The organism is Singulisphaera rosea (genome assembly GCF_054877945.1).
This window is the reverse complement of the sequence record NZ_JBTYIP020000005.1, coordinates 230,687-432,810: the sequence shown is the minus strand read 5'-3', so window position 1 is coordinate 432,810 and position 202,124 is coordinate 230,687. Positions and strand designations below refer to the sequence as shown.

Sequence of the window (202,124 nt, the reverse complement as noted above, 5' to 3'; positions counted from 1 at the left end):
GCTTGACCACCCCGATCCGTCCGCCGCCGATCTCCCCCAAGGAGTCGGCGACGCACGAATCCCAATCGGGGTCACCATATCCCGACTCTCCGCATGAGTCGCGATCCTGTTCCGAAACGGGATCCACGCCGTGCGACGATCGGATCGGTGCCACGCCCCAAGCCCACAGGCTGCGACCATGAGATTTGCGTGACCGTCCACCGTTTGAAACCTCGGCCGTCCCGGCCTGACCGCCGGGCGGCCGGATTTCCGGCGACCATACTGGCGGGGTCCCACCCGTTCCCATCCCGAACACGGCCGTTAAGCCCGCCAGGCCCATGATAGTGCCTTTGGCGCGAAAGTCGGTTATCGCCGGAATCTTCCACGAACACCCCCGTGACTCATCCGAGTCATGGGGGTGTTTTTTTGCGCGCATTGAGTGCGAAGGGGAGTCTCTTCCCCCAGAGTCACAAAGTCAGGATGTCGACCAAGAAAGAAAGTCTCATGTTTTCTGATATCCTTTGTGTCTTTGTGCCTTTGCGGTGAATACACCCCTCTTGCTCTTTGTATCAGGTTTGGTGAACCTGGATTCGAGGTGTAATCGCATCGTCAAGGACAGGAGTTCCACTCTCCATGGCAGCCGAACCGAAGCTTCGTTGGGGGATCCTCGGATGTGCCCGGATTTCTCGGAGAGGATTGATTCCCGGGATTCGAGAGTCTCAACTGGGGACGCTCCAGGCGATCGCGAGTCGTGACAGCGAAACGGCCACGGCGTGGGCAGCCGAGTTTGGGATTCCGAGGTCCTACGGGCGTTACCAGGAACTTCTCGACGACCCCAAGGTGGACGCCGTTTACATCCCATTGCCGAACGAGATGCATCGGGCGTGGGTCTTTGCCGCAGCGGATGCCGGTAAGCACGTCCTCTGCGAGAAGCCCCTCTCACTGGACGTCGCCGAAGCGAAGGCGATGGTTGCCCACTGTCGAGAACGCAACGTCTTGCTGATGGAAGCGTTCATGTGGCGACACCAGCCGAGGACCGCTGCCGTCCGGAGGATGGTCGCCGGCGGGTCGATTGGGGAGTTGCGTCTGATCCGTTCCTCGTTCTCCTTCCCGATCGAGCCGAACGACTGGCGGCTTGACCGGACGCGAGGGGGAGGGGCTCTTTGGGACGTCGGCTGTTATGGGTTGAGCACGGCCCGGTTGTTCGCCGGGGCCGAGCCGAAATCGATCCGGTCGGTCGCCAGGTTCGGACCGACGGGTGTCGACATGTCCCTTTCGTGTGTCATGACCTTCCCGAACGGCATCATCGGTGAGTTCGATTGCAGCTTCGAACAACCGTTCCGGTGCTCCTACGAGTTGGTCGGGACCAAAGGGGTGATCGAGGTCCCCGACGCCTATCTCCCGCCAGCCAATCCTCTGGCTCGCATGCGGACGGCCGAGTTGACCGGCGAGATCCGGAGTGAAGGGACAAATCAGTATTCCGAAATGGTCGATGCGTTCGCCGAAGGGGTCAAGAAGGCAAAGCTTGTCGACCCGGCCGAGGATGGCCTGGCCCAGATGACCGCCCTCGAGTCGGTGATCGTCGCGGCGCGTTCTTCCTGAACGGTCCAGAATGAAGAAAACCTCGCCGCGGAGAAGACTCCACGGCGAGGTTGACGCCATCCTTCGTGTTTTTGTCGGGAGGGACCGTTACCGAGCGGGCTGGGCCGGTCGGACGGGGGCGGTGATCGTCGGGATCGGCGCGACCTCTTCGGGGGACTTGCCGGAGCGGATCAAGTTCCTCGGGGAGTTGGCCGGCTCGGGGACCTGGAGCATCTGGATCTGATTCGCGACGATCCGTTGGGCGGACTGGGCTTCCTGCTCGGAGATCTGTCCGTCGCCATTCGCGTCGAGGACGTTGAATACGGCGTTCGCCGGGCCGACGATGGCTTTGTCGTACTCGGCCTGGCTCAACTGGCCATTGCCGTCGGCGTCGGCCGCACGGAAGGTCGCCTGGGCCACGCTCCGGATCAGGCCTGTCACGGCCGCATTGACTTCCATCGGGCTCATCTGGCCGTCACGGTTGGTGTCCGCGGCGGCGTAGACCCCCTGGACGCTTGTCTGGACGAGTTGTCGGAGCTCATTCGCCTGAATCTGACCGTCGTTATTCGAGTCGAGCAGGCTCATCGCCCCCTGGGCGACGTTCGCTGTCGCGGCATTGGCCTGCGCGGGATTCGCCGCCTTGGCCTTCTGGACGACGAACTTCAGGATCGGCTTCTGTGCCAGGACCGAGTCGCGAGCCTGGGTGAGCTCCTCTTTCGAGAGGACACCATCGCCGTTCGCGTCCGCCCGGAAGAAGACGCCGCCGACGAGGAGGTTCCCCGCGTCGGTCGCTTCCTTCTGGGAGACCTGTCCATCATTGTTTTCATCAGCAAGCTTAAAGACCATCTTCCCCGTGTCTTGCAAGTCTTGCAGGCTGTCGATGGGACCCGGGATATCCTTCTGCGCGTCGTCCGAGCGGGCAGGGGCCGCAAACAAGCCCGTCGCCAAAGCACCGATGCCCAACAAGCCCATAATCCTGATCATCTGAAAGCCTCCTTGATCGCTACTCCGAAGAGCGACCGAATCCAGGCGACCCGATCCGCCAAACGCCTTTGGACGGGCCGCCGTTGATGTCGTCGACGAGGTGTAATGCAAGCGAAGTGCCAGTACGGTCGGTTTCGCTCCTCCGACGGAAAAAGCCCTTGGAAGCCTTGCCCTGCTTGCCCTTCCTTTCCAATTCGTCAGTATTGGCGACTATATCAATATTTATGAAATATTAACGCGCAGTGTCGCGAATCTCGCCGCGCAGTCGATTTCCAGCCCGTGGGATCCTCGACGAAGGACGGCACGATCGGACTTCGGAGGTAAGTTGGGAAGGGGAGCGAATGGGAGAGTCGGGTGGGAAGGGTCGAGGCTATCGGAAGAGCTGACCTCGGCCGACCGCATCGAAGGCATTCGCGAAGTGGTCGATGGAAGGGGTTCGAGAACCCTCGGGCCAGACGATGGCGACGACGTCGAACCGGGAACGTTGTTCGAGGAGGTCGTATTCCTTGAGGAACTGGAGGGCGGCGAGGGTCAGCCTCCGCTGTTTCTCCGGGGTGACGGCCTCGGCAGGCTCGCCGTGGCGGCGTGCCTTGACCTCGACGAAGACCAGGGTATCACCGTCGCGGGCGATGAGGTCGACCTCGCCCAAGGGGGTGCGATAGCCTTGGAGCAGGATCCGAAATCCCTTGCGGCGGAGGAATCGGGCGGCCTCGCGTTCGCCTTGGCCGCCGAAGATCCGACTGAGGATTGCTCGTAGGCGAGGATTCATGGGACCGGGCCGATCCGAAGGACGAAGAATCTCGGCTCTAGTTTATCCCGAGGTCACGTTCGATCTCGCGCCCCTCGTCACTCATGCCCCCGGGCAATCGTGTGGATTTGAAGAAACCGCGAGGAGCCTCCGACTTGATCTTACCCGGCTTGGATTCCTCGTCGGACTCGTCGTCGGACGCCGAGTCGTGCGACTCCGACCGCGTTTCGTGACGCAGGAGGTCGCAGCCACCGAGGGCCGTACATGCGTAGAGCATCGCCAGGCCAAGCCTGAAGTTTCGTAGCTTCATCGCGACACCACCTTATGCGCGGACTCGCTTGGTCCGGATCATTCGGATCGAAACCCTTGGGACGGGTTGGGGGCGAATGCCTCCGCGAAATGCGCGGGGATGATGACAGAAATGCGAAGGAGCGTCTAGATCGATCTCGACTCCTCACGATCCTTACCCCACCCCAGGATCAGGGCGGCCGTCCCGATGCACGGCAAGAAGCCGACGATCAAGAATGGTATCGCGAAACTCCCCGTTTCATCCTTCAACTTCCCGGCGAGCGGGAGGAACCCGGCCGCGAACAGATTCCCGAGCCCGCCGAGGATCCCCACGACTAGCCCCGTGTGCTTCGAAGAGACCTCCTGGACGAAGGCGAAGTAGTTCGCCATATAGGCCGCGATTCCCAAGGCCGCGATGCTGATCAGGAGGATGACGGTCAAGTCGCTCCGGATCGACCCGACGAGGGCAAGCCCCGTGATGAGGACGGTGCAAGTGGCCATGACCAGCTTGCGGGCCCCCGCGGGCGACCATCCGCGACGGGCGAAGGCCCTCGAGCATGCACCTCCGCCGAGATTGCCGAAGTCCGCCGCCAAGAATGGGATGGCACTGAGTAGGCCGCTGGCGAGGTACTTGAGGTCAACTCGTGCGGGCAGGACTCCGGACGCCTGGCGGAGCAGCTCGACGAAACCGCCGAGCGTCCGATCTTCCTTGAGGTAGGACGGGAGCCAGTTCACGAGGTAATGCCAGCAAACGTTAATCGATACCGACACGGCGACCATGATCCAAAACCGGCGGAGCCGGACGACCTCGCTCAGGCTCTCGGCCCAGTCGCTCCCCTTCAACGACTGGGGCGGGAGGGCCAGCGTGATCAACAAGAGCCCGACCATGAGCGACGCGATCGCCCACCAGAGTGCGGCCAGCCCGAAAAGGAGCCCCGAGAGGGCGACCAGGATCGAAAACGCCGCGACCCCTCCGTACGCGGCACGAGCCAGGCTCGAGAGGCCTCCCGATGTTGTCTCGAATGCGTCGTCCGACACCGGGGATGCCGAGGCTCGTCCGGCGAGGAGGGAGAAGCGACTCCCTCTCATGAGCCAGAGCCACACGGCGACCCAGACGAAGCCAAGGGCCCCGATGGCCACGAAGGAGGTCCGCCAACCGTACCGAGCGGTCAGGACGGGGACCAAGAGAGGCGTTACCACGGCGCCCACCGCCGCGCCGGAGTTGAAGATCCCGTTCCCAAGCCCTCGGTCCGCAGGGGGGAGGATTTTGGCCGTCGTCCTCAAGGCGCAAGGCCAGTTGAAGGACTCGCCGACCCCGAGCAAGGCGCGAAAGATCATGAGAACCGCCAGAGTCGGCGCCAAAACCGAGGCCATGCCGGCTAGCGACCACCACGCCACGGCCCCCGCGTACACCCAGCGGACGTCCCAGCGATCGACCAGATACCCGGCGGGGACCTGGAAGAGTGCATAGGTCAGCGCAAACGCGGCCATGACCCAACCGAAATCGAGGTTGGAGAGCGAAAACTCGCTCTTCAATTGCGGCCCGACCAGCGCCAGGGCTTGTCGATCCATGTAGTTGAGCACGGTCGACGCGAACATGAGCCAGCAGATCCCCCACGCCCAAGCATCCGACCTGGGTGGGACCACCGCCGAGTCGTCGGCCGACATCTCGATCCGGGCCACGGCAAACCTCCGAGGAGCATCGCAATCAGCAAAGGACGCCAAGCCCTGGCCCTGCGGGCCGTATCAACGCCGTGGCGAGGCCCTAAGAGTGCCAGAACCAACGGTCCGTCGCAATCGTCAAGAAACAGGGCCCCTGAGCCTCGTTCTCCATTTGGAGAGTCGAGTTTCAAGGGCCGGTCATGGCTACGGAGTCGACAGGAAATCGGCGTTGACGAAGGGCTTTCGCGCGTCGAGATCAAGGGGCCTTCGGTTTCGCCGGGTCGGCGGGAGGTGTCGGGGCTGAGGCCTTCGTCTCGGCGGGGATCGGTGGGACCGTCGCGGGTTCCTCGCCACCCTTGGCGGTGGATGCGGGGGGCGCGGGGGCCGGCGGGGGAAGGAGCGGATCCTTGATCTCGAAATTGATCGTCCCACCTTGGGTGGAGACGGTCGCCGTCTGCTTGGTCCTACCGAGGTCGCTCCATTCCGGGCCCAGTCGTTCCTTGGCCAAGGTCATTCCATAAGGCTTTGCGAGCCCCGAGCGAGGGCCAAGACCGTAGATCGTGCCGTCGGGGCCCTCCAAGTAGCTGATCGCCACCTTGTACTTCCCGGCGGCGACGCCGGTCTCTCCCATGTACGAGAGCTCATAGTCCCCGTCGGAGTCGGTCTCCCCCACGGCCGTCGTGCCGAACTCATCGGTCTGGAGGAAGGTCACGACCGCATTCACGAGCGGCTTCCCTTCCACGGTAACCTTGCCGGTGACGGGTTTGAGCTCCGGAGGTGGCGGCGGATCGGAGTCCTGCCGGCATCCGCCGAATGAAGCCAACCCGCAACCGAGGGTGAGGAGCATCAGGGTCCGCAATCGCTTCGAGGCCATTCTCCCTCCAACGTGTTCGGAGCCGGTGACGAATCGGCACAATCACTTCGAGCCCTTCTTGCCCTTCGACTTGAAGTCGAGCGCAAAATCCTTCGCGCCGCCGGCGGGAACATCGATCTCCTTCTCGAGCTTCTGCGGAGGAATGGTCTCCTTGACCATACCCATGAGTTTCTTTTCGAACGATGCCTTGGCGAAAACGTCCGGGACCTTCTTCGCCTTCGACTCGATCTCTTCGGTCTTGCTGAGCATGACCTTGTATTTCCCGGGAGAGAGGCCGGCCCTTCCGTTATAGGTCATGCTGAAATTTCCCTCGGGCCCGGTGACATCGGTGCCGGCGGTGCTGACCGAATTGCCCATGGCCGGGACGAACGAAAGGGTCGCGCCCTCGAGCGGCTTGCCGTCCAAGGTCACGGTGCCGGCCGCGGGCACCAGGGTGATCCCGTCACCACAACCCGAGCCGATCATCCCCAGAGGGATTGCTGCGAGGCAGAAAAAGGTATATCGAATCGATGATGGCGTGGTCATGCTTGACTCCTCGACGTCAATTCCCTAGCCCAATTCGATCGCGGGGCACTCTCGCGGAATGCCCGCTCCTCCGCGCGGTCGAGGCGTCCGACACGAGACGCTCTCGTTGCGGAGCTGAGGAGTTCCGGGACGAGTCGTGAGAGCCACCGAGGCCCCTCGACGGCACAGGTCAATCCGTCGGGGACCTGGTGGCTCTCGCGACTGTCATCGACACGGTGTCGGGCCGAGAGCCCGGGGATCAACCGCGAAAGCTAGAGCTCGCCTTAAAATGCGGATTCGGTCAAATCGTCCCCGAGAATTCCTCGGGGACGAGCCGAGCGGACCACATCACGGGCGATCCCTAGTTACAATGCGTCGGCGCTGATGATCTCGCCCGACTGGATCGTCTGCAAGGAGTACCACGTATAGGGGTTGATGGTGTTCTTGATGAATCGAACGCTGCCGTCGCCCATGCAGAGATTCACCCCGCCGGGATGGAGGCTCGACATGACCCAGGCGTAGGAGCCCTTGCTGTATCGCTCGCAGTTCTGTGTACCGTCGCGGTTGCCCCAGGCCGCGTTGGGGACGGACGCGGGGGCGGAGGTCGACGTCGGGGGCCAAACGACCAGGTGGGTCGAGGTGTGCCCGCCCGAACCCCAGTAGGGCCCGAAGTACCAGAAGTCGGCGCACCAGTTGATGGTCATGTGATCCTTCTCACCGATCATGGCCGTGTTGGACAGGCCGTCGGTGACGTCGCGGAAGGACGTCGATGCGTCGGTGAAGAACATCGCACGATCGGCGGGGAGGGTCGGAGTGGTCGGGGTGATGCAGTTGTACTCGGTATACTGGCCAGTCGTGGTCCCATAGTTCCCGCGCCGGGCGTTCTCCAGCGAGTACGGGCCGGTGGAGGTCGTCGCGTAGTTCTCAACGGTCGGGACCTGGTCCGACGGGCACCAGTATGCCGACACGAGCGATCCCACGACGGTGGTGTTCACCCAGGCCGAGCCTGCGAGGACCGCAACCCCGGTGGGGCCGCTTCCGCCACCCCAGGCGTCGTTCGAGGACGTCTGTGAGAAGTTGTAGGAATTCAGGAGGGCGGTCTGCTCCACGTAGCCCAAGATCATGGTGAACGCGGTGGTGTTGAGGATCGTCCCGTTGGTGTTCGAGCCGGAGACATAGGCGCTCGTGCAGCTACCCGAGCGGATCTTCGGCGGTGGGAGCGCGTCATTGGTGGAGGCGTAGTTGTGCAGCGCCAGGCCAATTTGCTTGAGGTTGTTGACGCACTGGGCGCGTCGGGCTGCCTCGCGGGCGGCTTGAACCGCGGGAAGGAGCAGGGCGATGAGGACGGCGATGATCGCGATGACCACCAACAGTTCGATGAGCGTGAATCCGCGGCGTAGGCGCATGAACGGACTCCTTGGTTGGAGGCGACCGAAAGAGGCGACACCGAACAGGGGTGTCGCGAGGACCACGGGACGTTCTACGGACGGACTCCGATCGCCCCGGCGCCCGTCGTACGGGTGCCGGTTCGAGGGTTCACCTCGACGACGGAGCGTCACCAATCAACGGACGAGTCAACAGCCCTAAAAGATCATCGTACGAACATTCGCAAAATGACTTTTCTGACGCCGACCGGGGCCGACGCGACGGTTCTCCACACCAACGGGCGCGGCCGCCCTATCGAGGGATGCCGAACCCGACGGTGATCGCACCTCGGGAAGAGCTCATGCTCATGTTGTACGAGACCAACACACTGACCCTAAGCGGGGAAACGGAAGGAAGCCGACGTTCAACGATCAATTCAGCCGGTCGAACGGTTCAAGGAAACGTACCAACGGCAGCAGTCGTCTCACGCAACTAGGACGCAAGGCGAGGGAGAGGAAGGTTGTCCGGAAGGCGACAATCGCCTCTCAGGACGTGATAACAGGGAGAGGAACCAACTCTTCACGGACTTTATAAAAAGACTGGGTTCGCGGATCAACCAAAAATTAAACAGAATCTGAGATCTTCGGCCAACGATCCAGGTTCCATGCACATGGCTGATGTTGTCGACGCCCCGTTGCTTGCACGAGAATCGGGCACGGGAGACCAAGGTCGTGGCAATCCGGATCCTAGCTCGAGACGATTCCCGCCGCGAGTTCTGCCTCGAATCGCCCTGCACACACTCGCTAATCTCACCGGAATCGCGGAAGCCAAGCGAGATATCCACAACATAACATGGGGATTTCCCTTGCTCGGGTATCTGATGGATTCGAGCTTGAGCCAACGACATACGGTCCATGAGCGCAGACCCAACTTCGCAGGGAACGACCTCCGATATCGAGACGTCGACGTTGGTAAGCGATTGGCATGCCAACGAGCAGGAGACGTTCACTTGAACCGGAATGCCCAGGACTGAGCACTCAAAGCCACGATTGAGCCATCGGGGTCAAGTTCGTCGACTCGAGCGGTTAATCACCCGCCAGACCCGGCTCGTTACGAATAGACATTCTGGCGATTTGGCATCTTCTCACGAACAAGTCAGCGATGTTCAACGCGAGGCTGTGCCCCTTTTCTTAACAATTCCTCCTCGCCTAATCGCGGCGATGAAGGACTATTCCGGCCCATCGGCAACGTCTGTGCAAACCCCGACTTCCACCAGAGTCGAGGGTTTTGTCGGCAACTCGACGTCGGTATACGATCTGCAGGTGGTGAGAACTGAGAATCGAGGCATCTTGGCCGTGCTGATCTCCAGGGAGGATTGCCAGCTGACATCCTCCGAGCGGCCGCTGCGTGGACGCCCCTCGGGATCTCGAGGGGTCTGTAGAGGACTGGTTGAGGAGGGGAGGGGCGGCATAAGATGAACGATCGTAACCCAGGCGATCCACCTTCCTCGTCGACCTCGGGGGAGCGGCGGTCGCGAGTCCGAAGGGGGTCCCTCGCATCATGGCAACTTCGAGCCCGCCCCCGAGACGGCGACGCGTTTGGTGGAAGATTACCGCCGGCTTGCTTGCGGTCCTCCTCGCGGGAGTCGCCGCAATCCCCTGGTTGCTGGGTACCCTGTCCGCGCGAGAGTGGCTCATCAGTCGGGCCAATCGGGCGATGACCCCCGGCGGGTTCGAATTCTCGACGATCCGGTTCTCCTGGCTCGGCCCGACACGTCTCACTGGGTTCGTGCTCCGAGACGCTCAGGGGGACCGGGTTGTCGATGCCTCGACGGCCACCTGGGATCGGAACCTCCGCCAGATCCTCTTCGATCGGCCCCGATACGGGACCCTGACCCTCGACCGGGCGGTGCTCGACGTCGAGCGTCGAGCGGACGGCACGGTTGACCTGTACGAGACGATCAAACCCCTCCTTGGGCTGAACCGGGAAACGAGCTTGCGAATCCTCGTCCGCCAGGGACGACTTCGATATCGCGACTCGAGCCAAACGACTCCGGTAACGGCCGAGCAAGCCGACCTCGCCGTCGAGATTCAATCATCCCCCTCTCCGATCACGTGGGACATCCGGCTTGAGAAGCCTGGGATCCCCACGTCAACCCTCGAGCTCCGGGGCGACTACAACCGCTGGAAGGGAACCGCGGGTCGGCCGGCCGACCTCACGGTTCAGTTGCGGGGCATGCGCTGGCCTTGGACGGTCTCGGGTCCCGGACTCGAGACCTCGGGGCGATTCGGTGGGCGGATCTCGGCGAAGCGCCGAAACGGCGAGTGGAACCTCGATGGCCGTGCCGACATCGACGATCTCGGTGCCCGCGGTCCCACCTTGGCAGGCGATAATCTCAAACTCGAACGGGTGGCGGCGACGTGGGACCTCGCCGGACGGCCGGGATCCTGGCAAGTCCGCAACCTCGAGTTGACCTCGCCGATTGGAAATCTGAAGGCCGCCGGGACCTTGCAGGGCACTCGCGAGGACCTGGCCCTGATCGAAGGGAATCTCGACCTCGCCGCCCTCGCCCGGCAGATTCCTCGAGCGCTCCACCTCCGCGAGGGAATCTCCGTCGATCGAGGCGAGGCGAAGCTCCGGATTGAGTCGCGAGCCGCAGACGACGGACAGGCCTGGAATGTCCAGGCGCATATCTCCGACCTGGAGGCCCACGATGGTGGTCGTCCGTTGACGCTCCGCGAGCCAGCCACGCTGTCGGCGCGGATCCTCCGGCGGGCCAGCGAGATTAAAGTCGAGGAGCTGGCGTTGCGGACTTCGTTCCTGGATCTCAAGGCCAAGGGCGACGTCGATCATGGGGTCGGCTGGTCGGGGACGTTCGAGCTCGGCGGTCTCCAGCGCGAGCTGAAGAGCCTGGTCGAGTTCGGGAAGGTCGAACTGGGCGGCAAGGGTGATCTCTCGGGGACGTATCGCCGAACGGCCGGGAGTTTTCAGGGACGTCTCGAGTTCGACGTCGCCAACCTCCAGGTGGCCGGCCTCGCGGACAGGCCTTTCGCCCGAGACTCGGCCCACGCGACGGTGACCGCCGGAGGGACCGCATCCAGCTCCGGACTGCCGGAAACCTGGTCGACCGTGGCGCTGGCCGTCACGAGTGGGGCCTTGTCGGCCGACCTCGCCGCTTCGATGCGGCCGGACTCGACGGCGTTGACCGTGAATATGAAGAGTTCTATCGCGCTCGGCAATCAGACTCGGTTGGCGACGAGTCGACTCGAAGCGCACTCGGAGCCCGACGGTCTCGCCATCGAACGACTCACCCTCGGCCTCGCGTCTGGCGAGGGTGGGAACCCGATGGACGCGATCCAACTCATAAGCCAGGGCCGTTTCGATCGGAAGGCGGGCGAGCTCGTGCTCCTCCCCATATCCAAAGAGGCGTCGGAGGCGTCAGCGATTGCACTCGAGTCGGAAGGCGTGCGGATTTCGGGGATCGGACGGGGCAAGATCGACGCGTCACTGGCACTTGCGGGTGATCTTTCGGCACTGTCTCGCGTCTTCGAGCCGGGCGGCCCATCCCGGGGAACGGCCTTGGCGGGCCGCTGGTCGGCCAGGGCCAACGTCGAGGCACTCGACGACGGGACGACGCTCGCCGGGAAGATCGACCTCCCCCGGAGTACCTGGGGAGCCTCGGAGGGGAATCCGGGCCGACAGGAAGGACCGATCTCATTGACCTGGACGGCGCGTCGGCCCTCGGGTTCCGATCGCCTGGAAGTGAGTGAGGTCGTGTTCGCGAGCCCTTATGCGACGCTCGAAGGCTCGGGTCGGATTGACGAGCTCGGCGGACGTCGCCTCGCCGACCTTCGAGGACGCCTGACTCCCGACTGGAAGGTGATCAACTCCATGCTCGCCGAACGGGTCGAACCCCGAGCCCGCCTCTCGGGCCAGGCGCGGGAGTGGCGACTCCGGGGTACCATGTCGGGCGACTCGTCGGCCGGTCCGGCCGAGCCGATCGAGGGGGACTTCGGGTTCGATCTCGACGACCTGGATATCTACGGCCTGCACGTGGGGAAAACTCCCATTGTCGTTCGATCTCGGCAGGGCCTTTTGAGCATCGACCCGATCGACACGACTCTGAACGGTGGCCGACTCCGGCTTGAGCCCGAAGTGAAGTTTGAAGAGGATGGGCGGACATCTCTCCGTCTCGGTTCGTCGTCGATGATCAAGGACGCCGAGATCAACGACGAGGTCTCCCGTCGATTTCTCTCTTACGTGGCTCCCGTGCTCGATCGCGCGACCCGTGCGCACGGCCGGGTCTCGGTGAATCTCACGGAGGCGGTCTTTCCGCTCGGCGGCGAGTCGAAGGAGACGGCTTCAGTCGAAGGACAGGTCCAGTTCCAGGAGGTCGAGTTTGCGCCCGGCCCGCTCGCCGATCAGCTCCTCGCACTGATCGGTCGTGAGGATCGGCCGACGTTGAAGCTCGACGCGCCGGTTTCTCTCTCGATTGCCGACCGCCGGGTCTATCAACAAGGATTTTCGCTCCCGCTCGGAAAGTTGACGCACGTCGAGCTCGAGGGGTGGGTGGACTTCGACCGCAAGGTCAACCTGACCGCGAGTGTCCCCCTGACCCCGGCGATGGTCGGCAATCGACCGCTGCTGGGTAATGTCCTCGACGGCACGAGGGTCCGCGTCCCGATCCGAGGCACACTCCAAAAACCCGAGATCGACCGCGAGGCTCTGAATCTCGCGCTCAAGGATCTCGGCAAGACACTCCTCGAACGGAGCGCCGTGCAGGGAGCCTCTCAGCTCCTTCAGCGACTCATCCAGGGCCGAGACCCGAACGCCCCGCCTCCGCCAACCGCCGAAGAACGTCGAGCCCGTCGGCAAGAACGTCGCGAGCAGCGGCGTGAGCAACGTCAAAGCTCTCCCTAACCCAGTGTGCTGAGCTCCGACCGCGGCACCTCCGACCTGCTCGACAGGAGCCGTAACCGCGCATTCCAGGCGGTCGGGACAAGCGCTCCCTTGATGCGATCCTTGCATCACGAGTTGAGACATCTCGGGACGAGCCGAAGCCCTTAGCCGGTGCGATCTCCCTCGTTCCGGCGGAGGGGACGTCGCCACGCCGGCCTGTCGTCCGAAGAATTCCGAGATTTTTGCAAGGAACGCTCCCTGAGCCCTGAGTCTTAGGGTAAAGCGACACCGTTTCGAAAGGACGTGGCATGGCTCGAGGGAGATCCGAAGTCGTCGATCAACTCCAAAGGCTCCTCGACGGCGAGGTAGTTTCCGGCCTGGCCGATGGGGATTTGCTCGAACGATTCTGCTCCCGTCGTGACGGGAAGTCCGAGTCGGCATTTTCGGCGCTCGTTGAGCGTCACGGCCCGATGGTCCTCAAGGTCTGCCGGGCGCTCCTCGGGAATTGCCACGACGCCGATGATGCGTTCCAGGCCACGTTCCTCGTACTGGCCCGCAAGGCCGGGACTTTGCGCGAACCGAAGCTCCTGGGCCACTGGCTCTATCGGGTTGCATACCGAGTCTCATTGCAGGGGAAGTCGGAGCGGTCGCGGCGACAGCGTCGCGAGTCGGAGGCGCTCATGTCCGGGACGAGGCCCGAGGAGAACTCCGGAGGGAACGACCCTTCGTCGACGCTTCGCGACGAGATCGAGGTGCTCCACGAGGAGATCGGCCGCCTCCCGGAGAAATACCGCGTGGCCATCGTCCTCTGCGACCTCCAGGGCCATACCCACCAGGAGGCCGCGAGACGTCTGGGACGTTCCGAAGGGACGGTGAGCTCTTGGCTTTCCCGGGCCCGCGAACGTCTCCGAGGTCGTCTGAGCCGACGAGGCCTTGTCTTACCGTCGGGGGCCATGGTCGCGCTCTTGTCTGCAGGGGAGGCGACCGCGATGCCGGCGGCCCTTCTGAACAGGACCGTCAAGTCCTCAATGTTGATCGCCTCGGGGATGGCCGCGGGTGCAGTCTCCCCGGCTGTTTTGGCCCTCTATCAAGGAGCGTTTCACCCCATGCGTTTGGCAAAAATCCTGTGGATCTCGACGGCGGCCCTGTCGGCCGGAGTCGCCGCGACTGGGATCGTGGTCTTCGCCCGGCAAGAAGCCTCTCCGAAGCCCTTGGCGAAATCCGAGGAGGCCACCCCCAAGCAGGCCGACTCGAAGCCTCAGCTGACCGCAACAGAGGATGGCGATGCCGCCCCCGACGGAGCTCGCGAGGCCGAGTTGATCATCCGAAACGCATCCAACCTGCTAGGGATCGCCAAGGGGCTCCACTTGGCCGTCGACGACCAATCGCGCTTCCCGGCCTCGGCGATCTACGCCAAGGATGGGACACCACTTATAAGTTGGCGGGTGGCGATCCTCCCCTTCCTCGGCAAGAAAGCGCTCTACCAGAAATTCCACCGTGACGAACCCTGGGACAGCCCCCATAATAAGGCCCTGCTCCCAGAGATGCCTTCGTTCTACGCCCCGGTTGGCGTCTCGTCGACGAAAGACTACGCAACCTATTATCAAAGCTTCAAAGGTCCAGGAGCCTTTTTCGAAGGTTCCGGACCGATTTCGATCCAACAGATCTCGGACGGGACCGTCAACACCCTGATGGTCGTGGAAGCAGCGAAGTCCGTCCCCTGGACCAAGCCCGAAGACATCGAATACTCCCCCGACAAGCCCGTGCCTGCGCTCGGCCACTCGACCAAGGAGGGCTTCACGGCCGTCACGGCCGACGGGGCTCAGCACTTCTTCCGGAGGCCCCTGGACGAGGAGAGTCTGCGCCGACTCATCACACGCAACGGGGGAGAAGTCCTCGAGTCCGACGACCTCGGCGAGTTCATTCGGACGCCAAGTCGTCCCTGATCCCCCGCAATTCCAATCCACTCGAGCGGCCTCCCCGACCGCACTCCTTGCACTGCCCAAACCTGGGTCGAGGCGCGTTGAGAACCAAAAGGACGCAAGCCCCGTCGGTTCGGGCCGACGAAGCGGCGTGACTGGTCACGCAAGGGTCCTGGAGAACGCGCCAGGATGAGCGTCGACAGTCGTCGTGCGGCCCAGAGGGCCCAGACCAAAGCGAATAAGAATCTCGACGTATTCATAAATTGATTTCCAATCGTGTCGGCCTTCGCGAGAGAAGACCCCCGGTTCGAGAGGATGGAACGCGATGATCCTCAGCAACCCGAATCCCAAGTCTCATCGAGGCCTCGCGGTGACGACGAGCCTGGCCGCCTTGGCCATGGGCTCCATCGTCGCTTGGGGGTCGAATCGGGAGGGGGCCAAGTCCCATGCACCGTCAACCCTCCATCCCGAGCCGACAGTCGCTCCCAGGGCAGACTTTGGGAACAGGAATGAGACTCTGTCGGTCTCGGGACGAGTTCTCGACGCCCAGGGCAAGCCCCTATCCGGAGCGGCCGTCACCCTCGAGAATCTGCGAGCCACGGACCTTGAGGCACCGAAGGTCCGGGCCTTGAGCGACCGGGAGGGTCGGTTTAGGTTCGCGATCGACCCGAGCGAGCTTGTCCGATCGACCACGGAACGCGGCCGAGATGTCGGGCCACTGGTCTCGGTCATCGTCCCCGGGGAAGGGATCGCCTGGAATGACACGTGGGACATGACGGGCCCCGTTGGTATCGAACTCAGGTTCCCCAGCAACGACGTCCCGATCCTCGGTCAAATCGTGGACCTCGAGGGCCGCGCGATCGCCGGTGTCCGGGTACATGTGCTCCAGATCGACGCCCGGCCCGATGGCGATTTGACCCATTGGCTCGAAGAGCTTGCGGGAAGACCCTCGGGCTTTCGCGCCTTCGAAGGGTTCAAATCCACGTTACCTCCAAGCGTTTGTCGCCTCATCCCACCAACGTCGACGGATTCGGAGGGCCGATTTCGCCTGTCGGGCCTCGGTCGTGAGCGTCTGGTCTCACTCGTGATCGAAGGACCGACGATCGAAACGCAGTTGTTGAACGTGATGACCCGACCCGGGAGCGGAGTCAGTTTTCCATTGCCACGATCGGCCGGATCCGGGAACGGGTTGACGTATCCGCATCGCGTCCATTCGTCGGGGTTCCGATTCGCCGCGGCCCCCACATGCGTCGTCGAAGGGGTCGTCCGCGACATTGATTCGGGCCAATCCTTGACCGGGGTCGTGATTCGCGCCGACGTCGAGGACCGGAATGCGTTCCCGAAGCTGGGGCATCCCTGGTTCGACTGGCCCGGAGCGTTTATGAGGGCCACCACGGACGCGAGCGGCCATTATCGCCTCGCGGGGCTTCCCGCGCAAGATCCGGTGACACTTCGTGCCGACCCGGGGGACGACCTTCCCTATCACTCGGCCTCGCGTTCGTTCTCCAATCGGCCGAGCCAAGGGAAGACCGCAGTCGACATCAGCCTCAAGCATGGAGTCCTTGTCCGAGGACAAGCCCTCGACGGGACGACGGGAAGACCCGTGGTGGGTCTCGTCGAGTATGCACCGACGCTTCAAAATGAGAACAACGGTGACACTTCGAGCCGGCAGACCGCTCCCCCTCGCCAAATCGGTCCCGATGGACGATTCTCGGTCGTCGCCCGTTCCGGCCCCGGCGTGGTCGGCGTACGGGCATTCGGAGATCGCTTCGTGACGGCCGACCTTGTCGAGGACGGCCCCAAACGGGCGACGACGCCCTTCCCGCGAGTCGTCGGGGGGATGCGGGCCAATCGATGTCACGCGTTCACCCTGATCAATCCCAAAGTCGGCGTTGACTCGAACACTGACACGCTCGTTCTCACGCCCGGCCGGACGCCGGAGGTCCGTGTCCTCGACCCTGAGGGCCTCTCGCTCTCCGGCGCATCCGTCGGTGGCATGTCGAACGTGGAATACTACCGGGAGGGATGGTGGCAGGCCCGTGAGCGGTCAGCCTTCCTGCTCAGAGGACTGACCACGCGCCATATTCGGGCCATACCCTTCCATCACGAAGCCCGCCGACTTGTCGGTACCCTCGCCGTTAGGGACAACGAGCGTGGTCCTCTGACGGTTCGGCTCCGACCTTGGGGGACTGTGAAGGGGACCCTCATCGGCCGGGATGGCCGCCCGAGTGCGGGGGTTGCCTTGTCGTGCCACGGATTGTGGACCGATGTCCGGGTGGAACGCGTCGACTTCCCGAGAGACGCCACGACCGATCCTCAAGGCCGGTTCGTGCTCGAAGGCTTCGTGCCGGGCGTCGATTATCGCCTTAGGATCGCTAAAGCCAAGTCGCCCGACGCCTCGGTAGGCGACGTGATCCGGCTCCGAGCGGGTGAGTCGAAGGATATCGGTGAGGTTCGCGAGTCGGCGGGCTGAACGCGGCCTCGACGACCGTCCTTGACCAAGGAAAGAGGAGTTCGGAAAGGAAGTCCGCCAACCTACAAACGAGTGCCGAGTGTCTTCAGTTGTTTGTAAGAATGACAAACCCACGCAAGGATTCGCGTATCCCGAGTGTCGTGCGCCGCGACTTTTTCGAGTGCAGGAACTCGACTCCGCGGCCAAAAAGCACGTGATCCCAAATCCCTCGAGTCCCGGCAGCTCGACAGTGGCCTTCCTGATGTCGATACAATCGATCAGGGAGTACGACGAGACACGAGAGGGACGGGATGTACGCGCGAAAGAAGTGGCGCCTATCGGCGATGATGGCGCTCGTTTATGGAGTTCAAGGGGCCTTCTGGCCTCTTCTAGCCGTGCATTTGAGAGATCTCGGGATCGACGGCAGGGGTCGCGGTTGGATCTTTGCCACCCTCGCCTTCGGCTCGTTCGCGATGCCCTTGGGCATCGGGCAGCTCCTCGATCGACTGATGCCGGCCCAGCGGTTCTTAACCCTGGTGTATGCCCTGGGCACGGTGTTCCTCCTCGTCTTCGCCTCGGGCGTCACGACGGAGCCGGCCGCCTTGTTCGGACTCTTCCTGGCCTATTGGCTCCTCACGGCCCCTGCGACGGGGATGAGTAACGCGATCGCGCTTCGGCACCTGGCCCGGCCACTCGAGGAATTCAGCGGCGTGCGGCTCTGGGGGACGATGGGCTGGATGACGATCGGCTGGGTGGTCTCGCTCGTCATGGCCGCCTGCGGGACTTCCGCCGCGGGGCAGGGGACTTATGAGGCGTTCGCCGTCGCAGCCGTCCTCTCGGTGGGACTCGCGGCTTACAGCTTGGTCTTGCCCCATACCCCACCGCTTGCGACCGACAAGGGACGAGGCACGGTGCTTCGGGATGCCCTGGCACTCATCGCCCGACGAGACATCGCGATCTTCCTCGCGACATCCTTCGGCGTTTGCCTCACGACCCCGTTCGTCTACCAGGTCCTGCCCACCTATCTCGAGGCCCGGGGAATGACCCGCGCCTGGATCCCGACGGCGATGACCCTCGGTCAGGTTTCCGAAGTCGCCTGCCTGGCTGCCCTACCGTGGATGTTCGGTCGGTTTAACTACAAAGGGACGCTGGCGTTGGGCATCATCACCTGGGGCCTGCGCTACGCCACCCTGGTCTTCGACCCGCCGCTCTGGGTCACACTTGTGGGCATTCCCCTGCACGGTATCGGAGTGGCCTGTGTCGTCGTCGGCGGGCAAGTCTTCATCGACAGCCGCGCCCCGGAACACCGACGCGCCGGCGCCCAGGCGATCCTCATGGTCCTGACATCAGGGCTGGGATCGCTTTTGGGAAGCGTGATGGCGGGTGAGCTTTCGAGCAGGTTCGGGAACGGTTCGGCCCAGATCTTCCTCGTCCCTTGCCTCATCAATTTGAGCTTGCTCGGCTTCTTTCTGGCGGCGTTCCGACCCCAGCCCGTCCTCACGGCCAGGCCGGGTCTCCGGAACACGCCGAATCCGCCGAGCGAACCGACCCGGAGCGACGGCGGGCGGGTTTGGGAATCCTTGCCAATCGGCAGTCGCGAGCGGCTCACGACGCCCGCGTAACGAGCCACCGGCACAATCACGGCAAACGGAACGTTGCATCGCTCAGGCTTCCTCGGTAGTGCCCTCCTTGGAGGTTTGCCGAGGGAGCTTCTTCGTCCTGGGTCGACGCTTCACGGCCGGCTTGGGCGGGGGTGCCGTGAGCGTTTCGTCGAGGTTCTCCGCCGAGACCTCGAGCTGATTGACCAGCAGGCAGAGGAAGTGGAGCCGAGTCCCCTGGGTCTCTAAGAACTCATTGAAGATGTATCCCCCCTCGATGAGCTCATCGCCCTGATCGATGATCTCCTCGGCCAGGTCGTTGACCAGAGACTCTCGCCCTCGGTGGAGGACCTCGATCGCCGCTCGATATTTGTTAAACAGCGGGTCAGGCATGGTGGATCTTGCCTCCCTGGTGGTTTCTGGCCTCGGCCAGGTCTCAGAGCGGACCGCCAGGTCGGCTTGTTTAGCCGACCCCCCAATGCGTCGCCAGCCAAGTGGCCAGGCGCGCCTCGAGCCAACGGCGATCCCCATCCCAGCGATTACGGCTGAAATAGCCGAGGTGACCACCGTTAGGGATCAATTCTAATGCCAAACCCTCAGGAAACTTGGCAAGACGGAATGGTTCCACGGGAATGAAAGGGTCGTCCTCCGCGTGGACGACCAAGCCGGGGATTTGAATTCGAGACAGGTGCGGACCAGAACTACTCTTCTCGTAGTAGTCATCGGCGCCCTCGAATCCGTTCCGAGGCGCCGTGTAGATGTCATCGAAGTCGTAGAGCGTGCCCGCACGTGACAGATCGATTTCCCCGAGGTCGGGGAAGGCGCCGTGCAACCGGCCGACCTCGGCGTGCAGAAGTCGCACGAAGTTCCGGTCGTAGATTCGATTTTGACGGCGCTGGAGGTGCCGGCAGCAGGCCATCAGGTCGAGCGGAGGGTTCGCGGCGAGGACACAGTCGAGCCCATCCAGTGGAACTGTCGTCGCCTCAGACGCCAGCTTCAAGACGAGATTTGCCCCGAGCGAGAACCCTAGCAACGCGAGCGGGGAACCGGGCACCCGTTGGGTGAGCCAGTCGGAGACTCGACGGAGATCTTCGGTCTGTCCCGCGTGATAGAAGCTCCGCGCGCGACCGAAACCAAGTCCGGCACCACGGAGGTTCATCCGAACGATTCGGATTCCCAACGCGAACAGCCGGGTCGACTGCCGTATGACGTAGGGCGCATCGGCATTACCCGCGAGTCCATGCACGAGGATCGCAACGGGCCTTCCCGGTCGCCAGTCTTCCGGGACGGACTCAAGCACGACGAGGCGATTCTCCTCGTCGATCTCGACCTCATGAATGGTCGATGGGAGATCGATCTTCCGACCGGGAAGGTAGCGGCTAACGATCGTCTGGGCGTGTCCTCCGCGGATCCAAGGATGAGGATCGAATCGCGGGATGAGTGGGCTGACGGGACAACCGGGGACTTGCGACATGCACTCTCGCCTGGCTTGACCAAATCACTTCGTCCGAGAAGACAAGCTCATTGTATCCGGACCAGCCAGGAAGCCGAGAGTTGGTCGTGCGAAGAAGCCGCGTGTTAGAAATCAGAGAGTGGAGCGGGTCGTTGCGAAAGGGCTGAAGGAGCGAAGGAGGCCTACCGCGAGGGCTCCACGTCCGAAGCTCTCATATGACCCAGTCTTGCGGCAGTGTGCGGCTGAGGAGTTGAGCGATGGAGGTCTGATCGAGGATCGCACGCTCGGCCGATCGGAGATTTTCCCAGACCGACGCCAGCACACGCCCGGCAGGATTGCTGGATTCTCGAAACGGTTCCCCGGGACCGTCGATCGCGGAAAGGACTTCACCGAGCGAGATCTGATCCGCACCGCGGGCGAGGCGATACCCGCCCGAGGCTCCTCGAGTGCTGAGGACCAGCCCCGCCCCTTTGAGCTGAATCAGGATCTGGACGAGATATCGCTCGGGGATGGAATGCCCCTCGGCAATCTCCCGGACACGGAGGGGCGCGGCCTCCTGCGATCGCCCGGCCAGGGTAATCAGCGCCAAACACGCGTACTCGGCCTTGGCGGAGATCTTCATCCGAGTCTATCCCCGACGACTCGGCCGGAGTTCCGGCCGAGCCCGCTCCGGCAGTCTTTGCCGATTAATTCCAACTCGCCGTGAAGGAACGCTCGTGCCAGGGGGGTGCCACACACGCCTTGGCACGCTCGTAGGCCAACTGATACACCTCAGCCACCTGGGCATCCGCCCGCCCGATCGCGATTTGGAGGGGCATCGGACAGACCACAAACCCGGTTCCCGAGTACGACGGGCCCGCGGGCCGAGGGTAGGATTCGATCGCTCCTTCTCCCAAGAATCGATGAACAAACATTGCGGCTCAAACTCCGGTCGGGGCCAAATCCCACGCGGCTCAGCGTCTTCTCGATAAACATTATCGGGTTAATAAGGTTTAGTCAACAAACTTTCTGCAAGATTCTCTACAGTCCGTTCTGTGCGTGCCGACAGAACGGATCGGATCGATTGCATCCCCAATGAGATCAATCCCGTCCGTGCCCATGGACCCGGCGTCGAGAGGACCCTCGGCCGCTCACTCAATGACTCGAGGCCGAATAAATTCGTCGAGGGGTTCGAGATTCGGGCGACGGACCTACCCCCTGAGAGCCAAGCTCATACTTAGGACGCCCGAGGAAGAACATTGTCGATTCCACACTCGATCAAATAATCATTTTAAGCGAGAGGGAGTCGCGTAGTGAGTCGCCCCCAGGGATCTTGATCACTCCATCGAGGTGACACCGAAACTCATTCTCGTCCCCGGGTCGCCGAGCACGATCAGGTCGGTCGGAATCGGGCCGACTCGCAGGGAGAAAAATTCCGACATCTTTCGACCTGTGGGGCCACAGGACTCGTAGAAATATCGTCGGAGGGGATACGACCCACGCGGGCCGTCCCGACACTCGGCGGGTCCCGGGAAGAGGGCGAGTCGGCGACCAACCCATCGGTCGTTCGCCTCGCGAAGGAGGTCCCAATGTTTCGGACAACTGCGGGTCTAAAGCGAGCGGCTGCGGCTTCGGTGATCGCCCTGGCCTTCCTGGCGATCCCGCCTTCATCGGCCTTCGCGGGTTGGGGACGTGGTGGCTATTACCACGGCGGTTATCATCCCGGTTACGCCTACCGTGGATACGGGCCTGGCTACGGTTACCGAGGGTACGCCTACCCGAACCGGGCTTGGGGATACCGCTACCCCTCCGGCTACAACTCGGCCTACGTCGCCCCGGGGTTCGCCCCCTACTACCCGGTGAGGCCGTACGTCTATGGCGGTCGTGCCTGGGGCTATCCGGGACGCTGGTGGTGACGGATTAATGTCGAAATCCTTCGTCTAACGAACACATTGCATGACGCTTCGATTCGTCGCGGCAAGATCGAACCAAGAGCGTAGGGCCTGGTCCTAATCCGCAGCGTTCCCGGCCAGTCGACCGACGGCCGCCGCCGCGATCAGGCTCGCGTACCGCAGTCGGGCGTCCCCTCCGCGCTTCTGACTTCTTCATTTCAAAGAGTTCGACGCCCGCCCCTCCGCACGGAGGGGCGGGCTTGTTCGTCCTTGTAACGAGCCGCCTCGATCGGCATCCTTTATGCATCCCCCCTGAGATTTGACATGACCTCGGCGGTGATTGCGCGCGTTAACGATCGCGAGCCCCCCTTGGCGGGCCCAAGACCGCTGACCGATAACCGATCGCCGCTTGAACATCGGACAGGGAGATCGATCGATGGCGGATGCAACCGGAAACGAGAAGGTCAATCGAGAGAAGCTCATCGGCCTCCTGAACGAGGATCTCTCGCGCGAGTACCAGGCGATCATCGCCTATGTCGTCTACTCGCAGGTCCTGAAGGGGGCTCAGTACATGAGCATTGCCAAGGAGCTAGAGACGCACGCGGCCGAGGAATTGAGCCACGCCTTGACCATCGCCAAGCAGATCGACTACCTCGGCGGCTCGCCGAGCGTGACCGCCAAGCCGGTCAAGACCTCGGACAAGGCCGAGGACATGCTCCGCTTCGACCTCGAAAATGAGAACGAAACGATCCGCAACTACCGCGAGCGAATCAAGCAGTGCGAGGCGCTCGGCGAGTACGCGATGGCCGAGCACATCCGCGAGATTCTGATGGATGAGCAGGAGCATCAGATCGACCTCGCGACCGCGCTGGGCGTCGATGTCCCCGACGTGTCGAAGACCGACGAGCGTGCGTGACCATATCACCATGAGTGAGAGGTGAACGGAAACACTGAGACGGGCCGAGGCGCGTCCCGATGAGACGTGCCCCGGCCCCCACCCTCGAATGATCTTAGTGCGTGAGGGTGGGGAGCCGGGCGAGATCGGTGCGGGTCAGGGCACCGGCGGGTTCGAGAGCAATCATAGGGTCACCGCATGGAAGCCGAATGGAGTCGCTGAGAAGTTCCGGTGAAACTCCTCGACTGCGACCTCAGGCCATGCCGCGAGACCTCGAAAGTCATCGACAACCCGATCCGGGCGACGTCCCCGTGCACGGACCGATCCCACAATACTCATGCATTCGAACGAGATCGGCGCGAGAGTCATCAGAGTAGGAGCAATCAGGAGCCGGACTGGGAGAGGTGTGGGGAGACCATCCGTTCCGGGGTGACCTGCTGGCTGATTTCGTCCAGCAGGCGGTGGATGGTCGCGCGGAGAGACTGCGCCTCGGTGGCGGTCAGGCTCAGATCTGCCAGTCGCATCGTCATCCGATGCAAAGTCTCGATGGCCGAGGCTCGGTCATCAACGGCCGACATGGAACACTCCGAAAAAAAATTCGACCACTTAAGCAACCGGCAACTCCCTAATTTGGCGGAGAGATTTCCCTGGAGACGCCCTCACACATTAGCAATTCGCTCGCCAAGGCGTCAATGGGACCGAAACTGCCCTTTCCTCGAGCCAGTTTTTTTAGCCTTATCTTCTTTGAAACCAAAGTGTTACGCTGAATTGTCCGAGTCAATTCCGGGCCCACATTTGACAACGACGAGACGCGTCTCGAAGGACCGAAGCTGATTTCCCGGGCAGCTTCGCCTCGGTTGTGTGCGAGTTCGTTCGTCATTTGCGCAGAAGCGTCGAGCACGCCCAAATGGGCTCGCTGGCCTCGGTGAGATCAGACGTTTCGGGGTTGGAAGGATCTTACGGGAACGGATCGCCTTGGTGACTCTTGGCCTCTGGAATTCATGGAGCGGTGTCGAAGGAGTTGAGTCGAGAGGGAACATCGCCTACCAGAGTTCTCGACGCGGGCGTCTTATTCCGACCGCTCCGTGTGGGCTCGGAGGCGTGCATCGAAACTCGTGTTGCTCTCCGACCATCAATTCCAGATGCTCCGGTCATGAAACCCGAGCCGATCTCCCGGAACGCGTTGAATCGCGCCTTGCTCGCCCGCCAGTTTTTACTCGCGAGGTCAACGGCAGGTGTCGTGGAGGCGACGGCGCACCTCGTCGGCCTCCAGGCACAACAAGCGGAGCCGCCGCATGTCGGACTCTGGACGAGGCTTGTCGGGTTTACCAGCGACGCGTTGCTGAGACCGATTCGAGACCGGCAAATCGTCCGTGCGACGACCATGCGCGGTACGTTGCACCTCATGACGGCGGGGGATTACCTCGAATTCCGTGGGCCGCTCCAACCAGGGCTGAGCGCAGGCATGAACTCGATTCTCCGGGGGCGGGCTGAGGGCCTGGACCTCTCGGCGCTGGTGGACACCGCCCGCCGGCTCTACCGTGAGCGACCAAGAACCTTCTCGGACCTCCGTTCCGCCCTGCTCGAGACCCTGCCAGACGCCGACGAGCGGGCGTTGGGATTCGCCGTGCGGACCCACCTCCCGCTGGTCGTCGTCCCCGACGACTCGGCCTGGGGATACCGTGCCGACCCGTCGTTCGTCGACGCCGAAGACTGGATCGGACGCCCCTTGGCGACGGATCCGTCGCCCGAACCACTCGTGTTGCGCTATCTCGCAGCCTTCGGTCCCGCCTCGGCAACCGACGTCCAGACATGGTCGGGACTCGCTGGCCTTCGAGATGTCCTCGAGGGTCTCAGGCCGCAACTCCGAGTTTTCCGAGACGGCCGAAGGGATCTATTCGACCTTCCGGACGCCCCTCGACCTCCGGAGGAGACCCCGGCACCCGTGCGATTCCTCCCGGCCTTCGACAATCTGATCCTCGGCCACGCCGAGCGCTCCCGGATCATCGCCGAGGAACACCGCCCGAGGGTCGTCACCCGCAACCTCCTCGTCCTGCCGACGTTCCTAGTCGACGGCTTCGTCGCCGGGACCTGGACCTCGACCCGCTCCAAACGCGAGACGAACCTCACGCTGACTCCGTTCGTCCCACTGTCTGAAGCGTCGAAAGCCGAGTTGATCGCGGAAGGCGAATCTCTCCTTCATTTCCTGGCACCGGAGGCCCCTCAGCCTTCGATCCGATTCGCAGAGATTTGAGCCGGGCGAATCAGGCGGATCGTAATCTAGGGCCTTGTCCGGGCTTGGAGGTGTCGGAACGATCCTCAACGCCGATCCGACGACGGTTCGTCGGGATTCTGAGAGGTCAACCACCAGGATGTCGACGTACGAGGCAAGTCCTTCTCGCACGAACTCGGTCAGGTCTCCGAAAAAAGACGTTACACCCGATGGACACGCGCGGCCGAACTGCTAAACTCTTGTCGAGTATCTCGGGGCCACGCGGCCCCGCACGCCAACGCCGCCTGGTCGGGACCGCGCATCGAGGTCTCTCATGCTCGCGAAGCTCTCCTCTTATACACTGGTTGGTATCGATGCCGTCCCCGTCGAGGTCGAGGTCGACGTCTCCTTCGCCTCCATGCCCAAGACCGTACTCGTCGGCCTCGCCGAGGCCGCCGTCCGCGAGAGCACTCATCGCGTCGAGAGGGCCCTGGTCAACTCAGGTTATCGACGCCCCAGCGACAGGGTTGTCATCAACCTGGCTCCCGCCGATCTGAAGAAAGATGCGGGGGGGTTCGATCTGCCGATCGCACTCGGCATGCTCATCGGCAGCGGGCAGATGGCCCAGGAACGGCAGGGACGCTATGCGGTCGTCGGCGAACTCGCCCTCACGGGGGAGACTCGCCCAATCAAGGGGGTCCTCGCCATGGCCCTCGCCGCCGCCGCCGAGGGACGCGAGGGACTCCTTGTGCCCGAGGCCAACGCCTCCGAAGCTGCCGTCGTCGACGATATCCCCGTGTATCCCATCGGCAGCCTCGCCCAGGCCGTCGGATTCCTCGCCGGACAGCTCGACCTCGAGCCCAGGGACGTCAACCTCGACGAGGTCTTCCTCAAGCTCGCACGCGTCGAGGAAGACTTCGTCGACGTCAAGGGACAGGACTACGCCAAGCGTGCGCTCGTCATCTCCGCCGCCGGGGGCCATAACGTCATCATGATCGGGCCGCCCGGGACCGGGAAGACCCTCCTGGCCAAGCGGCTCGGCACGATCATGCCCGCCTTGACCCCCTCGGAAAGTCTCGAGACCACGCGGATCTACAGCGCCATGGGCCTGCTCCGCGCCGGTGAGCCGCTCATGGCCGCGCGGCCGTTCCGATCGCCCCACCACTCCGTCAGCGACGCAGGCCTCGTCGGCGGCGGCAGCATCCCACAACCCGGCGAGATCAGCCTGGCACATAAGGGCATTTTGTTCCTGGACGAGCTGCCGGAGTTCAACCGAAAGACGCTGGAGGTCCTGCGGCAGCCGCTGGAGGAGGGGCACGTCACCATCAGTCGTGCGCTGCGGAGTACGACTTTTCCCGCCGACTTCGTCCTCGTCGCCGCCATGAATCCGTGCCCGTGCGGGTATCGTGGCGACCCTCGACGGGCGTGCGGTTGTACCCCGCCTCAGGTCGAGAAGTACCTCGGGAAGATCTCCGGGCCGCTGCTCGACCGGATCGACCTCCACGTCGAAGTTCCCGCCGTCCCGTTCACCCAGCTCGCCGAAGCACCCCCGGGTCCGACTTCGGCCGATTTCCTCGCCCAGGTCCTCAAGGCACGCGCCCGCCAGGCCGAGCGGTTCGGCCCCAAAGGGCCCGGCGTCAATGGCCGCATGACCCCGCGGCAGGTCCGTAAGTTTTGCCCGCTCCGTCCCGAGGCCCTCAGCCTCCTCAAAGGGGCCATGGAAGAGCTCGGACTCTCGGCCCGCGCCCACGACAAGGTCCTCCGTGTCGCCCGGACCATGGCCGACCTCGAAGGATCCGACGCCATCCTTCCCCAGCACATCGCCGAGGCGGTCGGCTATCGATCTCTCGACCGCTCCGTTTGGGCCTGAGACCCGGTCGTCGAGGCCGTCGTTCCCAAGGTCATTGCAAGGATCCCGTGTCACCTGAGGACATGAAGATGTCACTTCTTGGAAATCCGTCAACGACTCCGTAGACACTCGCCGACCTCTTCGCCGAATTGGACGGAGAAGCCGAAAGATCGACGGTCCCCGATCCTGAGTTGGTAATACGACTCCAGAATCGTACGCCCTGATAGCTCGGAAGCGTGACGCTATTTGAGCGTGTTGGCATAAAGCGTATGGACCGTCCCCTGACTATCCAGGCCCAGGCCGCTCAGCATCTCGACCTTCTGGCGGATCTGGTTCGTGTCGCCGGGTTCGGGGGCGAGGGGGACGTGCCAACGTTGGGTCTTCCCGTCCTTGGTGCCGGTCGCGACGCTCCGGCCGTCCGGATGGTAGGCGACGGCCAAGACGGCGTCAGTGTGTCGGAGCGAGGGTCCTAGCTGTTTGCCGGAGGCCACGTCCCAGAATCGTGCGGTACCGTCGTGGCTGGCCGTCAGCAGGATTCGCGAATCGGGGCTGAACGTCGCGGCGACGACCTCGCCTGCATTTCCCCGGACGTCGTGGACGAGCGTCACTTCGGGGAGTTTCCAGAGACGGACGCTCCCGTCAAGGCACCCGGTCGCCATCTGTGTTCCGCTCGGGTCGAACGCGACGGCCGTCACGGGATAGCCATGCTGCGGCCTGTTGGCGGGAATGAGTTCGCGGTCGCCGGCGACGTCCCATAGTCTCGCGGTCACTTCCCGCCCGGCCACCAGGATTGTCTTGCCATCGGGGCTGAAGACGGCCTGCTGGATGGGTTTATCCAGTCCCCGCAAAATCGGCCTGGGATGCTGCAAGTCGGCCGGTTCCCACAGCAGGGTGCTTCCGGCCGTGCCACTCCAGGTGATCACGCGCCGGGAGTCGGGGCTGTAGGCGACTCCCAGGAGTGGCGCCGGCTGCTCAGACGAGACGTGGAGGCGTTCCCCGGTGTCGGCGTCCCAGATTTCGAGCCTGCCTCGGACGTGGGCCTCGTCGCCCCCCCAACGGGCCGTGGCCAGGGTCCGACCGTCGGGGCTGACGACGATCGATTCGACGAGGTCGACGATCTCGAAGGGTCGCTGCTCGGCTTCGCTGAACGCCATCCCGCTGGGCTCATAGCGGTCGGAGTGCATCCGAGGACCGCGCGTCTGGTCGTCCGAGAGGCTCCACCACTGCGCCCCTTTCGAACTGCCGACCAGGAGTCGAGTGCCCTCTCGGTCGAAGGCGACGCTCCTCACGGGTACGTTCAGGGACTTGAGTGTGCCGATCGCCTTGGGCTCGGGCACATCCCAGAGGCGGATCACGCCGTCATCTTGACCGATGGCCAGGCTCCGGCCGTCGGGGTGGAAGGCCAGGCCGGTCACTGCCGTGACGAGCTTGGAGGTCTGACCGACCTGGCCGAGCATCGTCGAGTCCCAGAGTCGGACGACCCCGTTCGCGGTCCCCGTCGCGAAGGTCCTCCCGTCGGACGAGACCGCCAAGGCACTGATGCTGCTCCCCTGGGGGGGCAGTTCGACGACCCGGGAGGTGTCGGGGTCCCAGACGTGGAGCTTGCCGTCGCGAGTCCCCGTGATCACCCTCCGGCCATCCCCGCAGAACGCGAGCAGATGGACCGGCGACGTATGCATCAGGGGCTGGCCGATCGGCTTTCCCGACCTGACATCCCAGAGTACGGCGCGGTGGTCGCGCCCGCCGGTGACGAGGCGCCCACCGTCAGGGCTGAGCGCCAGGGAATAGTAGCCGACTCGGTCGCTATGGCGAAGCGGTTCCCCGATCTGAGCCCGTGTGACCAGGTCCCACCATCGCGCCATCCCGTCGTCGCAGCAGGTGACCAGTCGCCGACCGTCGGGGTGCAAGGCGAGTCCCCAGATCCCATGAGACGGGGGGTGGAGTAGGGGGGGCCCATTGAGACGGCCACCGGCCACATCCCAGAAATTCGCGCGTCCCTCAGCGTCGACCGTGACCATCAACCCGGGGTCGCGAGGGCTGAAGGCGACACGCTCAACCCACTGGTTCTCGCTCAGGTCGGCCAGGGCTAGCGTCCTGACCTCCTCCGACTTCGAGGCGAGGTCCCATAAACCGATGTTCCGACCTTTCCCGACCGAGGCGAGCGTCTTCCCGTCGCGGCTGAAGGCGAGGTCGAGGATTGGCGACAGGAGTCGGCCGCTGAGGCGAGGGCGGCTGACCTGGGCGCCCCAGTCGGCCAGGTTGATCCGGATGGCCCGGTCGAGATCCCGGGTTCCCCCTTCGTTGGAGAGTTCCAGGCTCCGGGAGAGCCAAAGGAGGCCATGGCCGACCTCCCCACGGTCGCAGAGCGTCATTCCCTGGCTCAAAGCGAGCTCGGCCTGCTCGCGGACGGCGTCCCGGCGAGCTCTCTGCGCCCGCTCATTGGCCGAGACCTCGGCCTGCCATTGCCAGAAGACCAGGATGAAGCTCAGCATCGTGACGAGGACAGTCGCCGCGGAGAGCAAGGCCACGGAGGGCCGTCGACGGGCCCACTTCCAGGCGATCTCGGGCGGCCCGGCGGGACGTGCTCGGATCGTCAAACCCTCGGAGAATCGATCGAGGTCTTCGGCCAGCTCGTCCGCGCCGGCGTATCGCCGCTTCGGGTCTTTATTCAAGCATTTGAGGCAGATCGTCTCGAGGTCGCGTGGGACGGCGGGCTGGAGTCGCCTCGGGGAGACCGGTTCCGACGAACGCACCTGCTCGAGGGTATCCAGGACCGAGGCCGACTGGAACGGCGGCCGGCCCGTGAGCATGGTGTAGAGAATCGCCCCGAGCGCGTAGACGTCGGCGGACGGGCCGGCGTCCGCGCCCTGGCCGACGGCTTGCTCGGGGGCCATGTATTCGGGCGTCCCGACCAGCACGCCCCCCAGCGTCTTGAGGTCCGAGCCGGAAAGTTGTTTAGCCACGCCGAAGTCACCGAGCTTGATTTGCCCGTCCGCGGTCAACAGCACGTTCGACGGTTTCAGGTCGCGGTGCACGATCCCCTGGCAGTGAGCGTGATGGACCGCCCGCGCGAGGGTCGAGAGCCAGCTCGCCGACCACCCGGGGGGCTGGGGGTTGCCGGCCATTTGTGTTCCCAGATTTCCGCCGTCGACGTATTCGAGCGTGAAGTACGGGACGGGCGAACCTGCCCCCGGGGCGCTCCACTCGCCGATATCAAAGATCTGGATGATGTTCGGATGCTGGAGCCTGGCGAACGCCTCGGCCTCGGCGCGGAACCTGAGGCGATAGTCGTCCCTCGCGAATTCGCCCCCCAAAAGCATTTTGAGCGCGACCACACGATGGAGCTTGTCGTGCCAGGCTTTGTAGACGACTCCCATCCCGCCTCGGCCGAGCTCGCCGAGGATCGCGTAGCCATCGATCTGAGTCGGGCGGCCGACGACGACGTTCGTCGCCGGATTATCAGGGAACTTCCCGGCCCCCGAGAGGCCCCTCAGCGCGGCCACCACCGGGTCTGCCTCGCGTTCGAGCGAATCCAGGGCGGCCTCGCAGCCCGCGCAACGCTCGAGGTGGTCGACGATCTCTTCGAGCCTCGCCTCGGGGAGGTTGCCCAGGTTGAAGGCGGAAAGTTCGTCCCGAGAGGGGCAGGCGAGGCGAGGCATCGGTTCAAGGTCCTCCCGAGGGGTGCGTCTGCCGACTCCTCCTTGCTATTATAGAAATGCGCCTGGCGTGACTTCCCGTTTCCCGACGCGGGAGGACGTCCGACCCTCGAGCACGCGAGAGCGACGTATGGCGGAGCACCGCCCGGACCTTCGCGCGACATCCCTGACCTTGTTGGAGCGTCTCCGCGCGAACGAACCCGACGCCTGGGACCGCCTGGTCGACCTCTACATCCCCCTGGTCCGATACTGGTGCGTCCGAGGCGGCCTGCAAGCCTCGGACGCCGACGATGTCGTGCAGGACGTCTGCCGCTCCGCCCTCTCCGGGCTCGCCGACTTCCGCCGCGATCGGCCCGGAGACACCTTCCGGGGTTGGCTCAGGGTGATCACCCGCAACGCGCTCGCCCTCCACTTCCGCAATCAGGCCAAAACCCCGTCGGCCGACGGCGGCGAGGGCTCCGCCAGGCTCGAGGACGTCGCCGACCCGCGGGTCGACCTGCCGGACGACGATTCTCAGGCCGAGCTCCTCGGGCTCTACAGCCGCGCCCTCGAGCTTGTGCGCAACGAGTTCGAGGATCGGACCTGGCAGATGTTCTGGCTGTCCGTCGTCGACGACCGGTCCACGGCCGACATCGCCGCCCAGTTCGGCATCTCCTCCGTCGCCGTGCGCAAGGCGAAATCCCGAGTCCTCCTCCGTCTCCGCCAGGAGATTGGAGACCTGATCGATTGAGAGAGAGACCCGTGTCATCTGAAAAGCATATTGGAATTATCTCTAAAACATATGATCCAGACATCCTCTCTGAAGGCCTCGACGTGGTTTTCTGCGGCCTGAATCCCTCCACCACCGCCGCAGCAGACGGCCACAACTTTTCGAATGCCTCCAACCGTTTCTGGCGAGTGCTGCATCTGGCCGGCTTCACCGAGACCCGGCTCGAGCCGCAAGACGAGAGACGCCTTCTGGATTACGGCTGCGGCATCACGGCCGTCGTCCGCCGACCGACCGCTCGAGCCGAGGAGGTTTCCCTGGAAGAATTCAAGTCGGCCCGAGTCGAGTTCGAGACCAAGATGCGCCTTTATTCGCCTCGTTTCCTCGCCTTCCTCGGAAAACGTGGCTTGTCGGCGATGCTCGGCCTGCCCACGGTCGAATGGGGCCGTTTCCCGATGGGTTTCGCCGGCACGAACGCCTGCGTTCTACCCAATCCGAGCGGCCTGAATCGAGGATTCTCGCTCGAGGCACTCGTCGACGCTTACTCCTCTCTCAAGCGAGCACTTTGATCCTCAGAGCGGGGACTGCATCACGCCTTCCCGCTGCTGACGAGCGGTTCAACCTCGAGCTCGGAGATGAGAAGCATCTCGACGATGTGCATCCGGTCGTCGGGGTCGATGACGACCACAGTCCGCGGGTTCGCCGGCTGGTAGGCGACACACTCACGGTAGCGCACTGCCAGGTTTCGACCGTCGGCCATGTGGATCGTGAAGGGGCGGAAAGGGATCGTCGCGAGGACGTCACGCAGGCGTTCGACGGTCATGCTCTCGGCTCCTGGCGGCCTCAATAACATGCGGCTACCGACGACCTTATCAGAGCACACCAGTGAGAGCGAGGATGACAAGTCGAGAGCGACCGGACTAGACACCACCCTACTTCGAAAAAGAATTGTTCCTCGCCAAGGTCACGGCCAGTGTGGCACAGACACTCACTCGGCTCTCGACCATCGCTCTGTCCATAGATCGGTAGGGTCACGCCTGCCTGAGGGATGATGCCGGCGCCGTCGATAGGCTCCCGCGATCGGGGCAGAAACCCATCCCATAAGCATAGACTTTGTCCATCATGCCGGACCGATCGGGTCACGTCACAACGGATGATGACCCGTCGTTTCCTGTTACTGAACGTAAGTCGTTGGGGAGTTCGGACTTTGACGGGGTGGGGCGGGGACTGTCGGATGCTGTCGTGAGTAGCGGCGGAGGGACTCGAACCCCCGACACGCGGATTATGATTCCGTCGGGCGAAAATCGTAACCGGTTTGAGGATAATATTTTAGAGCAAGGGGTTTCCTCACTTGCCCACCATTTGCCCAACGGAGATGCGGCAACCGATCCTGCCCTCGTCGAAGTCGTCCGGTCATGGCCTGACCTGTCAGTGGCCGTCAGGGGCCGAATCTTGGCGATTGTGTCCGAGGAGACGAGGCGCGTACGCTTGGGGTGACGACACCGAAGGAGGGCTCGGCATTGAGCACCCTGTTGACCATCGAAGAGCTCGCGGAGAGGTGGCACATCACCCCCGACGAGTTGCGTCGGCGTCGGACCAAGCTCGGCCTCCCTGCACTGAACGTAGGGACTCGGAACTCCCCCCACTGGCTCTTCCGCCTCCAGACGATCGAGGCATGGGAGGCCGCGAACGAGCGAGCTTGCGACGATGACGAAGCCAAGCCAGCAGAGATCCCGGTTCGACCGGGGGCACCGCCGGGGTGGGATGGCGTCGACCACTTCGCAGGCAGGAAAGGCCCCAGGCCCCGCGCCTGACCCCCGGGGGGAGGGTTTTTTGCTAGAGCCTTGAGGTTGTCCAACGGCCGCGGACTTTGCGCATTTTTTGACAGAATTCGGGACCTTTTTTTCGGCTTGCTCACCTGTTGATGCGATCCCGGTCGGGATCCGTGTGTAACGCTGCGATAGCGCTTCGCTTCGGATGATCGGATTCGTTACAATTGAGCCGTGTTGTAACGTTTCCGAACACCAGTCAGCGGAGCCCGCCAATGCCCCGCCTCTCAACGTCCGCGTACCTGGACGGCGTGAACGGCCAGGAACGCGACCTCCTCCCCCATCACGAGCCGAAGAACCTCGGCAAGTACTCCCTCGCCCGCGCCATCGACGTGCGGGCCAGTCATCGAGAGCTCGACGGCCTCGAAGGCGAAGTCTCTCAGGAGCTCGCCAAGAGGTATGGCCGGAACCCCATAGGGTTCTTCCTCCCTTGGGACGTCCAGGTCCGCTCCCTCGACACCTCGACCGGGTCGGGCGGTGTCACACAGATCCTCTCGCCCGTGGTGGACGTGCTTCGGGCCAAGTCGCTCTGCGCCTCGCTCGGGGCGCTTGTCATGCCCGACCTGCGAGGTGGCCGCTTCGGGATGCCGCTCCGGACCGCCACCGCGGCTCTCACGTGGACGACAGAGGGGTCCGCCCCGTCCGGCTCAAGCACGCCGATGGTAGACCAGGTCGTCCCCTTCGAGCCGAGGACGGTTGGGGCATACGTCGACATGAGCGTCAAGGCCCGGGTCTCGATCCCCGGCTCGGACGAGCTCATCATCAATGACCTCCTCGCGGCGGTGGCCGTCGAGGTCGATCGGGTGGCGTTCTCGGGGCTGGGGACCACTAACGAACCGCTGGGCATCATCCACAACCCGGGGGTCCTGACCCAGACCATCGGCACCAACGGCGGCCCCCCGACCCGCGCCGTGCTGGCGGCAATGGAGCAGGGTCTCGGCAACGCCAACGCCGACGTCGGCTCACTGGCGTTCGTGACGACCCCCAACGGGCGTTACAAGCTCAAGACGACCGAGAAGGCGTCGGGCACCGGCCGCTACCTCTGGGACGACGAGGCGGGCCCCCTGGGCTATCCCGCCTACGCCACAAAGAACCTCCCGAGCAACCTCGTCCACGGGTCCGGGACGGGCCTCTCCCCCATCGTCTTCGGCAACTTCCAGGATCTCGCCATCGGAATGTGGGGGCCCGTCGACATCCTCGTCGACCCCTACCGGTTCACGACCGCCGGCTACGTCCGCATCCGGGCGCTGCAGGACATGGACGTCAACCTGCGGCACCTGACCAGCTTCGTCGTCGTCCCCGACATGGTCACCACCTGAGGAGGCGCGCGATGGAGACAGCCAAGGTGCGGATCCTCCGCGGCATGCTCATCGACTCCCGGGTCTACTCCCCGGGTGACGTGGTGGAGGTCGAGACCGGTGAACGGCTCGAGGCGATGTTCGAATCGGAGTCGGCGGTGTACGCCGACCCGGGGAGAAGGACTCCCACCCCCGACGAGATCCGGGACCGTCGCGTCAAGAACCCCCTCGCCAGGACGGGAGGCTGATCATGCCCAAGGTGATCCTCAAGAACCCCGATGGGCTGGTCGTCGAGAACCGGCTCGCCAAGCCCGGCCAGGTCGTCGAGCTCGATCACGCCACGGCGCTCGAGTTCGTCCGCAAGGGCGCGGCCATCATGTACGTCCGGATCCGGACGGCCAAAGGGCTGATGATCGACTCGACGTGGCACCCCCTCGCCGCGGTCGTCGAGGTTGAGCCGGGCACCGCGGACCGGCTCATCAACGGCAAGTTCGCCACCCTGATGCCGCTGCGTCGTTGCAACGGCGGGGCCCCGATCGAGTTCGAAAACTCCGGCATGGTCGCCGAGGCGATCGCGGCCGGGACGGTCGAGTGGGCCGACACCCCAACTGCGAGGAAGCCCCGATGAAACGGGTCCGGTTCCTGAGCCAATCGACCATCAAAGGCCGGACGTACCGGGAAGGCGAGACGGCCGACTTCGCCGACCACATGGCGGACCTCATGCGCCGGGCGGGCGCGGTGGAGATCCCCGCCGAGATGCCAATCGGGGCCGACTCGAAAGCCCCCGCTCGGGACGGCCGGGGGTTCGGCAACGCCAGACGGTTCGGGGTTCTCCCCGACTAACACGAAACACCGGGGAGGGGGCGTTACGAACCTCCCCGGCTACCCGGCGGCGTCCAAAGGCGGGCGGGCGCCGTCGGGTCTTTCCAGGCCCGCCGAGACTGAGGAGTGAGCATGCTGACACGCGAACAGATCATTGCGTCTGCGAAAGACCTCCCCCGCGAGGAGGTGGCCATCCCCGAGTTGGGAGGGTCGGTGTACGTCAGGGCCATGACGGGGACCGAGCGGGACGCCTTCGAGTCGCGATTCTCAAAGGACTCGACGACGAACATCCGGGCCCGGCTCGCGGTCGCGACGGTCTGCGACGAGGCCGGAAAGACCCTCTTCACCGAGGGGGACATCGAGGCGTTGGGGAACGTGTCCGCCGCCTTGCTCGATCGCATCTTCACGGTGGCGATCCGGCTCTCCAAGGTCACCAAGGCTGATGTGGATCAACTCCGGGGAAACTCGAACGCCAGCCCCTCCGCTTCTTCACCTTCCGGCTCGCTCTGAATCTCGGGATGACCGTGCGGGAGTTGCTCTCCCGCATCGGGTCCGACGAGCTCTCGGAGTGGCTGGCGTTCGACGACCTCGAGCCGTTGCCCAATGGGTATCTCCAGACGGGCATCCTGGCATCCACGATTGCCAATGTCATGGGGAGCGGCAAGAAGAAGTTCGCCCCGATCGACTTCATGCCCGGGCGGCGGACGGCGACTCCCAGGCAAAGCGACCCCGAGAAGGGCATCGCCGTCATGCGAGGGCTGATGGCCAGGCAAAACGTGAAGGGAAGGGTGTAGCATGAGCGTCGTCGGCAACCTGTCCATCGGCATGAGCGTCGACCTCGGCGACTTCCTCAAGGGGATGAAGAAGGCGAGCGACCAGCTCGACTCCTTCGTCGCCGGGATGATCGGCGGCCTTTCCGCGTTGGGGGCCTCGTCGGTTCTAGCCGGCGGGTTCACGACCGCCGCTGACGCCATAAGCACGGTCGTCATGAGTGGTGCCGAGCTCAACGCCGTGCTCTCCAAGTCTCGCGTGATCTTCGGGGACGCGTCCTCGTTCATCATCGATGAAGCCCACAAGATGGGCGACCAGTTCGGCATCGTCGAGAGCGACTTCATCAACGCGGCGGCATCCTTCGGCGCCGTGTTCGCTGGGATGGGTAAGACCCAGGAGGAGTCGGCCAAGCTCGGCGTCGACCTGGCCAAGCTCGGGATGGACATGAAGTCCCTCGAAGGGGCGAACACCACGGCCGAGGAGTCATTCCAGGCACTGAGCTCGGCCCTCCGCGGGGAGTTCGACCCGATCGAGAAGTTCCGCGTCTTCCTCTCCGCCGACAAGATTGCGGCCGAGGCCCTGGCATCGGGTCTGGCCAAGAGCAAAAACGAGATCAGCGACCTGGCCAAGAAGACCGCCACCCTCAACCTGATCTATCGCCAGACGACCGCCGCCCAGGGGGACATGGCCCGGACGGGGCACGAGGCGGACAACTCACTCGCGGCCATCGAAGGCCGGATCACCAACTTCCGCCAGTCCCTCGGCTTGGCCTTCAAGCCCGTTACGGAAGCCATCCTGAGTCTGTCCAACACCGCGCTCAAGCAACTCGGGGAGGCGATCAACCGCAACCAGGAGGCGATCAAGGCGTGGGCGGCCGAGGCGGCTTCCAGTAGCGGCTCCGTCTTCCAGGGCTTCAAGCTGATGGGGACCGGGATCGGGTTCGTGCTCGATCAGATGCAACTCCTCGACGTCGCGTGGAAAGCCGTGAAGGCCACCGCGATCTCGGCGGTCAAGGAGATGCTCGGGGGCATCAACGACTTCTTCCAGATGATCGAACGTGGGGCCGCCGCCCTCACGGGGAACAAGGCGTTCATCGGCAACGCGGTCAGCAAGGAGGATCTCGACCGGGTCAAGAAGCTCTCGGCCGCCGCCGACGAGGCGAAGATGGAGTTCGCCAAGGCCTGGGCCGCCGCGAAGCCCTCGGCCGACGTGGCGACGTTCTTCACCAAGGTCGAGTCATCGGTCAAGGCGATGTCGACATCCCTCACCTCTGCCGGCACGGCGGTCAAGAACGTAGCCAAGGAGTTGCCCCCCTTCTCCCAGAAGATCGCCGACCTCGTCGGCAACCTCGATCTCCAGATCCAGGGGTTCGGGAAGTCGTCGGAGGAGCTCGAGATCTACAAGCTGAAGCTGGCCGGCGCGAGCGAGGAGGAGCTGAAAGCAGCCGAGTCCAAGGCGGCCTTCCTCAAGGGCCTCAAGACCGCCGAGGCCACATACGAGGAGACCCGGACCCCCCTCGAGAAGTTCCAATCGAAGCTGGCCGAGCTGACCCAGTCCTACAACCAGGGGGCGATGTCGGAGGAGGTGTTCAACCGTGGGGTGAAGAAGGCCAAGGAGGATCTCAACGGGGCATCCGGCAGCCCCTTCCAGCCATACGGCGGCGCCATGGACTTCGACTCGAAGGAGGCCCGGTCGTCGGTCCTGGCGCTTCGAGGGGTTGAGGGGTCGGTCAGCGATCCCGCCAAGGACGCGGCAAAGATCGCCGAGAAGCAACTCGAGGAGCAGAAGAACTTCAACAAGAACCTCGCTGACCTTGCGTCCAAGCTCGGCAAGCGCGCCAACTCCGACGAGATCTTCATCCAGTGACCGGCACCGACCGGGGAAAGGAGGCCGTGAAGTTCACCGAGCGAGAAGGCGGTAAAGGAAAATGACCACGAGCAAGGGGAGCGTGATGCCGACCCCCCACACGATCGGCTGGGCCCATTCCGGGAGACGTTGATAGCTCTCGAGGGCGAGGCGAGGAGACGACGCGACCATCCGGGTAATCGCCAGATACACGTGGGTGAAGGCGTCGGCGCCTTTGGCAACGAATTGAGATTGCTCCCCATCCCAAGTGTCGTCGTCCAGGAACTCGGGTTGGCCGCTAACCGACGAGGAGGGAAACGGGGCTCGAAACTGGGGAGGGGCGGAACGCTTCGAAACCGAGCAACCGCAAGACTGGCAGGTCCAAGTCCCAAACTCCTGAATGAACCAGATCACGAACCAAAGAGGAAGAAAACAGCATCCCGTTATGAAAGTCAGTATGCACCCCCAATGGGCCTGGAAATATGGGCGCTGAAACAGCCGGTACTGATTGCAGTCCACGCACCAACGCTGTGATTGCTGCATCGCTCGATCCATTACGGAACGACGAACGCCACCGCGCAGGCCGTAACACTCCGCGCGATCGCGTCGTCTCGGGGCCTCGCCCCGTGGTCGGGTTGGCGTGGTTACGGACACGCATGTCGCGAAGGTAACGTGTCTTGATAGGCAGAGCAACGCGAGGGCGAGGAGGCCCGGGACAATGGAGTCCTCAGAACAATTCCGACAAGCCCTCGACGCGATCGTCGCGGCTCCGCTGGCGTGGTCCTCATCAGAGGACCTGGCCGCGCTCGGCATCGCCCCCGGGACGCTCCAGGCCCTCGAGGATGAGGGATGGATCGAACGATGGGAGTTCCCCGGGGGCGAGTCGGTATGGACCCTCACGCCGATCGGGGCGGCCATGCACGAGCCGGCTCCCGTCCAGCTCGTCGAGGATGCGACCGGCAACACGCTCCGCTGGGGATGGCCATCGGCCCAGGCCACCTACTTCCGCGTCCCCCGCGAGAGTAAGGGCCACGGGACGCGGATCAAGTTCCCCGAGCTCCTCGTCGACCCGGCGCCGCCACCTGACTCCTACCTCGACGACGAGACTGGCCGTCCCCTCGCGCTTGCCGACGGTCAACCGCTCGTCCTGTTCGGGAGGACGGTCGTCCGTGACAAGCGGCTCAAGGGGAAGGCCAAGGGTAAGGCCGGCCTGACACCGGAGCAGCTCCGAGCTCGACGCAACGAGGACTGGCGGGTTGACCACGAGGTGGGAAGGATCGACCCCGAGACGGGGAGGTTCGTGACTCGCACCATCGCCATGATCGCCGTGTTGGAGGGCATCCCCGAGCGGACCGTCAGGCACGGGATCAACCAGGCGAGGAAGAAGCTCAACGCGGTCCGGGAAGCCGTTGGTGCCTGCTGAGGCCAGCAGGCCGCAGCGGCAGTTCAGAGGTTGGACGGGGTTCGCTCGTGTCCAACCTCACAAAGCGGCTTGTCAGTCGTTGGCGGCCTCGGCTAAGTCGCGGGCTTGCAGTAGCGCGCCAATCAACTCTTCGAAACTGAGGCCGCCAACGACAACGTCCTTCGTGGACTTTGTCTTGTCATTGAACAGCTCTTCCAAGCAATAGCTAATGGTTTGGATGGGAGGATCCCCAGGCCGATTCCCCTCAAGCGTCTCGCGATCAAAGTCTTTCATCTCGCATCTCCCTCAAAGGACAGCAAACAGCCTTCGGACAACAGAGGAACAGCAAGCGCCGATCAGATCTCGGCAGAGAGCCTCGTGACCCCAGGGGGGGGAGGTATTTTGCTAGAGCCTTGAGGTTGTCCAACGGCCGCGGCATTTGCGCATTTTTAGACGATATTTTTGGGGGGTATTTCGATCTGAGGTGGGGTCACTTCTCTGGCTTCAGAAGAATTGTTAAAAATGTTCCTGGGTCAATCATAAAACCTTTACCCCTCCTACCAGCGACGAGCGATTTCCTCGCCCCGACCCTAATCACCGGTCCGTACTGAAGCTTTCTGGGAGGAATCAAATCGCGCGTCTTGAGCAATCCCTCGACTGTTTTCGGTGGACCTGAATCGTAAAGAACAAAGTCTCCGAAGGCCCTATAAATCCAGTTCCAATGCTCGTCAAAGAAGAGGGTGTCATGGCCAACAGAAACACCCGGCACTAAGAGACCATCGACTTTCACCAGGCACAGGTTGTCCTCGATGACTACAGAAGAGCCATTTTCAAAGCACCAATCTTTGATCTGAAGATTGCGAATCATGATGTGATCCGCATATTCATTTTCTTCGGCTATGCTGTTTGCAAATCGGCTCGCGAGGAGATCTTTTTCGGTCAACCCCTCCCCGAAGATCTTGGCGACCCAAGTTCGGAAATTCTTGTTCATTGCTAGGGTCGTAGGGTCATTCTTGCCTTCTGAATCCTGAAACTCCCAGGGGTTGTTTGCCGCGAACGCAATAGCTCTAATTGCTTGCTCTTTGCCAATTTTCATCATATGCACAAAATCTAGTATCGCCCTGTCTGATTCCGAAAGAATCTCTCCGATCGTAGGGCGAGTTGGAACCTGAAATGGTGGAAATGTTTCGGTGTCATCAACAAGCCAATCGACGGTTACACCAAGCACCTGGGCAATCCGAAAGGCTTGACGCGCCGAAGGTTCACCCTGGTCAGACTTCCATTTGCTGATCCTACCCTTTGGCAACTTGGCTAGAGACTCCACCTCCGCCTGGTCCAAGCCCAGCCATTCCGCCTGTGACAGGATTTTGTCGATGATTGCGCTCATGCCACTAGCGTGCCTCATGGAATCGGTTTTAGGAAGGGATTCTAATCCCGATCGTGGAATATTTACCGATTCGCCAAAAAAATCTTTGACAGATTACCGATTCGGCAATAACATTCACCGCATCGGACAAAAAGCGTGGAAGGAGGATTTTGAGCCGATGAACATCGCTTCCTGCATAACGATCAGCGAGGCGTGCAAGAGTCTCGAGACGTATGACGCCTTGCTCAGAAGCTTGGCGGCAACCCACGGGGTTCAAATCGTCCGAAGAGGCCGCTTTAGCTTCATCGACGTCGATGACGTGGAAGTTCTTCGCCCCCACGTCCGCGCCTGGAAGGATCGCGATCGTCCTTCGAGACGTCTGGCGCAGGCGTAACGAACCCCTCAAGCTCGAGAATGATGACGCACCTCATTCGTGCGGCCGTTCTTCGTCCGCGCATGCAAAGGGGCCGAGGGTCTTACCACCCCCGGCCCCGAGTAGGTTCCCCGCATCTGGAGAAGCCATGCCCCAGTCTACCGCAATCCGCCTGCTCCAGCCACGGGAGCGGCCGCCCCGCCCCAAGGTGCCTTCACGCGGCTCGCGTGCGCTCTCGGCCGAGGAGTTGGCCCTCCTCGACGAGCTCAACGCGGCGAACCCGGCCGGGGCCGTCGAGGCCAGCCCTTCCGAGTGGCCGGCCGACGTCGACAACCACCACTGGCATCCGTTCGGAAAACCGTTGGCCTGACAACGCCGTCGGGGCGGTACCGATGGCACTCGGTACCGCCCCGCGACTCTTCCCCGTTCCATCCCTGCAAGGATCCTCACCAGTGAAGCATAACAACCAGAACAGGATGGTCAAGTTCCTCCCCGTGACAGCCTCGCTTGGGGGTGACGGTGCCTCCCTCGAGCTGCCCAACTCCTGGCGTGACCTCTTCAGAGAGTGGACGACCGTCCTTCGCACCCCGGACCAGCGGTACGTCGTGGTCACCATCATGGTTGCCCATCGCGGGGTCTGGCGAAAGCGCAGGCAGTCCGTCATCAAGCGCCTCAAGCTGGTCCACGAAACCGAAGTCGGGCCGGTCGTCGTCGTGTTCTCCATCCGCTTCACCGGGCCGTCCGACCCACAGTGGGCCGACGTCGTGGCCGCCGACATGGGGAGGCGAAGCCGATGAGCATGGCCATCGTGCGCGGCAAGCGCCGCCCTCGGCTCCGGGTAGTCCCGGCTCACTCCCTTTCAACAAGGCCACGGCGTCTCGCGGGGTTCAAGTTCACCTCGTTTGCCATCCGCGCCATCCTCGAGCACTGGAGCGATGCCGAGTGGTCGCTCTTGCACGAGGCCGAGAAGCCGGAGGGTGCCTATCACATCCCCGGGTGTGGGTGGGTCACGTTGGAAGCGTCATTGCAACGCGACTGGCCCGAGTATGACGACGCCATGGCCTCTAATCCGGGGGGCTCGTGATGGCTCGGAATCCTCCCGATCCAATCCCCGGCGACGGCTCCGGGCTCGTCTTGCAGCGCATCGCGAGCGAGCTCACGGGCCTCTCCCCCTACCGCCTCGGCGTGCTCATGCACGCCAGGCGGGTCCGTCGTGCCAAGGTCGGGTTCCGATTTTTGGTTGACCTAAACGATGCGTTGGCCGAGAGCCGGCGCCCTCGCTTCGAACGGAGGGTCCACGATTGAGAAGCGGCAACGGCGGCACGGCGACAACCCCCGGGATCCTCGAGGCCGCCGGCGCCCTCCTCGAACAGGGATTCCGGCCGGTCATCCTCTACCCGCCCGGGATCGCCCGGGGGGACAAGACGACCGGCGGCAAGGAACCGTTCGGGAAGGGATGGGGCGTCAAGCCGCTCTCCCTCGACGTCCTCGCGGCGGATGTCCGGCACTTCGAGTCGAAGGGGTTCACTCCCGGGGTCGGGCTCTGCCTTGGACCAGGGAGGGCATCGGGGGGCGGCTGGCTTGCCGACGTCGAGGGGGACGGTCCCCAGGCCGAGGCAAGTCGGTCGTCACTGTTCGGGGGCGAGTTGGTCATCACTCGGGGCTGGGGGAGCGTGCGCGGGGAGCATCGTCTCCTACGGTGCGACCCGGACCGGATGACGGCCATCGTCGCACGGCTCGCGCGATTCCAGGTCAAGGGAGAGAATCAGCCTGGGGTGTTCCATCTCCCCGACCTCCCGGACCTCGAACTACGCTTCGGCGGCCTCAAGCCGGACGGGAGCGTCAAGCAACTCCAAAGCGCGTGCCCGCCCACTCCTGGCACCGACGGCATGCCCCGTGAGTGGAACGACGTCGAGGACGTGGCCGACGCCCCCGAGTCGTTTTACGCGGCCCTGGAGGCGCTGGCCGCTCCCGTCGAGGAGCCAAAGCCTCGAGCCGGCCGAGCTCGCCGCAACGGGTCCGTCTTCGAGGCAACGAGCTGGGATCCCGAGCGCCGGGCGATTGCCTACCTCGACAAGTGCGACCCGGCGATCTCCGGGAGCAAGGGACACAACCAGGCGTTCAAGGCGGCCTGCAAGGTAGGGCCCGGGTTCGACCTCCCCTTCGAGGTCGCGCTCAGGATCCTCCGCGAGCACTACAGCCCCCGATGCCAACCCCCGTGGTCCGAGGCGGAGCTCGTCCACAAGGTGGAGGACGCGTACGCCACCGAGCCCAATCGGGGATGGCTCCTCAACGCCGACCGGTACGGCAAGGGCCGAGGTTCGAACGGCCGGGGTGGCTCCGCGTCTCCGCCTGCTGGCGAAGGCGGGGCCGAGGAATCCCCCCGTGCCGAGATCGAGATCACAACGGACCGCCACGAGGTCACACGATTAACCGTCGAGTCGCTGGCCCGTGATCCCGACCTCTACAGCCGGCATGAGGCGCTGGTGACCGTCGTGCTCGAGGATTCCGCCACCATCCGGTTGACGAGCTCGACGACCCTCGCGAACGTCGCCGGGACGCCGAAGCTGATCATCCTCTCGGAGTCCAACGTCGGCTGCGCCCTCACCAAGAACGCGACGTTCTACCAATGGCGATCCCCGAAGAAGGGCGAGGAGGTCGCGGTCGACGTCCATCCCCCCGACTGGCTGATTCGGGCCGTCGCCTCGCGTCGGCACTGGCCGGGGGTCCGGCAGCTCCTGATGATCGCCCGGTGTCCCTACCTCCGCCCCGATGGGTCGATCGTCGAGACGCCCGGTTACGACCACGCGGCCGGTGTCCTGTACCATCCGTCGGGCCCGTTCCCGCCCGTCCCCAAGAAGCCGACGCAGGCCGACGCCGCTGCGGCCTGGGGACGGATCCGGGACCCGATCCGTCAGTTCCCGTTCGGCTCGGACAACGACCGGGTCACCTGGCTCGCGGGTCTCCTCTCGGCTATCGCAAGGCCATCGATCTCGGGGCCCGTGCCGGGGATCGCCGTCATTGGGAACAAGGCCGGCACCGGGAAGGGTCTCCTCATCGACCTCGTCGGGATCCTCGCGCAAGGCCGCCCGGTGGCCGTCTCGAGTTACCCCGTCGAGTCCGAGGAGGCGAAGAAGCTCGTCCTCGCGATCGCCCTGGCCGGCAAGCCGATCATCCACTTCGACAACCTCGAGGAGGGAAGCCATTACGGCAACGTCGGGCTCGACAGCGCCCTCACGAGTGGGACCGCCGAGGGGCGAGTCCTCGGCTCGACGAAGCTCGCAGGAGAGACGCCGCTCCGAGTCGTGTGGTTCCTCTCGGGGAACAACATCACCCCTGCGAAGGACGCCTATCGACGATGGTTGCCATGCAACCTCGTGACCGACCTCGAGACGCCCGAGGAGCGTCGGGACATCGAGGTCCGCGACCTCCGCTCCCACGTCCTCGAGAGACGCGGCGAGTTGGTCCGTGACGCCCTGACGATCCTCCGGGCGCATGCCCTTGCGGGACGTCCGGGAGGAGCATGGCCCCCCCTCGGATCGTTCGAGGCTTGGGACTCGATCATCCGGGGTGCGGTGTGGTTCGCGACGGGGCTGGACTGCTGTGAGACCCGGCGACAGGCGGCCGAGGAGTCACCCGCCCGGCAAGCCCAGGTCGCGCTCCTCGAGGGCTGGCGAGAGCTCCCGGATGGCAGCGATGGCGGGAAGGGGATTACCGCGAGCGATGCTGTCGTGCTCGTCGGCGAGCACCCGAAGCAATACCCCACCCTCCACAACGCCCTGGCACACTACGGGCGAGACAACAAGCTCGCGAATGCCCGACAGGTGGGAAACCGGATCCGGGGGATGAAGGGGAACGTCCTCGCCGGCATGAAGTTCGTCGATGCCGGAATCGACCATCGAGCGGTCAAGTGGAAGGTCGTGCAGCCCGGTTCGCAGTCTTCGGAGACCCAAGATCAAGGGGAGACTGAGGAGACTAGGGAGTCTGTTACCAACCCTCATGCGGAAGAAAAACACTCTGATAACTATGTGAAAGAGTGTGGCGAGGCGCATAAACGCTATGGGGATGGGCTGGCAACGGACTCCCCAGATGCTCAGACTCCCTCGCCCGATTCCGACGAGGAGGTGACTTGGACCTCATGAGCCTCCTCGATTCCGCCCATGACGCTGGACTGGCCGTCCGGGTGGAAGGCTCCCGCGTCGTCGTCCGCGGACCGAGGAGCGCCGAGGGATTGGCCCGAAAGGTCCTGTCTCGCAAGGCGGAGATTCTGGCTTGGTGGAACGACCTCCCTCCACCATCGCCAACGCCTTGGCGAGCGACCATCGCCGAATGGCCCATTCCGCTCCGGGAGCGCTGGGGCCGCCGCGCCAACCAACTCGAGGACGAAGGCCACGACTGGCGAGAGGCCGAGCGCCTGGCTTTCGAGGAGATCGCTTCCACCCCAACCGTCCCCGGAGAGACCACATGACCGAACAGACAGTCTTTTGCGACAGATGTAAATGCGTCGTGGCCGAGGAGCGATCGTTGCTGACTCCCCAAACGGGGATCGTCCGCACGAGGTATCGCGCCGTCGACCTCTGCCAAGCATGCGGCCTTGAGTTCCTCAACTGGCTTGACTCGGGCCAGCTTGACGACCTGCCCGCCGACCTCAACCCGCCGCTCGACTGGCCGCCGACCGCTGGCCGTTCGGCAACCGCCGAGGACTTCGGCCAACCCCTCACGCTCGAAAGGACCTCCCCCCGATGACGACGAAGGCGAAGGCAGCTCCCGCCAAGACCACCTTCGAGACGATGCTCGGCATCGACGACCTGGCGTCGATCCTGAAGGTCTCGCGCCGCGCCATCGAGCGGCTGCGGTCCGCCGGCAAGATCCCCAAGCCGGACATCACCCTCGGCCGGATGCCGCGGTGGAAGCCCGAGACGATCGCGACGTGGATCGACACCGCCAAGGAGGTCTGACCCGATGGCGTCCCTCAGGAAGCGCGGCAAGGTCTGGTACTTCCGGTTCATCGACGCCGAGGGGGTCAAGGTCGAACGCAAGGGGGCCTCGGACAAGCGCGTCACCGAGGAGCTTGCCCGCGCGGCCGAGACCGAGGCGGCGCGGGCCCGCGCCGGGGTCGTCGACCCGTTCGCCGCGCACCGACGCCGGCCGCTCCGGGAGCACGCCACCGACTACGTCAAGTTCCTCCGCTCGAAGGGGGGGACCGACAAGCACGCCGACCTGACCGAGCAACGCCTGTTCGCCGTCCTCGACGGCTGCGGGTTCAAGGCCCTGGGGGACCTCGACGCCGACAAGGTCTCCGGGTGGCTGTCCTCGAAGCGGGCCGAGACGAACGACCCGGCGACCGGCGCGACCGTCCTCGGCCTCTCGATCGCGACGAGCAACCACTACCTGCAGACCGTCCGGGGGTTCGCCCGATGGCTCGTCGAGCGCGAGCGATCACCCAAGAACCCAATGGCGAAGCTCAAGCCTCTGAACGACCAGACCGACCGCCGACACGACCGGGCAGCCCTCGACAACGGCGAGTTCGCTGCGCTCCTCACGGCCACCCAGGTTGCCCCTCCCTTCCGGGGCCTGACCGGACAGGACCGGGGCGTCCTCTACTGCGTGGCGTCCAACACCGGCCTCCGCGCCTCCGAGCTCGCCAGCGTCTCCCCGGCCTCCTTCGACCTCGACGCCACAACCCCGACCGTCAAGGTCCGGGCCGCCTACACCAAGAACGGCGACGAGGCCGAGATCCCCCTCCGTCGCGAGCTCGTGACCATCCTCCGCGGCTACCTCGAAGGCAAGCCCCGGACTCAACCCGTCTGGCCAGGGACCTGGGTCGAACGCGCCGCCCGGATGCTCCGGAAAGACCTCGAGCGAGCCTCGCTCCCCTACCGCGACGAGGAGGGGCGGTACTACGACTTCCACTCCCTCCGCCATCGGTTCGGGACCGAGATGGCGCTCGCCAACGTCCCGCCCAAGGTGGCGCAGACCTTGATGCGGCACTCGACCATCACCCTGACGATGGACCGGTACGGACACGCCAGCCTCGGGGATGCCGCCGGGGCCGTCGAGAAGCTACCCCCGATCGGCCCCGAAGCCCAACCCATAAGCAAAGGCTTTGCCCACCATTTGCCCACCACGCTGGACGGATCGTGTCGGAACGTGGCGGATCACGTTACGACGGGTGACGACCCGTCGTTTGCTGTCGTCGATCGTAAGTCGTTGGGGAGTTCGGACTTTGACGGGGTGGGGCGGGGACTGTCGGATGCTGTCGTGAGTAGCGGCGGAGGGACTCGAACCCCCGACACGCGGATTATGATTCCGCTGCTCTAACCAACTGAGCTACGCCGCCGCGAGGAAGAGGGATATTAGCAAACCGTGGAAACGACTTCAAGGGCTCCTCGGCGAAGAGAAATCGCGAGAATCGCGAGGTCGGTTTCGAGGCCACTTGATCGAGAAGGTCGGTGTGATTCAGTTGGCGGGCGTCGAGTTCGAAACAGATAGGGGCGACGGGCCCGAATCTGTGAGGGAATCGGACTTTCCTCGAGGTCTGGCATCGAGTCTACTGGACGCTTGGGAACAGCGCCGATTCGGATGTCGCCGTTCGCCGGGTGGCGGATGGCGCTTTGTCAGATGCTCCGGGACCCTCGCGAAATGCCCCCTCAATATATCTTCACGATCGAGAATTTGGCGAAGGCGTACGGGAAGAAGGACGTCCTCAAGAACATCTGGCTCTCGTTCTACCCGGGGGCGAAAATCGGCGTGCTCGGCGGGAACGGTTCGGGCAAAAGTACGCTGCTCAGGATCATGGCCGGGGTCGATAAGGATTTCCTCGGGACCGCTCGCCCGGCCTCCGGGGTCTCGATCGGGTATGTCCCGCAGGAGCCGACCCTCGATCCGTCCGTCGACGTCAGGGGCAACGTCGAGCAGGCGGTCGAGAAGACGCGTGCACTCCTGAATCGGTTCGACGAGATCAACGCGAAACTCGGCGAGCCGATCGACGCCGACGAGATGGATAAGCTGCTGGAAGAGCAGGGGAAGGTCCAGGACGCCATCGAGGCCTCGGAAGGGTGGGACCTCGACCGTCGGATCGAGATCGCGATGGACGCGATGCGGCTCCCGCCCGGCGACGCGAATGTCGCGACGTTGTCGGGGGGCGAGCGGAGGCGGGTGGCGCTTTGCAAGATCCTGCTCCAACGCCCGGACATCCTCCTCCTCGACGAGCCGACCAACCACCTCGACGCCGAGAGCGTCGCCTGGCTCGAACGCCACCTCCACGAGTATCCCGGGACCGTCGTCGCGGTCACGCACGACCGGTACTTCCTCGACAACGTCGCGGGCTGGATCCTCGAGCTCGACCGGGGGCAGGGCATCCCCTGGGAAGGGAATTACTCGTCCTGGCTCGAACAGAAGCAGGAACGGCTCGCCCGCGAGGAGAAGCAGGAGAGTAACCGGCGGAAGACGCTCGCCAGGGAACTCGAGTGGGTCCGGATGGCCCCGAGGGCTCGCGTCGCCAAGAACCGGGCGAGGCTTCAGCGATACGAGCAACTCGCCAGCCAGGATGTCGAGAAACGCGACGAAGCGATCGTGCTCCAGATCCCGGCCGGCCCACACCTCGGCGACCTCGTCGTCCAGTCGGAACAGGTCAAGAAGGCTTATGGAGATAACCTGCTCTTCGAGGACATGACCTTCCGACTCCCCCCGGGAGGGATCATCGGCGTCATCGGACCGAACGGTGCGGGAAAGACGACGCTGTTCCGGATGATCGTCGGGCAGGAGACGCCCGATGGCGGAACTCTGAGGGTTGGCGACACGGTCGTGACGTCCTACGTCGACCAGAATCGCGACTCGCTCAGCGCCGAAAACACGATCTTCCAGGAGATCAGCGGCGGGCTCGATAACGTGGTCCTCGGGAAGAGGAAAGTGCCGTCCCGAGCCTATGTCGCCCAGTTCAATTTCAAGGGGCCCGACCAGGAGAAGAAGGTCGCGCAGCTTTCGGGCGGAGAGCGGAACCGGGTCCACCTCGCCAAGCTGCTCAAGAGCGGCGGTAACGTCCTACTCCTCGACGAGCCGACGAACGACCTCGACATCGACATGCTCCGCGCCCTCGAGGAAGCACTCCTCGACTTTGGCGGGTGCGCCGTGGTCATCAGCCACGATCGTTGGTTCCTCGACCGGATCGCGACCCACATCCTTGCGTTCGAGGGGGACAGCAAGGTCGTCTGGTGCGAGGGGAATTATCAAACCTACGAGGCCCAACGTCGCGAGCGGCTCGGGATGGATGCGGACCAGCCGCATCGCATCCGGTACAAGTCGTTGACTCGTTAACGAGTTGTGTTCCGTCCGCGGTCGGTACCATCTCATGCGTACGTGATGAGGAGGAGGGACGTTGGGGGACGTCAAAGTCGGCGACCGTCCCGAGCTGGGGGTACGGTCGGAAGGGGGCGTGATCACCGTGACGCTCGACCGCCCCGAGAGGCGCAACGCCCTCTCGCGGGCGTTGGTCGCCCAACTCGAAGACGTCATTCGAGCGATCGGGGAAGACGTCGAGGCCAGGGTGGTCGTCCTCGAGGCCCGGGGGAAGGTCTTCTGCTCGGGGCACGATCTCGGCGAGATGCTCGGCAGGAGCGAGGACGAGTACCGCGAGCTGTTCGCGGCGTGCTCCCGGATGATGCTCGGGCTGCGGCGATTGCCCCAGCCGGTCATCGCTCGCGTCCAAGGGGTGGCGACCGCGGCCGGCTGCCAGCTCGTGGCGGCCTGCGACCTGGCCGTGGCCTCGACCGAGGCCAGCTTCGCGACGCCCGGGGTCAAGATCGGGCTCTTCTGCACCACGCCGATGGTCCCCCTCGTCCGGGCCGTCCCCGACAAGGCCGCCATGGAGATGCTCCTGACGGGAGCGCCAATCTCGGCCGAGCGTGCTCGGGAGATCGGGCTGGCGAATCGGGTCGTGCCCCCCGGATCGCTCGACTCCGCGGTGGGAGAGCTCGTCGAGGCCATCAAAGCCGTGAGCCCGGAGGCGATCCGTCTTGGCAAGCGGGCGTTCTACGAATTGCGGGACTTGGACGAGCCAACGGCGTACGACCGGGCCGTGGACGTGATGACCGATAACATTCTACGGGGCGACGCTCGCGAGGGGATCGCCGCCTTCCTTGAGAAGCGCCGGCCCGAGTGGAACGGAAACGGGCGGGTTCACGGATGACGGAATCTCGACTTCTTGCCCAAACCTCCTGACTTCTTACGGACTTACGGTGTCGATTCACAATCCGTGAAGATTCGCCGGTGACTGGTTTGGCTTTTTGGGGGTTCCGGATAACATTCAGTCCTGGTCTGTAAGGATGACTCGAACCTCGACGCTTCGGCAAGGAGTTGACCGCTGATGGCGGACATCGTGTTCATCAACCCCCGGTTCGAGGTTTCGTACTGGGGTATGGAGCATGCGCTCCCGTTCATGGGAAAGCGGGCCAACCTGCCGGTCGCCTGCTTGCCGCTCCTCGCGGCGCTCACGCCCGGTGAGCACACCGTCACCTTGATGGATGAGAACGTCGAGGCGATCAACTACGAACGTCTCCAGAAGGCTGACATCGTCGGCCTGACGGGGATGAGCGTCCAACGGTTCCGGATGAAGGAGATCCTGACCGAGCTGAAGCGCCGGGGGATCTTCACCGTCGTGGGCGGTCCCTGGGTGACGGTCTCGGAAGAATACTTCGGCGACCTGGCCGACGTCATCTTCATCGGCGAGGCCGAGCAGACGTGGCCCCAGTTCCTCGAGGAATGGAAGCAGGGGCTGCACCAGGTCCGGTATGAGCAGATCGAAAAGTCGGACATGTCGAAGGTGCCCACGCCTCGATTCGACCTGCTCAAGATGCGGCATTACGCCTTCGGCAGCCTCCAGTTCTCGCGCGGGTGCCCGTTCCAGTGCGAGTTCTGCGACATCATCGTCACCTTCGGTCGCAAGCCCAGGATCAAGACCAGCGCCCAGGTCATCACCGAGATCGATGCGTTGCGCGCCCAGGGGATGCGCATCGTCTTCATCGTGGATGACAACCTGATTGGCAACAAGAAAGCCATCAAGGAAGTCTTACGCGACGTCAAGGCCTGGCAGGAAAAGAACGGATATCCCCTCTCGTTCTTCACCGAGGCCTCGATCGACCTCGCCGACGACCCCGAGCTGATGGAGCTGATGGTCGAGGCCAACATCCTGGCCGTCTTCATCGGGATCGAAAGCCCGAAGGAAGAGTCGCTCCGCGAGACGAAGAAGTTCCAGAACGTCCGCGCGGGGGGGACCCTCCTCGAGAAGGTCCATCGGATCCAGAAGGCCGGGATGGAGATCTGGTGCGGCATGATCATGGGGTTCGACAGCGACGACTCCACGATCTTCGAAGCCCAGCGCCAGTTCATCCAGGAGTCTCGGATCGCGCTGACGATGATGGGGATGCTCCACGCGATCCCGAAGACCCCGCTCCACGACCGCCTCTGCGCCGAAGGTCGGCTGGACCCATCGGACGAGCCCGAGTTCGGGACGAACATCATCCCGCTCCAGATCGGCCGCGAGGAGCTCCGCGACGGCTACCTCAAGGTTCTCGTCGACCTCTACGAGCCCGACGCGTTCTTCGAACGGACCGAAGCGTTCTACATCAAGGAGGGGATCGAGATCGGGAAGGCGCGTAGCCTGTATTGGAAGAAGCATCCCTTGCAGCGTCTCAAGCTCGAGTCGCTCTGGTTCGTCCAGTCGATCGCGCTCTTCGTCCGCTTGATGCAGGGGGTCCCCGAGGACTATCTCCGCAAGGAGTATCGCAAGCGGCTCTGGCGGTTCCTGAAGGCCCGCCGTAATCCGGGGGACGTGCTCTTCTACATCATCAAGATGGCGATGCACTACCACGCCCACACGATGGCCAAGTCGATGTCCTCGGGCGGGGCGAGGATCGTCAACTCGTTCTGACATGGTCGACACATCAACAACACGACTGGTGGCTCGGCTACTCTCGATCCAGGTCGGCGTCCCAACCGACCGTGGTGTTGAGGGGGCCGCCGACCCGATGGACCGGCCCTGGACGAGCGGGTTCTTCAAGGAGCCCGTCGATGGGCCGGTCCGACTCGGCACCCTCAATTTCGAGGGTGATGGCCAGGCCGACCTCGTGAATCACGGCGGCCCCGACCGCCCCGTCCTCGCCTACTCGGCCGACCATTACCCAGGCTGGCGCGAAGAACTCGGCCGGCCCGACCTGCCGTTCGGGGCGTTCGGCGAAAATCTCACGATCCACGGCCTCGACGAAGATCGGGTCTGCATCGGCGACAGCTTCGCCGTCGGCCCGGTCGTCCGCCTCCAGGTCTCGCAGCCGAGGCAGCCCTGCTGGAAGCTCGCGAGGCGTTGGCGGATCAAAGACCTCCCCGCGAGGGTCGCGAACACGAGCCGGAGCGGCTGGTATCTCCGCGTCCTCGAAGAAGGGACGCTCGTCGCCGGGCTCGAAGTCGCGTTGATCGAACGCCCTTATCCCGACTGGACGATCCGGCGAGCGTCGGCGGCCATGAGGCACTGGCGGGATCGTCGCGAAGAGGTCCTCGAGCTTGCCTCGCTACCGCTCCTCTCGGCCTCCTGGCGCAGTGACCTCTCCTCGTTGTCCTGGTGAAAGCCGAGGTTTGTTGCAGCCGATCGACCTTCCGCGTTTTGGAGCGTCTCGCCACTTCGGTGTTCGGGCGACTCTCGAGCGCGCTCTATTCATCCCGACCGACGTGCCTACAATGGGGAGGATTTTGGAACCCTATCCCCGTGGGCTTGAACGATCGTGATGCCAATCATCGAGGCGGAGGGCTTGACCAAGACCTACCGGGTCTTCCAAAAGAAGGACGGGGTCCTGGGTGCCCTTCGTGGCCTCTATCATCGGGAATACAAAGACGTTAAAGCCGTCGACGGCGTCAGCTTCACGATCGAGCCGGGGGAAATGGTCGCATTCCTCGGTCCGAACGGAGCGGGCAAGACCACGACGCTGAAGATGCTCTCGGGTCTGATCTATCCGACTGACGGCCGCGCGAACGTGCTCGGATATACTCCCTGGCAGCGGCTCGACGCCTTCCGTCGCCAGTTCGCGCTGGTGATGGGCCAGAAGAACCAACTCTGGTGGGACCTTCCCGCCGCAGATAGCTTCCAGCTCCACCGCGAGATCTACTCCCTCCCGGCGTCGGATTTCGACCGGACCCTGAAAGAGTTGACGGAGCTCCTCGGGGTCGAAAAGCTGACTCGCCAGGCGGTCCGAGAACTCTCGCTCGGCGAGCGGATGAAGATGGAGTTGATCGCCGCGCTCCTGCACCAGCCGCAACTCCTCCTTCTCGATGAGCCGACGATCGGGCTCGATGTCGTGGCCCAGGTCGCCATCCAGAAGTGCCTTCGTGATTATCACGCAAAACGAGGGGTGACGATGCTCCTCACGAGCCACTACATGAGGGACGTCGAGGCCCTCTGCTCGCGAGTGCTCGTCATCACCCACGGCACCCTCGTCTTCGACGGCCCCTTGTCGAAGATCTCGGAACGGTTCGGCCAGTCCAAGCTGGTTCGGCTCGAGTTCGGCGAGGGGGGCGTGCCCGAGGATATCGAGCGGTATGGCGAAGTGACGCGCCGCGATGGGGCGTCCGCCGACCTGAAGGTCGACCGCTCTCGGGTTGCCGAGGTGCTGGGATCGATCCTCGACCGCCACGCGGTCCTCGACGTGAGCGTGCAGGATCCGCCGCTCGAACAGGTCATCGCCCGCGTCTTCGAGGAGGGCCGCAAGAGCCATGACGCCGCCTGATACGCTCGCGACGACCCTGGCCCCGACCTCCGAATTCTTCTCGCCGTCGCCGACCCACTCGCCGCCTTCGGGGGGATTTGTGCCGACGATGCGGAAGTACTTCAAGATCTTCCGCGCGTCGCTCGTCGAGCGGATGGCGTATCGGAGCGACTTCCTCCTCGGGACCGTGCTTCGTTTCTTGCCGATGATCACGACCATCCTGCTCTGGAAGGCCATCTACGAAGGATCCGGCAAGCCGACGCAGGCCGGGTTCACCTATCGAGAGATGATCGCCTACCTGCTCCTGACGAACATCAGCCGGATGTTCTCGAGCATGCCGGGACTCGCCGGGGGGATCGCCAAGGATATTCGCGAGGGGACCCTGAAACGCTACCTGATCCAACCCCTCGACATGATCGGCTACCTCCTCTCCTATCGGGCGGCGCACAAGGCGGCGTACATCGTGACGTCGTTCCTGCCTTATGCGTTGCTCTTCTTCCTCTGCCGCGACTACTTCGACGGCTTCCCCGACGCCCTGACGATGGTGGCCTACGTGGTCTCGCTGATCCTGGGTTTCCTCGTCGGGTTCTTCTTCGAGGCGAGCGTCGGGATGGTCGGCTTCTGGTTCCTGGAAGTGACGTCGCTCCTTTATATTGTCATGACCTTGAATTTCTTCATCTCCGGTCACATGCTCCCGCTCGACCTCCTCCCCCAGCCCTGGGCGGGCCTGTTGAAGGCCCTGCCGTTCCAGTACATGGCCTACTTCCCGGCCGTGGTGTTCCTGGGAAAGGTCAAGGGGATGGCGCTCGTGGGTTACCTCCTCGCCGAGCTCGCGTGGACGGTCGCGTTCATGCTGCTGGCGAGGGGCCTGTACCGGTTCGGGCTGCGGCGCTATAGCGCCTATGGAGGCTGACCGCGTTGCTCCTCGCCATCGGAAAGTATTCGCGCCTGCTCGGGAACCTCGCCAAGTACACGATGAGTCGTGAGATGGCGTTCCGAGGCAACTTCCTCGTCAAGGTCTCCGTCGAGGTCCTCTGGCTGGGGATCCTCCTCGCCTTCTACGCGACCGTCTTCGCCAGGACCAATTCGATCGCCGGTTGGTCGGAGGCGGACTACCTCTTCTTCGTCGGGTGCTTCTTCGCCCTCAACGGGGTGATCGAGACGTTCTTCCTCGAGAATTGCAACGAGTTCGCCGAGCTCGTCCGCACCGGCGACCTCGACTTCCTGCTGCTCCGCCCCGTGGACGAACAGTTCTTGATCACGTGTCGGAAGATCGACTGGGGGACGGGGCCGAACGTCGTGATGGGCCTGGGGGTGATGCTGTTCTCGCTGCATAAGATGGACTGGCAGTTCGACCCGATCCGGACCCTCGTCTTCGTGGTGACGTTCGCCTGCGGCGTGGTGATCGCTTACAGCTTCATGCTCCTGCTGACCTCGCTCTCGGTCTGGATGGTCCGGAATCAGAGCCTCATGGAGATGTGGTGGCTGTTCTCCAGCCTGGCACGCTACCCCAAGGAGATCTTCCGGAACACGTGGGCCGAGCCGATCGGCTCGTTTTTCACGTATATCCTGCCGATCCTCCTCGTCGTCAACGTGCCCGCCAACGCGATGGTCCGAGTCCTCGATCCCGCGATGGTCGGGTTCACTCTGGTCTCGACCGCGTTGGTCTTCTGGCTGAGCCGCCGATTCTTCCAGCGCGCCCTTCGGTCGTATCGAAGCGCCAGCAGTTGAGATCGACGGAATCGACAAAGCCCCTCTAAACTTGGAGGGCTCGAGTTCGTGACGGTTTGTCCTATCGTCGCTCCGGGGCTACGATATCGGGACGCTCACCGATTCGAGTGTGATTCTCCGACGTTCGCGACGATCAGAAAGAGATTGATGATACCCGGTCGAGACTCCTTAGAAGCGATCATCGAAGGGTGCGGCATCCACCTGACCTCGGAGCAGTATGACCGGCTCTGGGCCTATCATCGCTTGCTCCGGTCGGCCAACGCCGAGCTGAACCTGACGCGGATCCACAACTTCGAAAACATGGTGCTGAAGCACTATGTCGACAGCCTGCTCGTGCTGAAGTTCGCCGACCTCCCGTCTCCCCTGATCGACATGGGATCGGGGCCGGGATTGCCGGGGATCCCGCTCAAGATCGCCCGGCCCGACGTGGAGATGATCCTGGCGGAGCCGAGAGGGGCCCGCGCCGAGTTCCTCGAAGACGTCTGCAAGCGGCTGAAGCTCGACGGAGTCGAGGTCTATGCCGGGAAGATCGGTTCGAAGTTTCACAGGCCCGTCGCCGGGGTGATCACCCGGGCGGTCGCCTCGATCCCGGAGACGCTCGACCGCGTCGCGAACTGCCTGGGCCCCGGGGGGCGGATGTTGCTGATGAAGGGCCCGGAGTGCGATGACGAGATCGCCGAGGCCGGGCAGTCGCACGCGGGGGCCTTTCGGCTCGAGGCGAATCATGCTTACCAGATCCCGGGTACGCCGCACGACCGACGCCTCGTCATCTATGAGCGACTGGAAGGCCAGTCGCTCGGGGGCGAAATCCCAGCGAAGGCCCCCTTCGAGGGGCACATTCGCGAGGTCTCGAGCGAGTCGAATCCAACGTTCAAACTTTGTCGAGACCTGCTCGGAGGTCGGGGGATCCGCAAACACGGCCAGGCCCTCCTGTCCGGACCTCGGCCGATCGCCGAGGTGCTCGAGCGTTTCCCCGAGCAGGCCGAAGGGTGGGTCACGGTCGAGACTGGGCCGCCTCCGCCCTCGGATCGTCTGACGTGGATTCGGATAACCGACCCCCTGTTCCAGGTCCTCGATACGGCCGGGACGCATTCGCCCCTCCTGCTCGTGCGGGTCCCACCGATGCCCGAGTGGGACGACTCGAGCCCTTGGCCCGAGGGCTGTACGCTCTTCGTCCCGTTCCAGGATCCCGAGAACGTCGGCGCGGTGCTCCGCTCGGCCGCGGCCTTCGGCGTCGCTCGAGTCGTCTTGCTTCGCGAGTCCGCCCACCCGTTCCATCCCAAGAGCGCCCGGGCGGCCGGCCCGGCCCTATTCCAGGTCCCGCTGCTGCACGGGCCTTCGATCCAGGACCTGGCGACCCGCGAGGTCCCGCTGATCGCCCTCGCCATGGATGGTCCCGAACTCGGCGAGATCCCCTTCCCCGAGCGATTCGGCCTCGTGCCGGGGGTCGAGGGGCCTGGTCTCCCTCCTCGATTCCGCGAAGGCGAGCGGCGGCGGATCGATATCGCCCCGGGCGTCGAGTCGCTCAACGCCGCGACGGCGTCCGCGATCGCGCTCTACTCCTGGCGTCAACGTATCGGCGGATTTCGATCCGTATCGGGCTGAGACTACTGCCCGATCCTTGGGCACGAGTGCCGAGAGCCCGACCGTCGACGCACGCTCAATCTCCCCCCACTCACCCATTTTCCGGCCAAATCACGCCGAAAAGGCCCGTCCGAAAACCTCGGCATGAAATGTGACAAACACTCGCCGGGCTCGCTCATTGTCTAACAAGGAGCGAGCACCGGCGGGCCGGGCGGTTAGGGAGAGCTACCGTTCCGGCCCGTTCTTTCCTCGATTCGGGCCGGGATCAATATTCCACATATAAGCTAAATTTGTGGCCGATCTGCCGTATCGTGGGTTGTACGAGCCTTCCTCGAGTCCGTATCCCTTCTCGGAATCTCGGCTCGTTCGAGACATCCCTCGCGAGGCTCCACCATCTCCTGCCGTTGGGCCAAATACGCCGGCCCTCTCGAATAAGTCGGTCCTTCGGTCGTCAATGCTTACGAGCCTCGCGGACGAGGTGCCCGAGCTCGGGCAGGATGATCTTCGTCATCGCGAGTTGGACGGCGGCCCGAGAGCCGGGCATCACGAGGATGACCGAGGGTCCGATCAGGCCGCCGATCGCCCGGCTCAGGAGGCAGGCGGGGCCGATCTCGGCATAGCTCAGCATGCGAAAAAGTTCGCCATAACCGGGCAGGGGCTTGGTCAATAAGGCGGAGACGGTCTCGTAGGTCTGGTCGCGGGGACTGATCCCCGTCCCGCCGGTGACGAGGATCGCGTCGATGTCTTTTCTTCGAGCGAACCCAACCAAAAGTGGTCGCATCCTCTCGGGTTCGTCGGGCACGATCTCACGGTCGAGGACGCGATGGCCTGCGCTTTCCGCCAACTCGACGATCAGTGCGCCCGAGGTATCCGTCTCTCGAGTCCTCGTGTCCGAGACGGTCAACACGGCGAGATTCAACGATTTCGGTGCGGCGGCGTGGTGTTCGGCGACGGCCTGGCTCATTCGGTTTCTCCATTTTACGCAGACCAAGCAAAAGGCCTTTTTAACCAAATACGTGCCGATGCCGGCTTGCGATTGTCGGGCTCCCCTCACCCCTCGTAAAATAGGGGTCGGCCTGGATCTGCGGTAGAGTTCCCTCCGCAACACGCGGGATGGAGGTCGGAACGCATGGCCGAAATGAGCCTTCCTGGAAACCTGCGGGTCGCGGCCCTTTCGATCGTCTTGATCCCGACCGTTTTCCTGGTCGAAGAATGTCAGGCGGATCGGATCTCGTTGCGAGGCGGGGGGCAGATCCGGGGCAAAGTCATCCCGGACACCGCCCACCCCGGTCGAGTGATCGTCCTGACCGAGACCGGAAAAACACCGCTGAATCTCCAGAAGCCGCAAATCCTCGAGGTCGTGAGCGAGCCGAGCGCCCTGGACGAGTACGTCGTCAAGAGGGCAAAGGTCCAGCCGACGGCCCAGGCACAGTACGACCTTGGCCGCTGGTGCAAGGAGCACAAGCTGGCGGACCTGGCGACGGTCCATTATGAGTTGGCGGTGGCCCAGGACAAGGAGTTTGGCCCGGCCCACAAGGAGCTCGGGCACGTGCTCTTCGGCGACCGTTGGCTCAACGCCGACGAAGTTCGCGAGGCCCAGGGCCTGGTGAAATACAAGGGCAAGTGGATCACGAAGGAAGAGAAGGAGCATCGCGAGGCCCTGGTGGCCGAGTCCGCGGTCCAGACGTCGTGGGTCCGGAGGATCCGAATCCTCCGCCAGGCGATCGCCTCGGGGGCGAGCGACCGCGGCCGTGAGGCCGAGCAGCAGTTGATGGAGATCCGCGACCCGGTCGCGGTCAAGCCACTGATCCGGGTCCTCGGCGAGGACGAGGCCGAGTTCCGGATGCTCCTCGACCACGTGTTAGGCGTGATCCCGGGGCCGGAAGCGGCGGCAGGGTTGGTGAATCGGATCCTGGCCGAGCCCGACTCGGAGGTGAGGCATACGACCCTCACGGAGCTGGAGCGACGCCAGGAGGCGAACGTGGTCCCGGGATTGGTCCGCGCGTTGCAGTCCACAAGCCCTGAGATTATCAACCGAGCCGCATGGGCCCTCTCGAACCTCGGCGCGGTCTCCGCGGCCCCGAAGCTGATTCCGGCTCTATTAACCACCCGATATGAAGTGGTTTTGGTCCCCAGCTCGAGTGGGCCGGGCAACGGTCTCGGGTCGCTCGACCCAAGTCAGCGGAGCGGGGTGCCGATCTACACCAATGGAAGCTCTCTCGGTCTCCTGACCGGGCCCGTGGTCGGACCCGGCGTGGTGGCTTACGGCGCGACACAGGTCCCCTGGGTGAATTCCGGGTTCTCGTTGTCGGCAGGAGGGGCAAGCCCCTCCAGTCCCCGAGGGCCTGAGGCGAAGGTCGCGACGTACACGTTCCGGAACGTCGAGGTGCTCTCTGCACTGGTGAGACTCACCGGGCAGGACTTCGGCTACGACATCGCGACCTGGAAGCGTTGGGCCGCCACATCGTTCCACCCCGACCGTACCCCTGTCCGCAAAGTCCCTCAACCATAACGGGACCGCGGCCGGCCGCCCGACCTTGAATCAATGCGCCGGGCGACCGTTTGGACGGATTCTCCTGGTGACGACATGAACGCGAATTTGCCCCGGGTCGTGATCATCGGCGGTGGGTTCGGCGGCCTCAACGCGGCACTCGAGCTGAGGCATGCCCCCGTCCGCCTGATTGTGATCGACCGACAAAATCATCACTTGTTCCAACCCTTGCTCTACCAGGTGGCCACGGCGGGCCTCAGCCCAAGCGACATTGCGTCGCCGATCCGCCGCGTCCTCCGCGGGCAGAAGAACGCCGAGGTCCTGCTCGCCGAAGCGTCGTCCATTGACGTCGAGTCGAAGACCGTCAACCTCGACGACCGTTCGATCGCTTACGACTACCTCATCATCGCCACCGGCGCGACGCATTCCTATTTCGGGCGAGACGAGTGGGCTCCTTTCGCGCCAGGGCTCAAGTCCATCACCGACGCCCTCGAGATCCGTCGCCGAATCCTCTACGCCTTCGAGGCCGCCGAACGCGAGACCGACCCGACCCAGCGACACGACTGGTTGACCTTCGTGATCGTAGGCGGCGGTCCGACGGGGGTCGAACTGGCGGGGGCATTGACCGAGATCGCCCGGCACGCCCTGGCCCGGGACTTCCGGCACATCGACCCGACCCAGGCGAAGGTGATCCTCCTCGAAGGGTCATCCCGGGTGCTGCCCACCTACGTCGAATCGCTCTCGGAGAAGGCGAAACATCAGCTCGAGAGGCTCGGTGTCGACGTTCGGACCGACCAGATGGTCACCGGGATCGACGCCGAAGGGGTCACGATCGGCGACCATCGGATCGAGGCACGTACGGTCCTGTGGGCGGCCGGGGTCGCGGCCTCGCCGTTGGCGAAAACGCTCGGGGCTCCCCTCGACCGCGCCGGGAGGGTGAAGGTCGAGCCAGACCTCAGGATCCCCGGTCGGGACGACGTCTACGTGGTCGGAGACCTTGCGAGCCTGGAGCAAGACGGGAATCCGGTCCCGGGAGTCGCCCCGGCCGCGATGCAGGAGGCGAAACATGCCGCCCGCAACGTCCTGCGGTCGCTCCGAGGCCTTCCCACCCTCCCATTCCGCTACAACGACAAGGGGTCCCTGGCGACGATCGGACGAGCGGCCGCCGTGGCCGACCTGGGTCGCATCAAACTCTCGGGTCTGATTGCCTGGCTCGCCTGGCTCTGCATCCACATCTTCTTCCTGATCGGCTTCCGGAATCGATTCGTCGTCCTCTTCGAATGGACCTGGTCTTACATGACGTACGAGCGAGGGGCACGCCTCATCACCGGAAACCCCACCCACGAACTGGGCGACGGGGCGGAGCGGCTTGCCTCGGCGTCTCACGGCGATGGAGCCTCCTCGTGACCGACGTGGCCACGGTAGAACGATACCGGATGATCCGCGAGGTCCGGCAGCGACTCGAATCGCTTGGTCGGGCGGGGGTCGATCGTGTGCCCGCGCCGGACCTCCGATCGATCGCGATCCCCGCGGCCCCTTCGCCTCGGACCATCACGCCCAGGCCCGAACTCCCACGACCGGCCCCGGCGACGGAACCCGTTCGACCGCCTTCGCCTCCGCCCACGCCTGCTGAGCCTCCTCGGAGGCCGACCGGGCCCTCGACGCCGCTCGTGCCATCGGCCCCGATCGTGATGCCCACCGCATCGCTCTTCGGAGAGACCGAGATTGCCGGGCCGGTCATCGTTCCCGAGGAGCGCGCCAACCAACTCGCGACACTGGCCGCTGAAGTGGCCGTGTGCGAGCGTTGCCCTCACCTCGCCTCGACCCGGACCAAAACCGTCTTCGGCTCGGGTTCACCCACAGCCCGATTGATGTTCATCGGTGAGGCCCCCGGCGCAAACGAAGACCGGACCGGGCAGCCGTTCGTGGGCAAGGCCGGGATGCTGCTCACCGACATGATCACCAAGGGGATGGGCCTCGACCGGGCCGACGTCTACATCGCCAACATCCTCAAGTCGCGGCCCCCCGGAAATCGCGACCCGGAGCCCGGCGAGATCGCCCATTGCCTCCCCTACCTCGAACGACAGATCGCGATCGTCCGCCCCGAGTTCCTCTGCCTCCTCGGGCGGATCGCGTCGCAGACCCTGCTCGACACCGTCCTGCCGATGTCGCGACTCCGGGGCAAGTGGCATCGCTACCGGGGGATCCTCACCCTGGTGACCTACCACCCGTCCTATCTGCTCCGCAACCCCGCGGCCAAGAAGGACGCCTGGGAAGATCTGCAGATCCTGATGAAACAGATGGGATTAACGCCGCCGAATCGCAAGAAGAGTTGAGAACTCTGCAGCGACAAACTCGGTCGCGGTCCCCGGGAAGGCCCAGTGCGAAAGGCCGCCGACCTCAATCGAGGCCGACGGCCCTTTTCCTCAGGCCAGCCGCTTCGTTCAGAAGATTCCTCTCAGATCTTCCACAACGTCGTTCTTCCTGGGGACCATGTCGAAGCGGTCGTCGGGGACGTTGTTGAGTTCGATGGTCTTGACTCGGATCACCTCGGTCACGACCGGCTTCCCCTGCCAGGCGAGGGGGGCATCCTCGGCGAACCGATCCTGTCGCACCGTCATGGGGAGCCAGAGGCCGGGATCGACCTCGCGAAGCTCCGAATTCTCCCAACGCATGGAGACCCGCCCGTCCTTCGACAACTCACGCTTTCGCATGACGAAGCCATGGTCGCGGTCGATCCAGATCCGATCGGCCATGTCTCCGGTCAGCAAGGTGGGGCTCAGGAGTGAGTTGAGGCTGCCCTTCAAGACCACGCATGTCGAGCCGTCGAAAGCCTCGGTCTTCTCGATCGCGTAGGTGTGTCCCGCAAACCAATCGGCGAGGCGGCACATCGTCATCGTCCACTCCGTGGAGTGACCCTTGGACGTCGTGTCGGCGGGTTGGAGGCCGACCCCGCAGAGATAGGTCGACCGACCGAACCAGTGCATTGGCTTCGACAGCAACGGCCAGACCTGGACCTCGTTCGACCTCGCGTCACGCGGCCGTCGCATCCAGAGCGTTCGCCCGTTGTATCCCCGGGTGACGTCACGCTCCATCGGATCGAGTAGTCCGGGATCCTTCTTCTTTTGCCTGGGCACGCCCGTCGCCTCCAGGGCCTTCATCGTGGCGATGGCCTGATCGTATTCTTTCTTGATCTGCTTTTGCTGTGATTGAATGAACTCGGGAGCCTTCGGGTCGACCGGTTGCGGCGGGACGAGCCCATATTCGTCGGTCGCGCTCAAGTATTCCACGCGGGCCGGCTGGAGTTGATGGGTGAATCGCATCTCTCCCTTGAAGGCGACGGTCCATTCGTCGTTCGCGAGATACATCTGATTCCGGTACTCGACGAGCTTGAGGAGCTCGGCCGGCTTCAGGTTGCTCGTGGTCTCGAGCGTGTACGACACCTCGAGGCTCGAGATCCGTTTGGCCTGGCGGGCAACCTGCTCCTTGAGTTCGCGGACTTCGGGCGAATCCCCGGCCGAGGCGCTCGCCCAGGCCACGGCGCTCGCCACGAGGGCCAGGGAGGTCAAGGCGAGCCGTCTCCGTCGCGGTCGGATCCTATGGATCATCGTTCGACTCCTTCTTTGGGATGAGAGATTGGGCCTGGGACGGACTTCCGAGGTTGTGCTTGGGAATAGAGCGATCGGCCGAGATCGGGGTCGTTGACTTCGAGGAGGACGTCGCGGGGCATGGCGAAGTCGAACAGGTCCCCCGCGATGGCGTCGGGCTTGGGATAGTCGAGCACGGTCTCAAAGGCCGTGCCGTCGGTCCCTTGCGAGACCTGTTTTAAAGGGAGGAGCGAGCCGGGGTCGAACCAGACCGAGGAGGTTTGGGTCACCCCTCCGCCTGCCCAACGGAGTTGGACCCTGCGTACCTCGCGCCCGTCGAGCGAGTCGGAGTCGATGTCGATCTCGGCGCGATGTGCCCGGGCCCACGCTTCGAAGTCATCGCGGTCCAACACCAATCCCTGGTGGCTCGGGTCGTGTCGCGCCGAGTCGAGGGCGGTCGACCACGCGGCGACCACGCGACTGCGTACGTCCCAACGGAACTCCCAACGGGCGTTTTTGACGACGACGGCGACGAGCTCGTCACCGTGACGAGTCTCCTGACGGAAGCCTCCGTGCCGAACAACCCAGGATTCCTCGGTCCGGGTGCCCCCCGAGGCCTGGATCCGGACCACCTGATGCAGCGCGGGGACCGCGACCCAGGCGGCTTTCACCCCGTGTAGCAACTCGGCGGCGTCGGCCTTCCTGGGCCACATCAGATAGCCGCCAACCATGACAAACACGATGGCTGCGGCCGCCCAGAAGGCCACGAGCGGACGACGGAAGGAGCTTCCAGATCGCCTGACGATCGGCTCGGGAACGGTCGCCAGGCAGGAAGCGAGGAGGCCGACCGGTAGGGGAATTTCGAGGGTCGTCCGCAACGCGGCGTCGAGCCCGGTCGGGGGTGAATCCCTCGGTTCAAGATTCATGGAATCTGACATGACCATCCTCCTGGGTTCGAGCCCGATCCGGATCCCACGCGGCGAGCGCGTGGTGCAAGCGACGCCGGGCCGCGAAGTAGCGCCAGCGCACCAGTCCGGCTTCGACGCCCTGGATGTCGCCGATCTGCTCGTAACTGAACTCGCTCCAGAATCGGAGCGTGAAGACTTCCCGAAGGTCGGGGGGGAGCGCGGCAACCGCGCGTCGGGCGGCCTCATCGAATTCGCGATCCTCGGCTCGTTCTTCCGGCGAACGACCGTCGGCGCGGACTTGATCCAACGCCTCGGACGAATGAGCCTTGCGGTCGCGGAGCCACTTGCGCCAGAGATTACGCCCGATCGCATACAGCCAGGTCGTCTCGGAGACGTGGGGCTTCCGCTGCCCCGCCGACGTCCAGAATGCGGCGAATGTGGCCTGGGTCAGGTCGGCGGACACCTCGGGCGAGGCCGTGACCCGGAAAAACCAGCGGTAGAGCCCTCCATAGGACGCGACGACGAAGGCCTCCTGAGAAGCCCTCGCGTCCACCCCGCCTCCAACCGAGGTTGCCGAATCGTCCACGAGGCATTTCTCCAGAGATCTCGAACCCGGAGTAGTTGTACCGCGACCCCTCGAGTTGTGAGCGAGACGAGAAAAAAATCGGACGACACGTCCCCATCCCCTCTTCTTCGCCCGAACTCAGACCGCCGGGTTCGAAATGCGAAACGCCCGGCAAGTGGGGATGAGCTTCGTTGACGAAGCCATCACACCGCCGGGCGCTCTTCAGAACGGAAGGGGCGTGTCAGATCCTCGGGAACGCCCCACGTTTCGAGGGATGGCGAGCGGCCCGCATCTTCTTCTTGTGCTCTTCCATCTTCCGTGTCAACTCCTCGGGAGGCTTGGGGGCCTCGGTAGGGACTTGCGATGGCATCCCTTCTTTCATCCCGCCACAGCCCACGAACGAGGCACAGACCAAGATGAGGCCGAGTCTCACGGAACGCGTCTTCATAATAGGATCCCCAGGCCTTGAGGGCCGACTCGTCGGCCGAACGTGCGTTCGTGATCTCCCACGAAGGCAGGAACCGGCGCGTCGGCCGCTTCCCATATCATTTCAATAGGCGTCCGAGCTGACGACTTCGCCGAGATTCCGTGTGCCGAGGGCCCACCACGTTTGGTAGCCGATCGTGTCCTTGACGAACTTGACCGAGCCGTCGCACATGCCGATGTTGACGCCGCCGGCGTGATTGCTCGTGGGCGGGGCCGCGCCGCCCGGGCCGACGATGAAGTAGGACTCATCGGCGGGGTCGATGCACGGCACCGAGTTGGGCGGGGTCACGTGGTTGAAGCTGGTGAACGCGAGGTGAAGCGGGTACGCGACGAAGGCATACTGACCCGGGCCGCTCACGAGCGTCGAGTTCTGGTTGGTGTTCTTGCAGGCCTGCGCGAAGGCCAGGGCCGATGCGGGCCCAGTGTTGGCATTGGCAGAAACGGAGCTGACGTAGAGGGCCCGCTTCGAGTTGGATGAGCCGGCGGGGATCGTCGGGAAGTTCGGCAGGGCGAGGAGTCGCTCGCTGAAGAGCGACGTGTTGGACGTCCCGTCGGTGATCGACGCCATCGTCACCGGCCCGACCGGCGAAAGGTACGTGGAGTACGCCAGGTCCGCAGTCGGGAGGATCGTCCCCGAATAGATGCTGAGCGCGAACGGGCCACCGTAGTTGCCCACGTAGTTGGCCATGAAATAACCGCCCGAGAGGCGTTGAGTCTGACTCTCGGAAGGGCAGAGCCATGCCGAGATCTGCGTGTAGGCCGCGGTCGTCTGGGCCACGGCCCAGGTGCTCTGCGAGAAGTTCACCGCGTTGAAAAGCGGCTGCTGTTCCAACTGCGGGAGCACGGAGACGTACCAGCCGATGCTCCACTGGTCGGCGTTCGTGGAGCCAGGCTGGAAGGTGGGCATGCACTGATACGGCATCGTATTGTAGACCGAGATGTAGTTGTGCGCAGCCAGGCCCAACTGCTTCAGGTTGTTGACACATTGGGCGCGTCGGGCGGCCTCGCGCGCCGATTGCACGGCGGGCAGGAGGAGGGCGATCAGGACAGCAATGATCGCGATGACGACGAGCAACTCGATGAGCGTGAAACCTCGTTGGCGACTCACTCGGGATTCTCCTCAATTTCGGCGCACGGCATCTCGGAAGCCGCCGGGACATCCCGGCCGCTTCGACATCCACTGATGGCCAGGGCTCGATTCGCGAGACCGTAAACCAGCCGAGGTACAACCTGGGGAGTTTTCAGCCGCGGCCCAGAGCTCTCAGTAAGCTCTCGAAGTCTCGCGAGCTCGACCTTCGCCCGTGCCGCCCGCGATCCGGCGGGGCGTTGCTCGTCGATGCCAAGGATTGGGAGAGGTTGGCATGTCCATTGGTTCGAATCGAGGCCCCGACGCAAGATCTAATGCGCCGGGCGTGACAGCACATCCCGAGTAAGCCCGGCGCTCTCGTCGAGAGGCACTCGATCGTCGCTGGCCACGACGCGGCATTGCCGGTGCCTCCCGGTTGCCTTCGACGTGGCGATAGGGTTTCTTCGACGTTTGATTCGACGAGACTATGTTCGTTTGAGAAACAACTTCTGGGGCGAAAGGAGGCAATCTGGATCAACAGGTGAAATTCAAGGTTCTGCGAAGTTTAGAGGGATTCCGCAATTTCCCTGGCCGCCGGACGCGGGTCCCGTGCTCGGCCCGTCTGAATTCTCGGGAACTGGCATCAAATCGGGAGGGCCTCCGCCACCGGCGCGGATTCGCGCAGGGGCACCCCCATCGAAATAAGCAGCAGGATTAGTCCCAAAGCGGAAGTAACCATACCGTTTCGGAGGCTGGCCGGATGGAAGTCGAACGTGACGAGGTGGCGTCCCGGACCGACCAAGGCGCCGAGGAAGTCGCCATAAACACGGATGACCGGCGCCTCGCGGCCGTCGACGGTGAGTCGCCAGCCGTCGTGGAATGATTCGGAGACGACGAGGAGTTGGCGAGAGCCGGACTGTGTCGAGACATGGATCTGTCCGGGACGGTCCGTGGTTAAAGCTGCCTCGCCGGGCTCGCTTCCGCCAAGGTCCAAGGGTTCGGGAACGACCGCGACCTGGGCTGGATCGATCCGATCCAGTTCGACGTCGGCGTCGCTGCCGACGACGGCTCGAGTGACGAGCCGCGCCCGAGGAAGTGGTCCCGAGACCGAAGTCCAACGCCCGTCCTTGCCCTGGACCCACGACGCGCCGGCGACGCGAAGCGCGAGGGGCCAGTCGTAGTTGAGCGACCGTCGAGGCGTCAACGCCACGTAGCCACCCACCAGTTTTTGCCCGGTCAGCATCCCGAGGTTGGGTCGGCGGTCGGTCGCGATTCGTCCGGAGGTCGGGCCGGGGAGACGGGGTGTCATCGTCGCGACGACCTCGTCGACGCGCTTCGTTTCATTCAACCCGAGGTAGTCGCGGGCGAACGTGACCTGATCGACCGCGGCGAAGAGAACGAGCGCCGGTAAGGCGAACTTGAAACCTCGAGCGGCCGCGGCCACCCCAAGGGTCGCGACCCCCATGAGGAGAGGTCCCAGGACGATGCCCTTGGCCGAGGAGACCCAGAGCGACGCTTCGGGCGCCCTCCGGGCTTCGGACCAGAGCCAAAGCGTAACCAGGACGGAAACCGACAGTGGTAACAGCAATGGCCAGAGCCTCGCCCAACGCATAGGCTCGCGGTCCTCGGCCAGATCCGAGGCGCCCACGGCCGCCACGATTGCGAGGGCAAGGTGGACGATCCCCACGAATCGGCTCGGGCCCCGGAATAGATTGCTCAGGGGGACGACCTTCAAGTAGAGACTATAAAGTGGTGTATATCTGCCGAGCGCCAGCAGCATCGCCACGGAGCCGACGACCAGGGACCAGGCCACCAGCCCTCTCCCGACCGTGCTGTCACGCCTTCGGACGAACAGCCAGGCCAGCAAGACCCAAGGAAGTGCCCCGTTATAGAGGCCGTATTCCTGCCGGAGGCTATCGTCGTTGCCGTACCAGTTCCGGCCCGTCCCGTCTCGGTCGCCGAGAGAGCGAGACTTGTAGAAATAAGGGGCCATGAACTGGACCGAGTTCGCAGGGTTGATCGAGAAGGTCATGGAGAAGGCTGCCGAACCCACGTCCCGCACCGAGTAGGATTTGGCGTCGAGCGTCGGCAGCAACTGTACTCCGGCGATCAGGACGCCCAGGCCCTTGGCCAGGACCCACCAGGGGACCCTTCGCCAGGTCGCACGCGGGTCCACGCCGAACCGCCATGACAAGTATGCCAGCTCGACCAGTCCGACGAAGTAGACGATTTGGGGTTGGCCCAGGAGGAAGGCCGAGGCCGTCAGCAATGCAAGCCCGCCGAAGGCCCGTCGCGCCCGCCTCGGTGGACCGGTCAGGAGTAGATCGGACGTCGCCAGAAGCCAGGGAGCGTGGACAAACGGCTCAAGGTAGTTTAAATGAAGATATCTGAGAATATTGAATCCACAGAACGCGAAAAGGAGCCCGCCAAACCCCGCAGCACCCGCCCCAAGCCCTCGACGATGGAGAAACCATGCCATCCCGGCGAACGCGAACGGATAACTCACCAGCCACTCGGCGTTCAAGGCCAGATCGAGGGGAAGCAGTGCATAGAGCAACACGTGGAGCGGATGGGCCATCCCCACCTGGCCTTCACCATGGATATAGAAGCCGCAGAGGAGGTTGGGGCACCAGGCCGGGCTCTCCCATGCCGCCAGGCACTTCGCGTAGAAATCGCGGAGCGGGAGATGGAAATCCACAAGATCGGCGGTCGTGTAGACTTGCCGGTCAAGCATGGGTCCTGCCAGGTAAGCCAGCACGCCAGCGGCAGCCAAGAGACAAGGCCAGAGTCGGAGCGATGAGCCTCGCCGAGAGTCGAACCACATGACGCTTCGGGCCAACCTCGTGAGAAAAGGAGCGGATCGACGCGCGAACCGGACCGTCGAAAAGGGGGAAGCCTGGTCGCCGAAAACGCGACGGAACACGAGTCCCGGGACGACGATCGGGGTCCGCAGGACGGGCTTTTGCGGACCCGATCCAACCCTGGGTCGATCGTCGGAGACGTCGGATTTCGATTCTCGCCAGTCTCCGGCACCGTCCGATCATCAGCAAGAGGAGACACACTCGAAATGTTCGAGAATCTCTTCGCAACGCGGCGAGGTTCACAGCCTCTCATCGCGAATCCGAACGGGCGAGTTCGTGCGAACAGGCCGGAAGCAAGTATCGTTGATCGTAATTAAGAACGCAGTGTGGGCCGTCTCCGAAAATTCATAAGCCCACGATTGACGAAGATTCGATTCGTCTGATGAGGGGGTCCCAATTAAACAAACGCGGCCTGCCGAGATTTGTCGGGACCACCGACGCACGTTCGACGCTTTGGAAAGAACCGGGGTGCGCGATCGATGAGTGCGCGACTGGTTCGAGGTTCACCGGCCTTGACAACGTCCTAAGAATGTGGAAGTAAGTAAGAGCCAATCGTTAGGTCTACGATAAGGATCGACTTCGACTCATGAAGCTCATCCCGATCTTGATCTTCTGGTCTCTGCCCTGGCTCTCGCCCGGAGGCGTCTCGGGATCGCTCCCCCTCCGGTCGGACGCGGCATCCACGGTGCTTGCGCAAGACTTCGTGCTGCACCAGCCTCTAGACTTGCCGACACCTGACGATCGTCGACTTGTTGGCGTAAACGCCTCCCTGGAGGATGAGGAGGAGTCCGCCGAGGACGACTTGCTCCAGGCTGCGTACACGCTGCCGTCGCCTCTGGACGACGTCCAGATCGAGACGATGGTCAGGATCGTTGAGATAGGGTGCCATCCTTTCCGAAACCCTTCACGCACACTTCCCCTCCTCTGCTGAGCCCCCCCGACGTTTATCAACGTTCGCCGCGTGTCGTGAGCCTCTTGGCCCTGGATTCGAAGGGGCCACGTGAGGCCAAGACTCGCGAACTCGGGCCGGCGTCGCTCCTCGGTCCCGAAACGTGTTCGAGCTTTCGCCCGTGTGGCCACGATGGCACCGGCGAGCGAGGACGTTCGGGCGGCGAGTGTCGCCTCCGCCCCGACACGACCGGGCCTCTCGACCGGCCCTGCGAACTCGTATCTCGCTTCGGCGAGTTGATCCCCCGTCGGACTCCTTTCCCTCTCAGAACGAGGTGAAGTCGCATGTATTTCATTCACCATTTCGCCCATCTCAAGTCGCTGGCCCGTGCCCAGGAATGGATGTCGTATCTCGGTTTCGGGCCCCACGAGTTTCAGGCCCACCCGTCGACGACCCCCTGGATGACGGTCTCGATCGACGCGGCGCAGCGGGCTGAGGTCCAACTCCTGTTCAATGCCCTGGAGCGGTCCGAGCCCAATAGTTTCCCAGGTTTCTGGGACCTCGGCCGACGTCCGGCCCTGGCGACGAGTCCCTTGCTTCCGGACGAGACGTCGACGAACGAACGCCCCAAAGTCTCGTCGATCGGTTGGCACCCTCCCGACGTCGAGTCGGGATATGACCCGGATCTCCAGCGGATTCGCGACGCCATGTCACATTCCCGCATGCCCTGAAATTGGCCGCTTCGACAACGGTAGGTCCGCCCCTCTCGACTCCTGACGTCGGGAGGGGCGAGGTATATATGAGGCGTCATGACCGCCCGCAAACCTCAACACACGGTTTCGTGGGCCGGTTAAATTGGGTGGTGACGTCCTTGCGAACTTTCGCCTCGGTTCCTGTGTCCAGGGGCACGAGGGTCCGGCATCCACGGCCTTCGACGCATCATTTATGCGGATCGACGAGTCCAGGGATCTGAACAATGAGCCTGCGGGGAGACGATGATTGAAACGACGAGTCCTCAACTGCTCGTGGAGACCGTTCAAGGGGTCATGATCGCGAGCTTTACGAATACGCAATTGGTCTCCGAGGAGGTCCTCTTCGAGGTCGAGTCGGAACTGATCGGCCTGGTCGACGGCTCTCGGCCTTCGAGCGTGCTGCTCAACTTCCGAGAAGTGCGCAGCATGTCCAGCACGATGCTCGCGGTCTTGCTGAAGGTCTCTCGACGAGTCTCCGGCATCGGCGGTCGGCTGAAGATTTGCGGGCTCAGTCCGGACCTCGAGCCCATCTTCCGCATCACGAGGTTCGACCGACTCTTCGAAGTCTATCCCGAGGAGTACCTCGCGCTCGACGCATTCTGAACCCGAGGTCGCCGACCCCGTTCCCGTTGGGAACGGCCGGCCACCTCGTTTTTGACGCCGGCTTCATCGATTGCCCATCTCATTTCGCAATCATTCACACCCTTCCAGCATCCTCAAATTCAAAGGCCGACCGACCCATCCGCTGCCGACCCTCATCAGGAAATCGTGCGAACCGGCCATGGCATGAATAGCGGATCGGTCGTGCTCGACGCCCGTGAGACTTGACTTCCCACATATCATGCCGAATCCCGTTCTCTCCCCAACGAGCCGTCCCGGACGATCCTGACGGATTTGAGAGTGGGGTTGAACGGGAAGGCAACTTATCATAAAATCCCGACCGAAGCCGTCGTCCTCGGCACTTTGTTTGCTCAAATCTCGCGTGCCCGAGTCGGCCCGTCAGTCGTCTGTCGCATCGTACTCGACGGCCCAATGCAGCCTCGACTCACATCACGGATTCCAGGCGTCCCGGTTCGTCGTCGGACGGTCGCTTCGTAACCTGGCTCGTCGAGAAACCATCCCGTCGATTCTCGGCTTTCTCGACGTTTTCAGGGGTTTGCCACCCGGATTCAGGCTGATTTGCAGGGTCACCTCGTCATCTTACTTTGACGACAGGGCCCATATGCAAGCAACGCATGTTCGTCATCCGAAGCGCTGCGCCCTGCGAGGCGCAATCGTGGCGATCGATGTGGGGGTCGAACGGGAAGGTCATATTTTCATTGGCTCGGGAGAACATACAAAGTCTCGAAAAAAGTACAACCGCTCCTGGGCGGCACACGTCAACGCATGAAGAAAGAAGTCTCATTGAGACCGACGGGATGAGGGCGGGGAGATGCTCTCGCAGACGAAACCGAGCCCGCGGGGCACTGGTGGGGTGCCGATCTCGCGGGCGCCGTCCCAAGATTTACGGAAGGGTTTGTGAAGATGTCATTGCAACTCCCCGCAATCGCGTCGTGCCCTCGGTGCGGGACGATCGTCCTGAGGATGTCCGAGTCGCTCGTCCACCCGACCTCGGGGGAGCGTGAGACGATCCAGAATGCGCTCGGGTCGTATTGGTTCCACCACGCGCGGACGAGGTTTGACGGCCGTTTCCATCGCTGTCCCGAGTACGAGCGGCTTGACCTCGAGTCGGCCAGGCGGATCCACATGCATTCGGTTTTGAGGCGTTCGGCCCCTTTGAAACAATCGTCGCGGACCTGGATCGTGGCCTCACTCCTGGCGATCGCATTCTGCGGTCCACCGGGCGCGGCGAGTGCGGGCGGAGCATCGGCTCCCGACTCGGGCCGAAAGGCCTCGTCGAGGACGCCCAGGGTTCAGCCCTCATTCGACGGATCGACCTCGGAGGCCGCCTGGTTGGGTCTCGAGCTCTCCGATGGCCGTTATCAAATCATCGAGGCGCTGGGAGAAGGCGCCTCGGGCTCGACCTACCGGGCCCGCGACCGGGAGGTTCAGGCCGACGTCGACATCGAAGTCCCCCACCGCCCAGCGGTGGGGGAGGCGGCCTTCTCGGATCGGTTCGTCCGAGAGGTCCAGGAGCTTTCGAGCTTGACCCATCCACATCTCGTGAAAGTGACGGAGGTCGGTCGTCGCCGAGACTCGCCGTTCGCGGTCGCGGCGCACCTCTCGGGCGGAAGCTTGAGGTTCCGGAGACCGACGGAAAGGGATGGCCGACCGGCCGCCTCGACACTCGAGTCGCTCCTCGCGTGGCTCCCCGATGTTGCGGAGGCGCTCGACTTCCTCCACACGCGAGGCCGACTCCATCGAGACGTCCGGCCCGACAACATCCTGTTCGACGATCGGGGAGAGGCTTACCTCGGCCGGCTGGCGCTGGCCGAGGGGATCGCGTCCGCGACCGCCGTCGAGCCGATCCAAGGTCCGACCCTGGCCGGGATCACCATGGGGCCCCCGGGATACATGGCCCCCGAACAGGTCTCCGGGCAGCCGATCGACGGCAGGGCCGACCAGTACGCCCTCGCGGTCGTCGTCTACGAGTGGCTGAGCGGACGGCGCCCCTTCCAGGGGCATACCGCGATGTCGGTCCTCGTCCAGCAGCTCACTCGCGAGCCCCCCGCGCTGAGTCGACTCCGTCCGGGGGTCACCGAGTCCGTCTCCGTCGCGGTCGACAGGGCCCTCTCGAGGGATCCCCGGCAACGTTTCGTCGACTGCTCGACCTTCGCACGAGCGGTCCTCGCGTCGACCCCGGGCCGAGGCCCGAGCACGACGACAACCTCAACAGCCTCGAGCCTGCCAGCCCCTCGTCGACAGACCGAGGAGGCCGGAGTCGCCGGGGGCCCCCTCTCCAGCTCATTCCATGGGCGGATCCTTCAACCGATCCAGGGGAACCGGACGGTGCTGGCCGCGGCCGCCTTCGGGCTGATGGCCCTCATCATCCTCCGACGTCCCCGGGCCTCGAGAATCGTCGAGCAGAGCTCCCAGGAAGAACCGCAAGTCATCGTCGAGTCTCTTCATGTCTTTACAGCATCCGAAGTCGGCTACTGTCCCTCGGAATTTGGCCCCGACTCCACCATCCCTTCGTATCCTCTCGCGTATTCCATCAATCGAGTGCCTGACGAACTGGGCAACCCACTTCCAACGCAACCCCTGGCCCGTCTCCGGTCTCTGTCCGAACGGTTCCTGGCGCGGTTGGCTCGCCCTCGCAGCGTCCCTCGGCTGAAGATCCGGTCGTCGGGCGTGCTCGGTAAACCCGAGGAGGCGTCGAACGATGCCAATCCTGAGATCCTTGGTCTCGAGACTGTCGTGAGGCGTAGTCTACCCAAGCCGGGGCCGAGACAACTCGGCGTCGCCCGTCGCCAGGCAGGTTAAGATCGACGGCTCCCGACACGAATCGTCGCAGTCGAGGACGAGGTTTTTTGCCAGGGAGACGTCGAATCCGATGCCAACGCCGAGGTTCCGCTTTCCGCAAGGCTTCGTATGGGGAGCGGCGACCGCCGCGCTTCAGATCGAAGGGGGTCGTTGCGAAGGGGGACGGGGCGAATCGATCTGGGATCACTTCGCGGCCCGGCCCGGTAACGTGCGAGGGGGAGAGACACCGGACGTCGCCTGCGATCATTATCATCGCTACGAGGCCGACTTCGACCTCATGCAATACCTGGGGATCCGCCACTACCGCATGTCAGTCGCGTGGCCCCGGGTGATTCCCGACGGCACCGGGAAACCGAACTCCCCCGGTCTCGATTACTACGACCGCCTCATCGACGGATTGCTCGGCCGAGGAATCACCCCCTGGGTCACGCTGTTCCACTGGGATTTGCCGCAGATCCTCGAGGCTCGCGGAGGATGGCTCGTCCGGAACACGGCCGAGGCCTTTCGGCCCTATGCCGAGGCGGTCGTCACGCGGTTAGGCGACCGGGTTCGGCACTGGTTCAGCGTCAACGAAATGCCGTGTTTCATCGGCAATGGCTACGGCAACGGGACATTCGCCCCGGGCCGTCGTGAGTCGTCCCAACAGGTCAACCAGGGCTATCACCATGCCCTGCTGGCGCACGGGTTCGGAGTTGCCGCCGTCCGAGAATGGGGAGGGGCAGGGGCCCAAGTCGGCCTGGTCCACAACCATCTCCCGGCACCCCCGATCCCCGTCTCGGAGACCGAGCCCGACATCAGCGCGGCTCGACGCGAATACGAGCGCACCAACCGTCAGCTCATGGGCCCCGTCTTCCTCGGTCACTATCCCGACACCTTCCTCAAGGAAGCCGGCCCGGACGCCCCCCGCGTCGAGCCCGGCGACCTCGAAGTGATCTCACAACCGTCCGATTACCTCGGGCTTAACATCTACGCCGGCGATTTCGTCCGGGCGGGGGCGGACGGCCTCCCGGAGGTGCTCGAATTTCCCAGGCAGTATCCCAAAGGCGATCTGCCCTGGCTCAACGTCACGCCGCAATCGATGTACTGGGGGGTCCGCTTCGCCTCCGAAGTCTTCGGCGTCAAGACCTTTTATATGACCGAGAACGGCGCTGCGTTCGCGGACGTGGTGACTCCCGAGGGCGAGGTCCTCGACCTCGACCGCCGGGAGTACCTCAGGAACTACCTGATCGACGTCCACCGCACCGTCGAGGAAGGCTACGACGTCCGAGGCTACTTCGTTTGGTCACTCCTCGACAACTTCGAGTGGGCCGAGGGGTATTCCAAGCGATTCGGGATCGTCCACGTCGACTTCGCCACGCAAAAGCGGACGCCGAAGCTCTCCGCCCGTTGGTACTCCGACGTCCTTCGAGAAAACCGCGTGGTGTGACGTCCTGGAACGACGGCGGAACGTGGATCGATCGTCCCGTCAATTCAGGTGGCCCGCCTCGCCGGGGATGATCTCGAGCGGGACGACCTCGCCGTTACGCAAGACGAGCATCGGGGTCCGCTCGCCCACGCGTTCCTCGGTCAGCAATCGGTGCAGGTCGTCGATCCCTGAGATCGGACGATTGCCGAATTCGATGATGACATCGGAGTCGTCTAATCCCGCACGGTCGGCCGGGCCCCCGGCCTCGATCTCGATGAGCAGGACTCCGCCCGCCCCGTCGCTCCCCAAGCCCAAGCGTGCGGCGAGTCTCGCGGGGAGGGACACCGTCTGGACGGAAGCGCCGATGCGACTCCTCCTCACCCGGCCATCCTTGATGAGTCGGCCGGCGACGAATTTCGCCGTATTGATTGCGATTGCGAAGCAGAGCCCCTGAGCGGGGAGAATCACGGCGGTATTCACCCCGATCACCTCACCTCGCGACGTCACGAGAGGCCCCCCCGAGTTCCCAGGGTTCAGGGCCGCGTCGGTCTGGAGGACGTCGTCGATCAGCCTCCCGGACCGTGCCCGCAACGTCCTCCCGAGTGCGCTGACGACACCGGCGGTGACCGAGCACTGGAAACCCAAGGGGTGGCCGATGGCGACGGCCAACTGCCCAACTCGGACGGTCTGCGAATCACCCAGGGCCGCGGGGACGAGGCCGACTTCGTGGACCCGGATCACGGCGAGGTCGGTCTCGGGGTCATCCCCGATGAGGTCGGCGTCGCGTTGGCGACCGTCGGAGAGCAAGACTCCGATCCGGCTTGCTCCATGCACGACGTGACTGTTCGTCAGGATGTAGCCGTTGGACGTGAACAGGAAGCCCGAACCGCTCCCTCGCGACTCACGTCCCCGACGAGGATCCCCGGACCTTCCTCCGGGCACCGGCTGATACGCCGTGATATGGACCACGGATGGGCTGACGCGTTCGACGGCATGCGTGACCGCCCTCGAATAGGCATCCAGGATCTCGCTATCGTCTTGCAAGCCTGGACCCGGCGGCGGCGTGGCCTCGAACCTGGGAAGAGGCTGATCGACCGACCCGCCGTTCGCGATGATGACGGTGCTCATGGGCTCGCTTCGCCTCCAAAGGGACCCTATCTGGAGGAACTCTAGGCAGCGCCATTCCTCCGGGCAAGGAGCGCTCTCCTTCGACAACCCGCGGCTTGGTCGATTGCACAGGACCCAGGTGCCGAGCCAGGTCCGAGCCTGTTGTCAGCCTGCTGGACGGGGCCAACGGCTTACGGAGCCTTGACGAGTTGCGACAATTCGGTAGGGAGGGATCGGTTTGGTCCCGCTCGTCTCAAGGACCCTCGGTTGCCCGGTGAATCAATGCGGACGGCCTTGCCGTGGTGGGTCAATCATCGATACGATCGGCATGAGCTTTTCGCGAAGGACGGATGGAGGCGAATTGCGGCCGGCAAAGCCCATAAGCCCATTATCGTTTCCCTACCATGTCGACCCGTCTCCTCTCCAACGGTCGCCATTCGGGATCGCGTGAGCCGAGATCGCGGCCAGACTCTCCGCCCCCAATTCTTACGCGTTGCTGATGACAGGGAGACTGAAGGGCCGGGGCGTGTCGCCTCCCCGCTTCGGTACCCACGAGGGGTCTCGAGACTCTCCGGCAGGATCGAAGTTCGGATCGTCGGTACAGTGACTAACTCGTCCTCGAAAGCTCCCACCGCGCTGAGTGGATCGATGCGACATCGCATGACACGATTCATGAGTCGTTCCCATGACGCATGAAGACATTGCCAGCGACCCCTCGGCGGCCACGACCGGGGCAACACGAGTCCAGGGTCGGGGCTTCTTGGGCCCAAATCCGCGCCCCGTACTCAGTGACGGCGACGCGTCGACTTCGAATCTGTCGTTTCCAGGGTCGGAGTCCCTCGACCCCGCCCTTTTCGACATCGTCGAGGAATACACCAGGAGGCTGCTCTCGGGAGAGGATGTCGACCTGGACGCGCTCCTGGCCGAACATCCCGAGTGGGCAGAGACGCTCAAGGGTCTGCTCCCGACCATGCAAGGCCTGGCCGACTTCGGCCAGTTGGAGGCGGATCCCCTCCCGATTCCGAATCGTCGGGGCGAGAGTCTCGGCGAGTGGTACTTCGGAAACTTCCGTGTCATCCGCGAGGTCGGCCGAGGGGGGATGGGGATCGTCTACGAGGCCGAGCAGGTGGAGTTGAAGCGCCGGGTGGCGCTCAAGATCCTGCCCCTCGCCGCCGCCATGGACTCGAGGGCCTTGCAGCGGTTCCAGCTCGAGGCACAGGTGGCGGGGTGGTTGCAGCATCCTCGGATCGTGCCGGTCCACGCGGTGGGCGTCGTCGACGAACTGCCGTTCTACGCGATGCAACTCGTCGAGGGAGGAAGCCTCGCGTCCATGATCGGCGAGCTCCGAGGGTTGGTAGGGCTCGCCGAGGACTCGTCACCGCGGTCGGAAGGGGAGAGTCTCGCGGTCGGCCTGCTCTCGGGACGGTTCGCCCCACCCCAGCGAGAGTCCGACAGCGCCCACCATCTCTCGGGGCCCGCCCCGGCCGCGAGCCGACCGAGCCCGCCCACCTCGCTGTCGATCCGGAGTCGATCCTACCTGCGCACGATCGCCCGACTGGGCATCCAGGCGGCCGAGGCGCTCGGGTATGCACATGACCAGGGGGTCATCCACCGCGACATCAAGCCGGCCAACCTCCTGATCGATCGCCAAGGGGACTTGTGGGTTGCGGATTTCGGCATGGCCGACGTCCAGGGAAGCGCGGAGTTGACGAGGACGGGCGACCTGCCGGGGACGCTCCGCTACATGAGCCCGGAGCAGGCCCTCGGTCGTCGGGCCCTCGTCGACCGACGCACCGACCTCTACTCCCTCGGGGCCACGCTCCACGAGCTCCTGACCCTCCAGCCGGCCGTTTCCGGGGTCGATCACCAGGAAGTCCTCCGGAGGATCGCCGAGGAGGAGCCGACGCCGGTCCGCCGCCTGAACCCGGCGGTCCCCGTCGACCTCGCCACGATCGTGGCGAAGCTCATGGCCAAGGATCCCTCGAATCGTTACGAGACGGCGTGGCTCCTGGCCGAAGACCTCGGCCGTTTCCTGGACGGTGTGCCGATCCTCGCACGACCCGTCGGCCCGATCTCTCGGGCCTGGCGATGGTGTCGGAGGAAACCGATCCAGGCGGGACTCGCCTCGGCATTGTTCCTCGCGCTCGTGATCGGACTCGGCGGGATCACGTGGAACTGGCGCGAGGCGGTGCGTTCCCGGCGAGAGGCCGAACGGCAAAAGGGCTTGCTGGTCGTCGCCGAGAAGGAGGCTCGATCGCAGGCCGCCCGAGCGGACGCGATCAATCGATTCCTCATCGACCGTCTCCTCGCGCAGGCGGAACCGGAGAACAACCCGGCCGCGAACCGGGTGACCTTGCTCGAAGTCCTCGACCGCGCCGCGGACGGCGTGGGGACTTCGTTCGCGGACCAGCCCGAGATCGAGGCGACGCTCCGGCTGGCGATCGGGAGGATCTACCACGGCCTCGGCGAGTACGCCAAGAGCGAGGCCCACGAGCGTCTCGCCCTCGAACGATTCGGGCCGACGGCCAAGGGGCAAGCCCAGGGGGCCGGTCGACTCGAGGCCAAGTCCGAGCTTGGCCACATGCTCTCGCATCTCGGCCGCTGGGATGAAGCCGAACCCCCTTTGCTCGAGGCCGTCGAGGACGCTCGCCGAGAGCTCGGCGCGTCGCATACGACGACCTTGAGGGCCGCCGAATACCTCGCCGACGTCTATCGGATGAAGGGACGGAACGCCGACGCCGAGTCACTCTATCGGCGCTACCTGGCCGATGCCCGAGCCGCCTCAAAGCCCGATCAGGACATCATCTTCTCCGCCCTATTCAATCTGGGAGACGTCCTCCTCCGGGAGCAACGTCCCGTCGAGGGTGAAACGCTCTATCGCGAGCTCCTCTCCGAACAGCGGCGTTTCAAGGGTCCTCGGCATCCGAACACCCTCTCGACGATGAACAACCTCGGCGCCGTCCTCCAGAAGCAGGGGAAATACGGCGAGGCCGAGCAACTCTTTCGCGAGTGCCTCGCCGCCGATCGTGACGTCTTCGGCTCGAAACATCCCCAGACGGCCACCGTGCTCTACAACCTCGGGCACGTCCTCAACAAACAGGGACGATTCCCGGAGGCGGAGGCCCTGATGCGGGAGAGCGTCGAGGCGAGGAGAGCCGGCAGCGGCCCCGAACATCCCGCCACCTTGTACGCCATCAGCGGACTCGCCTCGGTCTTAAACTCCCAGGGGAAACTAGACGAGGCGGAAGCGTTGCTCCGCCTTTGCCTCGAGGCCCAGAGCCGAATCCTCGGCGTCAAGCATCCCGAAACGGTTCGCTCGCAGGGATTCCTCGACAAACTCGTCGACGACCGGTCTCGGCGAGGTCCCGCGATCACCCCGGACGTCGCCAAGCACTGAGCATGCGTCCGTCGAGGGGCCTCACCATCCCGATCCGAGGCGACGTTCGATCGCGTCAAACGCTTCAAACATCGAAGCATGCATCGTCGTGCCTCATCCGAGGGGCGCTCGCGCGACCTCAAAAAAATCGGGGTCGCCTCGGATTATTTCCGTATCGATCTCGCCCGACTTGCGGGGAGAGGATTAGGGAGGAGAGACTCGCCCATGACCGAGAAGACGAGAGATCTTCCAGATCTGATCGACGACGCGGCACGAGGCGATATCGAGGCCCGACAGGCACTCCTCGAGCGCTATCGAGACAACCTCCGGCGGATGGTCGCCGCGCGGCTTGACCGGCGATTGGCCTCGCGCATCGATCCTTCGGACGTGGTGCAGGAGACCCTGGTCGACGCGGCCCGGCGGATGGACGACTACCTCCGGGACCGCGCGATCCCGTTCTTCGGCTGGCTCAGGCAACTCGCGGGCGAACGCGTGATCGACACGCATCGCCGCCATATCTTCTCGCAGCGACGGAGCATCACCCGGGAGAATCGGCCGCCGGAGCTCGTCGACGACTCCTCCGGGGCGTTGGTCAGGCACATCATGGCGAGCGACACCAGCCCGAGCAATCGGCTCTCGCGCCAGGAACGCCGGGATCAGATCCGCAAGGCCCTCGATGCCCTCTCCCAGCGGGATCGCGAGGTCCTGGTGATGCGCTACCTCGAGCAGATCAGCACGGCCGAGATGGCCGAGGCGCTCGGGGTCACCGAGGGGGCGGTCAAGGCGAGGCTGCTCCGAGCCTTGATCCACATGAAAAGCCATTTGGAGATCGATCCATGAACGACGGTGGCGAGCCGATCCCGCCGGGTTCCGAGTCGGACCCCGCGCTGGCCGAGCTGGCCGAGGAGATCACTCGCCGGCTCCAATCCGGGGAGTCCGTCGAGGCCGACGCCTTCGCCACGCTCGACCCCGAGCTGGCGGACCCGATCCGGGAGCTGCTCCCGACCCTCCACGACCTGATCGAGCTGGGACGCTTGGAAATCCCCGCCCCTTCGGAGTGCACTCGACCGACGCTTCCTTACTCGTCTGCAAGAAAGAACTCATCCTCATGAGCCTGATCGTGAAGCCCGCCTGGCGTCCACGAATGGTGCTCCTCGGCTCGCTCGTCCTGGCGTGCGGTTGCGGGGAGGATTCGGGACGTGTTGCAGGATCGATCGACATCCCCAAAGCCTCGCTGAAGTCCTTCGACGCCAGCAAGAAGGCCCCGAATCGAGTCAAGCGAGTCCGACTCTCGAACCCTCCCGCTCGCTGAGACGCGCAACGCCGCCCGAGGCCCGCGTCCCCACCCGAGTTTGCCGTCACGTCTCGAGTTGAATCATCGTCTTCATCCCAACGAACTGAGGAGCAGGAAATGGTCCTTGTCGAAACCCGTCCCCGACCGTCGCGAGGATTTACGCTGATCGAGCTCTTGGTGGTGATCGCAATCATCGCCGTCCTCATCGCCCTGCTGCTGCCCGCCGTGCAGTCGGCCCGCGAAGCCGCCCGACGCGCCCAGTGCACGAACAACCTCAAGCAGATCGCCCTCGCGACGGCGAACTACGAGTCGGCCAACGGGACCTTCCCGCCCTCCATGCTCTTCAACGGGGGCAATATCGGATTCTCCTCGCTCGTGCGGATTTGCCCATACATTGAGCAGGCGGCGATCTTCAACACGGTCAACTTCTCGCTCGCCTACTTCTACCCGGCGAACTGGACGGTCCCCGGGACGAGCTTCAGCACGATGTTCTGCCCGAGCGACCCCTCCGCCTTCCAGTCGAACAACCTCCAATTCGGGCCGCCGACATTCCGCGAATTCCACAACCATTACACCGGGTGCGTCGGACCTTGGTCCGCCTTCTCGACGGTCTACGGTCCGGGTGGTGGGAATATCGACTCGCAACTGCCCAACTACGCCAAGGGTGTAATGATCCCCGGCGGTAACGTCTCGATCGCCTCCGTCACCGACGGGATGAGCAACACGATCATGTACTCCGAGAACGGGCACGGGTTGTTCAGCTCGACGACCCAGAACTTCATCCACGAGTGGAGCGTCGGCCAGCCGAGCGACTCGGGGCTCGAGACCCGGTTCCCGCCAAACTGGGGCCGACACTACTCCGACCCCGCGAACGACCCGGGGAACAATGCCCTGACCCAGTGGGCCGTTTACGACGCGATGAGCTTCCACCCGGGGGGCGTCAACGCGGCCTTCTGCGACGGGTCGGTCCACTTCCTCAAGGATACGATCGACTCCTGGACGATCACCCCGCCCCAGATCGGCGGGATGCCGGCCGGTGCCAGCGCCGCCCCTTCGCCCCAGCCGCCGGCGTCGGGCGATTATGGACTGCTCCTCTCCCCAGGAGCCAAGATGGGGGTCTACCAGAAGCTCTCCACCCGCAACGGCGGCGAGATCACGAGCGCCGATCAGTATTGAGCGAACCCCAAAACGAGCCATGCGGGACGAATCACCTTCGTCCCGCGTGGCCGATCCGTCACCCCCCCATTCGCACCCGCTTCGCACGACACGCCCTTGCCCGCAACCAGACACCACTTCCCATCTCTCGTGTCTTCAATTCGACGAACTTATCCACTCTTCCCGACTTCCCACAACACGTCTCCTATAGCCCTTTGGGCCTGCCTCCGAAACAAAGTCGGGTTGATCATTCTTCGGATCTAGGTTATTAGCCCATGCATCGTGCAAGGGGCCAGACTTCTGTCGGTGGATTCGAGGCCCGGCACGCAAGGCTCCCCGTGTCGGAGGGTCCTTGATACCTGTCTCGGATCGGATCATCGACGTCGGGTTGGTCGCGCTTCGTTATCACATCCTGGGCAGTCCACACCGCGATTGAAGACGAGCCGATATCCCGAATTCGGACATATCTGCGAGTTCTGAGGTTACGCCACGACCACCTCGTATCGAGGTCGGCGCGTGCGCGGAGGCCCAGGAGTTTGAGCCCTCGGGAGGGATTCATGCGTGTCGACCCATCGGCCATGGGCGCATCCAAGCGTCGTCCTCCGGTCTCGCCGAGTCGTCAGGAGTTTTCGAGCCAGACGACCTCGTCGATCCGGGTCGGCACCGGTATTCCTGCGAAACCGCAGGATCCCCCGGTGTCGGAGACTCCCGACGCCGACGCGTTGAACACGATCGGGGCCACTCTCGCCCAGCAAGGCGACCACGTTCAGGCCATCACCTTCTACTTCCGGGCGATCCACGCGCGACCCAACTTCCGCGAAGCCTTGAACAACCTGGGGATTGCGCTCGGCGTCCTCGGCCAGCTCGAAGAATCGATCGATGCGTTCCAACGGGCCCTCCGGATCGATCCCAATTCGCACGAGGTCCACAACAACCTCGGCGTCCCGCTGGTGAAGGTCAAGCGGCTCGACGAGGCCGTCACTCACTTCGAAGCCGCGCTGAAGCTCCAGCCCGGCTTTGCCGAGGCCCACCACAATCTCGGGATCGCGTATCGGAACCTGGACAGGCTCGAAGAGGCCGTCGAGTGTTATCGCAAGGCGATCACGCTCAAGCCGGATTACGCTGAAGCGTACGTCAACCTCGGGAACGTCCTATCGCAGAACGAGCAGCATGAAGACGCCGCCTTATGCTATCGCTCGGCGACCCGAATCAAGCCCGACTATGCCGACGCCCACAACTACCTCGGGCTCTCGCTCGCGAAGATCGACCGAGACGTCGAGGCTGAGGCCTGCTACCGACGCTCCCTCGAGATCAAGCCGGATAATCACGAGGCGCTCAACAATTACGGACTTCTCCTCGCCTCCTGGGGCCGTTACGAGGAGGCGTTGGGCTACTATGACGAGGCGATTCGAGTTCTCCCCGGTTACGCCGATTCTCGCTTGAACCGCGGCTTGACCCTACTCGCCTTCGGGAGATTCGAGGAAGGGTGGCCAGAGTACGAGTGGCGTTGGCATTGCAACAAGTCGAAGCCCCCCGAATACGACGCCCCCCGGTGGGACGGCGGCCCGATCGCTGGCCAGACGATCCTGCTCCACGCCGAGCAAGGCCTCGGAGATACGCTCCAGTTCATCCGATTCGCCGAGTTGGTGAAGAACCGAGGCGCGACCGTCGTCTTCGAGTGCCAGCCCGCGCTGATCCCCTTGATCTCGCGATGCCGGGGGATCGACACGCTCGTCGCCAAAGGGGATCCGCTCCCCGAGTACCACACCCAGTGTGCCCTCCTGAGCCTTCCCAATGCCCTCGGGATTTCACTGCAAGGGCTCCCCGCACGGATTCCTTACCTGCACACCGACCCCGAGCTCATCGAACCCTGGAGGCGAGAGCTCGAGTCGGTCGATGGGTTTCGGATCGGCATCCTCTGGCAGGGGAGCCCGCACTATAAACGGGATCGACGTCGCTCCTATCCGCTTCGGCACTTCTCGCACCTCTCGAGGATCGAGGGCGTCCAACTGTTCAGTCTCCAGAAGAACCTGGGGATTGAGCAGATCGCCGACTTCGAGCGGAGTCACCGATTGATCGACCTCGGACCGAGGATCGACAACGAACACGGCGCCTTCATGGACACGGCGGCGATCCTCCAGAGCCTCGACCTGGTCATCTCCCCCGACACCGCGCTGGCCCACCTCGCGGGAGCGCTCGGCGTCCCCGTCTGGATTCCGACCTCGACTCATTCCGACTGGCGATGGATGTTCGAGCGCGAAGACTCCCCCTGGTATCCGAGCGTCCGGCTCTTTCGCCAGGAAACGCTCGACGACTGGGATCCGGTCTTCCGGCGCATGGCCCGAGAGGTCGAGGCCCAACTCGGCAAGCCCGAGAGCACCGCGCCTGTCTCGATCCCGATGTCGCCTGGCGAGCTCGCCGACAAGATCACAATACTCGGCCTCAAGTTCGCGAAGTTCGACGATCCCGCCAAGTTGCGGAATGTCCGCGCCGAACTCGACGCTCTCAGACTCGCGTACACCCGGGCGATCCCCGAGGAGGCCGAGGACATCGGCGAGATCCGGCAGGAGCTCGCGGAGGTCAACGCCCAGCTCTGGGACGTCGAAGAGAACATCCGCGCTTGCGACCGCGCGGGAGACTTCGGCCCCCGGTTCGTGGAGTTGGCCCGCTCGGTCTATCGGCAGAATGACCGCCGGGCCGAGCTCAAACGACTCATCAACCAACGCCTCGGATCGCGTTGGCTTGAGGAGAAGTCCTACGGGACTTGAGGCCTGTTCAACGCGCCGGCGTACGTCAGGCGAACGCGTTAACGACCCTCGGGATTCCCCCTCCGGCGCTCCGCCGACGAACCCGAACAACGCATCGATCAAGGCGATTGGATTGTACACTTCGATCGCGTTCAGCAAGGACTCTCTCAAGGCGTCGGATCGCCGGGGTCATGGGACGACAATTACCTCGATCCCTAGCACGGGTCTTGTTCCGCAAGGAGGCGGATCTCGATGAGCCCTTCCACCAAGGGGATGATGGAACGTCGCAGAGCTGTGTCGACCTATGAGCGGACCGCAAGTCTCCGCGACCTCGCCGACAACGCCTCGAGCGTGCCGATCATGGTGGCCTCGAAAAACCTCGAGGGGGGCGAAGCCGAAGCCCTGAACGATCGAGGTATCGCCCTCGCGCAAGGGAATCAGCTCAGCGAAGCCATTCAGTGTTTTCAGAAGGCCATCTCCATCAATTCGCGTTTCGCATCGGCCCATCACAATCTCGGGCTGGCCTACGGCAAGTCACGCCGACTCGCGGACGCGATTGCCTGTTTCGAGGAGACGTTGAGGCTCCAGCCCAACTTCCCCGAAGCCCACAACCACCTCGGGATTGCCTTGGGGGTGATGGGTCGCCCGAAGGACGCGATGGCCGCGTTCGAGCAGGCACTCTGGTATCGTCCGGATTTCGCGGAAGCGAGGAGTAACCTCGCGAACGCCCTCCTCACCCAGAACCTCCTCGACCAGGCGATTGATCAATTTTTAATCCTGCTCAAATACTGGCCAAATCACTCCTTGTCGCACAACAACCTCGGCAATGCCTGGGTCCGGAAGGGACGGACCGACAACGCGGCCTCGTGCTTCCGACGTGCGGTGGAGCTGGATTCGAAGTTTTACGAAGCCCATTACAACCTGGGCTATACCCTCGACAAGATGGGCCTGAATCCGGAGGCGGAGAAGTACTATCGCCTCGCGATCGCGATCAAACCCGATTACGCCGAGGCTTACTATAACCTCGGGAATACGATCTCGCGGATGGGACGGCAAGACGACGCCATCGAGTGTTACCGCGAAGCGACGCGCTTCAAGCCGAACTACGCCGACGCCTACAACAACATCGGCCACCTGCTCGCCGAGACCGATCGCCACGACCAAGCCCTTCCCTATTTCCTGAAGGCGATCGAGCTCGAACCAAAGCTGGTCACCGCCCACAACAACGCGGGGCTGATGCTCGCGAGGAGCGATCGTCGGGTTGAGGCCGACAAGTATTATCTCGAGGCGGTCCGCCTCGACCCCGAGTACGCGGATGCCCATCTGAACGGCGCGCTGAACCAACTCACCATCGGCGACTTCGAGAGGGGCTGGTCCGGCTACGAGTGGCGTTGGCGAGTGGATGACCTCTCGGCACCCGTCTTCAAGCAACCGGCCTGGGAAGGGGAGCCCCTCGAAGGAAAGACCATCCTCCTCTACTCGGAACAGGGCCTCGGCGACACCCTCCAATTCATCCGATACGCGGAGCTCATCAAGGCGCGTGGAGGCCGGGTCGTCGTCGAGTGCCAGCCCTCCCTGATCAAACTCCTTTCGCGCTGTCGAGGGATCGACATGCTCGTCCCGAAAGGGTTGCCGCTGCCGCCGTTCCAACTGCAGTGCGGCCTGGCCAGCCTGCCCAGGGTGTTCCAGACTCGCGTCGACAATGTCCCCGCCAGGATCCCGTATCTCTTCCCCGACGCCGCGCTCGTGGCCAAATGGAAAGAGGAACTGGACCTTGTGGACGCCGTCCGCGTCGGGATCCACTGGCAAGGGAGCCCCCACTTCAAGCAGGATCGCTATCGTTCGTTCCCCCTCCACCATTTCTCGATCCTAGCCGAGGTCGACGGGGTCCAGCTCTTCAGCCTCCAGAAGAATCAAGGCGCGGAACAGGTCGAAGAGTTTGCCGCCAGTTATCCGCTGATCGATCTCGGCCCGAGGCTCGACATCGAGAACGGTGGATTTATGGATACGGCCGCGGTTTTGATGAACCTGGACGTCTTGATTACGTGCGATACCGCGTTGGGTCACCTGGCCGGAGGGCTCGGAGTTCCCGTCTGGATCCCGACTTCGAAGCTTCCCGACTGGCGCTGGATGGAAGGTCGGGACGACTCCCCCTGGTATCCGAACGTCCGACTCTTCCGACAAGAAACCCTCGACGACTGGGAGCCCGTGTTCCGCCGCATGGCTCAAGAGCTCGACGCCCTTTTTGAGCCACCGGCGACCGCCGAGCCGATCACGGTCCCCGTCTCACCGGGCGAGCTCGCCGACAAGATTACGATCCTAGAGCTCAAGGCCGCTCGATTCGAGGACCCCGAAAAACTCCGCAACGTCCGCATCGAACTCGACGCTCTCAAGCTTGCCTACGAACGCGCCATCCCCAACCACGAGATCGTCGGCGATGTCTTCTTGGAGATCGCGCAAGTCAACGCACGCCTCTGGGACGTCGAAGAGAGCCTCCGCGCCTGCGAGCGTGCTGGTGAGTTTGGCCCCAGGTTCGTCGAGCTCGCCCGATCCGTCTATCAACTCAACGATCGTCGGGCGGAACTGAAGCGACACATCAACCAGAGGCTCGGCTCGCGTTGGTTTGAGGAGAAGTGCTACACGCCGTAGGCTTCAGGAAGCTCGGCCCGAATCGGGTAATCTCAATAGGAGCCCGTCGTCCCGCGGACGACGGGCTCCAATCGATTTCGGGGTCCAAGCGAATCATGGTCATCATGGAGTCGAGAGAATCGCTGGACGCTCGACGGTCGGCACGACCCCTTGAGCTGAAATCGGGATGGTGGGAAATGGAGGGCCAAGTCGGGGCGCAGCGATGTCCCTGGAGCGAGGGGCGTCGCTGCGCCCCGACCCAGCCACCCGCATGTCATGATTCTCGCGCCCCGATCATGCAAGAACTCGGGGACTTCCGGGCGATTCACTCATCGAGTTGAGGAGCCAACTCGGTGGGTGGCATTTCGGTACGGAAAGGTCTGCCAGAGGGCAGACTGGCTATGGGTCGAATTGTTCAGTGAAGTGCAAGGCCTGCGTCAATCCGAGGTAGGCCCGGTCCAGTCCGAGAACTGAATTCAGCAAGTCGACCTGGCGAGAGAATCCTTCACCGAACGGAGACGGTTTCTCCCGTCATTCGACCGGTGGGCTTCGGCCCTGAAGCTTCGCGGGGAGCGACCGTGATCAGGTGGATCCCGCCCGAACGATTCGCCACGGCGAGCAGGCTTCGCTCGGGCGAGAAGGTCAGGGCGATTGGCCTGGGGTAGCTCAGGTTCAGGGAACCACTTCGTAAAACCATCTGTCCCCATGAACGATACGTGACCGGGTCATACAGGGCCAAAGCCGACTCGCGGGGTAGAGTGGCGGCGAGCAGGCCCCTTGAAGACTCAGGAGTCGAAGGGCAGGGGATCGCAACCGCATCGCGCTCCGGCTCGACCGCCATGAGGATCGAGTCGGCACCCTGGAACGAAAGGCGAGGGACTGCACCCTCCGAGATCGCGGCACGACCGATCAATCTCGGGCGTGTTGGGTCGCCAAGGTCCACCGAGGCCACTTCATTCGTGCCGAACAAGGAGACGACCGCGTATCGGCCCGTCGCGGAGAGTCGGAGGCGGAACGGGTCGTCCCCCTTTCGGGCGAAAGCCAGATGGCCCACGACGTGAGGGGGCTCCTGCGTCAAATCGACGATGTCCAGGGCCGGAGCAGGACGGTTCGAGTCACCTTCACCTCGGCCTGACGTGAGGAGCAAGGCGTGTCGACCGTCGGGCGTCACCACGAAATCGTCGGGGTACATGCCGGCGCGTTGACGTGAGCCGTTGGGCTTCCCGTCGAAGTCGAAGGTCTCCCACCACCCTGGTTCGACGTGGCGGTCGTCACCCGCCGGTCGTTGGAGGACGTAGAACCTCTCATTCGCGGCCCAGATCGCCACCGGCTTGCCCGCGAGCTCGATGTCGCGGAGCTCTTCCAGCCTGGTTTGGTCGTCCACGCGGTAGAGCATGACGCGATTGTAGCGAGGGCAGGTGACGGCCAGGCGTTTCCCATGGTCGGCGAAGGTCACGCGCTCGGCCCGCTGATGGCCCGTCCCGACGCGCTCAACCTCGGTCAGTTCGACCGGGCCGACGGATAGCTGTGAACGTCGAGACGCCTGGACCTTGAGGCCGTAGAGACCCGCGAGGGACACGACCACGAGGATCACGATCAAGGGCCAGGCAACGCAGCCGCTCGGCGATTTCTTGCGCCCAAAGTTGACGCGAGGTTCGGTCCCCTCGTGGATCCGGAGGATGTTCTTCCGGTGCCGAACGATGAGGAGGCACGTCAGCCCGATGGTGAGAGCACTCATGGCGCGGTGGTCCCGATTCCAGGGGTCGTCGACGTGGAGGAAATAGACGCCGAGGAAGACAAGTCCCCCCAGCATCGACGAGAGGGAGACGAATCGCGTCACGGCCAGGAAGACCGCGAACCCCAACGCCGCAGCCAGGCTCGCCCCGGAGTCGAGAGCGAGCAGGGCCCCGAGACTGGTCGCGACTCCCTTGCCCCCCTTGAGCTTTAAGTAGATGGGGAAGTTGTGCCCCAGGATCGTGGCGAGCGCGACCAATACCCCGAGCTCAGGGATCGGCGTGAAGCCGGCCGATGCCAAGCCCCTCGGGAACCCGAGCGTGGGGAGGAATCCCTTGAGCAAGTCGAGCGTGAAGACGAGGACGAAATAGCGAAACCCGAGGACCCGGCCGACGTTCGTCGCACCGATGTTCCCCGATCCGACCGTTCGGATATCGACGCCTCGAACCGCAAGCGCCGTCAGGTACCCGAACGGGATCGAACCGATCGAGTAGCCGACGACGACCGCCAGGATGCAGAGAATGACGGAGATCACTGATCGCGTCCCATCTTCAGCTTCGAGGTCGAGGTCTCGCCGAGGAAGGCCGTCCGGCGGGACTCGAAGATTTCGTTGGCGGTGGCGTAGTCGTCATGCCGGCCGATGTCGAGCCAGTAGCAACTCTGGCGGAAGCAATTCACGGGATGGCCGGCCTTCCGCATGGTCTCCAGAAGGTCGGGCATCAGCAAGGGCTGGCCCGGGAAGAGGAAGTCCCAGGCGACCGGGTCGAGGATGTAGACGCCCATGCTTACCTGGAAAGAGAATTCGGGCTTCTCCCGATACCCGGCGAGGATGTGCGGGTCGTTGGCGAACTCGAGGACGCCGAAGTCGATCCGAACTTCGCGAGGGTAGGAGGCGATGGTCGCAGCGGCCCCTCGCTGACGGTGGAAGTCGTACATCGCGCCGTAGTCGAGCGTCGTCAGGATATCGCCGTTGATGACGAGCACTGGCTCGGTCGGGCGATCGACCAGGGTGAGGCCCCCCGCGGTCCCCAACGGGGTGACCTCGCGACGATAGGAGAGCCGAGTCCCGAACTTCTTGCCGGTGCCGCAGAAGGCCTCGATGAGTTCGGTCAGGTAACCCGTGATCACCGTGACGTCGCGAAATCCGAACCGGGCGAGCTGCCGGAGCACGACCTCGATGATCGGCATCGGGTCGGCATCGCCGAGGGGCATCAACGGCTTGGGAAAAACGTGAGTGAAGGGCCTCAGCCGGGTCCCCTTGCCACCCGCCAGAATTACGGCCTGCATGGCGTATGACTCCGATATCGAGGGCGATTGGGCCCTTGGTTCCGAAACACGATTGAGCCGAGGATCAAGCCGGTGACGTCTTGTGCGACGGCCGGAACAGGTGCGGTCGCGACCTGGATCCGGCGACTTCCTCGAATACTTTGACCAGTCGGGCGACGTGGTTGTCGAAGGACTGCTCGAGGCCAAGTCGCCTTGCGTTCTCGGACATTGCTCGACGTGCCTCGTCGTCCGAGAGCCGATCGAAGGCCCGCATCATTTCGTCGACCGCCTCCGGGGAGCTGAGGACGAAGCCCTCTTTCCCTTCGGTCATGACCTCGCCCGCACCGTTGCACGCGGTCGTGATCACGGGAAGCCCGCACGCAAGCGCCTCGAAGACGACGAGGGAGCAGGGGTCGTAGTAGCTCGGCAAGACGAAGACGTCGCTCGACCAGAAGCAGGCCCGAATATCGGGCGCGAAGCCGATCCAGTGGATCGTTTCCCCGAGTCCAAGGCTCTCGGCGTAGCGTCGGAACGGCCGGATTCGACCTCCTCCGCAGACCAGAAGGTGAATGGGCCTGGCCCCAGGACTGGTCTTCGACCGCTCGGCCAGGGCTCGCAGCAGGGGCTTCAACCCCTTGAGTGCGAAGTTGTGGCCGACGAAGAGTGCGGTGACGTCCGACGGCTTGAGGCCGATCGACTCGCGGTAGGTCCGTCGCACCTCGTCAGGGTTTTCGACCTCGAGTCGGCCCGCGTCGATCGCGTTGGGGATGACGTGGATCCGTGTCCTCGGGACGTGGTGGTACTGCTGGAGGTGCCCCTTGACCATGTGGCTGACCGCCACGACACGCGTGGGCCGATCGGGGTCGTACTGCTTCTTCTCGATCGCCCGATAGGCCCAGAACTTCGGGTTTGCGGCCTTCCCGAGTTTGTAGAGCTGCCGTCTCCACCCGGCCGGGAACCGCTTCGAGTTCGCCTCCAGGCTCGCCCGGTGGACTCCCCCCTGGGGAATGATCACGTCGTGATACCAGGTGTTGATCAGGCCGATCGTGCAGTCGTACGAGACGCGTTTGAGGGCCTCTTCCGACTTAATTGCGAAGCTTCGGATTCGCGCGGTCTTGGTGCGGCCGGACACGGCGACCGGGATGCAATGGACGCCGTCGGGCAAGGCGCCTTCACGCCAGGACTCCGCGTAGAGGTCGACGCGATGTCCCGCCTGGACCAGGCGCTGGCAGAGGTCGACGACGTAGGTCTCGGCCCCTCCTCGAGTCGGGTCGACCCGCTGGAAATTCACGGCCAAACGCATCACGTCGACCCTCCGAAGCCAGGACCCTCGGGCGGAACGGTCCGAACCGAGGGTCGGGGTCCGTTGCGGGATGGACACGATCCCCGACCTTCACGGACGCGAGGAGAACACGCGACGGGCTCGGGGAGGAATAGCTCGCCAGGGGTTTTCATGTGTTGTGCTTGAGATACCGATCCGCCTTGAGCCGGATCATCTGCAACTGCCAACGAGGGCGCCTCAATCCAACTCGTCGACGGTAGCCGGCCCAGAATCGCAGCCGGTCGCGGTCGTCGATGCCCGGAACGCCGTAAGTCGAGAACAAAAGCTGACCCACATCCTTCCAAAGCCAGCGGTCGGGCCAGCGACGGTGCTCGCCGAGTCGATGGAGGTCGATCAGCGCGAGTCGAGTCTCGCCATCGACCGGGCGGTTCATGTCGAGGTAGAAGTGGCAGAGGTAGAGATCCTTGTGAAACACTCTCGCGCGGTGGAGCGTCGATGCGATCTCGACCATCCGAGCGATCAGGATTCGCTTCGCCGCGGCGAACGACTCGGGGTCGAGTGACTCGAGCAAGACCGGCATCGCCTCGTTGAGCGCGAAGCATCCCGAGAGCTCGGCGACCATCAGGAAGCTCGTGAGCTCGCCCCAGGGGCCGATGCTCTCGCCGGCCGCGACGACCTCAGGGACGTCGATCCCGAGCCCTCGAACGCGCTCGAGGTGGGCCCACTCGGCGGATGCGGGCGTATGCCGACCTCCCGGGTGGACCAGGGCTCCGAGCCTCGCCTTCCAGGGGAGGCGATAGTGTCGCTTCAGATAGACCGACAGGGGGCCGCTCGGTGAGTGGAAGATGACTCGGGCCGTCGACCGTCCTTGCTTCGCGTGGAGCCGGTCTCGACTCTCGAGGGACATGACCGTCTCGGCGATGTCGGCCGGCAGCGCGTCGCGGTGGCGATCCGAGAGCCAGGTCCACCGCGCCCCTCGCCGTAGCCGTTGCCAGAACGATCCGTGGTTCATCGGACGAGTCCCTCCCACGACTCGGGGCGTCGATATCGGTAGATCCGGACGCCCGCCTCATGTCCGCCGAGGCGCCAGGGGAACTCGACGACCGGGGTCGCTGCATACGCCAGGACCGCCTTGAGCGTCTCCGCCCTTCGGCTCTTCGCCTCGAGCTCGTCCGTGCCGACCACGACGTACGCGAGGTGCGAGTCGGTGAACGCCTGCCGGACGTGCCAGTAGTCGTAACTCGACCGCCTCGACACGAACGAGGCCCATCCCCTCGTGTCGAGGACCGCGTCCGAAGGGTTCGTATGCGTCGCCAGCCACTCTCCCGCGGCCCGATGCCCCCAACGACTCGGGTGAGAAGTCTTCGTCTGGAGCACGACCCCGGCCACGATCAACGCCGATACCATCGACACCCCGGCCAGCCGTCGAGCGCGAGGCTCGAGTCGCAGCTTGATCGCAAGTCCTCGGGCGCAGACGAACGTACCGGCCGCGGCCCAGGGGATCGTTGCCAGGACCAGCATCAAGGTATGCCGGTCGGAAAGGTATCCCAGCCTGAGCGTATGACGGATCAAGACGAGGCTGAACATGGCCAGATAGACCGCCAAGAGGCGCCGACCGTAGGCGGGGCCGCTCGCGTTGGAAGGATTCTCGCCACCACAAAGGCCTCGGATGAACCGGTCGCGGGCCATACCCCAGATCGCGAAAAAGGCGAAAACCCCGCAAAGGCCCTCGGCCCATTGGTCGAAAAGCCGTAGCGAGGTCGTCCCTAACGTCGAAACCCCCGAGACCTCCGACTCCTCCTTGGGCGAGAAATCCCAGCGCGAATCGTTCAAGCCGGGGGGTAGCCACTGAGCGGCCCGGCGGACCACGGGAGCATGCCCCCCGATCAAGGTCCCCTGGCGTAAGGCCAGCTTCTCCGAAACCTGTCCCTTCACCGTCGCATAGGCACCCACGAGAGTGAGGAACGCGATGGCAAGCCCAGCGAACCTGGGAAGGGCGGCCGGGGCGACGAACGACCATCGGCGACGAGTCGCCGAGGTCAACAGGACGGCGACCGGGACCACGAGGACCTCCGGACGTGCGAGGAATCCGAGGCCTGAGACGATCCCGCAGCCGATCGGCGCGATCCAGCCGTGCGAGCGCAGGGCTTTCTCCCCAAACGCCAGTGCCGAGAGCGCCGCGAGGAGAGCAAGGCTATCGCTGAGCGTATCGTGTCCGATCGCCGCGGGGAGCGGGAGGACGACGTAGACAAGCGCAGCAACCAGACCAATCCGCCCGTCGAAGAGGGCACGGGTCAGGAGGAAGAGTGGAATGAGAAGTCCGACCGAGGCGATCGCGGCGACCGTCTGCGCGGCGATCCGCCAGGTGTCGGGTCCATGCCCGAGAATGGTGGCGATCACCGGCTCGGCCAGGGCCACGAGAGCCGGGTAGAGGGGGTGCTGATCAGTCCCCCGGATGACGTCGACCCAGGGGCTGGCCTGGAACTGGCGAGCGGTCCGGAGAAACTTGAGACCGTCCTGGGCGGGGAGGAAGGTTCTCGCGATCGCGAAGACGTGCAGGGCGGCCGCCAACAGGGCAAGGGCGAACAGACAGCGTCGGCCCGACATCGTAGCGAGTTCCTCCTTGAACCCGCGCACGACGGAGTCCTTCCGTCGGTCGCGGCCGAATCTTACGAACGTCGCTTCACCCGGTCAATGCCAACCGCCTTCGTGCGTCCTTCCACAAATCAGCCAGGCTCTGCTCCCATGCGATCGCGGGTTGCCAACCCGTATGCTCGACGATCCGGGTGATGTCCGCCCGCGAGTCATCCGGCCCGGCCCGTCCGGCGGCCTTGGGGTCGACGATGACTTCGACGGACCGCCCCCCGAGGGCGATCAAACGGTCGAGGCCTTCCCCAACCGCGTGAGAATGCCCCGTCCCGACATGATAGACGAGGCCGGGCCGCCCATTCATTGCCAAGGCGACCAGGGCTCGAGCGACGTCGCGGACATCGACGAAGTCCCGCCGGGCGTCCAGTCGTCCGACCTCCATACGCAGAAGAGTCGCCCCCAAGAGTTGGGCCGCGAACCGGCCTAAGGCCTGGCTCGTGGGAATCCCCGGCCCGATCGGGTTGAAGACCCGTCCGATCATGACCTCCAGGGGAGGTCGTGCCGCCAAGCCCGCGACGGTCGCCAGGTATTTGCTGAGAGCATATTCGCCGACCGGCCGACATGGGTAACCCTCGGCGACCGGAAGGTCCTCAGTTGCTACGGGGCCGAGCTCCGCCGCCGAACCCGCCAGGACGACGCGAACCGGACGTCCAAGGTTATGGAGCGCATCCAGTAAATGGACGGTCGAGAGCGTGTTTGCTCGGTACATCTCGCCCAGGGCTGCCGGGGGTGTCATCCCCGCGAGGTGAAATACGACGTCCGGGGGCTTCGTGCGGAGGACCTCGTTGATCCGAATCGGATCCATGAGGTCGGCTTCGAAGAAGGAGCGCGTCGACAAATCGGGCCGAGGTCGCCTGCCCAGGACGACGAGTTCGACGTCCGGCCCACCTGAGGCACCGAACGCGTCGGTCAGATGCCGGCCCACAAACCCCGAGGCCCCCGTGACAAGCCAAACGGGCATGGACATCTCCCTCGCTCCGCGACGCCCTCGGCAGCGTGCCCGATTCGGCCTCGCCCTTCTTACGTGCTCGATAAACGTGTCGACCGATCTCAGAGGATCCGACGAACGGCCGCGTAGACGGTCTCGGGGGTCAGGTCCCGCATACAACGGTGATGGCCGGGGATGCAGGTCGGCTTCTGACAGGGGCCGCAGGGGACAGGGTGGAAGACGTGAACAGCCTGGGGATGGTAGGTGCGGGTCCACGCGATGTGGGTTGGACCGAATAGCGTCACGACCGGTACGTTGAAGGCAGCAGCGAAGTGACGAGGGCCCGAGTCGGTGGTCACCATCAGTGTCGAACGCTTCACGCACGCCTTGCTCAGACCGATGCTCAGCGGTTGGTCGGCAAGACTGGCAACTCGCGGGTGACTTGCATGAGCCACGATCGCCCGGGCGGCGTCGCGTTCGCTCGGGCCGCAGACGACCAGGACTGCCTTCCCGGTCTCTTCCGCGAGCCGGTGGGCCAACGCACCGAAGGATTCCACCGGCCAGCTCTTGGCCGGGCCGAACGCTCCGCCCGTGTTGAGAGTGATGATCGGTTCATCGGCCCGCAAACCAAGTCGCGCCAAGGCGGCATCGGCGGCAGCTTCATCGGCCGAGGTCGTGAAGAGCTCGGTCCGCAGCGAGTCGACCTTGCAACCCAGGGCCCGGACGATGTCGAGGTAGGATTCGACGATCGGCGCGGGGACTCGACGCCCCTTGGAATCCCGGTCCCACTCCAGTCGGTCGGTGAGGAGGAATCCCCGCCCTCCCTTCTCGAATCCGATCCGACGCCGGGCCCCCGAGATCCAGGCCATCCACGCCGAACGATGGGAATTGGGGAAGAGGACGGCCAGGTCGGGCCGCTCCGCCCTGAGCCTGCGGACCACGGGGAGGGTCCGATGGTTACGGTGACTGGCTTTGGGGTCAAACGGGATGATCTCGTCGAACCAAGGTGCCCCCTCGACCGTCGGGGCGACGTGGGGCTTGATGACACCGAGGATCGTCGCGTCGGCGAATCCGTGCCGCAAGGCACGGAATGCCGGCGTGGCCATAACGGTGTCGCCGATCAGATTGGGGCAGAAGACGACGATCTTCACGTCAATGTCGCCCGTTGGAGCCTCGGGCCGTCGGCATGGGGAGCCGAGCGGCGACGGAGGCGTGGAGCAGGGGAATCATCAGCTCATGATGACCCGTCAGGGCCACTCCCTCCGAGCCGGGGCGCTGGAGGACGTTCAAGAGGCCGCGATACTTCTGGTCGAAGTCGAGATTCGCCGTAGTCAACCCTTCGAGCGAACGGCCCAGGTTCCGGACGACCGAGACCGCCTTCAAGAAGACCTCGGGCATGACGACCGCACTTCCGAGGTTCAGCCAAACGCCCCCGGCCATCCTCGCGACGAGGTCGCAAAGGCTGCGGAAGTCGTCGAGCGTCGCCTTTCCCAGGGCGGCACCGTCGAGGAGCGGCGTCATGTGGACGATGTCCGTGCCCACCGCGACGTGGACGGACAGCGGGATCCCCTTACGCTTGGCGGCGACGAGCAGGCTCGAGTCGAGACCGGGGCCACCGACCTCTTCGATGACGTCGCCGAGCGCCCGGCCGAGCCCGCACGAGTGCTCGACGGCATATTCACAGGCCTTGGCGAACAGACCCGAGGTCTCCTGGGCGAATCCGAAAGTCCCGGCGATGAGCCGGTCTCCGACATCCTCGCTCGTCTTCCCCGCGATCGCCAACTCGAGGTCGTGGATCGCGGCCGAGCCATTCAGGGCGAGCCCGTGGAGGACGCCTCGATCAATCCAGTCGATCAGGTACGGGGCACAGCCCGTCTTGACCACGTGGCCTCCCAGCGCGGCGACGACCGGACGGCCGCCGTCGTGGGCTCGCACGATCGCGTCGCGGAGCCGCTTTAGGCCCTTCACCGCGAGTTGATTCGGGAGGCAGTCGATCCAGTCCTCGAGCGTGGTGTCCCCCTGGGACGCCTGCCCCAGATCGGTCAGCTGGACCTTGCTCGGGCGGCCCGCCAGGGGCTCGTATCGCAGTTCGTTGAGGTTGATCGAATCGGTGTGAGGTAGGCTCATGGGGGAATCCTTTCCCGAGTGACAGATCCGCCTCTTTGCGAGAGCCAGGTCTTTCGTAGGGTGGGCACGGCCCACCGGGATTGATGAGGCTTCCCCAAGATCTTTGGGAAAATCCGGCGGGCGATGCCCCCCTACTCGAATCGTGAACCTCGCCGTTTCTTCCGAACAGTCAATCGACGTTGACTCAACATCTTGCGGGACCGAGTCATCTCTCACGGTTCCGACGGCAGCCGCTTCGACAAGGCTTCGTCCAGGATCGAGGCCCCCGAGAGGACCTCTAAACCGATCCGGAGCGCACGGAGAGGGATCGCCCCAAGATTCGCGGTGCGGAGCTTCACCGAATCCTTCTGGGTGGTCAAGACCAGATCGGCGCCAAGGGACCGCGCCCAGGTCGTCAGGTCGTCGACGTCGGCAGACGTGTAGGGATGGTGGTCGGGGAAAGTCCGAAAGTCGAGGATCCGGCCGCAGAGCGGTTCGAGGGTCCGGCGGAAACCCTCGGGATTCCCGATTCCACAGAACGCCGCCACCGAACGCGTGGCCAGGCCCGCGATGGGCTCCGACTCGCCGTCCGGACCGACGAGGTCGCGAGGCGCGTGCCTTGCTTCCACCCAGCGGAGAGGGCCGGCCCGGCGTTCGGCCTCGGCCCGGATTCGACCTCGGTCGTCCTCGCCGACGAGATCCGCCCTCGAGAGCACGACGACGCCGGCCCGGCGCAGGGAGCGAACCGGCTCGCGGAGCAGGCCTCGAGGAAACAGCCGCCCCAGGCCGAACGGCTCGAGGGCATCAAGGAGCACGATATCAAGATCCCGAGCGAGCCGCCGATGCTGGAAGCCATCGTCGAGGACGATGAGCTGCGACTCCGACTCCTCGATCGCCAGCCGTGCGCCTCGGACGCGGTCGGCATCTTCATAGGGAGGGACGTCGGGCAGGTTTTCAGAGAGGACCTGGCCCTCGTCGTTCATCCCGCCTCGGCGGCCATAGCCCCGACTCAGGATCGCGACACGGACCCCTCGCTCGCGATACCAGCGTGCGACCCACTCGACCATCGGGGTCTTGCCGGTTCCCCCGAGTGTGAGGTTACCGACGGAGACGACCGGGACGTCGACATGCTGGACGGCCGGACCGCCTCGGTCGAACTTCGCGTTGCGGAACGCCACGCCCAGGGCGTAGCCCGCGGACGCGAGTGATAGCCCCGCGCGTGCAAGACTCGCCGCGGGGCCGGTGGTCCGGCCCCGGACGAGTCGAAGGAATGCCGCTTCGTCGAACATGGGACGAGGCGAGCTCACGCGCCCATCGCTCGGATGATGGCCTTGGCCATCTCGATCGTGCCGACGGCCGAGGGGTCGTCACGGTGGGGCTTCATGTCGTAGGTCACGTCCTTGCCTTCCTTGATCACCTTCGCGACGCCCGCCTCGAGCCGCTTGGCGGCCTCGGCCTCGCCGAGGTGCTCGAGCATCAGGGCGCCCGAGAGGATCAGGGCAGTCGGATTCATCTTCCACTGGCCTTTGTACTTCGGGGCCGACCCGTGGGTCGCCTCGAAGACCGCACCGGTCTCGCCGATGTTGGCGCCCGGAGCCACGCCCAGGCCGCCGACGAGGCCGGCGCCGAGGTCGGAGATGATGTCGCCGTAGAGATTCGGCAGGACGAGGACGTCGTAGAGCTCGGGCTTCTGCACGAGCTGCATGCACATATTATCGACGATCCGATCCTCGAACTCGATGTCGGGATAACCCTTGGCGACCTCGCGGCTGACTTCGAGGAAGAGGCCGTCGGAGTACTTGAGGATGTTGGCCTTGTGGACCGAGGTGACCTTCTTGCGGCCGTGCTTGCGGGCGTATTCGAAGGCGTACTTGACGATCCGCTCGGTCCCGGTGATCGAGATCGGCTTGATCGAGATGCCCGAGTCGGGGCGGATGGTCTTGCCGTTGAGCCGCTTGATGTCGGCGATCAGCTCGGCGGTCTCGGGCTTGCCCTGCTCGAATTCGCAGCCGAGGTAGAGATCCTCGGTGTTCTCGCGGACGATGACGATGTCGACCTTGGTATTGGAGAAGAAGGTCCGGACCCCTTCATACTGCTTGCAAGGGCGGACGCAGGCGTAGAGGTCGAGCGCCTGTCGCAGGTAGACGTTGACGCTGCGGAATCCGGTGCCCACGGGCGTGGTGATGGGGGCCTTGAGCGCAACCTTGGTGCGCCGGCAGGATTCGATCACGCTGTCGGGGACAGGCGTGCCGACCTTGGCCATGATGTCGACGCCGGCTTCCTGCACGTCCCAATCGATCGCGACCCCGGTGGCCTCAATGCACATCTTCGCCGCTTCAGCCAACTCGGGGCCGACGCCGTCGCCCGGAATCAGGGTCACTGGATAGGCCATCGCGAAGTCACTCTCCCGCCAAGCGGTTGCCGGACCGGTGTCGCAAATCCCATGTACAATTGATTTGCACGTTGCAGACACCGTTCCAGTTGGTTTAAGCTGGTAGTTGGGACGAAGAAGCCCAAGCTACACGCCACCTAGGGCCTCGTCAAGCAGCGAACGTCCCGCGTCGGCCGCCACCGAGATGCTGGAGCCCCTTGATGCTTTGTCCGCCGCAGCCACCAGCCAAACTGGTGGAGGGCTGGATGGCCCGCCACCGAGAACCCACCAGCTTCGTCCTGCACATGATCGGGATCCCTCCCACGGTGCTCGGCGTCCTCCTCATCCCCATCTACGTCTCCTTGGCGTCCATCCCCCTCTTCCTCTTCGCCCTGTCGCTGTTCGTCGGCGGCTATCTCATCCAGTTCCTCGGCCATGCCCTCGAGGGGACTGATCCCGGCGAAGTGATCCTCTTGAAGCGGAAACTGGGATGGCCCTACGTGGACATCGCCCCTCCTCGGAAGTCGCGACAGGGCGTCGCATGATCCTCTCTCTCCGAGTCGCTTCGCATTCCGGCCGGTTCTCGAGGGAAGCTCGCCAAGGGCCGCGTCCCTTTAGGTTCATGGGACGTCGTGGGCGCAAGCTCCGCCGCCCTGGTGGCAACGCGTGGTTTTGACCTAGGACGATTCGTCAAAATCCGTAGAATCTGCCTATCCGCTTCAAGACGCACTTCCGTTACATCCGATACGAGGGGACAGGTTGATCGGTCGGACTTCCTTGAGCGTGGCACGACGCCACGATCAGGGGGTTATCCGTGCTGGAAACGACTTGCTCCCCTACCGATGGCACTTCCCCCGATCTCGTGGGACGAGTCATCAGGCGTTGGAGTCAAGACGGCGAGCGGCCCGGACGTATGGACGCGACCGGCCGCCGACCGAGGTCAGACAGGACGACCGGCCGCCGGTGACGGCGCTGTCGGCGACCGATAGACCCGGGACCACTCGTCACATGGCGAACTTAGTCAAGGACGGCCTGGCCATGCGATTGACGCGTATCAAGAACCGGCTCGCTCAAGTAGCTGTGGTGGCGGCGGCCTGGACCGCCTCCTCCGGCTGCCAGCGGCTCCCCTACATCGACCAATCGAAGGCCGTCCCCCATGAGACGTCGGGGACGATTCCGGACGAGGACAAGGAGGTTACCCAGGCGCAGTTCCTCAGCAGTTCGCTGCCGATGCCGCTGCCCAAGGTGGCCAAACCTCGCACCACGAACGACCCCGAGGCCCAGGAAATCTGGTCCTTGAGCCTCCAGGACGCGATCAAGGTCGGCCTGGACAACTCGGAAGTCGTCCGCGTCATCTCGCTCGGTGCCCAGGGCATCCCGATCGGCGGCTTCGAGCCGACCCCCCTCAACATCGGGACCGGCGGTGGTATCGCCAGCTCGCTCGGCTCGAGCCCGCTGCAAACGGTCTACGACCCGGCGATCCAAGAAACGCAGATCGCCACGGCCCTGTCGGCCTTCGACACCAACTTCACGACGAGCATGCTCTGGGGCCACAACGTTCAGCCCCTGAATAACGGCATCTCGGCCGGTGTCGCCGGGCTCGGCAACAAGTATCCGGTCATCTTCGCGCAGGATACCGGGACGTTCCAGACCGGCCTGCAGAAGCGGACCGCGACCGGTGCGACGATCGGCGTGACGCACAACATCAACTATCTGTTCTCGAACAGTACCAACAACGTCACGCCGTCGGCATACACGACCAACACGCAGTTGACGATCACCCAGCCGTTGCTCGGCAACGCCCCCCTGGCGGGTGCCGTGGCCTCGAACACGGGTGCCGTCGGCCTCGAAGCGAACCGGGCCCCGATCGTGATCGCCCGGCTCAACGCCGACGCCGCCGTCTGGCGGTTCAAGGCCGAGATCATGGCCCACGTCCGCTCGATCGAACAACAGTACTGGAGCCTCGCACAGCAACACGTGCAGCTCTGGAGCAGCGAGAAAGCCGTCGAGCTGGCCGAGGAAATCAAGCGTCGCGAAGAGTCCGAGCTCGAGGTCGGCCGAGGAACCGTCGCCGACGTCGCCGAAGCCACACAGCGGCTCGAGCAGTTCCGACTCGACCTCGTGACCAAGACGTCGGACGTCATCACGACCGAACGTCAGCTCCGCAACATCCTCGGCCTCCCCCCGGCCGACAGCCGACGAATCATCCCCGTCACGGCCCCCGCCGAGTCTCGGCTCGCCCCCGACTGGGAAGCGAGCATGGCCCAGATGCTCACCTTCCAGCCCGACATCGTGACGCAGCAGTTGGTCGTCCGCGTCGCCGAGCTCCAGCTCCTCGTCGCCCGCAACCAGCTCCTGCCGGTCCTGAACCTGAACGCCCTCTACCAGTTGAACGGCCTCGGCCACGACCTCGACACCGCCGAAGCGGTCATGACGGGCAAGTCGATTACCGGCATCGACCCGATCCTCATCACCAAGCAGAGGAATGCGGGCCTGAACGGGTTCCCGGGCCAGTTCAGCAACTTCCAGACCTGGCAGTTCGGCCTGACCTTCCAGATGCCGCTCGGTATGCGAGAGCCGTTGGCCAACGCCCGGCAGTCGCAATACACCCTCCTGAAGCAGCGGGCCTACCTCCAGCAGGTCGTGCACCAGACGATGCACTCCCTCGCCCGCTTCTTCCTGGAGGTCGACGCGAACTACAAGCAGTTCAAGACGGCTTCTCGGCTCCGTGCCGCGGCCGCCCAGCGTCTCGACGCCCAGCGGGCGTTCTACGAGGAAGGCCGAATCACGATCGACCGCTACCTCGACGCGGTCAGCCAGTATGCGAGTGCCGTCGCGACCGAGGCCCAGTTCAAGACCACGTACAACATCTCGATCGTGGCCCTCGAGGAAGCGAAGGGGACGCTGCTCGCCTACGACAACATCGCGGTGGCGGAAGGGCCGCACCCGAAGAAGGCCTACATCCAGGCGAAGGACCAGGTGAACGGCCACCGGAGCCTGCCCTTGCCGCGTGACGGGGACCTCTATCGGAGGCCGGTCAACGGCCCCTCGAACCCCGATCCCGTGCCGCCGATGGAGCCGCTCGACTTCAAGCCGGACGGGAACCGTCCCCTGCTGCCTGCCCCGGTGGGCCCGCTCGGGCCGCCCCCGACCCCGGCTGCCCCGACCCTCCCGGCGGGCGAGCCCCCGATCCTGAGCCAGGCGGCACCGACCCAGACTGAGCCGGAGGTCCTGCCTGTGTCGACGAACTCGGCCCCTGGTTCCATGACCCCGGCCGTAGAGTCGACCGCACCGGTCCCCGAGGCCGCGGCGAGTGCTTCGGTCCCCGCGGCCGAGGGCTCCGGCGAACTGCCGCCGCTTCCCATCCCGATCGAGCTCCCGCCCTTGCCCCCTCAGTAAGTCGGGTGAGTGAAACCAAATGAGCAAGAGGGCCGGCCCTTCCCCACAGGAAGGGCCGGCCCTTGCTCGTTTGTCGCCTAGTTTCCTGAGAGTACGACGAGGATGTGCCCTCGAGATCGACCGAAATCGATGAGCGGTTCGGCCTCCGACGCCACAGCCCACCTGCCGATCGCCTCGGGCCATCTCCCGTCGCACGGGTTCGACCGATTGTCAAATTCTTGTTGACCCCACGACTCTGGCTCCATCAGAATGACGGCCGTACTCCTCGCCAATTCGGCGTAAGGAGTATCTCTCAAACGGTCCGGGCCCAATCCCACCCATTTCGATCTGGAAGGCGGAAACGATGGCAGACTCCCATCAGAGCACTTGCGGTGGCAGCAGGCGTCGTTTTCTCAAGACGGCGGCGGCCGTGGGCCCGGCCCTCGCCTCGGCCGAAGCGGTCCTCGGCGCCCCGGCGACCGGCTTGCCCGCGGTGACTCTGGGAAAGACCGGCCAGGATGTCTCCAGGCTTGGCATGGGGACGAGCTGGGATGTCGACCCCGCCTTCGTGCAAAAGATGCTCGCCGGCGGCGTCCGCTACATCGACACGGCCGAAGCCTATGAGAACGGCGAATCCGAGAAGACGATCGGCATGGTCCTCGAACGGACCAAGAAGCGAAAAGACGTCTACCTCGTCACGAAGAACTCGAGCTACCGCAGGGCGACCGGGGCCGAGGGGGCGAAGTCGATCCGGAAGCATCTCGGCGACAGCCTCGAACGTCTCCGGACCGACTATGTCGACAGCTACTACTTCCACGGGATCACCGGCGAACAAATCCCGTTGCTCTTCGACCCGGCGATGAAGGCCCTCTTCGAGAGCCTCAAGAAAGAGAACAAGATCCGGTTCTGCGGCCTGAGCTGCCACGACAAGCGGCTCGTCGAAGTGGTCGAGGCCGCGGCCAAATGCGGCTGGATCGACCAGATCATGATCCAGTACAACTTCCGCACCATGGATGCGGACGACCTTCGCCGGGCGGTGGACGCCGCCTCGAAGGCGAACCTCGGGCTCGTCGCGATGAAGTCCCAGGCCGGTGCCGGCGCGTTCAAGCTCCCCGGCAACAACGCCAAGTTCGACGACTACCTCGCCAAGGGATTCAAGAAGGAACAGGCCGCGATCAAGGCGGTCTTCGCCGACGAACGGTTCCACGTCGTCGTCAGCGAAATGACGAACATGGATCAGTTCCGCGAAAACTCCGAGGCGACCCGCAGCCCGCTAACGCCCAAGCAGGCGCAGCTGCTCGAGGAACATCGCCAGAAGACCGCGAACCTCTACTGCCACGGCTGCGGCCACCTCTGCGAAACCGCCGCGCGTGGCGTTCCCGTGGCGACTGTCCTCCGCTACCTGCGTTACTACTCGGTCTACGGCAAGCGCGAAGCGGCCCGGGCCCTCTATCAGGCCCTGCCACCCGAGGCTCGCGACCTTGCCAGTGCGGACTTGGCGGCCGCCGAGAAGGCGTGCCCCCACGGCCTCCCGGTGAGCCAGCTCATCCAGATCGCCGACCAACGCCTCGCCTGATCCGAGCCGGAAAGACATCGGCCGACGTCCAGACTTGCTGGGCGTCGGCCGAGTTTAATCTTCGTCGTCTTCCACTTCGCCCGAGGGTGCGGGGGTGTCGCCGGGGATCGCATTCGTCCCGTCGATCCACCGGCCGAGGTCGATGAGCCGGCAACGGTCGGAGCAAAAAGGGAAGCTGGGCAGGTCGTCGAGCGAGGCGACCGCGAACGCTTTCGAACAGGTCGGACAACGCCCGCGAATCATTTAGCTTGTTCCATTGCTCGAGGGCTTCGGCGATTCGGACTTGGCCGGCGTGCTCGAGGACGAAGAGTCGGACGAGGGGCTCGACGAGCCGCTCGACTTGTCGGCCGCCGCCCCCTTCTTGTACGACTCGCTCCGATAGTCGGTCTGGTAGAAGCCCGACCCCTTGAACAGGATCGCGGCCCCCGGGCCGATCTTGCGGCGGAGCTTGGCCTCGTGGCACTTCGGGCATTCGGTCTGCGGGTCGGCCTTGATCGACTCGAAGGCTTCGAATTCATGCCCGCAACTATCGCAGATATAATCGTAAGTTGGCATGGTCGTTGGCCTCTCCGTGGGGCTCGGTCTTACGCGGGCTTGGTCGAGACGGCGACCTTGGTTGGCCGGAGGACTCGGTCGCGGATCCGAAAGCCCTTGCTCAGCTCGGCCACGACGGTCCCTTCGGGGTGACCGGCGTCGGGTTGCTGCATCAGGGCCTCGTGTTCGTTGGGGTCGAACGGCTTGCCGAGTGCGACGATGGGCTCGACCCCGTGCTTGGCGAGTGTGGCCAGGAGTTGCTTCAGGACCATGTCGAGCCCTTCGCTGATCCCCGCCGCGGCCGAGCTACGGAGTGCTTCGGACGCACGCTCGAGGTTGTCGATCCCGTCGAGCAGGTCGCGGACCAGCGAGCCGACCGCATAGGTCCGGTCGGCGTCCGCCTGGGTCTTCGCACGCTTCTGATAGTTGAGGAACTCGGCGCGGGTCCGCTGGAGTTGCTCGAAGTACTCGTCTCGCTGGCGCTGGGCCTGGGTGAGTTCGTCTCCCGGCTCGTCGGAGGATGTGCCTCCCTCGAACCGGGGACCTCCCGCGCTGTCGTCGGTTGGTCGGGTTGCGTCGCTCATGGCTATAGGATCCTATTGCCGTCTCGGCCGAGAGGGGGAGTCGATCTCAAGACTCTCCCAAATCCGCGGCGTCGGCATCCTCGGTGAAATAGTCGCGAAGCTTTTCGAAGAAGCTCTTGCGCTTCGGGCTGACGTCCTCGTGCTCGATCTCGGCGAGTTCGCGGAGCAGCTCTTCCTGCCGGGCGCTGAGGCGTTTCGGCGTCTCGACGAGGACCTCGATGAGCTCGTCCCCCCGACTTCGGCCATTGATGTCGGGCATGCCCCGCCCTTTGAGTCGCAAGATATCGCCGCTTTGGGTCCCCCGAGGGACATGCAGGCGGTCCGGCCCATCGAGAGTCGGCACTTCGATCTCGGCGCCGAGGGCGGCCTGGGGGAAGCTGATCGGGACCTGGCAGACCAGGTCGTTGCGGTTCCGTTCGAAGAACGGATGCTTGCGCACCTGGATCTGGATTCGGAGATTGCCTCGCGGGGCCCCCGGATCGCCGGGCTCGCCTTGGCCTCGGAGCTGGAGCCACATGCCGCTCTCGACGCCGGCGGGGACGTCCACCTGCAGATGCGCCACCGACGGGACGCGACCGGCGCCTCGGCAGGAGGGGCAGGGGTCCGTCACTCGGACGCCTTCACCGCCGCAGGAGGGGCAGGTGGTCGCCACCTGGAAAAAGCCGCGAGACTGGACGACCTGGCCCTGTCCGCCGCAGTAGTTGCAGGTGGTGGCGACGGTCCCCTTGCGGGCCCCCGTGCCTTTGCACTCGCCGCACGGTTCCTGCCGGCTGACTTCGACCGTCTTGGTCGTGCCCCTGGCCGACTCGACAAGCTCGATTTCCAGCTTGAAGAGCAGGTCCTGGCCCGGCCGAGGCCCGCGTCGGCGTTGACCGAAGAGGTCGCCGAAGAGCCCGCCGCCGAAGATGTCGCCGAACGCCGACATGATGTCTTCGGCGTTACGGAAGTCGTGGACACCTGCCCCTTCCATGCCGGCGTGGCCGTAACGATCGTACCGTTGGCGCTTCGACTGATCCGAGAGGACCTCGTACGCCTCAGCCCCTTCCTTGAATCGCTTCTCGGCCTCTTGATCGCCGGGATTCTTGTCGGGGTGGAACTTCTTCGCAAGCTGCCGATAGGCGTTCTTGATCTCGTCGGGGGCCGCGTCGCGCTTGATTCCGAGTACTTCGTAATAGTCCCGTTTCGATGTTGCCATCGGCATGGCGTCTCGCGCAGGTCAAGGGAATTCATGCGGCATCCGGCAATCCCCAGGATATCACAGAACGCCGGGGCACGACACCGCAACCACCTCGACCCGCCCTCCTCATTTTCAAGGGATCACCGACTCCGGGACGACTCGGCCTGGTCCCCCGGTCGAGACCCGGCCGCCACGGGCGACCGGATCCGAAGTCTCTGGATGAACGAGGGTGGCGTGCCGCGCCCTCGCGAGGGTCGAACACGCCACCCCAAGGATCATCGACCAGACGAGACGCTTAGCGGACGGACCCTTCGGCCCGGACCGCGTCGTCTTTCTCGTCGTCCTTGATGTTCGTGATCATGGCTTCGGTCGTCAGCATGAGCGCGGCGATCGAGGCGGCGTTCTGCAAGGCGGAACGCGTGACCTTGGTCGGGTCGACGATGCCGGCCGAGAACAGGTCGACGTATTCGCCGGTGTTGGCGTTGAAGCCGACGGCACCTTCGCGCGACTTGACTTCCTCGGCGACCACGCCGCCGTCGTGTCCGGAGTTGGACGCGATGTGGCGGACGGGCTCCTCGACGGCCCGGAGGATGATCGCGGCGCCGAGCTTCTCGTCGCCCGACAGTTCCTCGAAGACCTTCTGGATCGCGGGGATGACCCGGATCAACGCCGTGCCGCCGCCGGGGACGATCCCCTCTTCGGCCGCGGCCCTGGTGGCGTGGAGCGCGTCCTCGACGCGGGCCTTGGTTTCCTTCATGGCCGCTTCGGTCGCGGCGCCCACGTTGATGAGGGCGACGCCGCCGGAGAGCTTCGCGAGCCGCTCCTGGAACTTCTCCTTGTCGTACTCGCTCTCGGTCTCCTCGATCTGGCGGCGGAGCTGGTCGATCCGCTTCTGGATGTCGGCCTTCTTGCCGGCACCCTGGATGAAGGTCGTGCTGTCCTTGTTGACCTTGACCTGCTTCGCGCTGCCGAGGTCCTTCAGCGTGAGGTTCTCGAGCTTCAGGCCGAGGTCCTCGCTGATGACCGTGCCGCCGGTCAGGATCGCCATGTCGCCGAGCATCGCCTTGCGGCGGTCGCCGAAGCCGGGGGCCTTGACGGCGGCGATGTTCAGGACGCCGCGGAGCTTGTTCACGACGAGGGTCGCGAGCGCTTCGCCGTCAACGTCCTCGGCGACGATCAAGAGCGGCTTGCCCGACTGTGCGACCTTCTCGAGGAGGGGGATCAACTCGCGGAGGCTGCTGATCTTCTTCTCATGGAGGAGGATCAGGGCGTCGTCGAAGACGACTTCCATCGAGGTCGGGCTGGTGACGAAGTAGGGGGAGAGGTACCCCTTGTCGAACTGCATGCCCTCGACGAACTCGAGCGTCGTGTCGGCGGACTTGCCTTCCTCGACGGTGATCACGCCGTCGCGGCCGACGCGCTCGACCGCGTCGGCGAGCATCGAGCCGATCGTCGGGTCGTTATTGGCCGAGATCGTGCCGACCTGGGCAATCTCTTCCTTCTTGGAGACGGGGCGCGAGACCTTGTCGCGGAGCTCGGCGACGGCGGCCTCGACGGCCTTCTCGATCCCTCGGCGGATCGCGGTCGGGTTCGCGCCCGAGGTGACGTTCCGCAAGCCTTCGCGGAAGATGGCGCGAGCCAGGATGGTGGCGGTCGTGGTGCCGTCACCGGCGACGTCGGACGTCTTGGACGCCACGACGTTCACGAGCTTCGCGCCCATGTTCTCGAACGGGTCGGGTAATTCGATTTCCTTCGAGACGGTCACGCCGTCCTTGGTGACGGTCGGGCCGCCGAAGGACTTGCTGAGGATCACGTTCCGGCCGGTCGGGCCGAGCGTGGTGCCCACCGCATGGGCGAGGATGTCGACGCCTTCCAGCATCTTGCGGCGGGCGGCGTCGGAGAAGAGCAGTTGCTTTGCCACGGCTCGAGTGTCCTTTGTTCTGTGGAAGGGAGCGGAGGCCCACCGTCGGCGATCAGCCGGGCGAGGCCCACCCCACGCGATCGGTCACGACGCGACGTGAGGCGAGCCCGGCCCATCCTCCGGAGTTACTTGACGATCTTCGCCAGGATGTCGGATTCGCGGAGGATCTTGATCTCCTCGCCGTCCACCTTGATCTCGGTGCCGGAGTACTTCCCGAAGAGGATCTCATCCCCCTCGACCACACCGATCGCGGCCCGCTCGCCCGAGTCGAGCAACTTGCCGGGGCCCACCGCCACCACGAGGCCCCGCTGCGGCTTCTCCTTGGCCGTGTCCGGCAGCACGATGCCGCCGGCCGTCTTCTCCTCCGCCTCGATCTGCCGGATCACGACGCGGTCTTCGAGCGGACGAATGTTGATCTTGGCCATGCTATCAGTCCTTATTCGTTCGGGACTGGCCCCGGGTCGTCGGGGCCGGTCGTCTGGTGAAGAAATCTCAGGAACCGGCCGGGTCGCTCAGGACCCCGCTCACATCATCCCCATGCCGCCCATGCCGCCCATGCCGCCCATGCCACCCATGCCGCCCATGCCACCGCCATGGTCATCATGATGACCGGCGGCTTCGGCCTTCTTCCTGGGCTCGACGATGATGGCCTCGGTCGTCAGCAAGAGGCCGGCGACGGACGCGGCGTTCTGCAGGGCCGAGCGGGTGACCTTGGTCGGGTCGACGATCCCGGCGGCGAACATGTCGCCGAAAGTATTGGCGTCGGCGTTGTAGCCGAAGTTGGCTTCCGAGGACTTCTGGATCTTGTTGACGACGACGGAGCCGTCGATCCCGGCGTTCTCGGCGATGGAGCGGGCGGGCTGCTCGATGGCCCGGCGGATGATGTTCACACCGAGGGCCTCGTCACCCTTGAGGGTCAAGCTGTCGAGCGCCTTGGCCGCGCGGATCAGGGCGGTGCCGCCGCCGGGGACGACGCCTTCTTCGATCGCGGCGCGGGTGGCGTGGAGGGCGTCCTCGACGAGGGCCTTCCGCTCCTTCATCTCGGTCTCGGTGGCGGCCCCGACGTTGATCTGGGCGACGCCGCCGGCGAGCTTCGCGAGCCGCTCCTGGAGCTTCTCGCGGTCATACTCGCTGTCGGTCTGGGTGATCTCGCGGCGGATCATCTCGGTCCGCCCCTTGATCTCGTCGGAGGTCCCGACCCCTTCGACGATCGTGGTGTTCTCGCTCGAGATCGTGATCTTGCGGGCGCGACCGAGGTCGGTGAGCTGGATGCTCTCGAGCTCGACGCCGAGGTCCTTGAAGATGGGCTTGCCGCCGGTCAGGACCGCGATGTCGCCGAGCATCGCCTTACGGCGATCACCGTAGCCGGGGGCCTTGACGGCCGCGACCTTGAGGATGCCGCGGAGCTTGTTCACGACGAGGGTCGCAAGGGCTTCACCCTCGACGTCCTCGGCGATGATCAACAGCGGCTTGTTCGCCCGGGCGATGAGCTCGAGGACGGGGATCAGCTTCTGAGGAGAGCCGATCTTCTCTTCGTAGATGAGGATATAGACGTCGTCGAGGACGACCTCCATCCGGTCCGGGTCGGTGACGAAGTGGGCCGAGAGGTAACCGCGGTCGAACTGCATGCCTTCGACCACGTCGACGCTCGTCTCGAAGCCCTTGCCTTCTTCGACGGTGATGACGCCGTCGGTGCCGACCTTCTCGAAGGCGTCGGCGAGTTTCTCACCGATGACCTTGTCGTTGTTCGAGGCGATGGCGGCGACCTCGGTGATCTCCTTCTTGCCGGAGACCTTCTTCGACTGTCCCTTGACGTGCTCGACGATGACCTCGACGGCCTTGTCGATCCCCCGCTTCAGGGCCATCGGGTCGGCGCCCGAAGCCAACGCGCGGAGCCCTTCCTTGAAGATGGCCTCGGCCAGGACGGTGGCGGTGGTGGTGCCGTCGCCCGCGGCGTCGGAGGTCTTGCTGGCCGCTTCCTTGACGAGCTGGGCCCCCATGTTCTCGTAGGGGTCGGTCAGCTCGATCTCCTCGGCCACGGTCACGCCGTCCTTGGTGACGGTCGGGCTGCCCCAACCTTTGTCAATGACGGCGTTGCGGCCGCGCGGACCCAAGGTACTCCGGACGGCCCGGGCCAGCTTGGACACGCCGCTCGCCAGCTTCTGGCGGGCCTCCTCATCGTAGGCCATCATCTTCGCCACGGTGAATTCTCCTTCGACACGGTCGAGAGTCGTCGCCCAATCGCACTCGGGCCGACGGCAACCCAGGGACCATCGGACCTTGGGCTGCCCTCGTCCGGGATTTTCGACACATCCCATTGCAAGTCGTATACCGGCCCATTTGCTTTGTCTTAACTCCTTTAGCAACAGAAAGATGCTGACTTTGCGGGCTCCTTCGGTTGTCGCTCTTGCTGCCGTTTTGGCAGCCCTGGCCAGGAATTGTCATCCCCCGCCGACGCGATCGAGAACGCGTGCGTAAGTGGCGCTAGCGGTTTGACGTGTCCCGCTCTCGACATCACACTGGCCCTCCTCTGCCGCACTTCCGGATTCGACCTGAACACTTGGCGCATCCGTGGAGGTGATTGGCAAATCCCCTCTCCGGATATCGCGAACGAGGAGAGCCTTCGATGGGACCTTCGACCTTCTCCACGAAGCAAGTCGCCTCGGTGACCATCTTCCTGACGGCCGCGTTCCTAGCCGCCGCCGAGGATCCCTCCGCACCCCAAACCTACCCTCTATGGCCCCAAGGCGCGCCGGGTGCGAAGGGGACCGACTCGGATCAGGACGTCCCGACGTTGACCGTCTATCGGCCCGCCCCCGAGGAGGCCACGGGCGCCTCCGTCGTCGTCTGCCCGGGGGGCGGCTATTCGCACCTCGCGAGGGATCACGAGGGCAAGCAAGTCGCCCGCTGGCTAAACCGGCTGGGGCTGACAGGCATCGTCCTGAAGTACCGACTCGGCCCCCGATACCACCATCCCGCGATGCTCGACGACGCCGGTCGCGCCATCCGGACGGTCCGCGCACGGGCCAAGGAGTGGGGACTCGACCCGAACCGCGTGGCAATCCTCGGCTTCTCGGCGGGGGGACACCTGGCCTCGACGGCCGGAACGCACTTCGACGCCGGAAGGGCGGACGCCGAGGACCCCATCGATCGCGTCGGCTCTCGCCCCGACCGGATGATCCTCCTCTACCCGGTCGTCGCGCTCGCCACGCCCTACGCACACGGCGGATCCCGCACGTCGCTCCTGGGCGACGACCCGCCCGCCGCGCTCGTCGCCAGCCTCTCGAACGAGACACGGGTGACGCCCGAGACTCCGCCGACCTTCCTGGCTCATACCAATGAAGACACGGCCGTCCCCGCAGAGAACAGCATCCTCTTCGCCCTCGCCCTGCGGAAGGCGAAGGTCCCCGTGGAACTCCACCTCTTCGAAAAAGGAGGCCACGGCCTTGGGCTCGGCGCGAAGGAGCCCACGTTCGGGGTATGGCCCGAGCTCTGCGCCACCTGGCTCAAAACTCAGGGCTTTCTCACGAAGTCGACCCGCCCCGATTCTCGATGATCGCGTCTGTCTTGCCGTCGATCGTCGAAGCACGGAACGTCTCTCACCACGAGCTCGAGAAGTCAGCGTGCGGGGCCGCCTGGAAATCCGGCGCGTCCTGGCTCGATGACTTTTCGTGCTCTCGATCGCCCGAAAATCAGAAGGCCGACCCGCCGGTTTGCACGACCAAATCGCCCCCGTCAAACTCCGACCGGGGTTGAATCCGGCTTCGCCACTTCGGCCCCGGCTCCTCGCCAACGGGCCCACGCCACTCCGACGACCAAACCGAACAGGTCGGCCAGGAAGTCGAGGAGATCGGCATCTCTGGAAACGATCGGCAGCGCCTGACCGAGCTCGGTCACGGCGGCGAGCGCCAGACCTCCGACCAAGACCCCAGCGGTGAGCTTCGACGTCCGAGACGCGCGGATCCAGAGCAGGCCGAAGATGCCAAACAACGAAGCGTGGACGATCTTGTCGAAATGGCTAACCCTGTCGGGGAACTCTTCCGGGGGGAGGAAGCGGGCAGGAATTAGGCAGAGTGCCAGGATCACGCAAGTCCAAGCGACGGCTAAACGAACACGACGAGACATCGAGGGTCCCTCTTCGGCCCATGGGGCAGCTCCGTCAGCGGCGCCGAAGCCTTCCCGAGTATATCGAGCCGCCTGAGGTCCGACCAACCCGCACCACGTCCCGATCACTTCGAACAGTTTCATTTCTCCGCAGTCGCCGAGTCCAAGACTCGTCGGATCTCGACCGCGATCAAGGCACCAAGCATCGCATGGCCATATCCCGAAGGGTGAACGCCGTCATGGGCAAGGGACGTCGGACCTTGGCCGGCGCGAAACGCCGAGGCGAGTGGTGACGTGTCGATGACATGGACCCGCGAGTCGCCCGTCCGTCTACGGACGGCGGTGGCGGACTCGATCTCACCTTTGTGGACACCGAGTGGGGGAACCACGCAGAAGATCCAGGAATTCGGACAGGCTTGCCGGACGTCGACCAGCCACTTGGTGTAGTCGGTCGTGATGTCCTTGTCGAAGTCGTTGGTTCCCAGGGCGCACAAAATATAGTCGGGCTCGGGGAGCAGCCGCCCATTGCTCAAGCGCGACGTCGTCACGTCGAAGCGATCCCAGACCTGGGGCAAGGCAGGCAGATTCAAGGCCCTCGACATACCAAGTCCCCCGGAGCCGAGCTGACCATATTCGCAGTCGAGCGCAAGGGCGACGATCGGGAACCACGTGGCCCTCGCGTTGTTGACGCTGAGCGATTGCCACGACGTGAACAAGCCGTCGACCCCGACTCCCTCGGTAATCGAATCACCGAAGCCAATCGCCCTCCGAGGCCGGGATACCGAGGGCAGGAGCACGCCGGCTCGATCCATCGAGATCCCCGCGATCCGCAAATGCGCCCGAGGTGAGCCCCAACGATCCTGCAACAAGTCCGCCGCCCGAAAGATCACCGTCAAACGATGGGGTCGCGTGGGATCGAGGCCGCTGGCCACGTCGAGCGTGTAGACGCCCTCGGATTGAGTGAGCGGCACGACCCGATACGGGCCGTCGTCGACGGAGAACTCGACGACCGGCATCGAAGGGGCTGGACAGCCACGATTCGACGAGCCGTCGACGACGAGGCCGATCGCGGTGGTCCCTTGAAACGTCGCACGGAGGTACGCCCCGGGCATGGTCGAGTCGACGAGGGATTCGGCCCCCTTGCCGTTCGGCTTCCAAACATAGGGGGCCAGCACGAGGTCGGGATGGTCGCAACGAATCGTCAGTCGTCCGTCCCCTCGTGCCTCGGAAGGTCGCCCCAACAGGCTGATCGCCAGCACGAAGGCCACCAACGACCCCATACCTGACCATTCGACTCGAATCACGGATGAACCTTTCCTTGAAACGGACACGTCGACAAAACACTCGAAAATCGGGTCGTTCGATTCCAGAAGAATCGAGTTCCGCCCATCAAACCCCACCCACCCGTGGTAAAACAGCAGGCCCGAGGACGGCTTCAAGTATCTCAAACGCATAAGTTTAAGCCAAACGTTTTCGACCTCGCCACGATCGCCGAAAACATCCTCGAAAAAGAATGGCGAATCGCGCGAACTTCTCTCCGGGGCCCGGCGTCTCTAAGGGTGCAAGCGAGACGAGTGAACGCCAAAGACAAACAAACGAACGTATTCGAGACATCAATACGACTGAGGTTTTCATGTTAGCCGAGCACGCGGGTCGAGAATTTCGTGGCGAGCTGGCGAGTCGATCGTGGGATCGACTGGGAAGTTCGTCCACGTTCCGATCTTACCCCCAACGATTGTGACGCTCGGCGGCGACCTCACTCCTGATGGTTCCTCGAGGCCCGGTGTCACAAGTCATCGGGCCTCGTTGTTGATACGGGTCGGTAGCTGAGACGGCTTAGCGGCGGTCTGAAAAACCGCAGACGGGGATTCGAGCGCCCCCCGGCCCACTGTAGGGAATTGGCCTGTTCGTCTATCGGCAGGATACCGCACTTTCACTGCGGAGAGGAGGGTTCGATTCCCTCACGGGCTGCTCCGACGACCCGGGGCTCGAGTGGATTTGACCGGTACCAGGCGAGAAAGGAGAGCGTGATGACATTGCATTACCGCCAATGCCACATGGAGCAGCCCCTGGGCCGTGCCACCTATCATCACACCGCCTGGTTGCCCGAGAAATACGCTCAGTTGGGCGAGAACGTCAAGCTCCTCGAATCGAACGGGAGTTGGAGCGAAAACTGGAAGGTGACCTTCGTCAGCCGGACGAGGCTCTCGGAGGACGTCGTCAGGAAGGCCGAGCGGGCCCACCTGAAACAGCGTCAAGCCTCGGACATCTGAATCGGTTCAGGGCGTGGGAAAGCCTGGAAATCCGCGAGCTCGGGGAGCTCGAGAGCGCCGGTTCAAATCCGGCCGCCCTGACTGCCCAGGCGTCGTCGACGTTCGGGACGTGGGAAAGTCTGGCAATCCGCCTGCCTTGGGAGCAGGAGACCGCCGGTTCGAATCCGGCCGTCCCGACCTTTGTTCATGGAGAAACATTATGCACATAAAACGTTACATACCCTCGGAGTTGCCGATCCGGGGTCGTGGTGTAACGGCGGCACGCCGGCCTTTTAAGCCGGGAGGTGAGGGTTCGAATCCCTCCGACCCCAATGGCGTCTAGCTCAACGGTTAGAGTGCTCACCTTATAAGTGAGCGATGAGGGGTTCGACTCCCCCGGCGCCAAGCACACGCAAGACTCATGCACAAGTACGGCCTGTAGTTCAACGGGAGAACACGCGGCTGATAACCGCGAGACGGAGGTTCAACTCCTCCTGGGCCGATTCGGTCGTCTTGTCGTCGGGACCAAGGTGTTAGCGGCAGCACTCCTGGCTCTTAACCAGGCTGTGAGGGTTCGAGCCCCTCTGGTCCCATTCGAGCGTGTTCGACTCGGTATTGGTACAAGCGTGGCACCGGTCGTCCAGCGGCGAGGACTCCGCACCCGTAATGCGGCGACGTGGGTTCGAGTCCCACCCGGTGCTCTCGGTTCATTCTTTGACAATTCGGATGTCGGCAAGTGTGCCCATGATGTAGCGGTAGCCTACCGCCTTGCCATGGCGGAAGTGCGGGTTCGACTCCCGCTGGGCACTTGGGTTCGACGATTCAGGACCAGGGCGTGGGAAAGCCTGGGAATCCGCCTGCTTCGGGAGCAGGAAATCGCCGGTTCAAATCCGGCCGCCCTGATTCGCCCCTCTCCCTCTCGTGACCGGTGTGGCCGAACGGTAAGGCATCGCCCTGTTAAGGCGACGAATGGAGGTTCGACTCCTCCCGCCGGTGCTGCCGAGGTGTCCTCGAGTCCTCACGATCCTCGGAAGGGCAAGCCGATTGGCGACGGCATCCGACTTGAACTCGGACGAACGAACAGCCTTGAGGGTTCGACTCCCTCTCCTTCCGCCTCATCCGCCCGAACCTCGAGATTGCGGGGGCCACTCACTCACTCACTCATGGAAGGGCTAGCCGATTGGCGACGGCACCCGATTCGAACTCGGACGAGCGAAATGCCTTGAGGGTTCGACTCCCTCCCCTTCCGCTGACTCGCCGCGGGATTGGTCGATCGGCACGACTCCTGGCTTCCAACCAGGCAAGCGGGGTTCGACTCCCCGATCCCGCAGTCCATCACGATCTTCCAGACTCTGTTAATGTGAACGCGTCCTTGGCCGAGCGGTTTAGGCACGGGCTTCCCAAGCCCGATAGGCGGGTTCGACTCCCGCAGGACGCTCTCGGGAATCGGCTAACCGGTAGGCTCCCTGACTTTGAATCAGGCGGTGGAGGTTCGAATCCTCCTTCCCGAACTGTGAGACGTGACTCCGGGGTAGTGGCTGCTGGTAGCCACGCCACGCTCTGAACGTGGAGGCCGCTGGTTCGATTCCAGCCCCCGGAACTTCCCGACCAACCCTCGTTTAAAAGTCTGCCCAAGAGCGCCAACTGGCCGAGCGGCCCGGCTTAAAACCGAGTGGGTGGGGGTTCGAATCCCTCCTTGGGCACTCTCACCACTGACGGCCCGATAGGCAACTGGCAGACCACTCTCGCTTAGAACGAGAGATGCTGAGGGTTCGAATCCCTCTCGGGCCAATGTCGAGACTCGAGAAACTTCGCCTAGGTAAGGCGAGGCCTCGAAGGCCGACGAAACGGGGCCATGGTGTAACGGCAACACCGCGCATTGTCGATGCGCTGCTCGGGGTTCGACTCCCCGTGGTCCCGCTCTCAAATCCGGCGCGGTACGCCAATCGGCAGAGCGGCCAAGCTCAAATCTTGGTGTTTGTGGGTTCGAGTCCCTCCCGCGCCATGGTCGTCATACGACCGATCCCACAGCCCTCGGGTGGTGTTCCTCACGGCGGTCTGTAAAACCGCTGCCAATCAAGAATTGTGAGGCGGAAGGCGAAAGGTTCAACTCCTCCACCACCCATGCTTCTCGCGATCAGTTCGGCCTGTTCGTCTATCGGTTTAGGACACCTGGTTCTCAACCAGGAAAGGCGAGTTCGACTCTCGCACGGGTCATGATTTGGCGTTCCACAGACGATTCTCGCTTCGATCCTCTCCCAGGCTGGGCAGGTGCCCATCCGGCCCCCATAAGGCCGGCCCACTCGGCTCGATACCGAGGCCTGGGACTCGCGGGTGGGCCGGTGCTCGGCCGAGCCTCATAAGCTCGGAGAGATGTGGTTCGACTCCCATACCCGCAATCGCGACGGCACGGTACGCAAATCGGCAAAGCGGCCAGGTCGAGAGCCTGGTGACTGTGGGTTCGACTCCCACCCGTGCTACTCCTTGTATCACCCGATCGATCGACGTCCCGTGGTCCAACGGCACGATGCCCGGCTTACATCCGGGTGATGATGGTTCGACTCCATCCGGGACGACTGTATCGTTGCGGCTAAGGTTGTGTAACACCAACGTCCATGAACGCTAACCACACAAATTCTCACAAAATAATGGGCTGATAGTCCAATGGGACGACGCCTGGTTTGCACCCAGGAGATCGGGGTTCGACTCCCCGCCGGTCCACTCTTCTCAACCGATGTTTGGACGATCATGTGATGGGCCGATAGTCCAATGGGACGACGCCTGGTTTGCACCCAGGAGATCGGGGTTCGACTCCCCGCCGGTCCACTCTTCTCAACCGATGGAAGGCAGCCGGATACGGTTGGCCGGGCCGCTTTGCTAAAGCGGTTTCCCCTCGGGGAATGAGGGTTCGAATCCCTCGCCTTCCGCTCGCCCTGATGGTGAAACGGACGATCACACCTCGGTCCTAACGAGGAGTCCCGGGTTCGAGTCCTGGTCGGGGCATCGCTACGGTTGGAGAAATCTCCTCGGATCGCCGTCGAATACGGTCCCGTCGTCTAGCGGCGAAGACATCCCTATGACGTGGGGAAGAGCGAGGGTTCGAGTCCCTCCGGGACCACTGGCAGTCGAGAGTGAAGCCGGCCGTACGGGGCTGGTGTTACGGAAGGGCTACCCGACTTGGAGACGGGACCCGCTTGGAAAGCGGGCGAGCGATGAGCCTTGCGGGTTCGACTCCCGCCCCTTCCGCTGTGTCCGTGGTGTAATGGCAAGCACACCCGCTTGTGAGGCGGACAGTGCCGGTTCGATCCCGGTCGGGCACATCCTCATCGGAGAGGTCTATCGCCATGCGAAACGTGCTCGAACGACCGACGCTCGTCCTGAATCGACACTGGCAACCCGTGGGGGTCTCGACGGTTGCCCGGGCGCTCGTCCTCATCTGGAACGACGTGGCGCGCGTGGTCGACCCGGACGAGTACCGGCTCTTCTCCTGGGAGGACTGGGTCCAAGTCGAACCGGACGGCGACGAACCCTGCATTCGCGCCTCGAGGCTCCGACTCAGGATCCCCGAGGTCGTCTGCCTCTCGCGATACGACCGGTTGCCCGGCCAGGCCGTCACCTTCAGCCGCCGGAACGTCGCGAAGCGCGACCACCACACCTGCCAGTATTGCGGGACGCAACCCGGCTGGGAGCAGATCACCATCGACCACGTCGTCCCACGCGCCCAGGGGGGCGCCTCGAGCTGGACGAATTGTGTCGCAGCCTGCATGCGATGCAACACCCGGAAAGCCGATCGGACCCCCGAACAGGCTGGGATCCGGCTTCGCAAAACTCCGGTACGCCCCGACTGGAAACCGTTCTATGCAGCCCAAGGCGAGCGAGTGGCGAGCTGGGCCAAATTTCTTCATGAGGAGCCGGCACTGGCTCTGTCCTGACCGCAACCGCACCGCCCGCCATCTCACCTGTTGAGACGTTGGGCGTTCGAGGGGGATGTGCTCCTGGGAGAGCAGCGAGCTTCCAAACCTCGCGCACAGGGTTCGAATCCTTGCGTCCCTGCTGAGTGAATCGAGCGAACAAAACTCCCCTCACCACCGACCCGAAGCCCCAACTCGAGCATGGTCCATCGAGGTGCCCTTGCGGTTTTGCAACCGGCGTGGCATTTCTTTCGGTTCCATGAGCGACCGAGGGCCGGCGACCGAACCCTCGGTCGACGCGTCAGGCCACGGAGGCCGGCGTGGCCACGGCCTAAAGCCAGGGCAATTGGGAGGGTTGAGTGGAAACCGTTCAGAACCTGATCGCGGTGCTCGCCGGCTTTGTCGGGCTCCTCACCGCTGTCCTCACCCTCTACGGCAAATATCTCGACGTGAAGAAAGGGGCCGCCCGAGAGGCCGAGCCACCCCCGGCACAGGCTCCGGCAATGACCCCCATGGTGGAGCCGACTCGCCGAGAGCCATCGCCCGAAATCCCATCGATTCCCCGGCACGAACCAGGCCCTTCCTTCGAAGAGCTCTACGTCCGCCCGAGCGCAGCGACCCTCGCTCGATCACGAGACACCGTCAAAGCCCCCGCGACGACTTTGTTGGTCGCCGGCCTGCTCGGGATCTTCTTCAACCTGTTCCTTGCGGGATTCGGCTACGTCGACCGATTCGTCACCCCACTGACGACTGACTCGCAGAACCAACAAGCGATCGAACGGGCCGTGCCGCGGGAGGTTGGGATGCAGCTCGCTCCGGCAGGGCCAGGAGCTCGACCTGGAGCGTCGGAAGACGCCACCGTACTTCTCTCGGTCGGCACCCTGATTTGCCTTTCCGTCGCATCAGCCTCGGCGGCATGGGCCGGGTATAGCATGCTCCGCCTTCAAAACTACTGGCTCTCCGTCGCCGGTAGCTTCGCCATCATGGCGGGTGGTTGTGCCTGCTGCCTGGCGGGACTTCCGATTGGGTTCTGGTGTCTCTCGATTCTCTTCAAGCCCGAGGTTGCCGCGTCATTCCGTTGAAGCGTGAAGACGACAGGCGAATCGGCTTCAGATGCGCTCCGAGGATGACCACATCCTTTGGCCTTCAGCGAATCATTTCGAGATGGGGATGACAATCTCGTCCCCGATCATTTTCCCTTCCTCCACTCACACTCACTCCGTCCTCGACTTGATCTCACCCTGAGTTGAGAACCGAGAGACGCGCCCTGAAGCTCCTCGTCTCTTCGTGCACCGAAGCGAAGGCTTCCGGGCCTTTAGCAAGGGTTTGACGAAGCTCCGCATCCATTTGCCCTCGGGGTGTGCCGGAGTCGCACGCGACCCTCCGAAGGTCGAAGACCAGGTTCGATTCCTGGCGAGGGCATTCTCCGCGAGTGTGTCGGACGCACGGCGGTCTTCGAAGCCGCAAGACCGGGTTCGACTCCCGGGCGGAGGAACTTGCCGACAACAAATTGTCCTCGGGGTGTGCCGGATTCGCACGCGACCCTGCGAAGGTCGAAGACCAGGTTCAATTCCTGGCGAGGACATCTCATTGGCGATCGCCAATGACCGAAGTGGCTTTCACGTCGAAAGTCAGTCACGACAACTCGCCCATTTCCATCGGCGTCTCGGGTCGGATGGAAGGGCTTTGGGGCGGATGGGCGTTCCAGGGGACTTGGCGATTGAATCGTCGAATAGGGTAAAGCCGGTCTGGCAGCGATCCGATAACGTTATCTGGACATAGGACGCCACTTCGACCACCCCGCGACGACGGATTGTCGCACCCGGGTCGTCGCATCAAAACTCACATTCGGCCATCGCGGCCACTGGCAAGTTGCCCAACGACCCGAGGGATTTTCCCTCGGGTCGTTCGCGTTAATCAATATCGATGAGGAGGGATTACCAAGCCGTCCTAATCCCTGAAAAGAGACTTCAACCATCGACTAGATATTTCCGATTCGCTTTCAAACAAAAGTGATTCCCAATGCCGTAAGTCGCGGGCACCGGCGGAGGGGGGGGTAAGTCCGACCGGAGGTCGAACCCATTCCGCCGGTGCCCGAAACACGAGTTCGGTGATCCATCACCGCAGGTCGCCGAACGTCGTCCTCGAGATCGTTTCGAGCTCCAAGCGTGGAGGGGGAGTCTTTGGGAGGGACAGACCCACGCGTGGTTCCTCGAACGCTGCCGACCGGTCAATGTGTCTGCTTATGAACCTCACCAGGAGGGTTCGAGTTCCAACGGAACGGGGGGGAAATCTGGGGGGGGACAGATCCACTCCGCGGTGACCCGAACGTACCAGCGAGTCGACAGAACACGGCCTTTCGTCGCGACCTTTCAAACACCGACGGTGGGGGGGAAATCTGGGGGGGACAGATCCACTCCGCGGTGGCTCGAGGGACACGATGAAACCGGTTAGACCAATCACGACGGGAAGTCGTTCCGGACGTTCCGTCGTCCCGAGTCCCGGCGATTTTTGGGGGGAATCCGGCACTCGCCGGACCCTTGACGCCAAGACTCGAGCGACGTCTCCGACAGGTCGGAATCGAGCCGTATGCGCGACCGCGATTCACAGCCCTTCGAGCACCGACGGTGGGGGGGAAACCCGGTCCGAGACCGAATCCGGGCCGCCGGTGCCCGAAGGACTGAGCCGGTCGAGGGACGACCGATCATGACCCGGCGAATTCCTCCTCGGGAACCCACTCGCTTCCATTCGACCAGGGTTCGTCGTCGACGAGTCCCAGAGCGGCTTCAATGATCACCAACTTATCATTTTCTTTCTTCTGGAGTCGATCAGAATTTTGAATCGGTTCATGTGCGATCGGGATGTTGCTGGCGAGCATATCAACAGGCCGACGCTCTGGGATCGGACTGGCCATTAGCGCCATTCGCTCGAGGGCGAGACGGCCCTCGATCTCACCCAGCGCATCGGCCGAAGGAGTGAGCAGAACCAGTCGATCAAGGTCGCGATAGGCCGATCTTCGCATCGCATCTGTCCTTCGTCATCGATCCCGAGGGTCTTGGAAGCGGAACTTCCCATGTCGAATCGAGGGAATCGCCTGAAGCCATCATGTGTGGCATCGAGGCTTATTCCACAAGACGATTCGATTCGTGGGGGGAGGGAAGTCCAACCAGGGACGTCACTGGAGACGAATGTGGTCATCCCAGTACGGGAGTACTCTCCACACGCGAATGCCAGGAGTCGGCGGGGGAGGGATCGATTCAGCAGGTCAGACGGCAAAGCGAGATGGGGATCCCGACGGATCCGCCCAATAGGGCGGAGGTCGGATGGGTGGGGAGCGAAGATCGGCGGGTCGAAGTCATCCTCGCTAGAACACCGTAACGCTGATCGAACGACCGACGGATCCAGGTGTGGGGGAGACTCCGTCGGACGGAGAACTTGACTTTGTGCCAACCTCGATCGCTGACAGCACCGGAGACTTCATCGGTAACGTCGTCCGAGCAGGGGACGGAGTCGTCGCAATCTTCACACTCGATCGCACCGGTTGTCATGATCAACGGGTAGGGCGCAGCTTCAATTCCGAACCCGAGGGTCACGAATGTGACCACCAAGTACTGGAACCAGCTTTTGAAGCCCAATAAACCCCGGATCATCACACCACCTTTGAACGGTATTCGATCGATCGAATGTAAGTTTTCGGTACGGTCCCCGGCACGAGGTACACATAAATATCGGCGGAATACCGCCCGAGGTCAAGGAGAATTTACACGGCAAAACCGCAAAAATGCACACGATGATGAAAAGCCACCACCGGCCTCGAGGCTTCGTCAACGTTCGCCAGCCCCCGAACGCGGCGAGGGTACCGGCGGACTGAGGTGGAAATCGATCACAAGCGGAAGATGATCCGAGGCACGCCTTGCCAGGTGCGAGTGGACAACTCGGATTTGTCGGATGTCGATCCCGCCTCGCGTAAAGGCCTTGTCGAGAGAGACGATGGGGAAGTAGGCGGGAAACGAGCGGAATCGGCGTTGCGGGATCGTCACCTGCTCAAATCCGTGGGCACGGAACGGGCCGCGCATCAGCGTGTTTCGCCAGTCGTTGAAGTCACCCACGATCAAGGTGGGCCGATCCGCGAGCTCGGCGAACGAGTTGTGAGTCAGCAGGTGCTGGACCTGCCAGCGACGCTCCCTCTCGGCGAGGCCGAGGTGCCAGTTGACGAGATGGAGCGGCCCCTCGGGGGTGGCGACGACCGCAAGCTGGGCCCCTCGAGGCTTACGCCGGCCCTTTCGCAGCGAGATCTGGTGGGTATCGTCGAACCCCCAACGCGAGAGGATCAGGTTCCCGTAGCCCCCTGCGCCATGGCGGACGTTGAGCTGGTACAGGTCGGCGACCGACCGGAGCGACTCGGCGAGCCTCCGAGGTTGGTCGTCGTGTTGGGTCCGGGAGACGTTCCGGTCGACTTCCTGGAGGCAGATCAGGTCCGGGTCCTCCTCCTCGATCACCCGGACGATCCGCTCGATTCGATAAAGCCGATCTCGCCCACCGATGCCTTTATGGATGTTATAGCTCAGCACTCGCATGCTCGGCACACCCCGTCCGACGGACCGATCCCTCGAGGCCCACGCCAGGCCCTCGGTCGCGTGACCGCCGGTTACCATGAACTGGTGCCGGCTCGTCAATGCCGGCAAAGACAATGTCCACGAGGTCGAGGTGTCGAGCACTCCAACGAGGTGGACCGCGCCGTCGCCGCGAAGGGGGAGGGGACCCGTCGCGACGACCTTTCAACTCTCGCAAAGGCTGGGCCCTAGGCGATCGTCTCGCCCCAGGTTCCCGAATAGACCTCGGTGGCCGGCCCCGTCATGAACACCGACTCCCCGTCTCCTGGCCACTCGAGCTCGAGGTCGCCGCCGGGAAGGTGGGCGAGGATCTTTCGGCCGGTCTTCCCCGTGAGGACCCCCGCCACGCACACGGAGCACGCTCCCGTCCCGCAGGCCAGGGTGATTCCGGATCCCCGCTCCCAGGTCCGCATCCGGACTTCGGCCGGCCCGACCACCTCGACGAAGTGGACGTTCACGCGCCTGGGGAAGGTGGGATGACGTTCGAGAAGGGGACCGATCGACTCGACCGGAAAGTTCGCGACATCGTCGACATAAACGATCGCGTGGGGATTGCCCGTCGAGACGGCCGTCACCAGCAGTTTTCGCCCATCGACCTCGAGCGGGACGTTGATCGGCGGGTCGCCGGGGAGGGTCGTGGGGATCTCGGCCGAGTTCAGGATCGGCGGCCCCATGTCGACGCGGACGCGTCGGGCTTCGCCACCGTCGACCTCCAGGTCGAGCGTCAGGATGCCTCGGCCGGTTTCGACCGTGACTCGACTGCGCCTGGCGATGTCGTGGTCGTGGATGTATTTCGCGACGCAACGGATGCCGTTGCCGCACATCTCGGACTCGGAGCCATCCGCGTTGAACATCCGCATGCGGGCGTCGGCCGAAGTCGACGGGCCGATCAGGATCAGGCCGTCGGAGCCGATCCCGAAATGGCGGTCGCTGACCGCCCTGGCCAGGGCCGAGGGGTCGTCGGGTTCGCGTTGCTCGAACGTGTTGACGTAGACGTAGTCGTTCCCGAGGCCGTGCATCTTCGTGAATTTCATGGGACTCGCAAGGCTCCGCTTTCAAACCACTGGACGTCCCCGGGCAAGGGATCGGCGGCGAACTCGAGATGGATGACCCGCCGGCGCCCCGGGGCGTCGGCGGGGGACGAGGCGTGGAGGATCAGGGGCCTCATGACGAGGACACCCCCCTTGGGCACGAGGCAGGATTCGGGCGAAACGCGATCCAGCCACTCTCGGGTCGCCTCCGCGCCCAATCGCCCCCCGAAGTGTGATCCGGGGATCACGCGGAGCGGCCCTAGCGCGAGGTCGCTGTCGTCGAGCTGGACCCGCAACGTCACCATGCGCTCGAGCACTTCGATCGGTGGCCGGACGTGAGGAATTCCCCCCTTCACGGTCCACGGGCCGTAGCCAGGCGCGTCCGTCCGACGCTCGACCGCGATCGTCAGATCCTGATGCCAGGGGACCAACCAGTTCGCCTCGGGGGTCTTGTCGAAGAGGAGGCCACGGACCACGAACGCCTTCGGGCCGAGGACTCGTCTGGCCAAATCGAGGACAGGTTCCGAGTTGGCGAGTGTACGGGTCGAGGGGACTTCGCGGAGGAGGTCCCGCAGAGCGTAGACTCGTCCGCCTCGGTCCATGGCCATCGAACCAGGCCGGATCGCGTCGATGGCCTCGCCGAGGACCTCGACGAGGTCGGGGTCGATGACGTCAGGGACGATCGCGTACCCGTCCTGTTCGAGGCTCCTGCCCCAATCCAACGGAGACACCCTGCCTTCCTCGCACGACGGACCTCGACTTCAAAGGCCCTTGATCGCCACGGAAAACCTTCGAACGATAACACGACGATCCGTCGTCGTGCAACGGAATCCCGCCCCTCCATGACGACGGAAACGCTTTCGCCGCAACGGTCTTGTCTCTCCAAGGCCCGAGGGTCTACTCTGGACGGGTCGTCTCTTCTGATCTTCCCCGCCCGAGGTGCCGCATGTTGGGTATGGCCTCGCCGACCGCTTATGACCTGAACTTTCGCTTACTCGGCATCCCGGTGCGCGTCCATCCCCTCTTCTGGCTCATCATGGTCCTCCTGAGCGGTCAGGACACCGATCTCAGGGCGATGCTCATCTTCGTCGCCGCCGCCTTCCTCTCGATCCTCGTCCATGAGTTCGGCCATGGCCTGATGTCCAGGGTCCTGGGCTATCGTCCCACCGAGATCGTGCTCTATGGGATGGGGGGATACTGCCTCTGTGATCTCGAACGACAAGGCCCCTGGCAAAAGCTCGCCGTCCTCTTCGCCGGCCCCGGTGCGGGATTCCTATTGGCCGTGCTCGCCCTCGTGGTCGAAGTCGTCGCCGGCCACTCAATCACGTCAGAAGCCGGACATCGATTCCTGATGACCCTGATTACCATCAATCTTTTTTGGGGAATCGTCAACTTATTCCCCATCTGGCCGCTCGACGGTGGGAGGATGCTCGAAGTCATCCTGTTGATGTTCAATCGCCGGAACGGGACGCGATGGGCCCATGTCGTCGCGTTGCTCACGGCGGGAGGGCTGGCGGTCTTCGCCTTCAACCATCAACAGATCGGGTTGGGGATCTGGTTCGTCTACTTCGGCTTCATGAACTATCAGGTCCTCCAGGCCCACTACCAGTCGTCGAGATACGGCAGCGAGCCGGACGACGCCGACTGGTGGAAACGCTGAGCTGGCCGAGGGGAAGGGGGTCCGAAGGTTCGCTTCGGGCTCCTGTCGAAATCCCTCGCCCGGGCTCTTCAGAAAACCGGCGAGAGACCGCGAAGATCGATCCTCGAGTGGCGAAGCACCCCATGACCGAGACGTTCGGGCAACAACGTGCATGGATGCCCGCCATCGTGGCCGCGTGGAGGCATCTATTTGGACACCTCCGTGGGTTTGGCGCCGACTTCACGATCCGATCCGAGGGCCCGGGACGGGTCAGAATCGAGGGCCGGATCCCACGGACTAAAGCGTTCGAGATACAAGAGTTCTGCCGGCGCGACCTGGCGAACCTCGGGCGATTTTCGGTCTTCGGGACCTGGCATCGGGGACGGATCCTGGAGCTGAAATGGTCGGGGGAGCTCGAGTCGAGCCAGCGACAACGGATCCGGAACTACCTGGTGGAATGCCTTCGGTGACAGACTCTTAGGCCAATCGGTCGGGGGCCGTGGGGTGAGCCCTTCCCTTCACGTGGGCGTTGGTGAACAATCCAAAGTGACGATCATCTCAACGACTACGGACGGGATGGTCCCCGGGGCAGTCGATGCCGGCCGAGGCTCATTTCGGGTAAGATAATTTCTATGAGTTCCAAGAAGAAGAAGTCACGTCCCGAGAGTACCGAACGAGCGACGTCGGCCTCGACGCCCCCGGTGGCAGAGTCGGCCGCGGAGGCCGCCGCGACCGGCCGGGTCCTGGTCCTTCCCGATCGAGCCGAAGAGGCGACCACCCCGGTGCCCGAGCGGCTCCCGTTGCTGCCACTGCGATCCGACGTCGTCTTCCCCCAGACCGTCGTCCCGCTCGTCGTGAATCGTCCCGGCGGGATCCGGCTGATCGACGAGGTCCTCATCGGCGACAAGATGATCGGACTGGTCACCCAACGCCACCCGGACACCGAAGAGCCGGGGATGGACGACCTCTACCCGACGGTCTGCGTCGGGTCGGTCCTGAAGATGCTGAAGTTCCCCGATGGCTCGACCCGGATCGTCTGTCAGGGACTCTTCCGCGCACGTTTGCTCGAGGTCGACCCGACCCAGCCTTACCTCGTCGGGCGGATCGAACCCTGCGAAGACGTCGTGGAAGAAGGGGTCGAGCTCGACGCGCTCGTCCACCACGTCAATCGCCTCTTCCAGCGGATGGTCGACCAGAGCCAGCAGGTCCCCGAAGAGCTCCAGGTCGCGGCGATGAACACGCGAGAGCCGGGCCGGCTCGCGGACCTGCTCGGGTCGAGCCTGCCGTTCTCGATCGAGGAAAAGCAAAAGCTCCTCGGCGAGATCAACGTCCGGGCGCGCCTCGAGAGGCTCGGCCAGTTCCTCTCCCGGCAGCTCGCCGTGCTCGAGCTGTCGAGCAAGATTCAGGAACAGGTCGGCTCCGAGATCACCAAGGCCCAACGCGACCATTTCCTCCGCCAGCAGATCAAGGCGATCCAGGAAGAGCTGGGCGAGGGGGACGGAGAGAACCCCGAGCTCGACGAGCTTTGGAAGCGGATCAAGGGCGCGAAGCCCCCCGAGGACGTGCTCCGCGAGGCGGAACGCGAGATGGAACGCCTCGCCGGGATGCACCCGAGCTCGGCCGAGTACTCGATCGTCCGGACCTACCTCGACTGGCTCGCCGTGCTCCCCTGGGCGAAGTCCAGCCGCGATCGCCTGGACCTCAGGCGCGCGAAGAAGGTCCTCGACACCGACCACTACGATCTCGAGAAGATCAAGGAGCGGATCCTCGAGTACCTCGCCGTCCGCAAGCTCAAGAAGGACATGAAGGGCCCGATCCTCTGCTTCGCGGGCCCTCCCGGCACGGGGAAGACCTCGCTCGGCAAGAGTATCGCCCGAGCCCTGGGGCGTGAGTTCGTCCGGATCAGTCTGGGCGGCGTCCACGACGAGGCCGAAATCCGAGGCCACCGGCGGACGTATGTCGCCGCGATGCCCGGCCGGATCATCCAGGGCGTCCGCAAGGCGGCGACGAACAACCCGGTCTTCATGCTCGACGAGGTCGACAAGCTCGGCGCCGACTTCCGCGGAGACCCCTCCGCGGCGCTCCTCGAAGTCCTCGACCCCGAGCAGAACTCGACGTTCCGCGACCACTACCTCGACGTCGACTTCGACCTCTCGAAGGTGATGTTCATCGCGACCGCGAACATGCTCGAGACGATCCCCGCCCCGCTTCTGGACCGGATGGAAGTCCTCCAACTCCCCGGCTACAGCGAGGAAGAGAAGACCCTCATCGCGCAGAAGTACATCATCCCGAAGCAGCTCGAAGCCCACGGTCTCTCGGCCAAGGACGTCGCGTTCGAAGACGATGCCGTTCGCAAGATCATCGCCGACTATACTCGCGAAGCCGGCCTGCGGAACCTCGAACGCGAGGTCGCCTCGATCTGCCGGAAGGTCGCGCGGAAGCATGCCGAGGGCCAGAAGGCCTCGACATCGGTCACGACGACCCACGTCCCGGAAGCGCTCGGGCCGCCGAGGTTCTTCCGCGAGGTTGCCGACCGGACCGGGACCCCCGGCGTCGCCACGGGCTTGGCCTGGACGCCGACCGGTGGAGAGATCCTGTTCATCGAAGCGACCGCGATGCCCGGCAAGGGGGCCCTGACCCTGACCGGCCTGCTCGGCGAGTCGATGCGTGAGAGCGCCCAGGCGGCCCTGAGCTACCTTCGCAGCCACGCGAAGCCGCTCGCGATCGACGCCTCCTGGTTCAACAAGACCGACGTGCACATCCACGTCCCGGCCGGTGCGGTCCCCAAGGACGGCCCTTCGGCGGGCGTGGCGATCGCCGCGGCGCTCATGAGCCTCTTTCGTGACAAGGCGATCCACCAGAACCTCGCGATGACGGGCGAGCTGACCCTGACGGGGCGAGTCCTCCCGGTGGGGGGCGTCCGCGAAAAGATCCTCGCCGCCCGCCGCGCCGGGATCCAGACGGTCCTGATCCCTCGCCACAACGAGAAGGACCTCGTCGAGCTCCCGCCCGAAGTGAAGGCCGACATGACGTTCCACACGATCGACACCCTCGACGACGTCGTGCCCCGGCTCTTCCCCGAGGCCTCGCAGAAGAAGACCAAGGCCACGCCGTCCCGCGGCAAGGCCTCGAACCCCGCTCGGATCCTGCCCTCTCCCCCGCAGGGCCGTAAGGCCGACGCCGACCCGAAGCCGACCCGCCGGCCCCGCTCGGTCTGATCCTTCGCCCACGCCCCGGCTCGCCGAATCGAGCCGGGGCGAGGGAACACTCCTCTTCCCCTTCCAGGATTAAAGCGGTCCCCGGATGGATCGCCCACGAATGCGGGGCAGCAGTGCCCCGCCTTACCGGCGATTCGCGGAGTTCGCAGGGTCGGTGGGGCACTCCTGCCCCACCAGGATGAGGAGGGAACGGCACGTCCCCGCTTCGACAAGCCCTGGTGCACGCTAGGTGCGGAGCGCTCCAGCGAGCCGAGGAGACTGGCGAGCTATCGCACGCCTTTATGATTCAAACAAATTAACGATCATGTGAAATCAATCTTTACATTGACGATTTTTGCATTTCCATGCCCTGACTCAACACGAATTATTCCTAACATTTCTCTATAGGTAATGTCGACGCACACCCAGGCAAATCAGGCGCAATTTATCCTTCCAGGCCACCGTGTCAAATAGCACATCGACGAGAATCCACGCAAGCCAGGCAAGCCAAGGAGTTCAAGGGGTCGAGAGAAAGAGCCGATATGACGTAGTGATGAGACGAAGTCTGGTGGGTAGCGGGGTTTCTCCACGACGAGGGGTTTGTGGGAAGCTCCCAGCCGACCGAACCGACGACAGGAGGTCGTCCGGCCATGGACGTGAAAAAACGGCCGCCAGCCGTGACCTGGAGACTCGCAGGGCGACTGACCGTCGTGATCCTGCTTGGATTCGTCTCCTCGGCACAAGCCCAGGGGCCGCAAGTTGATGTGGAGGAGCCGCCTGGCGCGTCGGCCTCCCGTGGGACGCTCGGGCCCGCGATCGGTTCCTCGGGAACGTCGGCCTCCGACGTGACCCCGGTCACGACCCAGGACAGCATGTTCGGCGGTCGTCCTGGTCCGTCGGTGACGCGAGTCCCCTTGAACCAGGTCGGTGCCCCCCCACCATCCGTTGTCCAGCAAGGTGTTCGCTTCAAGCCACGGGTCCTCGAGCCCGCCCCTGTACCCCCCTATGGCGAGCTCGAGGAAACCGACAAGCCCGAGAACGCGGGCCCGGCGGGAGGCCTGACCCTCGACGGAGCGATCCAGCGCCTGCTCGAGCGCAACCTGAACCTGATCGCCCTCCGGTTCGAGATCCCGATGGCCGAGGCCGACGCCCTGACGGCCAGCCTCCGCAACAACCCGATCTTCTACGCCGACAGCCAGCTCGTCCCCTACGGCCACTACTCGAACCAGCGGCCCGGCGGCCAGACGCAGTATGACGTGAACATCACGTACCCGATCGACGTCTGGCGGAAGCGCAGGGCGCGGATCCACGCGGCCGAGGCCGCCAAGCGGGTCACCGAGGCGCAGTTCCAGGACGCCATCCGGCTCCAGATCGACAACCTCTACACCGGCTTCGTCGACGTCGTCGCCGCCCGCGAAACGCTGAGGTACAGCGAGCAGTACGTCGTCGGCATCCAGAAGCTGCGCGACGCGACCCAGCAGCTCCTCAAGGGGGGGTTCGTCAAGCCCTCCGACGTGGACGCCGCCGTCGCCCAGCTCGAGCAGGCCCAGCTCCAACTCCGCGAGGCGAGCCAGGCGTACAAGAAGTCGACCCGCACGCTCGGATTACTCCTGGACATGCCCCGGAACGAGACGGATTCGCTCCAGGTCAACGCGATCCTCCGCGACGTCCGCGCGCTCCCGCTCCCCGAACCCGAGCTCGTCCGGATGGGCATGGAGCTGCGGCCCGACCTCGCGGGATATCGCCTGGGCGTCCACAGAGCGAAGGCGGACGTCAACCTCGCGTATGCCAACCGATTCTCGGACGTCTACCTCCTGTATCAGCCCTATACGCTCCAGAACAACTCGCCCCTCGGGCTCAAGAGCGCGTACTCCTATGCGTTCGGCGCGACGGTCTCGATCCCGATCTACAACTGGAACCAGGGGAACATCCAGCGTTCGAAGCTCAACGTCACCCAGACCGAGTACGAGCTGGCCAACCTCCAGCGCCAGGTCGAGTACGACGTCGAGGAGGCGGTGCGCGAGTTCGACCTGAGTCGCAACAGCGTCATCGAGTATGAGAAGGAAGTCGTCCCCGCCTCGCGGCGGGTCCGCAACACGGCCTTCTCGCGCTACAAGGGGGGAGAGACGAACATCCTCGACTATCTCGATGCCCAGAAGGACTACAACGAGGTCGTCCGGCGCTTCCGGGACGCCCTCGTGCGTCACCGTCGGGCGATGCTCGACCTGAACACCGCGGTCGGAACGCGCGTCCTGCCGTGAGGCAAGCAAGTCTCCCCCCGCACCGCGCCGGCACGAGTCGCGGGCCGGTTTCCACACGCCAAGGAGAGAATCCGACCATGAGTCCTTCGGAACGGTCGCGGGGCTCCGCGAAGCGAAGGCGCGGCTTCCAACTCGAATGGCTCGAGGGGCGAGATCTGCTGTCCGTGGTCCCTATCTACATGGGCCAGCACGGTCGGGCCGTCGCCTCGGCGAATGCCGCGGCCGTCTCGGCGCTCGCGACTGCCGGCGCCGAGAACTCCACGGGCCAGCCGACGGCCCAGACCTTGCGGCGCCAGGCCTATGTCGCCAAGGCCACGGGCTCCTACGGCATCGCACCCGGGGCGTACACCGACCAGAAGCTCCAGGGATACGTCCTGGCGTCGGGAGGTTCGAACCAGTCGTTGCACCTGGATCTCCAGATGCGGTTCTTCGTGCCCAAGGATCCGACGCAGCCCGCGACCGGGGTTGCGACGTTGATCCCGAGGAACGCCGCGACTTCCGGTAGCACGCTGATCCTCGACCTGACTTCGGTGCCCGATGGGTCGGGATCCCTCCCGACCCACTACACCTGGACGGTCGACTCGTCGAGCGGCGGCCTCTACACCAATGGAGGCGGGTTCGGGCAAGGGCAGGGGACGCTCGACATCCGCTACCTCACCGGCGGGAAGCGATCGGGACGAGCCTCGATCGTCATCCAGGGGCAGGTCAACGCGAGCGGGATCTTCAGCAATCTCGCCTCGGTCGGCAACCGAAGCTGACCTCGGCCGTTCTCACCAGGATTCGCCGTCCCACATCGTCATGCGTTCGAGGAAGGCGACGACGTCGGAGGAGAAGCGTTGGAAAAGCGCCTCACCCTTCTCCGCGGTCGCCTGGCCGGGGTCACCGATGTGTCCGACGGGGCTGCGATCCTGGGTCACCCAGGCCCGGGAGGCCGGTTCGAAGGGCTCGCCCTGAGAAACGGGCTCGACCGACGAGAGGTCGCCGACGAGATTCGGGGCGATCCGGAGGATCATCGACGTTTCCCACTCGCAGGCGTGCCCCATCCGATCCTGGACGAGCCCGGCCTCGCTCGGGCCGCCCGGAACGCCGAGCGTCCAGTAGGTCGCCGCGAGCAGGAGCATGTCGTCGCGGGTCCGATGACGCTGGCGGACTTCGAAGATCGCCTGCTGCGACGGGACGATGTTTCCGCCGTGTCCGTTGAGCAGGACGATGCGACGGAAGCCGTGCGTGATCAGGTTCTCGACCAGGTCCTCGAGGAGGTCGAGATAGGTCCGGGGAGACGCGGAGAGCGTCCCGGCGAAGTCGAGGTGGTGGTGGGAGTTGCCCAGCCAGAGCAGGGGGGCCCAGACGACCCGGTCGCCGAGCGATTCCGACGCGCGTCGCACCACCTCGCCGAGCAGCATACTGTCGGTGAAGACGGGCAGGTGACCGCCGTGTTGCTCGACCGCCGCGATCGGGACGACGACGGGGGTGTTCTTCGAAAGCGCCCCCACGGCGGGCCAAGTCATCTCCTGTAGCAGCACCGGCAAGTCTCCCCGAGAGTTTCGTTGACATCGATCGACCGCGACAGTCCTCGACGCGACGCGGACAGTCCGGACCTCGCCCAGTCTATCCCCAAAGGACGTCGCACGACACGTCCTCGGGCCTTCGCCGCCCGATTTGGGCTTCGGCCACCGCGATCCGCCCAGGCTCTGGATCGACTTTGATGCGTCGTGATCGGGCACCCTCAGGCGCGATCCTCGTCCATCGTCCCGCTCTCGTCGCCCGTTGCCTGCGAGACAGGGATCCCGATGATCCTCGCGTAGAAGGCCATGGCGGTCCCGACAAAACCCTGAGCGTCGAAGACGCACTGTCGCGTGCGAATCCGCTCGGCCTTCCCGGCCAGCAGGAGCCGGTCGCCGGGCCGGACGGGTCTGAGGAATCGCACGTCGTCCATCCCTCCGAAGCCGAGGAAGCCGTGCGGGAGCGGGTTGACGAGTTGGGTGTAGAAGCCGCAGAGCTGCGCCGCGGCCTCGCAGATGAGGACGCCGGGCATCAGTGGGAAATCCGGCATGTGCCCACGGATCCAGAACTCGTCGGGCCGCACATCCCGGTACCCGGCGACCACGTGGGACTCGCGGTCGAGGTAGACGATGGCCGTGAGCTGCTCCATTTCGAGCCGCTGCGGATTGCAACGGCGTATTTCCTCCGCCCCGAAGAGAACGCTCGACGTTGCGATCAGATTCGGATCGATTATGGCGGGTGGTGGCATCGGTCGACTCCCGAATGGCAAAGCCTGACATGTCTATCGTTCGGCGAAGGAGCGAGCCCCTCGACGCACCGGCCCTCGATTTTAGCTCGAGAGACTCATGCCCCAATCAATAGGTGTCGGCAGACATCCTGAAACAAAGGTTATGAGGTGATCCTCGCGCCCGGCAAGTCTCCTTCGGGCTCCGGCTCGTCTTCGGGCTCCGGCTCGTCTTCGTGCCGTCTTCCGCTCGAAGCTTGGAGGAGCGGGTTAGGGACGCCGGGATCGAACCAGCCGTAGACTGCCGGCAGCACGATGAGCTTCAGGAGTGTGCTCGTGACCAGGCCGCCGATGACGACGGTCGCCAGGGGACGTTGGACCTCCGCGCCGGCCCCGGCGGAGACGGCCATCGGCACGAACCCGAGGCTGGCGACGAGCCCCGTCATGAGGATCGGCCGGAGCCGGGCCATCGAGGCTTCGAGCACCGCGGCTTTGACCTCGGTCCCGCGCTCGACGAGGTGCCGGATCGCGGTGACGAGGACAAGTCCGTCGAGCACCGCGACTCCCGAGAGGGCGATGAACCCGATCCCCGCCGAGATGCTGAAATTCAGGCCTCGGAGCCAGAGTGCGAGGATCCCCCCGATCGCCCCGAGCGGGACGGAGAGGAAGATCAACAGTCCCAACTTCGCGGACCCGAACGTCGCATAAAGCAGGAGGAAGATCAGGGCGAGGGCGATCGGCACGACGACGGTCAACCGCTCGGTCGCGGAACGGAGATTCTCGAAGGTCCCCCCCCACTCGAGGGTGTAGCCTCGGGGCAGCGGGACCTCGGCGACGACCCGGCGCTGGGCCTCGGCGACGAAGCTCGCGAGGTCCCGTCCGCGCACGTTGCACTGGATCATGACGCGTCGTCGGCGGTCCTTGCGCCAGATCTCGTACACGCCGTCGACCTGCTTGATGTCGGCCACATCCTCGACGGCGATCTGCCTCCCCTGCGGGTCGGTGACGCGGAGCTTCCGGATCGCCTCCGCGTCCTTCCGGGCCTCGGGGGCGATCCGGACCTGGAGCGCGAATCGTCGCTCACCTTCCACGACCTGGCCGACAACCTTGCCGCCGAGTGCATCGCCGAGGTCGAGCACCTCGGAGGCGTCGATCCCATAGCGATCGATCCGGTCCCGGTCGACGTCGATCTGGAGGAACGGGAGCCCGTTGAGGACCTGCGCCTTCACCTCGCTCGCACCGGGGACCTTGCGTAGGAGCTCGGCGAGGCGATTCGCCCGTTCCTGGAGGACTTGCAAGTCGTCGCCGAAGAGGCTCAACCCGACGTCGGCACGCACTCCCGCGAGCAGGTCGTTGAATCGGAGCTCGATCGGCTGGGTGAACGCCAGGAATGTTCCGGGGAGGATCCGTCCGCCGAGAGTCTCGATCGCGAGGATCAGCTCATCTTTCGAGTGAACCTTGGTCCATTTCTCGGGGGGACGGAGGAAGACGAAGACGTCGGTCAGGTTGACCCCGGCCGGGTCGATCCCGATCTCGGGGCGGCCGGTGCGGCTGACGACCTCGCGAACCTCGGAAGGGAACGTGTCGAGCAACGCTTTTTCGAACCGCGTCGTGTCGCCGATCCCCTCCGAGAGCGACGCGGACGGGGGCCGGACCAGGACGACGACGAGATCCCCCTCGTCGAGCTTCGGGATGAACTCGCCCCCGAGCGAGAGGGCGATGGGCAGGCACGCCGCGAACCCCGCCACGGCCGCCAGGGTGATCGCGACCGGCCTTCGCAACGCAAGCCCGAGGATCGGCTCGTAGATCCGCTTCGCGAGCCGGATCGGCCAGGTCTCTCGTTCGGAGAGTCCTGCACGCAGAAGGTAGGACGCTAAGACGGGCGTCGCGGTCAGCGAGAGCAGCAGCGACCCCGTAAGGGCGAAGATGACCGTGAGCGCCATCGGCCGGAACATCTTCCCCTCCACCCCTTCGAGGGCGAGGATCGGCAGGTGGACCATCGTGATGATCGCCACGCCGAAGACGACCGGCTTGCGCACCTCGAGCGTCGCGCGACGGACGACGTCCACGGCATTCTCTGATGGGTTTGCATGGGCGAGTCGACTGACGCAGTTCTCGATCACGATGACGGCGCTGTCAACAACGAGCCCGAAATCGATGGCCCCGAGGCTCATCAGGCTCCCTGCGATCCCGAACGACAGCATCAGGTTGCCCGCGAAGAGCATCGAGAGCGGGATTGCCAACGCCACGATCAGTCCTGCCCGCAGGTTCCCCAGGAGCACGAGCAATACGACGACGACGAGGATCCCCCCCTCGGCCAGGTTATGCTCGACCGTCCCGATCGTCTTCTCGATCAGCGTGCTGCGGTCGTAAAACACCTCGATCTCGACCCCTTCGGGGAGCCCCGCCTGGATCTCGACGAGCTTGGCCTTGATCCGGTCGACCACGAGTCGGGAGTTTTCGCCCATGAGCATGAGGACGGTCGCCGTGGCCGCCTCGCCCCGCCCGCCGAGGGTGACCGCCCCATGTCGGAGCATCGGTGCGAAGCGGACCTCGCCGATGTCTCGGACGTGGATCGGCGCCCCGTCTCGGGTCGTCTCGAGGAGGATGTCCCCCAGCTCGTCGAGGTCGTTGATCAGGCCGACCGTCCGAATGACGCGCTGTTCGCCGTTGTTCTCGAGGTATCCTCCGCCCGAGTTTCCGTTATTGCGGCGGATGGCGTCGAAGACCCGACTCATCGCGATCCCCCGCGCCATGAGCTTCTGGGGGTCGACGCGGACCTCGTACGTTTTCAACTCGCCGCCGAACGCGTTGACCTCGACCACGCCGGGGACGCTCTTGAGCGGCCGGGCCACCTCCCAATCGAGGTTCGTGCGGAGATCCATCAGGGACCGACGCACCTTCGCCGTCGGCGTGTTGCGGACCTCGAACTGCAAGACCTCGCCGAGCCCGCTGGCGATCGGCCCCATCTCGGGGACGCCGAACTCGGGCCGGATCTCGTCGCGGGCCTTGGCCAAGCGCTCGCCGACCTGTTGCCGGGCCCAATAAATGTCGGTCCCCTCGGCGAAGATCACGGTCACTCCCGAGATCCCGAACTGCGAGAACGAGCGGACCTCCCGGACGTCGGGGATGCCATTCATCGCGTTCTCGACCGGGACCGTGATGAACCTCTCGACCTCTTCCGGCCCGAGGGCCGGCGCATTGGTGAGGGCCATGACCTGGACGTTGGTGATGTCGGGCACGGCGTCGATCGGCAGTTCGCCGAGCGAATACAGGCCGGTCCCCAACAGCGCGATGACTCCCAGGAGGACCATCGGGCGATTCCGCAGCGAGACGTCGATGAGCTTGTCAAACATGATGGGAAGACGAACCCCCTCGAACCGAAGAGAATGTCCGATGCCGCTACCGCACACCGAAGGCACCGCGATTCGTCTCCCACACCTGGGGGTTAGCTCACTTCGAGCCTCATAGTGCTCCTGACGTGCCTGTGTCGAACCCTTGAAACCGTCCCGGCCTCGACCGCGAAAGGACGAGTGATGGGCCGAGACAGGTATGGGTCGACGAGAACACTTTCAGGAGCCGCGCAGGCCCACCCCGATTAGAGGTCGACCACAGCGGTCGGCTTCGAGGAGACGAAATCGTCGGCGCGAATGGCTTAGATCAGGAGCCGGCAGAATCGCAGGAACCGGTCTCGTTGCGGTCGGGAAAGGACGTTCGGCACGGAGGGGAGGCCGGGGGAGGGGACGGAGAGGAGGAAGCTCGGCGGGGTTTCCAACGCGATCGGTTTCGGGGACGACCGCTTGTGGGAGATCGCGATCCCATCCTCGTCCGGCTCGTCATCTTCCTGCTCGTCGGGCACCTCGACCTCGTCGTCGAGCAGGCAGACCACCTTGGAGTTGAGGGCAGGGCGGCTGGGTTTCGTCGGCCGATGGAGTCGAATGGCGGGAGAAGACTTCGAAGCGCCGACCTGAATTTCGGGCGCAAGCGATGACGCCTCGGCCTGGCCGAGGATCGCCAGCACGGCGAGGGTCAACGCAACTCTCAGGAGAGCGCTCGTCATGTCGTCCCGAAACCGAACGTCCATTGGCCCGGGCCTCGAGGATGAGGCCCGGACCGCGGGGACTTTCCCAATCGCGAAAATATCTTAGACGAAGCCCCGAACGTTTGCCAATGTATCTGGTTCGAGGTTCCCACTCCCCCGGGAAGTCCCGATGGCGTCGTGTTGCGGCACGGAAACAAGGCCACGGCGAATGATCACATGCATGCTCTTAATTTCATCAATGAGATCTCTTCTATTTGAATCCGATTAAACTCCGCACAGACGACCTCGTCGGACTACGGACCTCTCCTGGCCTCTCGGGGAGGACCGGCACCAGACGGGTTACACGGGCGTTCCCCCGCGTTATTCTCGAGGGGGTGCGAGCCCAGCAAGCCGCCTGCCAACCTGCTCGAACCCTCCCCGGCCTTCCAGGAATCTCCCGCATGAAACTCCCCCATTTCCTGCTTCCCTCCGTGATCCTCGCGGCCGGCATATCGATCGGCAGTGCCGACGAGCCCGACCTGTCCAACGAACTTCCCCGGCTCAAGGCCACGGAGGCGGCGGACGCGACCGCGACGTTCAAGATCCACCCCGGCTTCACGCTTGACCGGATCGGCTCCGAGCCGACCGTCCACAGCCCCGTGGCGGCCTGCTACGACGCCGACGGCCGGCTCTACGTCGTCGAGATGCGGGGATATCCCTACAACGAGCCCAAACCGACCGGCGGGGTGAGCCTGCTCGAGGACACCGACGGCGACGGCGTCTTCGACAAACGCAACGAATTCGTGACCGGCCTGGAGTGGCCCACCGGCATCGTCCCCTACGACGGCGGCGTCTTCATCGCGTCCGTTCCCGAGATCCTCTACGCCAAGGACACCGACGGCGACGGCAGGGCCGACATCAAGGAGACGCGTTACTCCGGGTTCGGGATCCAGAACGTCCAGGGGCTCCTCAACGGCCTCCTCTGGGGGACCGACGGCTGGATCTACGGCTCGGCCGGCACCAACGGCGGCGACATCAAGGACCACAAGCGTCCCACCGTCGCGCCCGTCTCGGTCCGGGGGCGTGACTTCCGCTTCAAGCCCAACGGCTCCGCGTTCGAGGCCATCTCGGGCGGCGGCCAGTTCGGCCACACCGTCGACGACTGGGGCCACCGGTTCGTCTGCAGCAACAGCAACCACATCCGCCAGGTGGTCCTGTCCGCGAGCGACGTCGATCGAAATCCCGCGCTGACGGTCCCGGGAGTCACCGCCGACATCGCCGTCGAAGGAGGCGCCGGCCCCGTCTTCCGGATCAGCCAGCCCGAACCCTGGCGCGTGGTCCGAACCCGACAACGCGTGGCCGACCCCGCCTTCGTGAAGAAGGCGATCCCCTCCGAGCTGCACGCCTTTGGCTTCTTCACCTCGGCGACCGGCGTGACGATCTACCGAGGCACCGCCTATCCCCCCGAGTATCGCGGCAACGCCTTCATCGGCGACGTGGGCGGTAACCTGGTCCATCGCAAGACCTTGACCGAGAACGGCGCGACCTTCCTCTCCAAGCGGGCCGACGCGGGCGTGGAGTTCCTCGCCTCGACCGACAATTGGTTTCGCCCGGTCAACTTCGCGAACACGCCGAACGGCACCATCCTGATCCTCGACATGTACCGCGAGACGATCGAGCACCCCGCCTCGATCCCCGAACCGATCAAGAAACACCTCGACCTGACCAGCGGCAAGGACCGAGGCCGGCTGTACGAAGTCGTCTCCGATGGCTTCCGTCGACGTCCCCGCCCGGCGCTCAGCAAGGCCCCCACGGCCGAGCTCGTCAAGCTCCTCGACGACCCCGACTCCTGGTGGCGCGAGACGGCCCAGCGTCTCCTCATCGAACGCGAAGACGCCAACGCCCTCCCGCTCCTCAAAACCCTGGCCGTCGAACGCCCCTCGGCGCTCGGCCGGGCGCATGCCCTCTGGACGCTCGACGTCCTCGGAGGTCTCGACGACGACCTGATCACCGCCGCCATCAAGGACCCCGAAGCGAGGGTCCGCGAACAGGGGGCGAAGCTGGCAGCCACCCGACGCCCGGGGAACCCCGAACTCCGCGACGCCCTGCTTAACCTGTCGAACGACCCCGACCCGATGGTCCGATTCCAGACCGCACTCTCCCTGGGCAACCTCGCCGACTCGAAGGCGATCGAGGCCCTCGCGGGCATCGCCGCCCGAGACTCGGGCGATCCCTGGACCCGCTCCGCCGTCCTGAGCTCAATCGGAGGTCGAGTCGGCTCTATGATCGATGCCCTCGCCGCTCGCCGCGGCTTCTTCGCAACCCCCGACGGCCGAAGCTGGCTCGGCGAGCTGGCGACTATGGTCGGCACCGAGAACAAGCCCGCCGAGACCCGCAAGCTCCTCGAGCGCTTCACCGTCGACGAGACCGACCCGAGCCGCGCCCTGACGGTCATCCTCGGCCTCGGCCAGGGCCTCCGCCGCTCCGGCGGCTCGCTCACCGAGGCCATGGGAGGCCCGATCGCCACCCGCGTGGCACCCCTCTTCACCAAAGCCGTCCAGGTGGCCGAGTCCACCGAGGCCGAGCCCTCCGCTCGCCTCGACGCGATTCGACTCCTGGCCCTCGGCCCCGTCGACGACGCCTTCAAGGCCCTCCCCGGCCGACTCGATGCCCAGGAACCCTCGACGATCCAGGTGGCCGCCATCCAGGCCCTGGGATCCCTCAACGACACCCGCGTCGGCCCCGCCATCGTCGAACGTTGGAAGGCCATGAGCCCCATCGTCCGCCGCGAGGCGGCCGAGGTCCTGTTCGGCCGTCCCGACCGAATCGAGGCCTTGCTCAGCGCCGTCGAAGCCAGGACCGTCACCGCGAGCGAGCTCGACCCCGCCCGCCGCAAGATCCTCCTCGCCAGTCCCGACCAGGCGCTCCGCGCGCGTGCGACCAAGCTCCTCGCCACCGATTCGCGGCCGAACCGCGACGCCATCCTCGCCCAGGGCCGCAAATCCCTCGCGCTGACAGGCTCACCCGAAAAGGGCAAAGCGGTCTACCTCAAGGTCTGCGCCACCTGCCACCGCGCCGAAGGCCAGGGCACCCAAGTCGGCCCCGACCTCGCCACCGTCGCCAGCCGATCCCCCGACGACCTCGTCATCCACATCCTCGACCCCAACAAGGAAGTCGCCTCGAACTACCTCAACTACATCGTCGTCACCAAAGACGGCCGCACCCTCTCCGGCCTCATCGCCGAGGAGACCTCGGGAGCCGTCACCCTGAAGCGGGCCGAAGGCGCCACCGACATCATCTCCCGAGGCCAGATCGAAGAGATCGCCTCGTCGGGCATCTCACTCATGCCCGAAGGCCTCGAGCAAGGCATGGAGCCCCAGGCCCTCGCCGACCTGATCGGCTACCTCCGCTCGCTCCAGCCGGCGGCCAATCCCACCGCCCCTCCCGCAAGTCGTTGATCGTTGCCTGTAAGAAGTCGGCCAAAAATGAGACGAGTATGGCCTCCCCTGTGGGAGGCCACACTCGTTTCCGGATTGTGCGGTCTTCTTACGATTCCCATCTTCGGAACTCCGTGGCACACGGCTACGATCGCGGGTGGCACCAATTGGAACGACCGGGGTTGCGTAGCGACAAGGGCTCGCGACTCGAAATGCTTGAGGCAGGATACTCAGAGATAGGCATCAGCCTGATTTAACAGGGTTCTGAGAAACTCGATGAACTGTCGCCCTTTTGATGTCTCTTTCAATTCACTCCAGATCTCAAACGCTTCTTCGGCGGGTGCATCCTGCGGATTAGCCCGAGGCCAAGGATATTCGGGATTCATCCTTTCTTGAGCGAGTGCCGGCGCTAAATCCTCGATTCTTTCGGCAAACGGGATGCTTGAGCGAATCCTTGATGCCCAAGCATCGTTCTTTCCAGCATAGCCGAGGTGTTGCTGGGCATTAGAGTTGGTGGATATGCTGCGCAGGAATCGGACAATTGCGCGGTGTGTTGTCGGGTTCGGTCCGGTTCTCCAACACTTCCAAAAGTCGGATTTCATTGGGCGGCGCGCCTTCCTTAAGGTATAAAACCTTTCGGATGCCACTGTCAGCAGCAAGATGTTTCCTTGAGATCCAAATCGCCATCCCATCGCGTTCCGAAGGGGTTGGCAGCGATTCTGCCGGCGTCTGCTTCCGGCGCCGACGGGAGACGTTGTCTAATTCCTCGAGGAATTGAAACCATTCCTCTTCATCAAATTGCTCGGCTGTGCGTGCAAGTTCCTGGGGTGTCGGCATTGGTTCGCCTCCTCGCGACATTCCCTCCCGGATTCGCTCACCTTCCTTTAAACTATAGAGATCGAGGGTTATGGCGAGCAATCCAAATGGACCGACGCCGAGTCCGACACGGGACATCGAGTTCGAGGAAGAATCCCGGCTGACATTCCGCCGCCCTTGGGCTAGCGAGTTGAGTTCCCTTTGCTGAGCCTCGACCCAGACTCTTAGCCGATTCTTTGGGTTGGGACAATCGTCATTTGAAATCGGGTCCACCCTCGAACATATCCTCTCGCCGGAAACACCCCTGCGAGACTGACTCGGCCCCCTCGACTGTCTGAGATTTATCTCGAGCTCGTGGGGGGAGGGGGAAATCCCGAAAATATCCCGACAGGGCCAAGTCCGACTCCGGGAGATCTCGCTTCGGGTATCAATGAACGCCATCGACGAGACCGCGTCGCAGTGCCTCGCCACACAATTGAAGTCACGTTCAATCGAATACATAAAAGTCTTAATGTGTCGATTCTCCGGAATCGGGAGTCCGAGGATCGAGCAGCCGAGGCCCGGCTGGACGCGAACTTTCGCGGACGGCCGGGCCTCATCACGCCGTCCCGGGATGAGTGGTTGATCAAAGTCGGCGATCGAGGCAGAATTGGTCCCCCTGGGCTACGGTGGAACATACCGGCTCATCGTGACGTCGAGGGGGACCGCCAGGAGCATCGCTTTCGCTGGTGGAGGGCGTCGTGATGGAACGCGTAGTCGAGCACAAGGGCTGTCGCATCGCGTACTCGGTCGGGGGGAGCGGCCCGGCCGTGCTGTTCATCCAGGGCGTGGGCGTCCAGGGTGCCGGCTGGCGCCCGCAGACCGACGAGCTGGCGGCTGGGTACTCCTGCCTTTGGTTCGACAACCGCGGGATGGGCCGCAGCCAGCCGGTCGGGGACGAGGTCACCGTCGCCGGAATGGCCGACGACGCGGTGGCGGTGCTCGACGCCGAGGGGATTTCGGCGGCCCATGTCGTCGGGCACTCACTTGGCGGACTGGTCGCGATTCAGATGGCCTTGGGCGCTCGAGACCGGGTGCGAAGCCTGGCACTCCTTTGTACCTTCACCGGCAGGCGGACGGCCGCACCCCTCACTCCAAGGATGGCCTGGCTCGGACTCCGGGCGCGGGTTGGCAGCCGTTCGATGCGCCGCCGCGGGTTCCTCAGACTGGTGCTCCCGCCCGGCGCGACGGCCGACCCTGTCAAGTTGGCGGAGTTGTTCGGCCACGACCTCGCCGATCAGCCGCCGGTGGCCACCGCCCAGTTGCGGGCCATGCGTGCGGTGGACCTGTCCGATCGAATGGCGGAGCTCGCCGGGATCCCGGCTTTGGTCGTAACCGCCGCCCATGACCCGATTGCACCGCCGAAGTCGGGGAGGGCGCTGCACGCCGGGCTGGCCGGTTCGCGATACGTCGAGGTTGAGGACGCATCGCATGGTTTGCCGATCACCCACGCTCACATGGTCAATCACCTCTTGCGAGAACACTTCTCAGCGGCTGAGATGGAACACGGACCGACGAAGACAAATTTATCCACGGATGGCGCAGATTGACGCAGATAAAAGCATTGGGGATTTTCAGATTGATCTGCGTCAATCTGTGTCATCTGCGGATGGTCTTCCGCCTCCCTTCTCTCGGAAGATAAGGCATCACATGGAAGATTGGCGGCTCGACTACCTCCAGAGGATTCTCACCGCCCGCGTCTACGATGTCGCGGTGGAATCCCCTCTGGAGCTTGCGGAAAAGCTTTCAAACCGACTTGGGAATCGGGCGTGGCTCAAGCGTGAGGATACTCAGCCGGTCTTTAGCTTCAAGCTTCGTGGCGCGTACAACAAGATGTGTCGCCTCTCTCCCGAAGAACTGGGATACGGGGTGATCTGCGCGTCGGCGGGGAACCACGCACAGGGCGTCGCGCTCAGCGCCGGCCGCCTCGGCTGCCGCGCCGTGATTGTCATGCCACTGACGACCCCCAGGTTGAAGTCCGATGCCGTGCGCCTGCTCGGGGGCGAGGTGGTCCTTCACGGCGACAGCTACACGGACGCCTATCTCCACGCTCGGGAATTGCAGGAACGGCACGGATACACCTTCGTGCATCCGTTCGACGACCCGGACGTGATCGCCGGGCAAGGGACCGTCGGCATGGAGATCTTGCGCCAGCACCAGCGGCCGATCCACGCCGTGTTCGTCGCCATCGGAGGTGGAGGGCTCATCTCCGGCGTCGGGGCGTACATCAAGGCCGTGCGGCCGGAGATCAAGGTCATCGGGGTCCAGATGGCCGACTCGGACGCGATGTTCCGCTCCGTGAGGGCCGGGGAACGCATCACGCTCGAGGATGTCGGCCTGTTCTCCGACGGGACGGCGGTCAAGCAGGTGGGGGAGGAGACGTTCCGCCTGACTCGGGCGCTCGTCGATGATTTCATCGTCGTCGACACCGACGCGGTGTGCGCCGCGATCAAGGACGTCTTCGAGGATACCCGGAGCGTCCTTGAACCGGCCGGGGCGATGGGCGTCGCGGCGATGAAGCAGTACGTCGCGGCGACTGGGCCGAGGGACCAATCGCTGGTGGCGATCACCTGCGGGGCGAACATGAACTTCGACCGACTCCGCTTCGTCGCCGAGCGTGCCGAGGTCGGCGAGGAGCGGGAGGCCCTGTTCGCGGTGACGATCCCCGAGGAGCGGGGGAGCTTTAAGCACCTCTGCGAGATCATCGGCGACCGGAACGTCACCGAGTTCAGCTATCGCATCTCCGACGAGAGGGAGGCCCATGTGTTCTTCGGCGTGGCCACGAGCAACCGCGTCGAAGCCTCGGACATCCTCGCGTCCTTCGCCAAGCACCGTTTCGCCGCGGTGAACCTGGTCGGCGACGAACTCTCGAAGGAGCATATCCGGTACATGGTCGGCGGCCGGAGCCAACTCGCGCGCGACGAGCGGCTCTATCGCTTCCAGTTTCCGGAGCGGCCGGGCGCGCTGATGCGATTCCTTTCCAGCATGCACCCGGGCTGGAACATCAGCCTGTTCCACTATCGCAACCAGGGCGCGGATTATGGGCGCATCCTGGTAGGCATCCAGGTCCCGCCCGACGAGGATGCGGACTTCCGGGCATTTCTCGAGACGCTGGCCTATCCGTGCGTGGACGAGTCCGAGAATCCCGTGTATCGCCTCTTCCTTCGATGAGCCGAATCTCTCTCGCCGATCTCCATCGCACCCTCACCGGAGGATTTCTTCACCACAAAGACACGAGGACACAAAGGAGAGGATCCCGAGAGAGCGGAACCCTCTGGGGCCGCTTCTAAGAAATCATTGTGACTTTGTGACTTTGTGCCTTTGTGGTGAGTCTCTCACCGAGTCGACCGGAGAGGACTCGGTGGACTCCCTCGAGGAGTCTCAAGTTCTCCGGCAAAATGCCTCGGATCGTTTTAGGCGCTCGTCGAAGGGATGCGCAGGGCGGAGATGACCAACCCTCGCTTTTGACCCTGCACCACCGCGACCTCGGTCAGATGGCCCATCGGGTGGAATCCCAGACTGTCGTTGATCCGTCGAGTCGCCTCGTTGTGGTCGAAGTGCATGCTCAGCAGCGTGGTGACTCCGAGTCGGGGGCACTGCTCAATCACCCATTGTTTGAACCGTCGGCCGATGCCCTGACGCTGGTGGGACGCGGCGATGTAGAGGCTGACCTCGGCCGTGGCGTCATACGCCGGGCGATCGCCATAGAACGACGACAGATAGGACACGGCGACGACCGAGCCCTCGACTTCGGCCACCCAGATCGGTCGCCTCGCGGGGTCGAACTTGCGGAACCATTCGACTCGGTCGGCCACGGCGATCGGCCGGGTATCGGCCGTGGACCAGCCGGCGGGGATGGACTGGTTGTAAATATCCACGATGACCGTGAGATCGGCCTCGGTGGCGTTTCGGACGAGCATGTCCACAGAGTTATCCTCCCGACACGTCAGAGGGATCCATGAGAAGGGGGTGGAGAGGAGGCCGATGACCGGACCTACCGATGGTCTCGGAGTGAGCCAGCCATGATATCCTCGCATTCGACCTCTTCCCCGTGCCAGGGGACGGACCTCGCCCGATGATTGGCCCCGTCCGTCGAGACGAGTCGTCCGGGACGGGGCCGGAAATCGAGCGGATGGCAGGGAACGGCTCTGGAGGGTAAACTAAGAGGTCGCGGGTGGGGTCCTGACTTTGCCTCGTCGGCAAGTTCGGCCTTTGATGGGACTTCACCGAGCGTGGGCCGCCTCCGTCGAAACCTCGATCCACGACCTTCGACATTACCTCGCATCCTACCGCTCTCATGCACACCAGCCCCAAGCTCTCCCTCCGGTTCGGACTTGCGTTCGAGGATCTTTACAAACGGGACGGCCTGGTCGCGATCGACTCGGCCTTCCTCGGACGCCTGCTCGAGGCCGCACCGGATTTGCACGCCGGACTCCTGACGGCTCGCGAGAACCCGGCGTCGCTGGCTCGCAAGCCTGCCTCCGAGCTGATCGTCGCGCTGGCTCCCCACCTTGAAGACTTCATCGCCGAATTGTTCGGGATCGAGGAGGCGCTCGAGGCGCTCCAGAACGAGCACACGGCGCTCGCACCTCTCTTTTCGGTGAAGCGCAAGTTCGTCCAGAGACGAGTCGTCGGGCGGACCGCCGAGCAGGTCCAGGAGCTCGACGCGAACTCGCTCACGGCCGAGCTCGAGACGTTCATGAACGGCCCGCTCACCGAGATGAGCTACGCCTCGCACGTCGCGCATTGGCTCGAGGACGAGGACGATCATCGCCCCCAGATCCAACTGGCGGCCGACTATGCCGCCTGGGCGGTCCTCTCCCCGGAAGGAAAGGCGAAGTACCACGCCGGCGTCGTCTTCCGGCTCCCCGCCAAGCTCGACATGAATCACCTGGTCCCGATCGAGGTCACCCAGATCCACGGGACCGATCAGATGACCCTCGGCGAGGGCCACCTGCGGCACCGCGAAGGGTTCCACCTGACGGACGCGGGCACCGACCTCGCGGGCGCACTCGACCAGGCGAACTACTGCATCAAGTGCCACAACCAGGGCAAGGATAGCTGCTCGACCGGCCTCCGCGAAAAGACCGGCGCGTACAAGTCGAGCGTCTTCGGCATCACCCTCGCGGGCTGCCCGCTCGAGGAGAAGATCTCCGAGATGCACGAGGTGAAGGGGCAGGGAAACCCGATCGGGGCCCTCGCCATCATCACCGTCGACAACCCGATGGCCGCCGGCACCGGACACCGTATCTGCAACGACTGCATGAAGTCTTGCATTTATCAGAAACAGACCCCGGTCGACATCCCGCAGGCGGAGACCCGGTCGCTCAAGGACGTGCTCGAGCTCCCCTGGGGGTTCGAGATCTACAGCCTCCTGACGCGCTGGAACCCGCTGAACTTCTCGCGTCCGTATCCCAAGGCGGCGACGGGGAAGAAGGTTCTGGTCGTCGGCCTCGGGCCGGCCGGGTTCACGCTCGCCCACCACCTCATGAACGACGGGCATACCGTCGTCGCGGTCGACGGCCTGAAGATCGAGCCGCTCGACGCACGCGTCTCGGGCGTCAATGCGTATGGGGAGCGAGAGCCGTTCCGGCCGCTACGCGACATCTCGGATATCTACGAACGGCTCGACTCGCGGGTCATGGCCGGGTTCGGCGGGGTTGCCGAGTACGGAATCACGGTCCGCTGGAACAAGAACTTCCTCAAGGTGATCCGGCTCCTGCTCGAGCGCCGGGGCGAGTTCACCATGTTCGGCGGCGTCCGATTCGGCGGCACGTTGACCGTCGATAGCGCCTTCGACATGGGCTTCGACCACATCGCCCTCTGCATGGGGGCGGGCCGGCCCACGGTCATCCCGATGAAGAACGGGCTGGCCCGGGGTGTCCGCCAGGCGTCCGACTTCCTCATGGCTTTGCAGCTCACGGGGGCGGCGAAGACCGAGTCGCTGGCGAATTTGCAGGTCCGCATGCCGATCGTCGTCATCGGCGGAGGCCTCACGGCCATCGATACGGCGACCGAGTCGCTCGCCTACTACGTGGTGCAGGTCGAGAAGTTCCTCGAGCGCTACGAGGAACTCGTCGAGGGCCGGGGCGAGTCCTACGTCCAGGAGCGTTGGACGCCCGAAGAGGCGGGGGTGGCCGAGGAGTTCCTCACGCACGCCCGGGCGATTCGCACCGAGCGGGCCGAGGCGGCAAAGCAAGGTCGTCCGCCTCGCCTGATCGATCTCATGAACGCCTGGGGCGGGGTGACGGTCGCCTATCGCCGCCGACTGATCGACGCCCCGAGCTATACGCTCAATCACGAGGAGATCACCAAGGCCCTCGAGGAAGGGATCCGCTTCGCGGAATGCCTCGTCCCCGAGGAGGTCGAGATCGACGCCTTCGGCGCGGCGAAGGCGCTGCGGCTTGAGAAGCAGAAGGTCGACGAGGCGACCGGGAAGCTTTCCTCGACCGGCGAGCCGGTCATCCTCCCGGCCCGGACGATCCTCATCGCCGCGGGCACCCAACCGAACACGGTGCTGGCCCGCGAGGACGAGCACAACGCCCGGGTCGACGGCCGGTACTTCCAGGCCCTCGACGAGGAAGGCCAGCCGGCAAAGCCCGAGAAGGTCTCGAAGCCGAACGTCGTCCGCGTGCTGATGTCGCTCCGACCCGACGGCAAGGCGATCAGCTTCTTCGGCGACCTCCACCCGTCGTTCGCCGGGAACGTCGTCAAGGCGATGGGGAGTGCCAAGCAGGGATATCCGGTGGTCTCCCGGACCCTTGCCCGAGCGAGCGCCTCGGACGTGACCGACGTCCAGCTCGTCCACAAACTCAACGATGAGCTGCGTGCGGTCGTCCACGAGGTCGTCCGCTTGACCCCGACGATTGTCGAGGTCGTCGTCCGCGCCCCGATCGCGGCGAGGGCGTTCCAGCCGGGCCAGTTCTACCGGCTCCAGAACTTCGAGGCCCTGGCCATGAAGGCCCGCGGGACGACCATGGCGATGGAAGGGCTCGCCCTCACGGGCGCCTCGGTCGACCACGAGAAGGGCCTGCTTTCGATGATCGTCCTCGAGATGGGGGGATCCTCGGACCTCTGTGCCCTGCTCAAGCCCGGCGAGCCCGTCAGCCTGATGGGCCCGACGGGGACCCCGACCGAGACACCGAGCCAGGAGACCGTGCTGCTCGTCGGCGGCGGCCTCGGCAACGCCGTACTCTTCTCAATCGGGCAGCAGCTCCGCGCGGTCGGCTCCCGCGTGATCTACTTCGCCGGCTACAAGAAGATGATCGACCGCTACAAGGTCGACGAGATCGAGAAGGCCGCCGACGTCGTGACCTGGTGCTCGGACGATGCGCCCGGCTTCACCCCAGGCCGAGTCCAGGACCGCGCGTTCGTCGGAAACATCGTCCAGGCGATGGTTGCTTATGCTCGGGGCGACCTCGGGGAAGTCGACATCCCCCTGAACCAGGCCGACCGCATCGTCGCCATCGGCTCCGACGGCATGATGCGCGGGGTCCAGCAGGCCAGGCACACGGTGCTCCGCGAATACCTCAACCCCGATCACCATGCCATCGGCAGCATCAACTCGCCGATGCAGTGCATGATGAAGGAGATCTGTGCCCAGTGCCTCCAGTCGCACCGGGATCCGGCCACCGGCAAGGAAACGGTCGTCTTCTCCTGCTTCAACCAGGACCAACCGCTCGACCACGTCGGCTTCGACAACCTTCGGAGCCGGCTCTCGCAGAACGGCGTCCAGGAGAAGCTGACGAAGCTCTGGATCGACGAGTGCCTCCGTCGGCTCGAGCTCCGCGTCTAAGACGGCATAAGCTCCAGGGGCAAAATTGGTTCGGGAAAAGGCGGATCAAGGGTGGCACCGGTTGGAACAACCGGTGTCCCGCAGCCGCAAGCGGCATACCGCCCATGACATCGATCCCATGGCAACGCGGTCGATGAAACCATTGGGCGAGCGCGAGCGTGGGCGAGGCGCAAGTCCTCGTCTGGCGAGGACCTTCGATCTCGATCGCTTGCCTACGACCTCTTGTCGCCGCGCGACACCGGTTGTGCCAACCGGTGCTACGCAATACACATTGTCACCGGTCGTTGCGCTCGATGCGTCGGTCTAGTGACCGTAGCGGCACCGACGCCATTCACTCGCGTTAAGAGTGGAACCAGCGGCGGATCTTCTTGCGATCGAGCCGGGTCCAGACGCCGAAAAACTCGTTTCGCGACTGCTCGGCCGCGACGACTTGTCGCTCGAGGAGACGGCCCGCGGCGAAGGCGAAGGGGCCATCGGACGGGTGTTCGGCCACGATCCGCTCGATGACCAGCGCCGAGACGGCGGCGTCCTGGTGTTCGCCGAGGACGTCCTGGACGGCGGTCGCGAGCTTGGCGAAATGCTTCGCCTCTTTCGCCTCGGGCTCATCAAGGGCGTCGGCGACCGACTCGGCGGCGTAGCGGGCTCGTTTGGCTCGCTTACGCACTTCGTGAAAGGCTTCGTCGGGCTGGGTCTCGTCGAGGCCTCGGGCCCGACCGCGCAACGCCTTCCAGGTCTCGGCGACGAGCGGTGGCAGTGCCGACCGGCAGGGAGCGTCCGCACCGTCTCGAAACACCGGGTGCTCGGCGCTCTGCTCGAGATGTTCCAGAAGACGGGAGTATCGATCGCCGTCCAGCGCTTCGTGCAGGGCCCCCGACGCCAGCGTGTGGCGGACGGCGAGGGTGTCGAACATGGGTTGTAGCGCGTCCCGGAATGGTGCCGAGGCCGCTTCGAAGCGCTCCTGCAACACGTCGAGGTCTCGCACGGCCCCGAGCAGGCCCGCGAGCCATTTGAGCTCGGCCTCGATCGGACCGGCCCACTCGGCCTCGAGCAGGTCGCGGAAGAGCCTCAGTTCGCTCCGGAGCCTTCGCGTCGACGTCCTCAAGCGATGAACGCCGGAAATCTCGCCGCGACGGGCGGACGCGTCGGTCGCCTTCATACGATGCACGCCACGTCCCAACGCGGCCTGGATCGCCAACGACGCGGGGTCGCCGGGATGGATCTCCGGCACCTCGAGTTCGACCATCGCCCTCCCGTTGCTCGTCACGTGACTTTCCGCTCCTCTGCGAGATTCGAAACTCGATGCTTGTGTCGGCGCGTGAAGGATTACCCCCACACGGGTCCAACTGTCCACGATCCGACGATAGCCGAGTTTCTCGAGAGACGCAAGCGAAGGAACGTTCTCAAGACCGAAGTCAAGGGCGGTTCGCTTGCTCAACCATCAGACTTCGGTTACGATCCAGGACGACTTGTTGAACGAGTCTTCAACGTCGCCTCCACGGTCGAAGTGCGGCCCCCCAGCCTTCGGGGACGAGAATGAAGACAGGACGACTGCCGGTGCTCCTGCTGGCCATCCCCGCCACCGTGACCGCCGCGGACTACTCGCGCGACGTCAAACCGGTGCTCGCCAAGCATTGCACGAGCTGCCACGGGGCACTGACTCGCAAGGCGGGACTGAGGCTCGACACCGCCGCCGCCATCCTGAAGGGTGGAGACAGCGGCCCCGCGGTCGAAGCGGGACGGCCGACGGAGAGTCTCCTCGTCGATGCCGTCAAAGGCACGGACGACCTGAAAATGCCGCCCGAAGGCGAGGGCGAATCCCTTTCCGCCGCCGAGCTCGCGCAGCTCGAGTCCTGGATCTCGCAAGGGGCCGAAGCCCCAACGGATGAGCTTGAGCCCCCCGACCCCAGGCAACACTGGTCGTTCCAACCCCCGAAACGACCCGGCATCCCGACCGTCCGAGATCCGGCCTGGGCCCAAAACCCGATCGACGCATTCCTCGCGGCCGAGCACGAGGTCCACGCGCTGCATCCCATGCCCGTCGCCGATAAGGAGACGCTCGTCCGTCGCGTCTACCTCGACCTGACCGGCCTCGCTCCTTCGCCCGAGGAACGGCGGGAGTTCCTGGCAGACACCTCGGGGGATGCTTACGAACGCCTCGTCGACCGGCTCCTCGCCAGCCCCGGCTACGGCGAGCGCTGGGGGCGGCACTGGATGGACGTCTGGCGCTACAGCGATTGGGACGGCTTCGGGACAGAGGTCCGCGAGAGCCAGCCGCATATCTGGCGCTGGCGGGATTGGATCGTCGAGTCCCTGAACCGCGACGACGGGTACGACCGGATGCTGGTGGCGATGCTCGCCGCGGACGAGGCCGCCCCGGACGATCCGGCAAGCCTTCGCGCCACCGGCTTCCTCGCCCGGAACTGGTACAAGTTCAACCGCAACGTCTGGCTCGACTCGACCGTGGAGCACACCGGCAAGGCGTTCCTCGGGATCACCCTGAACTGTGCCCGGTGCCACGACCACAAGTACGACCCGATCGCACAAGACGATTATTATAAGTTCCGCGCCTTCTTCGAACCGCACCAGGTCCGCACCGACCCGCTCCCGAGCCCGGCCGATCCGGCCAAGGACGGCCTCGTGCGGGTCGTCGACTCCGAACCGACGACCCCCACTTATCTCTTCAGGCGCGGCGACGAGAGCCAACCCGACAAGGCCCGACCGCTCGGGCCCGGTCTACCTCGAGCACTGTCTCCCGGCGAGTTGCTGATCAGCACCGTCAGCCTCCCCCCTCGCGAGTATTACCCGGCCCTGAATGACGTCGTCAGGGGCACAACGATCGCGAAGGCCCAGGCCGACGTCGACGCCAAGCGGACCGCGCTCGAAACCGCGACCCGCACCCGAGTCTCCGCCGCGGCCGGCGAGTCTCGGACAAAAGCCGAGGCCGTCGAGCTCCTGGCGAAGAAGGATCTCGAGCTGGCCACCGAGGCTCGAAAGGCCCTCGACCTCAAGTTCGCGGCCGACGACGCGAAGTATGCCACCTCACCGCGACCCGACGCCGACCGGCTCGCCTCCGCCGCCGCCCGGGCCGAACGGCGGATCGCCGTCACGAACGCCGACATCGCTTGGATCAAGGCCTGCCAGGCCGTCGATGCAATTAAGCCCGGCACGTCGGATTCGCAAGCGAAGGTCTCGGCCGCCGAGCAGGCTCGTGAAGAGGCACGCAAAACCCTCGAATCGGCGCGCGACGCACTCGCGAAGGATGCGACAAGCTATTCGCCGGTCGGGACGATCTACCCAACCTCGAGTACGGGCAGACGCCTCGCCTTGGCTCGCTGGGTCGCCTCCCGGGACAATCCGCTCACGGCCAGGGTGGCGATCAACCACCTCTGGATGCGCCATTTCGGAACGCCTTTGGTCCCGACCGTCTTCGACTTCGGCCTCAACGGCAAAGGCCCGACCCATCCCGCCTTGCTCGACTGGCTCGCGGTCGAGTTCATGGACCGGGGATGGAGTATGAAGGCGATCCACCGCCTGATCGTGACCAGTCGGGCCTACCGACTCCGGTCGTCGGCCGACGGGTCGACCGAGAACCTCGCCAAAGACCCCGAGAACCGCTACCTCTGGCGGATGAATCCGAGGCGGATGGAGGCCGAGGTCGTGCGAGACAACCTCCTCGCCGCCGCCGGTACCTTGGATCCAACCATCGGGGGCCCCGACATCGACACGAAGGACGGGCTGACGTCAAGGCGCCGGAGCCTTTACTTCCGACATGCGAAAGAGAAGCGTGTCTTGTTCCTCAGGCTATTCGACTCGGCCAACGCCACGTCCTGTTATCGACGGACCGAGAGCGTCGTGCCGCAACAGGCCCTCGCCCTCGCGAACAGTCAGGTGTCGAGAGAACAAGCGCGGATCCTCGCGTCGGAGTTGGGAAAGCCGCTCGGCACCGAGCCGACACCGACGTCGAACGCCTCGTTCGTCACTCTGGCCTTCGAACGGATCCTCGGCCGGTCCCCGACATCCGACGAGCGAAACGCGTGCGAAGGCTACCTGGCCGAGCAGTCGCGTAGGCTCGCCGACGCGACGAAACTGACCCGGTTCACGTCAGGACAGGCGGCCACGGTCAAGCCGTCCTCCGCGCCCGCCCAACGTGCCCGAGAAGACCTCGTCCACGTGCTTTTCAACCACAACGACTTCGTGACCATTCGATAAGACCACGCCCGGCGGCATGCGCCTTTGTTCGGAAGGGGTTGGCCCATGAATCCGCGTCGACGGGCGAACAGTTTGGGATGCGACGGGGTCTCGCGGCGAGGCTTCCTCTCCGATGTCGGTATGGGGTTCACCGGTCTCGTCCTGGGCTCGATGCTCTACAAGGACGGCATCGCAAGGGCCGACGACGCCGGAAGCTGGGCTCTCCCCAACGGCAAACCGCACTTCGCGCCCAAGGCCAAGAGCGTCATCTGGCTCTTCATGATCGGCGGTACGAGCCACATGGAGAGCTTCGACCCCAAGCCGGCGCTCACGAAATACGCGGGCAAGACCATCTCCGAGACCCCGCACGCCGACGTCCTCACGAGCAAGCTCGCGGGGAATGTCCGGATCGTCGTCCCCAACGACGCCAACGGCCACATCCGCAAGGAGATCTATCCCCTCCAGGTCGGGTTCCGGAAGCGCGGCAAGAGCGGGATCGCGATCAGCGACTGGTGGCCCCACCTGGGCGATTGCGTCGATGACATCGCCTTCATCCGCTCGATGTGGACGACGGATAACAATCACGGAGCCCAACTCCAGTTCCACACGGGCCGGCACCCGCTCGAGGGGCTATTCCCCACCATCGGGTCCTGGGTCCATTACGGCCTCGGCTCCTTGAACGACGACTTGCCCCAGTTCGTCGTCCTCGGCACCCCCATCGCCGACTGCTGCGGCGGCGTCGGCGGCCACGGGGCGCAATACCTCGGGCCAGAGCACGACGGGGTCCAACTGGCCGTCGACCCCAACGACCCGCTCCCATTCGCCTCGCCCGGCCCCGACGTCTACCGCGAGGAGCAGCAAGACGAGTTCGAGCTCCTGGGACGCCTCAACCGCCTCTCGGCGGTCCGCTATCCCGACGACCCGGCCATGCGGGCTCGGATCAAGTCCTACGAGCTCGCCTTCCGGATGCAGACGGCCGTCCCCGAAGTGATGCGCTTCGCCGAGGAGCCCGAGGAGACGCGCACCCTCTACGGCATCGACCGACCCGAGAGCAAGACCTTCGGCGAGCAGTGCCTGGCCGCGCGTCGGCTCGTCGAGCGTGGCGTGCGGTTCGTCCAGATCTTCCACGGCAGCAACGGAGGGGCAGGGGCCTGGGACGCCCACGACAACCTCCGGAACAACCACAGCAGCCTGTGTACCCAGGTCGACAAGCCGATCGCCGGCCTCCTCAAAGACCTCAAGCGCCGGGGCCTGCTCGACGACACCCTGGTCGTCTGGGCCACCGAGTTCGGGCGGACTCCGGGGGCACAGGGGGCCAAGGGACGCGACCACCACCCGTTCGGCTTCTCTTCGTGGATGGCCGGCGGCGGCCTCAAAGGGGGCGTCGCCCACGGCGCCACCGACGAGCTCGGGTTTCACGCGACCGAGAATCGTCACTACGTCACCGACATCCACGCCACCATCCTGCACCAACTCGGGCTCGACCCTCGACGACTCGAAGTCCCCGGCCAGAAACGACTCGAAATGGACCTCGGCAAGCCGATCCGCGAGATCATCGCCTGAGGCCCGTACTGAAACCGGGTCAAACCATCACTTCTTTTCGACCGTAGAGAGATGGGGCGACCCCTCGAGGTGGGGGATTGCTTGCGCCTTACACAGATCCGGGTACTCGCGTGAAAGTCTATTTGCTCCTCACGGACGACGGTCGTCGCCTCTTCTACGCGGAGACACCCGAGGAGTCGCCGGACGAGGAACCGACGCACCATCGAGGACTGCGCGGTTGGGTCGAGCGCAAGGCCAGGCACCTGAGGTCGGCCTGGCACCATTCGGAAAGTGGTGTGACCGCCCGACTCCGCCATGTCTGGTCGTGGCTCCAAGAACGGACGTACGCCGATGAGTCGCTCCTGGTCCGGCTCCGATCGGCCCCGACGGTCGAGATTCACCATCCGGCAGGACTCTCGAGAGACGAAGTTCGCGAGCTTTGGAAAAACTATCTCGCGAGTCGGAAGCGTCGACATCTCCCCTGGTTGTGCGTCAATGCGTTCATCGCCCCGCTGACGGTCGTCCTCGCCCCGCTCCCGGGCCCGAACCTGGTGGGTTACTGGTTCGGATACCGGGCGATTCGGCATCTACTCGCATTCCTCGGCCTGAGGCATGCCCAGAGAGGTGTGGGAGTCGGGTTGACGTTCCACCCCGCCCGGGTTCTGGATCAGCCGATCGTGGAAGGGTCCGCGGACAGGGACGTGGTCGTCGCGATGGAAGCCGACCCCGAAGTGCTCGACGACTTCTTGAAGAGGTCCGGCGTGGTCCGTCCTCAACATGTCGAGTCGAAGTCGGGGCCGTGATCCGAAGAACGGTTTCCGACTAGCCGTGATTCGCCCGGAAGACTAAGGTGTCGACACGGTTGATTGGGCGATTCGAGGGGGGAGGCGGAGCCACAGCCAATCCGGCGGCTTTCCGCCTTCCCGAAGCGACGGTTGATCCGGTCGAGCGAGGCCAGGGAGGGCCGATGAAGATCCAGCACCCGATGTTGGTCCGCGCGGTGGGCGTCGCGGGGGCGTGGGCGATCCGTCGGCTCGTGGGAACCACCGAGTTCCATTTCCGCTACGCCGACCCGACGGTCAACCCCGAGGTCGCTCGTCGGGACGGTCGCCGGTACATCTACGCCTTCTTCCACGAGGTCATGCTCTTCCCGGCCTACTACTGGGCGTGGCCCGAGATGCAGATCCTGATCAGCGACCACCGCGACGGCGAGTTGATCACCCAGGTCGTCCGGCGGCTCGGGTTCGGTGTCGTGCGCGGTTCGACGACGCGTGGTGGGGCCCGGGCCCTCCGCGAGATGACGATGCGGGTCGATCGGGGGCACCTCTGCGTGACCCCCGACGGCCCCAAAGGGCCCAGACGCCACGTCCATCAGGGTCTCGCCTACCTCGCGAGTCGGACCGAACGGCCGATCGTCGGGGCGGGGATGGCCTTCCGCGACCCCTGGAGGGCGAAGAGCTGGGACCGATTCGCCGTCCCTCGGCCCTGCCGCGCGGCCGCCTGCGTGGTCCCCGAGGCCGTCCACGTCCCACCCGACGCCGACCGTGAGACCATCGAGGCGTGCCGGCTCGAGGTCGAGCGGAGGATGCAGGCCGCGACGCTCGAGGCCGAAGCGTGGGTTGAACAGCTTTGAACGGGACTTGGGCTTGCCACGTTTCGAGCCCTCTTGTAAGTTGACCGCACCTGTCAGGTGCCCCGGGCGTCAAGCCTCGCGCCGCACGACGGTTCATGTCGTCAACATTCGATTGGCACACGATGCACCCTGAGAAGCGAGCTCGGTTGGGGTGGTCCACCCGTTGCGCCCTGGTACTTGGGGCACTGGGGTTGGTCACCGTCCTCGGGGTCGCACGTTGTCTGGAGCCGAACCCTCGCGGGTTCGGGACTCACACGCAACTCGGCCTATCGCGTTGTACGTTCCAATGGGTGACCGGCTATCGGTGCCCGGCCTGCGGGATGACGACGTCGTTCGCGTGGTTCACACGAGGACGCTTCGATCGTTCCTGGCAGGCCAACCCGGTGGGGAGCCTGATGGCCCCGACCTGTGTCGTCTTGATCCCCTGGCTCCTGGCCGGGGCGGCGCTGGGCCGACCGATCGGGTTCCGATCGCTTGAACAGCCGATCATCGGCCTGGTGGTGGCCACCGTGGCCTTGAGCTTGTTGTCCTGGACCATTCGCCTGATTTTAGGGAGGGCGTTATGAAGACCCCTCGGCCGCACGCAAGGACGCGACGCGCCGCCGCTTCACTCGTCATCGCCGCCGCAGGGCTCATCTCCCTGGCCGGGTGCGACCCACGAACGATCCTGTACTTCCTCCAGCCGCTCGAGCCGACGGTCCCCGCGCCCGGCCCGTCGCTGAAGCACAAGAAAGTCGCCATCGTCACCCACGCCGTCTCGGGCGCCATGGGCGACTTCCCATCACTCGACCACGACCTCACCCGCGAGTTCGCGTCGATCCTCCGCAAGCGGGTCAAGAAAATCGAGGTCGTCGACGTCGACAAGATCTGGACATGGATGGATGGACACCCGAACTGGACCGATCCCGCGGAAGTCGGCAAGGCTTTCGAAGCCGACGTCGTGATCTTCCTCGAGGTCGAGGCCTTCCAGGTCGCCAGCCCCTCCAGCCCTGGCCTCCTCGAAGGGACCGCCCGGACCCACATCCAGGCCTTCGAGATGGAGTATCCCAAGAACTCCAAGGACAAACCGATCACCGACCAGCCCAAGGAAGCCAACAACATCTACGACCAGTACTGCGACAGCGCCTTCCCGGTGCGAGGGCCTGTGCAGGAAGGGGCCGGGGTCAGCCGTTCGGCGTTCAAGAACAAGTTCCGACAGGTCGTCGCGACCGAGCTCACCTGGCATTTCGTCGAGCACTCTCCGGAAGACGACATCCAGGACGTGAAGTTCAAGTGACCTGAGCCGATCACCTCGACTATCGCCCTCGGCGCAGTCGAGGTCGAACTTGGAACACCCGCGACCGGCCAGCGACCTCTCCGAGGGGTCGCTTGGCCGGTCGCCGTCTCGGGAGGAACTCGCCGTGTCGATTCCCGCCGAAGCCCTGCTCGAAGCCGCTCGCGAAGCGAGCCGTTCGGCCTACTGCCCCTACTCGAAGTTCCACGTCGGGGCGGCGGTCTGGGCGGACGGCCGTATGTTCATGGGTGCGAATATCGAGAACGCTTCCTACGGGCTCACGATTTGCGCCGAACGTACGGCCGCCTTCGCCGCCGTGCTGGCCGGAGCCTCGCGGATCGATGCCGTGGCCGTCGCCTGCGTCGATGCTCCCGAAGGGGCCGATGCCAGCTGGTTGATGCCCTGCGGGGCCTGCCGCCAGGTCCTCTCCGAATTCGCCGCCCCCGAGGCGACGATCTACGTCGACCGGGTGGGGACCTATACCCTCGCCGACCTGCTGCCGATCGCATTCCGGCTCCGATAATCGCCACGTTCTTCCTCACCTCCCGTCCCGCGACACCGCCCCTCCAATTGGACCTAAGAAACAGAGATCCCAAGCCCTTGCGGCCGGGGAACGGACGGGTTAACATCCATTGTCCCGCCGATATCCCCTTACTCGATCCGCAACGGGTCGAGCCTACCTCTTGCAGTGCGATCGTCAGACCCCGCCGCGGTTTGCTTCCCGGTCGGTGAGTCGGAGGAGTGTTGTCGAGATGCGCTTCGATCGACGGTCGTTCGTCCGGCAGGTTGCCTTGACCGGGGCATCAGTCTTCGGACTCTCCAAAGCGACACCCGCGTGGGCGGCTCCATCGGGGCCGGCCCCCGTCCGAGTCCGGGTGTGGTCCGAAGGGACCGCGAAGAAGTCCGTCTATCCCGACGACATCGATGGCGCGATCGCCGAGCAATTGATCCGGCGTCCGGAGTTGAGCGTCGCACGTTCTCGCCTGACCGATCCCGAAGCCGGGCTTTCCGACGCGGCGCTCGACGCGACCGACGTCCTCGTCTGGTGGGGCCGGCTCCGGCACGACGACGTACCGAGCGACCGTGCCTCGGCGATCGTCGACCGGGTGAAGGCGGGTCGCCTCGGGTTCCTCGCGCTTCACGCTTCGTGCTCGAGCAAGCCGTTCAAGGGCCTCATGGGCACCTCCTGCGAGCCGGGCCGTTGGCGCGAGGATGGCCAGCCCGAACACATCAAGATTGAATCGCCCACGCATCCAATCGCCAGTGGCGTCATGCCGTTTACGATCCCGAAGACCGACATGTTCGCGGAGCCATTCTCGGTCCCGACTCCGGAGACGGTGGTGCTCGTCTCGACCTGGGATCAGGGGGAGACGATGCGGAGCGGTCTGACTTGGACGATCGGGCAAGGGCGCGTCGTCTACATTCGCCCCGGCCACGACGCTTTCCCCGTCCTCTTCCACCCCTCGATCCGCCAAATCGTCGCGAACTCCGTCCTCTGGGCGGCTCGCCGAACCTGAGGCGATCGGACGCCGGTCCGACACGCGCGCGAGGTCGTTGACTCGAGGTCGGGGTCGCCTATAATCGGGCGAGAATCGGCGGGGAATCCCTGGAATACGAGGCCGGGATCCCCAAATTCGACGCTCTTTTACCTGCGACCGCCTATGGGTCTCCATCGGATCCGGGCGTCGTATCCTGGCGGCGGCAACGGACCCTTGGGATGGCTCGGGTCCCTTTCGAGTCGAAGAACTCGGATATAGGGGAGGACCTTGCATCGGTCCGACCCCCGCACAACCCACACCCCACTTGAGGAGCGAGAACCGATGCGCAAGTTGATCCTGACTGTGGCCGGCCTGGCCCTGGTCGCCAGCCCCGCCTTCGCCGGCAAGTTTAACAAGGTCGTCAGCGTGGGCGACAAGGCCCCGACGTTCTCCGGGATCCCCGCGACCGACAATGGTCAGGATGCCAGCCTCACCCTGTCCGACATCAAAGAGCCCGTCGTCGTCGTCGTCTTCGTGAACAAGGAATGCCCCGCCGTCCTCGCCGTCGAAGACCGCATCATCGACTTCACCAGCGAGTTCAAGGACAAGGGCGTCAAGGTCGTCGGCATCAGCGTCGTCCCCAATGACGACCTCTCCGGCATCAAGAGCTACACCAAGGACAAGAAGACCAACTACGTCTATGGCTATGACGAGAGCCAGGCGATCGGCAAGGCCTACGGTGCCACCAACACCCCGCAATTCTTCGTCCTCGACAAGGACCGGGTCATCCGCTACACCGGCTCGTTCGACGACGCCACCTTCAAGGCTGACAAGGCCTCGAAGCACTACCTGAGCGACGCCGTCACCGCCCTCCTCAAGGGCGAGAAGATCTCCGAGTCCGAGACCAAGGCCGTCGGCTGCGGCATCCACTACAAGAAGTGACCTCGGTTGATCCGAAGTCCCCGAAGGACGGCCGCTCCCGGAGCGGCCGTCCCGCTTGAGCCGGCCGCCGATCCATCCATCGGTGGCAGCTTTCGTTTTAGCCCCGAACGATCGAACGACACCGACCGACTGATTTCGTCCCCTCGCCCTCCACACGCCACCGGTCGAGGATCCCTCAGGCCGTCGACCGCCGACAAGGACGCCGCGAACCGACGTCCCCGCCTGACTCCCGACCCCTTTCGGGAAGCCATCGAGATGACGCTCAACCGCTCCGCCTGGCCCGCCCTCGTGCTCTTCACCCTCGTCGGCCCCGGCTGCCAGGATTCGGCGCACGAGACCGAGACGAATGCCGGTACCTCCGCCGTGACTCGGATCTCGTACACGCTCCCGGAGACCACGGACTCCGGGCTCCCGAATGAGGTCGACGCCCAGGTGGCGCCAATCCCCATTGGTGAGGTTGCCCCGAAGTCGCGGGAGGTCGTCGAGGCCGAGGTCAAGGCGGCGACCGAAGGCGAGGTCAAGCTCGAGACCGTGACGTTCGACGAATATCTCGCGCGGATTTCCAAGAACAAGGCCAAGTTCACGCTCGTCGACGCCTGGGCGACCTGGTGCCCCCCCTGCAAGGCGAATTTCCCGCATCTGGTCGACATGAATACGAAGTACGCCTCGAAAGGCCTGGCCACCGTCTCTCTCTCGTTCGACGACCCGACCAACACCAAGCAAGTCAACGAAGCCAAACAGTTCCTGAAAGACAAGAAGGCGGTCTTCGCCAACTACTTGCTCGACGAAGGCGAGGGCGTGGGGTTCGACAAGTTCGAGATCAACACCATCCCGGCCGTCTTCCTCTACGGGCCGGAAGGGAAGCTGCTGAGGAAATTCACGCTCGACGATCCGAACCATCAGTTCACCTACGAGGACGTGGAGAAGGCCGTGATCGCCGTCCTCGACGGCAAGCCGCTGCCCGAGTCCTGAGTTGAGTCCCCGACCGAGGCGACACGTCCGTGCCGAGGTCTCGCCGATTTTTCGAGCGGTCGTTGTCGCCGTGGATTGCCGGATCCGTTAGAATGGAATGATCGGGCCGGGATCACTCGTCCGGCCGAATTCCCCTGACCCTCTCCCGACCTATGGGCGGGACCGAGCTGAAACGGATTGGATCTTGAGATGAAAGACGGCATCCACCCCAAGTATCAAGAAGCCGACGTGACCTGCGGTTGCGGCAACTCGTTCAAGACCCGTAGCACCAGGCCGAAGATCGTCGTCGAAGTGTGCTCGAAGTGCCACCCGTACTACACGGGCTCCGTCAAGTTCGTCGACGCCGCCGGCCGCGTCGACAAGTTCAACAAGAAGTTCCAGGGGACCTACGGCAAGGCCAAGAAGGGTGCCGCGGAGGCGCCCGCCAAGGCCTAGTCCCCAGGCTCGATCCCGGTGCGGCGGCCCGCCGGGCGGCATGACCCATGCTGCCCCGCCGGGCCGTTGATCATTTCCTGTGGGATGAACCAGGAAAGCGTTCACCACAAAGGCACGAAGGAAGACCCAATTTTCAGATTTCTTATGAATTAAATTTAGGCTTTCTTGATTTGAAATCTTGACTTCCCTTTGTGTCTTCGCGCCTTCGTGGTGAATACTCTTCTCTTCCGCCACCGTAAACGGGTCGAGGCGTTTCGTGTTCGAGAAGCTGCAGTCGGATTATCAGCGGTTCCTTGAGTTGGAGCGGGCGCTGCTCGACCCGTCGGTGACCGCGGATGTCTCCCGGCTGACGGCGATGGCCAAGGAACGGAGTGCCCTGGCGAAGCTGGCCACCCCGTACGGTCGATACCTCGAGCTCGGGCAGCAGATCGCCGAAGCGGAGTCCCTCCGCGCGGCGGAGACCGACTTCGAGATGCGCACCTATGCCGAGGCCGAGCTCGGTGCGCTCGTCGCCCGTCAGAATGAGGTGGGCGAAGCCCTTCGCGACCTCCTCTACGACCAGAGTGCCGGCGCGGACCGCGCGGGGCTGATCATCGAAATCCGGGCCGGGACCGGCGGAGACGAGGCGGCGCTATTCGCCCGGGACCTCTTCGAGATGTATCAAAGGTTCGCGGACCAGATGCGCTGGACGTTCGAGACGCTCGAACTGGTGCCGACCGAGCTCGGAGGATTCCGCGAGGCGTCGTTCGGGGTCACCGGAGACGGGGCGTTCCGGCACCTCCAGTTCGAGAGCGGAGGCCACCGGGTCCAGCGTGTGCCGGTCACCGAAACCCAGGGGCGGATCCACACCTCGGCCGCCACGGTTGCGGTGCTCCCTGAGCCCGAAGAGGTCGACATCGTGATCCGGACCGAGGACCTCCATATCGATGTCATGCGAGCGGGCGGCCCCGGCGGTCAGCACCAGAACAAGACCGAGAGCGGGGTCCGGATCACGCACCTTCCCAGCGGAGTCGTCGTCAACTGCCGAGACGAGCGAAGCCAGCACAAGAACAAGGCCAAGGCCATGCGGATCCTCCGCAGCCGACTCTTCGAGCAGACCGAGGAAAAAGCCCGCTCGGAGCGAGCCGAGGCCAGGCGGACGCTGATCGGTTCCGGGGATCGCTCGCAGCGGATCCGCACGTATAACTTCCCCCAGAACCGAGTCACCGACCACCGCATCAACTTGACCATGCACAACCTCGACCGTGTCATCCTGGGGGACCTCGCCCCGCTGACCACGGCCTTGATCGACCACGACCGGCGCGAGCAGCTCGGCGAGGTGTAAACGACGATGCCCAGAGACTCGGAAACGCCTCGGCCCTATCCCCGAGGCGGCGACACCCCACGGACGCCCGCTCCTTCTACCCAGGAAGAGCGTTGGACCGTCGGGAGGCTCCTTATCTGGACGACCGACTTCCTCAAGCGCCGGGGGGCCGAGAGCCCTCGCCTCGACGCCGAAGTCTTGCTCGCACACATCCTGAAATGGGAGCGGGTCAAGCTCTACACCCACTTCGAAGAAGAGATCGGAGAAACCGCACGGGCGGGCTACCGCGAGCTCGTCCGTCGCCGATCGGAAGGGATGCCGGTCGCCTACCTCGTCGGCCGCAAGGAGTTCTATTCGCTCACCCTCGCCGTCTCGCCCGCGGTCCTGATCCCGAGACCCGACTCCGAGTTCGTCGTCGTCGAGTTCCTCGCGGTCACCAAAACCCTCGAGTCTCCGAGGGCAGTCGACGTCGGGACCGGTTCGGGTTGCCTCGCGCTCGCCTGCACTCATCAACACAAGTCGGCTCGCTTCGTGGCGATCGACTTGAGCCTTGACGCCCTGGAGGTTGCCGAGTCGAACGCCAAGACGCTGGGTCTCTCCGATCGCGTCGAGTTTCGCCAGGGCGACCGCCTCGCCCCCGTCGCGGGTGAAGGCCCGTTCGACGTGATCGTCTCGAACCCCCCTTACATCGCGTCCGACGTCATCCCGACGCTCGAGCCAGGCGTCAGGGACTATGAGCCCCACCTCGCCCTCGACGGGGGCTCCGACGGCCTTCGCGTCGTGGCCCCGTTGATCGAGGAATCGGCTCGGCTCCTGAAATCCGGGGGCTCACTCATCCTGGAAATCGGATCCGACCAGGAACGGCCCGTCCGAGACCTCATCGCCGCCCGACCCGAATTCACGCTGGCGCCGACGATCCGCGACCACGCGAATCACCCTCGCGTGATCCGCGCTACGCGAAATTGAAAACGGTGAGGATTCGCCACAAAGACACAAAGGGAAATACAAGGAAATCGGAATAGTTTTCTTGTTAATTTTTGTGTTATTTGTGCCTATGTGGTGATCCGTCCCTCTTCAGCACCTGGAGGTCGAGCTTAGAGCTTCACGCCCTCGACGATCTCGCGGAGCGTGACGGCCACGGTGTCCATTGAAGGCAGGCGATCGACCTTGCGGCGGGCGATCAGCTTGCGGAGCAGCTCGTTGAGCTCGGGGGGCAGGTCGGGATTCGCCTGCGCGGGGTCGAGCGGTTCCTGATTGATCCGCTGGAGCATCATCGCCATCGAGTTCGACGCGAACGAGTCGTAGGGAAGTCGATCGGTCAGGAACTCGAAGGCCATCACGCCGTAAGAGAAGATGTCGAGGCGTTCGTCGGTCGATTCGCGACGGATCAGCTCGGGCGCCATGTATTGCAAGGTCCCGGTACGATTCCCGGGGCGTTGGAATGCGGGCGTATTGGGGACGGCGAGCCCGAAGTCGATCAGCTTAACTTGGTGATCGCGATCGACCAGAAAGTTTTGGGGTCCGACGTCGTGGTGGATGAACCCGTACTTATGGACAGACGCGAGCGCCTCGGCAGCCTGTGCCAGGAGTTCGAGCTTCTCGGAGAAGGTGGCCGCCTTCGACTCACGGAGAAAATTCAGGCTGACCCCTTCGACGAACTCCATCACGACGAAGTGTTCGCCTTTCGAGGAGTCACCGAACTCGTACGTCCGCACGACGTGCGGGTGGACGACCTTCATCCCGATCTCCCCTTCGGACGGGCGATATTCGCGCCCGGAACGGGCAGCGGCCGCCGCATTCTTCTGGGGGAGCTGGACTTTCAGGCAGACCGAACGACCGCTTTGGTTGTCGACCGCCCGGTGGACTCGTGACATGCTCCCCTGGCCCGTCAACGCGAGCAGGGTATAACGGCGGTCGAGGTTCACCCGACGACGCTTCGGCCGAACTTCGACCGGGCTCTTCTTGGGCGACAGGATCGCTCTTAGTTTTCCGAGCATCGTTTCACGCCCCCACCGCTGGCCTTTGGATCGCACCGCGGACGTTGTCGAACGAGTAGTCACTTCACTTCAGGTCACTGGTCCGAGGGTTTCGGGACCATCGACCTCAACACTAGGGCAGGGAATACGCCATTCTCTCCGAACAGCGTTCATCTCACGTATCGTCGCGCCGAGAGACGCTCAGATTTTTACGGCGCTCTCCGTGCCCGGTGACACTCCATGCGATTTTTGTTCCGGCGCGGAACGAGCCGGCTGAATTCGAGGGTGAGTGGTCCGAGGGACGATGGACCGTCGACCCGTCTCAATTAAGTTTAAACGATGTTTGGGCATTTTGGGATCGCGCGAATTCATTTCATGGTTGCATTTCTTGAACGCGACACGTCGAGCGACGAGATCCGACCAAGCACGGGCCAAAAAAACAGACCCCGGGAGGCGGCAGGTCGCCGTATCCCGGGGTCCAGCATCGTCCGAGGATCATCAACGAGGAACGAGAGACCCGGCTCGATGTCTGTCGTAGGGACGGGCTCAGTCGTCCCGAGTGTGGCGGGCCAGACGCCAGTTGAGCTTCCCGGCCGTCCTAACGAGCACCCGGCCGTCACCTCGCTCGTCCTGGAAGGACGCCACCTTGACGATAGGTGGGGCGTCTTCGGGCCAGTTGTCGAATTCGGCGTCGAGCAGGAGTACGAATCGAGGCGAGTCGCCCGGTTGATAGGCAATCAACTTTGGATGGGCGAGTTGCCGCACCTGCCGGCCGGTTGCAAAGGCCAGGTCATGGTTCCAGGTATGGGTCGTGTAGATCGGCCAACGCGGGGGAACCCACTGTCCGATCGCACGTCCCCAAGGTCCCTGACTGTAGCGATAGTTCCATTCGGGGACGTAGTAGCCCCAGTGGCCCGCCTTCAGGGAGATCGATATCAAGGCCACGGCCAGCAGGGCGCGACGGGCGTCCCTCTTCACGATCGACATGACGGCCAAGGTCGCCGCCGGCATCGCCATCAGGATCAAGAGGATCGCCAGAGGACGGTAGTATGACACGGCGCTCGCGAGGCTGATCCCCCCTCCGACCGCAATGAGCGTCCAGAGCACGGTCACGAGCGAAGCGATCCAGAGGAATCGGTTCCTCGCCGACTTCTCGAACGACCGCGCCCAGGCCAGGTCACAGGCGGCGGCCGAGGCCACGGCCAGGCCGGCGAGCGCGGGGATTCGGGCAGCGGACGCCAGGCCCGGGATGATCGTCCCGACCAGCACGCTCGCACCGATGACCTGGGACCATCCGCGGACCATTCGCCGTCCCTCGACGGGCCAGCCTTCACGAACGGAACCGACCGCGGCCAGGACCGCGAAAGGGCTCCAGGGCAACCCGAGAGCCAGGACTCCGAAGGCCATCATCCAAGCGGGCTTCTGGGTGAAGGGGATAGACAAGGCGGCCGCCCAGGCCTCGGTGGGGGCGACGCTCAAGGCCCAGCACGACCATCCGATCGCGGCTGCGAGCGGCGGGATCAAGAACCGGATCCCGATCGAGGCTTCGCGACGCCCGATCACAATCATCGTGAGTACGATGAGAGCTAACGGCGGCCACCCCGCGGCGAGGAACGCGAGCGCCGACCAGAAGCCCGCAACCCATCCAGAGCCGCGACCCAGCAGGCGATCGAACGCGGCGACCGTCCCCAGTCCCGCGATCAGGTCGAGTTGGGAGCCCGCGGACCGGTCCATCATGGCAAGGCTGCCGAACCAGCAGAGCGACACCAGGATCCCGGCGCGAGGCCCGAACGTATTCAGGACCCTGCGGGCCAGGATCAAACCCGTGACGATCCCGGCGATGACCGCCGGCCACCGGACCGAGGCTGCGGTCGGGAACCCGCCCTCTCCCCAGGCCCAGACGAGGCTAGGGAAGACCGTTCCCGGCCAGAGCGATGGTTCCCAACCCCCGAACACTTGCCCATAGGGACCGAGTCGCTCGCCCGCCGCCAGCCCGAGTCGAGCCTCGTCCACCCCGAGGTCGAGGCTACCCCCGCCAAGCACGACGAACCCCGCGGCGAGGAGCAGCGCAATCCCCAGGACGGCGAGTTTCATGTCCCGCCGTCGCTTCGGGGCGATCTCCTCGACGGGGCTAGTGATCGCCATTTCCGGCGAGGCTGGATCAACGAACATGCGTCGCCTCCTGCGCGTCTTCGCGGCCGGGGAGGTTGCGGTCGAGCGCGATCGAAGGCTCGAACAACTCCTGCGCGGGGTGGCTCTTCACCATCCCGAAGATGTATCCCGGGAGCCAGCCTTCCCGATAGGTCTGCCGGCGCATCTCGGCCGAGACATCTTCGATGGTCCAGCCGTCCCGCTCAAACCGATAGAGGGCCACGGCCGCGCCGGTCCGGCAAGTGCCCCGGGCGCAATGGATGAGCACGGGGCGTCGATCGATGTCATCGCACGCCTTCAGCACCTCGCGGAACTGGGCTTCTTGCCCGAACCCGTCGCCGGGCATCGGCAGGTTCATGAAGTCGACGCCGAGCTTTCGCGAGAGCGTCCGCTCCTCGTCAACCCCTTCGCCGGGGATCTGGAAGCTGATGACGGTCCGGATCCCATATCGCGAGACCGCGGCGCCGAGTTGATCGCCGTTGAGTTGGCCGCTCCGATAAAGGATCCCCGGCTTGACCACGTCGAAGTGGTCCCAAACGAGCCGGTTCCTCCGTGTCTCGATGGTCAGCCAGACGGCCACGGCCACGCCCGAGAGGACCGTGAAAACGATCGCAAAGCGCATTGGGTTCCATCCCGCGCAAGAGGGAAGTGGGGGGCGACTCGTCGCTCTCACAAGATGTCACGACGGGGACGTCTTGGGGCCGAGTCCTCCCGACCCCAACCATCGTGGTACACCCCAGGCGAACCATCCGAGTCGACTCGATGGTCAGGTTCCCGCGGACTCGTCCTCCGGGGCACCCAGACCTCACTCCGATCCGCCCGTCGAAGGCGAAAGGATCGGCCTTGATGATCGGGGATCGTAGGAGAGATCCCCGGCGCGGTCAACCCGAATCGCTATCTCGGGAATTTCGTGACATCCAGATATCGATAAGTCCCGCCCGTCGAGCTCGCAAGGCGCCGGAGCGGATTCGTGCCGCCGAGGTCGGCCCCGCGCCCGAATTCGACGGCCTGGACACGGGAGTTCTTGGACTCGTGGAGGATGTCGTCGACGTCGGTGTTGGTCATCAGGTCGGCATCGGTGAGGAAGAAGATGACCTCGGGGTTAACCGCAAGCGCGGCGCGGAGGGCGAGCATGTGATCGGTCCCGCCGATCGAGTCGACTTCGTCGAGTTGCACCCGGGCCCGAAGCTTGTTCGTTTGGGTCGCGGCCATCAGGCCAGGGTGCCCTTGCGGGTCGGTGAAGACCTTGGCGTTGAGGTTGTAGAAGACGACGGCGAACTCGGCGTCGGGCGGGAGCTGGCTGAGGCTATTCAAGAGCTCCCGCTTGGCGATGCCGAGCGAATTCCGGGTGGCCATGCTCCCCGAACAATCAATGACGTAAGCAAACGAGCGAGCATGTTCGCGGGCCCCGAAGAACTCGGTCCCGGGGCCGACGCCCCTCCCGATCCCACCGCCAGAACCGATCCCGGACCCTCCGCCGCCGGCGAGGCCAGGGCCGGGCACGATCCCCAATCCGGTCGTCTGAGGGCCGGGGAGGGCACGCGAGGCCGGGTCGGTCACCTTCGGCGTGGGGAGGATTTCGGAGAGCAGGGCCGCAGCGGTCGGATCGATGGGCTTGCCACGCTCCGTTTCGCCCTCGGCGGAAGGAATTGTCTCGACGATCCCTTCTCCACCCAGGTCCCCCGGGTTACCACCGGCCTTGTGCGGGAGTCGATTATCGACAGGGCCGCCCAACTCGCCGGAAAGGGCATGCGGGGTCGTGGCCGCGGACGGAGCCGCCGCATGGAGGGCCGCCAGCGACGCGAGCACAAGCAGGGCCGCATGGAAGAGGAGAGACCCTGTCAGGGAACGCGGATCGGTCAAAGGAGATCGTCCGAGTACCGCTCTCAAGCGCTGCATCGAGGAATCTCCCGACGAGTGAGTCCCTATCTCCAATGTCCCCGCGCCGTGATCTTACGATGGGGCGGTCCTTCCCGACGAGACCATCTCCGAGTCGTTGGTCTCGCGGATATTCCCGATCGCGAGCGAATCCATCGCTCCACGAGGAACGGCCTTTTCCCTGATTCGGGGAGGACCGATGAGGGCGGGGACGTCAAAAAACCTGAGGCCGCAAGCAAGTTTCGCAGGGCCGATCGAGGGGTCGGACGAGGGGGAGCAAACGGGCTGCGACGACGGCTCGCGATCCTTCAGGCAGGCCGCGTGGGTTGGTAAACACGAAAGGCCGACCAAAAGGCCGGCCCATTTCCCACGAGGGAGACGAACAGAGCAACGAGGGAGAGAGAGGAGGATCGATGGCTTGACCCATGATCAAGACGGCGGTACGAGTCGAAGAAACCGCGAGACCGCCGCCAGTCAACGGGTCAGGTCGGCTCAATAACGGCCGCCGCGGCTGCCACCACCACCACCGTAGCCGCCACCACCGCCACCGCCGTAGCCGCCACCACCACCACTGCCGCCGCCGTAACCACCACGGCCGCCACCGCCGCCGCCGTAGCCACCACGGCCGCCGCCACCGCCTCCGCCGTAGCCACCACGACCGCCACCGCCGCCGCCGCCGCCGCGATCCTCACGCGGACGCGCTTCATTGACCGTCAGGTTCCGTCCGCGGAAGTCCTGGCCGTTCAGGGCGTTGGCGGCTTCGTCAGCGCCGTCCGCCATCTCCACGAAACCAAAGCCCTTCGAGCGATTGGTGTCGCGGTCGATGATGATCTGGGCAGACAAAACCTCGCCATACTCGCTGAACAGTTCCACCAGGTTGTCTTCGGTGGTGTCGTAGGTCAGATTGCCGACGTAAAGCTTCTTGGCCACTGTCATACCTCTGCGAAATGAGCGTTCTGGCGAGGCTAGCACCTGAAACGGCTAACTAAAGGGAACCCGCCGAGAGCGGCTGTCATTAGCCTAACGTTTCTCCGAGATTTGAACAGCTAGAATCCGTGAGGATTTTGAATTTTTTTTCCATCGGTTCTCCTCACGCCTTTCACACTCATTATTCCCCCGATTTTACCGTCGAAATGGGCCAGGACGAGGCCGCAATCAGGGCGATCGCGGGCACGATCGGCGCCCGCATTCTCATATCAGTCCAATAAATCAGATGGACCGTCGCAAGCGCCAGGATCACCAACGGCGCCGACACCGCAGGCCAGCTCCAGGCACCGCGGCGTAGCGTCCCCGCCGCCAGGGCGAGCCAGAGCGGGATCGTCCAGAGCAGAGTCGCCAGCCGGACGGCCCTCGGGTAGACCCGATCCGCCGGCGCGAACGCCCAGAATCGCTCGAAACGCGCCAACGAGGCCCGCATGAAGTCGCGGGGTTTCTCGAAGACCATTCGAAGCCCCAACGCACGGAGACGACGATCCGACTCGGGCTCCGGCAAGCCGGCCATCGCCCGGTTGGTCTCCATGAACCACCGCTTCTGATTCGGACCCGACCAGACCGCCCCCGGAGGACCATCGAGGACATCCGCGTAATAAGTCGGATTGTTGGCGAGGACGAAAGTGTATCCGCCGTGCGTCGTCGTCCAGATCGGCTCGCCGAAGATCCGCGTATTCCGCCAGGCCCAGGGTGCCATGACGACGATCGTCGCCGATGCGATGAGGGCCACGCGACGAATTCGTACCCGGATCTCCCCAGGTTTCGCGAAGAGAGCGACGAGGGCGGTAAGGATGGCGCCGGGGAGAAGGCTAGGGCGGCAGAGCGCCGACAAGCCAAAACCGATGCCCCCGAACAGCGCATCCCTCGGCCCTAGCCCGCCGAGTGCGGCGAGTGTGCCTGCGGTGAGGAACGCGGCCAGGTTCTCCGTCATTACGGATTTCGCTTGCGCAACCAGGACCGGATCCAAGGCCACGATCGCCGCGGCGAGGAGCGACTGGCTCGGCGAACCTCCCCAACGTCGCGAGGCGACGGCCGTCAGGACGACCGTCCCGGCCCCGAGCAATAAATGGAGCGCCGCCACTCGCCAGGGCAATGAGCCGCCAGGGCGAGCAACCAAGGGCGTCAGGACCAGCGGATACAAAGGGGGACGATACGCGGTCGGCCGCCCCTTCAGCGAGAATCCCCGCCCTTCGGCCAACGATCGGGCGAGGGCCAGGTAATTGTCGGGATCGTCGAGCGTTCCGAAGTCTCGGGAGATGATCGCCCCCCGAACGACGAGGGCGAGCGCGACCAGCACCGCAAGGGCGAGCCGCCAACGCGGCCCGAAGTGATCACAGATTCCGGGAATGCCGATTCGAATCATCAACCGATCATTAACCCCTGGCGCACGCATTTCATCAAAAATGACTTTGCCGAGGGGAACCGCACGAAGAGATCTCGGCAAGCCCTATCGTCGAATACCCAGACCGGAGCCGAGTGGGGAGACTCCCCTCGTCTCTGAGGTCTCTCGAAACCTAACTCCGAGGGCCCGGTCCGAGGGCCATCATCCTATCGCGCGACCGGGGAGTATGGTAGCCTCTGTGGGGCGAGGGCTTCACGAGGCTCGAGAGGTCCGACCAGGCATCCGACCGACTATCCCGACACGTTCCAGCGAGGCGAATGGACCCCATGTCCCGACGGCCGATCATCCTGTCGTTGACCACGATGCACGACTCCGGCATGCAACTGCTCCACGACTCGGCCGAGTTGCGGATGGCCTCGGGGACCGACCCGGCGACCCTGCAACGCGAAGTCGTCGGCGCCGATGCCTTGATCATCCGGACGGGCGGCGTGGTCGACGCGGCCTTGCTCGACAAGGGCGACCAGCTCAAGGTCGTCGGCCGCCACGGCGTCGGTTACGACCAGATCGACATCGAGGCGGCGACCGAGCGAGGGATCCAGGTCGTGTACACGCCCGGGGCCAATACCGAAAGCGTTTGCGAACATGCGTTCGCGTTTATGATTGGCCTCTCGAAGCACTTCCCCCGGATGTCCTCGGAGCTGGCCGCGGGGAACTACCATTTCCGGACCAAGATCACGGGACGAGACCTGTTCGGCCGGTCCTTGGGGATCGTCGGGTTCGGGCGGATCGGCCGTCGAGTCGGCGAGGTCGCCAAGGCCGCCTTCGGGATGCAGGTGCTCTACCACGACATCGTCGCGGCCCCTCCCGAGGTTGAGGCCCGCGCGGGGGCGACCCGAGTCGGTCTCGACGAGTTGCTCCGCCAGTCCGAGTATGTCACGCTCCACGTCCCCCTCGACAAGACGACGCGAGGGATGATCGACGCCGAGGCCCTGCGCAAGATGAGGCCCGACGCGATCTTGATCAACACCTGCCGGGGACCGGTCGTAGTCGAGTCGGACGTCGCGGCGGCCCTCGACGCCAATCAGATCTGGGGATACGCCGGAGACGTCTTCGAAGTCGAGCCGCCCCCAAAAGACCATCCGCTCATCGGCCGGCCCGACGTCATGCTCACCCCCCACAGCGCCGCCCAGACGGTCGAGGGCTTGACCAACATGGCGACAGGGATCGCCCAGGATGTCCTCGGCGTCCTCCGGGGTGAAGTCCCCTTGAACCCCGTGAATGACCCGGCCCTGGTCCTCGCCAATCGCCGAAAGCTGGGCAAGGCCTGAACCCTAGAGTTCACAAGCAACGAGGCACCGCACTCCCACTTCATGAGCAGGAGTGCGGTGCCTCGAGCATTTCCGGTGGCCTCGTCTTGGGGACGACCGTTCAGCGAACGGGCGATGCCAAAGCGACCTTTCCTTCCGGCTGTGCCTTGGCCTGGGAATAACGCTTCAAGGCGTCTTCGAGGAAGGCCACGAATTCGGCCGCGGGGATCAGGCCACCCCGTTTCTTGAGGACCTGACCTTCCGGGCCGAGGACCACGTAGAACGGATTCGTCGCCTCCTGCGCGAGCTCGAGGATCCGGTCCTGGTTCTTCTCGGCGAGCGCAAAACGTTGGTCGGGGATGATCGACTTGATGGGGACGAAGTCGGTGTAGAGCTGCACGGTCACGAACTGCGAGAGCAATTTGACGACTTCGGGACGGGGCATGACCCCTTCCTCCATCGTCCGACAATTCATGCAGTTCACGCCCGTGAAATCGATCAGGACGGGCCTCCCCTCGGCCTTGGAACGCTCGCGGGCCGCGTCGAAGCTCATCCCCCAGAGCACTCCGTGCAGATTCTTCTGCTCGCGTTCGGCCTTCTCGGGCTCGGTCGAAGTCGCGACCTGTTCCCCACCCTCGGGGGCGGCGGCCCCTTGGATGGCGACGGCTTGCGTCTTGGTCTCGAAGTCCCCCACGTCGGCCGGGAAGATGCCGACCACCATATTCCAGAGCGGGCTCTTGGGCGGGTGGCCGAACAGCGCGGGCAAGAAGAAGAGCGCGAGGCCGATGAAGAGCGAGCCGATCAGGAGTCGCCCGGGCCCGATCTTGACCTCATCATGGTCGTGATCGGTCCGGAAGAGCCCAAGCAGGTAGACGCCGCAGACGGCCGCCAGGGCGACCCAGATCGAGAGGACGAGCGGGGCGTCGAACCACGCATCCTCGGGCACGGCACCGAAGCCGATTTCCGCCGTGTTGATGAACTTCAAGGCCGCACCGATCTCGACGAGGCCGCCGACGACCTTGACCGAGTTCATCCAGTCGCCGCTCTTCGGCATTTTGGACAGCAGACCCGGGGCGAGCGCGAGCACGAAGAAGGGGAGGGCCATCACCGCCGAGAATGTCGCCAGCCCGACGATCGGGTAGAAGAACTGCCCCTTCGAGGCCATGACGACCAGGGTACCGACGACCGGGAACGTGCAAGTGAACGACGTAATCGTCAACGTCAAGGCCATGAACATAACGCCGACCAACCCGCCTCGGCTCTCGCCCTTTGCCGAGGCGTTCAGGAGGACGTTGGGCAGGCGGATTTCGAACAGTCCGAGCAAGCTCAATCCGAACGCCAGGAAGAGGAACGCCACACCCGTGTTGAGCCAGGGATTGTTGGCCAGAGTCTGGAGGGCCTTCGAGGAGAAGAAGAAGGAAACCAGGACGCCGAACGCGGTGAAGACGCCGATGATCGCGAGGCAGTAGGCGATGGCCAGGCCGGTCGTCTTCCCCTTATTCTTCTGACCTTGCTTGACGAAGAAGTTCACCGTGATCGGCACCATCGGCCAGACGCAAGGCATGGCCAGGGCGTAGAGACCACCCAGGGCCGAGAACAGCAGGAACGACAGGAACCCTTTCTCCGCGTGTTCTTCGAGCTCGCTGCTCGGGACCTGAACGGCAGGGGCAGGCGCCGGGGCGGTGGCAATGACGGCCTCCATGCTCCTCGTTGGTTCCGCAACGGCCGTGACCTCAGGGGCCGACGCGGCCGGAGTCGCCGGGCTCGTGGCCGAGGCGGTCGAGGGAGCGGCCGGAGTCGGCGAGGGTGGGACTTCAACGCTCGAGGACTTTTCGACGTTTTCAGGGGTGGTCGCGGTCGCAAGTGCCGGTGCGGGTTTCCGAGTCTCGGCGACGGGTGATTCGGACGAAGGCGATGCCACCACTGCAACCGAGGAAGGGGCAGGGGCAGGCGTTGGGGCTGGGCCTGCGAAGGCCGGCGGGTTCGAGGCCGAATCGGCGGCGCTCGCGAACGCCGGGGGATTGGTCGCCGCCGAAGTCCCTTCGCCCTGGCCCGGAAGAGCCGCCACGGCCTCGGACGGGGCCGGTGCAACCGGGGCCGCAGCCCCTTCGTCACCGGGTTCCACGGTCACCTCGACGTTCGGGAGGGTCCACTGTCCGGGGATCTTGCAACTGTTCGGGTCGCAGATCTGGTACCCCGCCTGGCAGCGGATGGACCGCTTGCCCGGCTTGGCGTCCTTCGGGACGACCAGGGTGATCGACCAGGTCACTTCGTCCTCGAAGAACTCCAGGACCTGGTTGGCGAAGGCGGGCTCGGCCTTGCTGATGGGCTCCTTGGAGGACGTCCAGCTCCCCTTCGTCTCGAGCCCTCCCGCGTCGAAAAGGTCGAAGGTCGTGTTCCTCGGCCCATTGCCGAACGGCACCTTGTCAAACTTGTAGATATGCCAGCCCGGTTCCAACTTCGCTTCCACGGAGAACGTGAGCGTATCCCCCGGCTTGACCTTCGCCGGCTTGACCGAGCCGGTGAGTTTGGCCTCCTTCGGGCGGATGCGAAGGCTGCTATCCGGCTTGGCGGGCTTGGCCTTGGCCTGCGGGGCGTCGGCGGCAAGTGCCGGCGAAACCGAGACGTTCGAAGCGATCAGGCCGAGGGCGGCCATCGCGGCCGTTACGGAAATCGCACCGACCAGACGTCGTAAGGAATTCCTGAGCATTGGCGTCGAGTCCCGTGCTCCGAGGCCCGCAAGCCGTCGCGACCACTGCGTCGGCTTCTCGAGGTCGAATTGAGATTATCGTAATCCGACCCCGTCCACGCGACAAGCCGCACCGTCGCCCGATTGCCCTTCGGCAAGCCGCGTCGATGGTCGTCAAGATCGAACGACAACCCTTTATTCAGCCAGGAGATCCGACGAGCCATCGGCCGTCGAGACTGGCCGTATTCTTTCGATCCAAAGTCATTGGCAGTCGAGTCGATTCGGAGGCCGCGAATTCGCGATTTCGGAAGGCGGCAAGACGCCCTGTGTCGACCCTCCTATCGTCGTCGCGAACACGCGAAACGAGGAGGACGTGTGGAATCCGGGCCATCACCCGACGCGCGATTCTCCGAGAATGCGGATGGCCCCGAATAATTTCTCCTCCGGATGGATGCCAGATCGGCACGTTTTCGGATCGGGCGATCCTCGCCCTCAATATGTTCTTTGGAGCCGACCCGTTGGGTGAATCGACGCCACAGACGCACCGAAAAGCCTTCGGAAACGTCAGAGGTTTCCGTCCTACTCACTTCCCGACGACGCCGAGGTGGTGTCTAATCCAAAGGATCAAGGGCCCGACTCCGCGGCCCGATCGAGGGTGTTCCGTCGAGGACGACAACGGTCTCTGTGACATCGATGATCCGGCGTGACGGCGAGGTCACGGTCGGAGTACGGGCGTTCCCCCCGATTTTCCGAGGCACCCGAAGGATTAGCGAAGGTGGATCTCATGCGAATCCGATACGCATCCCCGTTCGCGGCGGTCATCCTGCTGAGCCTGTGGCTCCCGAACGGACTCCAGGCCCAGGACGCGAACTCAGCCCCTCCCCCTGCGCAGGCCAAGGCCGCGGTGAAGGCCTTCCAATACTTTAGTTTCATGCACGACCCGCAGTACGCCAGCGTCGAAAAGATCGCGCTCTGGGTCGTGCTCGGTGTGGCTGTCGCAGGCCTGGTCTACGCGATGATGTTGGTCGGGCAAGTGCTCGGGGCCGACCAGGGGACCGAGAAGATGCGGACGATCGCCGAGGCGATCCGGCTTGGCGCCAACGCCTACATGCGAAGGCAGACGAAGGCGATCGTCTCGCTCGTCTTCCTGATCACGGTCATCCTCTATTTTGCGAGCACCGGGGAGGGCGAGAGCCACGTCAGCCTCGGCCGGGCCCTGGCGTTCCTCGTCGGCGCGGGGTTCTCGTGGATCGTCGGTTACGTGGGGATGGGACTCGCCGTCCGCGGGAACCTTCGAGTCGCCGCGGCGGCCCGCACGAGTTACGGCTCGGCGCTCCAACTCGGCTATCGCACGGGCACGATTACGGGGATGCTCACCGACGGGTTGGGGCTCCTCGGCGGCACGGTCATCTTCATGGCCTACGGGGTCAATGCTTACGAAGTCCTGCTCGGCTTCGGGTTCGGCGGCACGCTCCTGGCGCTCTTCATGAGGGTTGGCGGCGGCATCTACACCAAGGCGGCCGACGTGGGCGCCGACCTCGTCGGGAAGGTCGAGGCGGGAATCCCCGAGGACGACCCGAGGAATGCCGCGACGATCGCCGACAACGTCGGCGATAACGTCGGCGACTGCGCGGGGATGGCGGCGGACATCTTCGAGTCCTACGAGGTCACGATCGTCGCGGCCATGATCCTCGGGCTCGCCAGCTACGGGCACAAGGGGGTCATCTTCCCGCTGCTCGTCCGGGCGATCGGCGTGCTCGGCTCGCTGATCAGCACGTACACCGTCAAGGCCGGGCCGGAGAGCACCAGCGACGAGGCGCTCCATTCGGTCCACCGCGGCTTCATCCTCGGCTCGATCATCAGCGTGATCGGGATCCTGTTCCTGGGCTTCGGATACCTCCACTTCGATCCCAAGACGTACTACGCCGACTATCCCCAGGCCCTCGGGAGCAACCCGATCGCCCCCGCGTTCCAGCAGGCGCGCGATGCGTTCGAGTTCGACCACTCGAAGTTGAAGGCCGACAATCCCGATGCCTTCACCGAGCAACTCGGCGGTTTCATCAGGAACTATACGCAGCCGTACTTCGAGTCGGGCATGCCGACCTGGGCCGGGTTCGGCACGGACTGGCTCGACCTGAGGCCGGCCTGGGCTTGCTTGGTCGGGATCATCCTCGCGATCGTCATCAACAAGGTGACGAGCTACTACACGCATACCAACTACGAGCCGGTTCGGTCGCTGGCCAAGGCCTGCACGACCGGGCACGCGACCAACATCATCCAGGGGTTCGCGGTCGGATATGAGTCGACGGTCGTCTCGGTCGCGGTGATCGCCGTGGCCATCATGCTCTCGGTCGTCATCTACGCCGGGGCGAGCCCCATCTTCGTCGCGTACGGGGTGGCGATGTGCGGCATCGGAATGCTCACGCTGACCGGGAACACGATCAGCATGGACGTGTTCGGCCCGGTCGCCGACAACGCCAACGGCATCGGCGAGATGGGCTATGACCGCGAGGAGATGGGCGAGGAGAACTACAAACGTGCTCGACAAATCCTCGCCGACCTCGACGCCGTCGGCAACACGACGAAGGCCGAGACCAAGGGGATCGCGATCGGCTCGGCGGTGATCGCCAAGCTCAGCTTGTTCTCCAGCTTCATCGCCGTGATCGCGGTCGGGAGCGAGGCGAACATCGACAAGCTCACCACGGCGCAATACCTCGACGTCGCCGGCAAGCTCTCGGTGGCCCAGCCCGACGTGTTCGTCGGCCTGTTGATCGGCGGAGCGATCCCCTTCCTGTTCAGCTCGATGCTGATCCGGGCCGTCGGCCGCGCCGCGTTCCTGATCGTCAAGGAGTGTCGGGCCCAGTTCCGTGATCCCGAGATCTGGGAAGGAACCAAGACCCCCGACTACGGCCGGGTCGTCAACATCTGCACCATCGCCGCCCAGCGCGAGCTCATCGGCCCCGGCCTGATTGCCATCCTGATGCCGATCTTGGTGGGAATCTATCTCGGGCCGAACGCCCTGGGCGGCTACCTCGCGGGGATGATCGTCGTCGGCCAGTTCCTCGCCGTGTTCATGGCCAATGCCGGTGGCGCCTGGGACAACGCCAAGAAGCTGATCGAGGACGGATACTACGGCGGCAAGGGGTCCGAGGCCCACAAGGCGAGCGTGACCGGCGACACCGTCGGCGACCCGCTCAAGGACACCGCGGGCCCCGCGTTGAACCCCCTGATCAAGGTCATGAACATGGTTGCACTGCTCGCGATCGCCCCGATCATGGCCGCCAACAGGAGTGGCCACGCCTGGATCCTCTACCTGGGCGGCCTCGTCGGAATCGCCGCCGTCGTCTGGTCCGTCTGGCGGAGCAGGACCGAGTCCAAGGAATTTCGCGAGATGGAGGCCGAGCTCGCCGGCGAGAAGGCCACGGATAGCAGCCTTCAGGCCGTCGGCCATTGACTCTCGAGTCTTGATTCCGCCGATCTCTTCAAACCCCGGCTTTTTCTTCAAAGCCGGGGTTTTGAGCCCAGGACGACGCCGACGCCCGCCAAACGGGTCTCACTCGGCTCCCCGTACGACTGCTCACAAGCCCGAAGCGCAAGCGAGCGAATCTCCCTTGATCCATGATCGAGAGATTCGCTCGCTTGCGCTTCGGGCTTGTATCAAAACGAGGCCCGTTGAATGTTCGCCGATCGAACCGGCCTCGCGATCGACACCCGGTTTACAGAAATGACCGGGTGTCGAGTGTTTGGACCGACGATCAAAGCGTCCAGCCCTTGCGGTACTCGGGCCGGATGAACTCATCGACTTCGGGGGCGTTCGTCGCACGCATATTCGCGGCGTCCCAGTCGAGCTTCTTGCCGGCGCGGAGGGCCAGGTTGCCGAGCAGGACCATCCCGGTCAGGGCCGAGGCATAGTCGAAGTTCGAGCAGGCCTGGGTGCCGTTCTTGGCCGCGTCGATCCAGTCCTTCATGTGGCCGAGCGAACGGGTCAGCGTTTTCGGAGGGGGCACGAAGCCCTCGAAATCCTTTTCGGGGAGGAGCTTGTACCGGGCCCCGTAGGCATCGTCCAGGTAGATGACGCCCTTCTCGCCGACGAGCAAGGAGCCGTTCGCGTCGTACTCGGGCTCGGTCTTCCCCTTGTCGCGCTCGGCCTTCGAGAGCGTGAGCCCCTTGAGGTACTCCTTGGAAGGCTTCTTCCCGCCGTCGTACCAGGTGAACTTGACGGGAGGCTTCTCGCCCCGGGCGGGGAACTCGTAGGTGATGACGCTCCATTTCGGCGCGGTCTCGGGCTTCACGCCCTCGGCGCGGGCTTCGATGCTCGTGGGATGTCGGAGGTCGAGCGCCCAGAACGCGGTGTCGGCGACGTGGCAGGCCATGTCGCCCAGGGCGCCCGTGCCGAAATCCCACCAGCCTCGCCAGGCGAACGGGTGATAGGCGGGATTGTAGGGGCGTTCGGGAGCCGGCCCGATCCAGAGGTCCCAGTGGATTCGCTTGGGGACCTCGGGGGTGTCCTTGGGACGGTCGATCGACTGCGGCCAGATCGGTCGGTCGGTCCAGGCGTGGACTTCACGAATCGGGCCGACCACCCCCGCACGGACGAGCTCGACGACCTGGCGTGCCCCCTCGTTCGAGTGCCCCTGATTGCCCATCTGGGTCGCGAGCTTGGGGTTTTTCGCGGCCAGCTCGGAGATGACGTGGGCCTCGTAGACGGTATGGGTCAAAGGCTTTTGCGTGTAGACATGTTTCCCCATTCTCAGCGCCATCGCCGTGACCACGGCGTGGGTGTGGTCGGGGGTCGCACAGATGACGGCGTCGACGTTCTTGACGACGTCGAGCATCTTGCGGAAATCGTTGTAGAGCGCCGCCTTGGTATGGATCTTCGCCGCACCCGCGAGGTTGTTCTCGTCGATGTCGCAGAGGGCGACGACATTCTCCTTCATGACCTCAGCGTCTTCGACATGGCTGCGGCCCATCCCGCCGGCCCCGACAATCGCGATGTTCAGTTTCTCGTTGGGCGAGGCTCCCCAGGTGGTCCCCAGCCCCGCACCGGCCCAGAGGCCCAGGCCTCCCGCCGAGGTCTGCCGGAGGAAATCGCGACGGTTCGCATGTCGTCCCATTTAACGGACTCCTGTTACGGCCCCGAGCCCGGAAGCTTTGGCGGACGAACGTCTCCTCCCACACTCGGGGCGATTGATTGCCCCGAGCCAGGAGAAACGATCCTCGGGTCCAGACTTCCAGACGATCTCAAGGCCCGAATCTGTCGGAAGGTCGGATCGTCACGAAAGCGGTACTCTCTCGTTAACGGCATCGCATCGCCGAGGTTCCTCGCTCGGGACTTGGCATGTGCCAAGGCGTTGCGAGCCACCAGGAACTTCGCTTGCACGTCCCGAACACCCGGTCGCGTGAATCCACCCGCACCGAGCACTCGTCTCACCCAGGAGAGTCGGGCGAATCCCAAGGATTGCCAAGGTTTCTCGAGTTATCAAGGGCTGAGCGTGCCCAGGTACGCCTGACACGCCGGCCTCGCGGTCGAGGTGGGATTCGTCCGATAGAAGACTCGTTGGAGTGTCTCTGAAGGAAAGGACCGGGCGGGAAGCGACGGAGCCTCGGGCCCGGGGTTTCCCGAATGAACCGGGCCCTCTCCGCACGAGGTCCGAGGAACGAGAGGTCTGATCGTGAGCCCATCACGCGACGAGCGAGTCCTGGTCGTCCCCGGCGCCGAGTTCGATCGACTCGGCCGGTTCCAGGGGTTCTCCGGCGATGTCGATCGCTACTTGAACGCCCTGCTGATTCCCGAGTTTGCTCACTTCCGGCCTCGTTCCGAGGTCGAAGACGACCCTTCGCTCAAGCAGATCATTCCCTACGTCGTGTTCCGGAGTGGCGATTCGGTCTTCTGCTACACGCGGGGCAAATCGCAAGGCGAGTCACGACTCCACCGACTCCGCTCGCTCGGAGTCGGGGGACACGTGGCCGAGGAGGATGCCGAAGGGCGGGCCACACTCGAGGCCTACGAGATGGCCCTGGGACGGGAGCTCGAGGAAGAGGTCGCGGTGGGGAGCGACGGTCGGATTCGACGCATGGGCCTGATCAACGACGACTCGACCGCGGTCGGTCAGGTCCATCTCGGCGTCGTCCACCTCTATGAACTGGAGCGGCCCGACGTCGCCCCTCGCGAAGAGGGCCTGGCCGAGGCCGGTTTCGTGCCGCTCGCCGAGCTCGAAGGCGTGCAGGATCGATTCGAGACCTGGTCCCAGATCTGTCTCAAGGCGTTCCTGCTGACAGGACCTCCGGCGCATCAATCGGGAGCGGCATAGCCGGCAAGGTTTCGGCCGGCCCCAACGGGACCGGTTCACGTTGCTCGGACGCCGCCGGTGCCGCCTTTCCGGGTTGCCGGCGGTCGAGCCACTCGATCATCGGAGGGAAGATTTCCTTCGGTGCGTACCGGCTCCAGACGAGGTCGCAGTGGCCGTAATCGGCGACGTTGCCGTTGTGGAGCCCGAAACGCATCAGGCCCTTGTCCGGGCTTCCCAGGGCGGCAAAGGTGAGCTCGGTCGAGGGGATGTCGGACATGCAGTCTCCGTCCGCGCCGACGAGCAGGCTCGGCGTCGTGACCTCGCCGAGCCTGGCCGAGTAGTCGACCGAACCGTCGGCCGAGACGTAATGGCCATGCTCGAGATACGGGTCAAGTTGGCGGAGGGCGCCTCGACCGGCGTCCTCGAGCGTGTAGCCGTAGAAGCGCTGAATGGTCCGCTTATCGACGTTCTTCGACGTGTAATAGAACTGGTCGATCCGCTCGAGGCCGGGGAACCGCGCGACCATGAGCGGTCGGCCGATCCTCCCTGTGCTCAAGACCGAGCTCAAGATGCGAAGCCCTCGATTCGCCCGGAGCATGTCCTTCGCGGGGGCATTCGCGAGGATGACGGTGCTTCCCATCCCGATGAAGTTCGCGATCCGCCAGGGCTCGGGCCCCATTTCCAGGTACGGGAACATCAGCATCCCGCCCAGGCTGTGCCCCACCCAGTTGACCCGGTCCTGTCCCGTCGCGGCCTTCACGTAGTCGAGGATCGCGGGGACGTCGTAGAAACTCATCTGGTCGACGTTCCAGTGCTTCTCGCCCCACTCGAGAAGCGGCGTTTGCCGGAGCTTCTCGTTGAGCCGGCCTATCACGCCCACCTGGGCACTCTCGCCCGAGCCGCGGAGATCGACGAGGAAGACGTCATAACCTTTCGCCGCGAGTTGGCTGGGGAGATGGTTGTCGGTGATCGTCCAGAAGGTGGCGTTAAGGCCCAGGCCGTGGCAGAGGACCACGGGTAGCTTATTGGGGTCGGGGACGGCGGGGCGGATGTGGCGCATCCCGAGCTTCCAGCCATCTTTGGTATAAGCAAACCCTTCCGTGCAAGGCCTGAGGTCCATCATCGGCGTGTTCCGGCGCATGGTCGCACACCCTGGCGCGAGCGTCAGGACCAGCGCGGCGATCGCGGTCACTCCCCAGAGTCGACGGCCTTCTTCCATGAAACCGGGAATCCTTCCCCAGGATCATCGACCAACCATGGTCGGAGTTATCGCGACACTCGTCGTCCCAACGACCCGTACTGACAAGGTCTTAAACCGGGCGTTCCCGACCCAACGAGGGTCAGAGTCTAACCATGTGCCACGAATTCGGGAATGCGAGGCTCGAGCCTTCGAGCCGTCTCTCTAGGAATTTCGGCTTCTTAGCGTGATTCGCTTCAACCTGACACGATGACTCAGGACGGCGAGGCGTACCGACGAAAGACAGAGCAACGAGACAGTCCGAGGAATATAACTCGGCCCACACAAGCTAGGTGGTCTTTTCCGCCTCCTCGTCGTACCCGAGGATACCGGCCCAAAGTCGCTCGTAAGCCTTGACGGCGCTCTCGATGGAAAATGCGCCTTCGATCCGCTCTCGACCCGATTCGCCAAATCGTTGAGTGAGCTCGGGATGATCGGCCGCGTCTTCGAGGGACTCGGCCAGGGCCTCGGCATCCTTCGGCGGCACGAGCCAACCGGTCTGTCCGTGGATGACCAATTCGTCCGTACCCTCGACCGAGGTCGCCACGACGGCCCTCCGCGCAGCCATCGCTTCGAGGACGACGTTAGGCATCCCTTCCCAGAGCGATGGGAGGACGAGGAGATCTGCGGCCTTGAGGACGGACGGAATATCGTCCCGCCTCCCGAGCCAATGCACTCGACTCGAAAGGAGAAAACTCGAGTCCGTCCTCTCCCGAAGGCTCGCTCGCTCAGGGCCGTCACCAATCATGGCCAGGTGCCAGCGCGGACGTGTCGCCGCCACCCGTTCGGCGGCGTCAAGGAGGAACGGGATCCCCTTCTGGACGTCAAGCCGGCCGACATAGACCACCAGTTGGGCCTCGTCGGGAACACCGATCTCCGACCTCGAGACCTTCCTAACATCGTCGAAGCGGAGAGGATCGATCCCGTTGGGGATGACGGTGAGACGGTCGGGGTTGATGCCCGCCGAGACGTTGAACCGACGGACCCCCTCGGACACGCATACCGAGCCCACGGAGAGGGAAGCCGTGCGCCGGTCGAGCGTTACGTGCCAGCGTTTCTGGCGTTCGGCGACTCGCAGGCCACCGACGACCCAGGGGCTTCCCGCAAGCGGGGCGGCCAGTCGGCTGGCGACATTCGCGTGGAAGAGGAAGCTCTGGACGAGTTGCGGCCTTCGACATCGCAACGTCTTCGCGAGTTGCCCTACAGCCTGGAGTGGTCGGCGCTTGGCGACGTCGAGCGCCAGGGTTTCGATCCCCGCCTGCCTGAGCGGGGCGACCAACGCCCCTTCGTCTCCGAGCGCGATGACTGTGGGATCCCAACGTCGGCGATCGAGCCGAGTGGCCAGGGCGACCAATGCGCGCTCGGCACCGCCAACGTCAAGGTCGGTGATGACGAGGCCGATCGGCACAGGCCGGTCGGGCCAGGGACGTCGGGTGGCGGTCGCGAGACGCTTCGCGAGACTTTGCACGTTTCGGGTAGAATCCTCGGGTCGGTTGCTTCTCGGCCGTTCCTCAGGAGTGACAGGTACCGGGCAAGGAAGTTTATCCGAGGTGGCCGCGTTTGGACACGGGAGTCGGCCAGCACCGAGCCCCATGAGATGCGAAAATCCTCATCATTTTCGTACGCTCATAAAATAAAATCAGTTGTCTTTTAGTCGAATGACTTTGGAGGGAGACGGGACTTGGAGACCTCGGCGTTTGACTTCGACTTGCCGGATGAGCTGATCGCGTTGCACCCGGCCGAGCCGAGGGACCGTTCCCGACTGATGGTTATTCGGCGTGCGGAAGGGCGCTGGGAGCACAGGACCTTTGCGGAGCTCCCGGAATACTTGCGATCGGGCGACACCCTCGTCCGGAACAACACGCGAGTCGTCCCCGCGCGTCTGCTCGGCCACCGAGAAGCGACGGGGGGGAAGTGGGAGGGGTTGTTCCTGCGTGCCCTCCCCGGAGAGACCTGGGAGATCCTGGCGACGACCCGGGGACGTCCCGTCGTCGGCGAGTGCGTCCGGGTCGGCAACGGCCTGCGCCTCGTGCTCGAGGCGAAGGGGGACGCCGGTCGTTGGATCGTCCGCCCCGAAGGCTCGGGCACCGTCGAATCGTTGCTCGAGGAGCACGGCCAGGTCCCCCTCCCTCCGTATATCCGGAAGGGGAAAGAAGGGCCGGGCGACCGGCTCCGCTACCAGACCCTGTACGCGCAGGTGCCGGGCGCAGTCGCCGCTCCGACGGCCGGTCTGCATTTCACGGACGAGGTCTTTGCGGCCTTGAAGACCCGAGGGGTCGGGGTCCGGGATGCGACCTTGCACGTGGGACTCGGGACTTTCCGGCCGATCGACGCGGAGCGGATCGAGGAGCATACGCTCCATGCCGAATGGGCCGAGCTGACCGAGCCCACCGCAGAAGCCTTAAGAGCGTGCAAATCTCGAGGCGGACGGGTCATCGCCGTCGGTACGACCTCGGCTCGACTGCTCGAGACGGCCGCCCAATCGGGCACGATCCAGCCCTTCACGGGCGAGACCGCCCTCTATCTCAAGCCCGGGCACACGTTCCGGGCCGTCGACGGGCTCATCACCAATTTCCACCTGCCCAGGAGCAGCCTTCTCGTCCTCGTGAGCGCCCTGGCCGGATTCGAGTTGATTCGCGACGCCTATGCCGAGGCGATCCGCGAGAAGTATCGTTTCTATAGCTACGGAGACGCGATGCTGATCCTCTGACCCCGAAGCTCCCGGTAGATCAGACAGGATTCTGGGGCCGGAACCGCTTGGTCAGGACGCGGTCAAGCTGGTCGGGGACTTCCATACCCAGGCTGAACAGAAGGTGGTTCAACGAGCCGGGGTCGGTGAAGTTCGTTTGCTGGGCCGTCGCCGCGTGCCAGTGGATGTAGCTTTCCGATCCTTTGAAGTCGAGGTAGGCAATCACCATGCTGTTGTCTTCGTAGACCCAGGCCGCAATGAACGGCTTGGATCCGGAGCTCCCGAGTCGGATCGAGGGGGTGAGCATCTCGATCTGCTTGTTCGGCATCCCCTGGATCGCGACCTGTCCGGCGGATCGGCCTCGGATCGACGGGATGACGACGAGCCGGTACGGGCCGACGGGGACGAGGCGATGGCCGCTCTTCGGCTCGCGCGAACGCATCGCGGCGATCGACTCATCCCAGAGGGATCGGAGGTCCCCCAGGGTGAATCGATAAGGATTGGGATCCGCGAGATAGATCAGGTCCGGCTCGTCGAGGGCGGGGCCATCCGCGAGTTCCTGGAGGATGGCGACGCTTTGCCCGGCGCCGATCGTAAGGCGATCGATCTGGCTTCGCGAATCGGCGGTCGCTGGGTCATCGTCGAGGAGCGGATTATCGTCGAAAGCCTCGAGCGAGATGTCGAGGTGCGCGATCACCTGGGTGGGGACCGAGACCCGGATCGCCCGATCGAGCCGGACGCCGGCGTCGGGGATGCGAAGCACCCGGTCGCACACGTTATCCCAGAGGGCCTCGGTCCTGGTCCGCAGGCGACGCTGCCAACGAGCCCGCTCGATCAAGGGATAAACGACCTCGGGCCAGAGCTCATAGCTCGCCGGGTTGCTCGCCGCGAAGCGCGTCGCGTACATCAGCACCGCGTTGCGGAATTCGTGGTTCGTGCGCCAGATCTCGGCGAGCCGGTTCCAGCGCATGACGAGTTCGTCGTCGACCTCGACTCGTTCGGGGGCGAGCTTCCGGAGGTCGTCGAGCTTCGAGGGCATCAGCCCGGGGTTCAGCACCCCTTTGCCGTCGAGCATCGCCTTCTGGGCATGGGCGCTCGCTTCGAGCAGCTTCGTACGCGCCTTGCGAAACCGCTTCCGCTTGGCGACGGAGTCTCGATTCACCAGGTATTTGGCGACGACCATCGGGCTCAGCATGGGCCGGACATCGATTTTGCTATCGAGCAGCTCGGCCCCTCGGGCAATCGACTCGTCCGAGCCGTCGGCGATCATGATCGAGGTCATCGCCAGGAGCAGTCGGGCCCGGTCGGCGTTGCGAGGGTCGAGCGGTCGCCGCAGGAAGATCCCACGCCGACGCGATCCTCCCAGCAGATACGCCAGGTAGTGCCCGCAAAGGAACCGTTCGTCGGGGCTGAGGATCAACGGATCGGCCTGGACGACGTCCAGCAAGTTCGGGAGCAGGCCCTGGGGCTTGGCAGCGAGAGCGGCGGAGGCCGGGGGCAGCACCGCGGCCGCCGACGCGGAGGACGTGTACTGGGTCGTGACACCCGGAGAGTTGATCGCGGGGGCGCTCGGGTTGTTGGCCGTCATGGCCTCGGTCGCCGTGCTCGAGTCGATTTCTCCGCTGATCACCTGGGTATTCGACGTGCTCCGCTCGGCCGACGCACGTTCGATCTCAGCCCGGATCGCGGCCGCGACCTGGGCCCCCGAGCTCGGGCGACGGTCGGGTTCCTTGGCCAATAGCTGGAGGATCAGCGCCTCGAGCCCCTTCGAGATTTCCGAGTTGCGGGCGCGAGGGGGTTCGGGCTCGCTGTTCATGTGTTGCGACATGACAGCAAGCGACTTGCCCGCGAACGGGACCGTGCCCGAGGCGCTCTCGTAAAGCATCACGCCGAGCGAGTAGAGGTCGGTCCGGTGGTCGAGCCGTTTCCCCTGCGCCTGCTCGGGGCTCATATACTGCGGCGTCCCTCGGATCGTCCTGGTCTCGTCCACGTCCTCGAGCGTCGTCGAGAGGCCGAAGTCGGAGAGCTTGGGTTGATCCTGGGACGTCATCAGGACGTTCGCCGGCTTCACGTCGCGATGGATGACCCCTTGGCGGTGGGCGTAGTCGAGCGCCTCGGCCACCTGGGCGACCACCCTGAGCCGGTCGGCGAAGATGAGCTCTCGCCAGCGCTTCAGGTAGCTCGACCCATCCACTTCCTCCATGACGAGGAAGCAGGTCCCTTGGGCCTCGCCGAAGTCGTAGAGCCGGACGACGTTGTCGTGGAGGAGCCTGGCGAGGATCTGGGCTTCGAGGCGAATTCTCTTGCTGACTTCGGGATCGCCCCCGTCCTTGAGCACCTTGATGGCCACGGAGCGTTGGAGGATCGTGTCGGAGGCCCGATAGACGGCCCCCATCCCGCCTCGACCCAATTCTCTCTCGACCGAAAAACGCTGGTTGAGGGTCGTGCCGATCACCGCAGGACTCTCCCGAGGGCGGCCGAAGCCACCAAAATGCCAGAAGCTCGTCCTCGCCTTATTCATCCTAAGTCGCGAAACGGCCGAGCACAACGCGGATACAATACGGGATCAACATTTTATTCGGGTTGTTTCATGCCCCACACCGAGACCTAATGGAGCCGGGGCCCAAAGGCAGGGGTCTGGCGGTCGAGCAGACCTCGGACTAAACTCGACGACGCTCCCCCTTCTTGTGTCCGATCGGGTCGCGTCCTTCCATTCGGATCGGAGCCGCGTAATGCCGACGAACGAGTCTCGCCGCGAGTTCGCGCGCCAAACGATTCAATCGCTGACCGCCCTGGCCCTGATCGACGGGCTGGCGGCCCGACACCTCTTCGGCGCCGACGTCCGGCCGATCCTCGACGAGTGGTTCAAGGAACTCGAGACGATCTCTCGAGACGTCCACGATCACAAGGTCAAGGACGTCGAGTTCCAGAAGTCGCTCGAGGACCTGTACCGTCGGGTCGAGCTCCCCGCGCTCCTGAAGACGCTCGACTTCGACCGGATCGCCGCGGGCGTGAAATTCCCGGCGGTCGGGGCGCGCAGCCTCCCGGTCGACTTCAAGAACATCTCGGGCCTGTCGACCAAGCTGGTCTTCGGCGGGCAGATCTTCGCGATGACCAAAGGGCGGTCGGTCGTCCCGCACGGGCACGACAACATGGCCACCGGGTTCCTCATCCTGAACGGGACGCTCCGAGGCCGACACTACGACCGGATCGAAGATCACGACGACCATTACATCGTCAGGCCGACGCTCGACCGCTCGTTCGCACGGGGCGAGTCCTCGACGATCTCGGACCATAAGGACAACGTCCACTGGTTCATGGCCGAGAGCGAGCACGCCTTCATTTTTAACATCCACGTGATGGAGACGAACCCCGAGAACCCCAAGAAGCCCGGGCGAGTCTACGTCGATCCCCTCGGCGAAAAGCTGGCCGGCGGGTTGTACAAGGCCCCCAAGATCTCGTACGGGCGGGTCAATCAGTTGTACGGGTAATCGCGAAGCCGAGCCTCGGAAGCATCAACCTGAGCCCGGTCCTTCAGGACCGGGCTACCACAAGGAGACTCATCCATGATTCGCCTCGTGATCCTCTCCCTGATGCTGCTGTCGGCGAAAGCCCCCTCGTCCGACGAAGTGGCCAGGAGCCTCGCCCACGACCTCCTGACCAAAGGGGCCACCCAGTTCGACACCCGAGACGCCGCGGCCATGGCCGCCAACTACGCCGAGGACGCCGAGCTCACCCTGGTCAGCAAGGATCGGGACACGGGTTCCTACAAACCCTCGGACACCCGCGGCCGAACGGCGATCGAACAGTTCTACCGCGACCTCTACAAGGATCGGGCTTCGGGGAGCACGTCCCGCAACACCGTCGAATATGCTCACTTCATCGCGTCGGATGTGCTCGTCATCCACGGGTCCTTCACGCCCGACGTCGCAAAAGGAGGGTCGTTCCCGTTCGTCCAGGTCCGCGCCAAGCAGGGCGACCGCTGGTTGATCGTCAACCTCCAGTTATTCCTGATCGCCGACCAGGACAAGTGATTCGCCGGACAACCTGCGGTCGAGGCGGGAAACCGTGAGGACCAGGATCGCCCCAGGCCCCGCTCAGCCAGGCGGCAACGCGAACCGGAGCGGATCCTTCCAGACGCGGCAAACGGGTCGGACCGAACGTTGTAGGGAAGGGTCCGCAAGCTCCGGATCGAGCGAGTAAAGACTCATACCGTCCTTCGCGACGTACTCGAAGAGCAGGGCGGTCGTTGCCGGCGGATCGTCGAGTTCGGCGGGCAAGGCGTGGAACGCAGCCCGACTCGCCTCGGGGGCCGCCCGATCGAGGATCACGAGCCTTCGGCCTCCCTTGGGGTCGTCTTTGAAGCCCAAGGGAACACTTCGGCTCGAAGGGTGATCGAGGGCGAAGAACGCCACGCGAGCCGATGAGGCGGGGACATCGGCCCCTCGGCCCGTCGCGAATCCCTTTCCCTTTCCAGGATCGTCCCGACGATACACGGGGACCGGCATGTTCACCCGTTCGTCGCCCAGGTCGAGTCGATACATGACCTGGTTATATTCGTAGAGCGGCGTCGACTCGGTATTACCCGAGAACGTCTGGGTATAGGTCCCCTCGAAATAGATCGTGCGGCCGCCGTCCTGGGCGAACGCAGGATGCTGCTTCGGGTTGTAGAAGCTGTATTTCTCGTGGGTCGCCACCTTCCTGGCGTAAACCCAGGGGCCGAGCGGGGTGTCGGCCTCGGCGAACCAAACCTCGCCCAGCATCGAGGAACCGAACGACTCGACGGTGATCATCACCCAGCGCTTCCGGTACTCGTTCCAGTCGACCGAGGATCCGTGCGCGAGGACCGTCTTCCCAGTCTCCGCGTCCTGGAGATGGATGAGGGCATCTTCGGGTTTGAGTTCGCCTCGCTTGAGGAGCTTGGACTGGTCGCCCGGGGCGATGGCCAGGGCCCCGCGTTTCCAACCGTAGCGGGGCAGCCCGTCCCCGGCCCGCTCGACCCGGGCGTTCTCGACGGTGCTCCCCGGAGTCAGGCAGGTGAAACATTCATAACGGGCCAGGTCCCGGAACGACTCGAGGTCGGCGCGGACGCGAGTCAGGGGATAGGGCATGGGGAAGTAAAGATATTCCGTGCCATCCACCTTGTGGACGAAGGGATGTCCGCCGGGATAGACGTGCGGAAGGCCGGGGAACGCCACGAGCTTCTCGAACCGGTCATTGGCGTCGTCCCAGGAGACGAGCCCTCGTTCGTAGACCTCGAGCATTTTTCGAATCTTGACGTAGGCCGCGAACATCCGGTCTTCGCCCGACGAGTCCTTGAGCACGACGAGGGAGTCGATCCACGTCGGGCCGTCGCCCGGCATTTGCGCCATGGCCCTGACGAACCCGTCTTTCCCGACGAAGTAGTCGAGGTCGACTCCGTCCGAGGGGTCGAGCCCCCCTTTTCCCGGCAAGAGCGACGTCGCGCCGGGGACCTGGAAGAGCCCGAGGGGATATTTCGACCGGTTCGTGTCACCCCAGAACCAGCGGAGCTTCCCCCGATAGTCGACGCTGACGACGCTATCGGACCCGAGGACCTGGCCGTTGAGCAACGGCTTGCGTAAGGGTGTGGGTCGGCCCAGGAGCACACTATCGCGATAGATCCCCGCTCCCGTCACCCGGTAGAGGCGTTCGGTCACATTGATCCGATGGATGGGCAACCGCGCCGAGCCCCCTTCGATCACGCGAAGGGCCTTGCCTCGGTAGCCGAATCCATCCTTGGCGAATTCGTATCCGTGGCTGCGAACATGAAAGAAAACGTCCTGCCCCATCAGCCCTGGCTCGTGGAACGCCGCGAGCCCATGGCTGTCGGTGACGAGGGAGAGCCCGTGGACCGTCCGAAGCTCGACGAGCGGCACGCCCCTCCCGGTCTGGTCGTCGACGACTTCGATGGTGAAATAGGACGAGGGTCCGAGGGCCAGCAGGCCGGCCAAGAGGAGGATGTTCGCCGACATTCGAGGTTCCCCGATTCTTGGTGCGAAGGTCGGGCATTACGGGCTCCGTTGCAGGGGCCCGTTCGCCTTGGGATTTGTGGCGGGGTTCGGACTCGGCCGAGACGATGGGTGGTTCCCTTTTCCGTCGTCGGTGGAGGCGTGGAGCCGGTAGTAGTTGGCCAATCCGTGGTTTCCGCGCGTCTCGTTGTAGTCGGCCAGGAGCCGGCTCGCCTCGGCATCGCCCGGCTTTTCCTTGAGGAGTCGCTCGGCCCAACGGGCCCCCTCGAGCTCCTGGCCATGGGTGAACATCCACTGGGAGAGTTCGAGCTGCGAGCGACGGTCGTGAGGATCCTTGAGCAGTCGTTCCCTCGCCCGGTTGAGCACGGCGAGCTCGGCCCTGAGCTTCGAGGCGGCGGCTTGCTCCCGCTTGGCTTCGTCGAGTCGGCCGAGTCTCACCAACACCAAGCCTCGGCGATGGCGAATGGCGACCTCGTAGGGGTTCTGCTCGAAAGCACGGTCGAGGAGTTCGAGGGCCGCCGCGAAATCGCCCCGACGCGAGTTCACTTCGGCGAGCTCATAGAGGACCGCCGGATTCTTGGGAGCAAGCGTCGACGCACGCTCGAGGAGGCGGAGCGCCTCGGCCTCGTCCCCCTTCTCCAACAGGTTCTGCCCGGCGCCGAGTATTGCCAGGGGGTCGTCCGGTTTTCGGGAGAGGTACGCCTCGTACTCGACCGCGGCGTCGGCGTTCTGGTGGGCCTTTCGTAGTTCATCGGCCAGGCCGAGACGAGCCTTGGCGTGGCTGGGGTCGCGCTTCAGGACCTCGCGGTAGTCGTTCATGGTCACGGACGGGTCGGCGGAGGAGCGCCGGTCGATCTCCGCCCGCCAGAAGAACGGCCTGGCGTCGTCGGGGAAGTCGCGGGTCCAACGGTCGAGGACCGTCGAGGCTCTGGGAAAGTCATACGTTTCGAGGTAGATCCTCGCCAGGGCCTCGTCGAGCTGCGGGTCGGGCGTTTGGGCTTCGATAAACGCTCGGCTGAGGTCCGGCTCCGCCTCGGCGTTGCGCCCGAGCTTCGCCGCGATGAGGGCCCGAAGGAAGAGGAGTTGAGACCTGGAAGCGCCGAGCTCCGCCGCCTTCTTCAGGCTCGCGGTCGCTTCGGTCACATCGCCCAGGGCGATGGCCACTCGTCCCTTGTAATAGAAGGCTTCGGACGAGGAAGGGCGTGCCTGGATCCATTGATTGAGAGGCGACTCGGCGTCTTTGAACCGGCCCGAGGCCATGGCCCGGCGGACTTCGAAGCCCGCTTCGGGAGTCGTTTGCCTGTAGACCCAAATTCCCGCGGCCGCGAGAACGGACAAGGCACCCAACGCCCAGGCAAGACGGGTCCAGCGACCGCTCGTAGGCATCGCTCACCAACCGAATGTGCGGGAGTGGGGACGAAAGGCCGCCCTCGACAACCCGACGGCCCTCGGAATCCCCGAATGAGTGGAAAGGCGGCCTCGCCCGGGCTTCGAAAACCTCCCGGTCCACCCCCTCGAGGGCTGAAGCTCGGGAGAAGTCCTACTGGAATCGATCCTCCTGCGCGATTCAAGACGACAGCGGCGAATTCAAACGAGTGGGACGCGAAATCGGTCGTCGGCGATTGCGTTGCCACTCGTAGATCGACTGAAGTACAGGCCGATCGGTGACCGATGCTTTCGATAGGGTTGGGATCTGTTCGGATCCCGATGAATGCCGGAATCTCGACGAATCGCACGTCGTGCGGCCCGTCGGACGGTCTTGACAGGAATTCCGGCGCCGGTAGATTCGCGGACACGGATCGCGTCACTCCGGCCGATCGCAACGCGCACGTCTTATCGAACCGAGCCGGCCGTGTCTTCCGAGCTTCCGTCGTCGACTCCGATTCATCGGCCCGTCTTGCTGGACGAGGTCGTCTCGTGGCTCGCTCCCAAAGAAGGGAGCGTCCTCGTCGATGGGACGGCCGGCGCCGGGGGGCATACCTCGGCCCTGGCCCGAATCGTCGGGCCGTCGGGACGGGTCATCGGCCTCGACCGCGACCCAGAGATGCTTGCGATGGCGGAGACCACGACCCGAGGACTGCCCGTCACCCTGGTCCATGCCCCGTATAGTGATCTATCCGAAGTGTTGGTGGAGTTGGGGATCGACGCCGTCGACGGGATCCTTCTCGACCTCGGCCTGTCGTCCGACCAACTCGCCTGGAGACATCGCGGCTTCAGTTTCTCGGTCGACGGCCCGCTCGACATGCGTTACGACCCCGAGGCGGAGGTGACGGCGGCCGACCTGGTGAATTCGCTGGATGAGTCGGACCTGGCCCGGTTGTTCTTTGAGTACGGCGAAGAGCGCTACAGCCGGAGGATCGCCAGACGGCTGGTCGAGGCAAGGCGGCTTGAGCCGATCACGACGACGGGACGGCTCGCTGAGCTCGTTCGACGGAGTATCCCGGGGAAGTGGGGGCCGATCGACCCCGCCACCCGCGTCTTCCAGGCGCTCCGGATCAAGGTCAATGAGGAGCTCGATCGACTCGACTCGATCCTGGAACAGATCCCCGAACGCCTGCGGCCCGGGGGACGGGCCGCGATCATCAGCTTCCATTCGCTGGAGGATCGGAAGGTCAAGTGGACCTTCCGCGAAGAGGAACGACTCAACGTCCTGACCCGGAAACCCATCGTCGCATCGGCCCAGGAAGCGGCCGAAAACCCCAGGGCGCGGAGCGCGAAAATGAGGGTCGCTGAGCGATGTCCGAACCAGGCAGGGCCCACGACGCCGTCGGGTCTCCGAGCGAAGAGGACCTTCGAATCATGACGATTCCCCCACATCCCAACGCCCCGGACTCGAACGGCCCCGAGCAAGAATATACACTTGCGCCCGAGCCTGTGCATGGACACGAACACGAACACGAACCTCCCCACGAAGCGCACGCGGATGGCGAGCACGTCGAGCCGCATCCTCATCCTCGCTACCGACTCCCTCTCGCCCACTTCAGCCCAGCGGCGATGGCCAAATGGAAGCGGGAGACGCGATTCGGTGTCGCGGCCATGCTTTCGTTCGTGATCTTCGTGACGGCCATGATCATGAATCGTGGCCAGAAGCTTCCTTTGATGGAGGTGGCCAAGAACGGCGATTCCTCGAAATCGACTCAGGCCACTTCCAAGGATTCCAAGGAGTCGAAATCGACCAAGGGCGAGGGGGGGAACTCGAACTCAAGCCCTTCCGACACGGAGAAGGGGAAGTCGACGAGCACCCCGGCTCCATCGTCCGAGTCGAAGCCCGCCCTCTCGACGGACAAGCCCGAGGACATGAAGGTCGGCAGCCCGGCCCATGCGGAAGCGCCGGCGCCGGAAAGTACGTCGAACCCACCCGTTCAGAATTCCTTGCCGACATTACCCACCGGGCCCGGTTCGGACGCCGCATCACCGACAGCGGAGCCCAAGGGGGAACCGCTCGGAGATCCCCCATTGCCGATGAGCAGTGGAACGGCCCCTCCGGGCGAGGTCAACCCACCGCTCCCAACGCCAGCAGACGGCGGCCATTCCGCCGTCGAAAAGACTCCCACAACCGAGTCGACGATCACGGGTCTGGCGAATAATCAGCCTCCGCTCCCAGCGAACACCGAGGCCACTCCTCCGGGCGCAGCCGCCTCGCCGACCGACCCGATGACTCAGGCTCCACCTGCCAACGATCCCGGCAACGCGGCGGCGGGTCTTCCACCGGTCGCCGGAGGGGCCGCCACGCCCCCGACAGCCGTAGAAACCCCGGGCCTCGGGGCTCCGAGTTCGGCGACCCCCGAACCGAACACTGGGACACCTCCCACAACGTCGAATGACGCAGGCACGCTCCCAATGCCCATGCCCACGGGACCGGCGCCTGGCGTACCTGCCAACGCAACAACGCCGGAACCTGGCTCCACGACGCCGGTGCCCACGCATCTTCCTCCACCCGGCGAACCTTCGGCGGCCGCGGCGACAACAGCAGCAGCGGCGGCCAGTGCAGGAGCCGCCGGTGCGCTCGAGGCAGGTGCGACCTCCGCCCCCGTCGGCGCCCCGACGGACGCACCTCAGCCCGGCAATCCCCAGGGAGCGGCACACGACCCGGCACCGGCACCGGCCGCACCGACGGCCTCTCCGGCCTCTCCAGGACCAGCACAGCCCCAACCCGAACCGGGCGGCCTGGTGGATCTGCCCAACGCCAGCGCCCCGAGCGAACCGGCCGCTCCCAAGGCGGAAGATCTCAATTTGACACCGACGCCTTCACCCGTCGAGATTCCGCCCTCCTCCGGGGCCGAGGTCACCCGAGCCTCCACGACAACGGCCGCCGCGATGGGCCTCATCGCACTCCCAAACCTGGGTCGAGGGAAGTTCCCCGACGATGATCAAGTCGTCAGCGACTCATCCGCGTCGGATATCACCGACATGCCGAGTCCCGGCCAGAAGGTGAGCGAGCCACAAGTCGAATCCGAGCCCCACGTCGTCGTCAGCGGCGAGAACTTCTGGACGATCTCGAAAGACTATTACGGCTCGGGGCGCTATTACAAGGCTCTCTGGAAGGCGAACAACCAGCTCGTCTCGGCGCCGGAGAAACTCGCGGTCGGCATGACCGTCCGTATTCCTCCTCCCGAGTCGCTCGACCGGGGCCTCATCGAGCCCGCCCGGAGCCCTCGGGCCACGGCTTCGACCTCGGTACATCGTACGGCCCGACCGGTCTCCAAGAACGGTCGCACACAAGCCAGCGTCCGGAACGTCGAGCTCACGCTCCCCATCGCCGATACGGCCGACGAAGGCTCGTCCGGGAACTCGCTCCGAAACGGAGACCCCTCGGACGATTCGGCTGATCGCTCTCCGCGCAAGGTCTACAAGGTCCGCCCCAACGAGACCGCTCGGAGCATCGCCCGCGACGTCCTGGGCAGCCCCAGTCGTTACAAGGAAATCCTCGAGTTGAACAGCAGCGTCCTCGATGAACACGACGTCATCGCTGCCGGCCAGATCCTCGAGCTCCCCGAAGACGCAAAAGTCGCACAGCGTCGCCGTTAATGCGTCATCATTGAGGCAGGCCGAACACTCCCCCGGCAGGTGGGGCACTCTTGCCCCTCGGCTTTCGTCTGGGCTCATTCAGAAAGAGCGGGGGCAAGAGTGCCCCACCTACCAGTGGGAAGGAAACATTCTCATGCGATGATGCCTCGCGTGACGACATTCCGTCATCAAATCAACAAGCCCCGGATCATCGATCCGGGGCTTGTTCGGAATCCGCGGCGAGTGATCGAGCGACGAAGCCCGACTCAGGCCGAGTTTCGTCGCGACCGTCCTTGCTGGAGGCGGAGCCAACGCGAGGCCTCGGCCCGGTCGTCGAAGGGGAGGGCGTGGTCGGCGAGGATCTGGTAGGTCCGGGTTCCCTTGCCGGCGATGAGGACCGCGTCGCCAGGGGCGGCGGACGCCAGGGCCGTCTCGATCGCGAGGCGACGGTCGGGCTCGACCTGGACTCGGCCGGGCCGGCGGAAGCCGGCGAGCAGGTCGTCGATCACCTGGTCGGGGTCTTCGGTCCGAGGGTTGTCGCTGGTCAGGACGACATGGTCGGCCCCCGCCTCCGCGGCCAACGCGAGCCCCAGGCGTTCAGAGCGATCCCGCAAGCCCTCGGCTCCGACGACGCAGTGCAGTTTGCCGTCGACGAGGCTCCGGGCAGTGGCCAGGGCCTGCTGAAGCTCCGGGCCGTTGCGGGCCTGATCGATCCAGACCGCGAAGTCTTGGCCTTCCGCGACCTCGATGAGCCGGCCGGGGACCTGGATGACGGACTCGAGGCCCGCGACCACCGCGGCGACGTCGATCCCTCGGGCCCACGCCACGGCTGCCGCCGCGAGGGCCTGGGAAACGTGAGCCCTGCCGGTCAGCCGGAGCGAAACGGTCGCCTCGCGATCGAAGCCCCTGAGGCGGAAACGGGCTCCGCGACGGTCGAGCCGTTCGATTTCGGCCGACACGTCGGCCGGCCGCTCGATCCCGAAGGAGACGCGCGTCGCGTTAAGATTCACCGCACCCAGGATTTCGACGTCGGGGTCGTCGGCGTTGACGACGGTGGCCCCGCCCGGATTGACCATGCGGAAGAGCCGAGCTTTCGCCTGACGACGCGACTGGATCGTCCGGGCCTCGAGGCCGGGCACCAGCCCTATGTCGGTCACGACGGCCGCATCGAACCTGAGGCCCTCGGCCTGCCTGGCCTCCAGGGCCTCCGGAGGGACTTCGATGACGCCCCCTGCGCAGTCATGCTCGACCATCTCCGAGAGCATGACGGAAAGGCCCTCGGCGCCGGGGAAGGTCGTCGACATCGACCGGACCGAGACGCCATCCGACCACCCGAGGCCGCCGACGAGACCGAAGCGGACACCGGTCGCCTCGAGGATCGAGCGGAGGAAGAGGCTGGTGACCGTCCTCCCGCAGGTGCCGGTGACTCCCAAAGTCAGGAGTTGATCCGCCGGGTCGCCCGCGAGGGCATGACAGAGCCGCGCGAGTGCCTCGCGAGCATCGGGGACCACGACCTGGAGCCGCCCGGCCTCGGGGCACGGCCGCTCCACCACGACCCCCGCCGCGCCCCGCTCAAGGGCCTGTGCGACGAACGCATGACCGTCGTGCTTCGCCCCTCGGACCGCGACGAAGACCTGCCCGGGATCTAGACGGCGGCTGTCCGACGTGCAACCCGACACTTCCCAGTCCTGGCAACCCAGGAACTGGGCGTCGGGAAGGAGTCGTCGAAGGCTGACCGACGGGATCCCCTGTCGGGGACAACGGTCGACAAACCAGCGTGCCATCGGTTTTCGCCTCCTTGCCTGCCAATCGAGCCGGGCCCATCATGGACCCTGGCGTCTTTCGACCCTGCCTCAAGCGGCGGCATTTTTGGCCAAACGTCGAAAAAAGGCAATGCCAAGAGTGACTCGACGCCGATAAGAGGAGGTTTGTCCCGGGTCTCCAATCTCGGTCCGCCATGGCGCCCGCATCCATTGTCCGCAAACTCGACGCATTTTATCTCGCCACTTATCTATCGAACGTCACGAGTGACGTTCCATCGCTCGGATTCTCGTCCGGTGCTTCGTTTCCAGTGACCTGGAACAAGGCCTCGAGACATTTCGCGATTTCCAATTTCGAGATGGGACGCCCACCTGAAATGACAATCCCCACGCCGAGGCGTGGGGATGTCAGGTTTTCGGCTTCCATCCGAGGGGCCAGCCCCTGGATCAATGGCGGAAGAGGAACTCCTTCGAGTTGATCAAGACCCAACCAAGATCCTCGACCGCCTGTCGACGATCCTTGGCGGCGGAGAGATGCTTGCTTGCGGCCGACAGCTCGGAGGCGTTCGGCTCGCGGGCCAAGGCCAGAAGGTAAAGCTCCTTGGTGATCTCATCGGGGCTCTTCGTGCCCTTCGCCAGTTGGGCCATCCGCCCGTTGTCGTCGCGGAGCTTGCCGTTGACGGTCGCCCCTCCGATGAGCTGGAGGGCCTGCGAGAGGTTCGAGTCGCTCTCGCGCTCACATTCGCACGCGAGCTCTCGCGCCGGACGGCCGAACGTCTTGAGGAACGGGTTCTCCATCTTGCCGTCCGGGATCTGCGCCGCGCGTGAGCCCTTAGGCAGGTTGTCGAACGGCGTGACGGTCGCCGTGACCGTCGAGATCGCGTCGAGGAGGACCTCGGCGGGCAAGAGCTTGGTGAAGGCGTGGGAGAAGTACAGCGTGTCGTCGGCGTTGAGCTCGTTGGTCCGGGCGCTCAACTGATAAGTCCGGCTGACGAGGATCGATCGGATCAACGCCTTGAGATCAAAGCCCCCCTTGACGAACTGCGTGGTCAACCCTTGCAGCAGCTCGTCGTTGGACGACGGGTTCGAGTCCCGGAAGTCGTCAACGGGCTCGACGATCCCTCGGCCCGCGAGGTGGAACCAAACCCGATTGACCAGGCTCTTGGCGAAGAAGGGATTCTCGGGGCCGGTCAGCCATGACGCGAGCGCCACGCGACGGTCGGGGGTCTTCGGATCCTCGAGCACCGGTCCGCCCAAGGCCTTGGGCTTCATAACCTGGCCGGTCCTGGGCTGGCGGACGTCGCCGTCCCCGGCCGTGAAGATGACCTCGTCCTCGGGGAGGGCCCCCGGCTTCTGGCGGACCCTCGAGAAGAACGCGGCGAAGCCGTAATAGTCGTCCTGCGTCCAGCGCTCGAACGGATGGTTGTGGCACTTCGCGCACTGGATTCGCACGCCCAGGAAGAGCTGCGCGGTCGTCTCGACCGAGTTCTCGGGGTCTCGGCTGATCCGATAGTAATTGGCGGCCGGATTCTTGAACGCCGACCCGTCCGCGGTCAGCAGCTCGCGGACGAACCGATCCATCGGCGTGTTGCGTTCGAGCTGGGCACGGATCCAGCGATTGAAGACATAGGTTCCCTTCGACTGGATGAGCCGCCCGTTCGAGCGGAGGATGTCGGCGAACTTCAACGTCCAGAAGTCATAGAACTCGGGGCGGACGAGGAGCCTGTCGACCACCTTGGCGCGTCGGTCGGCGGACGGGTCGTCGAGGAACGCTCGAACCTCTTCGGGCTTCGGGAGGACGCCGATGGTGTCGAGGTAGGCGCGTCGGATGAACTCCTGGTCGGTGCAGAGCTCCGACGGACTGATCCGCATCCGGTTCAGCTTGGCGAAGACGGCCTTGTCGATCACGTTGTCCTGGGGGACCGCCGCGACCTCGAAGCCGGGTACCTCGACCAGGTGGGTGAGCCGGACGTTCGCGACGAGGTCGAGGTAATGGGCGATCACGGCGACCTCGCCCCTCGACTTGAAGGTGACGTAGCCGTCGACGTCGACGTCCGCGATCTCGGGGTTGGACGAGTTGTAATAGCAGAGCGGGGTGATGTCTCGGGAGGAGCCGTCGGCCAAGTGGACAACGGCGACGACCTGCTGGTTCTTCGCCGGGGCGTTCAGGACCCGTGCCCCCGGAAGGATCTCGA

The 202,124-nt window shown here is 64.4% G+C and carries 159 protein-coding genes, 36 tRNA genes, 1 rRNA gene and 1 pseudogene (1 of these 197 cut by a window edge); 126 read left to right on the top strand and 71 right to left on the bottom strand.

The features are described from left to right. Nucleotides 1-248: 248 nt before the first annotated feature. Both rrf and ACYOEI_RS12955 read left to right on the top strand, forming a co-directional pair. Nucleotides 249-357, top strand: a 5S ribosomal RNA gene (gene rrf, locus ACYOEI_RS12960). A gap of 255 nt (nucleotides 358-612) precedes the next feature. Beyond that, nucleotides 613-1,581: a Gfo/Idh/MocA family protein gene (locus tag ACYOEI_RS12955; RefSeq protein ID WP_462849916.1), complete on the top strand. Its 969-nt coding sequence runs from the start codon at nucleotides 613-615 to the stop codon at nucleotides 1,579-1,581. An 87-nt stretch (nucleotides 1,582-1,668) separates the two neighbouring features. Here the strand turns inward: ACYOEI_RS12955 and ACYOEI_RS12950 are convergent, their stop codons facing one another. The 7 genes from ACYOEI_RS12950 to ACYOEI_RS12920 form a co-directional block, all read right to left on the bottom strand. Further along, complete coding sequence (locus ACYOEI_RS12950) at nucleotides 1,669-2,544, bottom strand: EF-hand domain-containing protein (protein ID WP_462849915.1); 876 nt, start codon at nucleotides 2,542-2,544, stop codon at nucleotides 1,669-1,671. A 370-nt stretch (nucleotides 2,545-2,914) separates the two neighbouring features. Continuing rightward, a complete protein-coding gene (locus tag ACYOEI_RS12945; RefSeq protein ID WP_462849914.1) occupies nucleotides 2,915-3,313 on the bottom strand; it encodes a YraN family protein in 399 nt (132 codons plus the stop codon). Between the two features lie 37 nt (nucleotides 3,314-3,350). Continuing rightward, the gene (locus tag ACYOEI_RS12940) at nucleotides 3,351-3,602 is read right to left on the bottom strand and encodes a hypothetical protein (protein ID WP_462849913.1); all 252 of its coding nucleotides are present in this window, start codon (nucleotides 3,600-3,602) and stop codon (nucleotides 3,351-3,353) included. Nucleotides 3,603-3,727: 125 nt separating this feature from the next. Further along, nucleotides 3,728-5,263 carry an MFS transporter gene (locus ACYOEI_RS12935; RefSeq protein WP_462849912.1) on the bottom strand — a complete coding sequence of 512 codons (1,536 nt, stop codon included), beginning with the start codon at nucleotides 5,261-5,263 and terminating at the stop codon, nucleotides 3,728-3,730. 235 nt (nucleotides 5,264-5,498) lie between these two features. Then, a complete protein-coding gene (locus ACYOEI_RS12930; protein WP_462849911.1) occupies nucleotides 5,499-6,116 on the bottom strand; it encodes a carboxypeptidase-like regulatory domain-containing protein in 618 nt (205 codons plus the stop codon). Nucleotides 6,117-6,158: 42 nt separating this feature from the next. After that, nucleotides 6,159-6,641: a carboxypeptidase-like regulatory domain-containing protein gene (locus ACYOEI_RS12925; RefSeq protein ID WP_462849910.1), complete on the bottom strand. Its 483-nt coding sequence runs from the start codon at nucleotides 6,639-6,641 to the stop codon at nucleotides 6,159-6,161. Between the two features lie 344 nt (nucleotides 6,642-6,985). After that, on the bottom strand, nucleotides 6,986-8,026 hold the full coding sequence (locus tag ACYOEI_RS12920) for a DUF1559 domain-containing protein (protein WP_462849909.1): 1,041 nt from the start codon (nucleotides 8,024-8,026) through the stop codon (nucleotides 6,986-6,988). Between the two features lie 1,519 nt (nucleotides 8,027-9,545). Between ACYOEI_RS12920 and ACYOEI_RS12915 the strand changes: the two genes are divergently transcribed. The 4 genes from ACYOEI_RS12915 (at nucleotide 9,546) to ACYOEI_RS12900 (ending at nucleotide 18,880) form a co-directional block, all read left to right on the top strand. Further along, the gene (locus ACYOEI_RS12915) at nucleotides 9,546-12,905 is read left to right on the top strand and encodes an AsmA family protein (protein WP_462849908.1); all 3,360 of its coding nucleotides are present in this window, start codon (nucleotides 9,546-9,548) and stop codon (nucleotides 12,903-12,905) included. 287 nt (nucleotides 12,906-13,192) lie between these two features. Then, entirely contained in the window at nucleotides 13,193-14,830 is a 1,638-nt protein-coding gene (locus ACYOEI_RS12910) for a sigma-70 family RNA polymerase sigma factor (RefSeq protein ID WP_462849907.1), read from the top strand. Nucleotides 14,831-15,131: 301 nt separating this feature from the next. Next, nucleotides 15,132-17,279, top strand: coding sequence for a carboxypeptidase regulatory-like domain-containing protein (locus ACYOEI_RS12905; RefSeq protein ID WP_462849906.1), 2,148 nt, complete (start codon nucleotides 15,132-15,134; stop codon nucleotides 17,277-17,279). A 290-nt stretch (nucleotides 17,280-17,569) separates the two neighbouring features. Further along, a complete protein-coding gene (locus tag ACYOEI_RS12900) occupies nucleotides 17,570-18,880 on the top strand; it encodes an MFS transporter (RefSeq protein ID WP_462849905.1) in 1,311 nt (436 codons plus the stop codon). 42 nt (nucleotides 18,881-18,922) lie between these two features. Here ACYOEI_RS12900 and ACYOEI_RS12895 read toward each other — a convergent pair whose 3' ends face one another. The 4 genes from ACYOEI_RS12895 to ACYOEI_RS12880 form a co-directional block, all read right to left on the bottom strand. Continuing rightward, nucleotides 18,923-19,249 (bottom strand): hypothetical protein, encoded by a 327-nt coding sequence (locus tag ACYOEI_RS12895; protein ID WP_462849904.1) that lies wholly within the window; start codon nucleotides 19,247-19,249, stop codon nucleotides 18,923-18,925. Nucleotides 19,250-19,319: 70 nt separating this feature from the next. Continuing rightward, nucleotides 19,320-20,156: a YheT family hydrolase gene (locus ACYOEI_RS12890; protein WP_462849903.1), complete on the bottom strand. Its 837-nt coding sequence runs from the start codon at nucleotides 20,154-20,156 to the stop codon at nucleotides 19,320-19,322. Between the two features lie 364 nt (nucleotides 20,157-20,520). Continuing rightward, complete coding sequence (locus ACYOEI_RS12885; protein WP_462849902.1) at nucleotides 20,521-20,931, bottom strand: RrF2 family transcriptional regulator; 411 nt, start codon at nucleotides 20,929-20,931, stop codon at nucleotides 20,521-20,523. Between the two features lie 64 nt (nucleotides 20,932-20,995). Then, nucleotides 20,996-21,127: a hypothetical protein gene (locus tag ACYOEI_RS12880; RefSeq protein ID WP_462849901.1), complete on the bottom strand. Its 132-nt coding sequence runs from the start codon at nucleotides 21,125-21,127 to the stop codon at nucleotides 20,996-20,998. A gap of 750 nt (nucleotides 21,128-21,877) precedes the next feature. On the opposite strand from ACYOEI_RS12880, the gene ACYOEI_RS12875 reads away from it, so the two are divergent. Together ACYOEI_RS12875 and ACYOEI_RS12870 are read left to right on the top strand one after the other, a co-directional pair. Then, the gene (locus tag ACYOEI_RS12875) at nucleotides 21,878-22,204 is read left to right on the top strand and encodes a hypothetical protein (protein ID WP_462849900.1); all 327 of its coding nucleotides are present in this window, start codon (nucleotides 21,878-21,880) and stop codon (nucleotides 22,202-22,204) included. A gap of 412 nt (nucleotides 22,205-22,616) precedes the next feature. Beyond that, entirely contained in the window at nucleotides 22,617-23,096 is a 480-nt protein-coding gene (locus tag ACYOEI_RS12870) for a ferritin-like domain-containing protein (RefSeq protein WP_462849899.1), read from the top strand. 362 nt (nucleotides 23,097-23,458) lie between these two features. Here the strand turns inward: ACYOEI_RS12870 and ACYOEI_RS12865 are convergent, their stop codons facing one another. Next, on the bottom strand, nucleotides 23,459-23,653 hold the full coding sequence (locus ACYOEI_RS12865; protein ID WP_462849898.1) for a hypothetical protein: 195 nt from the start codon (nucleotides 23,651-23,653) through the stop codon (nucleotides 23,459-23,461). Nucleotides 23,654-24,228: 575 nt separating this feature from the next. Between ACYOEI_RS12865 and ACYOEI_RS12860 the strand changes: the two genes are divergently transcribed. Further along, nucleotides 24,229-25,329 (top strand): winged helix DNA-binding domain-containing protein, encoded by a 1,101-nt coding sequence (locus ACYOEI_RS12860; RefSeq protein ID WP_462849897.1) that lies wholly within the window; start codon nucleotides 24,229-24,231, stop codon nucleotides 25,327-25,329. A 292-nt stretch (nucleotides 25,330-25,621) separates the two neighbouring features. Then, entirely contained in the window at nucleotides 25,622-27,157 is a 1,536-nt protein-coding gene (locus ACYOEI_RS12855; RefSeq protein WP_462849896.1) for a YifB family Mg chelatase-like AAA ATPase, read from the top strand. Between the two features lie 221 nt (nucleotides 27,158-27,378). On the opposite strand, the gene ACYOEI_RS12850 is transcribed toward ACYOEI_RS12855, so the two are convergent. Further along, on the bottom strand, nucleotides 27,379-30,795 hold the full coding sequence (locus ACYOEI_RS12850) for a protein kinase domain-containing protein (protein ID WP_462849895.1): 3,417 nt from the start codon (nucleotides 30,793-30,795) through the stop codon (nucleotides 27,379-27,381). Between the two features lie 127 nt (nucleotides 30,796-30,922). Between ACYOEI_RS12850 and ACYOEI_RS12845 the strand changes: the two genes are divergently transcribed. Both ACYOEI_RS12845 and mug read left to right on the top strand, forming a co-directional pair. Then, nucleotides 30,923-31,522, top strand: a complete 600-nt coding sequence (locus ACYOEI_RS12845) for an RNA polymerase sigma factor (RefSeq protein ID WP_462849894.1) — start codon at nucleotides 30,923-30,925, stop codon at nucleotides 31,520-31,522. An 11-nt stretch (nucleotides 31,523-31,533) separates the two neighbouring features. Next, nucleotides 31,534-32,067, top strand: a complete 534-nt coding sequence (mug, locus tag ACYOEI_RS12840; RefSeq protein ID WP_462849893.1) for a G/U mismatch-specific DNA glycosylase — start codon at nucleotides 31,534-31,536, stop codon at nucleotides 32,065-32,067. A gap of 20 nt (nucleotides 32,068-32,087) precedes the next feature. Here the strand turns inward: mug and ACYOEI_RS12835 are convergent, their stop codons facing one another. Further along, nucleotides 32,088-32,321: a hypothetical protein gene (locus tag ACYOEI_RS12835; RefSeq protein WP_462849892.1), complete on the bottom strand. Its 234-nt coding sequence runs from the start codon at nucleotides 32,319-32,321 to the stop codon at nucleotides 32,088-32,090. A gap of 697 nt (nucleotides 32,322-33,018) precedes the next feature. On the opposite strand from ACYOEI_RS12835, the gene ACYOEI_RS12830 reads away from it, so the two are divergent. The 8 genes from ACYOEI_RS12830 (at nucleotide 33,019) to ACYOEI_RS12795 (ending at nucleotide 38,084) form a co-directional block, all read left to right on the top strand. After that, a complete protein-coding gene (locus tag ACYOEI_RS12830) occupies nucleotides 33,019-33,312 on the top strand; it encodes a hypothetical protein (protein ID WP_462849891.1) in 294 nt (97 codons plus the stop codon). A 230-nt stretch (nucleotides 33,313-33,542) separates the two neighbouring features. Next, nucleotides 33,543-34,646, top strand: coding sequence for a phage major capsid protein (locus tag ACYOEI_RS12825; RefSeq protein WP_462849890.1), 1,104 nt, complete (start codon nucleotides 33,543-33,545; stop codon nucleotides 34,644-34,646). 11 nt (nucleotides 34,647-34,657) lie between these two features. Next, nucleotides 34,658-34,873 carry a hypothetical protein gene (locus ACYOEI_RS12820; RefSeq protein WP_462849889.1) on the top strand — a complete coding sequence of 72 codons (216 nt, stop codon included), beginning with the start codon at nucleotides 34,658-34,660 and terminating at the stop codon, nucleotides 34,871-34,873. A 2-nt stretch (nucleotides 34,874-34,875) separates the two neighbouring features. Beyond that, nucleotides 34,876-35,253: a hypothetical protein gene (locus ACYOEI_RS12815; RefSeq protein ID WP_462849888.1), complete on the top strand. Its 378-nt coding sequence runs from the start codon at nucleotides 34,876-34,878 to the stop codon at nucleotides 35,251-35,253. Further along, entirely contained in the window at nucleotides 35,250-35,468 is a 219-nt protein-coding gene (locus ACYOEI_RS12810) for a hypothetical protein (protein ID WP_462849887.1), read from the top strand. Before ACYOEI_RS12815 ends, ACYOEI_RS12810 begins: the two co-directional genes overlap by 4 nt. Nucleotides 35,469-35,579: 111 nt before the next feature. Then, nucleotides 35,580-35,957: a phage tail assembly chaperone family protein, TAC gene (locus tag ACYOEI_RS12805; protein WP_462849886.1), complete on the top strand. Its 378-nt coding sequence runs from the start codon at nucleotides 35,580-35,582 to the stop codon at nucleotides 35,955-35,957. 8 nt (nucleotides 35,958-35,965) lie between these two features. Then, on the top strand, nucleotides 35,966-36,241 hold the full coding sequence (locus ACYOEI_RS12800; RefSeq protein ID WP_462849885.1) for a phage tail assembly protein T: 276 nt from the start codon (nucleotides 35,966-35,968) through the stop codon (nucleotides 36,239-36,241). 1 nt (nucleotide 36,242) lies between these two features. Then, complete coding sequence (locus ACYOEI_RS12795) at nucleotides 36,243-38,084, top strand: hypothetical protein (protein ID WP_462849884.1); 1,842 nt, start codon at nucleotides 36,243-36,245, stop codon at nucleotides 38,082-38,084. Between the two features lie 33 nt (nucleotides 38,085-38,117). Here the strand turns inward: ACYOEI_RS12795 and ACYOEI_RS12790 are convergent, their stop codons facing one another. Continuing rightward, nucleotides 38,118-38,255 carry a hypothetical protein gene (locus ACYOEI_RS12790; protein ID WP_462849883.1) on the bottom strand — a complete coding sequence of 46 codons (138 nt, stop codon included), beginning with the start codon at nucleotides 38,253-38,255 and terminating at the stop codon, nucleotides 38,118-38,120. Nucleotides 38,256-38,781: 526 nt separating this feature from the next. Here ACYOEI_RS12790 and ACYOEI_RS12785 point away from each other — a divergent pair. Beyond that, nucleotides 38,782-39,486 carry a hypothetical protein gene (locus tag ACYOEI_RS12785; RefSeq protein WP_462849882.1) on the top strand — a complete coding sequence of 235 codons (705 nt, stop codon included), beginning with the start codon at nucleotides 38,782-38,784 and terminating at the stop codon, nucleotides 39,484-39,486. Nucleotides 39,487-39,558: 72 nt separating this feature from the next. On the opposite strand, the gene ACYOEI_RS12780 is transcribed toward ACYOEI_RS12785, so the two are convergent. Together ACYOEI_RS12780 and ACYOEI_RS12775 are read right to left on the bottom strand one after the other, a co-directional pair. Beyond that, on the bottom strand, nucleotides 39,559-39,759 hold the full coding sequence (locus tag ACYOEI_RS12780) for a hypothetical protein (protein WP_462849881.1): 201 nt from the start codon (nucleotides 39,757-39,759) through the stop codon (nucleotides 39,559-39,561). Between the two features lie 196 nt (nucleotides 39,760-39,955). After that, nucleotides 39,956-40,852: a helix-turn-helix domain-containing protein gene (locus ACYOEI_RS12775; RefSeq protein WP_462849880.1), complete on the bottom strand. Its 897-nt coding sequence runs from the start codon at nucleotides 40,850-40,852 to the stop codon at nucleotides 39,956-39,958. On the opposite strand from ACYOEI_RS12775, the gene ACYOEI_RS12770 reads away from it, so the two are divergent. The 10 genes and pseudogenes from ACYOEI_RS12770 to ACYOEI_RS12725 all read left to right on the top strand — a co-directional run. Beyond that, nucleotides 40,839-41,225 (top strand): hypothetical protein, encoded by a 387-nt coding sequence (locus ACYOEI_RS12770; protein ID WP_462849879.1) that lies wholly within the window; start codon nucleotides 40,839-40,841, stop codon nucleotides 41,223-41,225. The two genes, ACYOEI_RS12775 and ACYOEI_RS12770, sit on opposite strands and share 14 nt — an antisense overlap. A gap of 127 nt (nucleotides 41,226-41,352) precedes the next feature. Next, a complete protein-coding gene (locus ACYOEI_RS12765) occupies nucleotides 41,353-41,574 on the top strand; it encodes a hypothetical protein (protein WP_462849878.1) in 222 nt (73 codons plus the stop codon). Between the two features lie 82 nt (nucleotides 41,575-41,656). Next, complete coding sequence (locus ACYOEI_RS12760) at nucleotides 41,657-42,001, top strand: hypothetical protein (protein WP_462849877.1); 345 nt, start codon at nucleotides 41,657-41,659, stop codon at nucleotides 41,999-42,001. Further along, entirely contained in the window at nucleotides 41,998-42,288 is a 291-nt protein-coding gene (locus tag ACYOEI_RS12755) for a hypothetical protein (RefSeq protein ID WP_462849876.1), read from the top strand. Before ACYOEI_RS12760 ends, ACYOEI_RS12755 begins: the two co-directional genes overlap by 4 nt. Beyond that, nucleotides 42,288-42,509, top strand: a complete 222-nt coding sequence (locus ACYOEI_RS12750) for a hypothetical protein (RefSeq protein ID WP_462849875.1) — start codon at nucleotides 42,288-42,290, stop codon at nucleotides 42,507-42,509. Before ACYOEI_RS12755 ends, ACYOEI_RS12750 begins: the two co-directional genes overlap by 1 nt. Further along, nucleotides 42,506-45,346 carry a bifunctional DNA primase/polymerase gene (locus ACYOEI_RS12745; protein WP_462849874.1) on the top strand — a complete coding sequence of 947 codons (2,841 nt, stop codon included), beginning with the start codon at nucleotides 42,506-42,508 and terminating at the stop codon, nucleotides 45,344-45,346. The genes ACYOEI_RS12750 and ACYOEI_RS12745 overlap by 4 nt, the downstream gene beginning before the upstream one ends. Then, nucleotides 45,343-45,672 carry a hypothetical protein gene (locus tag ACYOEI_RS12740; protein ID WP_462849873.1) on the top strand — a complete coding sequence of 110 codons (330 nt, stop codon included), beginning with the start codon at nucleotides 45,343-45,345 and terminating at the stop codon, nucleotides 45,670-45,672. The genes ACYOEI_RS12745 and ACYOEI_RS12740 overlap by 4 nt, the downstream gene beginning before the upstream one ends. A 56-nt stretch (nucleotides 45,673-45,728) precedes the next feature. After that, the gene (locus tag ACYOEI_RS12735; protein ID WP_462849872.1) at nucleotides 45,729-45,950 is read left to right on the top strand and encodes a hypothetical protein; all 222 of its coding nucleotides are present in this window, start codon (nucleotides 45,729-45,731) and stop codon (nucleotides 45,948-45,950) included. Beyond that, the gene (locus ACYOEI_RS12730; RefSeq protein ID WP_462849871.1) at nucleotides 45,947-46,162 is read left to right on the top strand and encodes a helix-turn-helix transcriptional regulator; all 216 of its coding nucleotides are present in this window, start codon (nucleotides 45,947-45,949) and stop codon (nucleotides 46,160-46,162) included. Before ACYOEI_RS12735 ends, ACYOEI_RS12730 begins: the two co-directional genes overlap by 4 nt. A 4-nt stretch (nucleotides 46,163-46,166) precedes the next feature. Then, nucleotides 46,167-47,174: pseudogene (locus ACYOEI_RS12725) on the top strand (tyrosine-type recombinase/integrase); the annotation flags it as partial. Nucleotides 47,175-47,470: 296 nt separating this feature from the next. On the opposite strand, the gene ACYOEI_RS12720 reads toward ACYOEI_RS12725, so the two are convergent. Further along, nucleotides 47,471-47,544 (bottom strand) — tRNA-Met (locus tag ACYOEI_RS12720). 302 nt (nucleotides 47,545-47,846) lie between these two features. Here ACYOEI_RS12720 and ettA point away from each other — a divergent pair. From ettA to rsmG, 8 genes are all read left to right on the top strand, one after another. Next, nucleotides 47,847-49,520 carry an energy-dependent translational throttle protein EttA gene (gene ettA, locus ACYOEI_RS12715; RefSeq protein WP_462849870.1) on the top strand — a complete coding sequence of 558 codons (1,674 nt, stop codon included), beginning with the start codon at nucleotides 47,847-47,849 and terminating at the stop codon, nucleotides 49,518-49,520. Between the two features lie 61 nt (nucleotides 49,521-49,581). Beyond that, on the top strand, nucleotides 49,582-50,391 hold the full coding sequence (locus ACYOEI_RS12710) for an enoyl-CoA hydratase (protein ID WP_462849869.1): 810 nt from the start codon (nucleotides 49,582-49,584) through the stop codon (nucleotides 50,389-50,391). A 177-nt stretch (nucleotides 50,392-50,568) separates the two neighbouring features. Next, on the top strand, nucleotides 50,569-52,131 hold the full coding sequence (locus ACYOEI_RS12705; RefSeq protein ID WP_462849868.1) for a B12-binding domain-containing radical SAM protein: 1,563 nt from the start codon (nucleotides 50,569-50,571) through the stop codon (nucleotides 52,129-52,131). A gap of 1 nt (nucleotide 52,132) precedes the next feature. Further along, nucleotides 52,133-52,819 (top strand): MOSC domain-containing protein, encoded by a 687-nt coding sequence (locus ACYOEI_RS12700; RefSeq protein WP_462849867.1) that lies wholly within the window; start codon nucleotides 52,133-52,135, stop codon nucleotides 52,817-52,819. Nucleotides 52,820-52,978: 159 nt separating this feature from the next. Then, nucleotides 52,979-53,974, top strand: coding sequence for an ABC transporter ATP-binding protein (locus ACYOEI_RS12695; protein ID WP_462849866.1), 996 nt, complete (start codon nucleotides 52,979-52,981; stop codon nucleotides 53,972-53,974). Next, entirely contained in the window at nucleotides 53,961-54,866 is a 906-nt protein-coding gene (locus ACYOEI_RS12690; RefSeq protein ID WP_462849865.1) for an ABC transporter permease, read from the top strand. Before ACYOEI_RS12695 ends, ACYOEI_RS12690 begins: the two co-directional genes overlap by 14 nt. 5 nt (nucleotides 54,867-54,871) lie before the next feature. Beyond that, nucleotides 54,872-55,684: an ABC transporter permease gene (locus tag ACYOEI_RS12685; protein ID WP_462849864.1), complete on the top strand. Its 813-nt coding sequence runs from the start codon at nucleotides 54,872-54,874 to the stop codon at nucleotides 55,682-55,684. 147 nt (nucleotides 55,685-55,831) lie between these two features. Beyond that, on the top strand, nucleotides 55,832-57,289 hold the full coding sequence (gene rsmG / locus ACYOEI_RS12680; protein WP_462849863.1) for a 16S rRNA (guanine(527)-N(7))-methyltransferase RsmG: 1,458 nt from the start codon (nucleotides 55,832-55,834) through the stop codon (nucleotides 57,287-57,289). A gap of 430 nt (nucleotides 57,290-57,719) precedes the next feature. On the opposite strand, the gene ACYOEI_RS12675 is transcribed toward rsmG, so the two are convergent. After that, on the bottom strand, nucleotides 57,720-58,232 hold the full coding sequence (locus ACYOEI_RS12675) for a MogA/MoaB family molybdenum cofactor biosynthesis protein (protein WP_462849862.1): 513 nt from the start codon (nucleotides 58,230-58,232) through the stop codon (nucleotides 57,720-57,722). Nucleotides 58,233-58,397: 165 nt separating this feature from the next. Between ACYOEI_RS12675 and ACYOEI_RS12670 the strand changes: the two genes are divergently transcribed. The 3 genes from ACYOEI_RS12670 to ACYOEI_RS12660 all read left to right on the top strand — a co-directional run bounded on the left by ACYOEI_RS12670 (nucleotide 58,398) and on the right by ACYOEI_RS12660 (nucleotide 62,095). Beyond that, nucleotides 58,398-59,780 carry a HEAT repeat domain-containing protein gene (locus ACYOEI_RS12670; RefSeq protein ID WP_462849861.1) on the top strand — a complete coding sequence of 461 codons (1,383 nt, stop codon included), beginning with the start codon at nucleotides 58,398-58,400 and terminating at the stop codon, nucleotides 59,778-59,780. Nucleotides 59,781-59,855: 75 nt separating this feature from the next. Then, on the top strand, nucleotides 59,856-61,166 hold the full coding sequence (locus ACYOEI_RS12665) for an NAD(P)/FAD-dependent oxidoreductase (protein ID WP_462849860.1): 1,311 nt from the start codon (nucleotides 59,856-59,858) through the stop codon (nucleotides 61,164-61,166). Then, a complete protein-coding gene (locus tag ACYOEI_RS12660; protein WP_462849859.1) occupies nucleotides 61,163-62,095 on the top strand; it encodes a uracil-DNA glycosylase in 933 nt (310 codons plus the stop codon). Before ACYOEI_RS12665 ends, ACYOEI_RS12660 begins: the two co-directional genes overlap by 4 nt. Before the next feature lie 108 nt (nucleotides 62,096-62,203). Here the strand turns inward: ACYOEI_RS12660 and ACYOEI_RS12655 are convergent, their stop codons facing one another. The 6 genes from ACYOEI_RS12655 to ACYOEI_RS12630 form a co-directional block, all read right to left on the bottom strand. Next, nucleotides 62,204-63,367: a hypothetical protein gene (locus ACYOEI_RS12655; protein ID WP_462849858.1), complete on the bottom strand. Its 1,164-nt coding sequence runs from the start codon at nucleotides 63,365-63,367 to the stop codon at nucleotides 62,204-62,206. Then, nucleotides 63,364-64,284 carry a hypothetical protein gene (locus tag ACYOEI_RS12650; protein ID WP_462849857.1) on the bottom strand — a complete coding sequence of 307 codons (921 nt, stop codon included), beginning with the start codon at nucleotides 64,282-64,284 and terminating at the stop codon, nucleotides 63,364-63,366. Before ACYOEI_RS12650 ends, ACYOEI_RS12655 begins: the two co-directional genes overlap by 4 nt. Beyond that, on the bottom strand, nucleotides 64,262-64,840 hold the full coding sequence (locus ACYOEI_RS12645) for an RNA polymerase sigma factor (protein WP_462849856.1): 579 nt from the start codon (nucleotides 64,838-64,840) through the stop codon (nucleotides 64,262-64,264). The genes ACYOEI_RS12650 and ACYOEI_RS12645 overlap by 23 nt, the downstream gene beginning before the upstream one ends. A gap of 220 nt (nucleotides 64,841-65,060) precedes the next feature. Further along, complete coding sequence (locus ACYOEI_RS12640; RefSeq protein WP_462849855.1) at nucleotides 65,061-65,267, bottom strand: hypothetical protein; 207 nt, start codon at nucleotides 65,265-65,267, stop codon at nucleotides 65,061-65,063. 102 nt (nucleotides 65,268-65,369) lie between these two features. Next, a complete protein-coding gene (locus ACYOEI_RS12635; protein ID WP_462849854.1) occupies nucleotides 65,370-66,413 on the bottom strand; it encodes a DUF1559 family PulG-like putative transporter in 1,044 nt (347 codons plus the stop codon). A 601-nt stretch (nucleotides 66,414-67,014) separates the two neighbouring features. Next, a complete protein-coding gene (locus ACYOEI_RS12630; RefSeq protein ID WP_462849853.1) occupies nucleotides 67,015-69,105 on the bottom strand; it encodes a YfhO family protein in 2,091 nt (696 codons plus the stop codon). Nucleotides 69,106-69,818: 713 nt separating this feature from the next. On the opposite strand from ACYOEI_RS12630, the gene ACYOEI_RS12625 reads away from it, so the two are divergent. The 5 genes from ACYOEI_RS12625 (at nucleotide 69,819) to ACYOEI_RS12605 (ending at nucleotide 75,722) form a co-directional block, all read left to right on the top strand. Next, nucleotides 69,819-70,163 (top strand): hypothetical protein, encoded by a 345-nt coding sequence (locus ACYOEI_RS12625; RefSeq protein ID WP_462849852.1) that lies wholly within the window; start codon nucleotides 69,819-69,821, stop codon nucleotides 70,161-70,163. Between the two features lie 302 nt (nucleotides 70,164-70,465). Further along, the gene (locus tag ACYOEI_RS12620) at nucleotides 70,466-70,852 is read left to right on the top strand and encodes a hypothetical protein (protein ID WP_462849851.1); all 387 of its coding nucleotides are present in this window, start codon (nucleotides 70,466-70,468) and stop codon (nucleotides 70,850-70,852) included. A 264-nt stretch (nucleotides 70,853-71,116) separates the two neighbouring features. Further along, complete coding sequence (locus tag ACYOEI_RS12615) at nucleotides 71,117-71,476, top strand: STAS domain-containing protein (RefSeq protein WP_462849850.1); 360 nt, start codon at nucleotides 71,117-71,119, stop codon at nucleotides 71,474-71,476. Between the two features lie 921 nt (nucleotides 71,477-72,397). Continuing rightward, nucleotides 72,398-74,296 (top strand): serine/threonine protein kinase, encoded by a 1,899-nt coding sequence (locus tag ACYOEI_RS12610; RefSeq protein ID WP_462849849.1) that lies wholly within the window; start codon nucleotides 72,398-72,400, stop codon nucleotides 74,294-74,296. 70 nt (nucleotides 74,297-74,366) lie between these two features. After that, nucleotides 74,367-75,722, top strand: coding sequence for a GH1 family beta-glucosidase (locus ACYOEI_RS12605; RefSeq protein ID WP_462849848.1), 1,356 nt, complete (start codon nucleotides 74,367-74,369; stop codon nucleotides 75,720-75,722). 39 nt (nucleotides 75,723-75,761) lie between these two features. On the opposite strand, the gene ACYOEI_RS12600 is transcribed toward ACYOEI_RS12605, so the two are convergent. Beyond that, nucleotides 75,762-76,829, bottom strand: coding sequence for a S1C family serine protease (locus tag ACYOEI_RS12600; protein ID WP_462849847.1), 1,068 nt, complete (start codon nucleotides 76,827-76,829; stop codon nucleotides 75,762-75,764). A 664-nt stretch (nucleotides 76,830-77,493) separates the two neighbouring features. Between ACYOEI_RS12600 and ACYOEI_RS12595 the strand changes: the two genes are divergently transcribed. From ACYOEI_RS12595 to ACYOEI_RS12565, 7 genes are all read left to right on the top strand, one after another. Next, a complete protein-coding gene (locus tag ACYOEI_RS12595) occupies nucleotides 77,494-80,205 on the top strand; it encodes a tetratricopeptide repeat protein (RefSeq protein WP_462849846.1) in 2,712 nt (903 codons plus the stop codon). A gap of 204 nt (nucleotides 80,206-80,409) precedes the next feature. Further along, the gene (locus ACYOEI_RS12590; RefSeq protein WP_462849845.1) at nucleotides 80,410-81,024 is read left to right on the top strand and encodes a sigma-70 family RNA polymerase sigma factor; all 615 of its coding nucleotides are present in this window, start codon (nucleotides 80,410-80,412) and stop codon (nucleotides 81,022-81,024) included. After that, on the top strand, nucleotides 81,021-81,296 hold the full coding sequence (locus tag ACYOEI_RS12585) for a hypothetical protein (protein ID WP_462849844.1): 276 nt from the start codon (nucleotides 81,021-81,023) through the stop codon (nucleotides 81,294-81,296). Before ACYOEI_RS12590 ends, ACYOEI_RS12585 begins: the two co-directional genes overlap by 4 nt. Further along, a complete protein-coding gene (locus ACYOEI_RS12580) occupies nucleotides 81,293-81,496 on the top strand; it encodes a hypothetical protein (RefSeq protein WP_462849843.1) in 204 nt (67 codons plus the stop codon). Before ACYOEI_RS12585 ends, ACYOEI_RS12580 begins: the two co-directional genes overlap by 4 nt. 99 nt (nucleotides 81,497-81,595) lie before the next feature. Then, a complete protein-coding gene (locus ACYOEI_RS12575) occupies nucleotides 81,596-82,654 on the top strand; it encodes a DUF1559 family PulG-like putative transporter (protein ID WP_462849842.1) in 1,059 nt (352 codons plus the stop codon). A 536-nt stretch (nucleotides 82,655-83,190) separates the two neighbouring features. Next, nucleotides 83,191-85,401 carry a tetratricopeptide repeat protein gene (locus tag ACYOEI_RS12570; RefSeq protein WP_462849841.1) on the top strand — a complete coding sequence of 737 codons (2,211 nt, stop codon included), beginning with the start codon at nucleotides 83,191-83,193 and terminating at the stop codon, nucleotides 85,399-85,401. Between the two features lie 231 nt (nucleotides 85,402-85,632). Then, nucleotides 85,633-88,029, top strand: coding sequence for a DUF6165 family protein (locus ACYOEI_RS12565; protein WP_462849840.1), 2,397 nt, complete (start codon nucleotides 85,633-85,635; stop codon nucleotides 88,027-88,029). 484 nt (nucleotides 88,030-88,513) lie between these two features. Here ACYOEI_RS12565 and plsY read toward each other — a convergent pair whose 3' ends face one another. The 10 genes from plsY to ACYOEI_RS12515 all read right to left on the bottom strand — a co-directional run bounded on the left by plsY (nucleotide 88,514) and on the right by ACYOEI_RS12515 (nucleotide 100,365). Next, on the bottom strand, nucleotides 88,514-90,277 hold the full coding sequence (gene plsY / locus ACYOEI_RS12560) for a glycerol-3-phosphate 1-O-acyltransferase PlsY (RefSeq protein WP_462849839.1): 1,764 nt from the start codon (nucleotides 90,275-90,277) through the stop codon (nucleotides 88,514-88,516). Beyond that, nucleotides 90,274-91,029, bottom strand: coding sequence for a sugar phosphate nucleotidyltransferase (locus tag ACYOEI_RS12555; RefSeq protein WP_462849838.1), 756 nt, complete (start codon nucleotides 91,027-91,029; stop codon nucleotides 90,274-90,276). Before ACYOEI_RS12555 ends, plsY begins: the two co-directional genes overlap by 4 nt. A gap of 64 nt (nucleotides 91,030-91,093) precedes the next feature. Next, nucleotides 91,094-92,311 carry a glycosyltransferase family 4 protein gene (locus tag ACYOEI_RS12550; protein WP_462849837.1) on the bottom strand — a complete coding sequence of 406 codons (1,218 nt, stop codon included), beginning with the start codon at nucleotides 92,309-92,311 and terminating at the stop codon, nucleotides 91,094-91,096. Between the two features lie 148 nt (nucleotides 92,312-92,459). After that, nucleotides 92,460-93,302 carry a lipopolysaccharide kinase InaA family protein gene (locus tag ACYOEI_RS12545; protein ID WP_462849836.1) on the bottom strand — a complete coding sequence of 281 codons (843 nt, stop codon included), beginning with the start codon at nucleotides 93,300-93,302 and terminating at the stop codon, nucleotides 92,460-92,462. Then, nucleotides 93,299-94,897: a glycosyltransferase family 39 protein gene (locus ACYOEI_RS12540; RefSeq protein ID WP_462849835.1), complete on the bottom strand. Its 1,599-nt coding sequence runs from the start codon at nucleotides 94,895-94,897 to the stop codon at nucleotides 93,299-93,301. The genes ACYOEI_RS12545 and ACYOEI_RS12540 overlap by 4 nt, the downstream gene beginning before the upstream one ends. A 76-nt stretch (nucleotides 94,898-94,973) precedes the next feature. Continuing rightward, nucleotides 94,974-95,900 (bottom strand): NAD-dependent epimerase/dehydratase family protein, encoded by a 927-nt coding sequence (locus ACYOEI_RS12535; RefSeq protein ID WP_462849834.1) that lies wholly within the window; start codon nucleotides 95,898-95,900, stop codon nucleotides 94,974-94,976. An 89-nt stretch (nucleotides 95,901-95,989) separates the two neighbouring features. Continuing rightward, nucleotides 95,990-97,018, bottom strand: coding sequence for a lipopolysaccharide heptosyltransferase II (waaF, locus tag ACYOEI_RS12530; protein ID WP_462849833.1), 1,029 nt, complete (start codon nucleotides 97,016-97,018; stop codon nucleotides 95,990-95,992). A 1-nt stretch (nucleotide 97,019) separates the two neighbouring features. Then, the gene (locus ACYOEI_RS12525; protein WP_462849832.1) at nucleotides 97,020-97,994 is read right to left on the bottom strand and encodes a GSU2086 family protein; all 975 of its coding nucleotides are present in this window, start codon (nucleotides 97,992-97,994) and stop codon (nucleotides 97,020-97,022) included. A 212-nt stretch (nucleotides 97,995-98,206) separates the two neighbouring features. Beyond that, nucleotides 98,207-99,280: a tetraacyldisaccharide 4'-kinase gene (lpxK, locus tag ACYOEI_RS12520; RefSeq protein WP_462849831.1), complete on the bottom strand. Its 1,074-nt coding sequence runs from the start codon at nucleotides 99,278-99,280 to the stop codon at nucleotides 98,207-98,209. After that, on the bottom strand, nucleotides 99,277-100,365 hold the full coding sequence (locus tag ACYOEI_RS12515) for an isocitrate/isopropylmalate dehydrogenase family protein (RefSeq protein ID WP_462849830.1): 1,089 nt from the start codon (nucleotides 100,363-100,365) through the stop codon (nucleotides 99,277-99,279). Before ACYOEI_RS12515 ends, lpxK begins: the two co-directional genes overlap by 4 nt. A gap of 245 nt (nucleotides 100,366-100,610) precedes the next feature. Between ACYOEI_RS12515 and ACYOEI_RS12510 the strand changes: the two genes are divergently transcribed. The 3 genes from ACYOEI_RS12510 to ACYOEI_RS12500 all read left to right on the top strand — a co-directional run bounded on the left by ACYOEI_RS12510 (nucleotide 100,611) and on the right by ACYOEI_RS12500 (nucleotide 105,298). Then, on the top strand, nucleotides 100,611-100,889 hold the full coding sequence (locus ACYOEI_RS12510; RefSeq protein ID WP_462849829.1) for an Mpo1-like protein: 279 nt from the start codon (nucleotides 100,611-100,613) through the stop codon (nucleotides 100,887-100,889). A 493-nt stretch (nucleotides 100,890-101,382) separates the two neighbouring features. Further along, a complete protein-coding gene (locus ACYOEI_RS12505) occupies nucleotides 101,383-103,743 on the top strand; it encodes a TolC family protein (protein ID WP_462849828.1) in 2,361 nt (786 codons plus the stop codon). Between the two features lie 343 nt (nucleotides 103,744-104,086). Continuing rightward, nucleotides 104,087-105,298 (top strand): aldo/keto reductase, encoded by a 1,212-nt coding sequence (locus tag ACYOEI_RS12500; protein ID WP_462849827.1) that lies wholly within the window; start codon nucleotides 104,087-104,089, stop codon nucleotides 105,296-105,298. A gap of 54 nt (nucleotides 105,299-105,352) precedes the next feature. Here the strand turns inward: ACYOEI_RS12500 and ACYOEI_RS12495 are convergent, their stop codons facing one another. The 7 genes from ACYOEI_RS12495 to groL (ACYOEI_RS12465) all read right to left on the bottom strand — a co-directional run bounded on the left by ACYOEI_RS12495 (nucleotide 105,353) and on the right by groL (ACYOEI_RS12465) (nucleotide 111,715). Further along, nucleotides 105,353-105,541, bottom strand: coding sequence for a DNA gyrase inhibitor YacG (locus tag ACYOEI_RS12495; protein ID WP_462849826.1), 189 nt, complete (start codon nucleotides 105,539-105,541; stop codon nucleotides 105,353-105,355). Then, a complete protein-coding gene (locus tag ACYOEI_RS12490; protein WP_462849825.1) occupies nucleotides 105,542-105,853 on the bottom strand; it encodes an FmdB family zinc ribbon protein in 312 nt (103 codons plus the stop codon). It abuts the gene before it with no gap. A 29-nt stretch (nucleotides 105,854-105,882) separates the two neighbouring features. Continuing rightward, on the bottom strand, nucleotides 105,883-106,416 hold the full coding sequence (grpE, locus tag ACYOEI_RS12485; protein ID WP_462849824.1) for a nucleotide exchange factor GrpE: 534 nt from the start codon (nucleotides 106,414-106,416) through the stop codon (nucleotides 105,883-105,885). Nucleotides 106,417-106,462: 46 nt separating this feature from the next. Then, complete coding sequence (gene dnaJ, locus ACYOEI_RS12480; RefSeq protein WP_462849823.1) at nucleotides 106,463-107,617, bottom strand: molecular chaperone DnaJ; 1,155 nt, start codon at nucleotides 107,615-107,617, stop codon at nucleotides 106,463-106,465. Nucleotides 107,618-107,888: 271 nt separating this feature from the next. Beyond that, nucleotides 107,889-109,514, bottom strand: coding sequence for a chaperonin GroEL (gene groL / locus ACYOEI_RS12475; RefSeq protein WP_462849822.1), 1,626 nt, complete (start codon nucleotides 109,512-109,514; stop codon nucleotides 107,889-107,891). 125 nt (nucleotides 109,515-109,639) lie between these two features. Further along, nucleotides 109,640-109,939, bottom strand: coding sequence for a co-chaperone GroES (gene groES / locus ACYOEI_RS12470; RefSeq protein ID WP_462849821.1), 300 nt, complete (start codon nucleotides 109,937-109,939; stop codon nucleotides 109,640-109,642). Nucleotides 109,940-110,038: 99 nt separating this feature from the next. Then, nucleotides 110,039-111,715, bottom strand: coding sequence for a chaperonin GroEL (gene groL, locus ACYOEI_RS12465; RefSeq protein WP_462849820.1), 1,677 nt, complete (start codon nucleotides 111,713-111,715; stop codon nucleotides 110,039-110,041). A gap of 425 nt (nucleotides 111,716-112,140) precedes the next feature. Between groL (ACYOEI_RS12465) and ACYOEI_RS12460 the strand changes: the two genes are divergently transcribed. Then, nucleotides 112,141-113,070: an alpha/beta hydrolase gene (locus ACYOEI_RS12460; protein WP_462849819.1), complete on the top strand. Its 930-nt coding sequence runs from the start codon at nucleotides 112,141-112,143 to the stop codon at nucleotides 113,068-113,070. A gap of 179 nt (nucleotides 113,071-113,249) precedes the next feature. Here ACYOEI_RS12460 and ACYOEI_RS12455 read toward each other — a convergent pair whose 3' ends face one another. Further along, on the bottom strand, nucleotides 113,250-113,639 hold the full coding sequence (locus tag ACYOEI_RS12455; RefSeq protein WP_462849818.1) for a VanZ family protein: 390 nt from the start codon (nucleotides 113,637-113,639) through the stop codon (nucleotides 113,250-113,252). A 119-nt stretch (nucleotides 113,640-113,758) separates the two neighbouring features. Then, nucleotides 113,759-114,922 carry a GDSL-type esterase/lipase family protein gene (locus ACYOEI_RS12450; RefSeq protein ID WP_462849817.1) on the bottom strand — a complete coding sequence of 388 codons (1,164 nt, stop codon included), beginning with the start codon at nucleotides 114,920-114,922 and terminating at the stop codon, nucleotides 113,759-113,761. Between the two features lie 512 nt (nucleotides 114,923-115,434). On the opposite strand from ACYOEI_RS12450, the gene ACYOEI_RS12445 reads away from it, so the two are divergent. From ACYOEI_RS12445 to ACYOEI_RS12260, 38 genes are all read left to right on the top strand, one after another. Continuing rightward, nucleotides 115,435-115,506: transfer RNA gene (locus ACYOEI_RS12445), tRNA-Phe, on the top strand. Between the two features lie 12 nt (nucleotides 115,507-115,518). After that, a tRNA-Glu gene (locus ACYOEI_RS12440) sits at nucleotides 115,519-115,589 on the top strand. 59 nt (nucleotides 115,590-115,648) lie between these two features. Beyond that, nucleotides 115,649-115,891, top strand: a complete 243-nt coding sequence (locus tag ACYOEI_RS12435; protein WP_462849816.1) for a hypothetical protein — start codon at nucleotides 115,649-115,651, stop codon at nucleotides 115,889-115,891. Nucleotides 115,892-115,898: 7 nt separating this feature from the next. Beyond that, a tRNA-Pro gene (locus ACYOEI_RS12430) sits at nucleotides 115,899-115,972 on the top strand. A 22-nt stretch (nucleotides 115,973-115,994) separates the two neighbouring features. Then, a tRNA-Pro gene (locus tag ACYOEI_RS12425) sits at nucleotides 115,995-116,068 on the top strand. A 62-nt stretch (nucleotides 116,069-116,130) separates the two neighbouring features. Next, nucleotides 116,131-116,202, top strand: a tRNA-Lys gene (locus ACYOEI_RS12420). A gap of 1 nt (nucleotide 116,203) precedes the next feature. Further along, nucleotides 116,204-116,276, top strand: a tRNA-Ile gene (locus ACYOEI_RS12415). Between the two features lie 26 nt (nucleotides 116,277-116,302). Continuing rightward, nucleotides 116,303-116,373, top strand: a tRNA-Ile gene (locus tag ACYOEI_RS12410). A gap of 18 nt (nucleotides 116,374-116,391) precedes the next feature. Continuing rightward, nucleotides 116,392-116,463 (top strand) — tRNA-Lys (locus ACYOEI_RS12405). A gap of 36 nt (nucleotides 116,464-116,499) precedes the next feature. Continuing rightward, a tRNA-Thr gene (locus tag ACYOEI_RS12400) sits at nucleotides 116,500-116,571 on the top strand. Nucleotides 116,572-116,608: 37 nt separating this feature from the next. Next, nucleotides 116,609-116,679, top strand: a tRNA-Gly gene (locus tag ACYOEI_RS12395). A 20-nt stretch (nucleotides 116,680-116,699) separates the two neighbouring features. Then, nucleotides 116,700-116,773, top strand: a tRNA-Pro gene (locus tag ACYOEI_RS12390). A gap of 21 nt (nucleotides 116,774-116,794) precedes the next feature. Further along, nucleotides 116,795-116,866: transfer RNA gene (locus ACYOEI_RS12385), tRNA-Asn, on the top strand. Nucleotides 116,867-116,899: 33 nt separating this feature from the next. Continuing rightward, nucleotides 116,900-116,983, top strand: a tRNA-Ser gene (locus ACYOEI_RS12380). A 52-nt stretch (nucleotides 116,984-117,035) separates the two neighbouring features. Next, nucleotides 117,036-117,119: transfer RNA gene (locus ACYOEI_RS12375), tRNA-Ser, on the top strand. A 10-nt stretch (nucleotides 117,120-117,129) separates the two neighbouring features. Further along, nucleotides 117,130-117,200: transfer RNA gene (locus tag ACYOEI_RS12370), tRNA-Gly, on the top strand. Nucleotides 117,201-117,236: 36 nt separating this feature from the next. Next, a tRNA-Gly gene (locus ACYOEI_RS12365) sits at nucleotides 117,237-117,308 on the top strand. Nucleotide 117,309: 1 nt separating this feature from the next. After that, nucleotides 117,310-117,381 (top strand) — tRNA-Gln (locus ACYOEI_RS12360). Nucleotides 117,382-117,395: 14 nt separating this feature from the next. Continuing rightward, nucleotides 117,396-117,470, top strand: a tRNA-Gln gene (locus ACYOEI_RS12355). Nucleotides 117,471-117,499: 29 nt separating this feature from the next. Further along, nucleotides 117,500-117,573 (top strand) — tRNA-Leu (locus ACYOEI_RS12350). A 14-nt stretch (nucleotides 117,574-117,587) separates the two neighbouring features. Continuing rightward, a tRNA-Leu gene (locus tag ACYOEI_RS12345) sits at nucleotides 117,588-117,661 on the top strand. 58 nt (nucleotides 117,662-117,719) lie between these two features. Continuing rightward, nucleotides 117,720-117,790: transfer RNA gene (locus ACYOEI_RS12340), tRNA-Asp, on the top strand. Between the two features lie 11 nt (nucleotides 117,791-117,801). After that, nucleotides 117,802-117,875: transfer RNA gene (locus ACYOEI_RS12335), tRNA-Leu, on the top strand. A gap of 139 nt (nucleotides 117,876-118,014) precedes the next feature. Beyond that, nucleotides 118,015-118,087 (top strand) — tRNA-Glu (locus ACYOEI_RS12330). Between the two features lie 189 nt (nucleotides 118,088-118,276). After that, a tRNA-Leu gene (locus tag ACYOEI_RS12325) sits at nucleotides 118,277-118,350 on the top strand. Nucleotides 118,351-118,375: 25 nt separating this feature from the next. Next, a tRNA-Val gene (locus ACYOEI_RS12320) sits at nucleotides 118,376-118,446 on the top strand. A 74-nt stretch (nucleotides 118,447-118,520) separates the two neighbouring features. After that, a tRNA-Ala gene (locus ACYOEI_RS12315) sits at nucleotides 118,521-118,591 on the top strand. 34 nt (nucleotides 118,592-118,625) lie between these two features. Further along, nucleotides 118,626-118,696: transfer RNA gene (locus ACYOEI_RS12310), tRNA-Ala, on the top strand. 15 nt (nucleotides 118,697-118,711) lie between these two features. Continuing rightward, a tRNA-Ser gene (locus tag ACYOEI_RS12305) sits at nucleotides 118,712-118,797 on the top strand. A gap of 3 nt (nucleotides 118,798-118,800) precedes the next feature. Further along, nucleotides 118,801-118,873 (top strand) — tRNA-Arg (locus ACYOEI_RS12300). A 42-nt stretch (nucleotides 118,874-118,915) separates the two neighbouring features. Continuing rightward, nucleotides 118,916-118,988, top strand: a tRNA-Val gene (locus ACYOEI_RS12295). Between the two features lie 43 nt (nucleotides 118,989-119,031). Next, a tRNA-Ser gene (locus ACYOEI_RS12290) sits at nucleotides 119,032-119,116 on the top strand. A 2-nt stretch (nucleotides 119,117-119,118) separates the two neighbouring features. After that, nucleotides 119,119-119,190: transfer RNA gene (locus tag ACYOEI_RS12285), tRNA-His, on the top strand. A gap of 24 nt (nucleotides 119,191-119,214) precedes the next feature. Beyond that, a complete protein-coding gene (locus ACYOEI_RS12280; RefSeq protein WP_462849815.1) occupies nucleotides 119,215-119,802 on the top strand; it encodes an HNH endonuclease in 588 nt (195 codons plus the stop codon). Nucleotides 119,803-119,853: 51 nt separating this feature from the next. After that, nucleotides 119,854-119,923, top strand: a tRNA-Trp gene (locus ACYOEI_RS12275). Between the two features lie 217 nt (nucleotides 119,924-120,140). Next, the gene (locus ACYOEI_RS12270) at nucleotides 120,141-120,863 is read left to right on the top strand and encodes a hypothetical protein (protein WP_462849814.1); all 723 of its coding nucleotides are present in this window, start codon (nucleotides 120,141-120,143) and stop codon (nucleotides 120,861-120,863) included. Between the two features lie 267 nt (nucleotides 120,864-121,130). Next, nucleotides 121,131-121,203 (top strand) — tRNA-Arg (locus ACYOEI_RS12265). A 1-nt stretch (nucleotide 121,204) separates the two neighbouring features. Then, a tRNA-Arg gene (locus tag ACYOEI_RS12260) sits at nucleotides 121,205-121,275 on the top strand. A gap of 1,210 nt (nucleotides 121,276-122,485) precedes the next feature. Here the strand turns inward: ACYOEI_RS12260 and ACYOEI_RS12255 are convergent. The 4 genes from ACYOEI_RS12255 to ACYOEI_RS12240 form a co-directional block, all read right to left on the bottom strand. Beyond that, nucleotides 122,486-122,803, bottom strand: a complete 318-nt coding sequence (locus tag ACYOEI_RS12255) for a hypothetical protein (protein WP_462849813.1) — start codon at nucleotides 122,801-122,803, stop codon at nucleotides 122,486-122,488. Between the two features lie 802 nt (nucleotides 122,804-123,605). Beyond that, nucleotides 123,606-124,358 carry an endonuclease/exonuclease/phosphatase family protein gene (locus ACYOEI_RS12250; RefSeq protein ID WP_462849812.1) on the bottom strand — a complete coding sequence of 251 codons (753 nt, stop codon included), beginning with the start codon at nucleotides 124,356-124,358 and terminating at the stop codon, nucleotides 123,606-123,608. Between the two features lie 224 nt (nucleotides 124,359-124,582). After that, complete coding sequence (gene dapF, locus ACYOEI_RS12245; protein ID WP_462849811.1) at nucleotides 124,583-125,428, bottom strand: diaminopimelate epimerase; 846 nt, start codon at nucleotides 125,426-125,428, stop codon at nucleotides 124,583-124,585. Continuing rightward, nucleotides 125,425-126,156, bottom strand: coding sequence for a phytanoyl-CoA dioxygenase family protein (locus ACYOEI_RS12240; RefSeq protein WP_462849810.1), 732 nt, complete (start codon nucleotides 126,154-126,156; stop codon nucleotides 125,425-125,427). Before ACYOEI_RS12240 ends, dapF begins: the two co-directional genes overlap by 4 nt. A gap of 215 nt (nucleotides 126,157-126,371) precedes the next feature. On the opposite strand from ACYOEI_RS12240, the gene ACYOEI_RS12235 reads away from it, so the two are divergent. From ACYOEI_RS12235 to ACYOEI_RS12215, 5 genes are all read left to right on the top strand, one after another. Then, the gene (locus ACYOEI_RS12235; protein ID WP_462849809.1) at nucleotides 126,372-127,085 is read left to right on the top strand and encodes a site-2 protease family protein; all 714 of its coding nucleotides are present in this window, start codon (nucleotides 126,372-126,374) and stop codon (nucleotides 127,083-127,085) included. 122 nt (nucleotides 127,086-127,207) lie between these two features. Next, nucleotides 127,208-127,534 (top strand): hypothetical protein, encoded by a 327-nt coding sequence (locus ACYOEI_RS12230; RefSeq protein WP_462849808.1) that lies wholly within the window; start codon nucleotides 127,208-127,210, stop codon nucleotides 127,532-127,534. Nucleotides 127,535-127,696: 162 nt separating this feature from the next. After that, nucleotides 127,697-130,282, top strand: a complete 2,586-nt coding sequence (gene lon / locus ACYOEI_RS12225) for an endopeptidase La (RefSeq protein ID WP_462849807.1) — start codon at nucleotides 127,697-127,699, stop codon at nucleotides 130,280-130,282. Nucleotides 130,283-130,911: 629 nt separating this feature from the next. Continuing rightward, nucleotides 130,912-132,522, top strand: a complete 1,611-nt coding sequence (locus ACYOEI_RS12220) for a TolC family protein (protein ID WP_462849806.1) — start codon at nucleotides 130,912-130,914, stop codon at nucleotides 132,520-132,522. A gap of 77 nt (nucleotides 132,523-132,599) precedes the next feature. Then, a complete protein-coding gene (locus tag ACYOEI_RS12215; protein ID WP_462849805.1) occupies nucleotides 132,600-133,280 on the top strand; it encodes a hypothetical protein in 681 nt (226 codons plus the stop codon). 12 nt (nucleotides 133,281-133,292) lie between these two features. Here ACYOEI_RS12215 and ACYOEI_RS12210 read toward each other — a convergent pair whose 3' ends face one another. The 4 genes from ACYOEI_RS12210 to ACYOEI_RS12195 form a co-directional block, all read right to left on the bottom strand. After that, on the bottom strand, nucleotides 133,293-134,045 hold the full coding sequence (locus ACYOEI_RS12210; protein WP_462849804.1) for a creatininase family protein: 753 nt from the start codon (nucleotides 134,043-134,045) through the stop codon (nucleotides 133,293-133,295). Between the two features lie 203 nt (nucleotides 134,046-134,248). Further along, a complete protein-coding gene (locus ACYOEI_RS12205; RefSeq protein ID WP_462849803.1) occupies nucleotides 134,249-134,773 on the bottom strand; it encodes a 3-hydroxyacyl-ACP dehydratase FabZ family protein in 525 nt (174 codons plus the stop codon). Between the two features lie 140 nt (nucleotides 134,774-134,913). Then, entirely contained in the window at nucleotides 134,914-138,105 is a 3,192-nt protein-coding gene (locus tag ACYOEI_RS12200) for an efflux RND transporter permease subunit (protein WP_462849802.1), read from the bottom strand. A gap of 299 nt (nucleotides 138,106-138,404) precedes the next feature. Further along, the gene (locus ACYOEI_RS12195) at nucleotides 138,405-138,809 is read right to left on the bottom strand and encodes a hypothetical protein (RefSeq protein ID WP_462849801.1); all 405 of its coding nucleotides are present in this window, start codon (nucleotides 138,807-138,809) and stop codon (nucleotides 138,405-138,407) included. A 422-nt stretch (nucleotides 138,810-139,231) separates the two neighbouring features. On the opposite strand from ACYOEI_RS12195, the gene ACYOEI_RS12190 reads away from it, so the two are divergent. Continuing rightward, nucleotides 139,232-142,228 carry a PVC-type heme-binding CxxCH protein gene (locus tag ACYOEI_RS12190; protein ID WP_462849800.1) on the top strand — a complete coding sequence of 999 codons (2,997 nt, stop codon included), beginning with the start codon at nucleotides 139,232-139,234 and terminating at the stop codon, nucleotides 142,226-142,228. A 209-nt stretch (nucleotides 142,229-142,437) separates the two neighbouring features. Here the strand turns inward: ACYOEI_RS12190 and ACYOEI_RS12185 are convergent, their stop codons facing one another. Beyond that, nucleotides 142,438-142,866, bottom strand: coding sequence for a hypothetical protein (locus tag ACYOEI_RS12185; RefSeq protein ID WP_462849799.1), 429 nt, complete (start codon nucleotides 142,864-142,866; stop codon nucleotides 142,438-142,440). Nucleotides 142,867-143,766: 900 nt separating this feature from the next. On the opposite strand from ACYOEI_RS12185, the gene ACYOEI_RS12180 reads away from it, so the two are divergent. Together ACYOEI_RS12180 and ilvA are read left to right on the top strand one after the other, a co-directional pair. Then, nucleotides 143,767-144,612 (top strand): alpha/beta fold hydrolase, encoded by an 846-nt coding sequence (locus tag ACYOEI_RS12180; RefSeq protein ID WP_462849798.1) that lies wholly within the window; start codon nucleotides 143,767-143,769, stop codon nucleotides 144,610-144,612. Between the two features lie 100 nt (nucleotides 144,613-144,712). Continuing rightward, on the top strand, nucleotides 144,713-146,233 hold the full coding sequence (gene ilvA / locus ACYOEI_RS12175; RefSeq protein WP_462849797.1) for a threonine ammonia-lyase, biosynthetic: 1,521 nt from the start codon (nucleotides 144,713-144,715) through the stop codon (nucleotides 146,231-146,233). A 242-nt stretch (nucleotides 146,234-146,475) separates the two neighbouring features. Here the strand turns inward: ilvA and ACYOEI_RS12170 are convergent, their stop codons facing one another. Continuing rightward, entirely contained in the window at nucleotides 146,476-146,982 is a 507-nt protein-coding gene (locus ACYOEI_RS12170; RefSeq protein WP_462849796.1) for a GNAT family N-acetyltransferase, read from the bottom strand. Between the two features lie 377 nt (nucleotides 146,983-147,359). Here ACYOEI_RS12170 and ACYOEI_RS12165 point away from each other — a divergent pair, with 377 nt between their 5' ends. Next, nucleotides 147,360-150,857, top strand: a complete 3,498-nt coding sequence (locus ACYOEI_RS12165) for an FAD-dependent oxidoreductase (RefSeq protein WP_462849795.1) — start codon at nucleotides 147,360-147,362, stop codon at nucleotides 150,855-150,857. Between the two features lie 340 nt (nucleotides 150,858-151,197). Here the strand turns inward: ACYOEI_RS12165 and ACYOEI_RS12160 are convergent, their stop codons facing one another. Next, nucleotides 151,198-152,121 (bottom strand): CHAD domain-containing protein, encoded by a 924-nt coding sequence (locus tag ACYOEI_RS12160; RefSeq protein WP_462849794.1) that lies wholly within the window; start codon nucleotides 152,119-152,121, stop codon nucleotides 151,198-151,200. A gap of 269 nt (nucleotides 152,122-152,390) precedes the next feature. On the opposite strand from ACYOEI_RS12160, the gene ACYOEI_RS12155 reads away from it, so the two are divergent. The 13 genes from ACYOEI_RS12155 (at nucleotide 152,391) to prmC (ending at nucleotide 165,589) form a co-directional block, all read left to right on the top strand. Continuing rightward, a complete protein-coding gene (locus ACYOEI_RS12155; RefSeq protein WP_462849793.1) occupies nucleotides 152,391-155,066 on the top strand; it encodes a PSD1 and planctomycete cytochrome C domain-containing protein in 2,676 nt (891 codons plus the stop codon). 45 nt (nucleotides 155,067-155,111) lie between these two features. Next, on the top strand, nucleotides 155,112-156,608 hold the full coding sequence (locus ACYOEI_RS12150; protein ID WP_462849792.1) for a DUF1501 domain-containing protein: 1,497 nt from the start codon (nucleotides 155,112-155,114) through the stop codon (nucleotides 156,606-156,608). A 110-nt stretch (nucleotides 156,609-156,718) separates the two neighbouring features. After that, nucleotides 156,719-157,390, top strand: coding sequence for a hypothetical protein (locus ACYOEI_RS12145; protein WP_462849791.1), 672 nt, complete (start codon nucleotides 156,719-156,721; stop codon nucleotides 157,388-157,390). A 164-nt stretch (nucleotides 157,391-157,554) separates the two neighbouring features. Next, complete coding sequence (locus tag ACYOEI_RS12140; RefSeq protein ID WP_462849790.1) at nucleotides 157,555-158,220, top strand: lysophospholipid acyltransferase family protein; 666 nt, start codon at nucleotides 157,555-157,557, stop codon at nucleotides 158,218-158,220. 95 nt (nucleotides 158,221-158,315) lie between these two features. Continuing rightward, a complete protein-coding gene (locus ACYOEI_RS12135; protein WP_462849789.1) occupies nucleotides 158,316-158,786 on the top strand; it encodes a DUF2752 domain-containing protein in 471 nt (156 codons plus the stop codon). Next, nucleotides 158,783-159,496 (top strand): hypothetical protein, encoded by a 714-nt coding sequence (locus ACYOEI_RS12130; protein ID WP_462849788.1) that lies wholly within the window; start codon nucleotides 158,783-158,785, stop codon nucleotides 159,494-159,496. The genes ACYOEI_RS12135 and ACYOEI_RS12130 overlap by 4 nt, the downstream gene beginning before the upstream one ends. 124 nt (nucleotides 159,497-159,620) lie before the next feature. After that, nucleotides 159,621-160,016, top strand: coding sequence for a cytidine deaminase (locus tag ACYOEI_RS12125; RefSeq protein ID WP_462849787.1), 396 nt, complete (start codon nucleotides 159,621-159,623; stop codon nucleotides 160,014-160,016). A gap of 229 nt (nucleotides 160,017-160,245) precedes the next feature. Next, nucleotides 160,246-161,010, top strand: a complete 765-nt coding sequence (locus ACYOEI_RS12120; RefSeq protein WP_462849786.1) for a ThuA domain-containing protein — start codon at nucleotides 160,246-160,248, stop codon at nucleotides 161,008-161,010. A 303-nt stretch (nucleotides 161,011-161,313) separates the two neighbouring features. Continuing rightward, a complete protein-coding gene (locus ACYOEI_RS12115; RefSeq protein WP_462849785.1) occupies nucleotides 161,314-161,913 on the top strand; it encodes a redoxin family protein in 600 nt (199 codons plus the stop codon). Nucleotides 161,914-162,168: 255 nt separating this feature from the next. Next, nucleotides 162,169-162,885: a TlpA disulfide reductase family protein gene (locus ACYOEI_RS12110; RefSeq protein ID WP_462849784.1), complete on the top strand. Its 717-nt coding sequence runs from the start codon at nucleotides 162,169-162,171 to the stop codon at nucleotides 162,883-162,885. Nucleotides 162,886-163,074: 189 nt separating this feature from the next. Beyond that, nucleotides 163,075-163,320 carry a 50S ribosomal protein L31 gene (rpmE, locus tag ACYOEI_RS12105; RefSeq protein WP_462849783.1) on the top strand — a complete coding sequence of 82 codons (246 nt, stop codon included), beginning with the start codon at nucleotides 163,075-163,077 and terminating at the stop codon, nucleotides 163,318-163,320. Between the two features lie 256 nt (nucleotides 163,321-163,576). After that, on the top strand, nucleotides 163,577-164,644 hold the full coding sequence (gene prfA / locus ACYOEI_RS12100) for a peptide chain release factor 1 (protein WP_462849782.1): 1,068 nt from the start codon (nucleotides 163,577-163,579) through the stop codon (nucleotides 164,642-164,644). 6 nt (nucleotides 164,645-164,650) lie between these two features. Then, nucleotides 164,651-165,589 carry a peptide chain release factor N(5)-glutamine methyltransferase gene (gene prmC / locus ACYOEI_RS12095; RefSeq protein WP_462849781.1) on the top strand — a complete coding sequence of 313 codons (939 nt, stop codon included), beginning with the start codon at nucleotides 164,651-164,653 and terminating at the stop codon, nucleotides 165,587-165,589. A gap of 128 nt (nucleotides 165,590-165,717) precedes the next feature. On the opposite strand, the gene ACYOEI_RS12090 is transcribed toward prmC, so the two are convergent. From ACYOEI_RS12090 to ACYOEI_RS12065, 6 genes are all read right to left on the bottom strand, one after another. Further along, complete coding sequence (locus tag ACYOEI_RS12090; protein ID WP_462849780.1) at nucleotides 165,718-166,620, bottom strand: serine/threonine protein kinase; 903 nt, start codon at nucleotides 166,618-166,620, stop codon at nucleotides 165,718-165,720. Nucleotides 166,621-167,145: 525 nt separating this feature from the next. Beyond that, entirely contained in the window at nucleotides 167,146-168,771 is a 1,626-nt protein-coding gene (locus ACYOEI_RS12085; protein ID WP_462849779.1) for a hypothetical protein, read from the bottom strand. Then, a complete protein-coding gene (locus tag ACYOEI_RS12080; protein WP_462849778.1) occupies nucleotides 168,761-169,372 on the bottom strand; it encodes a fused DSP-PTPase phosphatase/NAD kinase-like protein in 612 nt (203 codons plus the stop codon). Before ACYOEI_RS12080 ends, ACYOEI_RS12085 begins: the two co-directional genes overlap by 11 nt. 272 nt (nucleotides 169,373-169,644) lie before the next feature. After that, complete coding sequence (locus ACYOEI_RS12075; protein ID WP_462849777.1) at nucleotides 169,645-170,649, bottom strand: vWA domain-containing protein; 1,005 nt, start codon at nucleotides 170,647-170,649, stop codon at nucleotides 169,645-169,647. Nucleotides 170,650-171,120: 471 nt separating this feature from the next. Next, entirely contained in the window at nucleotides 171,121-171,564 is a 444-nt protein-coding gene (locus ACYOEI_RS12070; RefSeq protein ID WP_462849776.1) for an RNA-binding regulator, read from the bottom strand. 172 nt (nucleotides 171,565-171,736) lie between these two features. Beyond that, nucleotides 171,737-172,981: a phospholipid carrier-dependent glycosyltransferase gene (locus ACYOEI_RS12065; RefSeq protein ID WP_462849775.1), complete on the bottom strand. Its 1,245-nt coding sequence runs from the start codon at nucleotides 172,979-172,981 to the stop codon at nucleotides 171,737-171,739. A 305-nt stretch (nucleotides 172,982-173,286) separates the two neighbouring features. Between ACYOEI_RS12065 and ACYOEI_RS12060 the strand changes: the two genes are divergently transcribed. Continuing rightward, nucleotides 173,287-174,288: a hydroxyacid dehydrogenase gene (locus ACYOEI_RS12060; RefSeq protein ID WP_462849774.1), complete on the top strand. Its 1,002-nt coding sequence runs from the start codon at nucleotides 173,287-173,289 to the stop codon at nucleotides 174,286-174,288. Between the two features lie 100 nt (nucleotides 174,289-174,388). Here ACYOEI_RS12060 and ACYOEI_RS12055 read toward each other — a convergent pair whose 3' ends face one another. Beyond that, on the bottom strand, nucleotides 174,389-176,977 hold the full coding sequence (locus ACYOEI_RS12055; protein ID WP_462849773.1) for a protein-disulfide reductase DsbD family protein: 2,589 nt from the start codon (nucleotides 176,975-176,977) through the stop codon (nucleotides 174,389-174,391). Nucleotides 176,978-177,740: 763 nt separating this feature from the next. On the opposite strand from ACYOEI_RS12055, the gene ACYOEI_RS12050 reads away from it, so the two are divergent. Further along, nucleotides 177,741-180,410, top strand: coding sequence for a proton/sodium-translocating pyrophosphatase (locus ACYOEI_RS12050; RefSeq protein ID WP_462849772.1), 2,670 nt, complete (start codon nucleotides 177,741-177,743; stop codon nucleotides 180,408-180,410). Nucleotides 180,411-180,711: 301 nt separating this feature from the next. On the opposite strand, the gene ACYOEI_RS12045 is transcribed toward ACYOEI_RS12050, so the two are convergent. Then, entirely contained in the window at nucleotides 180,712-182,070 is a 1,359-nt protein-coding gene (locus ACYOEI_RS12045; RefSeq protein WP_462849771.1) for a Gfo/Idh/MocA family protein, read from the bottom strand. Nucleotides 182,071-182,628: 558 nt separating this feature from the next. Between ACYOEI_RS12045 and ACYOEI_RS12040 the strand changes: the two genes are divergently transcribed. Continuing rightward, nucleotides 182,629-183,267, top strand: a complete 639-nt coding sequence (locus ACYOEI_RS12040) for a phosphoesterase (RefSeq protein ID WP_462849770.1) — start codon at nucleotides 182,629-182,631, stop codon at nucleotides 183,265-183,267. Here ACYOEI_RS12040 and ACYOEI_RS12035 read toward each other — a convergent pair. Both ACYOEI_RS12035 and ACYOEI_RS12030 read right to left on the bottom strand, forming a co-directional pair. After that, nucleotides 183,215-184,465: an alpha/beta fold hydrolase gene (locus ACYOEI_RS12035; RefSeq protein ID WP_462849769.1), complete on the bottom strand. Its 1,251-nt coding sequence runs from the start codon at nucleotides 184,463-184,465 to the stop codon at nucleotides 183,215-183,217. The genes ACYOEI_RS12040 and ACYOEI_RS12035 overlap by 53 nt on opposite strands. Nucleotides 184,466-184,772: 307 nt before the next feature. Continuing rightward, nucleotides 184,773-185,951: a glycosyltransferase gene (locus ACYOEI_RS12030; protein ID WP_462849768.1), complete on the bottom strand. Its 1,179-nt coding sequence runs from the start codon at nucleotides 185,949-185,951 to the stop codon at nucleotides 184,773-184,775. Nucleotides 185,952-186,164: 213 nt separating this feature from the next. Here ACYOEI_RS12030 and queA point away from each other — a divergent pair, with 213 nt between their 5' ends. Then, nucleotides 186,165-187,193, top strand: a complete 1,029-nt coding sequence (gene queA, locus ACYOEI_RS12025; protein ID WP_462849767.1) for a tRNA preQ1(34) S-adenosylmethionine ribosyltransferase-isomerase QueA — start codon at nucleotides 186,165-186,167, stop codon at nucleotides 187,191-187,193. Between the two features lie 19 nt (nucleotides 187,194-187,212). Here queA and ACYOEI_RS12020 read toward each other — a convergent pair whose 3' ends face one another. After that, nucleotides 187,213-189,627 carry a serine/threonine-protein kinase gene (locus ACYOEI_RS12020; RefSeq protein ID WP_462849766.1) on the bottom strand — a complete coding sequence of 805 codons (2,415 nt, stop codon included), beginning with the start codon at nucleotides 189,625-189,627 and terminating at the stop codon, nucleotides 187,213-187,215. Nucleotides 189,628-189,904: 277 nt separating this feature from the next. Here ACYOEI_RS12020 and ACYOEI_RS12015 point away from each other — a divergent pair, with 277 nt between their 5' ends. Beyond that, on the top strand, nucleotides 189,905-190,663 hold the full coding sequence (locus tag ACYOEI_RS12015; protein ID WP_462849765.1) for a cupin domain-containing protein: 759 nt from the start codon (nucleotides 189,905-189,907) through the stop codon (nucleotides 190,661-190,663). Nucleotides 190,664-190,738: 75 nt separating this feature from the next. Beyond that, nucleotides 190,739-191,206, top strand: coding sequence for a hypothetical protein (locus tag ACYOEI_RS12010; protein WP_462849764.1), 468 nt, complete (start codon nucleotides 190,739-190,741; stop codon nucleotides 191,204-191,206). 63 nt (nucleotides 191,207-191,269) lie between these two features. Here ACYOEI_RS12010 and ACYOEI_RS12005 read toward each other — a convergent pair whose 3' ends face one another. Together ACYOEI_RS12005 and ACYOEI_RS12000 are read right to left on the bottom strand one after the other, a co-directional pair. Beyond that, on the bottom strand, nucleotides 191,270-193,165 hold the full coding sequence (locus tag ACYOEI_RS12005) for a glycoside hydrolase family 183 protein (protein ID WP_462849763.1): 1,896 nt from the start codon (nucleotides 193,163-193,165) through the stop codon (nucleotides 191,270-191,272). 36 nt (nucleotides 193,166-193,201) lie between these two features. Further along, nucleotides 193,202-194,548: a tetratricopeptide repeat protein gene (locus ACYOEI_RS12000; RefSeq protein ID WP_462849762.1), complete on the bottom strand. Its 1,347-nt coding sequence runs from the start codon at nucleotides 194,546-194,548 to the stop codon at nucleotides 193,202-193,204. A 466-nt stretch (nucleotides 194,549-195,014) separates the two neighbouring features. Between ACYOEI_RS12000 and rsmH the strand changes: the two genes are divergently transcribed. Next, nucleotides 195,015-195,965, top strand: a complete 951-nt coding sequence (rsmH, locus tag ACYOEI_RS11995; RefSeq protein ID WP_462849761.1) for a 16S rRNA (cytosine(1402)-N(4))-methyltransferase RsmH — start codon at nucleotides 195,015-195,017, stop codon at nucleotides 195,963-195,965. Beyond that, nucleotides 195,962-198,190, top strand: coding sequence for a LysM peptidoglycan-binding domain-containing protein (locus ACYOEI_RS11990; protein WP_462849760.1), 2,229 nt, complete (start codon nucleotides 195,962-195,964; stop codon nucleotides 198,188-198,190). Before rsmH ends, ACYOEI_RS11990 begins: the two co-directional genes overlap by 4 nt. Nucleotides 198,191-198,435: 245 nt before the next feature. Here the strand turns inward: ACYOEI_RS11990 and ACYOEI_RS11985 are convergent, their stop codons facing one another. Both ACYOEI_RS11985 and ACYOEI_RS11980 read right to left on the bottom strand, forming a co-directional pair. Beyond that, nucleotides 198,436-199,953 carry a Mur ligase family protein gene (locus tag ACYOEI_RS11985; protein ID WP_462849759.1) on the bottom strand — a complete coding sequence of 506 codons (1,518 nt, stop codon included), beginning with the start codon at nucleotides 199,951-199,953 and terminating at the stop codon, nucleotides 198,436-198,438. 423 nt (nucleotides 199,954-200,376) lie between these two features. Beyond that, on the bottom strand, nucleotides 200,377-202,124 hold the 3' portion of the coding sequence (locus ACYOEI_RS11980; protein ID WP_462849758.1) for a DUF1549 domain-containing protein. The gene runs 718 nt beyond the window's last position; the window shows 1,748 of its 2,466 coding nt (coding positions 719-2,466); its start codon lies off the right edge, out of view; its stop codon occupies nucleotides 200,377-200,379.

Bases quoted from the DNA above. Each gene is read 5' to 3' on its own strand.
- ACYOEI_RS12805 (WP_462849886.1), top strand. From the start codon at position 35,580: ATGCTGACACGCGAACAGATCATTGCGTCTGCGAAAGACCTCCCCCGC.
- ACYOEI_RS12000 (WP_462849762.1), bottom strand. From the start codon at position 194,548: ATGCCTACGAGCGGTCGCTGGACCCGTCTTGCCTGGGCGTTGGGTGCC.
- ACYOEI_RS12610 (WP_462849849.1), top strand. From the start codon at position 72,398: ATGTCATTGCAACTCCCCGCAATCGCGTCGTGCCCTCGGTGCGGGACG.
- ACYOEI_RS12675 (WP_462849862.1), bottom strand. From the start codon at position 58,232: ATGAGCCAGGCCGTCGCCGAACACCACGCCGCCGCACCGAAATCGTTG.
- ACYOEI_RS12625 (WP_462849852.1), top strand. From the start codon at position 69,819: ATGAAGCTCATCCCGATCTTGATCTTCTGGTCTCTGCCCTGGCTCTCG.
- ACYOEI_RS12810 (WP_462849887.1), top strand. From the start codon at position 35,250: ATGAAACGGGTCCGGTTCCTGAGCCAATCGACCATCAAAGGCCGGACG.
- ACYOEI_RS12790 (WP_462849883.1), bottom strand. From the start codon at position 38,255: ATGGTCGCGTCGTCTCCTCGCCTCGCCCTCGAGAGCTATCAACGTCTC.
- ACYOEI_RS12130 (WP_462849788.1), top strand. From the start codon at position 158,783: ATGAAGACCCCTCGGCCGCACGCAAGGACGCGACGCGCCGCCGCTTCA.
- ACYOEI_RS12615 (WP_462849850.1), top strand. From the start codon at position 71,117: ATGATTGAAACGACGAGTCCTCAACTGCTCGTGGAGACCGTTCAAGGG.
- ACYOEI_RS12595 (WP_462849846.1), top strand. From the start codon at position 77,494: ATGACGCATGAAGACATTGCCAGCGACCCCTCGGCGGCCACGACCGGG.
- ACYOEI_RS12785 (WP_462849882.1), top strand. From the start codon at position 38,782: ATGGAGTCCTCAGAACAATTCCGACAAGCCCTCGACGCGATCGTCGCG.
- ACYOEI_RS12220 (WP_462849806.1), top strand. From the start codon at position 130,912: ATGGACGTGAAAAAACGGCCGCCAGCCGTGACCTGGAGACTCGCAGGG.
- ACYOEI_RS12665 (WP_462849860.1), top strand. From the start codon at position 59,856: ATGAACGCGAATTTGCCCCGGGTCGTGATCATCGGCGGTGGGTTCGGC.
- ACYOEI_RS12155 (WP_462849793.1), top strand. From the start codon at position 152,391: ATGAAGACAGGACGACTGCCGGTGCTCCTGCTGGCCATCCCCGCCACC.
- ACYOEI_RS12825 (WP_462849890.1), top strand. From the start codon at position 33,543: ATGCCCCGCCTCTCAACGTCCGCGTACCTGGACGGCGTGAACGGCCAG.
- ACYOEI_RS12135 (WP_462849789.1), top strand. From the start codon at position 158,316: ATGTCGTCAACATTCGATTGGCACACGATGCACCCTGAGAAGCGAGCT.
- ACYOEI_RS12510 (WP_462849829.1), top strand. From the start codon at position 100,611: ATGGCCCGCCACCGAGAACCCACCAGCTTCGTCCTGCACATGATCGGG.
- ACYOEI_RS12140 (WP_462849790.1), top strand. From the start codon at position 157,555: ATGAAGATCCAGCACCCGATGTTGGTCCGCGCGGTGGGCGTCGCGGGG.
- ACYOEI_RS12575 (WP_462849842.1), top strand. From the start codon at position 81,596: ATGGTCCTTGTCGAAACCCGTCCCCGACCGTCGCGAGGATTTACGCTG.
- ACYOEI_RS12780 (WP_462849881.1), bottom strand. From the start codon at position 39,759: ATGAAAGACTTTGATCGCGAGACGCTTGAGGGGAATCGGCCTGGGGAT.
- ACYOEI_RS12515 (WP_462849830.1), bottom strand. From the start codon at position 100,365: ATGGCCTATCCAGTGACCCTGATTCCGGGCGACGGCGTCGGCCCCGAG.
- ACYOEI_RS12835 (WP_462849892.1), bottom strand. From the start codon at position 32,321: ATGACCGTCGAACGCCTGCGTGACGTCCTCGCGACGATCCCTTTCCGC.
- dnaJ (WP_462849823.1), bottom strand. From the start codon at position 107,617: ATGCCGATGGCAACATCGAAACGGGACTATTACGAAGTACTCGGAATC.
- ACYOEI_RS12165 (WP_462849795.1), top strand. From the start codon at position 147,360: ATGCACACCAGCCCCAAGCTCTCCCTCCGGTTCGGACTTGCGTTCGAG.
- ACYOEI_RS12195 (WP_462849801.1), bottom strand. From the start codon at position 138,809: ATGACGAGCGCTCTCCTGAGAGTTGCGTTGACCCTCGCCGTGCTGGCG.
- ACYOEI_RS12955 (WP_462849916.1), top strand. From the start codon at position 613: ATGGCAGCCGAACCGAAGCTTCGTTGGGGGATCCTCGGATGTGCCCGG.
- ACYOEI_RS12045 (WP_462849771.1), bottom strand. From the start codon at position 182,070: ATGGGACGACATGCGAACCGTCGCGATTTCCTCCGGCAGACCTCGGCG.
- ACYOEI_RS12495 (WP_462849826.1), bottom strand. From the start codon at position 105,541: ATGATTCGCGGGCGTTGTCCGACCTGTTCGAAAGCGTTCGCGGTCGCC.
- ACYOEI_RS12525 (WP_462849832.1), bottom strand. From the start codon at position 97,994: ATGAGCCTACCTCACACCGATTCGATCAACCTCAACGAACTGCGATAC.
- ACYOEI_RS12605 (WP_462849848.1), top strand. From the start codon at position 74,367: ATGCCAACGCCGAGGTTCCGCTTTCCGCAAGGCTTCGTATGGGGAGCG.
- ACYOEI_RS12010 (WP_462849764.1), top strand. From the start codon at position 190,739: ATGATTCGCCTCGTGATCCTCTCCCTGATGCTGCTGTCGGCGAAAGCC.
- ACYOEI_RS12620 (WP_462849851.1), top strand. From the start codon at position 70,466: ATGTATTTCATTCACCATTTCGCCCATCTCAAGTCGCTGGCCCGTGCC.
- ACYOEI_RS12205 (WP_462849803.1), bottom strand. From the start codon at position 134,773: ATGCCACCACCCGCCATAATCGATCCGAATCTGATCGCAACGTCGAGC.
- ACYOEI_RS12705 (WP_462849868.1), top strand. From the start codon at position 50,569: ATGGCGGACATCGTGTTCATCAACCCCCGGTTCGAGGTTTCGTACTGG.
- ACYOEI_RS12250 (WP_462849812.1), bottom strand. From the start codon at position 124,358: ATGCGAGTGCTGAGCTATAACATCCATAAAGGCATCGGTGGGCGAGAT.
- ACYOEI_RS12550 (WP_462849837.1), bottom strand. From the start codon at position 92,311: ATGCGTTTGGCCGTGAATTTCCAGCGGGTCGACCCGACTCGAGGAGGG.
- ACYOEI_RS12795 (WP_462849884.1), top strand. From the start codon at position 36,243: ATGAGCGTCGTCGGCAACCTGTCCATCGGCATGAGCGTCGACCTCGGC.
- ACYOEI_RS12180 (WP_462849798.1), top strand. From the start codon at position 143,767: ATGGAACGCGTAGTCGAGCACAAGGGCTGTCGCATCGCGTACTCGGTC.
- ACYOEI_RS12280 (WP_462849815.1), top strand. From the start codon at position 119,215: ATGCGAAACGTGCTCGAACGACCGACGCTCGTCCTGAATCGACACTGG.
- ACYOEI_RS12075 (WP_462849777.1), bottom strand. From the start codon at position 170,649: ATGCAGCGCTTGAGAGCGGTACTCGGACGATCTCCTTTGACCGATCCG.
- ACYOEI_RS12755 (WP_462849876.1), top strand. From the start codon at position 41,998: ATGAGCATGGCCATCGTGCGCGGCAAGCGCCGCCCTCGGCTCCGGGTA.
- ACYOEI_RS12600 (WP_462849847.1), bottom strand. From the start codon at position 76,829: ATGAGCACCGTCATCATCGCGAACGGCGGGTCGGTCGATCAGCCTCTT.
- ACYOEI_RS12860 (WP_462849897.1), top strand. From the start codon at position 24,229: ATGAAACCCGAGCCGATCTCCCGGAACGCGTTGAATCGCGCCTTGCTC.
- ACYOEI_RS12190 (WP_462849800.1), top strand. From the start codon at position 139,232: ATGAAACTCCCCCATTTCCTGCTTCCCTCCGTGATCCTCGCGGCCGGC.
- ACYOEI_RS12505 (WP_462849828.1), top strand. From the start codon at position 101,383: ATGCGATTGACGCGTATCAAGAACCGGCTCGCTCAAGTAGCTGTGGTG.
- ettA (WP_462849870.1), top strand. From the start codon at position 47,847: ATGCCCCCTCAATATATCTTCACGATCGAGAATTTGGCGAAGGCGTAC.
- ACYOEI_RS12895 (WP_462849904.1), bottom strand. From the start codon at position 19,249: ATGCCTGACCCGCTGTTTAACAAATATCGAGCGGCGATCGAGGTCCTC.
- ACYOEI_RS12930 (WP_462849911.1), bottom strand. From the start codon at position 6,116: ATGGCCTCGAAGCGATTGCGGACCCTGATGCTCCTCACCCTCGGTTGC.
- ACYOEI_RS12005 (WP_462849763.1), bottom strand. From the start codon at position 193,165: ATGTCGGCGAACATCCTCCTCTTGGCCGGCCTGCTGGCCCTCGGACCC.
- ACYOEI_RS12230 (WP_462849808.1), top strand. From the start codon at position 127,208: ATGACCGAGACGTTCGGGCAACAACGTGCATGGATGCCCGCCATCGTG.
- ACYOEI_RS12845 (WP_462849894.1), top strand. From the start codon at position 30,923: ATGGCGGAGCACCGCCCGGACCTTCGCGCGACATCCCTGACCTTGTTG.
- ACYOEI_RS12585 (WP_462849844.1), top strand. From the start codon at position 81,021: ATGAACGACGGTGGCGAGCCGATCCCGCCGGGTTCCGAGTCGGACCCC.
- ACYOEI_RS12740 (WP_462849873.1), top strand. From the start codon at position 45,343: ATGAGCCTCCTCGATTCCGCCCATGACGCTGGACTGGCCGTCCGGGTG.
- ACYOEI_RS12630 (WP_462849853.1), bottom strand. From the start codon at position 69,105: ATGCTTGACCGGCAAGTCTACACGACCGCCGATCTTGTGGATTTCCAT.
- ACYOEI_RS12850 (WP_462849895.1), bottom strand. From the start codon at position 30,795: ATGCCTCGCCTCGCCTGCCCCTCTCGGGACGAACTTTCCGCCTTCAAC.
- ACYOEI_RS12590 (WP_462849845.1), top strand. From the start codon at position 80,410: ATGACCGAGAAGACGAGAGATCTTCCAGATCTGATCGACGACGCGGCA.
- ACYOEI_RS12490 (WP_462849825.1), bottom strand. From the start codon at position 105,853: ATGCCAACTTACGATTATATCTGCGATAGTTGCGGGCATGAATTCGAA.
- ACYOEI_RS12500 (WP_462849827.1), top strand. From the start codon at position 104,087: ATGGCAGACTCCCATCAGAGCACTTGCGGTGGCAGCAGGCGTCGTTTT.
- ACYOEI_RS12455 (WP_462849818.1), bottom strand. From the start codon at position 113,639: ATGTCTCGTCGTGTTCGTTTAGCCGTCGCTTGGACTTGCGTGATCCTG.
- ACYOEI_RS12570 (WP_462849841.1), top strand. From the start codon at position 83,191: ATGCGTGTCGACCCATCGGCCATGGGCGCATCCAAGCGTCGTCCTCCG.
- ACYOEI_RS12110 (WP_462849784.1), top strand. From the start codon at position 162,169: ATGACGCTCAACCGCTCCGCCTGGCCCGCCCTCGTGCTCTTCACCCTC.
- ilvA (WP_462849797.1), top strand. From the start codon at position 144,713: ATGGAAGATTGGCGGCTCGACTACCTCCAGAGGATTCTCACCGCCCGC.
- ACYOEI_RS12535 (WP_462849834.1), bottom strand. From the start codon at position 95,900: ATGCCCGTTTGGCTTGTCACGGGGGCCTCGGGGTTTGTGGGCCGGCAT.
- ACYOEI_RS12565 (WP_462849840.1), top strand. From the start codon at position 85,633: ATGAGCCCTTCCACCAAGGGGATGATGGAACGTCGCAGAGCTGTGTCG.
- ACYOEI_RS12800 (WP_462849885.1), top strand. From the start codon at position 35,966: ATGACCGTGCGGGAGTTGCTCTCCCGCATCGGGTCCGACGAGCTCTCG.
- ACYOEI_RS12920 (WP_462849909.1), bottom strand. From the start codon at position 8,026: ATGCGCCTACGCCGCGGATTCACGCTCATCGAACTGTTGGTGGTCATC.
- ACYOEI_RS12650 (WP_462849857.1), bottom strand. From the start codon at position 64,284: ATGTCAGATTCCATGAATCTTGAACCGAGGGATTCACCCCCGACCGGG.
- ACYOEI_RS12255 (WP_462849813.1), bottom strand. From the start codon at position 122,803: ATGCGAAGATCGGCCTATCGCGACCTTGATCGACTGGTTCTGCTCACT.
- ACYOEI_RS12770 (WP_462849879.1), top strand. From the start codon at position 40,839: ATGATTGCGCTCATGCCACTAGCGTGCCTCATGGAATCGGTTTTAGGA.
- ACYOEI_RS12950 (WP_462849915.1), bottom strand. From the start codon at position 2,544: ATGATCAGGATTATGGGCTTGTTGGGCATCGGTGCTTTGGCGACGGGC.
- ACYOEI_RS12555 (WP_462849838.1), bottom strand. From the start codon at position 91,029: ATGCAGGCCGTAATTCTGGCGGGTGGCAAGGGGACCCGGCTGAGGCCC.
- ACYOEI_RS12015 (WP_462849765.1), top strand. From the start codon at position 189,905: ATGCCGACGAACGAGTCTCGCCGCGAGTTCGCGCGCCAAACGATTCAA.
- ACYOEI_RS12815 (WP_462849888.1), top strand. From the start codon at position 34,876: ATGCCCAAGGTGATCCTCAAGAACCCCGATGGGCTGGTCGTCGAGAAC.
- ACYOEI_RS12695 (WP_462849866.1), top strand. From the start codon at position 52,979: ATGCCAATCATCGAGGCGGAGGGCTTGACCAAGACCTACCGGGTCTTC.
- ACYOEI_RS12865 (WP_462849898.1), bottom strand. From the start codon at position 23,653: ATGTCGGCCGTTGATGACCGAGCCTCGGCCATCGAGACTTTGCATCGG.
- ACYOEI_RS12200 (WP_462849802.1), bottom strand. From the start codon at position 138,105: ATGTTTGACAAGCTCATCGACGTCTCGCTGCGGAATCGCCCGATGGTC.
- ACYOEI_RS12910 (WP_462849907.1), top strand. From the start codon at position 13,193: ATGGCTCGAGGGAGATCCGAAGTCGTCGATCAACTCCAAAGGCTCCTC.
- ACYOEI_RS12120 (WP_462849786.1), top strand. From the start codon at position 160,246: ATGCGCTTCGATCGACGGTCGTTCGTCCGGCAGGTTGCCTTGACCGGG.
- ACYOEI_RS12080 (WP_462849778.1), bottom strand. From the start codon at position 169,372: ATGCGCTTTGCGATCGTTTTCACGGTCCTCTCGGGCGTGGCCGTGGCC.
- ACYOEI_RS12640 (WP_462849855.1), bottom strand. From the start codon at position 65,267: ATGAAGACGCGTTCCGTGAGACTCGGCCTCATCTTGGTCTGTGCCTCG.
- lon (WP_462849807.1), top strand. From the start codon at position 127,697: ATGAGTTCCAAGAAGAAGAAGTCACGTCCCGAGAGTACCGAACGAGCG.
- ACYOEI_RS12655 (WP_462849858.1), bottom strand. From the start codon at position 63,367: ATGATCCATAGGATCCGACCGCGACGGAGACGGCTCGCCTTGACCTCC.
- ACYOEI_RS12435 (WP_462849816.1), top strand. From the start codon at position 115,649: ATGACATTGCATTACCGCCAATGCCACATGGAGCAGCCCCTGGGCCGT.
- ACYOEI_RS12060 (WP_462849774.1), top strand. From the start codon at position 173,287: ATGTCCCGACGGCCGATCATCCTGTCGTTGACCACGATGCACGACTCC.
- ACYOEI_RS12540 (WP_462849835.1), bottom strand. From the start codon at position 94,897: ATGTCGGGCCGACGCTGTCTGTTCGCCCTTGCCCTGTTGGCGGCCGCC.
- ACYOEI_RS12750 (WP_462849875.1), top strand. From the start codon at position 42,288: ATGGCTCGGAATCCTCCCGATCCAATCCCCGGCGACGGCTCCGGGCTC.
- ACYOEI_RS12115 (WP_462849785.1), top strand. From the start codon at position 161,314: ATGCGCAAGTTGATCCTGACTGTGGCCGGCCTGGCCCTGGTCGCCAGC.
- ACYOEI_RS11990 (WP_462849760.1), top strand. From the start codon at position 195,962: ATGACGATTCCCCCACATCCCAACGCCCCGGACTCGAACGGCCCCGAG.
- ACYOEI_RS12545 (WP_462849836.1), bottom strand. From the start codon at position 93,302: ATGAACCACGGATCGTTCTGGCAACGGCTACGGCGAGGGGCGCGGTGG.
- ACYOEI_RS11985 (WP_462849759.1), bottom strand. From the start codon at position 199,953: ATGGCACGCTGGTTTGTCGACCGTTGTCCCCGACAGGGGATCCCGTCG.
- dapF (WP_462849811.1), bottom strand. From the start codon at position 125,428: ATGAAATTCACGAAGATGCACGGCCTCGGGAACGACTACGTCTACGTC.
- ACYOEI_RS12855 (WP_462849896.1), top strand. From the start codon at position 25,622: ATGCTCGCGAAGCTCTCCTCTTATACACTGGTTGGTATCGATGCCGTC.
- ACYOEI_RS12460 (WP_462849819.1), top strand. From the start codon at position 112,141: ATGGGACCTTCGACCTTCTCCACGAAGCAAGTCGCCTCGGTGACCATC.
- prmC (WP_462849781.1), top strand. From the start codon at position 164,651: ATGCCCAGAGACTCGGAAACGCCTCGGCCCTATCCCCGAGGCGGCGAC.
- ACYOEI_RS12945 (WP_462849914.1), bottom strand. From the start codon at position 3,313: ATGAATCCTCGCCTACGAGCAATCCTCAGTCGGATCTTCGGCGGCCAA.
- ACYOEI_RS12765 (WP_462849878.1), top strand. From the start codon at position 41,353: ATGCCCCAGTCTACCGCAATCCGCCTGCTCCAGCCACGGGAGCGGCCG.
- ACYOEI_RS12580 (WP_462849843.1), top strand. From the start codon at position 81,293: ATGAGCCTGATCGTGAAGCCCGCCTGGCGTCCACGAATGGTGCTCCTC.
- ACYOEI_RS12870 (WP_462849899.1), top strand. From the start codon at position 22,617: ATGGCGGATGCAACCGGAAACGAGAAGGTCAATCGAGAGAAGCTCATC.
- ACYOEI_RS12670 (WP_462849861.1), top strand. From the start codon at position 58,398: ATGGCCGAAATGAGCCTTCCTGGAAACCTGCGGGTCGCGGCCCTTTCG.
- grpE (WP_462849824.1), bottom strand. From the start codon at position 106,416: ATGAGCGACGCAACCCGACCAACCGACGACAGCGCGGGAGGTCCCCGG.
- ACYOEI_RS12875 (WP_462849900.1), top strand. From the start codon at position 21,878: ATGTTTCGGACAACTGCGGGTCTAAAGCGAGCGGCTGCGGCTTCGGTG.
- rsmG (WP_462849863.1), top strand. From the start codon at position 55,832: ATGATACCCGGTCGAGACTCCTTAGAAGCGATCATCGAAGGGTGCGGC.
- ACYOEI_RS12925 (WP_462849910.1), bottom strand. From the start codon at position 6,641: ATGACCACGCCATCATCGATTCGATATACCTTTTTCTGCCTCGCAGCA.
- ACYOEI_RS12690 (WP_462849865.1), top strand. From the start codon at position 53,961: ATGACGCCGCCTGATACGCTCGCGACGACCCTGGCCCCGACCTCCGAA.
- ACYOEI_RS12915 (WP_462849908.1), top strand. From the start codon at position 9,546: ATGGCAACTTCGAGCCCGCCCCCGAGACGGCGACGCGTTTGGTGGAAG.
- ACYOEI_RS12235 (WP_462849809.1), top strand. From the start codon at position 126,372: ATGTTGGGTATGGCCTCGCCGACCGCTTATGACCTGAACTTTCGCTTA.
- ACYOEI_RS12215 (WP_462849805.1), top strand. From the start codon at position 132,600: ATGAGTCCTTCGGAACGGTCGCGGGGCTCCGCGAAGCGAAGGCGCGGC.
- ACYOEI_RS12090 (WP_462849780.1), bottom strand. From the start codon at position 166,620: ATGCTCGGAAAACTAAGAGCGATCCTGTCGCCCAAGAAGAGCCCGGTC.
- ACYOEI_RS12150 (WP_462849792.1), top strand. From the start codon at position 155,112: ATGAATCCGCGTCGACGGGCGAACAGTTTGGGATGCGACGGGGTCTCG.
- ACYOEI_RS12820 (WP_462849889.1), top strand. From the start codon at position 34,658: ATGGAGACAGCCAAGGTGCGGATCCTCCGCGGCATGCTCATCGACTCC.
- ACYOEI_RS12055 (WP_462849773.1), bottom strand. From the start codon at position 176,977: ATGCTCAGGAATTCCTTACGACGTCTGGTCGGTGCGATTTCCGTAACG.
- ACYOEI_RS12700 (WP_462849867.1), top strand. From the start codon at position 52,133: ATGGTCGACACATCAACAACACGACTGGTGGCTCGGCTACTCTCGATC.
- ACYOEI_RS12905 (WP_462849906.1), top strand. From the start codon at position 15,132: ATGATCCTCAGCAACCCGAATCCCAAGTCTCATCGAGGCCTCGCGGTG.
- ACYOEI_RS12170 (WP_462849796.1), bottom strand. From the start codon at position 146,982: ATGCTCGTCCGAAACGCCACCGAGGCCGATCTCACGGTCATCGTGGAT.
- ACYOEI_RS12775 (WP_462849880.1), bottom strand. From the start codon at position 40,852: ATGAGCGCAATCATCGACAAAATCCTGTCACAGGCGGAATGGCTGGGC.
- rpmE (WP_462849783.1), top strand. From the start codon at position 163,075: ATGAAAGACGGCATCCACCCCAAGTATCAAGAAGCCGACGTGACCTGC.
- ACYOEI_RS12065 (WP_462849775.1), bottom strand. From the start codon at position 172,981: ATGATTCGAATCGGCATTCCCGGAATCTGTGATCACTTCGGGCCGCGT.
- ACYOEI_RS12940 (WP_462849913.1), bottom strand. From the start codon at position 3,602: ATGAAGCTACGAAACTTCAGGCTTGGCCTGGCGATGCTCTACGCATGT.
- ACYOEI_RS12085 (WP_462849779.1), bottom strand. From the start codon at position 168,771: ATGTTCGTTGATCCAGCCTCGCCGGAAATGGCGATCACTAGCCCCGTC.
- ACYOEI_RS12885 (WP_462849902.1), bottom strand. From the start codon at position 20,931: ATGAAGATCTCCGCCAAGGCCGAGTACGCGTGTTTGGCGCTGATTACC.
- ACYOEI_RS12035 (WP_462849769.1), bottom strand. From the start codon at position 184,465: ATGGAAGAAGGCCGTCGACTCTGGGGAGTGACCGCGATCGCCGCGCTG.
- ACYOEI_RS12730 (WP_462849871.1), top strand. From the start codon at position 45,947: ATGACGACGAAGGCGAAGGCAGCTCCCGCCAAGACCACCTTCGAGACG.
- ACYOEI_RS12050 (WP_462849772.1), top strand. From the start codon at position 177,741: ATGCGAATCCGATACGCATCCCCGTTCGCGGCGGTCATCCTGCTGAGC.
- ACYOEI_RS12070 (WP_462849776.1), bottom strand. From the start codon at position 171,564: ATGACAGTGGCCAAGAAGCTTTACGTCGGCAATCTGACCTACGACACC.
- ACYOEI_RS12900 (WP_462849905.1), top strand. From the start codon at position 17,570: ATGTACGCGCGAAAGAAGTGGCGCCTATCGGCGATGATGGCGCTCGTT.
- ACYOEI_RS12880 (WP_462849901.1), bottom strand. From the start codon at position 21,127: ATGCCCCTCCAAATCGCGATCGGGCGGGCGGATGCCCAGGTGGCTGAG.
- groES (WP_462849821.1), bottom strand. From the start codon at position 109,939: ATGGCCAAGATCAACATTCGTCCGCTCGAAGACCGCGTCGTGATCCGG.